Here is a 203,521-nt window from a genome sequence, read left to right as displayed (position 1 = left end):
GCCGCCGCGGTGGTCTGCGGCGACTACGCCGACCTGGACTGGGCGGCCCAGCGCATCGCCCTGTTCAGCAACTACCAGGCCGGGCAGAGCTGCATCGCGGTGCAGCGGGTGATCGTGCACCGCGACCGGGCCGAAGCCTTCGTGCCCAAGCTCGTCGAAGCGGTGCGGGGCCTCAAGTCCGGCGACCCGGCCGCGGCCGACACCCAGGTCGGTCCGATGATCAGCGAGGCGGCCGCGGAGCGCGTGCGGAGCTGGGTGGACGAGGCCGTCGCGGCGGGCGCGAAGGTGCTGGTCGGGGGCACCCGCGACGGCGCGAGCTACGCCCCGACCGTGCTGGCCGAGGTGCCCGCCGACGCCAAGGTGGCCTGCGACGAGGTGTTCGGGCCGGTGCTCGTCGTCTCCACGGTGGACTCCGACGCCGCCGCGTTCGCCGCGGTCAACGACTCGGCGTTCGGTCTGCAGGCGGGCGTGTTCACGAGCAACCTGCAGACCGCGTTCACCGCGCACGCGACGTTGCAGGTCGGTGGCGTGATCGTCGGCGACGTGCCGTCGTTCCGCGCCGACCAGATGCCGTACGGCGGCGTGAAGGGCTCCGGCACCGGCCGCGAGGGCCTGCGCAGCGCCATGGACGACTACACCGACCCGCGGGTCCTGGTCCTGACAGGTATTCAACTCTGACCGCATCCTGCGGCCCCGATGCCGCGCAGTGACCCACCCGCGTCGCCAGCCGGCGGGTGACCACACTCCGATGCGCGATCGGGCAGCCGCCAACGCGCCCCTGACCGAAGACGGCGTTCACTGCGCACGGTGGTCATCGACAACTCCACATGTCCAGGAGCCCGCGCAAGTCGTTCGTCAGTCCGCTAGAACGCCGAGGTCGCCGGCGGCCCGTATCACGTCGCCGAGCAGCCCGAGCCATTCATCCACGTCGGTGGCATCGAGGCCGATGCCGACCCCGAGTCCCTGACCACCCGCGAAATACACCTGGCTCGCACCGGCTTTGCGGGCGGCCACGAGATCTTCGGCGACCTCCTTCGGCGACCCGCCCAGGAACGGCCGGTTCGACCCCATGGGCGTGCGGGTGATCTGTACCGGGAACGGCTGCTGGTTGATCACGGTGAGGTCCTTCGGGTCGCGACCTGCCTCACGAGCAGCGGCATGGAAGGCGGATACGACGTCGCCCAATTCCTGCGCCGATGAGGCGATGGGGAGCAGCCCGTCGGCGATCCGGCCGGCGCGTTTGACGGCGGCCGGCGTCATCGCGGCCATGAGCACGGGAATGTTGGCCTGTACTGGTTTCGGGTTCACCTCCGACGGCGCGATCTGGTAGAACTCACCGTCGAACCGGACCGGGTCGGGGGCCCACGCCGCGCGCATCGCCGCGATGACCTCCTCGAGGCGGTCGCCCCGGCGGCTTCGCGACACGTTCGCCGTGTCGAACTCGTGGTGCTGCCAGCCCGCACCGACGCCCGCGAGCACCCGCCCGCCGCTGAGCCGGTCCAGGGTGGCGAATCGGCGAGCAAGCGTCACGGGCACGTGCAACGGCGCGATGATGATTCCGGTGCCCAGTTTGATTCGCTCGGTGACGGCCGCGACGTAGCTCAGGGTCTCCAGTGGCTCGTACACCGAGCGGTAGACCTCGGGCACCTGCTGTGGCTCACCACCCGACCACAGCGTGACGTCGTCGATCGGACGGAGCAGACGTTCATAGGTCCACAGGGCGGCATAGCCCAGCCGCTCGGCTTCCTTGGCGACCTTGACGATCGTCTCGGGCGAGGTCTGCGGGCCGGACGTGGGCAATGCGAGACCAAGTTCCATGTCGTTCTCCCCGAAGATGCGGCTGAAATCGGTGCGGCAGACAACACGGACGCCGATGTCCGCCCACCGACCGTTTTCGGTGCTTCTGCCCTGACTTGAAGGGAACAGTTGGTTCGACAGGCCCATTCCCACGATGTGGCACAAGCCGCACGGCAAGGCGAGGCCAATGGGATACCGAGACATGAGCTGGGCGGAAAGACCTCGCTGCGCAAGGCGACGAATTCATCCCGTCAATGCCGGGCATGGAGACCAGGCGGCCGTGATCGGCGACACCGGCTCGCCGCTGGGTCGTCACGGTATCCGGCCGTTATGCTCTCGGCGGCGCTGGTTCACCCACAGGTCCTGGTCCGGTGGGTGTCGTAAGAGGGAACCCGGTGAGAGTCCGGGACTGCCCCGCAGCGGTGAGCGGGAACGACCGCCGTCAACAAGCACTGGGCCGCAGGGCCTGGGAAGCGACGGCCAGTAGGTGATCGGACGGTGTCCGGTCCTGCCCGCGAGTCCGAAGACCTGCCCGTGCCGCGCACACGCCGTGTGCGCCGCCGCCGGCCTCGCGGGTGGGCCTGGGCAGGGAGAGGTGTGTCGTGCTGCCCTGCGCCGGGACGCTGCGCGTGGTGCGGCGGTGTGGTTCTCGAGGGAGGGACACACCGGTGACCGCCACCGCACTGCGCCCGGCACTGGCCGGGCGACCCCCGGCAGCTTCCGAGCTGACCTTGTCGCAGATCATGGATCAGCACCACACCAATCTGATGGGCACCGTGCACGGCGGGCGCATCCTCAACCTCATCGACTCCGTGGCCGGGGTCGTCGCGGCCCGCCATTCCGACGGGCCGGCCGTCACCGCCGCGATCGACGAGACCGCGTTCCTGCAGGCCGTCCGCGTCGGCGACGTCGTCCATGTACGAGCCCGCATCACCTGGGCCGGGCGCTCGTCCATGGAGGTCGCGGTCACCGTCACCGCCGACCGGTGGGACCGGTCCGTGCCCGCCACCACCGTGGCCACCGCGCACCTGGTCATGGTCGCCGTCGACGACCTCGGCCAACCGCGGCCGATCCCACCGCTGCTGCCGCAGACCGACGACGACCGCCGCCAGTACGAGCAGGCCGAGATCCGACGCCGGCACCGCCTCGCGCTACGCCGGGCACTCACCACACACGGCGGGACGGCATGATGAGCCTCCTGCCGGTCGAGGTGCTGGTCGGCTACCTGGCCGCGATCACCCTGCTCATGCTCACCCCGGGCCCGGACATGATGTTCGTGCTCGCCAACGGCGCCCGCTACGGCACACGCGCCGGGATGCTCGCCGCCGCAGGTGTCGCAGCTGGAGAAGCGGTGCACATCAGCGCCGTCGTGGCCGGCCTGGCCGGGTTGGTCGCCGGATCGCCGCCGGTGTTCGAGGCGATCCGGTACGCCGGTGCCGCTTACCTGGTCGTGCTGGGCGTGCAGGCACTGCGCCGCCCCGCGACCGCCCCCACCGGCGTCGCGGCGGAGGGGTTCAGCGGCCGGGCGGCATTCGGGCGCGGCATGGTCACCAATCTGCTCAACCCGAAGATGATCCTGTTCAGCCTGGCGTTCCTGCCCCAGTTCGCCGATCCGTCGCGTGGACACGTCACTGCCCAGCTCATCACCCTGGGCGTGCTGTTCATCGCCGTGCAACTGGCCGTCGACGTCAGCCTCGGCGCCGCAGCCGGGCGGCTGGCACACCGGCTGCACGCGTGGCAGCGGCAGATTCAGCGCGGATGCGCGGCGGCGTTCATCGGGCTGGGCATCAAACTGGCGTTCTTCTAGACCGTGCAGAAGGTGCTGCGGTCGGGATCGGCTCGCCGCAGCACCGGGTCACAAGCGTCACCACCTCGCACATCTGCGCCTGCGTCTCGCCGTCTACGCTGCCGGGAGGTGACCACCAACTGATCTTCATTCGCATCACCGACAGCGTGATCACATCGCCGCCGTGTTCACAGCTGGGGGCTGTGTTCGAGTCGGCGTTCGAGGCATGGCTGCGTGCCCGCGATCTGCGTGCCTTCTGTGCCGAGCTGAGCTCGCTACCTGCCGAACAGCGCGATCTGTCGGCGTGGGTGGAGTGAGGCCTGGCCACAGCCGATGACATCGAGCCGACGGTGAGCGCGGCCACTCTGGCGAAGACCTCCTTCGACGTGCGGCCCGAGCACTTTGCACCGAGGCCATGCCAAACGCAGGCGCGGGAAGGTTTCTACGCCGAATAAGGCGAGTGCGGCGACGGAAGCCAGGAGTCGCCTGCACCGGGAATGTGGGGGCCTATCTCGGTATCGGCCGGGCCGTGCCGATGCCTGGACCCGGCGTACTCACGCGCAGAATTCTCAACTGCGCGGCGGGTCGACGACCTCGGCGATGAGGTTGGCGACACCGTCGAGGTGTTCGGGTGTGGTCAGGTGGCCCATTTTCGGGAGGACTCGCAGGTCGAGGTTCATGCTGCGCCGCACTGCTGGTGCCAGCCGTCGTGGCGGAAGGAAGCGGTCGTGCTCGCCTACGCCGACAACGCAGGGCCGCTGCGCGCGGTCGGTCAGCAGTTGTGCGGGCAGGGGTGGCGGGGCCAGCGTAGTGCGGCAATTGGCAGCCACGAGCGTCATCCACTCCACCTCAGTCTCGGGCGGGTTCTGGCCGGATGCGACGAACAGCCTGAGCATGCTGCGGGTGCGGTCGACGGTGGGTCGGAGCAGCCACGCCGCCGACGCTGACGCCAGTTTCGGGTCGATCGTGAGCCGGATGTATCCCGCGGGCGAGATCAGAGCGCGGGCTGCGATGCGGGGAGAGGAGGCCGCGAGGGCGACTGCCGCGCCCAGCGAATTGCCGACCAGCACGACATCGTCCATTTGCGTGAGCGCCAGGATCTCCTCCAGGACGCGGCCGTACCAGGCCAGCCGGGCGCGCCGGGGCCGGTACTGGTCGCTCAGTCCTGGCTGGCCCGGCAGGTCCACGATGGTGGTCGGCCAGCGGGCCGACAGTGCACGCAGCCACGGCAGGGCTGCTGCCGCGTTGGATCCTGTCCCCGGGACCATCAGGATTCGCGGTCGTCCGGTGCCGGCCGAGGTGAGCTGTATCCAGCCGGCACCGGTGTCGAGTGCCATGGTGGAGATCGGGAAATCCGCGCCCGCCAGAGCTTGCGAGCACCACTGCTGCACTGCCCGTCGACCGCGCTCGCTCTTGTATACGGCCTGCATCGTGCCAGTGTGTGGGGTGGTTCGTGGTTCGTCCAGCGTGCCGATGGCGGCCGTCCGTCCATGGCTGGTCATTGCGTTGCGTCGTCGCGGCCGCCGCGGCTCAGGGCCGCTACCGCTACCGGTGCCACACCGCGACGTGTCGTGGCCCCTAGCGCGCGCCTACTGGGCTGGCCCGAAGGCGAGCCCGTGCCGTAGTGCCGCCGCCCGGCGCCAGTAGGCACGCTGGCTGACAGTGACGTTTGGCCCCGGCAGGGCACTTGATGGTGGCCCAGAGAGAGCATTTGCGGCGCGTTGTGACGGCCGGAGCCGACCAAACCAGTCGTTGACCGCGTGTCGGCTGGAAGGGGGAAGCACGTTGGCCATACCGACTCGGAGGGAGAGTGTCCGTTCTCGGAATTCCTGATCCGACCGTCGGCGAGGTCTCCGGTGGGCGTCCCCGGTCGGCCGGGAACATGCCGCCCATGTCGGGCAAGATAGGGCGATGATCGACTACTGGGACCCGCTGCCCACAGCCCGGCGGTTGGTGGAGAGCTTCAATGAGCCCGCCGAGGAGCTGTTCACCGGACGCTGGGAACAGCGGAACTGGCGCAACGTCCCAGGACCTTTCTACGCCGGTGAAACCGACAGCCTGGCCATCGGGCGGTTGGACGCAGCAAACCACATCTGCTACGACGACGATCTGGGTGGCGGGTTCGGATCCGAGTTCATCTACCGCCAGCCGGCAAACGAGCGCGAAACCGAGGCCGTGATCCACGGCTGCCGGTTAGAGCTCTACCGGGGCTACAACTGGGACGGCAACGACCACTGGACCACGGAGACCGTACGCGGGTGGTGGCGGGACCGAAGCCGGGTGCGGCAATGGGCTGTCGCCATCGCCGCCGACTGGGGAGCCGACACCCACCCGCATTGGGGCTACAACGCCGACCCCAGATATCTGGGCCACTATCACGACGCCGCCCAAGGCCACCGGGACTTCGTCGCCTACCTCGACGACGGCCTGGAGGCATACCTACGCGGCTACCTTTTCTGGCTCGAACAGCAGCGCCAGCCCCGGCCCGGCGAGGCTCTCCCCCACCTTTAGGGCCTCCATCCTGGCAACATCACCTCGGGTCGAAGGAGCGTCGCTCCTTCACACCTATTGAGCCAGCGGCCCAGAACGCACCCCGAAACGCGGCCCGCTAACGTCGTTGAGCAGGGAAAACAGCACCATAGATGAAGTCTGGAGTCTCCGGGGCTACATGAACCCCTGAGTACATGATCACGATGCTCGGTGAGCTGCCAATGTCACGATCACCACGGTCGGGTGGTGACGGCAATGGTGCGGTTGCGCCTCCCGGATGAGCTGGCCGCTCCGCCCAGGCACAGCATCGCGGTCAAGGCGGCCCCACTGAGCCGGCACCGGCTGGCGCGCCTGCGCCCAGTGCGGCAGCGGATCGAAGTCAGACGTTCTTTGGCATTGGCAGGTTATTGACAACAAGGTTTCCAGTCACCCACGATGTGAGAGCGCTCTCACATCCGTGGAGGGACTCGACCAGGCACTTCCGCCGATCGCACCACCTCCGCCCCTGCTCGAGAAGGGCACATTCGCTGTGGAGATTCAACAAGAACGCGCACCCCGCATGCCCCGTGGCCGCGCTGTGAACCGAGCACTGTCACGCGGCCGGCGCCTCCTGATCCTCCTCGCCGCGGCCGTCACCGCACTCGTCGGCAGCACGGTCGTCCAGCAGCAGCCCGCACACGCCGCGTGGAACCTCGTGTGGGCCGACGAGTTCAACGGGTCCGGCGCGCCCAGCAGCGCCAACTGGAACTACAACGTCGGCAACGGCCTCAACCCCGGCCTCAATGCTTTCGACGGCTGGGGCAACGGCGAGTGGGAGTGGTACCGCCCCGAGAACTGCACGCAGTCCGGCGGCAACCTCGTGATGCGCGCCAACTGGCTCACGACGCCCATCACGGTCAACGGCCGCAACTTCTACCAGACGTCGTGCCGCATGACGACGGACACGAAGAGGTCCTTCCAATACGGCCGCATCGAGGCGCGCATGGCGCTCCCCACCGCCACCGGCTCGTGGCCGGCTTTCTGGATGCTCGGTGACTCGTGCGACGAGACGTCCACGAGCGCCTACAACCCGGCGCAGACCTACTACGACCGCCTGCCCACCAACTGGGCCAGTTGCGGCGAGGTCGACATCATGGAACACGCGAACGCGAACGCGACCGTGACGAACAACATCTTCTGGGATGTGCGGACCGGCGTGTTCCCGTGGACAGCGGGTCAGAACGCCAACTACGTCGCGAACCCCGCCGTCAACAACGCCGCGGCCTTCCACGTCTATGCGATCGAGTGGACGCCCGCGCAGATCCGCTGGTACATCGACGGCACGCAGACGCACGTGATCGACACGACACCGGCGACCTTGGAGGAGTTCCGCAAGCCGTTCCACCTCATCTTCAACCTGGCGCTGGGCGGCACCTACCCCGGACAGAACCCCGTGCAGGGCCAGTTCCCGCTCACCGCATTGATCGACTACGTGCGCTACTACCAGGACGGCGGGGGCACGGGCGGATCCGCGACGCAGATCAACGGGCCGGGCGGCAAGTGCGTGGACGTGGCCGGAAACGACACGGGCGGCAATGGCGCGGCCGTGCAGCTGTGGACGTGCCAGGGGTCTGCTGTTTCGCAGGACCAGCAGTGGAGCCGGGACGGCCAGACCCTGCGGACGCTGGGCCGGTGCCTCGACGTCAACGGCGCGGGCACGGCCAACGGCACGAAGGTGCAGCTCTGGGACTGCAACGGCAGCGGCGCACAGAACTGGGTCCAGGAAGGTAACCGGTTGCGCAACCCGAACTCCAACAAGTGCCTGGACTCCCCGTCAGGCTCGACGGCGGACGGCGCGCGACTGCAGATCTGGGATTGCAACGGATCGGCCGCACAGTACTTCGTGAAGGCAGCGTGACGGCCGGCCCAGGGGCACGCTGACGGTCAGGGCGCGGGAGCGGACAGGCTCCCGCGCCCTTTCCGCGTTCAGGGATACGACCCGCGCCGGGGCCTGAGCCGGCAGTTCCGCCTCGCGTACGGGGAGTTGCCGTACGCGTAACTCATGACGCGCCGGATCGAGCGCGCTACGGCGTTGTCGCGCGGCACGGACCTGTCCGTGACCGACATCTGCTTCGCCCTAAGGCGCTCCTCGCTGGGCACCTCAGCACGCGGTTGACGGAGTTCGCGGGCGCCGTTGCCGACCTGTTCGCCGACCGTGGCGAGCTGCACGCGCGAGGGGAGCAGACAGCCGCCGAAGCAGCGCAGCAGCCGGTCGCAGACGTGGCCGCGCATACGGCCGGTCAGCCGCACGCACCGGTGGAGGACGAGTTATGCGCCCGCATCGGCGTACGACTGCGAACGTGGGCCGACGGCCCCATCGACGACCGGGCGTCCTCACCCTCGGCCGTCGATGTCGATCCGCACGTGCGCGGCCAGTTCGGCGGCGCGGGCGCGAGCCGCGACCGGCTCCGCCGCAGTGACAATCACGTAGCCGGGCCGATCCTGCGAGCGGCGTACCGGCCGCAGACGCTGCCCCTGCTCGGGTAGCCGTACCTCGACCACGTCGGCAACGGTGACCGGCGTGACCGCGCGGACGGTCCCGGACCGGGCGGAGAGGAAGCGGATCGCGGCGGCAAGGGCCGGGCCGGGTGCAGTCAGCACCGGTGCGATCGTGCGGGCTGCCCACTGGAACGTCAGCTCGACCAGGTCGATCCCGTGGGCCAGCGCGACGAGCTCGGGATCCGGTCACCGCCGATACGGTTGTGTGACTCCACCACCCACACGCCGTGCGCAGTCAGCTTCAGCTCGGTGTGTGCCGGTTCCGTCACGGAGGCCGAGCCGATCCAGGAGTCGGCAGACCGTCGAGTTCACGGCAGCGCTTGGCGCCGGGTCCCGCCGAGCGGGTCTGCCACGCCTGCTCGGGCAGCAGCGCGGCGACGCGGTCGACACGCTCACGCTGGACCGGCGTGGTGTTGACGAGGGTGTTGCAGGCCACGGCCAGGACGTAGGCCATGCCGCGTTCACGTAGCCCGGCGCGTAGTGCCGGGTCCAGGCCGTAGGCCTCATCGGCGGTCAACCAGCCGGCCGGAACCTCGGCCATGATCGCGGCGTCGACCATCGCCAAGGCCAGCTCGGGCTTGGTCGAAAACAGCACCTCGTCCGGGACCCCGGCCGCCGTGCAGCGGCGTTCGTCGTCGGACCAGCTGCGTGGCAGGTACAACCTGCGGTCGATCAGCGCCCGCCCGCGCGGTGACACGTACGCCAGGAAAACCCCGACCTGCGAGTTCTCCACCCGGCCGGCGGTCCCGGAGTACTGGCGCTGGACCCCGACCGAATGCGTGCCCTTCTTCAAGTAGCCGGTCTCGTCGGCCACGAGGATCCCGTCGCGGTGGCCCAGCTGCTCGACCACGAAGTCACGCAGGTCGCCGGCGACGGCGTCGGTATTCCACACCGCGGTGCGCAGCAGGCGCTGCATCCGGTCGGGGCCGGGGTGGCCGGCGTGCTCGGCCAGCCACCACCCGTTCTTCCGCTCGATCGGCGCGAGTAGCCCGAGCAGCAGCTCACGCGCCGTGCGGCGAAGCTCTGAGCGCGCGAACCGGCTACCTATCCGTTCGAACACACCCTCGAACACCTGCCACCACCCGGCGGCATCTACGCTATGGCCGACAGCCACCGCGACATGATTCGCACCGTCCACAACAGACGATGACCTCGCGGTTGCCGCTCTGCGTTCCGTGGCGGTCCCATACCCCGCACGCTCCCGCGCCCGGGCAGGTCAGCCCGCCTCAGCTACATGCCGCTGGAGTACTAACAAGCGCCGCAGACGCGATAAGCCTCAAGCGTTCATGGGCGTATATGTCGTTGCTCATCTTGTCGGCTAGGCTGAGCATCGCGTCTGCGCGCAAGGACGGGTCGCTGATATCGAATGCTGCCCGCTCCGCCTCGGTAGCGACCCGGAGGGCTTGGCCCGGATGACCTGAGGCCAGCAGCGCTGCGACTAAGTCGATAAGACGTCCACCTGCTCAGCCGCGTCGCCGATTTCGCGGGCGACGCGCTCGACCAACCGCCACCTGCCCAGCACGCGCCGGATCCACGGAACGTAGGACTCCTGCAAGTTCAACGATGACCTTCACGCGTTCCATCGACTCACCGATCTCGCGGGCAACAAGCTCAGCCTCAACCGCAATCAGCCCAGCACGTGCCTGGTCCGCTTGGGACACCGCCTCGACCAGATCCGTTAGACGCCATGCCCGAGCGGCCGGATCGGCGACGCCGCGGATGGTCTGGCGTCGGCGGCGTCGCTCTTGGCACCGGACACGCCCAGCCGCTCCCGATACCGGGCAGCCTGCAGCGGGTTGACCGCGAACATCGTGTACCCGGCCGCGATCAGCGCCTGCACCCAGAGGCCTCGGTCGGTCTCGATGCCGATCTTCACCCGCCCGGCCGTGTCGTCTTCGACGTCATCGGCGTCCTCGCCGAAGTGCTCGGCGATCATCGCTCGCAGCCGGGCGATGCCCGCCACCCCCTCGGACAGCCGCTCCTCGGCCAGCCTGCGTCCGTCGGTGTCCATCAACTCCACGTCGTGATGGCCCTCGCCCCAGTCATCTCCCACGAACGGCAACGCATCTCCTGTCCTCGACACCATCGCGGGCAGCCGGCAGGAGAGCCATCAGCGACCTAATGAAGCAGTGCTCACGCCCGAACGGGCGGGCACAACATTCCATCAGCGATCAACTCTCCCGACCGCCAGACAGGGGCACGATCTTTCAGCAGGACGCAAAGTCCAGGAAGGGCGAGTGCTCCCCTGTCGGCGGCTACCTATCGGATGAGTCTGCCCGAAGCCGACCCGCAACACCCATTAGGAGGGCGCGGGTCCGCCAGCGTGGTCGCGGGTCCGCGAGCGCCTGGCGGTATGGAACCGGCAACGCACCAAGCTCGTGATGACCGCCGCTGGCCCGGCCTCGAAGCAGTTGGCCCCTAGCGCCGTGATCCCGTCGTCCACAGGTCCTTGCGACGCATCAGTGCCAGCCGTTCATCGCGTCATACGGTCAACAATCTCCGTGTACTCGGCGCAGAAGGCCTCGATGGTGGCCACGTCGAAAAGGTCGATCGCGTATTCCACCGCACCCCGCAGCCCATCGCCATCCGGGCTCAGCACGACGGCCAGGTCCCGGCGCGCACAGGCCAGCGGCTGGTCGGCCAGCCGGACCTCCAGGCCCCACAGGTCGAGCCCCGGCAGCGGCGGGTTCCATGCGAACAGCATGTCGCCGACCGGCGAGGGCAGGCCCGACGACCAGCTCGGATCGAACTGCCGGTAGAGCTGGGGCAGGTAGAGCGGCTGATGCCGTAGGGCCTCGGCCAACGCGGTGTCGGCTTCGCGCACCAGTTCGTCGAACGGGCGTCCCGACGCCGGGCGCAGGCGGATCGGAATGGTCGAGGAGAACAGGCCCACGAGCGGCTCGACATCGGTGCTGTCCCGGTGCGCATAAGGCGTGGCCAGCACTATGTCGTCCGAGCCGATGCGTCTGCTCAGCAGTGTTGCGTAGCCGGCAGCGAGCACGGCGAACAGGCCGGTGCCCAGGCTTTTTGCGAGTTCGCGCAGCCGGGCGGTGAGTTCGGCCGAGACGGTGAAGTCGAACTCTGCGCCCTGCGTGGTGTGGGCGGGGCGGGGACGGTCGGTCGGCAGGAGCAGCCTCGGAGGTGCGCCCGCGAGCCTTTCCCGCCAGTAGCCGAGCAGCGCCGAGTCGACGCCTGCGGCCCGCTGGACGCGGGCATACTGCGGGTAGGTCGACGGCAGCGCGGGCGGCGCCGGCTCCTGTCCCTGCGCGAAGGACCGGTAACCGTTCTCCAACTCCTCGGTGAGTTTGAGCATGGACCAACCGTCGGCCGCGAGGTGGTGGACAGTGAGCAGGACCACCCACTCCTGTTCGGCGACGCGGGCCACCGCGGCCCGCAGTAGTGGTGGCTCGGAGAACCGTGCGCGGCCCTGCCGCACACACCACTCCGCCACGTCGCCCTCGGCGACCTCGACGACGGGCACCGCGAGCGTGCGGTGCGCGTGCACCTGCTGCAACAGGCTGCCGTCACGCTCCACCAGCCAGGTCCGCAATGGTGCGTGCCGGCTTACGACGAGGTCCAGCGCCTGGCGCAGGGCGGGCACGTCCAGCGGGCCGGTGACGTTCAGCCGCAGTGCGATGTGGACGGCTGCCGGGTCGGGTGCACGCAGCTGCCGCCGCCACATCTGCTCCTGCTGGTGGGTGGCGGGTGCCACCTCCTGCGGCTCCAGCCTGGCTGCCAGGTCGCGGACGCTGTCCGCACGCAGCACCGTGTGCACCGCCATGCCGAGTCGGTTCGCCACCCGCATGGCGGCCAGCGAGTCTCCGCCCGCCTGGTAGAAGTTGACATCTGTAGGGACCTGGTCGAGTCCCAACTCGGCACACCAGCTGTCGTGCACCCTGCGCTCGGCGTCGGTCCGGGGCGCCGGACCGGCCTCGGTCCGCGGTGGCGCGGGCAGGGCCGCCACGTCCACCTTGCCGGTTCCGTTGAGCGGCAGAGCGTCCAGGAACGTCCACGAGCGCGGGATCAGGTAGCCCGGAAGCAGGCCGGCGACGGCGGGCCGCGGGTCGGCGCCGACCACGTACGCGGCCAGATACGGATCGCTGTGGTCGTGGCGGGCGACGACCACAGCCTGCTCGACGCCCGGCACACCGGCGAGCATGGCGCTGACCTCGGCCGGTTCCACACGGTGCCCAGCGATCTTGACCTGGTCGTCGATGCGCCCGACGTATTCGAGCGTGCCGTCGGTGCGCCATCGGGCGAGATCGCCGGTGCGGTAGCGGCCGTCGCGGAAGGATGCATGATCCGGGTCGTCGAGGTAGCCCAGCGCCAGGTTGCGTCCCGACACCCACAGCTCCCCCACGGCACCGGGCACCACTGGTATGCCATCGCGGTCGCACAGGTGGACGATGACGTTGTCGACAGGCCGGCCGATGTCGATCGGCCCGGTCGCGTCTACGGCCACGGTGCCGGCGCTGGTCACGATGGCGTTCTCGGTCGGCCCGTACGCGTTGAGCACACGGGCACCGAACCCGGCAGGGGGCCGCCTGCGCAGCCGACTGCCTCCCACCACCAGGGTCCGCACCGCCACGGCCTGTCGACGGGTGAAAAGCAGCTCGGCCACCGGGGTCGTCAGGAACGCCGTAGTGATCCGGTGCTCGGCCCACCAGTCGGTCAACGTGGCCGGATCGGCACGCACCTCGTCAGGTACCAGGTGCACGGTCGCCCCGGCCGCGAGCGCCGGGTAGATCTCGGCGAGGTTGGCGTCGAATCCTAGCGCGAGACCGTGGGCCACCCGGTCGGCCGGAGACAGGCCGAGTTCGCGTACGTGCCAGCGCACCGTGTTCACGGCGGCGCGGTGGGGCACGACGACCGCCTTGGGCTGCCCGGTGGATCCGGAGGTGTACACGCACCAGGCTGCTCCGTCGGCGATCCGCCGGGGTGCGGCATCGGTGCGGATGACACCGGCGCCGGTCACCGTGACGCGGGCACCGCTGCGGGCGACGAGGTCGCGCAACCGGGCCGAGGGCTCGGCCGGGTCCAGGGGCAGGAACGCGCAGTCGCTGAGCAGCACTGCCAGCTGCGCGGCGATCAGCTCTGGGCTGCGTGGCAGTGCGACGGCCACGATCTCGCCTGCCTGGACGTCAAGTTCCTTGGCCAGTTCACGGGCGCGCGAACGCAACCGGTCGTAGGTCCACCGGGTCGCGCCGTCGACGACGGCGACCGCACCCGGGCTGCGCTCGGCCTGTCGCAGGAACAGGTCTCCGAGCTGCTCGTCGACCGGGTCGGTGACGGGACCGGCGAGCACGCTGCGCGCTGCGGGCAGTTCCCGCAGCGGCAGGCTCGCCGTGTCCACCGCCGCGGCGAGGATCTGCTCGAACAGCGCCAGCAGCCGCCGGACCGTCGGCTCGTCGAGTACGTCGATGCGGTACTCGACATGGCAGCGGACGGTGGCCCCGTGGGTCAGATAGAGAACCAGGTCGGCCGGGGCCTTGTCCAGGCCGGCGTCAAGCACGGTGGCCGTGACGCCGGGCAGGTCGAAGGCGAGCGCGCCACCGGTCTCGTACTCGACGACGATGTCGAAGAACGGGTGGCGGCCTGGTTCACGCCCCGGTGCCAGCGCGGCGACCAGCTGGTCGAACGGCAGGAGATGGGTGTAGGCGTCGGCGGCGTCACGCTGCACCTGGCCGAGCAGGGCCGCGAACGTCTGCCCGGCGTCGACGTCGACGCGCATCGGCACCGTGTCGACGAAGAAGCCGATAAGGTCGGCGGTCTGGTCGCTCCGGTTGGTCACCCCTGTGCCGATGACGAGGTCGTGCTGCCCGCTCATGCGGGACACCGCCACCGCGAACGCGCTCAGCAGGACAGTGAACGCGGTGACCTGATGGGTGCGGCCGGCCTGGCGCACCGCCGTGGTCAGTTCGGCTGGCAGTTCGTGGAAGACGCTGTGCCCGGCGGCCGACGGGCGGGGCGGGCGGCGGCGGTCGCCGGGCACATTGATGGGGGCCGGAGCCGCAGCCAGCCGTTGCCGCCAGTAGTCCAGGGCGGCCTCGCGTGCGGCAGGGTCTGCCGCCACCTCGCGGGCGTACCGCGGGTAGGTGGTGGGCAGGGGCGCCGGGGCTGCGGCCTGCCCGAGCCGGGCCCGGTAGCACGCCGACATGTCGCCCGCCAGCACCGCGTATGAGCGGCCGTCCATGGCGATGTGGTGGAAGGACATGACCAGCACGTGACGGGTAGGCCCGAAACGCAGCAGCGTGAACGCGAAAACCGGGCTTTCTGCCAGGTCGAACACCCGGCCGCTCTCCCGCGCCAGCGCGTCGCGCACCGCGACCGCCTCCTGCGCCGCACAATCCACGACGGGCAGGTCCACCGGCACCTGCGAGAGCACCTCCTGCACCGGCAGCTCGCCAGCCAGGCGGTAGCGGGTGCGCAGGGGTGCATGCCGGGCCACCACGTCGGCCAGGGCCGCCTGCAGTACGGCTGGATCGAGGGGACCGTCTAGCCGAATCGCCGCCGCCTCGTTGTACGCCGGCTGCCCCGGCTCCAGTTGCTCGGTGAGCCACAGCCGGTGCTGCCCGGCCGACAACGGGGCACGTTCGGCGACCACGGCCTCGCCCTGGGGCTCGCCGCGCGATGACGCCGCGGCCGGGCGGCGGGCGGTGCGCCGCAACCGGTCCAAGCTCGGCAGCCCGGCGGTGACGAGTTCGGCCGGCAGGCCGAAGTCGACGAACGCGGCCACCTCGTCCACGCCGGCGGCCAGCGCCGCCTCCAGCACCCTCCGGCTGCTGTCGACGGTGCCGATGAGCGCCCGCTCGTCGCAGTAGCGCTGGTAGGCACGCGACAGCACGAACCGCACGTCATCGTCGTCGGCGCCAGGATCGATGTTCATGCCCAGGCTGTTCGCCACCTGGCCGAGCAGGCTCAGCGACGACCGCAGGTAGGCGCAGAATGGCTCGAACGCCTGTTCGCGTACCGTGTCGAGGTCGTCGCCGAGATAGGTGTGCAGCAGGAGCACCACCCTGCCGCCCGCAGGGTCCAGGCCGTGTTCGGCACGGGTGTCGCGGTAGAGCGCGATGTTGTCGGCGAGCCGGGCAAGGTCCTGCGTCATCAGGTTCGTGACGATCCCGACACCGCGGCGAGCGGCCTGCCGGTAGCTGTCGGGATTTCCCACGACGGCGGTGAACAGCGGCGGCTCGGCCTGCACGGGCCGCGGGAACAGCCGCACGGCCACCTGGTCGCCGCTGCCCGATCGGGACGGCACCGCCTCGCCGCGCCAGAGCGCGAGGATCGTGTCGAGGTGGTCCCACATCACCTGCTTGTGGCGGCCGTAGTGCTCAGGGTGGAAGACGAAGTCGTCGGCGTGCCAACCCGAGGCGACGCCCAACCCGATCCGGCCGCCGGACAGGTTGTCGACCACCGACCACTCCTCGGCCACTCGGATCGGATGGTGCAGCGGCAGTACCACCGACCCGGCGTTGATCCGGATCCGCTCGGTCCTGGCGGCGATGGCGGCGGCCAGCACCGACGGGTTGGGAAACAGGCCGCCGAAGGAGTGGAAGTGACGTTCCGGAATCCATACCGCGTGCAGACCGTGCTGGTCGGCGAACCGCGCCGCGTCGAGGATCATGCGGTATGCCGCGGGTCCGGCGCTGCCGGTGTAGTCACCGAAGAAGTAGAGGCTGATATCCACGTCGGCGACGCTGTTCGTGGCTGCCGACGCGTACGGTTCGGGGCCCGCCGAGCCGGCGAGCACATCCGCGCCTGCGGTCACCGCCGCGATCGGCTTGGCCGCGACCGCCGACGGGGCCGGGTCGGCGCTTGCCGCGCCCAGCAGGTCCAGCTGCCTGCGCATAAGGTCGAGCTGCTGGCGGACCACCTCGGCCAGTACCTGGTCCGCAGCCGAGCCCTCGGCCGACGGCGGCTGCCCGGCCGCCGGTGTCGGCTCCGCGGGCGGGCTGCCGGCAACGTGTACCCGGTCCGGGGCCGCCCCGGCCAGGTCAGGTGCCAGGTCACGACTCGGGGGCACGCTGACGGCGGTCGTGGCCGCCCGGGCCGCGACGGCGGCGGCCAGGCGGGCCGGTGTGTCGAGCTGCCCGAACAGTTCCCGCACCGGGATTCGCACCCCGAAGGCGTCCTGCATCTGGCGGGCCAGCGACACCAGCAGCAGCGAGTCCGCGCCCAGGCCGAGAAACGAGTCGTCCGGTCCGACCTGCTCGGCGGGCATGCCCAGGCTGGCCGCCGTCATGGCCCTGACCCGGTCGGTCACCGCCGCGCCTGCAGGTTCGGCTACCGGCTCGCCGGTCCAGTGGGTGCGGCGCTGGAACGGGTAGCGCGGCAGCGGCACCCGCCGGCCACCGCTGTGCCGCGTCACCCTCGGCCAGTCCACGTCCGCACCCCGGCAGTACAGCTCCGCCAGGGCCTGCCACAGACCGGCCACCGGCTCGCCGTCGCCGGACTGCGCGGCGACCCAGGCCACAGGGCCACCCGCCGCGGTTGGCATGGCACCCGGCCCGGTCGCCACCGCCGTCGCACATCCTGCAGTGGCCAGAGCCGCAACGGCTTGATCGAACAACACCGGGCGGCGTGCCTGCTCGCACAAATAGTCCACGTCGGGGGTCCAACCCGGTTCACGTAGCTGACCGTCGAGGGTGCTGACGAAAGGCGTGCCGATCGGCCGCAGGTGCATCCGGCGCAGCACGTCACGCAGGTCGGCGAGCATGTGCTCGACGGCTGCGGTGTGGAACGCACGGTCGACGGGTAGACGCCGCAGTCGCAGCCCGCGGGCCGCGACCGATTCCACCGCCGCTTCAGGCCCCGCCACCACGAACTGGCCTGGCCCGTTCACCGCGGCGAGTTCCAGTCCTGGCGTTGCTGCCATCAGCGCTTGGACCTCCTCACGCGACGCGAACAGTGCGGCCATCGCGCCCGGGGGCATGAGCTCACGCATCAGGCGGCCGCGACGCCCGGCCAGCATTACGGCGCCGGCCGCAGTCAGCGCCCCGGCGGCCGCAAGCGCGGTCAACTCCCCCACGCTGTGACCGACCATGTACGCAGGCTCGACACCCCAGGACCGCAGCAGCTGCCACATGCCCAGTCCCGCAGCGACGAGCGCAGGTTGCACGACATCGGTGCCGCGATCACCGGCCCGCACCCGTGCCGTCAGGTCGGCGGGCAGCAGGGACCAGGGTCCGGCGAACGCCGTGAACCGGGCCGCGAGCGCGGCAGCGTTCGTCAACGTGCCGCCCTGGCCGGGAAACCCGAACGCCAGCGGCCCCGGCCCGGCAACCGGCACGTGCCCGCGTACGAGCAGACCCGGTCGGCGCAGCTGCGCCGCCAACTCCGACGTGGTCGCACCGAGCGCGACGGCGCGATGGCGGTGGTGCCGGCGCCCGGTGGCAGCGGTGTGTACGGCGTCGGCGTGGCGCACCCCCGCCAGACTGTCCGGGTATGCGCTGATCAGCTCGTTGAGCGCCGTGGGATCGGCGGCCGAGAGCGGCAGCAGACCCGGTGCCTCACCGCCGCGGAGCGGGGCTGTGGGTGGTGGCTGCTCGACGATGACGTGAGCGTTGGTGCCGCCGACGCCCACGGCGCTGACCCCGGCGCGCCGCGGCGTCGGTCCGGCGGGCCATGCCGTCGGCTCGGTGGCGATGCGGAACCCCCGGCCGGCCAGGTCGATCGCAGGATTGGCCCGGGTGAAGTTGAGCTGCGGTGGGATGATCCCGTCCCGCACCACCATGATGGCCTTGATCAGGCCTGCCATTCCCGCGCAACTGTCGAGGTGCCCGATGTTGGCCTTGACCGAACCCAGGTGGCGTGAGCCCGTCGGGTATGCCCGAGACAGCGCCTCGAACTCGATCGGATCGCCCAGCACGGTCCCGGTGCCGTGAGCTTCGATGTAGCCGACCGACGAGGCTGCGACGCCGGCGCGCCGCAGGGCCGTGCCGATGACTTCAGCCTGACCCGCGATGCTCGGTGCCGTGAATCCGATCTTGCCAGCGCCGTCGTTGTTGATCGCCGTCGCGAGCAGCATGGCGTGGATCGTGTCGCCGTCGGCCAGAGCCGCGGCCAGTGGTTTGAGCACCACAACCGCGACGCCGTTGCCACCGACAGTGCCCGCGGCGTCGCTGTCGAACGGGCGGCAGGTCCCCTCCGGCGACAGAATCGAATCGGGGCTGTAGTGGTATCCGGTGACCTGCGGCACGTGCACCGCCGCGGCACCGGCCAGGGCCACCTCGACCTCTCCGGTCAGCAGCGCCTGCACGGCCAGGTGGACGGCGACCAGCGACGTCGAGCACGCGGTCTGGACATTGACCGCCGGGCCCGTCATCCCGAGCCGGTACGCGACCCGGGTGGCGAGGAAGTCGGGCTGGTTGCCCAGTGCCGCACCCACCGACGCGGCAGGGTCGGCGGATCCGACCGCAGCGGCGAGCTGGTTGCGCAGATAGGTGTGGTGTGGGTAGAGATTCATGCCGCTGCCCGCGTAGAGGCCGGTACGCGCGGGAGCCGAACCGGCCATGCCCGCGTGCTCCAGCGCATGCAGGCACGTCTCCAAGAACAGCCGGTGCTGCGGGTCGAGCAGTTCGGCCTCCCGGGCGCTGATGCCGAAGACGTCGGCGTCGAACCCGGTGACGTCGTCGAGGGCCCCACTCGCGCCGACGAAGCGTGGGTCGCGGGCCGTGTCCTCGGCGACTCCGGCCGCGATGAGCTCCTCGGCGTCGAACCGCCGGACCGTGGCCACCCCGGCGCACAGGTTCGCCCAGTACCGGTCCACGTCCGGCGCGCCCGGGAACCGCCCGGCCATACCGACAACGGCGATGCGCCGGTCCGGGCCCGGCGTGTCCGCGACACCGGGCGCCGCTGCAGCACCGGCATCGGCATCGGCATCGGCCAGATGCTCTGCAAGCGCCTCGGCAGTCGGATGGTCGAAGAGGGAGGTCTGCCCGACGGGGCGGCCGAGCGCCTGCTCGAGCTGGGCCCGCACCTGCACGAGCTGCACCGACCCGAGCCCCAGCTCAGCGAACGGCCGCCGCGGGTCGACGGGACCGTCGACGAAACCGCTCAGCGCGCTTAGCACCGCTTCACGGACCGCCGGCGCGGTGGCTTGCCCTGCTCTGTCCAGGAACCTCTGTCGCAGCCGCGACCGCTGGATCTTTCCGGCGCTGGTACGCGGAAAGTCCGCTGCCGCCACGGCCACCACCCGAGCCACCGGCAGCCGTAACCGGGCCGCGACGGCCGTCGTGACGTCGGCGGCCACCCGGGCGTGGTCGGCACCCTCGACCGGGGCGTAGAAGACAACCAGGTGCTCGGTTCCGGTGCGCTCGTCGGGCACACCGCAGGCTGCGACCAGACGTTCGGCGATCCCGGCAACCTCGAGCGCCGCAGCCTCGATCTCATGGCAGGGATAGTTGTGGCCGTTGATGATGACCAGGTCCTTCGCCCTGCTGGTGACGGTCAGCCAGCCGCCCCGCAGGTAAGCCAGATCGCCGGTGTCCAGCCACCCAGGTTCCGGGAATGCGGCCTCGTCGGCCTCCGGATCAGCGAGATACCCGGGCGTCACCCTCGCCGAACTGACCTGCAGCCGCCCCACCTCCCCTTCCTGCAGGATCGTGCCGTCGTCACCGACCACCCGCAGCACCGCCCCGGGAGCCGGCGGCCCTACCGAGAGATACTGCCCCTGCGTGCAGAGCGGATCGCCGTAGGAGCAGAACGTGATCCCGGTGCAGGTCTCCGACATGCCCCATCCGGGCGTCATCACCTGCGCCGTGACGCCGAACTCGGCCGTGGCTGCCACGAACGCAGCGAACGTGTCCGGTGTGCATTGTTCCCCGCCGCTGACCAGCCTGCGAACGCGGCTCAGATCCCAATGGCGGCTGGGAACCCGGCCCAAGGCGTCGGTGACCATCCGGTACGCGAAATTGGGCGCCCAGCCGTGCGTGGCCTGGCACCGCTCCAGCAGGTCCAGCCACCGCAGCGGATCCGCCAGCACCAGCTCGGTGGCCGCCTGCACCGACGACGCGCCGAGGAACACCCCGCCCAGGTGGTAGAGCATGAGACCCGCCACGTGATCCAGCGGCAGCCAGTTCAGCAACACGTCACCTGGCGCGATGTCAAGCAGCACACGCGCGCCCACCGCGTATTCGCTCACGCCGCGGTGCGTGATCTGCACAAGCTTCGGAACCCCGGTGCTCCCGGACGACAGCTGCACCATTGCCACATCGTCGGGGCCGGCGGACAGGTCCGGCTCACCCGCCTCAGCCGCCAGGAGCCTAGCGGCATCCACCAGACAACCCGACGGAAGCAGGCCCCCCAGTCCAGGCAGGTCCGAGCGACCGCCGATGACCATGGGACGACCCAGCTTCTCCCAGGCGTGACGCAATGCGTCCAGGGCCGGGTTGGGCTGCTCATAGCTCGCCGGCGGCCCGGCAGTCACCGGAACCACACCGGCCAGCACGCAACCCCAGAACACAGGGAAGTATTCGTCGTCGTCGAGCCTCAACACCGCGTAGTCACCCGGGCGCGCGCCCGCGGTTCGCAGGCCTGTCAGCACCCTGCCGGCAGCCGCCAGCAGGTCGGGGTAGGCCAGGAAGCAGTCGGGCTCCACATACAGGCCCGCCTCCGGAAAGCACCGGGCCGACCGCAGCAATGCCTCCCCCAGCGTGGCCGGGTGGTCCGGGTCGTCGGGCAACGGTCCGCCATTGCTGATCGCGAGTGTCATCGGACGGCCTCCACAGTGCGAGCACGTCCCTTCCGGACGGCGAAAACCAGATATCCGAGCGCCGCCACCAGCGCCACGGCATGCGCAGCCGCCACCACCGGCAGCGGCTCGAACACCTCGAGCAAAGCGGCGCAGCCGACCATGCCCAGGCCGAACCCGGCATTCTGCGCCGAAGCTGCCAAACCGAACACCCCGGCGCGCTGCGCGTCGTCGATAGTCTGCAATCGCGTCGTGTAGCCGACCTCGGCATACGTATCAGCGGCCCCCGCCGCGAAGACCACCGGGATGAGCAGCCAGATCGGTAGCCCGGTGAAGGCCACCACGAAGAAGACCGACATAAGTGCGGTGGCCACGCCGAATCCCCGCTCGCCGCCGACATCTCGCATGCCGGCCAACCACCGGCCGGTCACCAGACTGCCCAGCGCCCAAGCCGTGGTGAACGTCGCCGCGAACGCCGCCGGGGCACCGGGGAAGATCAGGTTGGCGTACAGCGGAAGCGCGACGTTGTGCGACGCGGAGCCGAACGCGTCGGCCACCCGCAGCGCGATCATCGCGCCCAGCACGGGCGTCAGTGCTGCCAGACCGGTCTCCGCACGACGCGGTTCGTGTCCTTCGGCGCTCGTGGCGCCAAGGCGCGGAAACGGCACCCCCGCCAGCATTGCAGCGCAGGCCAGATAGGTCAGTGCGTCTATCACCAGCACTGTCTGGTAGCCGAGCCAGGTCACCAGCACCCCGGATGCGGCGAACCCCAGCAGCATGGCGCCCGACCTACCGGTGACCAGCAGGCTGTTCGCACGGGCGCGACGGCCCTGGCCGACGATCTCCGGGACGCTGCTGCGCAGAGCCACCCCCCACAGCGACTGGACCGCGCCGAGGATCACAGCCAGCCCGTACAGCAGCTCCATCGACGGGCTTGCCGCAAGGGTCAGCAGCGAGGCAGCCGCCAGCAAGTCTGCGCAGATCATCAAGTGCTTGCGGCGTGGGCGCGTGGCCAGCCGACCGGCCACCGGCCCGGCGACGAAACCCGAACCGACACGCAGAGCCATGAACAGGCCGGTCTGCAGCGGCGATTCGGTGAGGTGAAGCGCGTACAGACCCAGCGCCACCATGTCGAGGTAGCTGCCGAACGAAGACATCGCGTACGCGGACACCAGCAGCGGCAGCCGCGATGGCACCGATCCATGTTCAGATGTCACGATCTAGCCCCCGTCGCACGGTTGCGAATCATGACCGGAGGCATGCGCGGGATCAATACCTTGATCCCCACGATGTGAACCACCCGTGGCTTCGCAGGCACCACAACCCTTGATCCGGGTTCCCCCCGGCCGATGACCGGGGGTCGCGCTTCCGTCCGCGAACACGCTCACCGTGATACTGACCTTCCAGAACAGCCGACCCACCTGCCCGCGCCGTGACCGGAGCCGGGATCGATCACGACCGGCCGACGATGATCTCTCGGCGGGCGAAGAAGTGTGCGAATCCTCGATGCTTGCCGCTGCCGGCGGCCGACACATGTCCCCTGCTTTGGGGACACCGTCCCGCGAAGAGTGACCGTCACGATCTCCGTCAGAGTTTTTCCTGATCAGGCAAGAGAGAGTGCGCTGGCGAGGGCCAGCAGGCGCGGTGCGGATTTGTTCGTGCCCCGCGCAGCTGAATGGATCTACCTACACTCTGAACGCATTGATGTTTGATCGATTTGGCCAATTGACTACGGGGGTCGATGTGCTTCGAGTGGACATACTTGTTAATTCTCCCATATTTCACCTTGGTCTGGTTCAGACGCTGACGTCCGCCGGGATCAGGATCGTGGCGGCGCGGACGTCGCACGAGGAAGAGCCGTCGTGGTTCGCGGACGTGGTGCTGATCGATGTCGACTCCCTGCCGCGACCGGAGGACCTCACGCACGTCACCGAGGTGGCCAGGAACCTGCCGGTGCTGGTGCTCAGCAACCAGCGTTCCTCCTGCGACATCCGGTACCTGCATGCCGGCGCCTCCGGCGTCATCAGCAAGGCCGAGAGCGGCGAAGACGTCGTCCAGGCGCTGCGGGCCGTGGCCTCTCGAGGGCAAGTCAAGCCCCAGGTCGCCGAGGAGCCGACGGTGATGGAACGGTCCACGGCCAGTGGCCGCCTGTCGGAGCGCGAGATGCAGGTTCTCAGCCAGATCTCCCGAGGACTGACGCATGGACAGGTCGCCACCCGGCTCCATATCAGCCCGCACACCGTCGACACCTACGTGAAACGCATCCGCGCCAAGCTCGGCGCCGGCAACAAGGCCGAGCTCACGCGTGCAGCGCTGCTCGGCCGGCTGGTGGAGGAGCAGGCCGCCGGCAGGCCGCCGTTCGGGCCGATCCCGATCTAGTCGATTGCCTTACGGCAGCGCACCACGGAGCCGAACGGACACCGTAAGGCCTGACCGCGACAGCGGGACGGTGCTCGATCCGAGCACCGTCCCGCTCACAGGCTGACGTCGACGGCTGTGGTGTGACGTGCCAGACAGCGACCGGGACGAGGCACGAAGCGGCCGCAGGCCGGCATCGGTAGCAATACCCGGTTCCGGTGACACGACGCAGTCCGCGTGCGCACGTACGTTTCCCAGCATGACCGAACCTGGGCAGCCCGCAGCCGACGACGGCCCGCGGCTGCTGGCGGTGAGCGATCTGCACGTGGCTGCAGCGGAGAATCGCGTTGTCGTCGACGCGCTGCGACCCAGGCACGCCGATGACTGGCTGATCGTCGCGGGCGACGTCGCCGAGACCTGCTCGACGTTCGCGCAGACGATGGCATCGCTCGCCGAGCGCTTCGCCCGGGTCGTCTGGGCGCCAGGTAACCACGAGCTGTGGAGCCACCCGTCAGATCCGTTGAAGCTGCGCGGTGAGGCGCGGTACCGCCACTTGGTGGACGTCTGCCGAGACCTCGGCGTGGACACCCCGGAGGACCCGTATCCGGTGTGGCCGGGCCTCGGCGGTCCGGTCGCGGTGGCCCCGCTGTTCGTGCTCTACGACTACTCGTTCCACGCTCCCGGCGCGACGACGGTGGAGGAGAGCCTGGCGATCGCATACGAGTCCGGCATCGTCTGCAGCGACGAGTTCCTGCTTCATCCGGACCCCTTTCCGTCCCGGCAGGAATGGTGCTGGGCTCGGCTGGAATACACAGCCTCCCGGCTGGCCGCGGTCGACCCGAAGATGAAGACCGTTCTGGTGAACCACTTCCCGCTGGTCCGGCAGCCCACTGACATCCTGCGGCACCCGGAGTTCGCCCAGTGGTGCGGGACGGTGCGGACGGCCGACTGGCATACGCGCTTCCGTGCCGAAGCCGTCGTCTACGGCCACCTGCACATTCCGCGCACGTCGGACTATGACGGCGTGCGCTTCGAAGAGGTCTCCCTCGGCTACCCGCGTGAATGGCGCGACCGGTCCGTCGCTTTCGCCCCGCGCGTCATCCTGCCTGGCCGGTCGCGATGAAATCACTGCTTCCACCCCACGTCGCGGTGTCCGAGGCCTTCGAGGACCTGCCGGACGTGGCACTGTTGACCGGAGAGGCCGAAGCACTGGCCCGAGCGGTCAAGAAGCGGCGCCGCGAATACGCGACCGTCCGCCACTGCGCCCGCCGTGCCCTCGCCGAACTGGGTCTGCCGCCGGCTGCCATCCTCAGCGGCGCGAACCGGGAACCGATATGGCCTGAAGGCGTTCTCGGCAGCCTGACACACTGTGACGGCTACCGGGCAGCCGCGCTCGCGCACGTCGGCACCATCGCTTCGCTGGGCATCGACGCCGAGCCGCACGAACCACTCCCGCCGGGGGTCCTCGACACCATCGCCCGCCCCGAGGAATATCCGCTTCTCGACCGGTGCGCGAGCGAGCAGCCCGGCATCCACTGGGACCGGCTGCTGTTCAGCGCGAAGGAATCCGTATACAAGGCCTGGTTCCCGCTCGCTCGACGCTGGCTCGGTTTCGAGGACGCCACGGTGCACTTCGATTCCCGGGGTGGGACGTTCGCAGTCGAGATCCACGAATCCGGTCCCGTCTGCGGCGAGCGGCCGCTCTCCGAAATGAACGGCCGCTGGCTGGTCCGGGACGGGCTGATCCGCACCGCGATCACGGTCCCCGCAGCCTGATCCCGTTGCTGATTCCAAAGTCGGATACACACGCGCCCGGCGGCAGCGGCCGGCCCCTCCACGATCCACGTTCCGGCGGGCGCCCGGCGGACCGGGACGGGCATCTGACCGCCCTTCGCCCACCGCCACGCGGTCTGATAGCTCACACCCTGACTGCGAGCCCACTCCGGAAAGCTTCACACAGGACCATACATGAACATCCTTCATTGCGTTCGCCCATGATCCTGGTGACAATTCGCAACCCCATCGGCGGTGTCCACACCCAGCGGACGCCCAGGGTTCCGTCTCGCGTTCATGAGGCGACCGACCGCTCGGGCTGTCCCTCGTTCAGGTGTCATGTCCGCGAGCGATCGAGGGCCTACGCTCGGAACCGGAGCAAGCATGATAGGCGGTAATCGATGCATTCGGGTACGCCAGTTGGTCGGCTTGCCCTCAACGGCAGGTGGTCGATGTGGGACCTGTCCGGGCTGCGCAGCGCCGGGACGCCCGCTGAGCGACTGCTCGCGGACATGGGACCGGACGGGCTCGGGCCGGTGCGCGCCGCCATCGCGGACCCGTGGTTCGTGAGCGCGATCGCCTGGCAAAACCCCGATCTGGTGCGGGACTGGCTGGGCGTGCGCCATCTCGCCGCCTCCGCTGACACCCCCGACCGCCGGCTGAGGACGTCACACCAGCGGATCCTGGGGGCGTACCTACAGCGCTACGCAGCAAAGAACGACGTCATCGGCTTCTCCGGCCCGACCTGTTCCGCCCGCTGGAGCGACGCCGCCGGGCAACCGCTGCTGGTCCGCCCAGGGCGGGCCATCACCGGGCCCCCCAGGGTTCGCTTTGAACCTTGGGGGCTCGAACAGCTTGTCGACACCTGGGCCGACCAGCGGCGGCTGCGTTGGCACATGCCCGTGACCCGGGACCGGAGTTCGCTGGTTCACCAGGGCAGACTCTTCCGCAGCGCCCCACCCCTCGATGTCGGCCCGCTCCAGGCCGCGATCCATCACCGCGCCGACGGAACGCGCAGTGCGGCGGACCTCTTCGACGAACTGGCGAAACGCGGCCTGGCTCAGGACCCGGCGGCATTCGGCGACACCCTGGCAGCCCTGGCCGATCTCGCGGTCGTCGACTGGCGCTTCCGGGTCCCCCTGGACCACCAACCGGAACTCGCGCTACGGGAACAGATCGCACGGATCGCCGACCCGGACGTGCGCGCCGAACTCCTCGCGGTGCTCGACCGCCTCGACGCCGCCCGACTGAAGATCAGCCGAATCGCCGGCGCCGGCCTGCAACCGATTCGTCTGACCGAGGCGATGACGGAGTTGGACACCGAGTTCGGCTTGGCCACCGGAGAGTCGGCCCGGCGGCACGCCACCGGACGCCACACCGGCCACGGACGACGCCTGCTGTATCTGGACACCACGCGAGATGTCGAGGTCATACTCGGTCCCGAACTCCAGGCAGCGCTTGCCGAACCGCTCGGCCTCCTTCTGGACAGCGCCCGCTGGCTGACCGCACAGGTCGCCGAGCTCGCCCGCAACACCTTTGACGCCCTGTTGGACCGGCTGGGACGAAGCCAGATCCCGCTGCTCACCGCTTTCGAGGAACTTGAGGCGGCTATGAGCGGCGAACCCGGTGGGCAGCTGCGGGCGCTGCTCGATGAGCTGCGACGTCGCTGGACCGAGGTGCTGGGGGTTTCGCCGGCGCAGCGCCGGGTCGACCTCGACGTGTCCGACGTGGCTGGTCGTGTTCGGACCGCATTCGAAGCGGCCGACTACGGCTGGGCCGCCGCCCGCCAGCACGCACCCGACCTGATGCTCGCGGTGGACCGCTGGGACGGCGATCAGCCGGCCGAATTCCGCTGGATCCTGGGGGAGCTGCATCTGGCTGTCAACACCCTGGAGAACCGGGTATTCACCACCGGGCACCCGAACCCGGAGATCATCGAAGCGGCCGTGGCCGACGACTTCGCTGCCGGGCGGATCGTGTCGACTTTCGACCGTACGTCCCCGCGGTTCAACGCACGGGTGTATCCGCCGCTCAGCTTCGACGTTCCGGATCGCTACCGGCACTGGGCATGGCACGCGAAGGACACCCTGCCGCCGGAGCGCGACCGCATCCCCGGCGCCGCCCTGTGGCTGCACCGGACTACGCAGGGTCAGCTGCGGGTCCGCAGTGTCGATCGGGAGTTCGAGGCCGATGTCGTGGAGGTGATGGGCGAGTTCCTGAGCGGCTGTGTGGCGGAGCAGTTCGCGCTGCTGCCCTTGGACTGGACGCATCTGCCCCGGGTGACGCTCGGCAGGCTCGTCGTCGTGCGCGAGACCTGGCGTGTCGACGCGCGGGAGCTTGCTGACGGCCCGTGTGGACTGGCTGAGCACGGGGTCCCACGGCATTCGTTCGCGATCATCCCTGGCGAGGCGAAGCCGATCCTCGTCGACTTGGAGAGTCGGGTCTCCGCTCTCCAACTCACCCGTTCGGTGTGCCGAGCCCTGCAACGGGATCCGGACGCGGCGATCACCGTCTCCGAGATGCTCCCTGCCTTCGAGCACCTGTGGCTCCACGACGCGCAGGGCCGCCGCTACACCTCCGAACTGCGGGTCGTCGCAGTGGACACGTCCGAGCACGAACGGGTATTGCCATGCTGCTGACCTCCGGTGCCGTCGCCGACTTCGTCCCCGATCTCGACTCTCTCGGACCGGACGCCGCATGGTTCGACCACCCCGCACTCGGGCTCTACAGCAGTGCTCCCTGGCTGCGGGCTCATGAAGCGCTGGACGACGCCACGGCAGGCTACCTCCGGGTGTCGAACCCGAGCGGGTTGAGCGGGGCCGCGCGGTTGGCCCTTCCACAGCAGGAAGCGAACGTCGCTTACCGACCGCACGTCATGTTCCCCTTCCACCAGGAACACCCCTACGCGCTGCTCGGACCTCGCCGCGGCTACCGCAGCCAGCTGCCGCTGGCGGGCTCCGGTTCGGCCGCCGCGCTGCTCCAGGCCACGGCCGAGCGTGCCGCTCGCGACGGTCGGCGCTGGCTGTACGCGTTGCATCTGACCACGAAGACCGCCGACGCGATCAGCAATGATCGGGCTGCGCTGCCCCTGCTGGCCCCGCTCTTCGACACCGTCATCCCGGTTCAGGGGCAGTCCATGACCGAACATCTGGACAGCATCGGGCGCAACAGGCGCAAACGCCACCGGGATCGCCGCAAGGTCGCGCAGCTGGGCCTTCGTTTCGGGCGGGAGCGCCTCGCGGACTGCATCGAGGAGATCCTCCCGTTGCGCCAGCAGACCTTTCGGCGGCACGGTTCGCAGCGCAGCCCCGAAGACCTGCTCCGCGAGTTGGAGCTCATGAGCAGTCACTTCGCCGACTACGAGACGCTGTTCACCGTGCGAGATCCGGGAAACCGACGCCTGCTCGGCTACGCCCTGGTCTACCAGTGGGGCGGCTGGCTGTGGGCGCGCAGCCTCGGACTGGTCGAGGAGCTGCGCACCAACAGCACGCCGGTGATCTTCGAGCTGGAGTTCCATCTGCCTTTGGACCTCTGTTTCGAGCGCGGGCTGCGATTCTACCACCTGGGCCCCTCGAACTATGCGAGCAAGCTCGCACGCGGCGCGGTCGTCCGGCCGCTCTGGCAGGTGGCGCTCCTGGAGGGCGAGGACGTGTTCCCGATCGACGGCCTGGCACGGTGGACGCACCACGTGCTGACCCGGCTACAGGCCGACTGCCGACCCCACACACTACCGCCGGACCTTGTCGTCGGGATCCTGCAGCAGGCCATGGCCTATGGACGTGCCCACTTCGGCGACGACTGCGTCGACCGGGCAATCGCGCAGGGGCAGGGATGAGCGCGGCCACCACCGAGGAGATCGCGCAGGCCTTCACCCGGCTCTGCCGGGACTCACCCGTCCTGCGCTCCGTTGCCGCCGAACTCGCCGGCGGCAAGTACCGCTGGGAAGGCGTCAACGGCGGATACCTGGCCCGGCCGGTCTTCGCGTCGCTGGACGATCTGCACTCCTTCGTCGGCGATCTGCTCGTGACCCTGAAGGCGGCCATCGCGCTGCCACGCCGGTTGTTCGACGGAGACCTCGACCGGTACTGCTCGCTGCTCGGCATCGACGAGCGTCGCGCCGGCCTGATGCGCCGACCGGGCACGGTGCCGACCCTCTATGGCCGCGCCGACGCGCTGCACGACGGCACGGGTTTCAAACTGCTGGAGACCGGCCTCACGAGCGCGGTGGGCGCCGTGGAGCAGATCGATGTCGGCCCGCGTCGGTGGATGATGCTTCCGGAGGTCGCGTCCTTCGTCCGTGACCACCGGCTCGGATTCGTGTCGGCTGCGGAAACGCTGGTGCGCCTGATGAGGGAGGCCGCCGGGGCCGTCCGGTCGGGTCGCGATCCGGTCGTGGTCCTCGCCGAGGGGCCAGGCGGCCTGGTCAGATTCGGCCAAGGCTGGGCACCGCTGCAGAGGGTGCTCCGCAACTTCGGCATCGACTGCCGGCTGGCCGAACTCGGCGATCTCGAACTCCGCCGGAACCGTCTCCTGCTGCGGACCGACTCCGGCGACGTGCCGGTCGACGTGGTCTTCCGGTGCTTCAACAGTGACCAGGTACTGGGCCACCGCGACGGCCCAGCCATGTTGGACAACGTGATCCGAGCCCACTCAGACGGCCTCGCGGTGCTGTGGTCGCACCTGAGCACTGAGTTGTTCTCCAACAAGGGATGCCTCGCGCTGCTCTCCGACCCGCGCTGGCAGGGTGCCGACGAGCGGGAGCGGCAGGCCATCGATCGCATCCTGCCGTGGACCCGGCTGCTGACGGCAGACGATCGGCCCGGGCTTTCCGGACTGCTGGCGGAGTGCCGGGAACGGCGCACCGAACTGATCCTCAAGCCCTTTGTCGGTTACGGCGGTCAGGGCGTCATCGCGGGATGGGAGTGTGACCAGCGGCGCTGGGACGAAGCGCTCGACGAGGCGGCGACCGGGAACGCCATCGTGCAGGCCCGCGTCCGGCCCGCACCGGAACGGGTCTACGATCCGCGCGCCGACCGGGAAGAGCCCTGGGACGTCGTCCACGGGATCTTGTACTCGCCGCACGGCTACACCGGCTCGTTCGCTCGGGCGCTACCGACCGGAACCGGTGCCGTCATCAACATCACGACCAATCCAGACACCCGGTTGTCGGCCGTATTCCACCACGGTGAGGTGGGAGGCGACGGCGGCCGCGCCGCAGAACCTGGCGATCCGTCACGGTCGTGAGGCCGGCTGCATTCGTTCACGGCGCTCGACCTCCGTCCACCTGATCGCCCGGAGCGTTCAGGGATGCTTTGCGGCCAGGTGCACGATTCTGGCGATCCGCGGCGAGCGCCAGATCGTCCGCTCTGGAATCGCCCGGCCGACAAGGACATCGACCCGGTGCAGGTACCGCTGCTCGATGGCGCTCGCGCCATCATGGACGCCTCATGTCAGCGTGCGTCCCCCGTTCGTGGGGCGTGACCGGCGACCGTGCCGCCCCTAGCCTCGCCACGTGCCTACCTCTCACCCGCAATCAGTCGTCGCTGCGCCGCGCGCATTGTCCGTCAAAGAGCAGGCGCTGTGGATGCTGCAACGCCTGGCTCCCGAGGCGGGGGTGTCGAACGAGGCGCTGGCTTTCCGGGTGGGGGGTCGGCTCGACGCCGCGCTGCTCGCCGAGGCTCTGGACTGCGTCGTGAGCCGGCACGAGGCACTGCGTACGCTGTTCCCCGAAGCCCACGGCGAGCCGGCGGCCGTGGTGCTGAGGCCGCAGGAAGCGCGGGTCGTCCTTGACGTGCACGAGACGGACGAGTCGACCGTGCACGAGGCGATGCAGTTCTTCGCGGCCCGGCCGTTCCCATTGGAGTCGGGCCCGCCGCTGCGTGTCGGGCTGTGGCGTACAGAAGGCGGCGACTATTGCTGCCTAGCCTTCCATCACCTCGCCTACGACGCCTGGACCGCCGGAATCGTCTTCGGTGAATTACGCGACGCGTACGAGGCCCTGCGGACCGGTGGCCCGCGGCCACCCCGCGAGCCGGTCCCTGCCGTCCGTGAGCCGGTGTCCGATCCTGCGGCGCTCGCCTACTGGCGCTCCCACATCGCCGGTATCCAGGCGGCGGAGCAGCGGCTTGCCATGGGACGTCCCGACCCGCAGCGGCCGACCTTCGCGGGCGCGGTACGGCACCACCGGCTCTCCCCCGTCGCCGTGGCCGCCACTCGGGATGCGGCACGCCGCTGGAAAGTCACCGAGAGCATGGTTCACCTTGCGGCGTACTACCTGCTCCTAGCCCGCCACGGGGCAGGACCCGACCTGGTGGTGGGGGTTTCGGCCGACGTACGGGGCATCACCGATCGGCAGGCCGTGGGCTATCACGTCAACACCCTTCCCCTCAGGCTCGTAGTGGATCTTACGGCTCCCGTCGGCGAACTCGTCCGGCGCGTCGGCGAGGTCTTTCTGACAGGCCTGGGCCATCGGCACGTGCCGTACGAGGCGGTGCTGCCGGGTCTGGAGACGGTGGGCAGCAGTTGGCGCACCCCGTTGTTCCGTCACATGTTCAACTATCGACCCGTTCCGGTGCCGCTGGACGCGCAGATGGGCGGCCTTCCGGTCGAACTGCTGGGGGTGAAGACCGGGTACAGCCGGCACGACCTGGAGTTCATCGTCGAGAGCGGCGACAAAGGCGCGAACGTGCAGGCCGTGTACAGCACCGAGATCTTCGAGGACGCGGAGATCGAGGCGCTGCAACTGCGCTATGACGCCATCCTTGCCGGGCTCGTGGGCGACGACCGCCCAGCCGGCGAGGTGCGCTGGTGGAGCGAACGGGATGAGCGGATCGCGATGGCGGGGGATCGGACATCGCCGGCACCACCGGCGACTCCCGTCGCCACCGCGGTGGCCGCGGCCGCGCGCGCCGCGGGTGACTCCATCGCGCTGGTCGACGGCCCGACCGAATACACCTATGGCGAGCTGGCGGCGGCGGCCGCGACCGTGCACGCACGCTTGCTGCAGGCCGGGGTGGGCCCAGGCGGGCTCGTCGCGGTGTGCGCAGCCCGCGGGTTCGGGCTCGCGGCCGCCACCCTGGGGATCTGGGAAGCAGGGGCCGCCTATCTGCCGCTGCACCCCGAGACGCCCGAAGAGACGCTCGCCTTCCAACTGCGGGACTCGGCCGCCGATCTGCTTCTCGCCGACGAAGTGCTGCCTGCGGGCTTTGAAGTTCCGTGCCCGGTGCTGCCGCTCGCGCAGATCCTGGCGGCGCAGGACGTTCGATCAGAGCTGCAGGGTGTCGTGGATCCGGCTGCCCGCAGCTACGTGATCTATACCTCCGGATCCACCGGCCGCCCCAAGGGTGTCGAGCTCAGCCATGCGAACCTTGCCAACGTTGTGGCGCACTTCCGCGAGTCGCTCCTGGCGAGCCCGGCCGATGCCATGCTGTGGCTCACTGCATTCTCGTTCGACATATCCGCACTGGAGTTGTTCCTGCCACTCAGCTGCGGGGGCCGCGTCGTTGTCGCACCGGATTCGGCCCGGGCAGACATGGCGGAGCTGGTCGATCTGGCGACACGGCACGATGTGCGCCTGCTCCAGGCGACCCCGACCACTCTCGCGACGGCAGCTCGGATCGGGTGGGAGGCGCTGAGCGGACGGACGCTGCTGTGCGGCGGGGAGCCGATGACCGAGGCGCTCGCCGCCGACCTGTTGCGCACCGGCTGCAGGCTGATCAACGTATACGGCCCGACAGAGACCGCGATCTGGTCCACGAGCGCGGAACTTCGTCCCGGCGCGGAGGTGACCGTGGGGCGGCCCGTGCGCGAGACCGCCGTCCACGTCGCCGCGCCGGACGGCTCCGCCCTGCCGCCCGGACTCGCGGGAGAGGTGTGCATAGGCGGAGCGGGCGTGGCTATCGGCTACCTCAACAGGCCGGACCTCACCGCGGACAGGTTCAGGTCTGACCCGTCCGGACGGCGCTGTTACCGCACGGGTGACCGGGGACGCTGGCGCTTCGACGGCCGACTCGAACTGCTGGGGCGCACCGACCGCCAGGTGAAGATCCGCTCCCACCGTCTCGAACTCGGCGAAGTCGAGTCCGTTTTCGCCTCGCATCCCCGGGTGTCTGCCGCGGCAGTCGTGCTCCGGACCGATATGCCCGAGCAATCGCGCCTGGTCGCATTCGTGCAATGGGACAAGGACGGTGCGGACAGCACCGACGACACGCTGGCGCGCACGCTCTGGGACCACGCACGCGGGCGGCTGCCCAGCTACGCGCTGCCCGGCCGGATCGTATTGGGCAGCCTGCCGGTCAACAGGAGCGGCAAGGTCGACTATCCCGCGCTGGCGCGAGTGCCGCTGCCCGCCGAGCAGCGAGGCGCTGCACCGCACCGGCAGGACACGGTCGACAGCAACGAGCAGGAAGCGGTTCAGCTGATCGTCGCGCTGTGGCGTGAGGTGCTCGAAGATCCGAGCATCGAGGACACGGACAACTTCTTTCTCGCGGGTGGGCACTCCATGGTGGCTGTGCGCATGCTTTCGCGACTGGCGGCGGCCACCGGCGTACGGCTCACGCTGGGCGATCTACTTGAGGCGCCCACCCCGGCCGAACTTGCCGGGCGGGTGGGAACGGAAGTGAGGTGAGCTCGCTCCGCCCGGCCGGCCGGTAGCCGGCTCCGATCGGCGAGAGCATCAGCCGCGGCGTCGCCTGCACCGTCAGGTGGACGAGTGGCGGGTTCGGATCACAAAGTTTGCACCGCGGCGGCGAACTGGTCGCCTCGGTCGGCGTAGTCGCGGTAGCTGTCGAAGCTGGCACAGGCCGGCGAGAGCAGCACCACGTCTCCCGGCCGGGCCGAGGCCGCGGCCTGCTCGACCACGGTCGACATGGGGCCGGAGACGAACTCGTAATCCGTGAAGCCTCGGGCGTCCAGAGCCGATGCGATCGCGGGAGCGTCCTGGCCCACGAGGAGGACCTTGCGGACGTGGTTGGCCTCGACCGCCTCGGCCAGCGTCTGATACGACATCCCCTTGCTGGAGCCGCCCAGGATGACGATCTTCGGCTCCGGGTACGCGGCCATTGCCGCGCGACTGGTCTCCGGCGTGGTGGACAGAGAGTCGTTCACGTAGAGGACGCCGCCCACCTTCTTGACCGGCGCCAGGCGGTGCGGGAGTGGCTTCATCGAGCCGATACCGGCGTTGACGACCGCAGCGTCGCCGTCAACGATGTCGTACACCGCTGCCACGGCGGCGGCGAGGTTTTCGAGGACGTGCCGCCCGCGCAACTGAACGTCGGCCGCATCGACGATACGAGTGTTCCCGCGGTAAACGCCGTTGTCCCGGGCGTGAAAGCCGTCATGCCGACCGACCGGGATGTGGCGACCCGGGCTCGTCGCCGCGATCGCCGCGGCGACCGGGTTGTCCGCCGCGAAGACGACGCTGTCCTCCGGGTGCTGGAAAGCGGCGATGGCAGCCTTCGCCTCGAAGTACTCCGGCAAGCCCGTATGCCAGTTGAGGTGATCGGGTGTCACCGGCAGAACGACAGCAAGACCGGGGGAAGACGTGCAGTCCATGAGCTGGAAGTTGGAGACTTCGAGCACGACCCAGTCGGAGGGCCGGATATCACCGAGGAAGGCCAGGGGCGGGACCCCGATGTTTCCTCCGAGGAAGACCCGGTGGCCGGCGGCGCGCAGCACGGCGGCGATGGCGGTGCACGTGGTGCCCTTGCCCTGGGTGCCGGTGACACCGATCACGGGTGCCGGGCAGACCCGCAGGAACTCGCGGATGACGCTGGTGGTCGCAACGCCCGCGGGGATGAGGTCGGGTCGCACCCCAGGACTCCGCACAACCAGGTCGAAATCGGTCAATCCGGCCAGGTAGTCAGGGCCCACCTGGATTTCGACGCCCGCGGGTGGGGTCGCCTCCAGCTTGGGTGCACACACGGTGATATCGCCCTTGTCCAGCCAGTAGTCAACGGCTGCACGACCCTCGACGCCGTAACCCACGACCGCGATCTTCAAGGCCCGCTCCTCACTGACGATGCACCCGCCGGCATGCTCACTCTGAGTATCGGCAACACCCGCACCACTCTGCGTAGCAGAGTATTACATGAGCCTCGTTTGCCCTGAATGCCGGGCAATCGAGGCTCAGGAGGAATCATGACGGCGGCAGGGCCGCAGATCCCTTCCTCGCCACAGTCCGGTCCGATGGTGTTCAGAGATCGAGACCCGGATAGAGCGGGAACCTTTCGAGCAGGGCAAGGGCGCGTCGTGAGACCGATTGCCCCACCGCCGGGTCGAGGTAGAACCGGCTACTCGACCCTGGCACCGCGGCGGTGTCCCGAAGCACCAGGTAGATGAGTTCGCCGATCTCTGTCATCTCGTCGCCGCCCATCCCGAGCGTGGTCAGAGCAGCGGTGCCGAAACGTAGTCCGCTGGTGTACCAGCGACCGTGCGAGTCCGACGGAATGGTGTTGCGGTTACAGGTCAACCGAGCGCTGCGCAGCGCGCTCTCGGCCTGCCGTCCGGTGAGGCCGAACGGCCGCACGTCGACGAGTACCAGGTGATTGTCGGTTCCGCCGGTCAGCACTGGGACGCCCCTGGCGACGAGCGTCTCAGCGAGCCGGCGGGCGTTGGCGACGACGCCATGGGCGTAATCACGAAACTCCGGCGTCGACGCCTCGTCGAGAGCGACCGCTTTCGCCGCCATCATCTGCGGTATCGGCGCGCTGATGACGAGCGGGCAGCCGCGATCGACCGCGTCGGCGAATTCGGATCGGCATAGCACCATCCCACCGCGTGGGCCACGCAGCGTCTTATGCGTGGTGGTGGTCACGATATCCGCATACCTCACCGGGTCGTGGTCCCCGCTCAGCGCGCCGCCAGCTACCAGTCCCGCGAAATGAGCCATGTCCACCATGAGGGTGGCGCCCACTTCGTCCGCGATCTGGCGCAGGATCCGGAAGTCGAGCAGACGGGGATAGGCGCTGTAGCCGGCCAACAGGATCAGCGGCCTCACCTCGCGCGCCATCCGCGCGAGATCGGTGTAGTCCACCGTTCCGGAAGGTCCGACGCCGTAGGCATGGGTATCGAAGAGCTTGCCGGTGATGTTGCTCCGTACGCCGTGCGACAGATGTCCACCAGCCTCCAGCGACATCGACAGCAATCGCTGATTGCCAAGCTCGGTGCGCAGCTTCCGCCATTCGGCCGCGCTCAGCTCATCGACGTTGCGACCACCCGCACCCAGCACAGCCGGATTCTGGACGCGGTGCGCCAGAATTGCCCAGAAGGCGACCAGATTGGCGTCGAGACCGCTGTGCGGTTGTATATAGGCGTGGTCCGCGGCGAATAGCTTCTTCGCCCGGCTGACAGCATATTCTTCGATGTCGTCGACATTTTGGCAACCGGCATACAGCCGCTTCCCCGGCACGCCCTCCGCCGACTTGTCATTCAGCCAGTTGGCCGCAGCGAGCAGCACCGCCGGAGAGGCGAAATTCTCACCGGCGATGAGCTTCACATTCTGCCGTTGATCTGCCAATTCGGCGAGGATCGACTCGGCCACCGCCGGCGACGTCTGTGTCACCACGTCCAGTCCGGCCGCAAATGCGATCGTGGCAGGTGAGAAACGATCGACGAATTCAGCTGGGATGGTTCGTTCCAGGTATTGCTTGAGGAGGGAGCTTCGGATTCCTGTCACGCTCATCACTCTCGGGACGCCTTGTGGGTCGGGCCATCTCTCCGTCTGGCCGGGTGGCTATCGGCTTCGCCGACAGGCGACGGTTGGCCAGCCACGACGCGCAGGTCACCCTTGTGCGAATCGAGGCGGATTATGCGGGGCAACACTAACCGGGGACGCGGAGCGGGCGAATCGCCGCCAGCGTCGCCTGTTTCGGTGACAGGCATCCGGATGCCGGCCATTACTAGCCTTCTGGCAGGACTGGGAGGCACCTTTGAACGAGGCCGAGGCGGACATCCGGCACGCTGGCGCCACCAGCGGATTCGGGCGACTTGACACCTCCTTTCCAGTCGTCACGGCGGTCCTGGCCTCATACACCGAGCGAGCGGCCGCGCCGCTACGGGGCTGGCGGGTGCTCGCGGTGCAACATCTGCAGAGTTCGACGCTCCCGCTGATGGAAGCCCTCTGCCGGGCCGGTGTGGCGCCGGGCGACATCACGCTGATCGGCAAGGCGTACTCGACCCGCGCCGAGGCTGCCGAGGTGCTCCGGGCGCAGGGCGTGCGGCTGCCGGGGTCTGTCGAGATGGACGACCCGGCCGTGAGTTACGAGACCGAGATCGGCGCCGTCGTGGCCGCGGAGGTCGCCCGGATGGCACGAAACCGGTGGGCGGGTCGGCTGCTGGTCCTCGACGAGGGGGCGATCGCCGGCCGTGCCCTGCTCGGACATCCCGACCTTTGGCGGCGGACCCACGTCGTGGAACAGACGACGCGCGGAGCACGCTGGGCGGCCGCCGTGCCGCGGCCGTTCCCGGTGGTTGATGTCGCCAGGTCCGAGGTCAAACAGCATCTCGAGGGCCCGCTGATCGCCGAGTCAATGGCCGCCGGGGTACGGCGGGTCTTGCACGAGCTGGGCCAGGGCGCAGGCACCTTGAGCCTGGGCGTCGTCGGCTACGGCACGGTGGGCCGGCGCCTGGCCGCGTTGCTCGCGGCCGATGGGCACCGGGTCGTCATACACGACAGCGACGCAGTGGCCACGGCGGCCGCTCGGGGTGACGGCCTGTCGACCGACGACCTGCCGAAACTCCTGCACCGGGCTCAGGTGCTCATCGGATGCACCGGCGTTCCGCTGCTCGATCGGACGGCGCTCATCCGGCTGCCACGTCCACTGGTGCTGATCAACGGCGCCTCGTCGGACATCGAGTTCCCGGTGTGGACCGAGCGCGTCCCGTCGCGACGACTGCCGAGCGACCACGACAGCCCGCGGGCGCCCTGGCGTCACCACTACACCCTGGCCGGGCCGGTGCCCCATATGCTCGCGGCGGGCGGGTTCCCCGTCAACTTCTACTGCCAGGACGAGCCGATCCCCGCTCCGAGGTTTCAGGTGACGCGGGCTCTGATGCTCGCCGGGGCATTCCAGGCCGTCAGTCAGCGCACCCCCGGCCTGCATCGACTCGCGGACTCTGCCCAGATCATGATCGAGACAGCCTTTCGGGAGCTGACGTGATCTACCTTGACCATGCCGCCACGTCATACCCCAAACCGGCTCCAGTGCGAGAAGCGATCCTCGCCTGCCTCGCCGCCGGGGGCAATCCCGGCCGTTCGGGCCATCGGCTGGCCATCTGGGCGGAGGAACGGATCTGGGACGCCCGGGAGAGGATCGCCGACCTCTTCCACACCGCGGACGCCTCGCGTGTCGTTTTCACCGTCAACGCCACGATGGCGCTCAACGTCGCGATCAAGGGCCTGGCCCGCCCGCGGACCCGGGTGCTGACGTCGTCTTTCGAGCACAACTCGGTGACCCGTCCGCTGTGGGCGATGAAGGACGTCACCTGGACGGCGATCGCCCCCACCGATGACTCGCCGATCGACCTCGACCTACTCGAACAGGAGCTGCGCAAAGGAGGAGTGGCGATGGTCGTCGTATCGCACGCCTCCAACGTCACCGGCGCCGTCGTGCCGCTCGCTCAGATCCGATCCCTGACCGGCGGGTACGAGGTTCCCCTGGTCCTGGACGCCTCGCAGACCGCAGGTCATCTTCCCGTGCGGGCCGAGGCGGGTGAGGTGCTGGTCTTCCCTGGACACAAGGGGCTCTTCGGTCCGCAGGGGACCGGAGGAATGGTCGTGGGTGATGGGATCACTCTCCACCCGCTGGTGGAGGGTGGGACCGGGGGCCGGTCCGAATCGCCTCGGCAACCCCGGTGGCTCCCTCATGCGCTGGAGGCGGGGACGCCCAACAGCGTGGGCATCGCCGGGCTCGGTGCGGCAGTCCAATGGCTGACCGAGTGCGGAATCGAGGCGATCATGATGCGGGAGGCCAGCCTGCGCGCCCACTTCATCGCTCGACTTCGAGCCATTCCAAGGCTCACGGTCCACGACTGGGCCTCCGAGACCACCGTCCCGGTGGTGTCCATCGCCTTCGACGACATGCCGGCCGCTGAGGCTGCGGCGCGACTAGAGGAGCGGGCCGACGTCATCGTCCGGGCCGGACTGCACTGTGCCCCGCTCGCCCATCGGACCTTAGGGACCCTGCCCGCGGGGACGGTTCGGTTCGGCCTCTCCCACCTCACTGATCTGTCCGAACTCGAGAGCGCACTCGACGCTGTCGCCGACCTGGCCGGAAAACAATGACTCAACTGCTCGACGGGTGCATGTTCTGCCACCGAACGGAATCCGTGATCGCCGGCGGAACCGATTTCTTCGTCCAACTCGACGATGCGCCGATCGTCGAGGGGCACGCACTGGTGATGCCCAGAGCCCACTATCCGTCGATCGCCGATCTTCCTGCTCGGCTACGCGCCCAACTCGACGGCTGGTGTGCGGCGCTGAAGGCGGTGTACCTGGAGGTATACGGTGCCTTTGCCCTGTTCGAGCACGGACGGACCGGGCACTGCCTGATCCGCACTTCCCAGGAGCGGATCTGCCACCACGCGCACGTCCATGTGCTGCCCCTCCAGGGCGACATCGTCCAGCAGATCCAGCTGGGGCAACGGGTCCACGTGTCGGACTGGGAGTCGATCGCCGAACTCGCGGAAGACATCGACGGATACCTGGTGGCGGAGTCGATTTCGAGCGGTCGCGTCTTCTTCCCGGTCACGAGTCGACTACCCCCACACCATCTGCGTACCCTCGCCGCAGGTCTGGCGGGCGATGGCGATCTCGCCGACTGGGAGAGGATGCTCGGGACCCGGCGGAGCCGGGACCTGATCGCGTCGGCCGAGCGCCGGCTTGCCGACCACGCCCGTGATCTGCCGACTCTCCTGACTGAGTCCATGGCGCGAGGCGGCGCCTGATGGCGAAGGGGAACGGGTTCGCCGCTGTCAGCGGCCGGATCACCGCAGTGCCGAGCGAGGTGCTGCACGAGGAGGTGCTGGCACCGCAGTTCGAGGCCGAGGCACGCAATCTGCTGCCGTGGTACCTGGCGATCGAGAAGGCGCTCGTCCTCGAGTCCGTACGGCTCGGCGTCGTGGAACGCGAAGCGGCCCGGCGGATCGCGGTGTTGCTCGACGGCATCGGCTACGAGCACTTGACCGCCGACCCTGAGCAGAACACCTCGGACATCGCCTTCGCGATCGAACTACATGTCCGTGCCGGCCTCGGCAAGGACGCGCCGGCCTGGCATGTCGACCGAAGCCGCAACGACCTCCAGGCATGCGCCCAGCTGATGTACGGACGCGACCAGGTGGCGGCCGTCGCCGGCCAGTTGATCGACCTGATCGGGGTGGTACTCGACGCAGCGTCCCGTCACGTCGACACCCCCATGCCTGGCTATACACATCTCCAGGCCGCACAGGTGATGACGCCCGGTTTCTACCTCACGGCGCTCGTCGAGGAGGTACTGCATGTGCTGCGGCGCCTGACGGCATCCTATGAGGAACTCGACCGCAGCCCGCTGGGCGCCGGCGCGATGACCGGCCAGGAACTCGACTGGGATCGGCAGCAGCTGGCCGACAGTCTCGGATTCCGCGCTCCGGTGCGGCACGCACTCCCGGCCGTGGCGTCACGTGGCTGGGCGCTGGCAGTCGGCGGCGACCTCTCGCTGCTCGGCGTGACGCTGAGTCGTTTCGCCACCGACCTGATGTGCTGGGCGAGTGGGGCGTACGGGTTCATCGATCTGCCCGACGCGCTGTGCGGAATCTCCTCCGCGATGCCGCAGAAGCGCAACTTCCCCGTGCTGGAGCGGCTCAGGGGACGATCCGCCCATCTGACCGGTCTCTCGCTGGATCTGGCCATCGGCCAGCGCGCGACCCCTTACGCCAACATGGTAGAGGTCTCCAAGGAGGCCGCAAGTCATCTGAGCACGCTGTTCGGCGAGACCCGGTCACTGCTGCGCCTGGGTACGACCGTGCTGGCCGGCCTTCGTTTCCTGCCGGAGCCGATGGCGGCGGCCTGCGCGAGGGAGTACCTGGGCGGCTTCACCCTGGCGAACCTGCTCACGCTTCACTGCGGCATCGAATGGCGTACCGCCCAGATCATCGCCGGTCGGTACATCACTGCGGCGATCACTGCCGGTCTGCCGCCGACCGAGCCAGCCCCGGAGCTGCTTCGGGAAGCGGCAAACGCGTACGGGCAACAGATCGAGGGAGCTCGTGACCTGTTGGCCCAGGCGTTCTCGGTCGAACAGGCCCTCACGCGCAAACGCACGTCCGGCTCGACGCATCCGACGCAGGTTCGCGCACTCATGACCGAGCAGCGCCTCGAGGTCGCGGAGCAGGCGGCCCGCTGGCTGACTCGCTCCCTCCGCATCGAACAGGCGCTAGCCGGGCTGAACCACGCCCTCGGTCTGGCCTCCGACGCCGCCGCGGAGGCGGTGGCCGCGTGAGGGTCGGCACGGATGCCACAGCGGTGGCCAACGGCACCTTCGGCGAACTGCTGCAGGGGGTGCTGCCGGACGGCGACGTCGACTTCCTCGTCACCCTGCCGGTGGCGAGATGGGCCAGGGCTTCTTTCAGACTGCTGCCGAGCGGTCCGGTGCGGGTCTTTCCCGCCGGGCGTTGGAAGGCTGCCCGGCTCGCCGAGATGATGTTGAACGCGGCGGGCAGCCGGGCTGGCGGAGTCCTCCGGCTCGACAGTGACCTGCCGGTGGGCAAGGGCATGGCCAGCTCCTCCGCGGACCTGGTGGCCACGGCCCGTGCCGTGGGTGGTTCGCTCGGTCTGGACACGTCCCCCGCCGCGATCGCCGACTGGTTACGGCCGATCGAACCAACGGATGGGGTGATGTACCCGGGGGTCGTCGCGTTCGAGCATCGCAATGTGCGGCTGCGAGCCAGCCTCGGCCCCCTGCCCGCAACCACCATCGTAGGTCTCGACGAGGGCGGGCAGCTGGATTCGATCCAATTCAACCGGCTGCCCAAGCCGTACACCGACGCGGACAAGCACCGGTACGCGGACCTGCTCGCCGAGCTTGCCGATGCGATCCGCGGCGGCGACCTGGCCGCGGTCGGCAGGGTGGCGTCCAGCAGTTGCCGGCTGGGCGACAAGATGCGGGTCCGTCCCCTGCTACCCGCCATGTTCGGGATCGCCGAGCAGACCGGCGCGCTCGGCGTCGCCTGCGCCCACAGCGGCACCTTGCTCGGCCTGCTCTTCGACGGTGCGGACGCGAAGGCGGCCGAGCGCGTCGAGAAGGCAGTCCAGCTCTGCGGGCGCCTGCCGGGAAGGGTGGGCGTCCATCACAGCCTCGCCTCCGACGAGCGCCACGGAGCCAGCGAATTCATGGGAGCGCACCATGCGGTATGACGACATCCTCGACGCGATCGGGCACACTCCGCTGCTGCGGTTGGACGTCCCCGCCCCGTCGGGGGTCGAGGTCTACGCGAAGCTGGAGCTGCAGAACCTCTTCGCGATGAAGGACCGGGTCGCCAAACGGCTCCTGCTGGACGCCAGGCAGACCGGCGAACTCGTCGAGGGAGCGCCGATCATCGAGAGCTCCTCAGGCACCATGGCGCTGGGTTTGGCTCTGGTGGGCAGCAGGTTGGGCCACCCCGTGCACATCGTCACCGACCCGCGGATCGACCCGATCACCCTGGCCAAACTTCGGGCGCTCGGCTGCGCGGTACATATCGTCGAGCAGATGACCGGCGGCGGCTGGCAGAGCGCCCGCCTGGAGTTGCTGGCCCGGCTGCGATCCCGGCTCGACGGCGCGTTCTGGCCCCGACAGTACGGAAACCCGCAGAACCCCGCCGCCTACGCCGCACTCGCCGACGAGCTCAAAGCCGACCTCGGCGACTTCGATGTGCTTGTCGGAGCGGTCGGCAGCGGCGGATCTCTGTGCGGAACCGCACGGGCACTGCTGCCGTCCCTGCCCCGGCTCACCACGGTCGCCGTCGACACGGTCGGAAGCGTTCTCTTCGGTCAGCCGGACAGGCCGGAGCGTCTGCAGAGCGGCTTGGGCAACAGCATCTTCCCGGAGAACCTCGACTACGCGATGATCGATGAGGTGCATTGGCTCAGCGACGCCGAGGCGTTCGGCGCCACCCGGTCGCTGGCCCGCGAGCAGAAGATCTTCGCCGGCAACACCTCGGGCTCGGTCTACCGGGTGCTGCGCCACCTTGCCGAGCAGGCCGCACCGGGCACCCGGTTGGTCGGCATCTTCCCCGACAGGGGCGACCGGTACATCAACTCCGTTTACGGGGAGTCGTCGTCCGAAGATGTCGGACGACCTGTCCAGGTGCGCTACGGCACGCAGGTCAGCCGGTGGTCGTACGCCGTGCTCGGGCGCACCAACCGGCCACGTTTCGTGTTCGTCGAATCCAACACCACCGGTAGCGGAATGGAGGCGTTGCGAACCACGCAGCGGCTGGGGATGGACCCGGTGCTCGTCACCGGCAATCCCGAACGCTACCCAGGCTTGGCCGACGCACCGGCCAGGGTGGTGGTGTGCGACACCAACGACCCTGCTGAACTACGTCGCGTGCTGGACCACGAGTCCGCCGACGGACGACTCGTCGGTGTCGGAACAACCAGCGAGTTCTACCTGATACCCGTAGCGGAGCTCAGTACCGCCCTGGGCCTGGCGGGCAATCCGCCCGCAGCGATGTCCACATGCCGGAACAAGGCGTTGACCAGGGACGCTTTGAAGGCTGCGGGCGTGCGGCAGCCCAGGTACGAGGCTGTGCGAGAGGCCCACGAGGTCGCCGCGGCAGCGGCCCGGATCGGGCTGCCGTGCGTCATCAAGCCGGCCGACGACTCGGGCTCCAACAACGTCCTGCTGTGCACCGACATCGAACAGGCGGTCGCCCATGCGGCGAGCGTCCTCGCGGTGCGTACCAACGTGCGGGGCCAGCAGACCGCCGGCACCGTCCTGGTCGAGTCCTACCTTGCCGCACCCGAATACTCGGTGGAGCTGCTGGTGGGCGACGCGCGGATCGAATGCCTCGGGATCACCGCCAAATATCTGGCCGATCTGCCCTTCTTCGTCGAGCACATGCATGTCTTCCCGGCAGATCTACCGAAGGACGACGCCGAAGAGCTCGAGAAGGCCGCACGGGCGGCCGTGACCGCCTGTGGCATGCGTCAGGGCGTCGCACACGTCGAGCTGAAGCTCACCACCGAGGGACCTGCGGTGGTGGAGGTCAACGGCCGGCCCGCCGGCGGCATGATCCCTGAGCTGATCAGGTTGTCGTGTGGTGTCGACCTGCTCGAACAGCACCTGCGGACGACGGCCGGGATACCGCTGCCGACGCCCGATGCGCCACGCCGCTACGCCGGGATTCGATTTCTTTTGGCCGACAATGCCGGAATCTTGGAACGGGTCGACGGCGTGCCCGAGGCGCAGCAGGTCACCGGTATCGCCCGAGTGACCGTGTCGGCGGCGCCGGGCACGCGGGTGCGACCGCCACGCAATGCCTACGACCGCCTCGGCCATCTGATCGCCGTCGGCCCGTCAGCGGCAGAGGTGCAGGCGGCACTGGCGAAGGCAGTGGACCAGATCAGCCTGGTCGTATCCGAGGGCGGTCCGACCCACGAGGAAGGTCAGAAATGACGCGCATGATCGAACTGCGCAGCGACACGTTCACCGAGCCGACCTCCAGGATGCGGTCGGCCATGGCCGAAGCTGTAGTCGGCAATGACGACTACGGCGAGGATCCGACCGTGCGGGACCTGGAGCGGCAGTCGGCGCACCGGCTCGGCAAGGAGGCCGCGTGCCTCATGCCCAGTGGCACGATGGCCAATCTCTCCGCCATTCTGAGCCACGCCCCACGAGGCTCCAAGGTGATCGTCGGTGACGAGTCGGACATCTACCTGTACGAGGCTGCGGGGGCGGCGGTGTGCGGTGGGGTCTCGTATGAGCCGGTGCGCAACAGGTCGGACGGAACCCTGCCGCTGGACGCTCTCGCCGCGGCCTATCCCCCGGACGACGAGGATCCCCAGTTCGCTCCCGTGGGGCTGATCTGCCTGGAGAACACGCAGAACCGTTGCGGCGGCGCGGTGCTGACGCCGCACTACCAGTCCGAGGTCGCCCGACTGGCGGCTGCCCGGGCTACGCCGATGCACCTGGACGGCGCCCGGATCTTCAACGCGGCAGTGGCCTCGGCAACTCCCGTGGCGGAGCTGGCCGTCGCGGCCGACTCGGTGCAGTTCTGTCTGTCCAAAGGGCTTGGCGCGCCGATCGGCTCGGTGCTCGTCGGCGATGGGGCGTTCATCGCCAAGGCCCGCAGGATCCGCAAGATGTTGGGCGGCGGCATGCGGCAGGCCGGCACGGTCGCTGCGGCCGGGCTGGTAGCGCTGGACGAGATGGTCGACCGGCTGGCCGAGGACCACCACCATGCCAGGCTGCTCGCCGAAGGACTCGCCGCCCAGCCGGCATTCGACCTCGACCCGAAGACGGTGCAGACCAACATCGTGCTGTTCCGCCTGTCGTCGGAGGAGACGTCAGAGGAGGCGTTCCTGGCCGCTGCGCGCCGGCGCGGAGTCGCGCTGCTCGCCTTCGGGCACGGCCGGATCAGGGCGGTGACCCATCTAGGGGTAGGCCTCGGTGACATGGAGGCGGCGATCACGGCCATGGCGGCGGCCGCCGCCGAGACGGCAGGCTCGAAGGGGCGCGAATGAACTCGATCCGCTATCGCGTCGGAGGCGGGCACGCCCTGGCCGGCACCGCAATCGTTCAGGGCGCCAAGAACGCGGTGCTCCCCCTGATCGCCGCCGCCTTGCTCGCCGAGCGGGGGGTGACGGTCCTCCACAACGTCCCGGACATCGAGGACGTCCACTGCGCGAGGAAGCTCGCCGAGGCGGTCGGTGCGCGCGTGGAATTTCACCGCTCGCAGGGCATGATGGTGATCGACGCCAGCACGGTGTCCTCTTCGGTGTTGCCCCAGGAACTCAGCGGTGCCTTCCGCGGCACGGTGTTCTTCCTTCCAGTGTTACTGGCCAGGACTGGGCGAGTCGTCTGCGAGGGCGTGGGCGGCTGTTCGATCGGCAACCGCCCGCTGAACTACTCCTACCGCGCCTACGAGCGGATGGGGGCCCGGGTGCGCGAGTTCCCCGACCGGGTCGAGATCACCGCGGGCAAGCTGGCGGCGTGCGCGCTCTATCTCGACACGCCGTCACATACGGGCACCGAGAACCTCATGCTGGCGGCGGCCGCCGCCCGCGGGCGGACCACGATCGAGAACGCTGCGGTAGAACCCGAGGTCGGCCATCTCGCCGGATTCCTCACCGCCATGGGCGGCGGCGTTTCGGGAACAGGCACCCGAAAACTGACTGTCGAAGGCGCCACCGGCCTGACCGGAGTGGACTGGCGGATCATGCCCGACCGGATCGACGCCGGATTCCTCATCATGGCCGCAGCGATCACCGGCGGCGGGATGACCCTGGCGGGCGCCGAATTCGACGACCTGGGCGCGGCCCGGTTCAAGCTGGACGAACTGGGCGTCGGGCTAGAGCGGGACGGCGGCGTGCTGCGGGTCTCAGGTGACCGGCCGCTGAGCCCTGTGGACGTGGTCACCGACCCTCACCCGGGTTTCGCCACCGATCTCCAGTCCCCGCTGCTCGCCCTGGCGACCCGCGCTGACGGGGAGAGCCGCATCCACGAGCGTGTTCACAGCTCTCGGTTCGCCGTGGTGGAGCAACTGCGGAAGATGGGTGCGGACATCACCGTCGCCGGTTCGACCGCCGTGGTGCGTGGTCGGTCCACGCTCATCGCCGCCGAGGTGGACATCCCCGACCTGCGCGGTGGCACCGCACTGCTACTCGCCGCGCTCGCGGCGGAAGGCGAGACCGTGCTGTCCGGTGCCAGGATGCTCGACCGAGGGCATGCCCGGCTCGTCGAGCGGCTGTGTGGCTTGGGTGCGAAGGTCGTCAGAGAGGTCGTCGATGCGTGAGGTCAAGGCGGTCATCGGCACCGCCGGCTTCGGAAGCAGGTTCTTCCCATACACGGCGGCGGTGGGTAAGGCGATGCTGCCGATCGGCAACCGGCCTGTTGTGGACTATCTGGTGCAGGAGCTCGCCGCCGCCGGAGTGCGGGAGATCGCCTTTGTCGTCCAGCCCGGCGACGACCAGATCCGCCGGTACTTCGAGGAGAACGCTCGGACCAAGCGCTACTTCGAGGAGCGTGGCTGGACCGACAAGTACGCGCCCGTCGCGCGACTTCACGCAGATCTCGCGCAGGTGCGGTTCACCTGGATCGAGCAGCCCCAGGACGGACGCTACGGTTCGGCGATGCCGGGCCTGGCGGCTAGTGGGTTCATCGGTGACGCGGACTGGTTCCTGCTCTCCGGCGACGACGTCGTCCTTCGCGCCGACGGTGGATCGGATCTGAGGGACATGCGGCTGGCCAGGCACCGCGCCGGAGCTGCGGCGGCGATACAGGTGACCGAGGTCAGTAGAGCCAGGGCGCGCTCCTACGGCATGGTCCGGCTCCGTCGCGAAGCCGGCTGGGACGCGCTGGCCGGCATGGTGGAGAAGCCGCAGCCGGGCCAGGAACCCACCCTGCTGGCGAACATCAGTCGCTATCTGCTGGGGCCGGAGCTGCTGGATCGCTTCGCGCGGCTGCGCCCTGACCCGCACTCCGGCGAGTACCAGACACCCACCGCGATACTGGATATCGCGACCGATCATCCAGTCCTGGTTCACCGGATCGCCGGCGAATACCACGACTGCGGCACCCCGGACAGCTGGCTTGAGGCCAATCTCGCGATGCGCCGCATGACGGACCCACACTCGAAGGCCGACCAATGAGAGCACAGCCGAACACCTTCCACTGGCGTTCCCCGACACGGCGGCCATTCACGGTGCTGGGGCTGGGACGATCGGGAATCGCGGCAGCCAACGCGCTGGCCGGAGTCGGCGCGAGCGTTCGCGCCCACGACGAGTCTGACAGGCCCGAGGTTCACGACCGTGTCGGACGTGAGCTCCTGCCCTCGATCGAAGTCGCCCTCGGGGAGTTCCCACCTCCCCGGGAGGGCGAGGTGTACGTCGTATCGCCTGGTTACGTGGCAGACTCGCCGCGCTACCTGGAATTGGCGACTTCCGGATATCCCGTGGTGGACGAGACCGAGATCTTCTACCACCTGATGCGCGACCGGTTCCCGGAGCGGCCCTGCCGGATCGTCGGGATCACCGGGACCAACGGAAAGACGACCACGACCTCCCTGATCAGCCACCTGCTGAGGTCCGCCGGCACGGACGTGGTGACCGGCGGGAACATCGGCGTCCCGCTCTGCTCACAGCTGGACCGGCTCACCCCGGACACGGTCGTGGTGGTGGAACTGAGCGAGATCCACCTTCTCGGCGGCGTCGACTTCCACTGTGACGTGGCGGTGATCACCAACGTCGATTACGACCATGTCATCGGGCTGCCGATCTTCGGTGGGGTGGCGGCGGCGTACCACGAGTGCAAATGGACGATCACCGACAACCTCACCCCCGCCGACACCCTCGTATACAGCGAGGACTGCCCCATCACCGCCCGCATGGTGGCGTCACGTCCGCTGCCCTGTCGCAGCGAGCCGACATCCGTCCACGGCCGTGGGCGCACCGGCTGGTACCTCGACGGGCACGGATACCGCCGGACCGGGGACGTCGCCAACCGGTACGTCGCGCGTCGTTCCGACGTCTCGGCACTGGCAGTCGGCGAGGAGACGGTCCTGCTCGGCGAGCATAACCACAGCAACGTGCTGCTGGCGCTAGCGGCGGTCACCGCGCTTGGCACCCCCGCCGCAGGACTGCCCGAGGGGCTCAGAAGCTTTCGTTCGCCGGCACACCGCATCAACCTGATGACCGGTACGCCACACGGGATGGTCGTCATCGACGACTCGAAGGCGACCAATCCTCATTCGGTGCTCGCGGCGTTGCGTGTGGTCCGCGACGCCTATCCGAGCGATCGGATCGTCTGGGTCGGTGGCGGGCAGCGTGATCAGGCTCCGAAGGATGAGCTGGCCCAGGCGCTGCCGGGGTTGGCTGCAGTCGCCGTGCTGGTCGGCGAGTCCGCGGACGAGTTCGACGCCCTCCTGCGTGACCGGATGCCGACCGTGGTGACCGATTCGATGCGCCAGGCGGCTCGGTCGTGCCTGGACGAACTTCGCGACGAGCCCGGTGTGGTGTTGTTCAGCCCCGCCGCGAAGTCCTTCGACATGTTCACCGATTATGCCCACCGCGCCGCGGAGTTCCGGGCCGCCGTCGGTCAGGCCCTGGCGGAGCGCCAGGCTTCGGCTCCTGGCCCGGCCGACGGCTGACCGCCCGGCCGGATCACCGTTCCGCGGGCAGCGCGGCTCCCGTGACCGCCCTGGCCATCCGGTCGAGGAATGCCTCGCCACCGGCCACCACGGCGATGACGCGGAACCGCCTTGTCTCCTCTCGCAGCACCGCCTCCAGCCGCTCGGCCGGCACGCACCTGGCATGCGGGCCGAGCGCGGCGACCAGATCGGCCTCGGACCGGGCGTCCGAGGCGCTGCGCTCGGCCTCGAGCCGCCGGTGCCGCTCCGTCTGTCCGACGAAGGTCTCGGCCAGATCGGTGATGACCACGTGGTTCATCCTCCGGAGGGCGGCCACGTAGGGCGCCAGGAAACTGCTCAGCCGCCAGGACCGGTTGGGTTGGAAGACCATGAGCACGTCGTCCGGGGCGTGGCAGGCGAGGATCTGATCGACGACCGCGTCCAGGCTCTCCGGCACCGCCGCGTAGGCACCGACGAAGGTCACCCCGCTCTCTCCCACGAGTACCTCGAGCCGGCCGGCGATGCCCTCGTAGTCCACGAGGGCGGCCCGGACAGTCTCGGTGGCGATGCCCAGCCAGTGGGCGGCGGCTGCGGCCGCCAGCAGATTGTGGCCGTTGTACGGCATGCCGACTCGGGCCCGCAGGTCGACCGCCGGCTGTGCAGGGGCCTCCCAGCGTAGGGTGAGGTCGGTGAGCGTGGTCCGCAGCTCGGAGCCGCGATGCCGCGCGGCTGGGCCGAAGCCGTAGCCCACGACCGTGATCCCGGAGTCGATCAGCCGCCGCGCCAGCCGCCGGCTGCCGGGATCGTCCGCGTTCAGGACGGCTGCCCGAAGCCGCTCATTCCCGATCAGCCAGGCGGCGAACTCGTCGATCATGGTGTCGAGATCGCCGTAGTAGTCCAGGTGCTCCCGGTACAGGTTGGTGATGACGACGAGGTCCGGCGTGAAGTTACGCATGGAACCGTCGCTCTCGTCGATCTCCAACACCATCCAGTCGCGGCCGCTTTGCACGCTGGAGCCTTCGCTGCGCAGATGCCACCCGAGGTAGAACCCGGCGTCGAGGCCGGCGCCGCGCAGTATCGACGTCAGAGCTCCGGCTGTGGTGCCCTTGCCCGCACTGCCGAGCACGCCGATGCTCGGACGTCCCTCGACCAATCGTGCGAGGGCCTGGGAACGATGCAGAACCGGGATGCCGAGCCGGTGTGCGGCCACGACTTCAGGGTCGTCCGGCGGGATGATGGTAGTGATCACTACCGCGTCGAGGTCGGAGTTGATGTTCCGGGCGGTAGGACCGTGCCGGAAGTCGACCCCGAGTTCCTGGAGCCGGCGCGTGATGGGTGAGGGCTGCGGGTCGGAGCCGGAGACGGTCAGGCCCAGCTGAAATGCCAGGGCAGCCACGCTCTTCATCCCCACGCCTCCGACGCCGACGAAGTGCCAACGCCGGCCGGGCCACCCGGACGCCCTGGCGGTCACCACGCGCGCCCATGGTGCTTGGCTCTGCGGATGTCCGGCTCGAATTCGACCAGTGCCCTGCAGGTCGCCTCAGGATCGGGTGCGATGTTCCATACCGCGGTCAACGCCGCGGCTGGTATCGAGGCCATGTCGGAGGTGAAGCGCGTGGCCCTCAGATCGACCAGCGTTCGGTCGCCGATCCGGAGCCGGCCGTCCAGGAGGTGGGCGAACGGCGGGGCATGGTAAGGCTGGCGATGGCCGGGCGACTGCTCGGCGACCCGTCGGCTGTGCCGATGGTGCGGGGAGAACACGACGATGTCGTCCTGCTCCTGGAAGCGGACGATGTTCGCCTTCGCAGCAACGTATTGATCCATGTCGTCGTGGTACTTGAGGTCCGGGCCGTCGATGTCCAGCAGCACGGCCAGGGTGGGGCTCACGGTCACGTCCTGGAGCTGGAAGCTCGACAGCGCGAGCACCGCATAGTGATCGGGGGTGGCCTGCTCCACAAGATCGATCGGGGGCCCGGCGACGTTGCCGCCCTGCCACACCTGGTGGCCGGCAGCCGAGAGCATGGCTCCGATCAGGTGGGCGACCACATCGGAGGAGGTGCCGGTGACACCGATGACGGGGGCTCGGCAGTTGTCGAACACGTGGCGGGTCACAGACGTGGTCGCCAGGTCCGCGGGGAGCAGGCGGGGGTCGACACCCGGTGAGCGGACCACGAGGTCGAAATCGTCGAGATCGGCCAGATAGTCCTCGCCGAGCCTGGCAGAGATGCCGGGAGGAACACGGCGTTCGGGATCGCGGTCCCGGATCGAGACCGAGTCGTACCTGTCGGCGAAGTAGCGATAGGCTGCCTGCCCCTCGGTTCCGTAGCCGAGGATAGCCAGTCGGCTCATGAGCGGTCCCATCCGTTCTCTGTCGCGGTCCGATTTGACGTCACGGAGCGAAGGCGCGAGCCTCTTCCCTGGCGTGGACGCCGTGCGGTGTCACCAGGACGTCGAGCGCGGTTCGCTGCCAGGTGGCGTATGCCTGCTCCACGGTGTCCACGACCGGCTCCTGGCTGTTGAACGAGGTGTTGAGCAGCACACCGATCCCGGATCGGCGCTTCCACTCCTCCAACAGGAGGCGGGGCATCCCCTGGTCCTCCCGCGAGATCACCTGCGGACGGGTGCTGCCGTCCACGTGGGTGATCCCGGGCAGCCTGTCGGAGGTCACCTGCGTCACGTAGCTCATGTACCTGCTCGGCACGTCTGGCGCGAAGTACCTGGCGAAGTCCTCCTCCAACACCATGGGGGCGAGCGGTCGGTACCACTCGCGGTGCTTCACCGAGTTGTTGATCCGCGCCCGGATTTCCGGGATCCGGGGGTCGGCCAGGATGCTGCGGTGCCCGAGCGCACGCGGACCGTTCTCCGCCTGGCCCACGCAGACCCCGACCGTCCTGCCCTGGAGGAGGTGCTCGACGGCAGCTGACGCGATCGACGGGTCGTCCGCGCCGCCCACGTCGGCACCGAGATACGGGGACCAGGCCCGTGGCTGCCGGGTTTGGTCCATCACGTGGTGCCAGGTGAACAGGGCCTGTCCCAGCGCAAGCCCGCAGTCGCTCGGCTGGGCGGGGACCCAGGTGTCGCGGAAGAGCCCGCTGGTGTGCAACGCCGTGTTCGCGACGCAGTTCATGCCGCACCCACCCGTCGATACCAGGTAGTCGTCGCCGAAGACCCGGGCCAGCCGCTCCGCGGCGCGAAGGTAGGCGTCGGTGGTGAACGCCTGGACCGAGGCGGCCAAGTCCTGGGCCGTCGGATCGGTGGCGTCGAGCACCTTGTTGGCCATCAGTGCCTCGGGAAGCGGCGAACGGGGGGCGCTGTGTGCTGCCTCCCACATCGCCTGCACGAGCTCCGGTCTTGCTCTGCCGTATGGCGCCAACCCCATCAGCTTGCCCGCGCCCTCGAGGCGGCCGTAGCCGAGGTAGTACTGGCCGATGGAGCCCCAGAGGCTCCCGATGTTGAGCTCGCCAGCCGGGTGCGTGTTCCCCCAGCCGTACTCGATCTCGACGATCCGATGCCCCTCGCCCCGAGCGGCCGCCACGGTGCGGGCATCGCCTCCGCCGTCGGCGGACAGGACGGTGGCCGCCTCGAAGGGGCTGGTGTAGTAGCCAGTCGCGATGTGGCCGAGGTGGTGGTCCACCGACACGCAGGGGTAGGTGCGCCCGAGCAGCCTGATGTCGTGCCGGCTGAACCTGGCCTCGGGTGCGCAGCGCAGTCCCCGCTGAAGGTAGTCGGGCCGCGAACGGTACGAGGATCCGGTCAGGTCCCAGCCGTCGCAGGAGTCCGAGCCGCCCTCGCGTATCAGGGGGTTGATGGCCACGCAGTCGATGTCCTCGGCGCGCCAGCCGTACTGGTCGAGCAGGCTTTCGAGATCCATCCGGCCGCTGTCGTGGCGGATCCGGGTGGTCCGCTCCTTCTCGATGACGGCCACCGCTCTGCCGTCCTCGAGCAGGCAGGCTGAGCTGTCGTGTCCGAAGTACAGCGAAAGAATTCGCATGCCGGCCCCCCTCTCCGGGATGATCACTCATGTTTCTGGCTGTGCCACGGGTGCGGCAGTCCCCTGAATCCGGGACCTGCCGGCCGCGGAGCTACGGCTGTCGAATGGCGGCTCGCCGCCCGTCAGAGCATCGCGCGCACGTTCGCCATGACGGCACCGAGGAACTGACCCACGACCGACGCCTCGACCGACTCCGATTCGTAGCGCACGGTCAGCTGGGTCTCCCGGCCGCCGCAGCGCACGACGGCGCTCAACCCGTCGCGCAGCGTAGGCCCCACCCCGCCGAGCTGGATCCGGTCTCCGAGACCCGACTCCACCGCCTCGGGGTAGTCGATGTCCAGATAGACCTGCGGCCGCCAACCGGACACCGGTCGCCGACCGGGCACCAGGCTTCGGGCCAGCACCGTCACGGGCAGCGAGTGCTCCATCGCGGCTGCCGTCTCGGCCTGCCAGCGCCGTGCCAAGGTGCCCAGGTCCTCACCCGGCTCGATCTCGACCCGCAGGGGCGTCACCCGGGTGAACCAGCCGACGGTGTGCCGCCACCGCGGGGGGCGGATGCTGAGCGGGCTCACCAGCCCGGGTGCGCGCAGACCGCCGTCGGCGTGCATGGCTGCGGCGAGTGCGGCGGCGAAGACGGCATAGGGTGTGACCTCCAGGCGCGCACACGCGGTGAACAATGCACGGGACTCGTCGACGTCCAGCGCTCGATTCTCCTCCGCCGCCGTACGGCGGCCCGGTGGCGGCTCCGCCGCGCCGGCGAGCCGGAACTCGGGAAGGATCTGCAGCGGATCGACACGCGTGCGCCAGTGGCCGAGCCTGCGGGCCAATTCCTCACCGGTGAGTGTCGTCTGCTCCCATTCGGCATAGCTTCCTGCTGGTTCGGCGGCGCGGCGCCAGACGGTCGGGCCGGTCTCCCGTGCGGCGTAGGCCTGGCCAAGATCGTTGAGCAGGATACGCATCGAGGTCCCGTCCACGAAGAAGTGCTTCGCGGTTATCGCCAGACACCAGGTGTCGGTGGTCGTGCGCACCACCAGCGCCCGAAAGTTGGGTCCGGTGGTGACGTCGAACTCCCGGCCCCATTCGTCGCGGAACAGCGTGTCGAGTTCGGCACGGGGCATCGAGCGGCCGTCGACCTCACGCACCGGCGGTGGCAGCGGGCCGGCCAGACTGGCCGTCGCCGTCTTCGGGTCGAGGATGGTGCGCAGTGCCGGATGCCGCTCCAGGACGTCCTGCAGGGCCAGACCGAGACGCACCGCATCGAAGTCGCCGTTGATGGCCAGCAGCCGCATCACGCTGCCTCCGCCCAGCCGGCCGGTGGCCTGCCAGACGGCATTGTGGGCCAACCGGTATCGCTGGGTGAAGGAGAGCGGCACCTGCACCGCTTCCTCGGCGGCCGACGAGCCGCTGACCAGGGCTGGCATACTGTCACTCCTTTACCGGTATGGACTGCCGATCGGGCACCGCCGTCGCCGTGCGGCCACCATCGGCCCCTGCGGGATCGGGTCGGGGCGTCGTGCGTCCGGCGGACCGGGCAGTCTCGTGTGCGTTGAGGGCGCGCTCGACTCGCGCGCGGCCCTCCAGGACCACTCGTCGCAAGGCGGGTTCGGATCCGGGTTGTGCGAGCCACTCGTCCGCGGCGGCCAGGGTGGCCGAGGACAGGACGTAGGAGGGGAAGAGCCCAGCGGCGGCTCGTTGGGCGGCCTCGTCGGGGCTGTGCCAGAGTCCCCCGAGGCCCGCGAAGTACCGCCGGACGTAGGGCTCGAGCAACCGGCTCTGCTCCGGCTGGCAGAACCCGGCGATCAGGGCGCGGCGTTCGGCGTTGCCGGTCCCGGAGGAGCCGATGGCGGCCCAGGCATCGGCCTTGGCCTCCGCTTCCGGAAGCGCGGCCGTCGCCGCCGCAGCGTGCAGCAGTGCGGAGGCCGTAGGGGCCCGATGGACCTCGGCGGCTATCGCGGCGCGGTCAATGTGGCCCGTCGCGGCCAGTCGATGCAGTGCCGCCCAGCGGCGTTCGTGGTCGACGGCCATCCCTTCGATGACGGGCAGCCCGTCGAGCAGGTCGTGCAGCACCCGCACCTGCGGTTCCGAACGCGCCACCGCGGCGAAGGCGTGGAACCAGGCGAGCTGCCGATCGCTTCCGGGGGCCGTTCGGCGCAGCCGGTCCAGGCAGTGATCGGCCCAGCGCACCCGCTGAGCCGAGGCCGTGTCAGGGTCTGCATAGAGGTTCAGGGCCACCTTGGCGTTGTGCTGCAGGGATCCGAGGACCTCGAGCTCGCCCTCCCGGTCCGCACCGGCTATCAGCAGGTCGAGATAGGCGGTCGCGGCCAGCTCGCCGTTGCGGGTCATGTCCCAGACCATCGCCCAGCACAAGGCACGGGTTACCGGATCCGCCAACCCGCCGATGTGGCGGGTGAGGGCGGTGAGCGACACCGGGTCCATCCTGGTGCGCGCGTAGGACTGGTCGCCGTCGTTGAGCACCATCAGCGCCGGCCGGCGCCGCCCGCGAAGTCCGGGCACCTCGGTCCGGTCTCCGTGGACGGCTACCTGGATTCTTTCGGCCAGGACCAGCAGGCCCCGGGAGCTGATGTCATACAAGCCCACGGCGATCTGATGACTGCGGGGGGACGGCGTCTTGGCCACGGTGAACGATGTGATCGTTCCGTCACCGTCCACCGCCACCTCCGGCCGCAGCATGTCCACGCCCGCTGTCCGCAGCCAGGCTTCGGACCAGGTCGCGAGGTCGTGGCTCGAGGCGCCTTCGATCGCCCGTAGCAGGTCGTCGACGTCGGCGTTGCCCCAGGCGTGCTCCCGCAGATAGGCGTGGATGCCCTGGCGGAAGGCCGTCGCGCCCACGGCGGCCGAAAGCTGCCGAAGCACCGCGGCGCCCTTGACGTAGGTGATGCTGTCGAAGGTCCCCTCGACGTCGGCGATGTGCTCGACGTCGGCGGCGATCGCATGCGCGGACGGCAGCTCGTCCTGGAGGTACGCGCGGTTCTTGTCGAAGGCCGCGAACGCCGCTCGAACGGAGTCACCGTGCATGTCATCCGCACCGGACTGGCACACCAGCGCGAAGTAGGTGGCGAAGGACTCGTTCAACCAGAGGTCGCCCCACCACCTGATGGTGACGAGATCACCGAACCACATGTGGGCCAGTTCGTGCAGGATCACCATCTCGCGCTTGGCCAGCGCGGCGCCGGTCGCCCGTGAGCGGAACAGAAACTGGTCACGCATCGTCACCGCGGCCGCGTTCTCCATCGCGGACGAATTGAACTCGGGCACGAAGACGTGGTCATACTTCTCGAACGGATAGTCGTGGCCGATGAGGTCGCGCAGCTGCCCCAAACCTCGACGCAGCACCGGAAAGATCTCGCCGGCGTCCAGCCACGGGGTCAGCGACGCACGGCAGTACAGCGCGAGTGGGATCTCCCGATCTGCCTCGCGATGGGTGTCCCGGACCACGCTGTACGGACCGGCTGCCACTGCGACGACATAACTGGGGATACGCCGGGTTGGCGCAAACGCGTGGACCTCGCTGCCGTCGGACAGCCGCCGAGGGGCCGGGGCGGGGGCGTTGCCGACGACGACCCACCCGGGCGGGGTCGTGACGGTGAAGGTGAACGGTGCCTTGAGGTCTGGCTGGTCGAATACCGCGAACACGCGACTGGCCTCGGCGACCTCGAACTGTGTGTAGAGGTAGGTGAAGCCGTCGGCCGGGTCCACGAACCGGTGCATGCCGGCCCCGTCGCGGGAGTAGGCGCAGTACGCAACCACGCACAGGACGTTCTCCGCGGCGAGTTCGGGCAACGTGATGCGGCCGTCGCGGCAGACCTCCGACGGCGAGAGGTGCATGCCGTTCAGCACGACGCTGTGCACTGCCACCGCCCGCAGGTCGATGAAGCTCGTTGCGGGGCCCTCGCAGGCGAACCGCACCTCGGTGATCGAGGGAAACGTCTCCTGCGACAGTGCGGCTGAAAGGTCGAGTTCAACACGATAGGAGTGGATATCAAGGAGCCGGGCGCGCTCGCGTGCTTCCGCGCGGCTGAGCCGGTTGCGCACCGTCCCGGCACCGTCGGTCTGGGTGGGCCCGTCAAGGGCGGGTGGATAGGCGGTCACGCCAGGTCGAGCCGTCCTGACGCGCGGTCCGCGTCGATCCACCAGCGCAGCAGGACGCCGGCGGCGAGCATCCAGCCGGTGCCCACCAGCAGTTCCCACGCGACCTGACCACCGGGTGCCGCCTGCGGAACCTGGCCGAGCAGTGCCCGCAGTGCCCGCAGCCCGTGCGTCACCGGGAGGATCTCCGAAAACACCTGCAACGGTCGAGGCCAGTAGCTGATGGGCACGTTCACCCCCGCGAAGACCGCGACCGTTAGATAGGCCGCGTTGCTCGCGACCTGCCGCAGCCCTTCGAACCGGTAGACGAGGGCGGCCAGGAAACAGCCGAAGCAGTAGCAACTGATGGCGACCGCCAAGAGAACTGGCGGAACGAAGAGCACCCCCGGGAGCGGTAGCGGGAGCCCGAAGGCGATGACCAGCACGGTGAGCACGATGATCCCACTGGCCAGGCTGAGCACCAACCGGATGGCGTTGCGGGCCAGCAGCGTCACCACGTGGTCGGCAGGCGAGCCGACCAGGGGCAACAAGAACCCGCTCGTACGCTCGGCCGCGGCGCTCTGCGCATGCGCCACCCCCTGCATGGCTATGATCGCGAGCACGTTTCCGACGAGGAGATACTGCACCAGACCCGGGCCGCCCACGTACTTGCCCACCATGCTGAAGAAGATGACCTGGAACAGCAGCCTGACCACGTATCCACCGAGCCAGGCCCGCAAGCTGAACAGGCTCCGGAACTCCTGATAGCCGGCGACGGCCGCCGCTCGGGCAACTCTCCAGGGCGCCAAAGTCATCGCGATGAACCTGCGCACTCCTCCCGTCACCACGACACCCGCCCGGTTCGCCGCAGTCGTCGGGTGATGCCGGCCAGCAGCAGGCCGCCGACGACCGCGGTAGCGGTGCCCAGACCTAGCACCCAGGTCAGACTCGACGCTGGTGAGCTCAGCTCCTCCGGGCGTAGGCAGGCACGGGCGAGATCTGCGGCCCAGGACAGGTAGAAGGCGCGGGAGATCGGGTACACCCCATCCGGGAGCAGGGCCACCGGCGTGAAGATGCCACCCAGAACGTATAGGGGGTAGTTGAGGAAGTTGGCCGCCGCGCCACTGGAGCGGCCCAGCGCCAGTACCCCCGCGAGCAGCGCGGCGGTCGGCACCGTCGCCAGCGCAGTCGCGCAGAGGCAGGCAGCGAACCAGCCGGGGTGAGGGATGGCCGGACGGGCACCGAACGCGCCCACGCCGATTATCCACGCCTCGCCGAAGCCGATGAGGCCGATCGCGCAGGTGACCGTCACCCGGCCCCACAGGTAACGCAGAAAGGAGGCCGGTCCGGCAAGGACCAGGTCCAACATGCCCAGTCCCCGATCAGCCACCACGCACTGACCGCCCAGTTCCAGCGTCACCGACCAGAGACTCGCGAGTGCCGGTGCGAGGACCGCCGCTCCGGCGAGGTCCTCGCGGTGTGCGACCCGGACGATCGATAGCAGCACGGCGGTGGTGAACGGGATGCCGATCAGGATTCCCACACTGCTCGGCTTGGCACGGAAGAGCATCCACTGGTATGAGGCGCCCGCGCGGAAGCCGCCCACGGAGTCAGCCATCGACCGGCTCGCCTCCCAACAGCGCGAGGTAGACGTCGTCGAGTGTGGGCCGGATGACGCGGACACCCGTGCAGCCGCCGTCGACCAGAGTTTTCAGCGCGGCGCGCAGCCCGGCCTCGGACGCGGCCGATATCCGGGCGGTGCCGTCGGCAGCGGAGTCCACCGAGGTGATCTCGGGCAGGTCCTTGATCCGTGCGAGCAGCTCGACTGAGGCGTCATCCACATCGATCTCGGTGGGCACGCTGGACCAGCGTGCAAGAGCCGCCGGGGACGCGGTCGTGAGGATCGAACCTTTGTTGATCAGCGTCACGCGGTCGCAGACCGCCTCGGCTTCCGCAAGGTCATGGGTGGTGATGAATATCGTCGTGCCCTTGGCCCGCAGGTCGGCCAGCAAGACGCGGAAGTCCCGGCGGGCCACCGGGTCCACCCCGATCGTCGGTTCGTCGAGGAAGACGACCCGTGGATCGTGCAGCAGGGCGCGGGCCAGATGAAGTCGCTGGCGCATGCCTCGCGAGTAGGTGTTGATACGGCTGTCGGCCCGGTTCAGCAGGTCGAACTGCGCGAGCAGTTCGTCACAGCGCTCCAGCGACCTCGTCTTGGACATGCCGTACATGGCCGCCCAGAACCGCAGCGACTGGCGAGCCGTCAACCAGGGGTGCAGGCCGCCACCCCCCAGCGAGACGCCGATCAGCCGCCGGACGGCCGCCGCCTCCCGAACGACGTCGTGCCCGAGGATGCTCGCCGCTCCGGCAGTCGGCAGCAGGACGGTGCTGAGAATCTTCACGAGGGTGGTCTTGCCGGCTCCGTTCGGGCCGAGCAGCCCGTGGATCTCTCCGGGCTGGACGGTCAGCGAGACCGAATCCAGCGCGATGCGCGGCGTGCGGGTCTTCCGGTGGCGACCCGGCTCCTCGTAGAGGCGGCCGAGCCGGCGGATCTCGACAGCCGGCGGGCTGGAACCCAGGATGTCGCTCTGTGCCACGCGCGCCCTCCCTGGTGCTCCGTACTGCGCCGACACCGCCCGGGGCGGCAGAGGCCGACTTTAGACACCAGCCACCGCGCAGACACGACGCCGGTTCAGGGGACTCGACCGAGGGTGGTAACGAGGCGATCCTGCGTACGACATACCGCGTCCTGGTTGGCCGTGTGCCCAAGGCATCCCAGCCGTTCCGTAACGGCTGCCCCACATAGCGGGACTTGTGTGCGGAGGTTCGTCCCCGCCTGGGTGACCAGGTGCCTGGGTCGGCTGCGGCCAGGTCGGCTCCGCGCCTGGGAGTCGTTCCGGTGGCGCCGGGCCGGCGCGGGGCGCCGGCAGGACCACAACGTCGGAACGCGGGCTCCCCGGCCGAATCGGCAGATGATCGGCCGGGGAGGTTGAACGACAAGCTCAGGCGACGCGGCACCGGCCCGTTCGCGGTCAGCCTTCGATCGCCCCGGCCAGCAGGCGGATCGTGGGGAACTCGAACATGGCCCCGGCGCCGAGTCCCACCCCGAAGCGCCGGTTGATCAGATCGATCAGGGCGACCGCGGCCAGCGAGTTGCCGCCCACGTCGAAGAAGTCCTCGTCTGGGCCGATATCGGTAACGCCTAGCGCCGCCGTCCACAGACTTCCTAGAACCTCGACAACCGAGCCGCCGCCCGCCGACTCGTCGGTCTCCGGGACCGGGTTCCGGGTGGCAGGGACGGCCGAGGTCGGCCTCGGCGCCGCCACTGCGGCAGCGGACTCCATCGGTGCCGGGGATGCGGGTGGTGGAGCCTCGGCACCCGCCGGCGCCGGCGCGTAGGCGGGCTCGTCCAGCCAAGGCATGCCTTCGACCTGGAGTCGGGATCCCGCGGGGTCCACCGAGACGACCGGCGGCAGCCCTCCAGCCAGGAGGGTGAGCAGCACCTCGGAGCCGGTTCGCGGGTTGAGCAGACCGGGTGCACGCTCGTCGGGTTCCACAGCGATCGGGTTGGCCGGGCCGGCTGCGGGGGGCGTCGGGGTCGCCCCGGTCCCGAACATCCCGCCTTTGACCTCCCGCAAGGTGAAGCCGGACAGTCGGACCAGCAGCTCGCCTGTGTCGGTGTCGTAGAGATCGAAGTCGGTCGGGCGCGGCTTGGTCCCCTGATCCGTCGTCAGCCGGGCATGAACGGTCACACGCGGCGAGAGCGGCTTCAGGACCGTCACCCTCCGGTACAGGAAGGGAGCGTACGAGCGGCCGCGCTCAATGTCGGTCAGCACGCCGGAGGCGGCGTCGACGACGGCCGGATGGAGCGGGTGCTCCGCCAGCTCCGCGTGGAACTCCTCCCGCAGCGCGAACTCGGCGATCCGCTGGACGCCGTCGCCGTGCGATCGGCTCACCTCCGGCCAGCGGGTTCCGAAGTCGATCCAGCCCGCGAGTCCGTCGTACTCCAGCATCGGCAACTCGGCCCACAATGCGGCCACATCGGTGCCCGTGACTGCTTTCGCGGTCGTGATGGTGCCGGCGGCGTGCTCGGTCCACTCCCCCGAGGCGACCATGCCGCGGCCCTGGATATGGAATCGGAGCGAGCCGGCTATGTCCTCAGCCAGAACCCTGATCTCCGTCGCGCCGACGACCGGCGCGAGGAAGACCACGTCCCGCAGTTCGATCAGGTCGGACTCACCCAGCTTCTGCCGCCCGGCCAGCACGGCGAGTTCCAGCAGCGCCGTGCCGGGCAGTACCGGATTACCCTCGAAGACGTGCTCGTCAAGCTCCCAGGACGAGCCTGGAGCGTATCGCCGCGTCAGCACGGTGCGCGGATCCGTCGCCCCGTCCGGCTCATCGGTTCCGCCCGGGGCTGCCGTCGAGGGGGCGGTTTCGGCCGCCACGCGGGCACCGGTCAGCGCGGCCAACCCGACATTCGAACGGGTGGCCATGCCGACCTCGCTCCAGCCGGGCCACTGCACCGATACGGTGGCCCGCTCCGCCCCGACCTGGTTCCTGGCGTGAGCGTCGAGGAAGGCGTTCGCCGCGGCGTAATCGGCGCTGCCGTAGAGTCCGGCGAGCGCGGCCTGGCTGGAATAGAGGATCAGGAAGTCGAGCTCGGGTCGCTTCGCGAACACCTCTTCCAGCCGGAGCACGCCGAGGGTCTTCGGTGCGAGCACCGCGCGGATGTCGGACGGCGCACGCCGCTCGGCCAGCCCGCCGCCCGGCACCCCGGCCGAGTGGAAGACCCCGTTGACACGCCCGAACCGGGCCTCCAGCCGGTCGACCGCCTCGGTCAGCGAGGCCACCTCGGTCACATCCGCGATGAGCAGCTCGACCTCCGCGCCCGCGGCGGCGAACGCCTCCAACTCGTCGCGCAGACGCTGCCCGTCGGTCGTCGCCGGGTCGGGCAGGCTGCGGCCGAGTAGGCCGAGTCGAGGTCGGAGACCGGTGTCGACCAGAGCGCGGGCAGTCACCAGGCCGATGCCCCGCAGACCACCGGTGATCAGGTGGACGCCGTGCCGGCGCAGCTGTGGCCGGCTGCCAGACGCCACCGCCGGGAGCCGGCGGAGTCTCGGCAGCCAACGGGTGGCACCGCGCAACGCGACCAGGGGATCGCCGAGCACTCTGAGCTCACCGGCCAGCACGTCCTCGGGGGTGTTGTCGGAGACGTCCAGGCAGGCCGCGGTCACGCCCGGCAGCTCACGTGCGACGCTGCGCAGCAGTGCCTGGGCCCCGGCGGCGGCCGGGTTCAGCGGCTCGGATCCGGTGACGTCCACCTGGTGCCGGCCGAGGACCACCAGCGTCGGCGTGTGCCGGTGCCGCCGCTGCCACTCGGCGCAGGCCCGCACCCCGGCGTACAGGCTGTACACCGCACTGTCGAGGTCCTGCTCCAGGGCACTGCTGTCAGCGCCGGGCGCGGCGTCCAGCAGCAGCGCGTGTGCGACCACGTCGGGGCGGGTGCCCGCCTGGTCGAGCCGCTCCAGCAGGCGCCGCCAGGCCGTTGCGTCGTTGGGATCGAACTCGCCCGGGACCGCCACGACCGTGCGGTACCCGGCGCGACCGAACGCCGCTTGAAGCCGGGCCCGGTTGCGCTCCGACGCGACGACCAGTGCGACCCCGAGCGGCAGGCTGACATAGGTCCCCGAGCTGCTGCCGTCGCGATCGCGGATCCATTCGAGGGTGCTCAGCGACCAGGACTGTCCACTGGGCGGAGATAGCTCGGCCCGGGTCGGGGCGACCGCGAGGTCCTCATCGGCGACCGCTCGCGCCGCAGGGGTTGGGGTGGCAGGGGTTGGGGTGGCAGGGCTTCGCGGCTCGTGAGCCGAGGCGCGATCGAGCCAGTAGTGGCGGCGCTGGTACGGGTAGCCCGGCACCGCGGTACGTCGATACTGCCGCTCAGCCGGGTCACGCCAGCCCGCGATGTTCCCGCCCGCCACCCACACCTCGGCGAACAGCTCGTCCAGCAGATGGGTCGTGCCCGCTCCGGGACTCGTGGTCGGCAGGGAACGCGAGTTCGTCGCCCGCATGTCCGGCCGTCCCCGAAGCAGTGCGGCCAGCGTCCGCCCCGGCCCCACCTCGACGACCGTGGACGGTCCGGCAGCGAGCACCGTGCCGACGACGCGGTCGAGCAGGACCGGTTCCACCAGCTGGCGTGCCCAGAACCGCGGCGAGCGGGCTTCTTCGGCGGTGACCGGCTCACCCGTCAGCGCCGAGATCACCGGCACCTCGGGCGTATTCAGTGGAAGGGTGGACAGCAGCTGCTCGAACTCGACTGCGGCGTCGGCCATGGACGCCGAGTGGAATCCGTGGGAGGTCCGCAGCGCCCGGGTCGCGACCTTGCGCCTGCCCAACTCCGCCTCGACCGCGGCCACCGCCTCGACCGGCCCAGACAGCACGGTTTGGCGGGCGCCGTTGACCGCGGCGACGCCGACACCGTCCGTCTGCAGATCAGCCAGCTCCTCGACGGCAGCGGCAACGGCGATCATCCGCCCCCGCGGCATCCGCGCCATCGCCTTCGCCCGGCCCGCCACGGCACGCAGCCCGGACTCGAAGTCGAGCACCCCGGCGACCCCGGCCGCCACCAGTTCGCCGAGGCTGTGGCCGAACAACATCGAAGGCTCGACGCCCCATCGCATCAGACAGTGCGCCAGTGTGTACTCGATCGTGTAGAGCAGCGGTTGCGCCACCTCGGTCTCGGCAAGTTCGGCAGGATTGCCGTTCAGCCACAGTTGTCGCAGATCGGTGCCGAGTAGCGGCTCCAGAACGTCGAAAGAGGCGTCGCATCCCGCGCGGAAAGTCCGCTCGTCGCGGTAGAGGTCGGCCAGTGCACCCGGCTGTTGCGCGCCCTGCCCCGGGAATCCGAAAACAAGCTGCCGGTGTACGCCGTCGGACTGCACGATCCGGCCGGGGTCGCGCAGCGCCCCCGCTGCGTCAGCGGCGTCGACGGCCACCACTGCGCCTCGCACCCTGCGTGCCGTGCGGCCGATCCGCAGGGTGTTGGCCGCGTCGCCGAATCGCCGTGGGGCAGGTTCGGCCTGGTCGCCGTGCACGTCCCCGAAGCCGGCGAAGTGATCGGCGAGCCGCTCACGCAGCGCGTCGGCGGCGGTCTCGTCGGCGGCCGACCAGATCACCAGTTCCCGCACCGGCGGCTCGGCAGTGCAAGCCGGCTCGGTGGGTGCGGGCGCCTCCTCTAGTACGGCATGGGCGTTGGTGCCGCCGACGCCGAAGGAGCTGACCGACGCGCGTCGGGGCTGGCCGTCGGGCACCGTCCACGGCCTGGTCCGGGTGGCCACCGAGAACGGCGAGGTCGACCAGTCGACGGCCGGGTTGGGGGTGGTGAAGTTGATGCTGGCCGGGATCGTCCGGTGGTGCAGCGCCAGGGTTGCCTTGATCAGACCGGCGATTCCCGCGGCCTGTCCCAGGTGGCCGATGTTCGACTTCACCGAACCGATCGCGCACGAGCCCGGCGTCAGGTCGCCGCCGGCCACCGTCCGGAAGGCGTCGGTGAGACCGGTCAGTTCGATCGGGTCGCCCACCGGGGTCGCTGTGCCGTGTGCCTCGACCAGGGTGATCGTGCGCGGATCGACGTCGGCGGCGCGCAGCGCGGCCTGGATGCACTCGCTCTGCCCGGCCACGCTCGGGGCCGAGAAACCTGCTTTGCGATCGCCGTCGTTGTTCACCGCGGTGCCGCGGATCACGGAGTACACGGTGTCACCGTCGGCCAGCGCGGCGGCCAGCGGTTTGAGCACCACAGCACCAGCCCCGTTGCCGAAGTTGGTGCCGGTGGCGTGTTCGTCGAAAGGTCGGGGAGTCCCGTCGTCCGCGGTGATCCCGCCAGGCAGGAACTGGTAGCCGCGGTGGAACGGGAACTCGATGTCGACACCGCCCGCCACCGCGATGTCACTGTCCCCGTTGCTCAGCGCGGCACAGGCCAGATGCACCGCGACGAGCGACGACGAGCACGCGGTCAGCACCGTCATCGCCGGACCGCGCAGACCGAGCTTGTAGGAGATGAATGTGGACAGGTAGTCCGGAGCGTTGGCGATGTCCACCGCGAGCAGACCCACCGTCCGGATCAGGTCCGGGTGCTGCTCGACGTAGTCGTATCGGTACCGGTTCACGTTCGAACCGGCGTAGACGCCGATGCCGCCCTCGTAGCGGGTGGGGTCATAGCCTGCGTGGTCCAGCGCGGCGTGCACGACCTCGAGCATCAACCGGTACTGCGGATCCCGGATCTCGGCCTCGCGAGGTGTCATCCCGAAACAGCGCGCATCGAAGGCGCCGGCGTCTTCGAGCAGGGGGCGGCGGCGTACATAGAGGGGATTGTTCAGATTGCCGGGATCCTCGCCCCACTCCAGCAACTCGTCATCGCTGATGGTGGTCAGGCTCTGCTGTCGATCGGCGATGTTCTGCCAGAAGCGGTCGATGCCGTCGGCACCGGGAAACCTCCCGGCCATTCCGATGATCGCGACAGGTTGGCTATTGGCCACAAGCCCGCACCCCTTCGTTAGGAACGGGCCTTCCGGCACCCCTGCCCAGGCCCGGTTTCGTCAACCATGATGCGGCTGGGGAAGGTTGCGGACACGTCCCCCAAACCTGCGACAGGTCACTGATCGGCCGCGCTGACTATCGTCCCGACACGAGAACAACTGTGCATACGGGAGGGCGTTCATGCGCGTCGACGCCACCACGGAGTCGGCCCGGATCAAACTTGATCAGGGTTGGCAGCTGTGGACGGTGGCCGCGCTGCGGTCGGCCGGGTTGCCGTTCGGCCGGCTCGACGCCCTGGTCGCCCGGGCCGAGGATCTGGCGCCCGGCCCGGAGCGTGAGATGACACTGCGGGACGCGATCCGACGCGGTATCGAGGCCATCGTGTCCCAGGAGGACTTCCGCCTGGCATTGACCTGGCAGAACCCCGACGCTATGGCCAACTGGGTGGCCGGCTACGCCGCTTCGATCCTCGCCGGATCACCGGTCCAGCTTGATCGGATGGATCGGCGTGGCGCGCTGATCGCGCGCTACGCACAGCGGTACTGCGCGAAGAACGACACCATCGGCTTCTTCGGCCCGGTCGCCTGGGCCGAGCTCGGTGGTCCCGAAACCGTGATCCGCGGCAGCGGCGCGCTGACCCGCGCCAGCGTGGGACTGGAAGTCTGGGCGTTGCAGGCGGTGGCACGGGCGTGGAACAGCGACCCGGCCCTGACCCATGTTCTCCCGGTGCGCCCGGACCCGGCGGTCAGCCTGACCCGCGACGGCGTGAGACGTCCGTTACGGCACCTGATGACGCTGAGCGACCAGGCGCGCGAATTGCTCGACCGGTTGACCCGAGCGGGGGCCGACATCCCCGTTGGCCGGCTCTGCGGGGAGCAGGACAGAACGACCCTCGACGAGCTGCGGCGCACGGGCGTGCTGCAGGTCGGGTTCCGGGTCCCGATCGATGGGCACCCGCAGCGCCATCTCGGTGCCCAGCTCACGGAGATCGCCGATCCGGTGGTACGGGAGCGACTGACGGCACTGCTGGCAGACATCGAAAAGGCACAGGCGGGCGTTCAGGAAGCCGCCACCGCGGATGAGCTGAGGGCCGCGTTCGACGCCGTGGAACGCAGCCTCACGGCCGCCGCAGGGCATCCGGTGCGCCCGGTCCCGGGTCTGACACCCGGCGGGCGCACACCTCTTTACCTCGACTGCCGACGCGATCTCGACGCAGCGATCGGCGCACCGGAACTCGACGCGCTGGCCGTGCCGATGTCGGTGCTGCTCGACGCTGCGCGCTGGCTCTGCGCCGAGGTCGGCCAGGTCGCGCACGACGAACTCGCACGCGTATATCGAGCGCTGAGGCCCGTCCGCGATGAGGTCACGCTGGCCGAGTTGCAGTTCGCGGCTGCCCACGTGTTCAGCCCTTCCTGCGAACTCTACGCGCCCGTGACCGTTGACTTCCGCCTCCGCTGGGCGGAGGTCCTCCCCCAGGGGACCGAGGACGCGTCGATGCCGGCGGACCGTGCCCGGCAAATCGCGGACATCGTGTTCCAGGCGCAAGGGCGGCTGTGGGCGGCGGCCCGTACGCACAGTCCTGATGTCATGCTCCGCCGCACCGCCGACGGCGACCTCCGGTGGGTGCTGGGAGAACTGCACGTCGCGCTGAACACCCTGGAGAGCCGGGTCTTCGCGGCTCAGGCCGACGATATGGACGCGCTGGTCGCCGCGGTCGCCGCCGACAGTGCGGTCGGCCGGGTGGTCCCGGTCTACCCCGCTTCCGCGCCCGAGGTCAGCTCTCGTACCTATCCGCCGTTGGCGCTCGATCCACCAGGCGCGTATCGCTACTGGTCCTACGGATCCGACGATGGACACCCGTGCGGGGTGGTCAGCACGCCGGCCACCGACCTCGTGGTCACCGAGCACGCCGGGGAACTTCTGGCGACCACCCGGCGGGACGGCTGGCAGGCTCCGGTCCTCGAGTGCTTCGGAGAGTTCCTGACTGCGGTGGTGGTGAACATGTACCGGATCCGGGAACCGCGTCGGTGCGCACCCCGGATCGACATCGGAGACCTGACCGTCTGCCGCCGCCAATGGCGCTTCCGTGCCGAGGAGTTCGGGACGCTGCCGACCAGCTCCCGCGAGATCGGACAGGAGACACTCCGGCGGTGGGCTGAAGCACAGGGGCTGCCCCGCCACGTCTTCGTCAAGACCGCAGCCGGGGCCAAGCCGTTCTACGTCGACTTCGCGGCGCCTGTGCTGGTCGACAATCTGGCGCGGTCGATCCGCCGGCTGACTGCCGAGGCCCCCGTCGACATGGTCGAGATGCTGCCGGCCCCCGACGAGCTCTGGCTGAGCGATCCGTCAGGCACCCGTTACACCTCGGAGCTGAGGCTGGTCGCGGTCGACCCGCAGCCGCATCCGTCCGCGTCGTGGAAAGTCGGGGAGGCACCGGATGCCGGGCTCTGCTGACGACGGGCTGCTCATCGGCAGCCTGTTCGCCGATGCCGCCGCGCGCCATCCGGAGCGGGTCGCGGTGGTGGCCGGTGCCCGGTCACTGTCGTATGCGGAACTGGACGCCGCAGCCCGCCGGCTCGCCGCGGTACTACGGCGAGCAGGTGCCGGTCCCGACGTTCCGGTCGCGGTGCTCTTCGACCGGGAGCGCGTCGAGTCCGTGGTTGCCGCGGTCGCGGTGTGGCTGGCCGGCGCCTGCTACATGCCGCTCGACCCGGCGGTTCCGCTCGCCCGCAACCGGCGGATGGTGGCGTCTGCCGAACCGGTGGCGCTGATCGGCGTCGCCGAAGCGGTCGGCCCGTACGCCGACCTCGCCGCGACCGTCGCGGTGAGCGGGGGAAGACCACCGGACGCGGCTGACGGGGCCATCGCCGATGCGCTCGCCCCGCCAGCCCCGACATCGCAGTGCCCGGCACCAGACGATCTGACGCCGGATCACCTCGCCTACCTCGTCCATACCTCAGGCTCGACCGGCGAGCCCAAGGCTGTCGCCGTCAGCCACAGCGCACTCGCCACGATCTACCGGGCGTGGGCCGACTGCTACGACCTGGTCGCCGCTCCCCGCGTGTGCCTCCAGGCCGCCGGACCCGGCTTCGACGTCCATGTGGCGGACCTGGTCCGGGCGCTGCTGTCCGGCGGCAGGCTGGTGTTGTGTCCGACGCAGACCCTGCTCGATCCACCTGCGCTGGCGGCACTGATCACCGCCGAGCAGGTCGACATGATCGAGTTGACCCCGGCGGTTCTGCGCCTGTTCGTCGAAGGGCTCGACCGCTCGCTCCCCTCGCTGCGGCTGGTGATCTCCGGTGGGGAGCGCTGGTCCGTCGACGCCTACCGGGCGCTTCGTCGGGCGGTCGGCGAACAGGTCCGGGTGGTGAACTCCTACGGTGTCGCCGAGGCGGCGATCGACAGCACCTGGTGCGAGGTGACCGAACATGCGCTGGCCGCGTCGGGCGGCTCGGTGCCGATCGGCCGCCCCTTCCCCGGTGTCGAGGTGCTGGTGGTCGACGAGGCCGGCCGCGTGGTCGGCGAGGACGGAACCGGCGAGCTCTGGCTCGCAGGACCGACGCTGGCCCGCGGCTACCATCGGAAACCCGAGCTGACCGCTGAGCGGTTTCAGGAGGTGTTCGGACGTCGGTGGTACCGCACCGGTGACACGGTACGTCGGGTCGACGGGCTGCTGATCCACCTCGGCCGAGGCGACGACGAGGTCAAGGTCCGTGGTGTACGCGGCAGTCTGAGTGGGGTCGAGGCGGTGCTCACGTCCCACCCCGCGGTGTCCGGTGTGGCCGTGCTGCGTGAGGAACGTGAGGGCGATGCGGCTCTGGTCGCCCACGTCGTGGCCGATCCGGCAGCTCTGGACGGGCTGCGCCGGCACGCGGCGGACATCCTGCCGCCGGCGCTCGTCCCGACACTCATCGCGCACCGGCGCCTGCCGCTGACCGCGTCGGGCAAGGTGGACCGGGCGGCCCTGGAGACCGTCGTTCGCGCCGAACCGGTGATCATCGCCCGGGACGGGGCAGAGCAGTTGCTCGTCGACCTCTGGGCCCGCCACCTCGGTCGTGGCCCCCGAGACCGCCAGGAGAGCCTGTTCGAGGCCGGCGGCAGCTCACTCACCGCAGCGAAGTTGGCCGCCTCGCTCCGCGAGGCGACCGGCGCCGCGATCTCCACCGCCACCGTGCTCGCGGCTCCGACCGTCGCCGGCCTGGCCCGCGAGCTCGCGGAGGCCTCCGCCGCCGCCGCTCCGCCGCGAGCGGACACCGCCGACGTCGCTCCGCTGTCACCCGACCAGCGCCGGCTGTGGCTTCTACACCGGCTGCGCCCGGACGACCCCGCCTACCACGTGCCCACAGTGCTGCGCATCGAGGGACCGCTGCGACTCGACATCCTGCGTTCGGCCCTGGACCGATTGGTGGAGCGGCACGACGCCTTCCGGACCGCCTTCGCGGACACCCCGCAGGGACCGCTGGGCCGGGTGCTGCCGCCTGCGGGCTTGCCGTGCGAGCTGTTCGAGGAGCCTGACGAGGACACGCTCGCCGCATTCGTGTCGCGCCCGTTCGACCTGAGGCGTGGTGACGTCGTGCGGGCGGCCGTCCTTCGCCGGGGACCCGAACACGTGGAACTCGTCCTGGTCGCACATCACGCGGTGTACGACGGCTGGTCGGAGCGCGTGGTGCTGGAAGAGCTCGGCGTCATCCACGACGCACTGCTGGCCGGGCGCGAGCCCGAGCTGCCCGCGCTGCCGTTGCGCCGGCTCGACGTGAGTCGCTGGCAGGCCGGGAGGCTGGAGGGCCACCTCGCCCGGACCCTGCGAGATTACTGGCGGCAGAGCCTTGCGGGCGCGCCGGTCTCGCTCGCGTTGCCCACCCACCGGCCCGGGACCGGGACCGGCCGGGCAGGACAGGTGCGTGCTTCGCTCACCGAGCAGCAGACGCGTGCCATCGCCGCGACGGCTGCCGCCGCAGGCACCACCGTCAACGTGGTGATGCTGGCGGCGTTCGCCGTGCTGCTCGGACGCTGGTCCGGACAGTCGGATCTGGTGGTCGGGGTGCCTTACGGCGACCGGGACCTCCAGCTGACCCATGGAATGGTCGGCTTCGAGGTCGCCACCCTGCCCATCCGGCTGGCCTTCGACCCCGAGGAGGGGTTCGACGCCCTGCTGGACTGCGTCCGGCGGGCGTTGACGGACGCGATCTTTCACAGCGACCTCCCGTTCGACCAGATCGCCGACGAGGCACGCCGTTCGGTGGGCGGCGCGGCACCGTTGTTCCGGGTCTGGTTCAACTGGCTCGGCGAGCCACCGCAGGCGCCGAAGTTGGCGGACATGGAGGTCTCGGTGGTCGACCCGCCGGTGCCCGGCGCGCTGTTCGACCTGGGGGCGTATGTGACCCTGACGGGCCCCGAGACACGAGTCGACCTGGTCTACGACGCGGACCTGTTCGACCAGCCGACGATCGCGGCGTTCGGCGAGCAGTACGTCGCGCTGCTGACGGGGCTTTGCAAGGATCCGGCGCGACCGCCGGCCGAGCAGCACCTTGCGGAGGAGGTGGTGCCGCCCGCCGACCTGCGCGGCAGGGCACCGGACCTGTTGATGCGTCTCGCGCAGGTCGCCGCCGAATCCGCCGATCGGGAGGCGGTCCGTGGGGCGGGCCGGATCCTGGACTACCGCACGCTGTACGCGCGAGCTGCCGAGGTTTCCCGGACCGTCGACCCCGCAAGCGTGGTGGGTGTCCTCGCCGACCGCACCACCGACCTGGTCCCGACACTGCTCGGCATCATCGGCGCAGGCGCGGCGTTCACCGTGCTGGACGCCGGCCATCCGCCGGCTCGGCTGGCCGCCCAACTGGACGCTGCCGGCGCCCGGATGGCGCTGTCAGCCGGTCCCCCGGTGCCGCGCGAGCTGGCGACCGGCTCGGTGCGCTGGTTGGAACTACCGTGGAAGGTGGCATCCCCGGGGACCGGCGGAGCCGAACTCGCGCCGACGTGGCCGGACGCAGCGGTCCTGCCCGACGCGCTCGCCTACGTCGCGTTCACCTCCGGCACGACCTGCGCACCGCGCGCGGTGGCCGGCGGCCTGAGGCCCGTCGCCCAATTCCTCAGCTGGTACACCGCCCGCCATGACATCGGTCCGGGCGACCGGACGGCGATGCTCTCCGGCCTGGCTCACGACCCTCTGCTGCGTGAGGTGTTCGTGCCGCTGTGGAGCGGGGCAACGCTCTGCGTGCCGCCAGGTGAGCTGGTGCGGTCACCGCGCGAGCTGAAGGGCTGGCTCGCGGCCGAGGAGATCACCGTGCTGCACGCGACCCCGGCACTGTGCCGGCTCCTCGCCCTGGCACGCAACGCTCCGCCCCTGCTCCGCGTCCGCCTGGTCTGCTGCTCCGGCGACACGCTGACCGCCGGCGACGTCGATGCGGTACGGGCCTGGGCACCGAACGCGGTCGTCGTGCACGGCTACGGCACCACCGAGACACCACAATTGGTCAGTGCCCGGGTGCTCGACCCGGCATCGCCGGTCGGCGATCCGATCCCGATCGACTCCGCAGTGCCCGGAGCGGAGGTCCTGGTACTCGACCGGCGTGGCCGGCGGACCGGCGTGGGCGAACTCGGCGACGTCGTCGTCCGCGGCCCCTACCTCGCGCTCGGGGTGTTGGGTGAACCGTCGGCCTTCAGCGCCGACCCGGTGGTGGGACACCGCCGATTCGCCACTGGGGACCTCGGGCGCCAGACCCTGGACGGCCGGATCGCGCTCGCCGGCCGCCGGGACGAGCAAGCGAAGGTTCACGGCGTGCGGGTCGAGCCCGCCGAGATCGACCGCTGGTTGCGGCTGCTGCCCGATGCGGCCGACGCCGCCTGCGCGATCCGCGCGGACAGCGGCGGTGAGCCGCGGGTGCTTGCGTATCTGGTGCCGCTGCCGGGACACCCTGCCCCACCCCTGGAGGCGGTCCGGGCCCGGCTACGGGTCCAGCTGCCGGCACCCATGCTCCCCGTGCTGGTGGTTGCGGTGGAGAGCATCCCGCTCACTGCCAACGGCAAGGTGGACCGCGCCGCACTACCCGAACCTGCACCGCCCCGGCTGCGTCCGGCACGGCCGCAGGGCGACCTGGAGTGCCTGGTCGCGGACCTCTGGCGGGCCGAGCTCCGAGTCGAGGAGGTCAGCGTGGACCGCAACTTCTTCGATCTGGGCGCCAGCTCGCTGCAGATCGCCCGGGTGCATCAGCAACTCGAAGAGGCGCTGACGCGGCATATCCCGATCACGGCGCTGTTCGGACACGCCACCGTCCGCACGCTCGCCGCGCATCTGGACGGATCTCCCCCGCCTTCCGACACCGCCAGACGCGCTGCACCGTCCGTCAGCTCGACAGACCTCCGCCTCCGCCGCCTCGCCGCGCGCGGATCAGCGTCAGCCAAGGAGAAGAACAGATGAAGCCGAACCTTGATGAGCATGTCGCGGTCATCGGGCTGGCCAGCCGATTCCCCGGCGCCCGGGACACCGCCGAGTTCTGGAGCAACCTCTGCAAGGGCCGAGACGCGGTGACATTTCCTGGGGATGCGCAACTGCTCGCCGAGGGCGTTCCGGCTAATCTGCTTGCCGACCCCTCGTATGTCAAGGCGTACGCCGAGACGCCCGATCTGGAGCTGTTCGACGCCGGATTCTTCGGCTTCACTCCACGTGACGCGGCGGTGCTCGACCCGCAGATCCGGATGTTCCTGGAGACCGCTCACGACGCCGTGGAGAACGCCGGCTACGACATGCACCGGATCGCCGAGGGCGTCGGGGTGTTCGGCGCCACCGGAGTCAACACCTACCTGGACGTGCACGTCCGTTCCGGCTCCGGCTACCAGATGCTGACCAGCAGCAGCATGGGCGTCAGCACCCTGAGCTACCCCGACTTCCTGGCCACCCACGTGGCCTACCGGTTCGGGCTGCGCGGCCCGGCGCTCACCGTCTCCACGGCCTGCTCCAGCTCCGCCGTCGCCACCCACCTGGCCTGCCAAGCGCTGCGCACCGGGGAGTGCGACTACGCGATCGCGGGCGGTTCCGAAGCCGAGATCCCCGCACATCGGGGCTATCAGTGGGACCCGGGCGGCCCGCTGTCGGTCGACGGCCGGTGCCGCCCCTTCGACAAGGACGCCAGCGGCACGATCTTCAGCACCGGGGCCGGTGCCGTCCTCCTCAAACGCTTGGGTGACGCGCTGGCCGACGGCGACCACATCTACGCGGTGATCCGGTCCTCGGCGGTCAACAACGACGGCGCGACCAAGGCCGGATTCTCCGCACCCAGCGTCGTAGGCCAGGTGGCAGCAATGCGCCAGGCCCTGGAACTGGCCGGTGTGGAGGCCCCCGAGATCGACTTCATCGAGGCCCATGGGACCGGCACCACGCTCGGCGATCCGATCGAGGTCGCCGCACTGGCCGAGGCGTACGGCTCGGCCGCCGGCGACGCCATCGCTCTCTCGTCGGTCAAGGGCAACATCGGCCACCTCGGCCACGCCGCCGGGATCTCGGGGCTGATCAAGGTCGCGCTCTGCCTGGACAACCAGCAGCGGGTGCCCACCGCGAACTTCACCGAGCCCAACCCGCGCCTGCGGCTGGGCGAGACGCCATTCCGGATCGAGACCAACGCCGTCACGTGGCCCAGGAACCCGGACCGACCGCGGATCGCGGCCCTCAATTCCCTGGGCTTCGGCGGCACCAACGCGCACCTGATCCTGGAAGAGGCCCCCGTCCCGGCCACCCCGCCGGTGGATCATCCGAAACGCCCGCAAGTCCTGCTGTGGTCGGCCAAGGATCCGCAGGCCGTGCGCGATTTCGAGGTCAGGCTCGCGGAACACCTGCGCGGTCCCGGCGTCGGGCCGCTGGCCGACATGGCCGCAACGCTCCAGGACGGCCGGACCGAGCACCCGGTCCGCGGCGCAGTCGTGGGAACGGACGCCGACGGCTGCGCAGACGCCCTGGAGAGCGGCCGGGTCCGTCGGCCGTCGCCCAGGGCGAGCGACCGGGCCGGGCACGCGGCCGCCGCACCCGACGTCGTCTTCGCCTTTCCCGGGCAGGCCGCCCAACACCAGCGGATGGCCGCCGGACTCTACGGCGTCAGCGAGGTCTTCACCCAGGTCCTCGACGACATATTCGCGCGATTCGAGCAGGTCACCGGGTCTGCGTCGATCCGTGAGGCGTGGACCTCCGCGGATGACGAGCGGCTGGCCGACACCTCGATCGCCCAGCCCTTGCTGTTCGCCGTCGAGTACGCCCTCGCCGAGCTGTGGCGGTCGTGGGGCGTCAAGCCCGCAGCAGTCGTCGGGCACAGCCTCGGGGAAATCACGGCAGCGGCCGTCGCCGGCGTGTTCACGCTCGACGACGCGGTCCGCCTGGTCCTGTCCCGCGCAGACGCGATGGCGGCGATGCCGGCCGGCGCGATGGCCGCCGTCGCAGCCTCACCCGAACAGATCCAACCGCTGCTCGCCGAGGGTGTGGCCGTCTCGGCGGTGAACGGGCCACGGCAGACCACGATCGGCGGGCCGGCCGACCCGCTGCGCGAAACGCTCGACAGGCTGCGGGAAGCGGGCCTCACCGCCCGGGAGATCGCCACCTCGCACGCGTTCCACACCGAATCGATGCGTCCGGCCGTCGCGGCCTTCGCCGCCGCCTTCGAGGGTGTGGCGCTGCGCGAGCCGGTCATCCCGATGGTCTCCGCCGCGACCGGCGAGGAGGTGGGCGCGGAGGCGCTCGACCCGGACTTCTGGGCACGACAGATCGTCGAACCGGTCCGCTTCGACCGTGCGCTTCAGCGACTGCTCGAGGGACCCGACCGGCTCGTCCTGGAGGTAGGTCCGGCGCAGACCCTGACCGGGTTGGTACGCCAGCACGGCTCCGGCGCCGATGCCGTGTCCACGCTGCCCCGGCCCGGACAGAACGCAGAAGACCTGAGCGCGGCGCTGTCCGCGGCAGCGGCCCTGTGGACCGCAGGGCAGAGCATCGACTGGGCAGCCGTGCGGGATCACCGCCCGTTCCAGCGGCTCGCGCTGCCCGGGTACCAGTACCAGCGTTCACGGTGTTGGATCGACCCGGCACCGGCGCAGAGCCCGCTCGAGACCGCCGCGCCCTCGTCCGCGCCGGCCGCTGTGGAGCTCTCCGCGGCCGCACCCGTGCCGTTCTCCGTGCTGACCTGGAGCGAGCGGAACCCCCTCGGGCTGCCGGAGCAGGCCGAGGACCGCGGCGTCGCGCTGGCCCTGCTGCCGTCGAACGAGGAGGACGGCCTGCTGGCCGTCCTGGCGCTGCAGCAGGCCGGCTACCGGCCCGTCGTCGCCCGGCCCGCCACCGGCTACCAGGAGGTCGACGGCGAGTTTCGGCTACGCCCCGACAGCGAGGAGGACCTGGATCGCCTGCTGACAGAGCTTGCCCGGCGCGATACCGCGCCGCAGCTGCTCGTCCACGCGCTGGCCATATCGCCATGGCCGCGGCCCGACCTCGCCGAGGCCGATCGGCAGCTGGCCGAGACCTTCCACAGCATGGCCGCGATGGCTCGTTCCGGTGCGCGCCACGCCACGTCAGCCGGGCTGCTGGTCCTGGCCAGCCGCAGCGCCGATCTGACCGGTGCCGAGGCACTCGACCCGGTCAAGGCCACCCTGCACGGTGCGGTGCGCAGCCTCGCCCTGGAGGCACCAGAACTCGCCTACCGATTGATCGACATCGCACTGCCGCTCCACGAGCAGGACCTCGCTGCCGAGATCGCCGGCCAGTCGGCACAGCTCGCCAGTCCTGCCGACGCAGTAACCGACGTGGTGGTGGCCCTGCGGGGGGGCCGTCGTTGGGTCCGTGAGGAGCGGCCGTTGCAGCCCGGGTCCGGTGGCGGCGCTGTGGTGCGCCGGGGCGGCGTGTACGTGCTGGTGGGCGGCTTCGGTGGGCTGGGCCTGGCCGTTGCTCGCGCCATCGCCGGGACCGGGATGCGTCCACACCTCGTGCTGACCGGACGCACGCTGCCGTCGGACGAGGAACTGGCCGCCGAGACGGCTGCGTTGCGCCGTCTGGGGGCGACCTTGCAGGCCGAGGTCTGCGATGTCGGCGACCTGAGGGCGATGCGCCGCCTGTTCGACACCGTACGGGCCAGGCACGGTGCGGTCACCGGGGTCGTCCATCTCGCCGGGGTGGCCGGGAACGGCATGCTGATGGGCCGCCTGCGCGAGGACGCCGAAGCCGTACTGCGGCCGAAGGTGCAGGGCACGTTGGTGCTCGCCGAGGTCCTGCGGGTCCATCCACCGCTGGACTTTCTGGCCTACTTCTCCAGCCGGGCGGCGCTCGGAGGGCTGATCGGCAGCGCCGACTACGCGGCCGCGAACTGCTTCCTCGACGCCCATGCCCGGCTACTCAGCCGGGACGGTGTCGCAGCGGTCAGCCTCAACTGGCCCGGTTGGAGTGAGGTCGGCATGGCGGCACGGGGAGAGCGGCCGGCCGGCACCCGTCAGTGGCAGGTACTTCTGGACGCGGCCGCGGATCCGATGCTCGACGAGCACCGCTTCGGCGGCAAGCCGGTGATGCCAGGCACCGGGCACCTCGACGCCGTGGTGCGGGCCTTCCGCGAGACGGTCGGACCGGCAGGCGCACCGGTTCGCCTGACGGACGTCATCTTCCAGCAGGCCCTGGTGGTCGAACGCCCACGTCGGTTCGAGGTGCTCTTCGAGCCTGACGGAGCCGCGGCCTGGCGGTTCACCGTCTCGTCCGGCGAGCCTGACGGTGCCGACCCGAAGCGGCACGCCACCGGTGGCATCGAGTTGCTCGACGCCACCGAACGGCCGATGCCCGAGCCCGGGCTCGCCGCACTGCGCGAGCGGTTGACAACGCCGATGCACGTCGACCCACCGACCCAGACCAAGGACGCGCTCTTCGCCTTCGGTCCGCGCTGGGACACCATCTCGGGGGTGACGGTCGGCGCCCGCGGTCACCTGGAGAAGCTGATCGAGCTCGAGCTCCCGGAGGCGTTCCGGGGCGAACTGCCGCGCTACGCGCTGCACCCGACCCTGCTCGACAACGCCACCGCGGAGGCGCGGACCAGCGGCCACGACGACGCTCACCTCCCGTTCGGATACGGCGTCTTCGAGATCTACGAGGACATTCCAGCCGTGTGCACCAGCCACATGGTGCGGCGCGACGGGGCGCCCGGGCTGATCGTGGCCGACATCGACATCTACGGCGCCGACGGCCGGCTGGTCGGTCGGATCGGCAAGTACAGCATGCGGCGGATCGAGGACGACGGGTTCCTGGCCGGCGCGCCCACTGCTCCGAACCGGTCGGCCGCCGAGGGGATCGATCCGCGCACCGGCGCCCGGATGTTCCTCTCGATCCTGAGCGGCCGTCACCCGGACCACGTGGCGGTGCGCCCGTTCCTCGACGGCACCCCGGTGCCGTTGCCGCGGTACGCCGCAGTCCCCGGCCACGGCGGCCCAGCGGTGGATGTTTCGGTGCGGCCCGCGGCTCCAGCGGTGATCCCACGGTCGCCCGCAGCACCGGCCGGGACTTCGGCTGCCGAGCGGCCGACGGAGTCGGTCCTGGACCGGCTCATCGAGCTGTGGAGCCGGCTGCTGGGTCGCGAGGTGGCACCCGGCGACGACTTCTTCGAGCTGGGCGGCACCTCGCTGACCGCGGTCGAGCTGATGGCGGGGATCCGGGAGGAGTTCGGGGTCCGGATCGGGATCGTGACGATGTTCGACCACCCGACCGTGGAGGCTTTCGCCGAGGTGCTGATCAGTCAGGGAGCGAGCTGACGTGTCTGAATCACTCGACCAGTTCACCGAGGAGCCCGTCAGCGACCGGGAGCGGGCGCTGTGGATGCTGCACCGGCTGGCGAAGGGCCGAGGCCTCTGCAACGTCGGCTTCGGCCTGCGTGTCGACGGCCCGCTGCGATGGTGGCCGCTCCAGGAGGCGCTCGACCAACTGGTCCGCCGCCACCAGGGACTGCGCGTCACTTTCGTGGGGGACGGCGTTCGCCTGCACCGCAGGTGCGCCCCGGCCGACGGGGCGCACCTGCGGCTGGAGACGGCCACCTGCACGGAGGACGGACTCGACGAGCTGGTGACCGAGTTCGTCGGCACACCGCTTGACGTGGCCGCGGGTCCGCTGATCCGGGTCAAGCTGGTCGCCCTGCCCACAGGCAGCGTGATCTGCTTCGTCGCCCATCACTTGGTGGCCGACTGGACGACCGCGCTGAGCGTGCTGCGGGAGGTCTCCCGGTTGTACGACGCGTTCGCTGCCGGTCGCGAACTGCCCCCGGATCTACGCGGTGCGGCCCACGAAGCCCGGTCTGCGGCACCGGCCGAGGAGGACCTGCACTATTGGGCAGAACACCTCGCCGGGGTCGACGCCTCGCGGATGTCGCTGGCCGGAGCCCGGCCGTTGCCGAGTCCGCCAACGCTTGCCGGGGACCGGGTCGATCGCGACCTGGCCCCCGTGGCGGACGCTGTGGCCCGGCTGCGGGTCCGCACCCGCTCCAGTGACAACATCGTGCTGCTGGCCGCCTACTGTGCGCTGCTGGCCAGGCACGGTGCCGGCCCGGACCTGGTGGTCGGTGTCCCCGTGAGCGCCCGCCGCTCCGACACCGCGGACGCGTTCGGGTACCACGTCAGTACCCTTCCGCTGCGGGTGCGGGTCGAATTGGAGCGTGGATTCGACGACCTGGTCGCGCAGGTGCGGTCGGCGTTCCTCAACGGCCTCGAGCACAGTGCGGCATCCTTCGAGTCCGTCCAGCCTCACCTCGGTCTCGGCAGCGGGGACTGGCGAACGCCGCTCTTCCGGCATGCGTTCAACTTCCGCCCGCTGACGCCCTCGGACGAGCAACCGAGCATGGGGGGCTTGCCGGCACGGCAGATCGACGCCGGGCATGGCTTGAGCCGACTGGACTTCGACATGATCGTCTTCGCCGGGCCTCAGTCACTCCAACTCACTGCCGTGTTCAGTACCGAAGCGCATGACCGCTCGGAGGTCGAGGCCCTGGTCGACCGGTTTGCCCGGCTGTTGGCCGCGCTGGACGCCGATCCTGCAGCCTCGCTCGGCGCCGTCGATCTGGCGACCGACGCCGACCGGCGGGCGGTGGCGGCGCTGAACGGCGCCGTCGGCCCCCCGGTGGACGGCGCCGTGCCGACCGTCCCGGAACTGATCTTCGAGCAGGGACGGCGAAGCCCTGACGCGATCGCGGTGGGCGACTGGACTTACCGTCAGCTGCTGGAGCGTGCGGCCGCAATCGCCGCCACGCTCGGCAAGCACGGTGTCGGCCCCGGCAACGTGGTCGCAATCCACCTGGATCGCGGACCGGAACTGGCGGCCGCGGCATTGGGCGTCTGGACGATTGGCGCGGGATATCTTCCGCTTGACCCTGCGCACCCCGTGGCCAGGGGCACACACCAGCTGAACGACGGCGGTGTACGGGTGCTGATCTCGCAACAACCGCTTCCGGAGCAGTGGGCGGCCGGCCGGATCGTGTTGGCTCCCGAGGGCACCGCCCGGCCGGTCGCCCCGGTGACGGGACCGCTTGCATACCTGATCTACACCTCGGGCTCGACCGGCGCCCCAAAGGGGGTCGAGGTCGGGCACGCGGGGCTGGCCAATGTCGTGCGCCATTTCGCCGATCTGCTGGATGCCGGACCGGAGGACCGCTTCCTCTGGCTGACGACCGCATCCTTCGACATCTCCGCGCTGGAAATCTTCCTGCCGCTCAGCGTCGGGGCGAGAGCCGTTGCCGTCAGCGACCGGGTGCGGCTGTCGGCGCGCGAGCTCGCCGCGGTGTTCGAGGCCGAGCAGGTCACGATCGCCCAGGCGACCCCGACCACGTGGCGCTTTCTCGCTCCCGAGCTGGGCGACCGGCTGCGGGGCGTGCGGGTGCTGTGCGGGGGCGAGGCGCTGACCCTGGCGCTGGCTGAGCGGCTGCTGGATGCCGGTTGCAGGCTCTTCAACGTCTACGGCCCGACCGAGACGACCATCTGGTCGACATCCGCCGAGCTGCGCCAGCCCCTGCCCGACCAGATTCCGATCGGGCGGCCGATCGCGAACACGACTGTGTCGGTGCGGGACGCCGCGCACCGCCCCCTGCCGCCCGGGGTTCCGGGAGAGCTGTGCCTCGGAGGCACCGGGCTGGCCATCGGCTACCGGGGCGACGGCGCTCGGACCGCGGAGCGCTTCCGCACGGACGATTCGCAGGGGCGCTACTACCGCACGGGTGACGAGGTGGCGCTCACCGCCGACGGAGAGCTCCGCTACCTGGGCCGTCTGGATCGCCAGTTGAAGATCCGCGGTCAGCGGATCGAGCCGGCCGAGGTCGAGTCGGTCTTCGAGAGCCACCCCGAGGTGGCCGCAGCGGCCGCCTTCGCGCAGACCGACGCCGCCGGAGAGATGGCGCTGACCATCGCAGTCCGGCCTGCGGCGAGCCTCGCCGAGCACGATACCGAGCAGACACTGGCCGCGCGGTTGGCCGAGCACGCCCGCCGGTTCCTGTCTTCCGGGGCCGTGCCGAGCCGGGTACTAGTCGTCGAGTCGTTTCCACTAACCGGCAACGAGAAGATCGACTATGGGGCGCTCGCCGCGGCCTCGGCCTCGGCCGATCCCGGTTCGGCGCGGATGGCGTCCGCGTCGCCGGAGGACCCCGTCGTGCGTACGGTCGTCGAAATCTGGCGCGAGGTCCTCGGAGACCGGCGGGTGGGACCAGGCTCCCAGTTCTTCCTGAGCGGCGGGCACTCGCTGGCCGCGGTCCGGGTGGCCGAACGACTCTCGGCGGTCTTCGGGACCGAGATCGGCTTCGACACCGTCTTCGTGGCCCCGACCCCGGTTCTGCTGGCCGCGCACATCGCCGACATGAGGGACTCACGATGATCGACAACCGGGACTGGTATGTCCCGCTGGCAGCGGACGGCGGCCGCCGGATCTTCGGATTTCCGCACGCCGGCGCCGGCTGCGCGCAGCTGTCACCGCTGGCAGATCTGCTGGCTGGGCGTGGGATCACGCTCTGGTCGGCCAACCTGCCCGGACGGCAGGCACGGCTGGCCGAGCCGCCACGAGCGGAGCTGGACGCACTGGTGGAGGAACTCACCGACGCCCTGGTGGAGCGGATCGCGGATCAGCCCTACGACCTGTTCGGTTACTGCGGCGGCGCGGTGCTGGCCTTCGAGGTCGCCCGACGGCTGCGCACGCAGTCGGTGCGCCTGCCCGACCGGATGTTCGTGGTCTCCTTCGAGGCGCCTGACATCGCCTGGCGGCCGCGGCGGCTGCCTTACCTGCCGTCCGACGTGCTCTGGGAGTACCTGTCCGAGCGGGGAGGTGTCTCCGGCGAGCTGGCCGCCGACCGGACGGTGCGACAGCTGGTAGAACCTGCCGTCCGGGCCGACTTCACCTGGCTGGGCGAGTACCGGTGCGAACCCGGCACACCGCTGCCGGTGCGGATCGTGGTCTTCCACGGGCTGCGGGACGAGGACACCCTGCACGGCGCGCTGCTCGGCTGGCGCCGGCACAGCACCGAACGGGTCCTCCTGTTCGGCATTGACGGCGGCCACTGGCTGCTGGAGGACTCGTTGGCCGAACTCGCCGACCTGACGGCGAGGGAAATCTCAGGCCCGACAGCTGACCCACTTCCCGCCGTGGCACCGGACGCCACGGCACTGAACGCCGCCGGAGGCATCGATGACTGACTCGTCCCCAGCCGCCGGAACCGCCTTCACCACGGTCGACGCCGGATCGCAGGCGCTGTGGATGCTCCAGCAGCTGGTTCCCGACATCGGCGTGTCCAACGCGGCGGTGGCCATCGAGATGGCCGAGCAAGTCCGCTGGTGGCCACTCCAGGAGGCGCTCAACTGTCTGGTGCGGCGCCACCCTGCGCTGTCCGCCGAGTTCATGCTGCACGAGGGTGCGGTCGGTCGCCGCCGCTCGGCACGCCCGGTGCTCGAACTCGACATGGTCGGCAGCGATCCTGACCGGATCGAGGCGGATCTCACCGAATACGCCGCCCGGCCGTTCCGGCTGGACCGGGCGCCACTGGTCCGGGTGGGCCTTTTCACGGTCTCCGCGCAGCGGTCGGTGATCTGCCTGGCCGCCCATCACATCGTGGTGGACGCGGCCAGCCTAGGCATGCTGGTGGCCGAAATCGGGATGGCCTACCGGGCAATCGCCGAGACCGGAGCACCACCGGAGCTGCCCGATCCGGTGGAAGTGCCCGAGGCGAATCACACCGGTGCGTTGGAGTACTGGCGGGCGCGCACCGAGGGATTCGACCCCAGTTCAATGCGTTTGGACGGTGCGCGCGAGCCGGCGGACACCCCCACCTTCGACGGACGGATGGTCGAGCGGCAGCTGTCGCCGGAGGCCGTCGCGGCCCTGGCCGAGCTTCGGCGCCGCTGCAAGGCCACCGATGCGCTCGTCCTGCTTTCCTGCTACCACCTGCTGCTACGGCGGCTCGGCGCAGCCGAGGACCAGGTGGTGGGAGTGATGGCGGACACCCGGGGCGGCCGCGCGGCCGATGCGGTCGGCTACCACGTCGCCACAGTGCCGCTGCGTGTGCGCGTCGAAGACGGCATCGGTTTCGACCAGCTGGTCGCTCGGGTGACCAAGGCGATGGTCGCCGGGTTCGAACACGGCCGCGCTCCGTTCGAGGCGGTGGCTGCGGCTGGTCCGGCCGACTCGGGCGACCAGGCTTGGTGGAGGTCCCGGCTGGTCCGCCAGCTGTTCAACTTCCGCCCCGAGCACCCCACCACTCAACCGGCCGGTGACGGCTCGCTCTTCCGCGAGGTGGCGACCGGTCTGAGTCGATTCGACCTGGAACTGACGGCACAACCGGTCGGCTCGCAGGTCACGGTGAAGCTGGTGGTCAGCACCGAGGTCTACAGCATGGAGTTCGCGGAGGCCTTCCTGGAGCGCCTGGACACGGTGATCTGCACCGCGATCGCCGATCCGGGCCGGGCGGTGGGCGACTTCGACGTCCGTTCCCGGACGGACCGGCAGGTGGTCGCCCAGGTCAACGAGACGATGGCTGCCTGGCCGGGACCCGACACCATGCCAGGCCTCTTCGCCGCAGCGGCCGACCGGCGGCCGGACGCCGTCGCCGTGGTCGACGGCCGACGGGCCGGTTCCGGATCCCGTTCGGTCAGCTACGCGGAGCTGGCCCGACGGGCCGGCGCCTACCGTACGGCCGTCGTGGCCGCAGGTGGCGGACCGGGGTCGGTTGTCGCGCTGGCAGGACCGCGCGGTGGGGATACCGCCGCCGCGGTCCTGGGGGTCTGGGCTGCGGGCGCAGCCTATCTCCCCCTCGATCCCGGTTACCCTGTCGAGCGCCTGGCTCACCAGCTGGACGACGCCGATTGCCGGCTGGTCATCGGCGCAGAGCACCTGCCACCCGAGTGCCGTGCGGGCCGCACCCACGTAGTTGCCGCCGCCACCACCTCCGCCGAGGGCCTCGGCGACGCGGTCGCGGGCCCCGACGACTGCGCCTACCTCATCTACACCTCCGGCTCCACCGGCGTGCCCAAGGGCGTCCGCCTGTCCCACCGCAACCTCGCCAATGTCGTACGGCACTTCGCACGCGACCTCGAACTTGATCACAACGCCAGCACGCTGTGGCTCACCACGTTCGCCTTCGACATCTCGGCACTCGAACTGTGCCTGCCCCTCGCTGTCGGCGGCAGGGTGGTCGTGGCTCCCGACCAGGCGCGCGGCGAACCCGAGCAGCTGATCGAGCTGATCGAACGGGAACAGGTCTCAGTCGTCCAGGCGACCCCGACCACCTGGCGGCTGGTCGCCGAGGCATTGGCCGGCAAGCTGGTCGGCCGTGTCGCGTTGTGCGGTGGTGAGCCGCTGCCGGACGCGCTGGCCGAGCGGTTGTTGCGGACCGGCGCCGATGTGCACAACGTGTACGGCCCGACCGAGACGACCATCTGGTCGACAACCGCCCGCGTCCGGCCTGGGGAACCCGTGGTTGTGGGCCGACCGCTCGCGAACACCCAGGTTCACGTGCTCGACGGGGCCGGTCGGCCGCTCCCGGTCGGGTGCACCGGCGAACTGTGCATCAGCGGTGACGGCGTCGCATTGGGCTACCACGAACGCCCCGAGCTCACCGCAGAACGGTTCCGCGAAGACGCCGAGCTCGGCCGCTACTACCGCACCGGCGACCTGGCACGGATCCGGCCCGACGGGGTGATCGAGCTGGCCGGACGCGCCGATCGGCAGGTGAAATTGCGGGGTCACCGGATCGAGCTGCCCGGGATCGAGGCGGTGCTGGAGGCCCACCCCGAGGTGGCGGCTGCTGCTGTCATCCTCAAGGGCGATCCCAGCGGTGACGGGTATCTCGCCGCGTTCGTGGTCGCCGCCGAACGGGCCGGGCTGGTGACCGACATCTGGGAATACGCCCGACAGCACATGCCCGGCTACTGCGTACCTGCCCGCATCGCGGTACTTGACCGGCTGCCGACCACGGCCAACGGCAAGGTGAACGTCAACGCGTTGGCGGACATGGGGCTGGATGAGGTCGGCGGAGTCGAGAAACCGGATCCCGCCGTGGAGGCCGATGACGTCGAAGCGCTGCTGGTCCGGCTGTGGGCGCGGACCCTGGGCCGGACGGGCATCGGTGCGCACTCGAACTTCTTCCTCTCTGGTGGCCAGTCGCTGCTGGCGGTGCAGCTGGCCGAGTCCGCCGGCGCACAGTGCGGTGTCCCTGTCACGATGGCGATGATCTTCCGCGCACCGACGCCGGCAGCGCTGGGCGAGCTCATCCGGCAGGCGGGCGGTTCGGCGTCGCCGCGAGTGACCGACGACGCGGCCGAGCTGGTCGCCGCCGCGGTCAGGGCAATGCTGGGTTTCGACATCGCGGAGGGTGCCAGCTTCTTCGAGGCCGGGCTGACCTCGAAGATGGCCGTCGCGATGCACCTGCGCCTGAGTGCCGACCTGGGCCTGGAGTTCCCGGTGACCGACATGTTCAAGTACCCGACCTCAGGCGCGCTGGCAGCACGTATCGCGGCGCTCCGCTCGGGGGCCCCGGCCGCCGCGCAGTCGCCAGACCCGAGCGCCGCCACGCCGCCGGCACCGACGGCCGGCTGGAGCGCCGAGTCACGCAGAGATCTTCGTGCACGTATCCGAGAGCGAAAGGGGTGACGGCCATGGCCGACTCCGTAGAACCGATCGCGGTGATCGGTATGGCCTGCAAGCTGCCCGGCGCGCCGGATCTGGAAAGCTTCTGGCAGAACCTGGCCGCCGGGCGGGAGACCATCTCCTTCTTCGACACCGAGGAGCTGACCGCCGCCGGGGTCGCGCAGGCGGAGGCCGCCGATCCGGACTATGTCCCGGCCGCGCCCGAGATGCCCGATGTGGATCGCTTCGACGCGGACCTGTTCGGCATGACCGCCGCCGAGGCGCGGATCTGCGACCCGCAGATCCGTGCGTTCCTCGAGCTGTGCCATGCTGCGGTGGAGCACGCAGGCTACGACCCGTTCGCGCTGCCCGACAGCGTCGGCGTGTTCGGCACCACCGGCCCCAACTCGTATCTGCGACACATCCTCACCACTCGGCCCGACCTCGCTGAAGGATCGCCCGGGATGGCGCTGTTCACCCTGAACAACGCGGACTACCTGGCAACTCTGGCCTCCTACAAGCTCGACCTGCGCGGCCCGAGCATGACGGTCCTCAGCGCCTGCTCCAGTTCCCTGGTCACCGTCCACATGGCGGCTCAGGCGCTGCGGGCGGGAGAGTGCGATGCGGCGCTCGCTGGAGGCTCGACCGTCGAACTCCCGCTGGGGCACGGCCACCAGTGGACACCTGGCGGAGTCCTCACCCGGGACGGCCACTGCCGCCCGTTCGACTCTTCCGCCTCGGGAACGATCTTCGGCAGCGGTGCCGGGGTGGTGCTGCTCAAGCGCCTTGACGACGCCCTGACCGACGGGGACCGGGTGCTGGCGGTGATCCGCGGCAGCGCGATCAACAACGACGGCGCCGACAAGGTCTCCTTCAGCGCCCCCAGCGTGGGTGGCCAGGCCGCCGCGGTGGCCGAGGCCATGCTGCTCGCCGGTGTCGCGCCGGGCGACGTCGACTACGTCGAAGCGCACGCCACCGGCACCGATCTAGGCGATCCGATCGAGGTCGCCGCGCTCACAGAGGCGTACGAGACACTCTCCGACACTCCGCTGATACGTGGGCGCACCGCGATCGGCTCGGTGAAGTCCAACATCGGCCACATGAACTCGGTGGCTGGCGTGGCCGGTCTGATCAAGACCGTGCTCATGCTCCAGCACGAGACGATCGCACCGAGCATCAACATCAGCGAGGCCAACCCGCGGCTGGAACTCGACCGAACGCCCTTCGAGCTCGCTGGCAGGGCGCGGGCCTGGCCCCGCAGGGCCGGCCGGCCCCGGGTGGCGGCGGTGAGCTCGCTAGGCATCGGCGGCACCAACGCGCATCTCGTCCTGCAGGAAGGTCCCGTGGCACCGCCGTTCCCGCGTCGGGAGCAGCCGCGGCTGGTGGTCTGGTCGGCCCGTGACACCGAAGGCGTGGACCGGCTCCGCGGCGGGCTCGCCGCCTACTTCACGGCCAATGGCGAAGCGGACTTCGCCGAGGCGGTGGGAACGCTACAGCGGGGGCGCACCCCGCATCCGGTGCGGGCCGCCCTGGTGGCGTCATCGGCGGCCGCCGCCGCAGAGAACCTGTCGACGGCCGGCTCCCCGATCGCCGTCGGCCGTATCCGGCCGGGTGCCAGGCGGGCCTTCCTGTTCCCGGGCCAGGGGGCGCAGCGGATCCGGATGGCGGCGGGCCTGTACGGGACGGACCGTGCGTTCAGCGTCGCGATGGACGAGTGCCTCGAACTCTTCCAGTGCGGCGGGACACGGCTGGACGAGGCCTGGCTCGGCGAAGAGCACGCCGAGGCGACCGAGCTGGTCCAGCCGTTGCTGTTCTCAGTCGAGTACGCGCTCGCCGCGATGTGGCGGGCCTGGGGCGTCGAACCACAGGCTGTTCTGGGGCACAGCGTCGGCGAGTTGACCGCGGCGACAGTGGCCGGGGTCTTCGATCTCCCGGACGCGGTACACCTGGTCGCAGCCCGCGCGGCGGCGATGGCCGCCCACCCGGTCCAAGGTGCGATGCTGGCGGTGGCCGCCGGCGTCGAGCGGGTCGCCGGGCTGCTGCCGCCCGAGGCGGCAGTGGCAGCGGTGAACGGCGCGGCACAGACCGTGGTCTCGGGGCCGCACGAGGCCCTCGCCGAACTGGCCGCCCGTTTCGCGGAACAGCGCCTGGCCTGCCGACCGCTACCGGTCGCCGGTGCGTTCCACCATCCCGGGTGGAGCGATGCCGCCGACCGTTTCGCCAAGGCGTTCGACGCGGTGACCACCCGAGATCCTGCCATCCCCATGTACTCGGGTCGGACGGGGAGTCTGCTGACCGACGAGCAGGCTAAGGACCCGCGCTTCTGGGCGGAGCAGCTGACCGGTCCGGTGCTGTTCGGCCCTGCCCTGGAGGCGCTGACCGCCTCCGGCGAGTGGACCCTGCTGGAGACCGGTCCCGGCCGAACCCTGACCACGTTCGCCCGACGCCTGGCCGCCGCCCGGGATGGCCGGGTCACGGCGGTCGCCGCGATGGGATCCGGCGACGACCAGGAGACCGCGCTCCTAGCCGCAGGTCGGTTGTGGCTCGACGGCGTGGCGCTCGACTGGGAGGCCATGGGGCAACCGCGGGCCCTGACCCGCCGGCAGGTGCCGGGCTACCCGTATCGGCGGGACCGGCATTGGATCGATCCGCTGCCTGCGGAGAAGCCGACCATGCAGCTGGCGGGCGTCGCGACCGCTGAGCCCCCGTCGCACGGTGACGTGGACGGGATCGAGGTTACGGCCGGCGCGAAGCCTCCGGCGACGATCGGCAGTACGACGCCAGGCGCTGCGACTCCGCTGAGTGTCCTCGAGTGGGTATCGGCCCCGGCGCGGCGGACGGCTCGGGGCTCTGGCGGCGTCGCGCTGGTCCTGCTGCCGGAAGACCCGGACCGGTCGATGACAGTCCTGCTGGCGGTGCAACGGGCCGGTTGGCGCACCGTGCGGGTGCGACCCGCCGACGCGCCGGGCGAGACGGCCGGTGAGTTCCGTGTGCGGCTGAACGAGCCACAGGACTTCACCGACCTGGCGGCCGTGCTGGCCGAGCGCGGCCTTGCGATCGACCTGTATCTGCACGCGGCTGCATATTCCGGGACGGGCGCGGCCAACGATCCGCTCGATGAGCAGCTGGAAGCCGCGTTCTTCAGCCTCCTGTCGTTCGCCAAACTCGCGCTGACGCGCGCCCCGGGCGAGGCCCCGCCTCGCTTCGTCTTGCTGACCAGCGAGGCAGTCGATGTCAGCGGTGGTGAGCCGCTGGTTCCAGCCCGTGCCACCGCAGTGGCGTTCGCCCGCACCCTGGCGGCCGAGACCCCCGGCATGCCGGTCGCCGTGCTGGACGCCTGCGCGCGCACCGGACCAGCTGAGCTCGCGGCCGACCTGGTCCGACCGGAGTCAGGGAGTGTGACGGCCCTGCGGGGCTCCCGCCGCTGGACGCCGGTCGAGCGTCCGCTGGAACTACCGGCCCCGGTCGGCGAAACGCTGCGTGAGCGCGGCGTCTACCTGATCACCGGGGGCTTCGGTGGCCTGGGATTGGCGCTCGCCCGCCATCTCGCCGGTTCCGGGCTGCGTCCGCGGCTGGTCCTGCTGGGCCGCCGCGATCCGACCGACCTGCGGGCGGACGTCGAGGACCCGTTCGTGCTGCGTGCTCGGGCCACACTGGCCGAGCTCACCGCGCTCGGTGCCGATGTGCTAACGGTGAGTGGTGATGCAGCCGAGCCCGGATTGTTGAGCACCATGTTCGACCTGGCCCAGCAGCGGTTCGGCACGGTGAACGGCGTCTTCCACCTGGCCGGGGTGGCCGGTGGCCGGATGGCCGCGTTCCGCAAGCAGGCGGACGCCGCCGCGGTGCTGGCCCCGAAGACAGCGGCGACGGTGCTGCTGGCCGAAGCCACTACTGACCGCCCCATACTCGATTTCGTGGTGCTGTACAGCAGCCGGGCTGCCGTCGAAGGTCTGGTCGGCTCGGCCGATTACGCTGCGGCGAACGCCTTCCTGGACGCTGCTGCGGAGTCCCTGCCGTTCCACGCGGTGCGAGTGCTGAGCGTGGGCTGGCCGGTATGGCTCGGCGAGGGCATGGTGGACCACGAGGGCCCAGACCTCGGCGGGCTGTCCGCGCTGGTGGCGCAGCTGGCCGACGGCCGTTCGGTCGAGCCGTCCACACCGGACTTCCGCTGGGAGAGCGACTTCGGTGCGGCGACACACTGGGTGCTTGACGAGCATCGGGTCGGCAGTGTCCCACTGCTACCCGGCGCTGCCTATGTCGACCTGGTGGTGAGCCTCTTCACCGAGCACTTGGCCGGGGCCGGCGGAGCAGTCGAGCTCACGGATGTGGTCTTTCGTGCGCCGTTCTCGGATGAGCGGAACCGGCGGCTGCGGGTGGACTTCACCGCGACCGCGGACGGCTACGACTTCACAGTCGTCTCCCGTCCGGCCGAACAACCAGACGACACCTGGCTCGAACACGTGACCGGGCGAGCGGGCTGGGTGAGCGCCGAGCGCCGCCCGATCGACGTCGAGGACCTGGTCATGCGGTTGGAGACGGTCGGCACAAAACCAGCCGACAAGGTTCCAACCGATCTCGCCTTCACCATGGGCCCCCGATGGCGCAACATCAAGGATGTCTGGCAGAGCGGCGAGGAGCGGCTGTTGCGACTCGAACTGCCGCCGGGGCTGGTCGGCGACCTGCCCCAGCACCGGCTGCACCCGGCACTGCTCGACACGGCTACGGCCGGGGTCCGTTCGTCAGGCGAGGGAGCGTTCGTACCGTTCATCTACCGTCGCCTGGTCGTGCACGCGGACCTGCCGGAACGTCTGTACAGCCACGTTCGGCGCACCCCCACCGACCCGGACACCGCGATCGGGGACATCGAGCTGATCGCCCCGGACGGCACGGTGCTGGCGGAGGTCGAGGGCTTCACCATGCGACGGGTCTCCTTCGAACCGGGTTGGGACCGGCCGCAGGCACCCGGCCGGGGTGGACCTCTGCCCGCCGCGACGCGCGGCAGGGAAGGGCTGGACCCGGTACAGGGCCTGCGGCTGCTGCTGCAGCTCATCGCCGCGGACACGCCGCGGTCTGTGCTTGTCCGCCCGCATGTCGACGGGCGCCCGGTTCCGGCGGCCGCGGGGCCCTCGCCCGCGACCCCCGCGACCCCCACGGCCCCCGCGTCCCCCGTGCCGGACGCCACGCCGGGGACGGTGCCACCCGCGGCGTCGCCGTCCCACGGGAAGGGCCAACATACGGTTCATCAGGGCCGACGGCTCGCACCGTCCGAGCAGCCGGCCGCGACCCCGATCGCGGCAAGCAGATCCGTCACCGCCGCGACCGGTCTGGCCGATCTGTGGGAGCACGCGATCGGCGTCCCGCCGACCGGTGACGACGAGGACTTTTTCGAAGCCGGTGGCAACTCGTTGTCTGCGGTCGAGCTCATCGGGCGCATCCGGGCAGTCCATGGGCTCGAGCTCAGCATCGGGTTGCTGCTCGAGGTCCGAACCTTCGGAGGGCTGCGGGAGATCGTGGAGGCGGGTGTCGGCCGATGACCCAACCCGTCGGAGTGTTGCGCTGCCGCAATCTCCATCCGGACCCGGCCATACGGCTGTTCTGCCTGCCCTGGGCCGGGTCCGGGGCCCTCGGATACGCCTCCTGGCGGTTGCCGGCCGAGCTGGCCGCCGAGGTCTGGACCGTACAATTGCCCGGCCGCGAGGATCGGGCCGGGGAACCGCCGTTGCGCACCATCCCGGCGATGGTCGAAACCTTGCGGGCCGCTGCCGATCCGCTGCTCGACCGACCCTTTGCGTTCTTCGGGCACAGCATGGGCGCCCTGCTGGCCTTCGAGCTGGCTCGGACGCTGCGTGGTACGGGCGGGCCGGTCCCGGCGCACCTCTTCCTCTCCGGAATGCGCTCGCCCGACTTGCCCTCGTGGCGCCCGGCGGCGAGCACCCTGGACGACGAGTCGCTGCTCTGCCGACTGAACGAGATGGCCGGACCCTCGGGGTCGGCGCTACGCGACCGTGACCTGTTGTTGTGGCTGGCTCCCATGATGCGTGCCGACTTCGAAGCGTGCGAGACCTATCGCTACCAGCCGGAGCCGCCGTTGGACATTCCGACGAGCCTGCTGGCCGCCGCCGACGACACCGAGGTCCGCGTGGACGAGGTGTCCGAGTGGCGGCGGCACAGCAAGGCCGCCGGGCCGGTCCTGATCTTCGAGGGTGGGCACCTCTACCTGCTCGATCACCGGGAGCAGGTGCTCGACCAGGTGGCCGGGGAACTCTCGCTGATGTGGGCCGCTTGAGTGCTACGACGACGCGGCGGGTAGTGAGTGCCGTTCCTCTTGCCCGCCGCATGGCCGACGTTCGCGGTGGACTGTCGGACTCGGACACCGTGGCGTCGCCTACGGCCATGATGAGCTCGCTGCCGGGCGCCCGTCCCGTCAGCGATGAATCATCAGTCGCCCGACCGGGTCTCCCAGGGCAGCGCCTTGCGTTCTCCGCTGGAAGGGTGCGCAGGCAGCCCAAGGCGCCTCGCCACCTCGGCGGACAGGGACCGCCGCGTCGGGAACCGGAAGACGTCGAGCAGCGCGAGGGCCACGTCCTCGTCTGCCAGCGTAGCCAGCACCGCGGTCAGCCGCAGCGAGGTGTAGCCGGCTTCGAAGAAGTTGGTGTCCTCGGCCAGGTCGGTGCAGCCTGCGGGACGGTGCGCCGCGAAGGCGGTGCCGATCCGTCGGCTCAGTTCGTCGCGATCCTGCATGCGTCCTCCACGATCCGGGCGACAATGTTCGGGGCGCCGTCCAACAGCCAGTGATCGCTCTCGACGATATGGACCGAACAGGTGCCGCTGGTCTGGGCGCTCCAGCCGACGAGGTCGATCGGGTTCTGAAGGGCCGGATCGTGGCGCCCGATGATCACCGAGATGTCCAGCGGCATACGGGCCGACTCCTCGTACCGGAACCCGGCGAAGAGTTCGTAGTCGGCACGCAACGCTGGTTCGAAGATGTCCCGGAACTCTGGCTGCGCCGCCAGCTGCGGGGGGAAGCCACCGGAGTCGGTGATCTTCTGCCAGAACTCCCCGGATGGCAGGACGTGAACATCCTGGTCCATCGCGGTGAACTGCGGCCCAGGAAACGATATCGCCACCAGTGCTCGCGGCAGCGGGAGTCCTGCCGCGTGGACCTCCCGTGCCACGAGGTATGCCAGGGCCGCACCCGAGCAGTAGCCGACCAGCACATAAGGCCGATCGAGATAGCCTCGTAGATCGTTCGCCAAGTCGGTGGCGAGCAGACCGAGGTCCGTCCTGGCCGGCTCGCCGAACCTTGCCTGACGGCCGGGCAGGTTCAGCCCGTACAACGCCACGTCGGAGGAGAGCCGTGCCGCGCAATCGGCAAAGGTGGCGCAGCCCGCGCCCGCCTGGGGCATCCCGAAGACACGCACCGGTCGATCGGGATCGTCCACCAACGGGACGAACCAGGGCGCGACGGTGTGGTTGATGGTCATGCGTTGAGGTCCGATTCCTTCGATGCTCGACCAGCTCCGGTCAAGTGGGTGCATTCAGGAGGCGTTGGCCACGGGGCGGATAGGCCGTTGCGGTCATCGAGTTCGGGATCTTCTGACATGTCCCGCCACGGGTCGGCTACTGGCCGTTGTCTCACCCGCAGTTGTCGACACGCGCCAAGGTTAGGTAAGCGGTGTGGGCTGGTCATGCCCCCGGAACCAGGGACGTGCCGGGCCGGTGGCTCGACGAGAGGATCACGCAATCCGCGGACAGTGACGGTGGTCGGAACTCCGGCTCCGGCATCCGCCGGGCCCGCCGAGACCCTGGAGCCACGTGCGATGACCGTGCCGTTCCCGTTCAGCCCCTCGCTGCTGGCCGAGCGGGTCGCCGTCGTGACCGGTGGCGCGACGGGCATCGGGCTCGCGATCGCCTGCGCGCTCACCGAGGCCGGCGCCTCAGTGGTGATCACCTCCCGCTCGGCTGAGCGGCTGACCGCCGCCGAGATGGAGGTCGCCCGACGTACCGGGCGTCCGGTCTGGAGCCTGCCCTGCGACGTGCGGGAGGAGGACGACGTGGCCCGCCTGCGGGACTTCGTCTCAGCCCGTTGCGGCGCCGCCGCCATCGTGGTGAACAATGCGGCGGCCAACTTCAGGATGCCTGCGGAGAAGATGACCGGTCGGGCGATGCGAGCGGTGCTGGACACCGACCTCCTCGGCACCTACCAGGTCACCCGGGCCTTCTTCGACGATCTGCGGAGCACCGGTCACGGTTCCGTGCTCTCCATCGGTATCGCGGCGGTCGAGCGGGGCTTTCCGGGTTACTCGCACGCCGGTGCGGCCAAGGCCGCGATCGCTTCACTGACGGCCTCCTGGGCCTCCGAGTGGGGGCCACACGGCATCCGCGCCAACTGCATCGCGCCCGGTCCCGTCCCCACGAAGGGTGTATGGGAGAACATGCTGGGCCAACCGCCGTCGTCGGCGGCGGACGCGGGAGCACAGGCATTTGCGCAGTACGCGCAGGCGGTGCCGCTCCGCCGGCTGGGCACCCCGCAGGACGTGGCCGCCGCCGTGGTGTTTCTCTCCTCGGATCTGGCGGGTTGGATCACCGGTGTGACGTTGACCGTGGACGGTGGACTCAACCTCACGCTCGGCCCCTGACTGAGCCCATTGCTGTCGCCAAGAACCTGGCTCCGGTTCTCGTCCACGACCTCGTGGAGATCTACGCGGGCGACTGACTCAGCCGCCGGTGGCAGAGAAGTGCATGTAGTCCTTCAGGGATCGATAGTCGCCGCACCACTTCCATCCGATCACGGCAAAGGCCTGGACTCCAGGGTCTCCGGGGCTACATGAACCCTCACTACATGATCACGATGGTCAGTGAGCTGCGACTTCCATGATCGCTAAGCGCTACGTCAAACCCGAGTGCGCCACGACACGCGATGGTCAGGCAGGTCCGGACGACAGGCGGCCAAGAACGCCCGCACAGCGCCGACATCGGCTCCCGCCTGGAGGGTCGCGACGTCATGCACCTCGGGCGCCAGCACATTCCGCCATCACCGCGCTGACCACCGGACAGCTCCATTGGTCAGGCAAGGTTCTCCACCTTGACCATGTCTGCCCCGTTCAGCTGCTGCCAGGTATGCGCCGAACCGGCATCGACCCGCCGAAGCACCACTGTGCCGCCGTGCCACGCGCGCGGATACTGGTCACAGGCCAGGTAGTGCAGTAGCACCATCGGCAACCACCAGGTGAGGCTGGTCGCGACGAGCGCGGCGAACAGTGCCCACCCGGTGATTGATCCGCTGATACCGCCGATCATTGCGACAGCGAACGTCAGGGCAGGCGCGAGTGGCAACAGGACACGCCAGGTAAGCAGGGTGATTGCGTTGATCGTGCGGAACCGCCACGCGACATCGGATCCGACGAGCACCACCATTGCCTCGGTGGCCTTCGGCGGTCTGCCCAGAGGGTGGACCTTCATGGCCGTCAGCTCCTGGCTGGCCCCGGCGAGAGGGGCGCTGCCGCAGCGGAACTCGGCAATCGGTTGTGTGATGGATACGCGAGCGGAGGTCCCGCCGCACGGAGAGCCCGATCGAGAACCCTGTGTGGACATCGCGATCAGCCTCCGTACGGCGGGAATCAGAGGGTCAGAAGGTCACGGCTAGGCGCGGGTAACGCAGCCGTGGGAGAAGTTGGACAGTTTGGTCGGCCGACCGATGGTCGGGAGTTTGGCGGTGATCCGGAACTTGAACCAGTACCCGTTGGGCTTACACCTGTCCGCGTACACATCCTTGATCGTAGTGACCACGGCGATGATCGCCGCCGACTGCGCCGCGGAGACCAGCGTGACCGCGATGGCGGCGAGCGCCCCCACGCCGGTCAGGCAGGCCGTCAGGCAGATGATGCCGGCGGAGGCCGCCCCGGCGACGGCGATGAGGGCCGCTCCGGCGATCGCACCGTTCAGCAACAGCTTCACCGTGAAATTCGAGAAGGTGCATTTGATGTCGACCCACGCGTTGAACGACGGCGGGAAGATCGTCAACTTTCGGTAGGAGGCGGTCTTCGAGCACGAGACGGATGCCCCCGACCCTCCGCCGCCACCAGGCGTCATCGCGAAGCCGGTCGGATCGGAGTAGTTGACCCCGTCACCGCAGCTGTACTCGTAGGCGTTGCAGCTGCCGCCGTAGATCGGATCGGTCGACAGGAATCGACCGCTGCCCGGCGTGTACAACCGAGCGCCCATGAGCATGACGCCACCCGGGTTCTCGGTGTTACGCAGCTCGGCGCCCAGCCATCCGTAACGCCCCAGCATCCCGTCGGCGGCGCTGGGGTCCGCGGTCGGATCCAGTCGCACCTCACCGCTCTCGGTGTACTCACGTGTCGAGGCGAGCCCGAAGCCGGTCTCCGGCATGGCGGCGATGAAGTCGCCGTGCAGGTTCGCCAGGACCCACACCTCACCGGCGGTGGCGGTGTGGCCGCCGACAACGCCGGCCACGCCGCTGATGACGCGGGTGTGGTTGCCGCCTCCCTCGTCGGTCCAGGACGGAACGTCGTTGTCGCCGAGGTAGTGGTTGACCTTCGTCACCGCGGTGCCGGTGACGTCGTCGGTCCAGGAACGGAAGCGGTGCGGGACGACGTCAAGGACGTAGGACGCCGTCCGTGTCCCCTGCGCGACGGACTTGACCATGTCGTTGGCATGGTAGGAGACCGTCAGGTCGCCGCCGCCCGGCACGGCCGTGTCACCGCCCGGCACGGTCAGCGATCGACCGAGCGCGTCGTAGGTGTACCCCGTGGTGACCCGATCGGCTTCGTCGACCGACCAGCTACGGCTCGCCGACGCGGTGGTGGTCTGGCAGATGCCGTCCACCCCCGGGCCGTAGACCACTCGACCGGTCTGGTTGCTGGCCGCGTCGTAGCTGTACGAGCGGGTCTCGCACTGGCCACCGGACACATCGACGGCGGAGGCCAGCCGGCCTGCCTCGTCATAGGCGTACGTCCGAGCAGTCAGCGTCGAGGTCCTGCTGCGCCAGCGGTCGGCAGAGTCCATCGTCAAGGCGTCGGTGTAGAGCGTGCAGTCGGCCTCACCGCAGCCCGGCTGGGTGTAGGTCAGGCTGACGCCGTTGTTGAGCTCGTTGTACTTCGCGCTCAACTCCACGCCGTTGGGCCACACCTGCTTGGTGATCGCGCCTTCGACATCGAACTTCGCGGTGAACCTGCCCACCTCGGAGTCGGTCACCGACGTGGGCAGACCACGCCTTTCGGTGCCCTCGTCATAGGCGTATGTCCGCGTCGCCTTGCCGTCGTCGACGACAATCGGCCGGCTCAGCAGGTCGTATGTCGTCGTTGAGGTGTTCGCCGACGCGTCCGTGTAGGACGTCGGCCGGCCGAGGCTGTCGAATGAACGCAGGATCTCGGCGGTGACGGTGTTCGTCGCGTTGACGGTCTGGCTCGCGACGAGCTGCGCCGTGGCCGGGTCGTACACGTAGCGGATGCGATCGATCGGCTCGCCGAGCCCCGGCGCGGACACGCCGGTTTCGTAGGTGCGGCCCGCCTGGTCGTAGGTGATCGTCGTGGTCCGCAGTGTGCCGGCCGAGGTGATCTCGGACATGGTCCGTGCCTGGCCGAGGAACCCGTAGGTGAGGACCTTCCGCGGCAGCTCGGCACCGGCGGCCGGCTGACCCCCCGCGTGGGTGAGGCAGAGCAGGCCGTCCCATTCCGGGTGCCCGCCGCACTGCGGCCACGTGCTGTTCGCCGCAGCGGTGTAGTACACGCTGACGCGGGTTGACGGGGTGGTGTCGGAGGAGCCGCCACCAGGGGCGGTCTCGCTGATCACGCGGCCCTTGCTGTCATACGCCACCCTTGACTGCAGGTTCAGGCCGAGCGGGTCGACCGTGGTGCTGGTGGGCAGTTGCAGCGACCAGTCGTAGGCCGTCTTGACGGTCCTCTCATCGGAGAAGCGCTGAGCGCCGGTGTCCCACCAGGAGATAGAGCTCTTCTCCGTGGTGACGAGGTCGTACGGGCCGTTGCTGGCGCCTTCGTCATAGATGTAGTCGGTGTAGATCCGACCACGGACCGACCGGCCGTCGTTGAGCGTCACCCTGTGTTCGGGGCCGACCGAGAAGGCGGCACGCCTGCCGTCCACGGAGTACTTCGTCTGCGTCGACAGCGACTTGGCGCGGGTGGACTCGTTGGCCACGCCGTCGGTCGCCGACTCGTCGAGGGCGCGTTGGCGGTTCTTGGCGGTTATCTCCCGCTCGACGTTGCCGAACTGGTCGAACCAGGTCGCGGTCAGACCGCCGCCGGGAGCAGCGGAGTTGACGGTGCGGGCGTTGGCGTCGAGGTACGCGATCACCGCTCGCTCGTAGCTGCTGGGCAGGGTGCCCGTCGCCTGATCCCCGTTCGGCACCTGCGTGCCGGGGTAGATGGCGGTGGCGTCGGTCGGCGCCACGGTCTGCGCCCATCGCGCCGTCTGCCCGGGTGACAGGTCGTACGGGGCGCCCGCGCCGGACGTCGGAACGCGGTAGACGACCGTCGTGGTGTTGGTGCCGGCGGACAGGGCCGTGCGGCTGACGGACGCGAGCCGGCCCTTGCCGGAGTCGCCGGGCAGCACGGTGTACGAGAACGTCCACGGCTCCAGCGCCGGTGGCGCCACAGAGCTGAGCACGCCGTCGCCATCATAGGTGTAGACGGTCCGCAGGCTGTGGGTGGCCTCGTCCGTCCAGTCCAGGCGCGGATCCCACGCGGCGCGCAGACGGCCGTTGCTGTCGTAGGAGTAGCGTGCCGTGGCGACGGTCCGCATGGCTGCCAGGTCCGGGTCCCAAGCGGTGAAGGACACCTCGCTGACCCGGCCGGTGTAGTTGCCCCACTGGCCGTCCGCGGTGCCGGTCGCGGTGGTCGCCGTGGCGTACGCGAACGTCAGCGCCTGGCATCCGCGAACCAGCGTTGCGCAGCTCACGCCGGTGGGCACCGGTGCGAGCGCACGGGTGGGCCGCACCACGTCGACGCCGCCGACGGTGACCTTCTCCCAGGACAGGGTGGTGCTGTCGCCGGAGTTGGCGTTCGTGACCTTCACCGGGTGGTATTCGCCCGCGGGGTCGCCCGCGGCACGCTGGAAGACCACGGTGTTGTCCTCGACGTCGACGAGCGTGTACTTGTCCTGACTGGCGGAGTAGGTGATGTCGGTGTCGTTGACACCGGCCTGCGGCACGAAACCCGTGCCGTCCCCCACCGCGGTGAAGCCGCGGACCGTGCCGTCGGGCAGCGCCACCTGGAGCAGGCTGCCGAAGGCGGTGAGCTTCGTGTAGGGCGCATTGGCCTCACTGGCGAGCACCGACGACGTCCAGCCCGGCCCGAACAGCGGGTCGGTGCCACCGGACTGCCGTGTGCGCAGCGACCTGCCCAGGAACAGCGAGCCGACCGCGACGTCGCCGCCGCCGACGGTGTAGTCGCCGGTGAGCAGGTTCACCATGCCGGGGCCCACCTCCTGGGAGGTGCCCTGGGCGCGGTCACGGTCGAAGGTGAAGCGGATCTGCGGGCTGGGGCCGAAGCCGGTGCCGCTGAACACGGCCCGTACCTGCAGCGGTCCGTCCCGCGGGATCGACTGTGCGTCGACCGCGCTGAGGGTGGCGGTGATGTCCCAGTTCAGTGCCGGGTAGGCGCCGGAGCCGGTGGTGGCCACGGGCCAGGTGACCGCGCCGCCGCCGGCGGTGTAGGTGACGTGAGCGGTCGGAACAGCCGTCCAGGTGTCGGTGTCGGCGCGGCGCCACTCGTAGGTCACCCCGGTGGTGCTGGCGTGGCCGGTGGTGCGCAGGATCGTCTTGGCGGCGGAGATGTCGCCGTCGAGCGGCCCGGTCACGGTGCCCGCGCCGTCGCCGACGAAGAACGTGTACGTGGTCGCCGCTGACGTGTTGCCCGCGGCGTCCTTGGCCTGTACGACCAGGGTGTGCGGGCCGTCAGCAGTCGGGATGACGTTGAGCGATACCGGGTTGCCGGGTGTGGCGACCAGGAAGCTCTGCGGGCCGCCGTCGAACGTGTACACGAACGTGGTGACGTCGGTGGACGCGCCCGGGGCGATGTTGACGACACCGAGCTGGTTGGGCGTCTTGGCCCACTGGCCGGCCGGATAGTCGGTGGAGCTGACCGCCGGGGCGACCGGGGTCGCGGTGTCGATCCTGATCTCGTAGTGCGCGGTGGCGCCCCAGGTGCCGCCGGCGGACTGGGCCCGCACGTGCAGGTACCAGGTGCCGTCGGCCAGGGTGCCGGTGTAGGTGGCGGCGGTCTGGTCGACAGTGGTGTCCGGGGTGGTCGTGGCGGTCTGGTCGACCACCACGCTGTACCCGGTGGGCGAGCCGGTCGCGGTCCAGGATGCGCTGACCGACCCGGTCGGGTAGGCGGCGTTCTGGTCCGGGTGGCTGCTGGAGGTGATCACCGGCGTGGGCACAACGGTGTCGACGTTGACTTTGATGTGCGCGGCGACATCGGACCAGTTGCCGCTCGTGTCGCGGGCACGCACGTGCAGCCACCAGGTGCCGTCACCGGTCAGGGTGGTGCCGAAGGTCGGGGTCGTGACCGGGTTGTCCGTGGTCGCCGGCACGGTCGTGGCAGACTGGTCGACCTTGACGGCGTACTTGTTGACCGTGGACAGGTCCGACGGCGCCGACCAGCTGATGGTCACGTTGTGCGATGGGTAGGTCGCCGTGGCCAGGGGGTGGGTGGTGGAGATCAAGCCGACCGGCGTACCAGGCTTGGTGGCATCCACCTTGAACTGGAAGTGCTTGGCAGCCGACCAGTTGCCGGCCTGGTCGACTGCCGTTACGTGCGCGAAGTAGATGCCATCGGCCAGGCCGGTGCGCGACAGCGCGGTGCCGGTCTGGGTGACCGTGGTACCGGGGTTGGTCGAGGAGGTCTGGTCGTACACCACGGCGTAGCCGGCCACACCGTTGGTGTCGCTGCTGGCCACGGTCGCGAGGAACGTCGTCGCCGAGTACCAGGCCGAGGTGACCGGGTGGCTGGTGCTGGTCACGGTCGGCTGCGCCGGCTTGGTCGAGTCGACGGTGAACTCGCACCACGACGACCACGCCGAGTCGACGACGCCATCGTTGCCCTTGACCCGCCACTTGTAGGTGCTGCCGTCGACGAGGTCACCCGCCGGCACCGCGGTCTCGAGGTAGGCGCCGCTGTCGTCGGACACGGTGACCGTGCGGATCGCGGCGCTGCCCGCCAGGGCCCACCACTCGAACGTCGCCGACACCGTCGCCGACTCGTCGTCGGTGATCTGCGCGGAGAGGGTGGGGGTCGCCGAGGCGATCAACGGGCGGCCGCTCCCGACCACACAGGAGGTGTTCGGCGTGGTGGTCCGCGCCGCGACCACCGGTTTGGCGGTGTAGGTCACCGACAGCTTGTGCCCGGAGGTGTAGAACCGCTTCCATCGGTCCTGCACCGTCTCGTTGCTGCTGCCGTTGGAGTCGCAGGCGCACAGGCCCAGCGTGATCGTGTTCTTGGAGGTGTCCGCGCCGGACTGCAGCGTGTTGATCAGAGCCGTGCTGGTGAACTTCGGCTTCGCGTCGCCCTGGTCGGCCACGCCGCAGCCGCCGGTCTCGTTGGCGTGCGACGAGGCGGTGGCCAGGTAGACGTTGCTGGCCGTCATCGTCGACCAGGTCGCCTTCGGCGTGGCGTTGATCGCGGGGGTCGAGAACATGGTGGTGGGCGTGTTGCCGCACGACCAGGAGTGGTCCAGGCTGAACTCCACCGACGCCGCCGTGACCTTCTTGCCGATCAGCGTCGAGGTGGGGAACTCGAAGTAGGAGCGGTAGACCCCGCCCGTGGCGTCGTTGTAGCCGACGCGGGCGTTGTCGCTGTTGTTGGACTCGTTGTTGTTGGTGGCGTACGCCCACTTGGACGAGAAGACGCTCCACGGGGGGTCGATGAAGACCGGGTACTGTGCCGACGCGCCGCCGAGCAGGTTCAGCGCCGGCGCCAGCACCAGGTCACCACCGGCGACCTGGGTCTGCACCGCGGCGCTGCGCGCCCCGTCGCCCGGGCCCGCCGCCGTCGACCGCCGCGCGCCGGGCTTCACCACCGTTTCGCCGACTACGCGACCCGACGCGTTCAGCATGTCCGGCACCGCGCTCATGGCGATGCTGGAGTCCCACATGGTGACCGACTCGGTCCACGCAAGCGCCCTGCCACCGGCTGTGGCGCGCAACGTGCCGTCGGCGTGACGCGACACCGCCATCGAACCGCCCAGACCGAAGGTGATCTTCCGCAGTGCCGGGTTGGCCGCGGCTCGCGCCGACTTGACCACCAGCACGTGGGTGAAACCGGTGCGGGTCGCCCGCAGCACGAGGTCCACCCCGGGCAGGACCTCGGCGTACGTCGCGCCTTCACCCTGCAGGCTGGGCGCGGCCAGCGGCTTGGGCCAGGACAGCGTCATGGACTTGCCCTGGCGGACCAGCTCTACCAGCGGACCGGTTCCGCCGCCGGAGAAGCGCACGTCAGCAGCCGACAGCGCGGGACGGATCCAGCCGTCGGAACCGCGCGTCAGGGTGAGGTCGATGCCGGTCCAGCGGCCTTTCGCGTCGAGCGCACGCTCGGGCGCAGAGGCCTGCTCGACCGTGACGGATCCGTCCGGGTTGGCGAACACCTCCGTCGTCTCCGACGTCAGGCTGGTGACGCGGACCTTGCGGCCGGTCACTCGGGCCGTCGCGAGCGCCGCGCCGCGGTCGGGGCGGTCCAGCACCGACGCCTCGGCGGGCTCCTGCGCGGCCGCCGGGACGGCGGCTTGAGCTACGAAAGCGCTCGATGTGGCGACCAGGACGAGAGCCAGGGCCTGCGCCAGTGAACGCGTTGACGATCTGTGCCGATTTCGCGTACTGCGAAAAAAGGGCACGGCGAACCCAGAATGTCTCATTGAGACTCCCCCGTGATGTGAATTCGGTCGACGGAAGAGTAAGCGGCTCGATCGAAAATTGGAGATCCACTGAACAGTTGATCGCCACGCGTGAGACATGGTGATATAACGATACGTCAATTCGGCGCAAGAGCCGGTATTTGCATGCACAGCACCGCGCCGCAGACGCACAGACAGCTAACGCGCGGCGATAGTCAAACCATCCACATCGGATCGGCCTGACAAACGGGACATCGCCTGACGTCCGGAGGCCCACGTTGTCGCGATGACCTCGGGGACGTCGCCGTCGCGGTTTCGCACGGCCACTGTTGGGCGTCTCCTGGCAGGAGCGACCACGGTGACGAGATGCTGGCCGACATCCCGCGCATCGACGCCCACGACGAGCTCGCGACAGGCACCTGCCCAGCGGGTCGCCATCGCGTTCGCCAGACCCGCCACAGCAGTCCGACCACGCACCCGAAACCTGGGATCAAGGGGTGAGTTCGGCCGCCAGGACTGGATTGGCGATGTCGGATGCCATGGCGCGGGCACGGGCCAGGTGCTGCCCGCCTTCGACGCGGCTGCGGTGGATCAGCGCCCGGACGGTGAGCTCGCGCATGGTTCCCGCGCCGGCCACGCGTTCCAACTCGTCGAGCAGCTCGGCGCCTTCCCGGGAACCGAGGGTGAGCCGGGCGGTCAGGTCGATGAGGCGCGCTCGCGGCCACAGATACCAGGGGGCTGCGGCAAGGCCGGTACGGCACCAGGTCAGCGCATCGCGTCCTTCGTACAGCGCGAGGGTGGCCTGTGCGTGGGCGACGACGGCGACCCAGCACTGGTCGCCGGACTCGACGGTCTGGACCCACGCGTAGTCGAGCAGCTCGTGTGCCGTCGCGGCATCGCCCACGGCCACCGCCGCCTCGGCGCGCAGAGCCTGCGGAAACGGAGTGAACGCGGTCCAGCGTTCGGCCCGGATGTGGCCCAGCGCCTCATCGAGCACGTGGGCGGCCTGGGCGGCTTCGCCCCGTAGCAGCCGCACCCGTCCGATCATCGCCTGCGACCAGGCGAGCTGCCTTCGGTTTCCGCAGCGGCGAGCCGCGTCGGTGGATGCGCCGAGCACGGTGAGGGCATCGTCGTATGCGCCGGCGTCGCTGAGGCTCATGCCGCGCACGCCGAGAATCCGCGCGGCTTCGGCCTCGGTCGGGCACCACGCTTCGGCCAGGCCGAGCCAGTGCTCGACCTCGGACCGATGCCCCGCCTGGACGGCGAGGAAGGCGAGTTCCCGGCAGGCGGCGGCGCCCGTGGCGGGGTCGCCGCCGCGGCGAGCGTGCGCGAGTGCCTGGTGCAGCAGCGTGGTGACGTCGCCGCCCCGACCGCCGTCGGCGTGGATGAGCGCGGAGGCGAGGGCAAGGCGGGCCCGGCCGGACAGCTGCTGGTCGGTGTCGGCCACCCCCGCCACGGCACGGCGGAGCTGGCTGATCCCGGTCGCCACGGAACCCGCGGACAGGGACGAATCGGCGAGGTCGAGCAGTGACCTGACGGCGGCGGCGCTGACCGCAGGCTCCGCCGGCGCCCAGGTGGCCGCGGCGGCGACGGCCGCGGGCACCTCGGCGCCGAGTTCCCGGCGGTACAGGTCGGCGCATCGGGCGAGGTGGGCGCTCGCCGCCGCCCGGTCACCGGAGCGCGTCAGGCTGGAGACGAGGACCGCGTGCAGGTCGTCGTTGAGCCGATCGCTTTCCAGGGCCTGTACCGCGATCAGTGCCGCCGCTGCTGGCTGCCCGCCGGTCAGCAGTTCGACCGACCGGCGGTAGGCCAGGGCGCGGCAGTCCGCGGCGAGCCGTCGCCGTTCGACGCCGAGCCAGGTGTCGAAGGCGGGCGAGTCGTCGAAGCTGAGGCCTTCCAGCAGCTCGCCGTGCAGAACGTCGGCCGGGCCGGGGGCGGTCAGTCCCATGATGTCGATGGACACGTCGTGGTCGGTGGCGAGGGTCAGCGGGTCGCGGCCGACCGACACCCGCCCGCCGAGCGCGCGGCGCATCTCGGCCAGGTTCCATCGCAGCGCGCCGCGTGGGTCTTCGGCATGCTCGAACAGCATCGACACCAGGCGCTGCCTGCTCGGCGGGCGCTCGGCCAGGGCCAGGAACGCCAGCAGCCCCCAGGCCTTGTGGCCGCGGGGGCCGCCGACCGCCACACCGTCCTGGACGATCTGCGGCCGGCCGAGCAGGCGGACCAGGGTCGTCACGGGCTGTCCGGCCCCGCCACGGGCGCGGGTGCGCGGCCGAACGTCACGGCTTCGAGCACCGCCTCGGGTGTGCGGGTCCGCAGCTGCCAGTCGGGGACGGCGCCCAGCGCGTCGTTGACGGTGGAGAACGCGACCCGCAGCGCGACATAGGTGGTGATCGCGAGGATCTGCGCCTCGTCGTAGCCTGCCTGCCGCAGCGGCTGCACGTCCGGGGCGGCGGTGGCGTTCGGGTCGGCGGTGACCCGACGTGCCCACTCGGCCAGCGCCCGCTCCCGGGCGTCCAGGAGGCTGTCGTCGCCGGTGAGGACCCCCGCACTGACCTGAGCGGATGCCGCAGCCGCCAGTTTGGCTCCCCAGGCCAGCGAGCAGTAGGAGTCGCCGAGTGTCGACGTGGCCGCGGTGACCAGGATGCCCCGGTCGCGCACGCTCAGACCGGCGGTCCTGGTGACGTGGCCGAGGGCTTTGAACAGCAACTCCATCGCCTCCGTGTCGTGGGCCCAGAGCCGCGTGGCGTTCATGACGTACCCTAACTCGGCGTTGTCGTCGGCGTAGGCCGCGCTCGCGCCGTCGCTCAGTTGCACCGGCTCGGCGAGGAACGACGACGCAGCGCCGGACGGCGCCGGGGCCCGGGCGATGAAACCGACGAGGTTGATCTCTGCTCGCAGTGGCAGCCCGTCGCGGGCGTGTTCGGCTGCCAGCTGTGCCGCATCGTGCAGGAAGCGCTGCTCGCCTATGGTCTGGATCGCTTCGTATCCCGGACCTGTGCAGGCCAGGGCCCGCGCGTACGACTCGGGATCGGCGAACTCCCAGACGAACGGCACGTTCACCCGCTGGACGGCCTCGAATCCGTGGGCGATCAGCAGTCGCTCGCCGACGCCGGGTTTGCCCAGGCTGTTCATCGCGGCCTGATGGGTGACCTGGGCCGCGTCGGCCCACAGGAACGGCCGCAGCGCCCAGGCTCCGGGCGAGGCCTTGACGTGGCCCCAGACCGTCATCCCCAGCAGCCCGCCGGGCCGCAGCACCCGCCGCACCTCGTCAAGGACCTCCGGTGTGGTGCCCCAGATCCCGCGGAAGCTGGTCACCACGTCGAACACGCCGTCGTCCCAGGGAAGAGCCCGCATGTCGCCCACCCTGAGATCGGCCCCGCTGCTGCGATCACGGGCGACCGCGACCAGCCGCGCGGACGCGTCGATGCCGGCCGCCGTCGCTCCCCGCGCGGTGGCGAGTTCGACCGCCAGGCCCGCGCCGCAGGCGACGTCCAGCAGGCGCGTGCCGCCGCCGACCTTGAGGTGCTGGTGCATCGTGACGTACTCGCGGATGTTCTGCGGCTCGTGCAGGGTCGCGGCGTCGGCGGCCTTGCGGCCCCAGCCCGCGTCGGGGAGCTTCCACTGCGGCACGGTGCCACCGCCCGGCGCTCCGGTCGGCACCGCGTGCCGAGCCTTCGACCCTGGATCCGCTGGTAGGTCGGCTGCTCGCATCGTCATACTCCACCTCGTCCGGTCCCCGTCAGTGGGTTCCACGATCGTGTGGCGCCGTGTGACGCACCGTGTGACGCGAATGGACAGTCGTCCGGGCAGTCGCTGATGCCGCGAGCGTCGTGCGAGGGCCGGCGAGTGCAGTCGTCCGGGCGATCGGGCGTGCATCTCCGCCTTGCCGAGCAGGAGCCGTCGCGCCGGACCCGGCAGCCATCGACAACCAAACATGTTCTCGTCGCGGTGCCCGCGGTAAGGCGTCGCCGACGCAGGCTGCCTAGCTGGTGCTTCTGGGCTGTTCGGTCACCGATGAACACCGGCACCGGCACGCTGGCACTGCTGGTCAACGACAACGATCCGGCGACCTACCCCTGTAACGGCGTGCGCAACACCGTCGCGGTGTACACCGAGGCGAAGGGCCCGCAGACCGTCAAGCTCGAGGTGACCGGAAGCGGCAGCTGGCAGCTTGCCGTCACCAAGGCCGCGTAGCACGGCGACCGGTACCGAAGGCGACACGGTAGTCAGCGCCCCGGGCCTGGCCACAGTGTCACGCGGCCGTCAGCTCCTCCGCAACGATCGGCGAAGCGACGCCCTCGAACACCTGCCACCACATGAGCCAGATCAGGGCAGGTCAGTCCGCCACAGCTGGCGTGCTGCGAGGAGCGCCCGATGGCGTCACGACAATCTGATCCGCATCCTCGTACAGAACGACGCCGGGAACGGCGGAGCGCACCTCCCTCCAACTGACCTCGTACCGGTCCAGCAGTGCCAGGTATCCCGGTACGCGGTCGAGGAGGTGGACGGCGGTGTCCTTGAACCAGCAGGTTGCGTGAGGGTAGACGGACTTGTCGAACAGCGTCGGGTCTGCCTTGCCCGGATCGGGATAGGCGGCATCGAGCCAGTCGTTGTTCGAGCGCCACCAGGTCCAGTCCTCAGGGCTCAGCGCACCTGATCTAGCCAGCACGTTGGCGAGCCCGAAGATGCCCGTCCGCCTGCCGTGTTCGTCAGCTTCGGCAGCCTCAAAACGGATGTACAGCACAGAGCCATGCTGCCACAGGGCCGGCGGCTGCACCTGCCAAGTGCGTGGCCCGTGGAACTTCCACACACGGATCGGCGGATACGGGCAGCCCGTCCCGCCGCACGCGCGTCCACTTCGACCCGTCCGATGTTTGATCGACGTGCGCGCCGCTGCAGGTCTTCGGCTTGGTCGGCGTTCCAATTGCTATGGTTTGCCGGATTCGATCGGTCTACGGGGGCCGGTCAAGCAAGGAGCCTGCCGCAGATGAGCGAACCAACACGACGCGATCTACTCAAGAGGGCCGCGGTCCTCGGCACCGCCGCCGCCACCGGTGGAGCGCTGGCTGCGCCGGCCTGGGCCCGGCCCACGGTCCAGGCGGAGCCGGAGCAGACCACCACCAGGGCGGAGCAGTACGGCGTGCTCGACGTCGCGGTCATCGGCGCCGGGGTGTCCGGGGCGTACGCCGCCTGGCGGCTGCTCGGCCCGGAAGCCGAACGCAGCCCCCTGCTGCGCGAGCTCCAGCGGCGTCGCAGCGGCCGGCTCGCGGTAGGCCTGTTCGAGGGCAGCGAACGCGTCGGCGGCCGACTGTTCTCCAAGACGCCGCCCGGCATGCCGCACCTGCACGCCGAGCTCGGCGGGATGCGCTACGTGAGCACCCAGCCGGTCGTCCCCGACCTGGTGAACCATCTCCGGCTGCCGACCGCTCCCTTCCCGGTCGACGAGCCACAGAACCTCGTCTACCTGCGCCAGCGCCGCTTCACGCAAGCCCAGTGGGGCAACCCGAAGGTCGTGCCCTACCGGCTGCCGACCGAAATCCGGGGCCAGTCGCCCGACGATGCGCTCCTGTCGGTCATCGAACGCTTCGTCCCGGGCGCGGGCAGCATGGACCACCGGGCATGGGACAAGATCAAACCCACCGCGTCCGTCGAGGGCCGACGCCTGTACGACATCGGGTTCTGGAATCTGCTGCTCGATGCGGTCGGGCAGGAAGGGTGGTCGTTTCTGCGCGACGGGCTCGGCTACGGCTCAGTGGTCGACAACGTCAACAGCATCGAGGCGATGGAGGCGTCGGTCGCGGACTTCGTGGGCTCCCCTCCCCCGCAGTATCTGCTGCTCCGCGACGGCTACCAGACGATGCCCGAAGAACTCGTGCGGCGGTTCAAGGCCGAAGGCGGCAAGGTCCACCTGCACCACCAGGTGCGCCGGATCAGCCGCGAGACGGTCGACGGCGAGCAGGTGCTGACCCTGGCCCTGTCGGTCTGGCCCCAGGGCCGGCCGGTCAAGATCCGGGCACGCCACGTCATCCTGGCGATGCCGCAGCGCTCGATCGAACTGCTGGACCCGGACACCTTCCTGTTCGCCAGCGACCAGTTCCTCAAGGACCTCGGCTCGATCATCCCCCGACCGGCCTCCAAGCTCTTCCTTGGCTACGACCGGCCGTGGTGGGAGGAGATCGGCCTGCAGGCCGGCCGCTCGGTGACCGACCTGCCGCTGCGCCAGACCTACTACTGGGGCGTCGAGGGCCGGCAGCCCGGGGCAGACCCCGCCAACCGCAACGCGCTGCTGCTGGCCTCCTACAACGACCTCAGCGACGTGGAGTTCTGGAACGAGCTGCTCAACCGGCCGAACCGCCTGATCCCGGTGGCGGTCACCCGGCCACCGCGGCCGATGGACGCCGCAGCGCCGGGCAACCTGGTCGAGGAGGCGCAGCGGCAGTTACGCGAACTGCACGGCCCTGACGCCCGCATCCCGGACCCGACGGTGGCCTACTTCCAGGACTGGGTGCAGGACCCGTACGGAGCGGCATACCACTTCTGGCAGGTGGAGGCGAAGAGCTGGGAGGTCATGCCGCGGATGCGCCACCCGATCGCCGACGCCAACCTGTACGTGTGCGGATCGGCGTGGTCGACCGGGCAGGGCTGGGTCTACGGCGCGCTCACCCAGGCCGAACTCATGCTCGAGGAACACTTCGGCCTGCCCCGCCCGACGTGGCTCCCGTCAGGGGTCTACCTCGGCCCGTAGGCGACCGGGCACTCGCCACCGGTACCCGCCTTCCAGGCGGGTACCGGTGGATTCGCCGTCACCCGTGGTGATCGTCGCCGGGCCCGTCCTTGACGATCGTCCACGGGCGCATCAGGTCGTCGTCTTCATGCTCGAAGATGTGGCAGTGGTGGATGTAGGTCGCCGGGAGTTCGGCGCCGCTGTTCGGAATCTCGGCGATGTCATGCGTCGGCGGGTAGATGTCCGGAATGATGATCCTGGTCACCATCTCCGAATACGCTTTGACCACGTCCTTTTCGGACCCGGCTTCGTCCGGGTCCGGCGGGATCGGCGGGCCGGTGAAGTAGTCCGCCACGTCCGGGAAGTCCTTGCGCTTGCGCCCGCCGAAGACCCACTTGTCGTACTGGGCCTGGTAGCCGGCCGCGTCGATCGCCTGCCTGTTCAACACCTGGAAGTTGACGAGGTGGACGTGCATCGGGTGGGCGTCGTGGTGGGGGTTGATGTACTCCCAGATCTCGGTCGAGCCCGCCTTGACGAAGTCCTCGGAAGGCTCCATGAACGGAATCGCGTTGAGTGTCATGGTCCGGAACAGCTCGTGCTGGTAGATGACCCATTGCCGCCGGCGGGTGTGCCGGGTCGGCTCGACCGGCGCGTTCACCGGCAGCTTGAGCTTTTCGGGCGGCGCCGACCTGTCCCCGCCTCCGGACGGTCGTTTGGCGACCTTGAACTGCATGACCTCGGTGATCTCCGGACCTTCGCCGGGGACACCCGGGAAGTGCACCGGCGCGTTGAAGTTCCTCATCGTGACCGTCGTGCCGACGGGCAGGTGGGTGAAGTCGATGATCAGGTCATACCGTTCGGCCGGTCCGATCAGGAAGCTCAGCATCCGCAACGGAGCACGCAGGCCGCAGTCGGTGCCGATCAGCCAGAACGGCAGCTCGGGCTGAGGCATCACGTTCGTGGGGTTGACGTCGAACCTCAGCCGCCAGAAGCGCTCGTTCGAGGCGTTGAGGACACGCAACCGGTACCGTCGCTGCTCGACGGCCAGGTAGGGATACGCCTTGCCGTTGACGACCGGAGTGTCCTCGCCCTCCTGCTGCATCATCGTGTAGGCGAGCGAGCCGTCGGGGTGGAAGGTCCGGTCCTGCAGGATGAGGGGGACCTCGTAATCGCCGGTCGGCAGGTCGAGCTTCGCTTCGACGCGGTCGTGGATGAAGTAGAGGCCGGCGAGGCCCGCATAGCAGTTGACGCTGGTCATGCCCATGCCGTGATCGTGGTACCAGAGCATGGCCGCGCGTTCGTGGTTGGTGTACCCGTAGATCACTTCGTTGCGCTTGACCCGGTGCGGCTCAAGGGTGGTGTAGCCGTCGGCGTGGACGCCGTCCGGGCTGAACGACTGGTGTGGCATGCCGTCGGACTGCGGGGCGGTGAATCCGCCGTGGTGGTGTACGGCGTTCCATACGTTGACGTCGTCGGGAAAGGGCTTGTGGGCATGGTAGGGCGGCGGTGGGAGGGGAACGACCACGGGCTTCCCGCTGCGGATGGCGTCGATCACGTCCTGGAACAGGTGGGTGGTCGGCAGTTTGTTGCGGTACTTGACGACCGTCGGGTGGTCCTTGTTCGCGTTGATGGTCGGCCCGAGATAACCCATGCCGATCGGCTTATGAGGATCGTGGGGGTTCTTGGCCCAGTAACCCCACACGGTGGCCGGCCCCAGATCCCGGTGGAATTGCCACTTGCCCTGCCGCATCGTGTACTCGTAGTAGTCGGCGCCCGGATAGACCGAGTGATCGGGAACGGCCGTCATCGGAATGGGCAGCGGGTCGACGAATTTCTGCAGCGGAGGTGTGTGCGGTATCGGGGTGTCCGCAGACCCTGTCCCATGCCCCCCGTGCCCTCCGTTGCCTCCGCGGCCCGGCGCCGCATACGCCTGTGCTCCCAGACCACCCCCCGGGAGCATCGCCGCACTTCCGGCGGCACTGGCCATGAGCAATTGCCTACGCCCCAGCATCTGATCCAACTTTCGCTCGCATCGGCCACGTCCAGCGGTGTGGTGTGTCGCCCCACGAACGAACCACGGCTGGTGCTCATGTGACCCTATGGGCCCGTGACCTGCTGTTTCGGCTGCGCCACGCGAGCGAAGTCGGGTTGATACCTTTTGCGAGGTGTATTGACGGACCGGTGCCTATGATCTCGTCAATGTGGCAGAACACGCCTGACCACCACCGCGCAGCGAGATGACCGAGCGCCGCCCCACTTCCGCACGCGCCCCGCCGGACGCACGGCGTCGACCTGCACGTCGATGCTCAGCCGGCCGGCCTCCGATCCCGGCTCCACTGGTACGTCGGTTCGCATCGTCACACTCCAGCTCGTCGGGTCGGCGTCAGCGGGTGTCACGCCGGCCTGGCACCGTGTGACGCGTCGTATGACGGGACAGCCCGCCTGGGGCTCTGTCGCGCGGTTCGCCGGGTCGGCGGCTGTCGCGCGGGCGATGGTCAGGGCCGTGTACGACCAGGCACTCCATCCGGCCGCCGATGACTTTCTACTTGCGCCCTCATGGCGCACAGCCGCTAAGCTGCGCGCCATGTCGCACCCCTCCCGGCTCGCGCTGTCGATCGGCGCCACCACCGGCATCAAGATCTTTGCCACTGTGGTGGCCACCGTCATGATCGGCATCAGCGCGGTCGGCGCGCTGTTCGCCTTCGGCTTCTCGTTCTTCGCCCGTACGACCGTGAACTCGACTGTCAGCGACGGCGACTTCCACCTCGACGACAGCGGGAACCTGGTGCCGGGGCCTGCTCCCGACCCCGGCTTCGGCATCGGCGACGGCTTCAGCGTCATCGGCCTCGGCGGTGCCGCCTGCGCCACCCTGGTCGCGCTGTTCGCGGTCTACTTCGTGCTGCGGGTGTGGCGCACCGGCGCGTGGCTGGACGGCACCGTGCTGAGCGTGCGCGGCGCGCTGGGCACCAAGACCTGCGACCTGTCCACCGCGCTGGTCAGCGGCGGGACCCAGCTCCAGCGGGTGGGCGCGGGAGACTCGCGCACCCTGTACCGGGTGCAGGTCCTCCACGCGGCGGACCCGCGTTCTGGCGTACGCATCACACTGCCGCTGCGCGGTGCCGGCCTGGCCATGCTCCCTGCGGACCAGCTCACCGCGCTGGCCGAGGCGATCACCCGCGGCCGGACCCGTACCGAGGCAACCGAGAGCGCCTTCGTCGTCGCCGAACGCCTGCACGACTACGCCCGCGACCCCTTTGCGTGACCTCGGTGCGCAACAGCGTCCCTGCCATCGCGTGACGGTGAGGAAGGGACACTCCTGCTCCACAGCGGCGACACCAGGTCAGGGAGAATCCGACGGAACCGGCAGCGGCGGCCGGTTCAGGTCGAGCCGCCAGCGAGTCAGGCCGAGCTGATCCGACAGCGTCGCGGCCGTGCCGGCGTGCACGGCGAGCGCGTGCAGCGGCTCGGTCCGCACATGCCGGAGCAGGCGGCCGTCGGGGATCGCCCACGCCCGCAGGCCGTCCTCACCGGCGCTGAGCAGGGCGGTGCCGTCCTCGGTGAACGCGAGCCCGCCGATGGGACCGGCCAGCTCCGCCAGGACCGAGCCGATGATGTCGGTGCCGGTGGCGTCCGAGCTGAGGCGCCAGAGGCGGATCGTGCCGTGGTGGTCTCCGCTTGCGGCGTAGCCGGTCGTGATGGCGACGCTCCAGATCGGCGGGGTGCGGTCGGCCGGCAGCACCAGGCGGGCCTGCCCGTCCTGGCTGATGATCGCCACGCTGCCCGAGGACGCCCCGGAGACGATGACGCCGGCGTCGTTCACAGCAACCGCCTGGAGCTGCGTCGAGCAGGCCACGTGCCTGGCCGGGCCGCCGGCCAGCGGCCAGATCGTGACGCCCCGGGTGCCGCCGGCGGCGACGAGGACTTCGGCTGCCGTGTTCACCGCCAGCGCACGGGCGCCGGGATGCTCGGCGTACGCGACGCCGTCGGCGACGATCATGCCGTCGTCGCCGAGGGCGAGGAGCCTGTCGCCGTCGTGTGCCAGTGCACGCACACCGGTGCCGAGCCGGCGGATCTCACCGGCCTGATCGCGGAGGTGGCCGTCGAGGGCGCCGGAGTAGACGGCGCCGGCCGGGTCGACCGCGACGGCGGTGAGTGACTGCCGCTGGCCGCTGCTTTCGGGCGCGCCGTCGAGGTCCCAGATGTGGACGATGCCGTCGGCGGCGCTGGAGACGACGTGGGTGCCGTCGGGGCTGACGCTGACACTGCGGACCGGCTCGCCGTGCCGGCCGAGGATCCGCTCAGGTCCCGCCGATGCCGCCAGCGGCCACAGGCACACCCTGCCGTCGCCGCCGCCGGTGACCGCGAACGTGCCGTCGGGGCTGACCGCCGCCGCCCAGACCTGCCCTTCGTGCTGGCCCAGCCGCCGCCGCGGGCTTCCGTCGAGCGGCCAGGCCCGGACGGCGCCGTCGTAGGAGCCGGTGATGACGTCGGCGCCGTCCGGTGTGACGGCCATCGCCTCGATCCATTTCCCTGGTGTGGTGCTGCCGAGGATCTCACTGGTGCCTGCGCCGGGCCACCAGAGCCGGATGACGCTGTCGCGGCCGCTGCTGACGATCGTCGAGCCGTCGGGGCTGAATGCCAGCACCCGCACCTGGTCATCGTGTGTGCCGAGCACGGTCGGCAGCCCGTCGGCCAGGTTCCACACCCGGACGGCGGTGTCGCGGCCTCCGGTGGCGATCTGTCGCCCGTCGGGCGAGAACGCGACCGCCCACATGTGGCCCAGGCCGCGTGCCAGGGTGCGCGGTGTGCCGTCGGGCAGGTTCCACAGCCGTACCGTCTGATCGTTTCCGCAGGTCACGACCGACCCGGTGGCCTGGTCGACCGCGACTCGGTGTACGCCGGCGTCGTGGCGGCCCAGGTCGGTGTAGTGGCCGCCGTCGAGCTGCCACAGCCGCACCCGGCCGTCGTCGTCTCCGGTGACCACACTGGTCGCGGTGACGAAGGCCGCGGCCCACACCTGCCGGCTGCCGGAGTCGAAGCTGCGCCGCAGCGATCGGCTGGCCCGCCCGCTCGTCCACTGCGCGGCGAGGCCGGCCCGCCGCAGCGCCGCCTGCGCCCAGCGGGGGTCGTCCACGCCGGTGTACGCGGCGGCGAGGGCGAGCTGGCCCGCCGGCTCCGCCGGCCCGCAGGTGGTGGGCCTCGATGTCGAGCAGCCGCAGCGGCACGCCGGTGGCCGACGCCGCCCGGAGCACCCCCAGCACCGCGTCGACGCCGACGGCCGCGACGGCGGCGGCGATCCACTGCGGGTCGCCGGTGAGCGTGGCGAACCGGTCGTGCGCCGGCCGTGCCAGCAGCGCCCACGGGTAGTGCGCCAGCAGGTAGCGCGGCGTGCCGTCCGGCCAGCCGCGCGCCGACCAGCGCTCGGCCCACGCGTCCACGGTCTCGACGAGCGTGGCCAGCGCGGGCCCGAAGACGGTGTCGCGGCACGTGTCGAGCAGCGCCTGGTGGGCGAACCGCCAGCCGTCGTCGCCGCCGTCGATCACGCGGGCGGCCTTCTTCGTGACGATCGCGCCCACGTCGTAGGCGTCTGCGGCGCCGAGGTCGGCGAGCTCGGTGACGGTCAGCGGACCCGCGGCGGCTGCGAGCAGGCCGAGCACCTGGCGGGCCGGCGGGTCCGCGGCCAGTGCGTCCAGGTCGGTGAACGCCCGCTGTTCCACCCGGGCCGCTTCGACGGCCTGCGTCATCCGGACCGGCAGGGCGTCCCACAGCGGATGGTCCGCGTCGACGTCTTCGGGCAGCTGGTCCCTGCGCGCGGTGAGCAGGACGTGAGCATGCCGGCCGCGACGGGTCGGGATCAGCGAGGCGACGCTGCGTTCCCCGGCCGGCCGCAGGTCTTCGTCCAGTCCGTCGACGATGAGCAGCAGGTGTCGGCCGAGGTCGTCGGCCCGCTCCACGGCGCGGGCCCACAGGTCGGTGAGCGCGTGGGCGTCCGGCTCGGGCGCCTGCTCGCCGAGCAGGTCGGCGAGCTGGGAGGTGACGGCGGCCAGGAAGCGGGAGCCGCTGGCGTCCAGCGCCCGCCGCTGCAACAGGTAGGCGACGCAGTCGACGTCCGGCGGCGGGTTCACCGCCAGGTGCGCGGCGAGTGCGGTCTTGCCTGCCCACGGCGTTCCGACGAGGAAGCGGAACGGCTCGGCGCCGACCGCGAACGCCGCCAGGTCGGCCAGTTCGCCGGACCGGTCGCGCAGTTCGGGGGTCCGGTCGGCGATCTCCGCGACGGTGGCGAAGTACGTCGGCCGCCTGCGGCGCTGCGGCAACTGGACCGGGCGACGGCCCAGGATGTCCCACCATGCCGCCGCGTCGGGCAGGCGGTCGACGTGCGTGATCGGGGTCAGGGTCAGTGCCGAGTCTCCGGCGCGCCGCTGATGCTCGGTGACGACACCGACCATGACTTCGTCGGCGGTGACGACGACCGTGCCGGAGATGCCGGACCACTGGCTGTGCCCGAGCGCCTCCTGTTGCGGCGGCAACGCTCGCGGCGAGCTCGTGACCCGGAGGGTCAGCAGGTCCGACACGCGGCGGTCGCCGGTCGGCACGACTCCGTCGAGCTGGGCGGTGTCACGGACCGGGACCTGCTGGAACAGCGGGTAGCCGATGCCGCGGCAGCCGGCGATCGTCTCGGCGCCGTCGCGGTCGACCCGCGCCCACCGCAGCGGCGCGTAGCCGTCGAGCGGCTCGGCGAGCTCCAGCAGGGCCAAGTCGGCGACGTCGACGTCGCCGACCAGGGCGACGGTGGCCGCCAGCTCCACCTTGTCCACGCCACGCACGGTGATGGCGCCGTTCGGGGTGACCGCGTGCGCGGCGGTCAGCACGTGGCGCCCGGAGATCAGCAGCCCGGAGGAGCTGATCCAGCGCCGGGGCGCCGTCGGCCCGAGGTCGCAGAGGACTTCGACGACCCGGTCGGCGAATCCGGTCATGCCGGCTTCTCCGAGTTCAGGGCACTCACCTTGATCGGCATGCCGTGCGCGTCCACCGGCGGTTCCAGCACGATCGTCACCGTCTGGACGGACTCCTTGGCGACGCCGGCCGAGGCACCCAGCTCCAGCACCCAGAACTTGATGCCGCCTGTCGCCTCGGCACTGCGGGTGACGCCGACCTGGAACTCCAGTGTGATCTGGCCGACCGGGAACTGCACGGCCTGGTCGGTGGCCAGTTCGCTGGCGCGGGCGAGTTCGGCGCGCAGCGCCTGGACGACATCGACGAGACCGAGCTGGGACGACATGGCCGACATCTTGCCATGCACCGTCAGACCCCGGCGCCTGACCACTATCCACTTCGGAGGTCGCCCGCTCGCCCGCTGGTGCCTGCGGCGCGATGACGGGGGCCGGTCCGGCTGCGGCACGGTGCCGAGCGCTCAGCCCTTCACCGCGCCGAGGGTCTGGCCGCGGACCAGGTAGCGCTGGGCGAGCACGAACACGATGAGCACGGGCAGGGTCGTCACCAGGGTGGCCAGCGCCAGGTGCGGGGCGTACAGGCGTACGTCGAGGCCGGCCGCGTTCGTCGGGTCGAACAGCGGGCTGGAGGACACGAGCTGTTGCAGGCCCACCGAGACGGTCGTGCTGTTCGACAGGGGCAGCAGCACCAGCGGGAGGAAGTAGTTGGTCCAGTTCGCCACGAAGCTGAAGAACCCGACCAGCGCCACGGCCTGCTTGGAGATCGGCAGTGCGATCTTGAAGAAGGTCTGGATGTCGGTCAGCCCGTCCAGGCGGGCGGACTCGACGATCTGGTTGGGCAGCGTCGTCTTGAAGTGGATATAGGCGAGGTAGACCCCGAACGGGAAGAAGCCCATCAGCAGTCCGACGACCCACAGGTTGTTGACCGCGCCGACGGCGCTCACCTCGAGGTAGATCGGGATCACCAGCACGGTGTTCGGGATGACCATGGTGAGCAGGGTCAGGAAGCGCAGCAGGCGCCGGCCGCGGAAGCGCAGCCGGGCGAGGGCGTAGCCGGCGGGCAGGGCGGCGACCACCGCGATGAGGGAGCCGGTGGACGCCACGATGATCGAGTTGGTGAGCCAGCTCAGGAAGACGCCGTCGTTGAAGGCGAGCACCGACTGCCAGTTGTCGGCGGCGTGGTTCAGGGCCGGCCCGGTCGAGGCGAGGCCGTCGTCGTGCCGGAACGCGACGGCGAGGAACGCCAGCAGCGGGTACGCGAACGCGGCGGCGACGAGCAGCAGGGTGGTGATCCGGCCGAGGCGGCCGAGGCGGGGGCTCAACATGGCGTCAACGCTCGTCCTGGAAGAGGCGGCTGCGGTGCACGACCAGCAGGCCGAGCCCGAGGGTGACCAGCAGCAGGATCACCGACATGGCCGCGGCGGCCGGGGTGTCGAGGATCTGGTAGGCGTAGGTGAAGCTCAGCTGGTTCGGTGTCCACTGCGGCGAGATCAGTCCGTGGGTGACCTGGCCGAGCACCTGCGGTTCGAGGAACAGCTGGAAGCCGTAGGCGAGGTTGAGCAGCGTCATGTACCCGAGCCAGGGCCGGATCATCGGGATCTTCACGCTCCACACGACGCCCCAGGCCGTGGCACCGTCCATCTTCGCCGCTTCCAGCAGCTCGTCCGGGATCCCGTTGAGCCCGCCGCACAGCACGACGACCCAGGTCCCGGTGCCCTGGAAGAACAGCATCGCGGCGATGATGAACGGCAGATTCCCGGGTTGGGCGACCTCGTTGAGGCTGGTGTAGCCGAAGCCGTGCCAGAGGAAGTCGACGGGGCTCTGGCCGGGGTTGAGCAGGAAGAGCCAGAGCATGAAGTTGGCGATGCCGGCGAAGGCGCCGGGCAGGTAGTAGACGAAGCGCATCGAGGCGCCGAACCTGCGGGGGCTGGCGTCGACCAGCAGCGCCAGCACCACCGCGGCGGTGAGCAGCAGGGGCATCCATACGCACAGGACCAGCGCGACGTTGGCGAACGTCTCGACGAAGCGGAAGTCTCCGGCGACGCGCTGGTAGCTGCTCAGCCCGCCGAAGCCGGTCTCGGCCTCGTTCTGCAGGCTCTTCACGACCGCGTACCCGGTGGGAATGAGCCCGCCCACGAGCAGGAGCAGCACGTACGGTGCGACGAGCACGGCGGCGGCGTGCCCTTTGCGGGCACGGACGCGCCGCACCGCCGGTGCCGAGGACGCGCGTGTTCGGCTGCGATGCCGGACGAGGACCTGCTGGGTCATCACGACTCCACGGTGTAGCCGAAGGAACGCGCCTCGCGGGTCAGCCGGTCGCTGAACGTGCGCCATGCGGTGGTGAAGGACTTGCCCGAGGTCAGGGCCGGGGTGATGGTGTGGGTCCAGACCGTGCCGGTGTTGTATCGGGTGTAGTCGCGATCCGAGCGCACGATCGTGGTCGCGTACACGAACGCCTCCGCGGCGTGTTCGAAGTCGGCCAGGTAGCGGGCCTCGCGTTGTTTGGCCAGCCACGGCTTCTGCAGCGGCTTGTAGCCGGGCAGCCCGACCGACAGGTCGACCTGCCACCGCGGGTCCGAGGCGACGAACCGCGCGAACGTCAGGGTGTTCTCCAGCTGGACGCCCTTGATGTGGCGCGAGAAGCCCCACAGGCCGCCGCCCTCGGAGCTGGTCATGGGCGTCGGGTCCGAGGTCCAGCGCAGCGGCTTGGCGGCGGTGATCCGTCCCGCGGGGACCTTCCACGTGTCGCGGAACAGGAAGTTGCCCCACCACACCGCACCCGGGCTCATCACCAGGCGGCGGCCGAGTTCGGCGGCGTCCGGGGAGAAGATCCCGGTCGAGGACAGCACGCCGGCCGACAGCAGGCGGTCGAGCAGCTGCCGCACCCGCACGCACCGCTCGTCGGCGAGGTTGATGCGGACCTGCTTCTCGCTGGACGTGTCGTTGGTGGGGCAGCCCGAGGCCCACAGGTAGCGGTCGGGGGCGTAGGCATCGCCGACGAAACCGGTGATGTGCCCGGGATGCTCGGCGGCGATGCGCAGGCTGAGGCTCTCGTACTGCTCCCAGGTCGTGGGCGGCTCGTATCCCCACTCGGCGAGCAGGACCTGGTCGTACCAGAACACGTCGGGTGCGGCGTCGTTGCGCAGGCAGCGGAACTGTCCCTCGATCTTGCACTGTTCGATGACGCCTGCCGGGTAGCCGGCGAGGATGTCGCCCAGATCGGGGCTCAGATCGCGCGCGTAGTTGATTTTCGAGCTGGACGCCCAGGCGATGTCGTCGTTGGACGGGAAGAAGATCGCGTCCGGCCAGCCCTTCTCGGCCTGGTTGAACAGCACGAACTTCTGCTGCAGCTCGGTGCTGCCGACGTTGCCGTTGATGGTGTTCACCTCGACCGGGATGTCGGGAAACGCCTTCTGGAACGCGTTGACCGCGGGCACCCGCGGCGGGTCGACCCACACCGTGATGCGTCCGCCGGAGTCGGTCGCGTCCTGCGCGGTGCCTGTGCCCTCGGCCGTCTTGCAGCCGCCTGCGACCAGGCAGATGGTCACCAGCGCGACTGCCATCCTGAACCGCCTCATGCCGCCCTTCCCGTGGAGCGTGCCTCGACTCATAGGATGTATTGCTGCGCGGTTACCGCTCGTCGCCTTGTGGGCGGGCTCCAGGAACCGTGCGTGGAATTAGACATCCGATGACTGGCCCTGTCAATCCATCGTGGATTCGGGATCGCGTCCCCGAACCACATCCTCGCCGTGGTGGTGCACGAGGACGTCCCCACGCAGGGCGCGCTGGCGACCCGTCTGGTCATCGACCGCAGCGTGCTGACGTACGTGATCGACGACCTGGAGTCGGCGGGGCTGATCGAGCGGCAGCTGGACCCGCGCGACCGCCGCGCCCGCCGGATCGTGGCGACCGAGCGCGGGCGTCAGGTGCTGGCCGACGCCGAGAAGCGGGTCGCCCACGTCGAGGACCAGGTGCTGCGCGGCCTGCCCGAGCAGCAGCGGGCCACGTTCCGCGACGCCGCCGAGACCGCGGCCGAGGCCATCGCCGGCATGTCTCCGGAGACCGACCCCTGCCTGGCCGTCAGCAGTGTGCTGGAGCAGCCGCCGGCACGGGGACGGCCCCGCACCCGCTGAGTGGTGCGGCATGTCCTCGACGCCCGAAGGATCCGCAGTTGCTCAGGCACGCGGCGTGCCCAGGACGCCAGAACAGTGCCGCGCCCCCGCCGTCCGCGCTCACCGCGGCTGTCGCGGCATGAGCGCCGCGGCCGCGAGCGCCGCCGCCCCGGCGACGCCCAGGACGGCGAACCCCACGGTGTATGCGGCTTCGGCGGGTCGGCCGCCGGCCGGGGTGTGCGCGGCCACGATCCCGCTCATCACCGCCACGCCGAGCGACCCGCCGATGGTGCGGACGTTGGCCGTGACCCCGTTGGCCACGCCTGTCTGCTCCGGACGCACGGCCGCGACGATGACATTGGACATCGTCGAGAACGCCGTGCCCAGCGCGATGCCGAGCAGTGCCAAGGCGGTCAGCACCTGCCACCGGTGCTCGTGTCCGAAGGCGAGCGTCGTGATCGCGGCGGCGTACAGTGCCGAGGCCGCGACGAGCACCCGGCGCGCGCCGAGGCGTGCGGCCAGCCACGCCGAGGCCAGCCCGGCGAAGAACATGGTCACGGTCATCGGCAGCAGGATGAGGCCGGCTTCGGTGACGCTGGCCCCGAAGCCGTAGCCGGACTCCGGCGGGGTCTGCACGAACGCCGGCAGGTATGCCATCACGGCGAACAGCCCGACGCCGAACAGCAGCGACACCAGGTTGGTCGTCCATACCGCGGGGATCCGCATCAGGCGCAGGTCGATCAGCGGCCGGCCGGATCGCCGCTCGACCGTGACCCAGGCGGCGGCCAGCACCACAGCGCTCGCCAGCGGCGCGAGCACCGCGGCGGAGGTCCAGCCCCATCGCGAGGCCTGCGACAGCGGGATGAGCAGGGCCACCAGCCAGCCTGCCAGCAGCATGGTGGCCAGCCAGCTGACGGAACCGGTATCGCGCGACGGCGACGGCGGGACCACCCGGCGGGCTGCCGCGGCCGCGCCGAGGGTCAGCAGCAGCGGGATCCAGAACAGCGACCGGATCCCGAACAGGTCGGTCAGCGGCCCGGCGAGCACGATGCCCACGCCGCCGCCGACCGCGGCGAGGGCGGCGGCGACGCCGATGGCTCGGGGAACGCGCGCTCGCGGCAGTTCGTCGCGGATGATGGCGAAGGCCAGCGGCATGACCCCGCCGCCGACGCCCCGCAGGACCCGTCCGGCGAGCATGAGTTCGATGCCGGGCGCCAGCGCGGAGACCGCCGAGCCGGCGGCCAGGGCCAGCAGCGACGCGACGAGCACGCGGTCCTTGCCGAACCGGTCGCCGAGGCGTCCGACGACGGGGGTGCAGACCGAGGCCGATAGCACCTGGTGGTACGGCATCTTCCGCCGCCCTGCCGCCGACCGAACCCGGTGACGCACAGGCTGACCACGCGGCCACTCCACGCGGCGCGGAGCACCGGTCAGGCAGCGGCCTCCCAGACGTGCAGGTCGAGCGTGACCTCGCCGGAGCCCTTGTTCACGCCGGTGATCTTCACCCACGCCCAGCGGCCCTCACCCGTCTTCACGCAGAACGCGGTGCCGGCCCGGGTCTTCTCCTGCTCGATGCCGCGCTGCAGAGCCGTGGCGGCCACGCAGGTCTCGTGGGTCGGCTCCCCGCTGACGTACGTCAGGTCGCGGTACGAGGCGATGCCGTAGACGCCGACACCGACGGCCCCGCGGATGTCCCAGCCGTCGACCGCGTTGCGGACCACGCCCCAGTTCGGCGCGTCCGAGTCGAGGTCCATCGAGTAGTAGGTGGGCAGGGTGACGCCCTTGGCGGTGCGCTTGACGGTCGGCTGCCCGGCCGCACCGGTGACCTGGGGCGACGCCGGAGCCGAGGTGGACGGTGCCGGCGCGCTCGCCGACGGCAGGCCGGTCGGGCCCGGGTCGCCGGTCGGCGTGCCCGGCGTCGGTGACAGCCCGCCGCCGGGCTGACCGGTCGCCACGACGGTCTGCTCAGGGCGCAGCAGGCGGTCGCCGGCGGCGCCGACGGCGGCGGAGACGGCGATGATCGCCAGCACGAGGAAAGCCGCGGGCACGGCCTGCCGGTTGGTCCAGGACCGGACCAGCCCCCAGCCGGCGAACGCGAGCGCGGTGACACCCAGCAGCACGATGGCGAGTGCGCCGAGGTCCGTCAGGAACTCGAGCAGGGCGACGACCGTGCTGACGACCGTGGCGATCGCCGAGAGGGCACCGCCGCGCGACCCGGTCGCCGGGCGTTGTTGCTCCACCACTTGTCCACCTTCAGGCGAGCAGGCGCTCTCCACACCAGAGCGCCTGAGTACGAGGAAGTCGAAAGCCGATCCGGACTGTAATCGTGCCGGTACTCACCGGCATCAGGTTGTCCTCGATCCGACTGCGCATCCGACCGTCGGTCGTCACCGGAGGGGAGCACTCCGCCCGCCGACGCAAGTGATCGTGGTGAACAGGGTGGTCCCGTGGACCGGGTGCACTTCCTGCCGCTCGGTCTCGGTGAACCCGACCTTGGCCAGCACCCGGCGAGAAGCGGCGTTCCAATCCCAGACCGTGGCCCACAGCCGTTCGTAGCCTGACGATCTCGCCCAGTCCAGCACCGCTCCTGCGGCTTCGGTGGCGTAGCCCTGACCCCAGACCCGGCGCAGCAGCTCGAACGCCAGTTCCGGCTCCCCGTCCGGTCCTCGTCCGCTGTCGACCAGCCCGCAGTAGCCGATGACGTCACCGGCGCCCTTGCGCTCGACCGCCAGCAGCCCGGTCGACCACAGCGGGTTGGTGCGGATCGCATCCTCGAGCTCCGCGACCGTGGGGTGTCCATCCGCGTCGACCCGGCGGTGCGGCGGCACTCGTGGATCACGTTCGGTCCACAGCTCGCGCTGGACGACGGCCTCGGCCACCCGCCACGGTCTGAGCAGCAGGCGATCCGTCTCGAGGACGACCTCGCGGCCCGGAGTCACGGCAGCTGACATGACAGCCACCCTCTCACGTGCAGGAACACCGTCATGCTCCGGGCCGCGCGGTCTCAGTGGAGGGGTCCCACGCTCTCCGCGCCACTGTCCGCCCTGGCCGGCAGCAGCAGCGCAGTGATGATCACGGCGACGGACAGGACCACCCCGACGATGAACGCCAGCCGCATGCCGTCGAGGCTGGCGGCCACGGTGGCGACCCCCTCCGCCTTCAGCGAATCGGCTCGCGCGCTCATCACCGTGACCACGAGCGCGGTGCCGAAGGCGGCTGCCACCTGCTGCAACGTGCCCAGGATCGAGCTGCCGTGGGCGTACAGCGGCGGTGGAACCGCGCCGAGCCCCAGCGTGAACACCGGGGTGAACGTCGCGGCCAGACCCACCATCAGCAGCCCGTGCAGGGCGAGCAGCTGCCAGTACGGCATGGTCATCGAGACCTGGGTGAAGCCGGCGAGCGCAACCGTGATCGCCAGCGCGCCGGGGATGACCAGCACCCGGCCGCCGAACCTGTCGAACAGGCGGCCCACGGTCGGTCCGAGCAGGCCCATGGCGATGCTGCCGGGCATCACGAGCAGTCCGGCCTGCAGGGCGCTGAGACCGCGGATGTTCTGCAGGTAGAGCGGCAGCAGGATCATCGAGCCGAGCATCGCCATGAAGGCGACCGACATCAGGATCAGCGCGATGGTGTAGGTGCGGTGCTTGAGTGTCCGCAGGTCCATGAGCGGCGATCCGTGCTTCTGCAGCGACAGCTGGCGGAAGACGAAGACGGCGATGGCGGCCAGCCCGGCCGCGACGATCGCCGTGGCCAGGCCGATGCTGGCGCCCTGGAACTGGCTGAGCCCGTAGACGAGGCCGCCGAAGCCGAGGGCGGCCAGCGAGACGCTGAACCAGTCGATGGTGCTGACCTCGGGCTCGCCGACGTTCTGGAGCTGCTTCATGCCACCCCAGGTGATCAGGCCGGCGATGGGGAGCACCACGGCGAACAGCAGGCGCCAGGACCCGAAGTTGAGGATCACTCCGGACAGCGCCGGGCCCATGGCGGGCGCGACCGAGATGGCCAGGGAGACGTTGCCCATCACCCGGCCCCGGTCGTGTTCGGGCACCACGTGCATCAGGGTGGTCATCAGCAGCGGCATCATCACGGCAGTGCCTGATGCCTGGATGATGCGGGCGCCCAGGAGCACTTCGAAGCTCGGCGAGACGATGGCCAAGGTGGTGCCGAGCAGGAACAGACCCATGGCCGTGGTGTATGCGCCACGGGTCGACACCCGCTGCAGGAACCACCCCGTGATCGGGATCACCACCGCCATGGTCAGCATGAAGGCCGTCGAAAGCCATTGCGCGGTCTGCTCGGTGATCGCCAACGCGTCCATCAGGCTCGGGATCGCATTGATCATGATTGTTTCGTTGAGGATGACGATGAACGTGGCCAGCACCAGCAGCCGGATCACGGGCGGTGTGCGACCTGGGATCGTGGTCGCGGACGTGGCGGGCGATTCGAGCAGTTGGCTGGGCACGATACCTCGATCGGGATGTGTGGGGGCGGTCTTACCGGCAGTGGCCGTCACACCAACACTGACCGACGCCACCGACAAAACTCATCGGCAATGCCCCAGCTTGCGCCAAGTTCCACCAGACATCACCCGGTTTTCACCGGCGGCCCTCGCGACCGGACCCGGCCGAGGAGCAGCTGCGGCGCGGTCCTCGGCGCAGCGTTTCCGCAGCTCATCATCCCGGGTCCGGCCAACGCCGGACCGCCGGGCAGGACCACCGCTACCGTAAGGATCATGGCGCTGATCGCCCGGCCGAGTGACCCGATCGTGGCGCAGGTCGACGCGGGCACCGCGGTGCTGGTGCCCGATGCGGGCCGCCGGGACGGGTGGACCCTGTTCGTCGGCGACACCGCCCAGTCCTACGTCCGCCTGGGCGACCCGACCCACCTGGAGTTCGGGTACGTGCGCCGCATCGCGGCGATCATCGACGCGGCCGCACCGGCCGGGTCACCACTGCGGGTCCTGCACCTGGGCGGTGGTGCACTGACGCTGCCGCGCTACGTCGAGGCCACCCGACCCGGCTCGACCCAGCGGGTGATCGAGTACGACCGCAAGCTCTATGCCCTGGTCCGGCGGATCCTTCCGTTACCGCCGGGCGACCTGCGGGTGCGCATCGCCGACGCCTGCCACGCCGTGGCCGCGCTCAAGCCGGACACGTTCGACCTGATCATCACCGACATCTACCAGGGCGATCGGATGCCACCCGGCGCGACCACCGGCGCCTTCACCGTGCACGTGGCGCGTGCGTTGCGGCCCGGCGGCCTGTACGCGGCGAACCTGCTCGACACGCCCGCCTACACCTTCACCGACACGCAGACGCTGGCGGCGCGCGCCGAGTTCGCCGACGTCTGCCTGATCGCCGACGACGACTTCGACCGGCGCGCCGGTCAGCACAACGTCGTCCTCGCCGCCGTCACCGCACCCGGGCCGCTGCCCATGGCCGGTCTGGCACGCGGACTGAACGGGCCGCCCCGGGGGCGCCTCATGCACGGCGCCGAGCTGGCCGGCCCCATCGGCAAAGCCCGCCCGCGAACAGGTTCGAAAAGTTACTAGATGAACGGGAAGGTCGGACATGCCTCAATCGATGCACGCGCTCGTAGCCGGAAAGATCGGCGAGCCTTCCGACGTCCTCCGGCTGGAATCGCGACCTGTGCCCACACCGGACGCCGGTCAGGCGCTGATCCGCGTGAAGGCGACTCCGATTCATGCCAGTGACTTACATGTGCTGCGCGGCCGGTACGGCTTCACCCCCGAATTTCCCGCCGTCGGCGGCAACATGGAATGCGTGGGACGGGTCGAGGCCGTAGGCCCGGACTGCGAGGGACTGAAGATCGGCGAGCGCGTCGTGGTCGTAGCGGTCCCAGCAGTGCCCGGACCCGAGGTCGACGGCACCTGGCAGGAATACCTCGTCGCCGACTCCTGGCGGCTCGTGCCGATCCCCGACGGCCTGAGCGACTCCAGCGCCTGCCAACTCGCGGTCAACCCGCTGACCGCGCTGCTGCTCGTGACGCGAGAACTTGACGTACAGCCGGGTGAATGGCTGTTGCAGACGGCCGCGGGCTCCACCGTCGGCCGGCTGATCATCGCGCTGTCCAGGCATCTGGGCATTCGCACGATCAACGTGGTGCGGCGGCGCGACGCCGTTGACGAGATCAGGGCGCTGGGTGGTGACGAGGTCATCTGCACGCAGGACGAGGACCTCCTACAGCGCGTGGCCGAGATCGCCGGACCGGCCGGCGTGCGCAAGGCCGTCGACTGTGTCGCAGGCGTCGTCGGCGCCCAGGTATGCCAGGCGCTGGCTCCCGGCGGAGAGGTCGTGGTCTACGGCGCGCTGTCCACCCATCGGCAGACCGACCCGGCGGCGCTGACGATCCCGCTGCCGGCACGGTCGCTCATCTACGAGACCAAGGCGGTCCGCGGCTTCTGGCTGAACCGCTGGTTCGGCACCGCCTCACCTGAGCAGGTGCTCCGCGCGCTGTCCGAGGTCCGCAGCCTCGTCACCGGCGACGTCCTGGCCATCCCCGAAGGTCAGCCGTTCCCGCTCGAACGCTTCGCCGAAGCCGTCCCGCTCGCCGAGGCGCCGGCCCACGGCACCAAACCACTCTTCGTCTTCGAAGGCGTCCGGTAGGTTCGCCGCCGGTCTGCCGACGGGCCGCACGCCACCGAACTCGGGCCTCGACGGCGCCGAGCTGTCGGGCTGACAGCCGGCCGCCACCTGCGAGAACAGGCGAGGGCAGTCAGTAGGAGGAGGTCGTGTTGTTCCGGGCCCAGAGTTTCTCGGCCTCGGAGCCGCCGGGAGGCGGCACGAGACCGTTGATCATCCAGAGGTCCTCGCTGGTCTCGTCGACGTGGAACTCCCAGTGCAGCCCCGCGACGTGTTCGAGGTCGGGCTGGAGGATCGCCTTCACCCACTGGGCGGTCCGGCGTCGGCTGTCCCGGTCGGGGTGGTGACGCGCGATGTGGTCGATGACGATGCGGACCGCGACCGACGCGGGTTCGCCGCCGACGAAGAAGTCCTCGGGCCGGATCTCACGGAACAGCGTCATCACGTAGAACCGAGGCAGGCCGATCTCTTCGTAGTGGTCGGCGATGCGAGCGGCGAGCCGGTGCTTGCGCTCGTCGGTGAACACTCCGGGCGTGTGTTGCACGATCCACAGCGGCATGGCCGATCAAGGCTCCTCGAGCGCCGGGGTCCGACGTCAGCGGTCTGGCTGGGCTTGCCCGGGGAGTGTCGCCACCAGCGTCGACAGGTCGCCCCGCGTCATCAAACTACCGTTGACGGCGATCCGATGCGCGGACTTCTCCGGCCGACTGCCCGCGCCGGCCCTGCCCGGCTCCGAGGTCTGATGACCTCGGCTTCGGCGCAGGTGGCTGTGGTTGACGGTGTCTCGGGCGGCTACGGCTGGGCGTCAGGAGCTCGGGCGTCATCGGCGGCGGGGGTCGCGCTGAGCGCGATGTCCTCGCCCGCCACGGCGTGCCCTCGGCAGCAGCGGGCCTGGACCGTCACAGGCGCGCCGCACTCGCGGTGGTGCGCGTGCAGCGCGGGGCCGCGTTCGCCGGTGAGGTGCCGGTCGCCCCATTGCATCAGGGCCAGCAGGACCGGGGCGAGGTCGGCGCCGGCGGGGGTGAGCACGTATTCGTGCCGGGTGCGCGAGCCGGGTGCGCGGTAGGGGCGGCGTTCGAGCAGGCCGGCGTCGACCAGGTCGCGCAGCCTGCCCGCGGCGACCTTCTCGGTCACGCCGACCCGGCTGACGAAGTCGTCGTAGCGGGTGGTGCCGTAGTGGGCCTCCCGCATGATCAGCATGCCGGAGCGGGTCCCGACGACTCCGAGGGCCAGGTCGATCGAGCAGAGGTCCGCCGTCCAGGCGTCGCGATCGGCGAGGGTGCCCGTCAAGGTCATCGTCCCGGTCTTCACCCGTTGATCGTACCCGGCTGACTTTCCCACAGGGCAGTCAGCTGTCGCTTACGCCACTCTGACTATGGTTTAGGGAAGTCAGCTTCTATCGTTGCGACTGCACCTGAACCACGACCGGAAGGGCTCACCATGCGTGACGCGGTCATCGTCGAAGCCGTCCGCACCCCCATCGGCCGGGCCAAGCCCGGCGGTGCGCTCACCGGCATGCATCCGGTCGAGCTGCTCGGCCAGACGCTGCTCACCCTGCTCGACCGGACCGGCATCGACCCGGAACTGGTCGACGACGTCATCGGCGGCTGCGTCGACCAGGTCGGCGAGCAGGCCAAGAACACGACCCGCAACGCGTGGCTCGCGGCCGGGCTGCCCGAGTCGGTGCCGGCGACGACCGTGGACCGGCAGTGCGGCTCCTCGCAGCAGGCGGTGCACTTCGCCGCCCAGGGCGTCATCAGCGGGGCGTACGACATCGCGATCGCCTGCGGTGTCGAGTCGATGAGCCGGGTGCCCATGTGGTCCAACGTGCCGCCGGGCACCGACCCGTTCGGTCCCTCGCTGCCCGCCCGGTACGACGGCGGACTCGTGCCGCAGGGCATCAGCGCCGAGCTCATCGCCGCACAGTGGTCGATCGGCCGCGCCCGGATGGACGCCTATGCCGCCGAGTCCCACCAGCGCGCCGCCGCCGCACGGGCCGGCGGCCTGTTCGCCGCGGAACTCGCCCCGATCGCCACCCCGACCGGCCTGGCCACCGCCGACGAGTCCATCCGGCCCGCCACCACGCCAGAAGTGCTGGCCGGGCTTCGTCCGGCCTTCGTCGATCCGGCCTTCAGCAGCCGGTTCCCCCAGATCGACTGGTCGGTCACCGCAGGCAACAGCAGCCCCGTCAACGACGGAGCCTCGGCCGTGCTCATCACCTCCAGCGACACCGCCGCGCGGCTCGGACTGCGGCCCAGGGCCCGGCTGCACAGCTTCGCGGTCACCGGATCGGACCCGCTGTTGATGCTCACCGGGGTCATCCCCGCCACCCGCAAGGTGCTGCAACGGGCCGGACTCGACCTGGCCGACATCGACCTGTTCGAGGTCAACGAGGCGTTTGCCGCCGTCGTCCTGGCGTGGATCGCCGAGACCGGAGCCGACCCGGCCAAGGTCAACGTCAACGGCGGCGCCATCGCCCTGGGCCACCCGCTGGGCGCCAGCGGCACCCGCCTGATGGCGACCCTGGTCAACGCCATGGAACAGCGCGGTGCCCGCTACGGGCTGCAGACCATGTGCGAGGCCGGCGGACTCGCCAACGCCACCGTGCTCGAAGCCATCGGCTGAGTCCACAGCCGGTGCGCCGGCGACCGCACCGGGACGTCCAGCCACGTTCGCCCGAAACCCGCTCCTTCAGCCCCTGATCTTGTCCAGCTGCGCCAGCGCCTGTTGCCGCAGGACCTCTGGCAGCCGGGCGAAACTCACGTCATCGGCGAGCGCCTGGCCGTCGTTGAGCAGATAGGTGAGGAACCGCTTGGCGAGCTCTGCCTTGGCGACATCGCCGTAGCTCGTACGGACCAGCAGGTAGCTCAGCGCCGTGATCGGATACGCGCCGACGCCCGGGGCGTCGAGCACGTCGTAGGTCATGTCGCCATGGACCCGGGCCGCGGCCAGTGCCGTCGTCGCGGCCTCGATCGTCGGCTCGACGAACCGGCCGTCCCGGTTGCGCACCGCGGCCGTGGCGAGCCCCGCCTGCGTGGCGTCACGCAGGTCCAGGTAGCCGATGGACCCGGCACGGTGCTGGATCAGCCCGGCGACGCCGGTGTTGCGCTCACCCGCCTGCGTGCCGGCCGGCCAGTCGATGCTGTCGCCGCTGCCCAGCCTCCAGGACGGCGCCGCCGCGACGAGGTACCTGGTGAAGTTGTCGGTGGTGCCGGAGCCGTCGGCACGGCGTACGACCGTGATCTCCAGATCCGGTAGCGGCACCCCCGGGTTGTCGGCCACGATCCTCGGATCGCGCCAGTGTCTGATGTCGCGCTGGAAGATCCTGGCGATCGTGTCCGGCCTCAGCCGTAGTCCGTCCACCCCGGCAAGCGTGTAGGCGATCGTGACCGGCGCCGCGACCGTCGGCAGGCGCACGAACGTGCCCGGCGTGATGGCGTCGGTGTCGGTCACGGCGCTGTCCGTGCCGGCGAAGTCCGTCAGGCGCTGCGCGAACTCCTTCTTGCCGGCAGCCGAGCCGATGGCGTCGTAACTGACGGTGGCCTCCGGTGCGACCTCCTTGAAAGCCGCGATCACCGCCTGGTAGTAGGCATCGGGCAGGCTGGCGCCCGAGCCCTCGAACGGGCCGGACAGCGTGTACGCGTCGGCGACGGTGGGGCTGCCGCCCGCGCGACCGCAGCCGGACAGCAGGGCCTGCGCCAGCAGGATCGCGGACACCAGCAGCGACACGACCAGACGCGACATCCGACCCCCTCACCGCGGCGTCAGGACGGGCGCTCGTGTCTCGGCTAAGCCGACACTGATCCGTCGACGCGGACGCCGAGCGTACGAGTGGCAGTCTGGCTTGAGTCACCGGCGGCTGCTGCGGTCATCATGTGTCACGTCCGTCTCGGCAGACGCACCGGCCACGGGCCGGGCAGACGTACATCCTGCTCGCACCCTCAAACTACCGCAGCGGTGACGGCGACGACGGGCTCCCGGGACTCTATGGCCGGCCGACGCTCACCCGCCCCTGCCGGACGGCTCGCGGCGCGCGCGGAGGCCGCGCACGACGGCGACGAGCGCCACCACGGCGAGCACTCCCATCGCCGTGCCGCCGAACAGCTGCGTCGTCCAGGTGTCGTAGCCGTCGGCGACCGCCTGGTCGGCCGAACCGCCCGGCACCCGCGCGGGCACCGGACCCGTCGGCCGCGAATCGAGGTCCGGCAGCAGCGTGACCCGGTCCAGCCGGATGCTGCCGTCGTCGGCCGTGAACGGTCCGTGGCAGGTGAATCCCTTGGTGTCCGCGCCGAAGTGCTCGTCACAGGCCGCGACAGCGACCGTGCCGGGCACTCCTCGATATGTCGTGTACAGCTCGCGTACGCCCGGGATCAGCAGGAACAACGCTCCCCCGGCCAGCACCAGCCCGACCACGACCTGCCCGGCGGGCAGCGCCAGGAACCCCAGCCGCCCCGGTGCGGCGGTCGCCGGGACCTCGGGCACCCGTGTCCCATCGGACGGCACCACGGCCGGCGCCCGGAGCCGGTGCTGATCGCGGACCACGAACCAGGTCACCGCGAGCAGCACCGCGTAGAACAACAGCACCGAGCAGATCACGCCCGCCAGGGAGCCCTCGCCCACCTCGCCGGCCAGGCCCGGGCGCACCAGGCCCCGCGGGTCGACCACGACGTCGACCACCGAGCCGACGGTGAACCCGTCGTGCGCCTCCAACTGCCCGGGCACCTGCCCGCCGTCCGGCCGGGCCAGCGTGTACAGCAGGTTGTCGTTGTCGCCGCCGGTCTCGGCGACCGCGACGACCGTGGCCGACACGTGCTCGCCGCGCGCCCCCAGGACCGCGTCCTGCACCGCGAACGCGGGGGTCAGCATGATGAAGAACGAGACCAGCGCGAAGACGATCACCCAGCCCGTGACCTCCTGGTAGCCCAGTCCCAGGAAGAACACGCCGACGGCCACCGCCCACACGCCGACGAACACGAACACGGCGGCGTCCGGCGGCACGACCGTCAGTGCCCCCGCGACCTCGAGCGTCATCGCGAGGGCGAACACGACCGCGGCGAAACCGAGGTCACGCAGCCGGCTGGGCCCCGGTCCCGACGTTCTGTCCGGCCTCATGCGGCCGCACCTTGCCATCTTCGGGAAAGGACCGTCCCCAGCCACAGCATGCCTACGCCGAGCAGTGCCATCGCCACCGCGACGGGCACCCGGAACGGATCGTCCAGGTGCAGCGCGAGGAACCAGAGCCGGGTGTCGCTGCCGCGCCAGATCAGATACAGCGGCACCAGCCCCTGCGGGAACAGCGGAATCCAGCACACGACCACCAGGAACGTGACGACCGCCGCGCGGCGGGGCGGCAGCTTGACCCGCGCCGCCGTGGCGCGGCCCGGGCCGGGGGTGACCGTGCCGCCGCCGGACATGCGGGCGAGCAGCTCCGGGCCGCGCTCCCCCAGCCGCCGGTATGCCTCCCGGCCCAGCCACCACGTGCACGCCGCGCCGGTGGCCAGCCCCACGGCCACCGCCGCCCAGCTCAGCAGCGGGCTGCCGGTGCGGTTGCCGAGCAGTGCGACACCTGCCGCGGGCAGCGCGGTCGCGGGCACGACCACCAGCATCGCCAGCACCTGGCCGAAGATGTTGCCCGCGTCGAGCGGATTGCCGCCGCGGCGGGCCGGCTCCGGGCCGGGCACGAGGAAGACCACCGAGGCGTACGCGATCAGCCCCGCCCCGCCGCCGAGCAGCGCCGCGAGCAGCGCCAGCGCCCACGGCCACGTCCACGCGCCGCCGCCGAGCGCGGTCCCCGCCACGGTCAGCGCGACCGCGACCGGGGCGACCTGGATCAGCCACGCCACCTGCCGCCCGCGCACGTCGGCGCGGATCCGGCCGGGGTCGACCAGGGTCAGCCACAGTGCGGTGCCGTCGAGTCCGTAGAGGTTCGCCGACGTCGCCGCGGCCATCACCACGACGATGACCCCGGCCCACGGCAGCAGCCCGGCCCAGCCGATAGCCAGCGGCCACAGGGTGTAGACGAGCCCGAACCAGATCGCGAACCACCGCAGGTGCAGCCGCATCAGATCACGCGACCAGGTGCGCAGCTCCTTGGCGGCGACGACGCCGACCGGCCCGGCCCGGTCCAGCCGGTCCAGCAGCGGCGTGCGGCCGCGACCCGGGCCGCGGTGCGCCGGCCGGGTCGTGGTGCGCCGCACCAGCAGCCGTGACCAGATCAGCGTCGCGGCGACCGGCAGCGCGACCAGCCCGGCCCCGGTGGCGGCCGCCAGCGGCCAGTCCCCGCGCGCAAGCGCGTCGAGGCAGACGACCGCCCAGCCTGACGGCAGCACCCGCAGCAGGGTCGCGAACCCGGCCGGCAGTCCCCGGTCGACGAGCCCGAACTGCACCGCGGCCCAGATCAGCACCCACGACTGGTTCAGCGTCGCATTGACCCCGGCGTTGATCAGCGCGGACAGCACCGCGCTGGGGCGGGAGCGCACCGCCAGGCCCATGACCGCCAGCATCAGCCGCGACAGCGCCACGACCAGGACCAGCTGCAGCGGCACGAGCACCAGGGCGACGATGAACGCGGCCAGGCCGAGACCGGCCGCGTACACGACCAGGGCGCTGAAGGCGACCAGGCTGATCAGCGGGCCGACGCCGATGAAGGACACCGCCAGGAACCCGAACGCGACCCGCCGTGGCGGCAGCGGGATCAGCGCGAGCTGCTCGGGCCGGATCGACTCGTCGCCGCCGCCGGTGTAGACCGGGCCGAGCAGCCAGCCGAACATCCACACCGCGAGCGCCGCCGTGAACAGGTCGCCGCGCAGCGCCGGGCCCGGCAGGTCGGCGCCGGCGAGCATGATGGTGCCGGCGGCGAGCGCGAGGCCCGCTGCCGCGCCGAGGAACAGGCCGCCGGCGCGGGCGCCGCTGGTCGAGTGCGCCAGCACCCGCAGCTTCATCAGCGTCAGGACGCCAACCACGACGGGCTCCGGGTGAGGTCGAGACCGGCGCCGACCAGGTCGACGAACCGCTGCTCCAGCGTCGATCCGGCCCGGACCTGGTCGAGCGGGCCGGCGGCGGCGATCCGGCCGCGGTGCACGACGGCGACGTGGTCGCACAGCTGCTCGACGGTGGCCATGACGTGGCTGGACAGCACGACGGTGCCGCCGCCGGCGGTGAACCGGCGCAGCATCGCCTGGATGGTCAGTGCCGACACGGGGTCGACGGCTTCGAACGGCTCGTCGAGCACCAGCAGCGACGGCCCGTGCAGCAGCGCCGCAGCGAGGCCGACCTTCTTGCGCATGCCGGTCGAGTAGTCGATGACGAGGGTGCGGTCGGCGGCGGCCAGGTCGAGGATGTCGAGCAGTTCGTCGGCGCGGGCGGCGGCGACAGGCGGGGCGAGTCCGCGCAGCCGGCCGAGGAACACCAGCAGTTCGCGGCCGGTGAGTCGTTCGGGTAGGGCCAGGCCGTCCGGTAGGACGCCGAGGCGGGTCCGGGCCGGGATCGGGTCGGCCCACACGTCGAGGCCTTCGACGCGGACCGTGCCGCTGTCGGGGCGTAGCAGGCCGACGGCCATGGACAGGGTGGTGGTCTTGCCCGCGCCGTTGGGCCCGACGAGGCCGAAGAACGCACCGGCGGGTACGCGCAGACTGAGGTCGTCGACCGCCGCCTTGTCGCCGAAGCGCTTGCCCAAATTCGTGATCTCCAACGCGGGTGTCCGCACGATTTCCCTTCCGCCACCGGTCCACGCGGACGGTATCGCCAGGCACTGCCGCCATACCGTCTCGGTCATCTGGACCTACGCTCTGTCGGGCGTGGATGGTTGGTGCCCCGCGGACCGTTCATCATCCGTTCAGGCGGGCGAGGCGCCGGGGGGCGACGCGCCGCTGTTCGCCCAACAGCCCACGATGCCTGCTGTCAGCGTGGTAAGCCGAATCGGGACGACATACCTGACCAGTCGCCCGGCGGCGGATCGACGTCACGCGTTCGGCCGCGCAGGTCCTCCTGCGCCTGACGGCGGAGGTGTCCACCGAAGGGCTCAGATGGCAGAGGGCTGCACCTACGACTGGAATCCGCTGACGACGGCGCCGCTGAACTCGCAGCTGGCCGGCGTACTGGCGGGTCTGGTGTTCGCCGGGATGATCGTCCTGATCAGCGTGCAACCCGAGCCGTCGCACCTGCCGAGCGGCGTCGAGCCGGGCCGGCGCACCGAGGCGCTGGTCCTGCTGGTCGGGTCGTTCCTGGCACTCCTGATGGCCAGTTTCCTGTTCGGTGTCGCTGCCGGCGACACCGTCTGCATCCGCGGCCGGACCATGCTGCTGTCCGCCGGCGGCCTGCTGGGACTCGGCGTGCTGAGCATGTTCGGCGGATTGTGCTGGCTCATCGACCAGTACGATCACGAATCGCGGCGCGCCACCCGGGTGACGCTGTTCGCGACGTACTTCGTCGGGTTCATCGTGATCTTCTACCTGTCGACCACGGTCGGCGGTTACGTCGACGACGTCGGCGGTGAACTCTCCGGGCAGCTGCCAGGGTGGCTCCCGACCATCATCAACTACTACTATCTGCCGATCCTCGAAGGCATCACGGCGCTGCTGCTCCTGCGGTCGCTGATGTACCAGTACGTCAGGCGCCCGCGCGCCGAGACGTCGGAGATCACGGTGCTGGCGACCGCCTACGTCTACGTTCTCGGCGTTATGGTCGCCGGCGTGATCGCCATCCAGACGACGAAGTTCGGCGCCGACAAACCGATCACCCTCGGCTACTTCACGTTCGCGACGCTCACCTCGATCGGCGCTCCGGCTGTCGCCCTCATGATGCAGCTGTTCGCCCTACCGACCGGGCGCTCCGCGCCGATCGCACCGGCCCGGCCACACGACGGCGCAGGCGGGCCGCCCTCCCCACACAGCGAGTGACCCCGGAGCGGTCCTCACACCCAGATGGCCGCCTCGCCCCTCATCGGCGGCACTGATCAGCTCGGCGATCGTCGCGCCGAAGTACGCGTGCACGGTCGTGCCGTCCAGGGCCACCCCGATCCAACCGGCCTTGCACGCGTCCGCGCCGAGCACCCGCCCTGTCACCGGCTCAGGGTCTCACGCCCGTGGCCGCGTACACCGAAACTCGATGGCCGGGTCGACTCGGCCGGTGCGATGATCTCCGCCTGGGTCGCTAGCTCAACTGGTAGAGCATTCGAATGAGTAGCGCGTCCGTTATCCGCCTGTGCGGCCATGGGGGCGCTTCCTTCTCCTTGTTGGATCGAAGGGTTCGGGGTTCGAGTCCCCGGCGACCCACTTGTGCCTGCGGGCCGCGAATGCCGTGGTCGACTGAACGGAGGACCACGTGCTCGACAAGACGATCATTCTGAAAACCCTGCGCGTGCCGGCCGCCGCCGGCCCGGCCGGCGACGGCGGTGCGGTGGCCCGGCAGCTGGACGCGGTGCTGCTCGACGTCGGGTTCTCACTGTCGCGGGACCTGATGGAACACATCGGCGCCCTCGCTCCGGCGCCGGCGCTGGACCTCGCCGCCACGGTCGTGTCGGCGGTGCGCGAACTCGTCGGCGACCACGTGCGGCACAACGCCTACTTCATCGGCTTCCCGCACGACGTGCCCGACACCGTCGAGTTCTGGACGGACCGGCTGCGGGCGGCCGTACTCACCGGCGGTGGCACGGCGACCGACGCGCAACTGCGCGACGCCGTCGCGGCGGGCACCGTCAACCTGCTCGACCTGCCCGGCTACGGCACCTACCAGCACACCTACGCCGAGCTGCTGGCCGCGCACGACGAGCTGATCGCCGCGGCCGGTGACCGGTTGACCCTGCTGCGCCTCGGCGACACTGCCGAGGTCGAGGCGACACGGCTGTACCTGGCCATGGCCGGCAGCTCCACGCCACACGGCGAGGCGGACCTCGCCGTCCTCAGCGAGCTCGCGGTCGCCTGCCTGGACGGCGTGCAGCCGGCCGAGATCCCGGTCCGGGAGAACCGTGCCGTGCTCAACGGGATCCGGCTCGTCCTCGGTCGGCCGCTGGTCGGCGTGGACACGACGACCGACGTGCTGCGCGTCGCCTGCCAGGTGTCCGGCGGGGACACCTCGCTCGCGACACCCACCCGATTTCGTGCGTTCCGGCGCCCGGAGCGGCGGATGCTGCTGGCAGCGCTGGACCGGGTCGTCGGCGCGAACCAGGACAAGCTCGGTGACGTCGCGCGCTACGCGGAACGGTGGAAGCGGCTCGGCGAACGGCTGCACCCGCACGAATACCCCCAGTGGCCGCACGCGCAGCAGGTGTTCACCGTCGCGCGTGGCGAACGGCGGGTCAGCAACCTCGCCGGCCGTGCGGAGGCCGCGATCCGCGCCGGAGCCGTCGGCCCGGCCGCGTCGGTGCTGTCGGCTGCGCCGGGTCTGCTCCTGCGCTCCGCCGACCGGCTGCTGCGGCAGGCTTCGGCGGCGGAGCGGAACGACGTGGTCGAAGCCGTCACGGGGGCGCTCGGCTCGGCGTCGGGGCGCGTGCTCCTGTCGCTGCGCGAGCACGTCGGCAACCGGCTGACGCCCGCTACCGCCCGCATGTACGCGAACCGCTCGCGGCGCGCGTGGATCGGGCCCGACGCACGTCCGCCACTGCCCGCCGAGCTGGTGGCCGAATTGTCGTCGCTGCTCGACGCCGAGATCGGCGCCCGGCTGCCGGAGCCGCGTCGGCCGCTGCTGGTGGACCCGGAGGTGCTCGACGTCGCGCTGCCGCTGTCGGGCAAGGCGTCCGAGGGCGGATTCGCGGTGCTGCCCAGGGGCTCACGGGCGTCGGTGTCCGGTGAGCTGCTGCGCTTCTTCATGTACTGGCGCCAGACACGTCAGCGCACCGACTACGACCTGTCGGTGCTGCTGCTCGACGACGAGTTCCACACCGCGGGGCAGGTGTCCTGGACGAACTACCACCACGACGGTGTGGTGCACTCCGGCGACATCACCGATGCGAGCAACGGTGCGACCGAGTTCATCGACGTGCCGCTGACGGTCGCGGGCCACTACGTGGTTCCGCAGGTCTACGTGTACGCGGGCGAGTCGTTCGACGAGGTCGCCGAGTCGATGTTCGGGTACCAGACCCGGACGCGGGAGCAGCGGGGTGCGCCGTTCGACGCGCGGACCGTGCGAGCGCGTTCGCACCTGCGCGGGCAGGGCCGGATCGCGCTGCCGATGGTGTTCGCCAGGAGCGAGCGCGGCTGGCAGGCGGTGTGGCTGCACCTGTATCTCGGCGGCATGCCGTCGTTCAACCGGGTCGAGGACAACACGTTCTCCACGGCCGCACGGGTGCGGGCGCTGGTGGAGCGTCGTCACCTCACCGTGTCCTACCTGGTGGACCTGTGGCGCGCACGGGCCGAGGTGACGGCGTGGAACGGCCGGTTGCCGGACGAGCCGGTCACGTTCCTCGGTCTCACCGCGCCCGACGGCCTGCCGGCGGGTTCGGAGGCGTACACGCCGGATCGGCTCGACGAGCTGATCCCGGAGTAGGCGACAGCCGAGGCGCTCGCTGTTGTCGCTCCGTGGTGGGCCGACGCTGCGCCGCCGAGGCAGCCCGCCGCCGGGACCGCCTAAGATCAAGATCGTGAATAGTGACAGCTGGAAACTGGGCGGCGATCTCGACGTCGCCCGTGTCGGGTACGGCGCGATGAAGCTGACCGGCTGGCCGCGGGGCGAGCGGCCCGAGCGCGAGACGGCGCTGGCGATCCTGCGGCGGGCGGTGGAGCTCGGGGTGAACCACATCGACACCTCGAACTACTACGCCCGCGACGGCGTCGCCGCCAATGAGCTGATCAAGGCGGCGCTGTACCCGTACCCGGCCGACCTGGTCCTCGTGACCAAGGTGGGCGCCCTGGTGGAGGGCCCGGACATCGCCCTGCCGCCGTCGGAGCAGACCGGCCTGACCTCCGACGGGCTGCGCCGCGGCGTGGAGGCGAACCTGCGTTCGCTCGGCGTCGACCGGATGGACGTGGTGAACCTGCGCATGGGCGACCGCGGCCACGACCGCTCGGCCATCGCGGAGCCGCTGCAGACCCTGATGGCGCTGCGGGACGAGGGGCTGATCCGCCACATCGGCATCTCGAACATCGGCCTGGCCGAGTTCGAGCTGGCCCGCACGATCGCCCCGGTCGTATGCGTGCAGAACCAGTACAACATCGCCAACCGGGACGACGATCCGCTGGTGGACGCGTGCGCGGCGGCCGGGGTGGCGTACGTGCCGTTCTTCCCTGTCGGCGGTTTCCAGCCGCTGACGGCCGAGCACCTGGCCACCGTCGCGCAGCGGCGCGGCGCGTCCGTCGCGCAGGTCGCGCTGGCCTGGCTGCTGGCCCGCTCCCCCAACATCCTGCTGATCCCGGGCACCGGCTCCCCGGCCCACCTGGCGGAGAACGTCGCCGCGGCCGATCTCGCCCTCACCGAAGACGACCTGGCGCTGCTGGGCTGATGGTCCGGTGGGCGACCGTCGACGCCGGCCGAGCCGGGTCCGCGTACAAGGTCGCCGCGGCACCCGCACCGGATGCCGCGGCGACCTCGCAGGGATCGGGCGTCGCAGGTCAGGGGGCCTGGAAGCCCGCCTCGCCGAGCACGGCCTTGCCGCGGTCGGAGGTGACGAAGGTCAGGAATGCCTGCGCGGCGGTCTTGTTCGGGGCTTGCTTGAGCAGCACGATCGGGTAGTCGTTGATCGCCTGAGCGGACTCGGGGAACTCGATGCCGTCGACGCCGGCGGCAGCGGCCTTGGCGTCGGTGCGGTACACCAGCGCCGCGTCGACCTCACCGAGCTTCACCTTCTGCAGCGCCGCCTTGACGTCCTGCTCCAGCGTCACCGGGGTGACCTTCACCCCGGCCGCGTCCAGGGCCTTCTTCGCCGCCGCGCCGCACGGGACCTGCTCGGCGCACAGCGCGACCTTCAGGTCGGGCTTGGACAGGTTCTCCAGCGTATCGATGCCCTTCGGGTTGCCCTTGGGCACCGCGATGACCAGCTGGTTCTTCACGAACACGGTCGGGTTGCCCTCGGCGTCGCCGGCGTCGACGACGGTCTTCATGGTGGCGGGGCTGGCCGCGGCGAAGACGTCCGCGGGTGCGCCCTGGGTGATCTGGGTGGCCAGCGCGGAGCTGCCGGCGAAGTTGAAGATCACCTTCGTGCCGGGGTTGGCCGCCTCGAACTCCTTGCCGAGCTTGGTGAACGACTCGGTCAGCGACGCCGCGGCGAACACGGTCACGTCACCGCTGACACCGGTGCCCGAAACGCTGGCACCCGGCTGGGCGGTCCCGTCGCCACCGCACGCGGCCGTGGTCAGTGTCGCGGCCATCAGCAGGCCTGCCAGCGCCGATCGGATCAATCTGCTGTTCATGAATCGTTCCTCCCCCTGCCCGAAGGCGCATATCGGGTTTCTCGACGACCACTCGCTCCGCGGCCTCGCCGAGCCGTAGCACGTCATCTGCTCATCCTAGCCTCGCAGTTGCGATCCATATCAGTCCGTCGGATGGTTCGTTGCGGAACCGATGGCGTTCTCAACATCGCAACTGCATGATGGAAAGCATGACCGGTTCCGGCTCCCCTTCGCCGCGGCCCACCTCGGCGCAGCAGCGTCGCTGGGACGAACTGTTGACGCTCCTGGCCGACACCGTCGAGACCGCGGGCACCGTCGTGGTCGACGGGTACTGCCACAGCGACTGGTTCGCCGACCGGCTGCACGCGACGCTGCACTCCACGGGCCGGCACGCCATCCGCCTGAGCGGGCAGTCGCCGTTGCACGACGAGGACATGTGGTTCGCCCATCGCGGCCCCGCGACCCTGGCCCTGGCCGACGGGGCGGGCTGGCGGGCGCGGCCACCGGGCGGGCGCTGGGATGTGGTGATCTGGCTGCGCACCCCCGCCGCCCACGGCCACGGCAGCGCGTACCCCGACGATGCGCAGATCGTGGTGGACCTGCACGACCCGGACTGGCCGATCGTGCGGCACATCGACCCGGCCCTGGCCGCCCACGACCGCTGGTACCTGGCGGAGACCCGGGCCTTCTTCGCCGTACGTGCCGCGACCTGGGACATCAAGTTCGGCGACGACATGCCCGCCTACGCTGCCGCCGTCGCAGCGGCGGACATCCGAGCCGGCAAAGCGGTGGCCGACATCGGCTGCGGCACCGGCCGTGCCCTGCCCGCACTGCGGGCCGCCGTCGGACCCGAGGGCACCGTCATCGGCGTCGACGTCACCGCCGAGATGCTCACCACGGCGCGGAACCTGGGCCGCGACGTCGGCGCCCACCTCGTCCTGGCCGACGCGCGGCGCCTGCCGCTGGCCGACGGCGCGCTGCACGCGGTGTTCGCCGCCGGGCTGCTCCATCACCTGCCCGACACCCGGGCCGGGCTGGCCGAACTCGCCCGCGTCACCGGCGCGGGCGGGCGGCTGGTGCTGTTCCACCCGTCCGGACGCGCGGCGTTGGCCGCCCGGCACGGCCGCACCCTGGCACCCGACGAGCCCATGGCGGAAGGGCCGCTGCGGCAGTCGACGGCCGCGGCCGGCTGGCGGCTGGACAACTATGAGGACGGACCACAGCGGTTCTTCGTCCTGGCCACCCGCCTGCCCTGACCGGGGCTCCGGTCAGGGCCGCGGCAGCAACCCTCGCGTCTGCCGAAGCACAGCGCCGTCTTCGCCCCGATCCGGCGTGCCAGTCACGGCACCACGACGAGCCTGCCGCCGCGTAGATCGGTGCGTTGCCAGGCGGTCTCGATGTCGCTCAGGGGGACCTTCACCACGTCGAAGTAGCGCGGGATGCCGCCGATCTCGTGCGGCACCGCCGCCTTCATCACAGCTCCCGGCCGAGCAACGCCGCGATCCGGCGCTGCCAGGCCCGCATGAACCGGGCAGGGCGGTCGGGCGAGTGGTTCCAGCCGCGGTTCAGCGAAGGCTGTGCGGCGGCGCCGTGGCGACGCGGGCGGCCGTGGACCGCCGTGCCCTGGTGTCCGGCCGGCTGCTCGGCATGCGCGGGCACGCCGGGAAAGCGATGTGTCGCCGAGTGCAGCAGGTCGCGGAACGAGCGCTTGTCGGTCATCTCGAAGTCCCTCTCTATCAGTGATAGAGGGAGACTAGCACTGATAGAGTGCCGAGGGGAGGTGGCGAGTTGGCGTTGGACCGACAGCGGATCGTCGCCGAGGCCGTGGCCCTGCTGGACGCCGAGGGTCTCGACGGCGTGACGACGCGCAAGCTCGCCGCGCGGCTCGGCGTGCAGTCGCCGACCCTCTACTGGCACCTGCCCAACAAGGCGGCGCTGGTCACCGCGATCGCCGATGCGATCCTCGACCAGGAGTTCGGCGACATGTCACCGCCCGAGCCAGATCAGCACTGGCAGGACTGGTTGAGCGGCCTTGCCGGGCGGCTGCGCCGAGCACTGCTCGCCCATCCGGACGGCGCTCGGGTCATCTCCGCCTCCCAGCTCTCCGTCACCATGGCAGCGATCTCCGAGCTGGCCATGAGCACCCTGGTGGCGTGCGGCGTCCCACTGCGACAGGCCCGCGTGATCGTCCTGACCGTCGAGCGCTTCACGGTCGGCCACGTCCTCGAGGAACAGGCCCCCCGCCCGGACGCGGAGGGGCTGAAGGACTTCGACATGGCCGCCTTCGCCGAGCAGCATCCGACCGTCGTGGCCGCGGTCACCGAATACTTCCAACCCGGCCGCACCGTGGACGACCTGTTCCGCGACTGCCTGGGCGTGGTCATCGCCGGCGCCGCGAGCAAAGTCGGCGCCACCTCCTGACCACTTCGCAGCGATGGATCCGCCGCGAGTGCCGTCGAAGCGCCGGCCGCCCCTGATCGGGCGCTCGCGTCCGGCCGCGGGAGATATGGTCGCCTGGTGGCCCTGCTGAGGCCGTCCGCGAGGAGATGTTGATCATGGCTGCTCTGCCACCCGTCGTCGACGACACCACCTGGCGCAAACAGCTGGACGAGCTGCGCGCCCGCGAGAAGGCAGCCACCAGGGAGCTCGACGCGATCGCCGCCCGGCGACGCCGGCTGCCCATGGTGAGGATGCCCGAGTACACCCTGGTCGGGCCCGAGGGACCGGTCCGGCTCGTCGATGTCTTCGATGGTAGAACACAGTTGATCGTCTACAACCACATGTGGGACCCCGACCCGGACGCGCAGTGGCAGTGCGGCGGCTGCACCAGCCTCACGTCGTCGTACACCCGGCTGGACTTCCTCGACAACTACGACGCACGATTCGTGATCGTCACCCAGGGACCGATCGAGGCGGCCCTCGCCTACGCCGACCGCGTCGGCAACAAGATGACCTGGTACTCGACCGCCGACAGCCCGTTCGGGGCCGACGTCGACGCACCGCCCGGGGGTGGGTTCGCGTTCAACGTCTTCCTGCGTGACGGCGACACCGTGTACCGCACCTGGCACACCAGCGGTCGCGGCGTCGAACAGCTCACGTTCACCTTCGCCCTGATCGATGCGCTGCCCTACGGGCGGCAGGAGGAATGGCAGGACTCCCCGGCAGGCTGGCCACAGCAGCCGGCCTACAGCGGCTGGCTCGACTCGCCCGACATCGCGCGGTTGTACGGTCCCGCCGAGTGACGCCCGCTGCCGACGGCCCGGGTTTCCATCAGACGAGAAGATCATTCCAGGCGTCCTCGAAACCTCGCCTGCGGGTGGATGCACAGTAATGGTTGGCATCACGCCGCCTGACCGTACTATCGTGCCCGCCGTGCCCATCCACGACGACGAGGTCAGGGCAACTGTGGAGCAGGTGCGCCGCCTGGTGGCGGCCCAGTGCCCGCAGTGGTCCGACCTTCCCGTGACGCCCCTGTCCGACGAGTTGGAGGGCACCGACCATGTTCTCTTTCGGGTAGGCGACGACCTCGTCGCCCGACTGCCCAAGATCGCCTGGGCGGTCGACCAGGCGGATTCTGATGCACGCTGGCTGCCCTTGCTGGCGCCGCGTGTGCCAGTGCGAATTCCGGTTCCGCTTCACGTGGGCGAGCCGGGCCAGGGATACCCGTGGCGGTGGACCGTGGTGCCGTGGATCGCGGGGAGCACGCCCGCCAGGCTTGGTTGCGACGACGTACTCCTGGCCCGTGACCTGGCAGCCTTCGTTCGCGCCCTGCACGAGGCGGACCCGGCAGGAGGGCCGGTCAAGGCTCCGGGTTCGCGCGGGTCCGCTCTGCGGCACGCCGATGAGGGCGTGCGCCGCGTGCTGCCCCGGCTCGCCGCGCAGGACGACGGCTTCGACGTGGCAGCGGCCGAGGCGGCCTGGGACGCCTGCCTGGCGGCTCCCGAGTGGGGCCGTGACCCCGTGTGGATCCACGGTGACCTGCAGCCGGGAAACTTGATCACCGACCGTGGCCGGCTGGCCGCGGTCATCGACTTCGGCGCACTCGGCCTCGGCGATCCGGCCCCGGACGTGACGCCAGCGCTGTGGACCTTCACGGGCACCGCCCGGGAGGCCTACCGGCAGGCGGTCGGCTACGACGACGCCACCTGGATCCGCGCCTGCGGCTGGGCCCTCGCACCATCGCTGACCGGCGTCGACTACTACCGGCATACCTTCCCGCGAATGGCCGAGCACGGCCGCCGAATGGTCCGTGCAGTGATCGCCGAACTGACCTGAGCGCCACCGCCGGCCCGGTGACTACGGAAGGTGCGCGTTCCTACTGCTGAGCGGGATCCAGACCGGTCGGTCAGCTGCTCGACCTGACGCCCGGCATTGTGGGCCGCACCAGGGGCTGGCCGAAGCAGGCGCTAGACGAGGGGGAGTTCACCGCCGTCGACTGTCAGGCTTACTCCGGTGACCCACTGAGCCCGGTCCGATACGAGGAAGGCGACGGCCTCGGCGATGTCGCGCGGGTCTCCGGGACGACCCAGCGGGATGCCCGCTGTGGTGGCGGCAAGCGGGACGTTCATCGCGTCGGCGAAGTTCTGGCGGATCGCGTCGGCGCCCGGGGTGAGCACGTTGCCGGGGATGATCGTGGTGACGCGGATTCCGGCAGGCGCGAGCTCTGAAGCGAGCGCTTTGCTATAGGTGTTGAGGGCGGCCTTGGCGGCGCCGTAGTGAGCCAACGGCGGCGCCGGCGTGAGGGCCGCTCCCGATGAGATGTTGACGATCACGCCGCCTGGCCCTGCCTCGCGCAGCGCCGGCAGCAGCGCGTTGTTGACCCGCACGGCGGACAGGTAGTTGAGGTCGAGTGCGTCGATCCATTCCTCATCGGGGATGGATGAGATGCCCCCGATGTGGGCGCGTGCCGCCGCCGCGTTGTTGACCACGATGTCGACGCCGCCGAGTTCGTCGAGCGCTGCGGCGGTGAATGCCTGCACGCCCGCGAGCGTGCCGATGTCGCCTCGAATGAACGTGGCGGCCTTCGGCGTCTCGTCGGTGGCGTTGCGCGCCGTGGTGACGACGGTCGCGCCGCCGTCCAGCAGCCGCTGCACGATGGCCGCGCCGATCCCGCGGCTGCCTCCCGTGACGATCGCGCGCTTTCCTGCGAACTCGGTGGGGTCGGGTGAAGTGCTGGTTCTGAACATGCGACCAACCATAACAGGTTATGGACCGAACGTCCCAGAACTGTGAGCCATGGGGCAACCAGGGAATATTCAGCGAGCAAGGCGTCCTGGCCAGTGCGCGCCGGCAGGTCGATGAAACCGGCCACCAAGGACCGCGGACAGACCCCGGTCGCCGAAGCGCTGCGGCAGCCATGCCGCGCCGAAACCCGCCTCGTGAGACTCGCGCAGGTTCTCCCACGGCAGCTGCGCCGTCTCGCCGAGCTCGGCCGCCCGCTGCGCGAAGACTTCGGCCATGTCAGCGGCTTACTCACCCCAGGACACCTCATGGCGAAGCCCGGCACTACAGACCTACGGCCGATCTGCCGTGGACCGTAAGCATCGTTGTCAATTTGTTTGCTTGATATGTCAAATTTGAGGTACTTACCTGGGCCGCTGGGGCTCTATAGGCTGGCCACTCAGACGAGGACGGTCGATGCTCGGTTCGATCCGTCGGCCAAGAAGGCAACCAAGGCCGTCAAGGCAGATCTCGCGCTTCGTACCGGCTTCGCCAAGACCGCCAAGACGGGTGCCGCGACCAGGGATATCGGGACACTGTCCACGGCACTCATCTACAGCGACGGAGCAAAGTGGGTCGACGTCGGCAGGACCGCCGTCTTCAACGGCGCCTCTTCCGCAGCATTTACGTACATCAACGGCTCATCCAGCGAACTCGGGGCGGGGATCTCCGCCACCGGGGGTTCGGGGACCTGGAGCGTCGCGGGCACGACGGCCAAGTCGTCCACTTCCACCCAGTCGTACTCACCCATGACCTCCGGGCAGACGATCTTCCAGACACAGTTCGAGTACGGCGTCTACCTCACGGTCGGACCTGGCTACTCGTACTATGAGTACCGTCCGGTGAGCTACTGGGGCGGCTCTCGCAAGTTCGCGACGGTCCTCAGCGTGGGCAGCTACTGCGCCTTCATGGAGAACGGGGACTCCCTCGAGAAGGACTCCACTTCGGCAAGCACGTTCACGGCTGGCGTGGCCGTCTCCGGGACGCTCGGCTTCAACCTGTCGGCCAAGACCGGATACACCAACTCGACCAAGCTCAAGTTCACGATGCTCAAGAACGGGTACGTCTGCGGCAATGCGGGCGCGCCCGGCGGCACGCCAGGTCTGCTGACCTCAAGGACGTAAGGAGACACAGGTGCGGCGGCCGATTCTCATGCAGATCCTTGTTCTGCTCGCATTGACCGCCTGCGACAGCGAGGGGCCGGCCAGCAATGGTGGGCCCCTCGTCCTTGGCGAAGGCGCAGGCACGCTATGCCTCTCCGCGCAGCCCGGCACTCGCGTCACCATTGGGCTGGACATCGCGAAGAACCAGGGGGACAAGCTGGTGACGATCTCCGATGTCTCGCTGATAAACACTCAAGGGCTGAGTCTTATTGAAGCTGTCCTGGTCCCCGTTCCGACAACACCGGACGAGCAAGGCAACATCATGCTCACCGGAAACTGGAAGTCTTATCCGCCTCCGGCCGACAGAGTTCCAGCCGAGTGGAACAGTCGCAAAGCGGCGAAAAACGCGTCCATTGACCCGAGTGCGTCATGGGGATTCGCGTTCGGCTTGGAGGTCCCAGCCGAGGGGTCCATCGACGGAGTGCTGGTCGATTACGCCGACTCGTCCGGAGATCATTTCCAAGCAAGAACGACAACTCGCGTTCTCGTCAAGCAGAAATGTTCCTGACCCCCTGACCCCTGACCCCCTGAGCGACTGAGGACACGGCCGACCTGCAGCAACGCGGTTGGCCGTGCTCCACCAACCCGATGAACATGTGCGGTAACAGCTCTGTCGGAAGCCCGGCCGTCGACGAATCCACGTACCGGGCTAGGATCGGCACCAGCCTCGCCAACCGACATCAGGTGACGGAGCGTCCGCGGCGCGCACCGTCGCGGTCGACAGCTCCGCGGGCAGCCCGCACACGCAGGCGTGGCGATGGTGACGATGCGGGCCCGTGGCCTCGCACAGCCGCCTAAGCTGCTCTGAGACGGCTACCACTCGCGGGAAGGCCACGACGATGAGCACTCCAGGCCATGCCGGTGGTATCACCAAGGCCCTCTACACCGCGGAGGCCATCGTGCAGGGCGGCCGCAACGGGCACGGCGGCAGCTCCGACGGCCGGCTGGAGGTCGACCTGGCCGTCCCGGAGTCGATGGGCGGGGCGGGCGGCGACGGCACCAATCCCGAACAGCTGTTCGCCGTCGGCTACGCCGCCTGCTTCCAGTCCGCGATGCTCAACGTGGCCCACGGTCGCGGCCTCGATCTCGACCGGTCCCGCATCCATTCGACGGTCGCCATCGGCCCGACCGGCCACGGCGGAATGGGCCTGGCCGTCACTTTGGACCTGCAGGCGGACAACCTGAGCCGGGAGGACGCCGCCAGCCTGCTCGCCCGGGCGGACCAGCTCTGCCCGTATTCGAACGCCACCCGAGGCAACATCGACGTCACGCTGAAATTCGCGGGCGAACCGATCTGAGCAGAGCGGGGAGGGTCATGTCCGCGGCCTTCCCGCCTCCCGGCAGGCGGAGCGAGCGTATCCCGTACAAGTGGTCGGTCCTGTCCAACACCACGCTCGGCATGCTCCTGGCCACCGTGAACGCGTCCATTCTGATCATCTCGCTGCCTGCCGTCTTCAACGGCATCCACCTCGACCCGCTCGCCCCGGGCAACGTGAGCTACCTGCTCTGGCTGCTGATGGGATACCTGCTGGTCACGGCCGTGCTGGTGGTCAGCCTCGGGAGGCTGGGCGACATCTACGGGCGGGTGCGCATCTACCGCGCCGGCTTCGTCGTGTTCGCCGCCGCCTCGGTCGCACTCGCGCTGACCCCGGCGGGCGGCACCGCCGGGGCGCTCTGGCTGATCGGCTGGCGCCTGGTGCAGGGCGTGGGCGGCGCGATGCTGATGGCTAACTCGACCGCGATCATCACCGACGCGTTCCCCGCCCGGCAGCGCGGCACCGCCCTGGGCGTCAACCAGGTCGCCGGACTGGCCGGCGGCTTCATCGGCCTGGTCCTGGGCGGGGTGCTCTCCGCGTGGAACTGGCGGGCGATCTTCTGGGTCAGTGTGGTGGTCGGCCTGGTGGGCGCCTGGTGGGCCTACCGCAACCTGCGCGAGACGGCGCAGCCCCGGCCCGGCGTGCGCATCGACTGGTGGGGCAACCTGACGTTCGCCGCGGGCCTGACCGTCCTGCTCGCGGCGATCACATACGGCATCCAGCCGTACGGCGGGCACACCGAGGGCTGGACCAACCCGTGGGTCCTCGGCGGCATCCTCGGCGGCCTGGCCCTGCTGGTCGTCTTCTGCGTCGTCGAGACCCGGGTGCCCCAGCCGATGTTCGACCTCGGGCTGTTCCGGATCCAGGCGTTCTGGGCGGGCAACGCGGCCGCCCTGCTCAACGCCATCGGCCGTGGCGGGCTGCAGTTCATGCTGATCATCTGGCTGCAGGGCATCTGGCTGCCCCTGCACGGCTACGACTTCGCGCAGACCCCGCTCTGGGCGGGCATCTACCTGCTGCCGCTCACCGTGGGATTCATCGCCGCCGGCCCGGTCTCGGGCTACCTGTCCGACCGGTACGGCGCGAAGCTGTTCGCCACCGGCGGGCTGCTCCTCACCGCGCTGAGCTTCCTCGGCCTGCTGGTGATCGCGGTCGATTTCAGCTACCCGGCGTTCGCCGTGCTGCTGCTGCTCAACGGGATCGGCTCGGGCCTGTTCTCCGCGCCCAACACGACGGCGGTGATGAACGCCGTGCCGGCCGCCGAGCGGGGCGTCGCGTCCGGTATCCGGGCGACCTTCCAGAACACCGGCATGGTGTTGTCCATCGGCGTGTTCTTCTCGCTGCTCGTCGCCGGGCTGTCCCGGTCGCTGCCAGGCACGCTGCACAGCGGGCTGGCCGCCGACGGCGTGCCCGGACCCGCGATCGCCGCGATCACCGCGGTGCCGCCGGTCGGGCTCATGTTCGCCGCGTTCCTCGGCGCCAACCCGATCGCCTCGCTGCTGAGTGCCGCCGGTGTCCTGCACGAGTTGCCCGCGTCGACGGTGTCGACGCTGACCACCCGGACCTACCTGCCCCAGCTGCTGTCCGGCCCGTTCCACAGCGGCCTGGTCGTGGTGTTCGTCCTGGCCGCCGCGCTGAACGTGGTCGCGGCGGTGGTGTCGCTGTTCCGCGGCGGTGTCTACATCTACGACGAGCACGTCCACGACGAGGACCTTCGGGTGGAGTCCGACTGCGGGTAGCCGCACCGTGCTCCCGGCTGCGTCCCGCAGGGCCGGCGGACGCCGGCATGATGGCGTCTTCGGCCCGCCCGGTCGCCCGGGCCGGCGTAGCCTGTCCGGCATGGGTGTCACGGTGCTGCCGGCAGCTGACCGCGTCGCCGTCGCTTGGCGCAACGGCGGCGGGATCACCCGTGAGATCGCCGCCTTCCCCGCGGGTGCCGATGACTTCCAGTGGCGGCTGAGCATCGCCGACGTCGCCGCGGACGGCCCGTTCTCGGCCTTCGCCGGCTACCGGCGTGTGATCACCGTGCTCACCGGTGCGGGCATGCGGCTGACCGTCGGCGACGCCGTACACGACATCCGGCCGCTGCAGCCGTTCGAGTTCGACGGCGGGGCGCTGACGACATGCACCCTGCCGGGCGGGCCGATCACCGATCTCAACCTCATCGTGCGGGCAGGCGCCCGCGGTGCGGTGCGCGTCATCGAGACCAGCGGCCCCCTGGCCGTGACCGGTCCGGCCGCGATCGTCATGGTGCGCGGGGCCGCGACCCTGGCGGGCCGCGAGGTGGGCGTGCCGGACGCGGCTCTGGTGGACCGCGCCACGGTCACCACGCTGCGGCCCGTGGGCACGGCGACCGCAGCGCTGATCGACCTGCCTTGACCTGTCCACCAGAGGCGCCAACGCGGCGATGACCCCGGCCCTCGTACGGGTCCGAGGGCGTAGCAGGTTCAGCTGTCTTTCCGGTCGTTATACGGCAATCGTGCGGCGTCGGGCCGATGAGGACGGCCGGCACGGTTGCCACCGATCGCAAGGAACGTGCCATCATCACGGCGTGGCATTCCGATCCGTGACGGCATACGCCCCGGAAGGTGTGGCGACCTTCGGCCTGGGGCTGATCGGTGAGATCTTCAGCGGCCGCTTCGCCTTCGACGTCTGCGCCGAGCGGCCCGGTCCGGTGCGCACCGACCTGGGGCTCACGGTGCAGGTGGACGCCGGGCTCGACCGGCTCGCCGCGGCCGACCTGGTCATCGCGCTGCCGGGCAGCCGTTTCCGGGAGCCGCCCCCGGCTGTCGCGGACGCCTTCCGCGCGGCCGCGGCCCGCGGCGCCACCGTCGCCAGCCACTGCGTCGGCGCGTACGTGCTGGCCGAGGCGGGCCTGCTGGACGGGCGCCGGGCGACCACACACTGGCGCTTCGCGGCCGAGTTCGCCGAGCACTACCCGACGGTGCGGCTGGCCACCGACGTGCTCTACGTCGACGAGGGCCCGGTCGTGACCGGCGCGGGGGCCGCGGCCGGCGTGGACATGTGCCTGCACCTGATCCGCCGCGAGTTCGGTTCCGCGGCGGCCAACGACGTCGCCCGCGAGCTGGTCGTCCCGCCGCACCGCGACGGCGGTCAGGCGCAGTTCGTGACTGCGCCGGTGCCCGACGGCTTCGAGGATCAGCGGCTGGGCGCCGTGCTGGCGTGGGCTCGGGCCAACACGCACCGGCGGCTGACCGTCGACGAGCTGGCGGCTCGCGCGCTCACCAGCCGCCGCACGTTCCTGCGCCGGTTCGCCGACGCGACCGGCACCACCCCGCACGCCTGGTTGCTGGCTCAGCGGCTCAACCGCGCCGAGGAGCTGCTGGAGGCCAGCGACCTGCCGGTCGAGGAGGTCGCCCGGCAGGTGGGGTTCGGATCCGCCGCGGCGCTGCGTGAGCAGTTCGTGCGCCGGCGGGGTGTGCCGCCGCGGACCTACCGCAACACCTTCGGCAGGCGATCCACCGCCTGAGGGCCGGATTCGGCACTTGACAGCGCACTCAAGGTGATCGATAGTTGTAACGTTTCAGGCCCTGAAAGCGCTTTCCATGGCCCTCGCGTCCCCGATCACGCGAGCACCGGAGCGCCACCCCGACGAGGAGATCAACGCATGAGTCCTCGGCTCCGAACCCGCACCACCCCGTCCGCGGTCATCGCCGCCGCCTGCGCGGCGACACTGATCCTCACCGGGCCGGCGGCCGCGTCGGCCGACGATCGGGAACCGCACCACGGCATCCCCGCCGTCCAACTCGAACGCCTCGACCGCGGCCTGGTCGCCGCGGCCACCACCGACGGGACGTTCCTGAGCTGGCGGCTGCGCGGACACGAGGTCACCGGCCACACGGCCGGCAGCCTGTCCGGCCCGGCCTTCCACGTGTACCGGGACGGGCAGCGCATCGCGACGGTCGCCGACAGCACCAACTACCTCGACCGCGACGGCACCGCCGCATCGACCTACCGGGTCGCCGCCGTCGTCGGCGACGCCGAAGTCGATCTCAGCGCCGCGGTCTCGCCCTGGTCGGGCGGCTACTACGACCTGCCGCTGCGCAAGCCTCCCGACGGCGTCACCCCCCGGGGCGAGTCCTACACCTACACGGCCAACGACGTGAGCGTCGGTGATGTCGACGGCGACGGGCAGTACGAGTACATCGTCAAGTGGGACCCGTCGAACTCCAAGGACGTCTCACAGGTGGGCTACACCGGCCCCGTCTACGTCGACACCTACGAACTCGACGGCACCCTGCTCCACCGGATCGACCTCGGCGTCAACGTCCGCGCCGGAGCCCACTACGCGCAGGTCCTGGTCTACGACTTCGACGGCGACGGCCGGGCGGAGATGATGCTCAAGACCGCGCCCGGCACGAAGATCATCAGATACCGGCCGGACGGCAGCGTCGCCTCCGAGCGGTACATCACGATGCCACGGCAGGACCGGAAGGCCGGCTACGCGCACGGCGACGACTACCGCCTCAGCGCCGCCGACTACTACGACCACGTGGTCGAGATGTTCCTCGGCTGGCACCGGCACCCCGAGGTGCTGGCGGGCCGGTGGCCGGCGACGCTGGAGGATGCCTTCGGCATCCCGCGGGCCTACTCCTATCCGCTGTCCGCGGCCGATGCGCGGGCGCTGGCCGACTACTTCGTCGACGTGTACGCCCCCGCCCGGAGCACGCGCAACAACCTGCGCGCGTTCGAGGGTTTCATCGTGGACGGGCCGGAGTACCTGACCGTCTTCGAGGGCGCCACCGGCCGCGAGCTGGAGACGATCCGGTACAAGCCCGGCCGGGAGGACGACGGCCTGCGCTGGGGCGACTACGCCATGGCACGCATCGAGCCCGCCAACCGCGTCGACCGCTTCCTCGCCACGGTGGCGTATCTGGACGGCAGGCGGCCGTCCGCCGTGTTCGCCCGCGGCTACTACACCCGCACCACGTTGGTCGCCTACCGCTGGAACGGCGAGCACCTGACCGAGGACTGGTATGTCGACAGCGGCTGGGTGCCGATGAGCAACCCGTTCAACGACTCCCCGCACGGCCGGGACGGCACCGACCCCGAGTTCGCCACACTGACCACGCAGGGCGCGCATTCGCTCAGCGTCGCCGACGTGGACGCCGACGGCCGGCAGGAGATCGTCTACGGTGGGGCGACCATCGACGACGACGGCAGCCTGCTCTACAGCTCGTTCGCCCCGCTCCCGCCTGGCAGCGCCGACCCGGGCGCGGTGGTCCGCCTCGGCCACGGCGACGCGCTGCACGTGACCGACATCGACCCGGACCGGCCGGGACTCGAGATCTACATGGTGCACGAGGGCGGAACCTTCGCCCCGTACGGGCACACGCTGCGCGACGCCCGCACCGGCGAGGTGATCTTCGGGGACTACACCGGCCGCGACACGGGACGGGGCATGGTCGGCGACGTCGACCCCGCGGTGCCCGGCCTGGAGGTGTGGCCGGCGATGCCGCCCAACGCCGCCGAGCTGGGCATCGGCCTGTTCTCGGCGCACGGCGACCTGCTCGGCCCCACCACGCCGGGCACGAACATGAGCATCCGCTGGGCGGCCGACATGACCACTCAGCTCGTGAACGGCACGGCCACCACGGTGCTACAGACGCCGACGGTCGACGACCGGCGACGCGGTCGGCTGCTCAGCGCCGAGGGCACCCTGGCCAACAACGGGACGAAAGGCAACCCCTCGCTGGTCGCGGACGTCTTCGGCGACTGGCGGGAGGAGCTGCTGCTGCGTACGGCGGACAGCACCGCGCTGCGCTTCCACCTGAGCACCGAGGTCACGGACCGCAAGCTGTTCACCCTGATGCACGACCCGCAGTACCGGGCCGACGTGGCTCGGCAGCAGACGTCCTACAACCAGCCCGCGTACCCGAGCTTCTACCTGGGCTCGGACGTCGACTGGGCGCGCGTGCCGGCGCCCGACCTCTGGGCGCCGGGCAGCGTGGATGCCCTGCGTGACGCGCTGGACGGATACGTGGCGAGCGGGGACGTGGCCGCGCGCGAGGCCAACGGGCTGCGCGCGTTGCTGGCCCAGGCGGATCACCATGCGGCGGGCGGTCGCGCCGATGCGGCAGCCGGCGCACTACGGCGCTTCGTGCAGCACCTCGACGGGCGAGGAGTCTCGGCGGCGGCCCGAACGGCGCTGGCGTACCAGGCCGGTGCCGTCCTTCGCATGCTGTCCTGACCAGGGTGACGTCGTGCGGGCCGGCCTCGGGAACCGGGGCCGGCCCGCACGGCGCGGTGAACGTTCCATGTCGTCACGTCGGCCCCAAGGCCCCGACCACGAGGTAAACCATGCACCGGATCTGCTTCACGCTCCAGGTCAAGCCCGATCGCCTTGAGGAGTACCGGCGCCGCCACGCCCCGGTGTGGCGCGAGATGCTCGACGCGCTGCGGGACGCGGGCTGGCACGACTACTCGCTCTTCCTCCGCGACGACGGCCTGCTCGTGGGCATGCTCCTGACCGACGACTTCGCCGCGGCACAGGCCGCGATGGAGGCGACCGAGGTGAATACCCGCTGGCAGGCCGAGATGGCGGAGTTCTTCGAGTCCGGCCGCCCCGACCATGCCATGCAGGTCCTCACCGAGGTGTTCAACCTGGACCGGCAACTGAGCGAGACTCCGTGACGGGGTCGATGCCGCGGTCAGGGCAGCCGTCGGCGTGCGCGGTGCTGCACGGCGACGACCGCGAACGCGACCACGCCGAGCGACGGGACGAGCAGCAGTGGGAACTGCCACGTCAGCACCGCGGTGAGCGCCACCGCGACGAACACGTGCAGGGCCGCCGCCGGGTCGGCGTCCAGTTGGCCGCGCAGCCCCCGGACCGCGGACCGCCACCCGCCGTCCCTGGTCCACGCCCCGGCCGCCATCACGACGCCGGTCGCGACGATGCCGATGGCGAGCCGGCCGACGAGCCCCATCACGGCGCCCGCCGGTGTCGGGTCGGCATCCGCGAGTCCGATCGCGAGGGTCGCCGCGGTGGACCCGACCAGCGCGAGCAGCGCGACCATCACCCCGCCGGCGGCGGCCGCCCTGGCGTCGCGCCAGGTTGCGGCGTGGGGCGATCCCTCATCGGCGACGTACCGCCGCAGGTGGCCGATGCCGGCGGCGAGCGCGGCAGGCAGCGTCAGCACGGGCAGGGCCAGCAGCGCGACGACGACGCCGGTCAGCAGCACCTCGCCGAGGAGTGCGAAGCCCCCGCCGGCGGTGAGCCTGGCCCTCATCCCTTCAGGCCCTGGGTGGCGACGCCCCGGATCAGCATCCGCTGGAAGATCAGGAAGAACAGCAGGACCGGGATCAGCGACAGCAGCGAGGCGGCGACGGTGGCGCCGTAGTCGGAGGTGCTGGTCGTGTCGTTGTAGAGGCGCAGCGCGATCGGCAGGGTGTAGTTCTCCGGTGAGGTGAGGTAGATCAGCGGCCCGAGGAAGTCGTTCCAGGTCCAGATGAAGCTGAAGATCCCGCCGGTGACCAGCGCCGGTCGCAGCAGCGGCACGACGATCGACCAGAAGATGCGCGGGTGTCCGGCGCCGTCGATGCGGGCCGCCTCGTCCAGCTCCCGCGGGATGTTGCGGATGAACTGCACCATGAGGAAGACGAAGAACGCCTCCGTGCCGAGGAACTTGCCGATGAGCAGCGGGACGTAGGTGTCCAGCAGGTCCAGCTTGTTGAAGATGATGTACTGCGGAATGATGATCACGTGGAACGGCAGGAGCAGCGTTCCGATCATCGCGGCGAACAGGACCTGCGAGCCCTTGAACGCGACACGGGCGAACGCGTACCCGGCCAGGGCGCTGGAGCCCAGCGTGCCGACCACGGCCAGGGACGCCACGATCAGTGAGTTGAGACCGTAGCGCCACAGCGGGATGCCCGCGATGCCGTCCCACACCCGGGCGTAGTTGTCCAGTGTCGGTTCCCACGGCAGCAGACCGCTGTTGCGGCCGAACTCGCTCGACGGCTTGAGCGTGGCGAAGAACAGCCAGACAATCGGGTAGAGCACGACCGCCGCCAGCGCCAGCAGCATCAGATACCACACGATCGTGGTCACCAGGCCACGGCGACGCCGGCGCGGTCGGGCCGGACGGCCTTCACCGGCCGTGATCTCGGCGGTCTCGTGTCCGGGCTGGACGTGCTCGACGGTGGTCACCGATTGTCTCCCGCGTAGTAGACCCACGACCGGGCGGTCCGGAACATGATCGCTGCGATGATCGCGACGACGACCAGGACGACCCAGGCGATCGCCGCCGCGTAGCCCATCTGCATGTCGGCGAAGCCGCGCTTGTACATGTAGAGCGTGATGAAGTTGAGCCGGCCGCCCGGGGCGCCCGAGCCGTTGGAGATGATGAACGCGGACCCGAACACCTGGAAGGCGTGGATTGTCTCCAGCAGCAGGTTGAAGAAGATGACCGGCGACAGCATCGGCACGGTGACCTTCCAGAACCGGTGGACCGGGCCGGCGCCGTCCACCTGCGCCGCCTCGTACAGCTCGGCGGGGACCTGCTTGAGCCCGGCCAGGAAGATGACCATCGGGGCGCCGAACTGCCACACCACCAGGATGATCATCATTGGTATGGCCAGGTCGACGTCACCGACCCAGCCACCCAGCTCGACTCCCAGCACCTGCAGCGAACTGTCCACCGGGCCGTCGCCGGCGAACATCGCCCGCCACACGATCGCCACCGAGACGCTGGCCCCGATGAGGCTCGGCGTGTAGAACGCCGACCGGAAGAACCCCGAGCCGTGGGTGATCGAGTTGAGCAGCAACGCAACCGCCAGCGCCGCGGCGAGCTTGACCGGCGTACCGATGATCACGTACTCGAGGGTCACCCGCGCCGAACGCAGGAAGACCGGGTCGTCGGTGAACATCCGCACGAAGTTGCCGAACCCGACCCATTCCGGCGGGTTGAAGATGTCGTACCGGGTGAACGCCAGGTACAGCGAGACGGCCATCGGCCCGACGGTGAGGCCGAAGAACCCGACGAGCCACGGCGCCAGGAACCCGTACCCGGCGATCGTCTCTCGCCGTGCCGCCGCCGCGGCGCCCCCGGACGCGCGCCCCGGCCTGCCCGGCTCCCCCGCCGGGGACGCTGCGGCCGCACGACGCTGCGCCGTGCGGCCGGAGTCGCGTGCCGTCGGCGTCCCCGCAGGCGTAGGGACTGTCACCATGATTCTCCGCTCGTTCAGGTCCGACGGGTGTGCGCGATCAGCGCCACGTGCCTACTTCTTGAGGATCGTGTCCATCTCGCTGAAGAACTGGTCCACCGCCTGCTCGACGGTGACCGTCCCCAGCCCGAGCTCCTCGCCCAGCTGCCGGAACTTCTCCTCGATGGAGCCGTAGCCGACCACCGGAACCGGCGGCGCCGCACCGAGACGGTCCTTGATCGAGGTCTCGTAGTCGAGGATCTTCTGCGACAGCGGGTCGAGCTTCACCCCGGCCAGGTGCGTCGACGACGCCGGCAGCCCCCGGTTCGTGCCGAACACCGCGCCCGCCTCCTGGCTGTTGAGCAGGAAGTCGACCAGCAGCGCCGACGCCTCCGGGTGCGCGCTGTTGGCCGCGATGGCGTGCAGCATCGACGGCTTGAGGTACAGGTCCTTCGCGCCCGCCTTGGTCACGGGCGGGGCGGTCAGCGCCAGACCGCTCGCGTCGGCGCCGAGATCACCGGCGTAGCCTGCGCCGAAGTTGTCCCAGGTCAGTTCGCTGGTCGTCAGACCGGCGCCGAAACCGGACTTGGGCGCGACCTCGAGCAGGCGCTTGGTCGGGATCGTCGCGCCGGTGCCCCGCACCTGCGCGCCCCTGCCCCAGAACTCGGCCAGCTCCGCCTTGGTGAACTGCGGCGCGCCGGCGTCGTCGAACAGGTTCTTGCCGTTGGCCCGCAGGGAGATCTCGAAGTTCTGGATGCGTCCGGTCGGATCGGTGCCGCCCCACACCGAACCGCCGCCGGCCTTGACCACCGAGCCCATCCACGTCGCGTACTCGTCCCACGACGTGCCGCCCGCGTACGCACCGGCACCGGTCTTGGTGACCAGAGCGGTGTTGGTGAACATCGCCCACGCGTTGGTGCCGATCGGCAGCGCGGTCGTCACGCCGTTCACGACGCCGATGCCCAGGGTCGACTCGGCGAACCCGTCGGTCTTGATGTACTTGCCCAGGTAGGGCTTCAGGTCGAGCAGGAGCCGGTTCTGCGAGTACTGGCGCAGGTAGGCGTAGTCGAACTGCATCACGTCGGGCAGGTCATGGCCTGCCGCCTCGATCTGGCGCTTCTCCCAGAACTCCGGGAAGGGCAGGAAGGTGGAGTTGACGGTGATCTTCGGGTACTTCTCGTTGAACTTCGCGATCGCGTCCTGGTAGAAGCCGGCCCGGGTGTCGTTGCCCCAGAACGCCAGGTCCAGAGTGACCGGTGCGTTCGGATCGAAGTCGGCGCTCGGCCCCGCGGGCTCGCCGCCGCAGCCGGCGAGCAGCAGAGCCGCGCTCGCCACCGCCGCCATGGTGATCTTGAATCGTTTCATAAAAAGTGTCCCTTCTGGACGTGCGGTCACCGGAGGACAGCCCCCCGAGCCGAACCCCTGCCACGCCGCCCGGAAAGCGCTTGCTGGCCCACACTAATGAAGGCCTATGTGTTACACAAGAGCGTCCCGTAAGGACATAAACGCGCTGACTAGCGTCAAGAGGTGATGTATCCCGAACTTTTCGACGACGGCAGAGCGCCGCGCCCGGGGCCGAGCCGGGCGGGGCGCGGTCCTCATCGGTCAGCCGACTCGGCTGACAAGGCGGCGCAGCGCACGTCCCAGCATCCGGGCGTACGCCTGCTGGAAGGCGACCACCAGCGGCCCGGCGGCCTTGGTGTACCAGCGGGCGGGGCGACTGAACGCGGTCATCGTGAACCAGACCTCCCCGTCGAGCAGCTCGACCACGAACGACTCCTCACCCCGCGCGGGGTGTCCGGCCAGCGTTCCGTACCCGAAACCGGCCCGCCGCGGCTCGTGCTCCACCCACACCACCCGGCACGGCGCGGCGATGCGCAGCGGCCCGAAGCCGAGCCGCGACGTCACGGCGAGCCCCTCGACCGCACGCGGGCCGGCGGCGTCGACGAGCACCCCGGCGGCACGCTGCGGAGCGAAGGTCAGCACCGCGTCCGCCGCGGCGGCCATCGCCGAGGCGTTCCCGACACGGGTGCGGTAGTGCAGGTGGTGGTAGCCGCGCGGCAGCACGTCGTCGCGGGTGGCGCCGACCTCTGCGTAGCTGAACCCGGTCATGCCCGCACCCCCGTCCGCCGCCACGCCACCAGCGCGCACAGCACGAAGGCGAGCGCATTGGCCAGCCCGTGCGTGGCCGCCATCCAGGCCAACGACGGGTGTGGCAGCCCGGTGGCCTCGCCCAGCGCCCAGCTCAGCGCCAGCAGCATGGTGACCGCGAGGGTCGCGGCCGCGACGGCCAGCAGCGTCCGGGTCGCCCGGTCGGCGCTGCGGGCCCGAACGTCGCGCCAGGTGAGCCAGGCGATGAGCCACATGCCGGTGGTGAGCACGACGGCACCGGCGAGCTCGGCGGTGTCGTCGACGAAGTAGCCGGCGAGCACCAGCAGCGTTCCGACGGGCACGCACCAGGCGGCGGCTCGGGCGGCGCCGCTGTCCACGCTCCGGCAGACCAGGCCCGCGATGAGCGCGGCTCCGAAGCCGGCGAAATGAAGGTGCGGCACGGTCAACGCGAGGATGCCGAGGCCGAAGCCGAACAGCTCGTGCCCGGCGCGCTCGGCGACCAGCGCGCTCGCGGCCGCGGTCGGCGCGGCCAGTGCGGTCAGCACCGCCACCTCTGCGGAAGCCAGGCTGCGCCGCTGCGCCAGGCGGGTGACCGCCAGACCCGCGAGCAGCAGCAGGGTCATCAGGGCGTACGGCACGCACAGGCCGGCGGCGAGCGCTCCCCGCGGCAGCCACAGCGCGACCGCCGACGGCACGGCGACGACCGGCCACCACCTGGCCAGCCGGGCGATGCCGGGGCCGTCGACGAGCCGTAGTCCGAGCGGCATCAACACGAGCATGCCGAGCATGATGATCGAATTTACCAGCAGGGCCATGCGGCCGCTCCTCCCCGAAGACGGTACTTGAACACGTTCAAGTACCGCTCTCGGAGGCTAGCGCATGGACTTGAACACGTTCAAGTCCGCAGCAATGTGCATTGGTGACTCCCTGCGTGAACCGGGTCACCTGTCTTGCCCCTGACGCCGACGTCAGGTTCTAGCGTGGCTTCCGAACAGCGCGTCACCCCTTCGGCGGTGCCGCTGTCCGCCCAAGCAGCCCAGGGCAACGAGATGCCCCGGCTGACGGCCGCCACCTGTTGAGCCGGTGACGCATGGGGCGCAATCTCACCCACGTCAAGAAGCAAGGACATCCCATGGATCTGAAACTCGAAGTGATCGTGCTGCCCGTCTCCGACATCGACCGGGCCAAGGCCTTCTACGAGAAGGTCGGCTTCCGCCTGGACGTCGACTACGCGGCGAGCGAGCACGTCCGGGTCGTGCACTTCACGCCGCCCGGCTCCGCGTGCTCGATCATGTTCGGCGAGGGGGTGACCCCCATCGCTCCCGGCTCGTTCCAGGGCCTGTACCTCATCGTGTCCGACATCGAGGCGGCCCGCGCGGAGCTCGCCGGCCGCGGCATCGACGTCAGCGAGATCTTCCACGACGCCGACGGCCTGTTCCACGGCCACGAGGGCGGCGACGTCACCCACCGCGCCCCCGGCCAGCAGCGGCGGGCCGGGCTGCATCCCGAGCGCGCCTCCTACGGCTCCTATCTCACCTTCCACGACCCGGACGGCAACGGCTGGGTGCTCCAGGAGGTCTCGCAGCGCCTGCCCGGCCGCTGACGACCCGACAAGCCAGGTCCGAGCAAGCGATGAGGAACGAAACAGTGAGGAAAGCAGCAGTGATGACTGAGACGACCCGCACCTACGACGTGATCGTCATCGGCGGGGGGCCGGTCGGCGAGAACGTGGCCGAACGCGCCCGTGCCGCAGGGCTCAGCGCCGTGATCGTGGAGCGCGAACTCCTCGGCGGCGAATGCTCGTTCTGGGCCTGCGACCCGAGCAAGGCGCTGCTGCGCCCGGTCGTGGCACGTGCCGACGCGAGCCGCATCCCCGGACTCGACCCGGCGGTGGCCGGCCCGCTGGACGTCGCGGCGGTCCTCGCCCATCGCGACCGGATGTCCTCGTACTGGAAGGACGAGGACCAGGTCGACTGGCTGAACTCGGTCTCCGTCGACCTCGTCCGCGGCCACGGCCGCCTCACCGGCCCCAAGCAGGTCGCCGTGCATACCCCCGAGGGCGACACGATCGCCCTGACCGCCCGGCACGCCGTCGCGATCTCCACCGGCAGCCGCGCCGCCCTGCCGCCCATCTCCGGACTCGACACCGTCCGCCCCTGGACCAGCCGTGAGGCCACCAGCGCCGACCAGGTGCCGGGCCGCCTCGCCGTCGTCGGCGGCGGTGTGGTCGCCGTCGAGATGGCCACCGCCTGGCAGGCCCTCGGCTCCCAGGTCACCATGCTCGTTCGCGAGCACGGACTCCTCGACCGGATGGAGCCGTTCGCCGGCGAACTGGTCACCGACGGGCTGCGCGCGGCAGGCGTCGACATCCGCTTCGACACCACTGTCACCGCCCTGGCCCGCGAGGGTGGCGAGGTGCGGATGACGCTCTCCGACGGCGGACAGCTGGCCGCGGACGAGATCCTGCTGGCGACCGGCCGTGCCCCGCAGACCCGCGACGTCGGCCTGGAAACCGTGGGCCTCACCCCCGGCGACTGGCTGACCGTCGACGACACCTTCCGGGTCACCGGCGTCGACGGCAGCTGGCTCTACGCCGTCGGCGACGTCAACGGCCGCGCGCTGATGACACATCAGGGCAAGTACCAGGCCCGGATCGCCGGGGCCGTCATCGGCGCCCGCGCCAAGGGCGAGCCCGTCGACGACGCCCCGTGGGGCGCGCATGCCGCCACCGCCGACCACGCGGCTGTCCCCCAGGTCGTGTTCACCACTCCCGAGGTCGCCGCCGTGGGCCTGACCAGCCGCGAGGCCGAGCGGAGCGGACGCCGCATCGCCGTCGTCGACTACGACCTCGCCCAGGTCGCCGGCGCCCACCAGTACGGCGCGGACTACCGCGGCTGGGCTCGCATGCTCGTCGACACCGACCGCGACACCGTAGTCGGCGTCACCTTCGCCGGCCCCGGCGTCGGGGAACTCGTGCACTCGGCCACCATCGCGGTCGCCGGCGAGGTGCCCCTCGACCGGCTCTGGCACGCCGTCCCCGCCTTCCCCACCCTCGGCGAGGTCTGGCTGCGACTGCTGGAGACCCACCGCGGCTGAGCATCGACCCGGGCCGGGCGCGGTGTCCAGCCGCGACTCACGTCGAGCGGGGCGCGGTCTGTTCCGCCACGGCGATGAGGGTGTCGAGCTTGTCGCGCATCTTCACCAGGCCGGCCATCTGGGTGTGGATGCGTTCTCGTTCGGCCTTCAGCAGGGCGAGCGTGGCCGACGTGCTGATGCCCGTGTCCAGGCACGGCAGCAGCTCCACGATCTTCTTGCTGGGCAGTCCGGCGGCATACAACTGCTGTATCCATTGGACACGGTCGAGCGCCGCGTCCGGATACCGGCGCTGCCCGCTCGGACTGCGCTCCGGGGCGAGAAGGTGCTGCTCCTCGTAGTAGCGCAGGGCCCGCACGCTCACACCCGATCTGGTGGCCAGCTCACCGATGCGCATCGCGCCCCCTTCGTGAACAGGGTCACTCGACTTGCCTCTGACGTCAACGTCAGGTTCTAGCTTAACCCCAGCACAGCTGACAGACATCGATCCCACAGGAGACAACCATGGACATCAACGGTTCGGTAGCCCTCGTCACCGGGGCCAACCGCGGCATCGGGCGACACTTCGCCATGCAACTGCTGGAGCGGGGAGCGACCAAGGTCTACGCGACGGCGCGCAACGCCGCGCTCGTCGACCTGCCGGGCGTGCAGGTGCTGCGCCTGGACATCACCGACCCGACCTCCGTCGCAGCCGCGGCCGCGGCCGCCTCGGACGTCACCCTTCTGATCAACAACGCCGGCGTCCTCACCGGCCAGAACCTGATCACCGGAGAGCTCGACAAGATCCGGCTGGAGATGGACACGCACTTCTTCGGCACGCTCGCGATGGTCCGGGCGTTCGCTCCCGTGCTGGCCGCCAACCGCGGCGGGGCGATCCTCAACGTCCTGTCGGCGATGTCGTGGCTGGCCTACGACGGCGCCAACGCCTACGGCGCCGCGAAAGCGGCGCAGTGGAGCCTCACCAACGGTATCCGGATGGAACTCGCCAGCCAGGGCACGAAGGTGACCGGCCTGCACATGGGCTCCACCGACACCGACATGATGGCCGGCCTGGACGTCGCCAAGAACGACCCCGCCGACGTCGTGCGCGCGGCACTCGACGGCATCGAGGCCGGCCGGCCCGAGGTGCTCGTCGACGACGCCAGCGTCCAGGCCAAAGCCGCCCTCACCGCGGACTCCGCCGCTCGCTGAACCCGCGCCCGGGGCGGTAGGCGCCGCCGCTCCGTGGCCGGTTCCGTGGTGAACACGGATGCCCTGCGGGCCGTCCTGGCGAAGACTGGGAAGCACGAAAGCACCCCGCCCGGGACTTTCACCCGCAGCTGAGACAGGCAGGAGACCTGACATGGCCACCACGAACCGCGCCGCCAAGACCGCCAAGCCCGCCGAGAAGTACGACGGCTTCACCGACGACGAGCGCGGGGCCATGAAGGAGCGCGCCAAGGAGCTCAAGTCGGCGCGCCGCAGCACCAAGGGCGACGAGGAGCCCGCCGTGCTGGCGAAGATCGCCGAGATGGCGGAGCCGGACCGCACTCGCGCCGAGCGCATCCACGCCATCGTCCGGGCCAACGCGCCGCAGCTTTCGCCCAAGCTCTGGTACGGCATGCCCGCCTACGCCCGCGACGGCAAGGTGCTCTGCTTCTACCAGGCCGCGCAGAAGTTCAACACGCGCTACGCGACGTTCGGCTTCAACGACGTGGCCAGCCTCGACGACGGCACGATGTGGCCGACCGCGTTCGCGATGACCGAGCTGTCCCCCGCCGACGAGGCGATGATCGGCGAGCTGGTGCGCAAGGCGGTCGGCTGAGCGGGCCACGGCTCAGCGCACCGCCGGGCCGGGACGCTCGTCCCGGCCCGGCACCGTCACAGGAGCCACGTCGTCAGTCGATGTTGACGACGACCTTGCCCTTGGCGTGGCCCTCACCGAGGTAGCGCAGCGCCTGCGGCACCTCGTCCAGCCGGTACCGCCGGTCGATGATCGTGACGATCTTCCCCTGCCGGCACAGCTCCAGGATCGGCTGCAGGTGCGCGACGCCCAGCCGCACCGCCAGCACCCGGACCTTCTTGTCCGCCAGGCGACCGGTCACCGCCCCGCCCACCAGCACCCGCAGCAGCGTGCCCGCCGAACCACCGACACAGAAGTAGCGCCCGCCGGGTGCCAGCGAGCGGTGATACGCGCGCACCGAACGGTAGGCGGCCAGATCGAGGATCAGATCGTAGGTGCGGCCGTCGCGGGTGAAGTCCGCTCGGGTGTAGTCGATGGTGTGATCGGCGCCCAGCGCTCGCATCGACTCCTGCTTCTCGCCGTTGTCGACGCCGGTCACCTCGGCACCGTGCAGCTTGGCGAGCTGGATCGCGTACATGCCCGAGCCACCGCCGGCACCGTTGATCAGCACCCGCTGCCCGGCCCGGACCTTTCCCTTCACCACGATGCCCTGCAGCGCGATGGCCGCGGCCTGGGGTAGCGCGGCCGCCTGCTCGTAGGTCATCGCGTCGGGCATCCGCGCCAGCACGGCCTGCGGCACGCAGACGTACTCCGCGAAGCCGCCGAGGTAGGTGAGGATGTCGGCGTAGACGTCGTCGCCCGGCTGGAACTGCGTCGCGTCGGGGCCGGTCGCCACCACCTGCCCGGCGATGTCCGACCCGAGCACGTGACGTCGTGGTCTGCGCAGCCCGCCGAATCGTGAGTACAGCGGTTTGCCGCGCAGCCCCTCCCAATCGGACAGGTTCAGCGACACCGAGCGCACCTTGACCAGCACCTCGCTGCCCTGCGGCACCGGCGTCGGCACCTCGGTCAACCGCAGTTCGTCAGGGGTTCCGTATCGGGTGTAGACGACGGCCTTCATGGACACTCCCGCGCCGATGGTGAAGAACCTGCCCGGTCACAGTAACCACCGACGCGAAACCTGGCCCCGAAATCAACCGCCGGTGGCGGAGAAGTGCATGTAGTCCTTCAGGGACCGGTAGTCCCCGCCCCACTTCCACCCGATCGCGGCGAAGGCCTGGACGGCCTCCTCGCGGGGCTGCGCCATCCCGGGCCGCGTTTCGGCTCGGTCGAGGTAGGCGGTGGCGAGCTCAGGCAGGACGACCTTGCCTTTGTGGTACGGGTTCTGGAACGGGTTCAGATCCACGGCGAGCCCGTAGGCGTGCTGGGACCACCCCTTGTGGCCGCGTACCGGCCGGCAGGCGAACACCTCGGTGGTGTTGGCGTCGCCGGTCGACGGCGCGTTCAGTTCCGCGGCGCCGGAGATCCGCATCCGCTCGATCGGAAAGTCCGCGGCGAAGAGTCTCTTGAACACGGTGACCAGGTCGTCGGCCGCCCGAGCGTTGGCCAGCAGCTCGCCGGTGTGGGCACGGCCGTCGAAGCCGCGGAAGCTGACCGTGAGGTAGCGCAGGTCGGCCGCGGCGATCGGGCACTTCTTGGTCCAGCTGGATCGCGCCAGTACGCCGGCGGGCACTGCCTGGACGGTTGCGTGGAAGCGGCCGTCGGCCGGGGGCGGCAGCTCGTCGACGGTGATGATCGACCGGTTACGCAGCTCGGGCGGGGTCGGCTGGGCTGCGGCGTACCCCTGCGGCCCGACCGGGAGCGCTCGTGTTCCCAGCCAGGACGGTGCGGGGGTGGCGTTGCCGACGCGGGTGGGCGTGGGGCTCGGCGACTCGGTACGCGCTGGGCTTGGTGACTCGGTGCGCACTGTCAGCGATGCCGTCACGGTTTCTGCCTGCTTGTCGGCTTTCGGGTCTGCCGGGGTGCCCGTACAACCGGACATCGCGGAGCCCAGGAGCACAGCGACCGCCAGCAGGCCCGCCGCCCGAGCACCGACCCGCCGCCGAAGACCACCATCCGGGCGGGCCGTATGCCGGGCGGACGAGGAGTCTCCGGGGGCGCGCATTTCGGCAAGGATAGCCTTTGCCCTGCTCAGCGGCACCCTTACGCGATGACGAGTGGTATGCCTAACGGCTGCCGGCCGACTCCGGCTGCGACACGTCGGCCTCGCGCGGCGACGGCGCACTCGCCCCTTCGTCCTCGCCGCCGGAGGCGCGGGCGTCGGCCAGCACGTCCGCGGGGACGTGCCGTTCGAGGAATCGCCGGGCCAGCCGGACCGACGGGTGGATGGCGATGGTGGCGGCCACGATGATGCCGGCGATCACCAGCCAGCCGGCGGCGCCCCAGCTCAACGCGAGGAAGGTGTACACCGCCGGTGCCCAGACCTTGCCGAGGGTGCCGCTCAGCTCGGCCGCGCCCTGGTAGGAGCCACGCTGGCGCGGGTCCATCAGCTCGGCTTCGAAGGACCAGCTCGCCGCCGAGAGGTAGAGCTCAGCCCCCGTCACCGCGACGTGGCCCAGCCAGACCAGGAAGATCGTCAGCCAGCCGACGGTGTCGTGCGTCGCGAGCGTGATCAGGCAGGACAGCACGAAGAACATGGAGGAGAGCCGGATCGCCCTGAGTGCCGTCGGCACGTCCTTGACGCTGCGGGAGGTGACCATCGGCAGGAATATGCACATCACGGTGTTGGTGGCGAACAGGAAGGCCAGCACCACTCGCGGGGCGTCGGTCTGCTCGACCAGCCACAGTGGAATGACGACGTTCAGCAGCACCTGGTTGGTCCAGAACACCCCACTGAAGAAGGTCGTGAGCAGCCAACCGGGATTGCGCAGCGGGCCCGGGCCGGGGATGCGGACCTTGCGTTCCTCCGGGGTGCGCTCGTCGTGCGAAGCCCGCGGCAGCCGCGTGACGGCGACGCCGTTGACCAGGAAGGTAGCGGCGGTGAACCAGGGCAGGGCGTGCAGGACCTCGTTGGAGTGGAACGCGAGCGCGATACCACCCATCACGGAGCCGAGGGTGAAGCCGAGGTTGAGCGCCGAGTACATGTAGGCGCGTGACTGCACCCGCTCGTCCGGCGGCAGCACGTCGATCGTGTATGCCCCGTACGCGGCGGCGCCCAGCGCGGCGATCACGTCCATGCCCACGGCCATGGCTACGTAGCCGGTGAAGTCGGTGATGAACGGCCAGACCGAGAACATCGCCGCCTGCCCGGCACAGCTGACCGCCCACATCTTCTTCGGCCCGTAGCGGTCGACCAGCTTGCCCATCGGCACGGCGGCGAGGAAGGCGGCGATGCCGGCGAACGTCAGGCCGAGACCGACCTGGGCGGCCGACAACCCGACGATCTGCGTGAAGAACACCGCCGATCCGGTCATGAACGTGCCCTGCCCGAGCGCGAACAGCAGCGACTGCAGGGACAGACGCCCGGCCAGCGGCGACGGCGGGCGGACACGGTCAAGGATGGCGGAGAACGTCACCTCGGGATTCTCTAGGGACGGTATGCCGGTTGTCACGCCTTTTCTCCACCGCGACTCCTCGGCACGGCGCCCGCGACGGCAGCACGCGCCGAGTGGAGCACGGTGCGGCGGCGTTGTAGGGTGCCTGCATGAGCGGGGAGGTACGGGCCGATCCGGTCGAGCTGGCGCGGGTCGCGCAGTCCTGTCTGGACGGCTCGCAGGATCTCGCGACGGCGCTGCGCACCGTCCGGGCCGACACGGTGCTGTCCACGTCCGACTTCGGCAACGTGGCGAACGCGAGCAGCCAGAGCGACGCCTACCACGGCGTGGAGGGCAGCGCGGGCACGGCGACGGAGCGGCTGGTAACGGTGCTGGAGGTCGACAACGAGAGCCTGCTCCGGGTGGCCTTCGCCTACCAGCAGGCAGACGAGGAAGCCGAGCGCAAGCTGCGCCAGAAGCACCGCAACATTCCGATCTGACCACGGGAGGTCGCCGATGGGAATTCCACCGGAAGACCAGGAGCACTTCCCGCCGATCACGGCGGCCGCATCGACCTGGCAGCTGCACGCGAACCCGGGACGGATCACCAGCGCCGCCTCAGCCTGGCGACGGTTCGGCAAGTCGGCCACGTCGCTGGGCGACGACCTCGACGCCGACGCCAAGAAGCTCGTGGGCTCGCAGTGGTCGGGCCCGGCCCGTGACAGCTATGTGAACCACCGCACCAAGCTGATCTCCAGCGTCGACGCGCTGCAGGACAACGCGGGCAAGCTGGCCGGTCAGCTCGAGGGCATAGCCGATCTGCTCCAGCGCTACCAGGGACTGCTCGACGCCGAGTACGACAAGGTGAAGTTCCGCGACGTCGGCGGCACGTTCCATCCCCGCAGCGAGGAAGAGCAGAAGCTGATCACCGGCGCCGTCGCCGAGGCGCGAACGCTGCGCAAGGAGCTGGAGCAGGCCCTCGCCCAGAGCCTCAGCGGTTTCGACCGGTCGGGCTGGGACACGATCGCCGCCGACTGGGGCGCGGTCGCCACCGGCACCACCGACCCGTTCACGCTGCCCGCGGAGGCGACCGACGGCGTATCGGTGATCATGGTGGACGGCCGGGCGGTCGTGAACACCGGCACCGGAGACGACGACGTCAAGGTCCGGATCGACCCGAAGACCGGCGACGTCATCGTCAGCGTCAACGGCGCGGACTACTACTACCCGCCGGGCACCCCGGTGACCATCCGCGGCGGCGAGGGCAACGACACCATCGAGGTCCCGAAGGGCTCCAACATCCGCGTGACACTGCTCGGCGGAGCGGGCAACGACACCATCCGCGGCGGCGACGGCGCCGAGCAGATCTTCGGCGGGCGCGGCACGGACGACCTCTACGGCGGCCGCGCCGACGACTACATCTCCGGCGGCGCCGGCATCGACTACATCGACGGCCAGGACGGAAACGACGTGCTGTCCGGCGGCGCCGGCCAGGACACCCTGTACGGCCTGGGCGGCGACGACCAGCTGTCCGGCGGCGAGGACGACGACTACCTCGAAGGCGCGAAGGGCAACGACACTCTGCACGGCGGCACCGGCAACGACGTGCTGTCCGGCGGCCACGGCGACGACAAGCTGGCCGGGGGCACCGGCGACGACGTCTACTACGGCGGGCACGGCAAGGACCAGATCACCGCGGGCGGCGGCCGGGACACCGCCTACCGGCAGGACGAGGACACCGTCGACGGCGTGGCCTCCGACGTCAAGGTCGAGATCAGCGACAAGGCGCAGTTCATCAAGATCGAAGGCTCCGACGAGTTCAAGGAACGGGTGCTCGCCGATCTCGACATGTACCGCGCCTCGCCGACCGGCCAGCAGATGCTGGACAACCTCCAGGACAAGCGCGACCCGAACTTCCTGTTCGGCGAGAACACGCTGACGATCAAGGAGCTCGACGAGGAGAACGGCTACGCCAGCAAGGGCCACAAGCTCGCCAACTCCGACTCCGTCATCCAGTACAACCCGGCCTTCACCTTCGATGCCGAGCGCGGCCGGCCGTCGGTGGTGCTCTACCACGAGCTCGGGCACGTGTACGACTACTGGAACGACACCTTCCAGGACGACGAGATCGTCGGCGGGCCTGACAACGGCATCAGGAAGGGCGAACGGCAGGCGACGGGGCTGCCCTTCGACCACGACGACGACTCCTCGACGCCGGACCAGCTCGACCCCGACCACCCGATCCAGTACACCGAGAACGGGCTGCGCCGGGAGATGGGCATGCGCGAACGCGACACCTACACCACCCACGGCGGAGACGGCTGGTGACAAAACTGCGCCGCGTCGCCGGCCTGCTGCTCGTCACGGCAGCGCTGGCCGCCTGCTCGGGCGAGCCTGACCTGGATCTGGCGGTGCGGACCGCCGTCGCGGGCGGCGACGTCACGGTCGAGTACACCCTGACCAACCGGTCCGGCACACCGGTGGTCGTCTACGACGGAGGATGGACCGATCCGCAACAGCCCGGCTGGTCGCGGGGACCCGTGGAGGTCAGCGTCCGCGACGACGGCATGATCGAGTTCGCCAAACGCGTCATCCACCCCTGCCAGACCCCGGACACCAGCGACTGCGGCGGCGCACGCGTGCCGACCGTGCGGATCCGCGGCTCCGTGCTCGAACCGGGTGCCAGCAGGTCGGACACCTTCCGGGTGCCGCTGCAGACCGAACCCGATCATCCGGCATCGGCCAAGCGCACGCCGATCTCGCTGGCCGGGCAGGAGGTGGTCTTCTGCATCGGGTTCGCCGAGGTGACCGACGACAATCCGTCCGCGGCCGACGGGCTCTACCCGCCCGACAGCCCGCAGACCGTCCGCTGCGGCGAGCCGTTCCGGGTGCCGTGAGCCGGCGCTGCGCCATCACCGCCGCCCTCGGCTGACCAAGCCGCGGTAGGCCCTGTACCGGCCTACCGCGGCCCCCCGAAATGGCCGGCCGGCTAAGCCGCCACCTCGTCGCTCGTCTCGGCGACGGACGCGCGCACCCGTGGCGCCACCACGGCGATCGCCGCGGACAGCAGCAGGCTGATCCCGCCCGCGACAGCTATCGCGCGGTCATACGTGAGCACCAGGTAGGGGAAGCGGGAGTCCTGGTGCGACCAGCCGAGCGCCGTGGCGTAGTAGTACGCCAGGACCAGCGCCGCCACCCCCGCCGCCGCGGCTATGCACAACCCGGGCGCACCGGCGACCAGCATCGCGAGCCTGCCCGCGGTGGTGTGCCGCTGGAACGCGCGTAGCGCCCATGCGGCGAACACCCAGCCGACTGCGACGCCGAGGAGCAGCCCCGCCACGGCCGCGACCGTCACCATGGGGGGTGCCTGCTGGTGTACGCCGATGATGACGTTCGGCATCCCCGCGTACTTCTCGGTCGGGTCGCCCATGATACGGACGACCAGGTCGCCCTTGGCCGCCCAGAAGATCGTCTGCTCGGGGTACTCGGCGATGGCCTGATCGGACCGGCTGTATACGGTCTGCCCGAGCTGCCAGCCGTCGGCCGTGAACCGGTCTCTGGCCTGGTCGACCCATGCATTGACCTCGGCGCCGGGCACCTGATACGCCAGCCAGGTGTGGGTGAGCACGGGGTCGGCGCCCGCCGGGACGAGGGACTCGCAGGCCTCGTTGGTGTCTGCCTTGTCGCACCCGGAGTAGGACGCCGACGGGAACGGCCCCTGGACGGGCGCCAGGGCGGTGACGGACCTGCCGATGGCTTCCACCGTGGCGTCCGTCGGCATGGTCGGTGATGCCCGCCAGACCGCCTCACTCGCGACCGCCGATGCGGCGAGGCCGATGAACAGCGCGACCACGACGGCAGCAAGCCGGTATGCGAGCCCGTCGGGGAGCCTGAACCGCCACGCGAGTCCACTCAGGATCAGGTTGACGGCCTCCGTTCTGGTCGGCTTGGTCCGCCCCGGTTCGGCGGCGTCCATCAGCGTCGTGACGACCTCCAGGCCGCGTTCCCGGCGGAAGCTCCGGGGGTAGCACAGCAACAGCCTGCGGTATGCGACTTCCAGTTGTGTCATCGTCAGCCCCTACACTGCCGGAATCGCGCGCAGCCGGGCTGCGGCCAGGGAAGCGTTCTTGCGAAGCAACTCCACCTCGGCGGTGAGCAGCGCTCTGCCGCCGTCGGTGAGCCGGTAGTACCGGCGGAGGCGGCCCTCGACGGCCTCCTCGCGATCGAGGGATACGTGCCCTTCACCGGTCAGCCGGTCCAGGGCGGCGTATAGCGTGCCGGCCTGCAGCTTCACCCGGCCGTCGGAGAGTTCGTCGACGGTCCGGATGATGCCGTAGCCGTGCAGTGGCTCCTTCGCCAGCGCGGTCAGGATGAAGAACGTCGGTTCGCGGATCGACATGCGTTCAATATAAAGACAATCTGTATATGCAGTCAATCTTTAGTTGCCCCGCTACGCTTCGGCTGCTCACCGGCCAAGGCGAGCGCGGAAGCCCGGGTCCGCACCGCGGGCGAATGCCACCAGGCCGGCAGCGTCGCGCCGCTCCTCCTCCAGAGACACACCGGACGCGCCCGGCCACCGCGCCCACAGCCCGTCCGGGCCGAGGATCGCTTCGGCATAGCCGGTGCCCAGACTGTCATCGAGATACAGCAGCGCGCCCATCGCCGCGACCTGACAATGCCGCTCGTCCTCGTCCTCCTCCGGCGCGAGGCTCATGAGCAGGTAGTCGCTCAGAATCCGAGCATCCCGCTCCGTGCCCAGGCAGGCCAAAGCGACACAGTACGGGTGCAGGAATCCGCCCGACCCCGGGTCGCTCATGTCCCGGGCGATGCGAGGGCGTAGCTCGCTGCGGCTCCCGCACGCGATCAACCAGCCCGCGACCAGGCGCCCCCGCCAGCCGTAGTCGAGAAACTCCACCAGGTCCGCCACCGTGGCGCGCCGGGCACAGCGCCGCAGGCCCCACTGGAACAACCGCTGGCGCGCCCTTGGCATCAACAACGCGGGTTGCATCAACTGCAGGTACCGCCACGCGCCGCAGCGCCGCCGCACCCGCAGCTCATGCCGACCTGCCGCGTCGAGCAGGGGCAGCAGGAGGACACCGGCGGGGCGATACCACACGTGGACCACGATCCAGTCCCACATCGACACGACAACCCCGCCCTTCCCCGTGCGCCCGTTCGATCACCTGGGCTCCATTGCACAGAAACGCACCAGAGTAAATTGACGATACTAGATATGCTGCACTTTCGCCGGATCCACAAAGGAGAGACGCCGCGTGAGAAATCTACTGAACATCGCGTCTGTGGTCGCACTCTCAGCCGGCATCGCCATCGCCTCGACGACGTCTGCCCACGCTGCCACGAACAGGAGCGGGGCGGAACGGCTGAGCATCCCGGACAGTAGTGCCTGCAAGGCAGGTCGCACGGTCCTGCAAGGCATGGTGGCGGGACCGGGGGGCCAGCTCTACATCGTCTTCACCAAGGCAGCCGGCGCGGAACCGGTCCTGTCCCGATGGTTGCGTGACGGCTCGACCTGGGACGGCGCCAGCTGGATCTGCGCGGGGACGCCGACCTCCATACCCACCCTCGGCCATGGCAACGATCTCGCCTACAACGCGAACTATCTGGGCCAAGGTCCGGCCTTGATCGCCACCCAGGGAAGTCAATCCGCGTTTCTGAGCGACAAGGTGACGATCGTGCGCCTGAACGCCGACGGATCTGTGGGCACAGCCGCGGAGGTGCGTCTGCCGATAGGCAACATCAGCGGCCTCTGCTACAGCGCGACGGCGGCCGGCGGAGCCGGCAAGTATGCCGCCCGACGATTGGGCAGCCTGTGGACCCATCCCGGCGCCGGTGCGCTCACGAGTGGATGGACGCTGGCGAAGAGCAACCTGACGAGTCACGACAATCGTTCCGACCAGGGCGTCGACTGCTCTGAGAACTACATCTGGAACACCAGGTCGATCAACACCTCGACGCCCGCCACCGGGTGGAACTGGGTGTACCAGTACAACTGGTCCGGAGGCGATGTGGAGAGCGACATCGGAGTTCCGGGGAACAACCTGACCGAGGAGATCGAAGACATCACCCACGTGGGGAGCGAATTCTTCGTCGCCGTCAACCGCAACGGCGGAAGCGCCGACTCCGTCAAGGTCCTCATCGAGTAGGCCTGCCCTGGCGGCCGGGTGCAATCGTCGCACCCGGCCCTTCGGGTTGCCGTCAGCACGCCAGGTGACTCTCCCGCATACGGCGATTGGCCGTATAGCAGATAACCACCTTCCAGGCATTATTCATTCATGTCACTTCTCTACCAATGTCGGTAGCAGCGGGCCTACCTTGGAGTTACAGAAGGTGATCTGACCTGACCTGTCGCGCTGGAGGTCGCCATGCGACGCCTGCTCACCACCGCCACACTCACCGCGGGGCTCCTGCTCGTCGCCTCCCCCGCCTACGCGTTCGCCCACAACCGGGTCACCAATCCCTGGGCGCACACCATCCTCGACGTGCTCACGCTGGCCGTCGTGCTGTCGCCGATCGTGACCGCGTTCACCTGGGGTCCGCAGCACCGCGGCCGGATGATCGCCCTGATCGCGCTCGTACAGCTGCCCGTCGCGATCATCGCGTTCGTCCCGATCATCGACCCGGTCCTGCACGCGGTCCTGTTCGTCGCCGCGCTCGCGCTGACCGGCACATCGCTGTGGCTGGTCCGCCGCACCGCCGCCGCGCCGGCCGTCGAAGCCGTCGCCGACACCAGGTAACCGGGTCCGGTCACCACTACGCGCTGCGGTTCTTCCCCCGGACAGCGCCCGGCGGCCCGCTGGTCTTCACGACCTGCGGGCCGCTGCCGTATGACCCGTCCATGACCCGGCGGCGGTCTGCAGCCGCAGCCCGACGACCCGCTCCCCGTCGCGTACGACGTCCACGCGAGGACAGCCGTCGTCGACCGGGCCCCAGCCACCCTCGCCGCTCACGGTGTGGAACCGGCAGTGCTCCTCGTCGACGTAGCCCCAGGCCATCAGCAGGTCCCTGCCGTCGAGCGTGTAGTGGCCGACGCTGGCCAGGCGTCCGCCAGGCAGCTCCCGCCGGTAGAAGCAGGCCGCCAGCCCCGGCACCGCGACACCTTCCAGCGCGGCTTCGTCGGCGGTGCGGTGCAGCTGGTACTCGGCGAGGTCGGGAAGCCGCTGGGCGATGATGCTGGCTGTGATGGTCATGCCCTGATCAACGACGTTGCCGCCATGACGCAGCCCCCGTATTCGTGCAGGTAGGGGCGGCGGTCCTGCCGGCCCGCGGCGCCGGGGCGTGAGCGCGCGCAATGCGGTGAAACCGCGCTGTAGGCGTGGTGGAACCGGCACGGTGCAGGCTGCTCCCTGACCGGTTGACGCCGGTCATGAGGGAGCGAACATGAAGCACATTCCCGCGGTCCACGCGGAGGGACTGGTGAAGTCGTTCGGTGACTTCCGCGCCGTCGACGGGGTCGACCTGCACGTCGAACAAGGTGAGATCTACGGCGTGCTCGGCCCCAACGGCGCCGGCAAGACCACCATGCTCAAGATGCTGGCCACGCTGCTGCCCATCGACGGGGGCCGGGCGGAGATCTTCGGCGTGGACGTGCGCCGCGACCCGCACCGCACCCGGCAACTGCTCGGTGTCACCGGGCAGTACGCCTCCGTGGACGAGAACCTGACCGCGAACGAGAACCTGTGGCTGTTCGGCCGCCTACAGGGAGTGTCCAGCCGGACGGCCCGCGCCACGGCCGCCCAGCTACTGGAGCAGTTCGGCCTGCAGGAGGCGGCGAACAAGCCGATCTCCCAGTTCAGCGGCGGCATGCGGCGGCGGCTCGACCTGGCCGCCAGCTTGATCACCCGACCGCCGCTGATCTTCCTGGACGAGCCGACCACCGGACTGGACCCGCGCACCCGCGGGCAGATGTGGGACACCATCCGCGAGCTGGTCGCGGGCGGCTGCACCGTCCTGCTGACCACGCAGTACCTGGACGAGGCCGACCAGCTCGCCGACCGGATCGCGGTCATCGACCGGGGCCGCAAGGTCGCCGAGGGCACACCCGACGAGCTGAAGGCCTCCGTCGGCAACTCCACGCTGCGGCTGCGGCTGACCGACGCCGCCGACCAGCCGGTCGCGGCCGAGGTCGTACGGCGGCTGCTGGGTGAGGATCCGGTGCTCAGCCCGGAGTCAGGGCGGATGAACGTGGCCCTCGACGCCGCGGACCGGGCCGCCGACGTGCTCATCAGCCTGCGCGAGGCCGGCATCGGCATCACCTCGGTGAGCGTCGACGCGCCGACCCTCGACGAGGTGTTCCTGGCTCTCACCGGGCACGACACCGGCGAGGGCTCCGACCCGTCCGCGACCGCGGACTCCCTCCAGCTCGAGGTGGCCCGATGACCATGCAGATGACCCAGCCGGCGCCGGTGGCCACGACGCCGCGGCGGCTCACGCCGGGCGACGTCGCCGCGCGTACGACCTCGCACAACAGCCTGCGCGAGACCCTCAGCCAGACGATGTCGATGGCGTGGCGGGCGACGAAGAAGATGCGCCGCAATCCGGAGCAGTTCTTCGATGTCACCATCCAGCCGCTGCTGTTCACGGCGATGTTCGCGTACCTGCTCGGCGGCGGCCTGTCCGGCAGCGTCGAGGCGTACCTGCCGCTGGTGATCCCCGGCATCCTGGCGCAGACCGCGCTGACGGCGTGCATGGCCACCGGCGTGCAGCTGCGCGAGGACATGGAGAAGGGGGTGTTCGACCGGTTCAAGTCGCTGCCGATGGCCCGGATCGCGCCCCTGGCCGGGCCGATGATCGCCGACCTGCTGCGGTACGCCATCGCCTCGACGCTGACATTCGTGACCGGTATCGCGATGGGCTACCGCCCCGGCGGCGGGGTGGCCGGGGTGGCGATGGCGATCGTGCTCACGATGATCGCCGGATGGTCGTTGGCCTGGGTGTTCACCTGGGTCGGCACGCTGGCCCGCAGCGCGCAGAGCGTCCAGGGCATCTCCATGATGATCATGTTTCCGCTGACGTTCATGTCGAACGCGCTGGTCCCGGTCGAGACCCTGCCCGGCTGGCTCGCCGCGTTCGTGAAGGTCAACCCGGTGTCCTACGTGGTCACCGCCACCCGCGACCTGGCCAACGACGGCCAGCTCACCGGGCACGTCGGCTGGGCGCTGGTGGCCTGTGCGGCCGTCATCGCCGTCTTCGCGCCGCTGTCGGTGCGCAGCTACAAGCGGCACCTCTGACGGTCAGCCGGCCCCGATCCGCTCGACCAGGCTCCGTGCCTCGTCGAGCAGGTCGGGGCCGCGCCGGTCGCCGTACTCGGCGGCCGTCGCGGCCAGCAGCCCCGGTGCGCGCTGCTCGGCGTGGCCGGCGATCCGCTCCCAGGCCAGCGTGGGCATGCTCCGGTTGTACGCGAAACGGTCCGCCAGCGCGATCAGCCGCACCGCGTCCTCGACGGGCAGCGCACCGCGCAACAGCCCCCAGGCGCCGAGCGCGAACAGCACCAGCCCGCAGACCGGATAGTCCAGGTAGGGATGCTCGGGGTCGAGCACCTGCAGCGCCTGGTCACCGGCCCGCGCGAAAAGCGCCGCGCCGATCGGGTCGCCGGCCGGTGCGTAGTAGGCGTGTGCGGCCAGGCCGGTCGCCTCGGCCACCAGCACCCACGGCTCCAGACCCGTCGGCGCGATGGCCGGAATCTGCAGCTCGCGTACCCGTAGGGCCGCCGCGCGGTAGCCGGCCAGCCCAACCTCGACGTCTCCACGGGCCAGGGCCAGCTCGGCCCGGCCCAGATCGAGGGCGAGCCGGCCGGCCAGGACTTCGCCCTCGGGCTCCGTCGTGTCGCCCAGGTCGGAGAGCTGGTCGGCAGCGGCGTCGACGTCACCTTGGGAGATCATCACGAGGGCGAGCAGCGAACGCAGCTGGATGGCGTCGTCACGGGCACCGAGCCGGTCCAGCACCGGCAGCGCGGCATGCGCGTGGACTGCCGCTTCGCCCATCCGGCCGAGCTGCATCGCGAGCTGCGCGGCCATGGTGTGCATGATCGCCTGTGACCACGGGCCGACCGTGTCGTCGGCGAGCAGCAGCCCGCGCTCGGCGGCGTCCATGGCCGCATCGGGATCGCCCATGTTCTCCAGGGCCTGGCTCAGCCACGGCAACGCCAGCGCGGCGATCTCGCGGTCCGGGGAAGCGGCATGGGCGCGTAGCTGCTGGAGAAAGCCGTCGGCCGAGCGCGGGTCGATGTCGGTCAGCATGGTGACCATCGCGGAGATCCACGGATCGTGCTCGCCTGGCCCGAGCTTGCGCAGCGCGGCCCGCAACAGGTCGGAGTGTGGGGAGTTGGCGACCAGGGAGCCGTTGAGGGTCATCCCGATCGCCACCCGGGTGGCGTCGGCGAGGTCCGGCGGGGGTGTCCAGCCGTCCACCGCGTTCGCGGCCGCCTCGATGAGGACCAGCAGCCGGGGGTGTTCGCCCAGGATTATCCAGTATCCGGCGAGGGCGGCGAGGATCTGCATCGTCGCCGCCGGGTCCGGCGCGGCCAAGGTCCGGCGGAGCACGTCGGAGAGGTTGGTCTCTTCAGGGCGGATGGCGTCGACGGTGTCGAACTGCCTCGGGCTGAACAGGGCGCGGGCGTGCCGTACGGAGAAGGCGACCGCCCAGGCGCGCTGGGCCTGCTCGGCCGCCGCGTCCTCGCCCGCGTCGACCAGCTGCATCCGGCCGAACTCACGCACGGTCTCCAGCATCCGGTAGCGCACGCCGCCGGGGCCGGTCTCCACGACGGTCAGCAGCGACTGGTCCGCCAGATCCTGCACCGCGGCGAGCGCATCGTCGCCGAGCATGGCCTCCGCCGCGGCGAGGGTGAACCCGTCGTGGAACACCGACAGCCAGCGCAGCGCCCGGCGCTCCGGTTCGGCGAGCAGGTTCCAGGACCAGTCGATGACGGCCAGCAGCGTCTGATGCCGGTCGGGTGCGCTGCGGTCGCCGCCGCGCAGCAACGCGAACCGGTTCTCCAGGCGGCGGGCGATGTCCGCGACCGCCATCACGCGCACCTTCGCCGCGGCCAGCTCGATGGCGAGCGGGAGCCCGTCGAGGCGCTCGACGATCTCGGCCACCACCTCGTCCGTGCCGGCCAGGTGCACGTCCGGGCGGGCTGCCCTGGCCCGCTGCCGGAACAGCTCGGCCGCGTTCTCGGTGTCCAGCTCGGCCAGCAGGTAGACCTGTTCGGCGGCGATCGCCAGCGGCGCTCTCGTGGTGGTGAGCACCCGCAGCTCACGGGTGGTCGCGGTGAGATAGGCGACGAGGTCGGCGACAGCGGCGACGATGTGCTCGCAGTTGTCCAGGATCAGCAGGCTCGGCGCCTGGTCCAGGTAACGCGCGATCCGGGCACGCACGTCGGCCCGCTGCTCGGGGGTGAGGGTGCGCCGGCCGCTGACCGAGTCCCGCACGCCTAGCACCGACCCGATCTCGCCGACGAGGTCGTCGGGTGCGGTGACACCGACGAGCTCGACGAAGTGCACCAGCGGAGCCGGGTGTTCGCGGCCGAGCACATGGGCCAGCCGGGTCTTGCCCAGTCCGCCCGGCCCGACGATGGACACCACCCGGGAGGCGGCGAGCAGCGCGTGCAGGCGGCGGATGTCGGCGGCGCGGCCGAGCAGCGTGGTCGCCTCGTAGCGCACGCCCGCCCGGACCGGGCTGTCCTGGACGAGCAGCTCGCGGTGGACGCGCTGCAGGTCCGGGCCGGGGTCGGCGCCGATGCGATCACGCAGGTCCGCCCGGTAGGCCTCGTATCGGCTCAAGGCGGCGCCGGTGCCGCGGACCGCTGCCTCGCTGCGCAGCAGATCCGACATCAGCGCCTCGTCCGCGGGGTTCGCCGCCCATGCCTTGGCGAGGACGGGCAGCGCCTCGGCGTACGCGCCGAGCCTGGCCTTGGCCCTGGCCAGCAGCAGCCCCGCCTGCTCAAGATCGCGTTCGGCCTGGCGGCGCAGCGACCCGAGCGGACCGTGACCGCCGCCGGCGGCGACCGTGCCGAGCGCGACGGCCTCGGCGGCCAGCTCGGCTGCGCGAGCCGGGTCGGCCTCGAACACGGACCGAGCCGCGGCCAGCCGGTCCGCCAGCACCTGCGTGTCCACTCGCGCCCGGTCGACGCCCAGGCGGTAGCCGTCGCCGTCGCGAACCACCGAGTCCGGCCCGTGCGCCGCCCTGGTCCGGGAGACCAGCACCTGCAACGCCTTGAGCGGGTTGGCGGGGACGTCGTCGTCCCAGATGAGGTCGACCAGGCGTGCCGAACCGACCGTCCGTCCGGCGGCCGCGAGGGCCGCGAGGAGCGCCTGCGGCCGCTCGCCCAGCACCGGCTCGCCGTCCCAGCGCACCGTTTCCAGCAGCGACAGGGTTATCGGCACCCGCCCAGTCTAGGCGCTGGTCGGTTCGGCGCTCCGCACGTGCCGGGCCGCAGCGCAGCGCCGGTCCCGCCGAAGCACTGCGGCGCCTGACCGGAGTCCCGCTTGCCGGAGCCCGCCTGACCACGGCCGGGGCGCTGTCGGATCGACCTGTTTCGGTCCCGGTGCCGAGGCACTGAGCCGCGCACCGGTGACGTCCCTCGGGGCGGTCGCATGCCAAATGTCATACATATATTGAAATGTTTGATCGTGTGCGTGAAGGTGTGTGCATGAGATCTCACCTCGCGCGGATCGCGGCGGCCACCCTTGCCGCCATCGCGATGACCCTGTCCAGCCAGCTCGTCGGCAGCGCCGCCACCGCGGCCCCCGCACCCGCCGCCGTCAAGGTGCTCTACTACGACGCGAGCCAGGCCGCCGAATTCGTCAACGTCGTGCATCAGGGCGCGGCCAACTGGAACGCCCGCGTCACCGGCGTGCGCCTGGAACGGTGGACCTCCGGTCGCCCGCTCAACATCCGCGTCTACGCCGACAACGGCTGGCCGCGCGCCTACGTCAACTCCCTGGGCAACGGCACCGTGTACATGGGCCGCCAGGCGACCGCCGAGGGCCACAACCCCACCCGGATCGCGGCGCACGAACTCGGCCACATCCTCGGCCTGCCCGACCGGCGCACCGGCATCTGCTCCGAGCTGATGTCCGGCAGCAGCGCCGGCACCTCCTGCACCAGCGCCTTCCCCAACTCGCAGGAGATCACGAAGGTCAACAACCTGTTCGCGAGCGGCGCCCTGGTCACCGCCGGCTGGCGCCAGGACGGCGTCTGACAGCCCACCGCTTCCCGCAGGAGGACGCCTTGAGACGCCCATTCCACCTTGCCGTCGCCGTCGTCACGATCCTGCTGGCGACGGCCGCGGCCGCCACCCCGGCCGTGGCCGCGCCCGAGACCGGGCGCCTGCCGGCTGCCGCGCAGACCCCCGGCACCGCCTGGACCGTCGACCCGGCCACCGGGCGCGTCACCGTGACGGTCGACGAGACGGTGACCGGCCAGGAGGCCACGCGGCTGCGCGAGAGCCTGCGCGGGGCCGGTGTCGACCTGCGCCGCGAGCCGGGACGGCTGCGTACGCTGCTGGCCGGCGGCGACGCGATCTACGGCAGCACGGCACGCTGCTCGCTGGGTGCGAACGCGCGCAGCGGCAGCACCTACTACCTGATCACCGCGGGCCACTGCACGAACGGCTCCGCCAACTGGTGGACCAACAGCACCCACACCATCGCGATCGGGGTGCGGACCGCGAGCAGCTTTCCCGGCAACGACTACGGCCTGATCCGCTACACGAGCCGGCTCAGCCATCCCAGTGCCGTCAACACCTACCCCGGGCTGCTGCAGTTGCTCGGGACCGGCACCGCGTACGTCGGCCAGGCGGTCTGCCGCAGCGGGGCCACCACCGGCGTACGCTGCGGCGTCGTGACCGCGCTGAACGCCACCGTCAACTACCCCGACGGCACCGTCACCGGCCTGATCAGGACCAACATCTGCGCCGAGAACGGCGACAGCGGTGGGCCGCTCTACACCTCCGGCGGCATCGTCCTGGGCATCCTGTCCGGCGGCACCGGCAACTGCACCACCGGCGGCTCGACCTACTACCAGCCCATCGGCGAGATCCTCGCCGTGTACGGACTGACGATCCCCTGACCTGGGACGTGCCGCCGAGCACGCCCAGCGTCGACGCACAGAGAAAGGGAGCCGGCCCGATGAGCGATCCGGACCGGCTCCCTCTCTCACATGGTCAGACCACCGGCTCCACCCAGATGTTGCGGTAGAACAGGTTCGCTCCCGGGTCGCCGTGGTCCTGGAACCGCAGCGGGCCGGGTGCCGAGGTCTCGGCCGCGCCGTTGCCGGTGGGGCCGTTGATCTCGGCGTTGTTGATGACGGTGACGCCGTTCCAGACGACCGTGACGCGGGCGTTCTCGGTCTTGGTGGTCCCGTTGTAGCGGGCCGCGCGGAACGTCACGTCGTAGGTCTGCCAGGTCTGCGGCGCGGTGGCCGCGTTGACCGACGGGGCGATCTTCTCGTAGATCGCGCCGCACTCGTTGTTGGCGAGCGTGGTGTCGCCGAACGAGTCCAGCACCTGCAACTCGTACCGGTCCTGCAGGTAGATGCCGCTGTTGGCGCGGGCCTGCCCGGTGACGTCGCCCGGCAGCAGCGGCAGCCAGAACTCGGCGTGCAGCTTGAAGTCACCGAACGCCTGCTTGGACTTGATGTCGCCGCCGAGGACCTCGACGCCGCCGTTGCCCAGCGGCCAGGTGACCGGGGCCCCGTTGGCGTGCTGGAAGTTGTCCATGTTGGTGCCGTCGAACAGCACGATCCGGGTCGGCTGGGTCGTGCTGCCGTACGCCTCGAACTCGTAGATGCGCGCGGCGCCGTTGCCGTCGCTGGCCGGAGTCGTGACGTTCAGCCTGATATAGCGGGCCGACGTGGCGGTGATGTTGTGCGTGGTGACGCTGGCCGTGTTGGCGGTGACGGTCGCGGCCGTGGTCCAGCTCGTCCCGTTGGTGGACGTCTGGATGTTGAAATCGCGGGTGTTCCAGGCGGTGTTCTCACCGCCTGCCCCGGCGTGCCGGACGACGAACTGGGCCACGGTCTGCGCCGAGCCGAGGTCGACCTGCAGCCACTTGGTCGCGCCGAGCGAGCACCACTTGTCGGCGTTGCCGCCCGACACGCTGCCGTTGACCGCCTTGGCGGGGCCTTCGGTCGTGCCGCAGGAGCTGTCGGCGGTCGCCGTCTTGTTGAGCGCGAGGTTGCCGGTCGGCGGCGCGGTCGTGCCGTATGCCTCGAACTCGTAGATGCGGGCCGCGCCGTTGCCGGTGGTGCCGCCTGCGGTGACGTTCAGCCTGAGGTATCTGGCCTGTACCGCGGTGATGTTGTGGGTGGTGGTGTTTGCCGTGTTGGCGGTGACGGTCGCCGCCGTTGTCCAGCTCGTGCCGTTGGTGGACGTCTGGATGTTGAAGTCACGGGTGTTCCAGCCCGCGTCCTCCCCACCGGCGCCCGCGTGCTGGACGACGAACCGGTTGACGGTCTGCGTGGAGCCGAGGTCGACCTGCATCCACTTGGTCGCGCCGAGCGAGCACCACTTGTCGGCGTTGCCGCCGTTGACGGTGCCGTTGACGGCCTGCGCCGGGCCCTCGGAGGTGGCACAGGAGCTGTCGGCGGTGGCCGGCTTGTTCAGCGCCAGGTTGCTGGACGGGGCCTGGCCGGGGATGTTGTTGAGGGTGTACCAGACCTCGGTGTTCCACAGCGACTGGCCGTTGCTGGACCCGAACGGCTTGGGCGAGCGGATGTGCACCACCCGGCCGGCCTTGAGCCCGTTGATCACCAGGGTGACCTTCTTGCCGTCGGCGGACAGGGTCGCCGACGACACCGCCAGCGTCTCCTCGTCGATCTTCGGGCCGCCGTACGCGGCCGTCGGGACGTAGCGCCACTGCTTGACCCGGTACTTGGTGGCCAGGCTGGTGGCCGTCGCCGCCGACAGCGGCTGGGTGTACTCGATCTCGAACCCGTTGGACAGGGCCTTCATGTTCAGCATGTCGAAGGCGCTGCCGCCGTTGGGGGTGAGCTTCTGCAGGCCGAAGTTCAGCTTGCCGCTCTGGCCCCAGTTGCCGCCGCCGCCGATGCCGCCGACGTAGATCGCGCCGTCCGGGCCGACGTTGACCTCGGAGATGCCGGCCTCCAGGCCCTGCGTCATCCGGAACAGGGCGCCCTGGTACTCGCCGTTGACCTTCTCCACCGCGGCACGCTGCAGGCCGCCGTAGGTGACGTCACCGATGACGAACTGGCCGGCGTACTGGCCGCTGGTCATGTACTTCGGGGTGCTCGGCGAGTTGCCGATCTCGTTCTGCGGCAGCCAGATCACCGGCGGGGTGACCGGGGCGCTGTCGAACGGGCCGGCCGGGTTCAGGTAGTGGTTGAAGAAGCGGCCCTGCTTGATGTGCACCAGCTTGGAGGCCGGCTGCCAGCCGCCCTGGTTGTCGGTGACGAACAGGCCGTTCTCCGGGCCCCAGCCGATGCCGTGCGGGGTCCGCAGGCCGCCGGCGACGTACGTCCACGCGCCGGTGTCCTTGTTGATTTTGATGGTGGTGCCGCGGTTGCCGACCGGCTGCGGGTTGGTGGTCGCGCCGCCGTAGTCGATGCCCACCGACAGGTTGACGTAGAAGAACCCGGCGTCGTAGAGCAGGCCGAACGCGAATTCGTGGAACGTGCCGCCGTACGGCCAGGTCGCGACCTGCTGGTACTGGTCGGCGACCTCGTCGCCGTTGGTGTCGACCAGCCTGGTCAGCCGCATCTTCTCCGACACGTAGACCACGCCGTCGACGATCTTCAGGCCCATCGGCTCCTTGAGGGCGCTGCCGATGCGCTTGGTCGTGACAGCGCCCGGCGTGGTGTTGCCGCCGGTGTTGCCGAGGATCCAGACCTCACCGGCCTGCGAGGTGCCCGAGTCGTTGGTGCCGCCCCAGGTGCAGATGACCAGGCGGCCGTCGGGCAGCCAGTCCATGCCGGTGACCCGCGGCTCGAAGCCGTTCGGGCGCAGGTTGGTGAGATTGAAGTCCGGGTGCACGGCGGTCAGCGGCAGGCCGTCGCCCGGCGAGTCCCCGGTGCCCTCGCACTCCTTCTTGCCGGGCGCGGTGACCCGCACGACACCGGCGTCGGTGCTGAGCACCGAGTTCGGCACGGTCACGAACGACGTCGAGCCGGGCGTCTGCCACTGCAGGGTCAGCTGCTGGCCGCCGCCGGCCTCGAAGAAGTCGATGCGCAGCGCGTGGTAGCCGGTGGTCAGCGTGACCGCGCCGTCCTTGGCCGTCGCACCGTGCAGGCCGTCGTGGTTGATGACGACGTTGTCATCGATGAACAGCCGGGAGCCGTCATCGCTGATCAGCCGGAAGGTGTAGCTGCCGGCCGTCGGGATGTTCACGTAGCCCAGGGCCTGGGTGTAGAAGTTGTCCTCCTGCCCGAACTGGGCGGCCGTGGTCCAGTCGATCGTCGACATGAGCTTGTCGACGTTGGGGGTCTGCGCCGGCTTGAGGTTGCACAGGTTGCTCAGCGCGAGCTGCAGGTCGAAGGTCCGCAGCGTGATGCCGGGGGTCTGCGGGGGCGGGGCGGCGGCGGCTGCGGTGGCGGGCAACCACCCAGCTGCGGCGACGACCGCTGTGGTGAGGGCGCCCGCCAAAATCAGGCGCGCCCGTCGGGACGGAGCTAACACTTTTCCTCCAGTGTGAGCGGGACTGCTGCGCACCGTCCGTCGACGTGGCAACCACCGCTCACAACGGCGTGCCGCGACCTGGGACGGATGTGTTGTCTGTCCTGAAGCGACCTGGCACGCCGATGCCTGGCATAGAAACCTTAGAATTCTTTTTTCTGGATGTACAGATGTAACCGAGGTTCAGTCACAACTTTTGTCGATCGTGGCAAAAGTCGTGGACGCAGCCCGATGAGCCCGGTGCGGCGCGTCGCGTTCGCGCGCCGAACCGGGCAGAACACTCACCCTGGACACGGGCCATTGCGCCATCTGCGACTGATGTTTGTCAATGGCTGGCCCGCGTTTTGATCGGCAGAGTCACATCGCCTCTGCGGCGAGTCGCGCTCAGCCGAGGCGGCCCGTGGCGATCAGCCGCCGGTACCAGTGCGCGCTCTGCTTCCAGGTGCGGACCTGCGTGTCGTAGTCGACCCGGATGATGCCGAACCTGCGGTCGTAGCCGTAGCCCCACTCGAAGTTGTCCAGCAGCGACCAGAGGAAGTAGCCGCGCACGTCCGCGCCGCCCGCCCGCGCCTGCGCCACCGCGCCGATGTGCCGGTGCAGGTAGTCGATGCGCCGGTCGTCGGCGATCGTGCCGTCGGCCGAGACGACGTCGTCGAACGCGGCCCCGTTCTCGGTGATCATCAACGGCTGGCCCGGATACTCGCGGTGCAGACGCAGCAGCAGCTCGGTGAAGGCGTCCGGGTCGATGTTCCAGCCCATCGCCGTGTAGGGGCCGGGCTGCGGCAGGAACTCCACGCCGTCGGCGGCGACCCAGGCCGAGGCCGCGGACTTGCCGTGTCCGTCGGCGTCCGACCGGGGCGAGAGTCCGTCCCAGGCGCGGACCAGCGTGCTCGAGTAGTAGTTGACGCCGAGCACGTCCAGCGGCACCGCGATGGTCGACTCGTCGCCGTCGCGGACGAACGACCAGTCGGTGACCGCGGCGGTGTCGGCCAGCAGGTCGGCCGGGTAGGCCCCCTGCAGCATCGGGCCGAGGAACGCCCGGTTCGCCAGCGCGTCGATCCGCCGCACCGCGTCGAGGTCCGCCGCGGAGTCCGACGCCGGGCGGATGACATGCAGGTTCAGCGTCACCGACAGCTGCGCCGCCGGAGCCAGCTCCCGCACCACCCGCCCGGCCAGGCCGTGCGCCAGGTTCAGGTGGTGCACCGCGGCCAGCGCCGCCGCCGGCTCGGTGCGCCCCGGCGCGTGCACGCCGGAGGCATAGCCCAGGTACGCCGAGCACCACGGCTCGTTGAACGTGGTCCAGGTGTGCACCCGGTCGCCCAGCGCCTCGACGATGCCCGCCGCGTACTCCTGGAAGCGCAGCGCGGTGTCCCGCACCGCCCAGCCGCCGGCGTCCTCCAGCTCCTGCGGCAGATCCCAGTGGTACATGGTGGCCACCGGCCGCACGCCGCGCTCCAGCAACCCGTCCACGAGCCGGGAGTAGAAGTCGAGCCCGGCCCGGTTGAACTGCCCGGACCCGCCCGGCTGCACCCGCGGCCAGGAGATCGAGAACCGGTACGCGTCCAGGCCCAGGTCCGCGATGTGCCCGAGGTCCTCCTGCCAGCGGTGGTAGTGGTCGGCGGCCACGTCACCGGTGTCACCGTTGAGCGTGCGCCCCAGGGTGTGGCTGTAGGTGTCCCAGATGGACGGTCCGCGGCCGTCCTCCCTGGCCGCGCCCTCGATCTGGTACGCGGCCGTGGCCGACCCCCAGACGAAGTCGTCCGGAAAGACGTGCTCCGTCACTGCCCCACCTCACACCGGTAACCCGACGACGTTCCCGCGACCAGCTCCGCGGTGACCTGCCCGCCGTCGAAGCGCACCTCGAACTCGGCGCCGGGCCCGTCACCCGGCGACGGTACCCGCACGCGGGTCCGCTGTCCCTCCGCCGGCGCGTACAAGCGCAGTCGTACGCCGTCGGCCCACTCGTAGTCCGGCCGGTCGTCGCGCTCGCCGAACGCGATCACCGCACCGGGCCGCGCGAGCACCGGCACGCTGTCGAACTCGTGCTTCTCGGTCACCCACGCCGGGCCGGTCAGCTGCGCGCCGGTCACCAGGTGCGTCCAGGTGCCCGCCGGCACGTAGAACGTCACCTCGCCGTCGGCGCTCATCACCGGCGCCACCAGCACGTCCGGGCCGAGCATGTACTGCCGGTCCAGGTACGCCGCGGTCGGGTCGTCCGGGAACTCCAGCACCATCGGGCGCATCATCGGCAGGCCCTCACGGTGCGCCTGCTCGGCTACCGACGCCAGGTACGGCATCAGGCTCAGCTTGAGCTTGGTGAAGTGGCGCAGCACGTCGACGGCCTCGCTGTCGAACGCCCACGGGACCCGGTACGACCCGGAGCCGTGCAACCGGGAGTGCGACGACAGCAGCCCGAACGCGACCCACCGCTTGAACACCGCCGCGTCCGGGGTGCCCTCGAAGCCGCCGATGTCGTGGCTCCAGTAACCGAAGCCGGACGCCGCCAGCGACAGCCCGCCGCGCAGCGACTCGGCCATGGCCGTGAACGTCGACTCGCAGTCGCCGCCCCAGTGCACCGGCAGCTGCTGGCCGCCCGCGGTCGCGGAGCGGGCGAACACGACCGCCTCGCCCTCGCCGCGCTCGGCTTCGAGCAGCCCGAAGACCGCCTTGTTGTACAGGTGGGCGTAGTAGTTGTGCATCCGCTGCGGGTCCGAGCCGTCGTGCCAGACCACGTCGGTCGGGATGCGCTCGCCGAAGTCCGTCTTGAAGCTGTCCACACCCATGTCCAGCAGCGCCTTGAGCTTGCCGGTGTACCAGGCGACGGCGTCGGGGTTGGTGAAGTCGACCAGCGCCATCCCGGCCTGCCACTTGTCCCACTGCCAGACCGAGCCGTCCGGCCGGCGGACCAGGTAGCCGTGGCGGCGGCCCTCCTCGAACAGGTACGAGCGCTGCGCGATGTACGGGTTGATCCAGACGCACACCTTGAGGCCGCGCTCGTGCAGGCGGCGCAGCATGCCCTCCGGGTCGGGGAAGGTCGCCGGGTCCCAGATGAAGTCGACCCAGTGGAACTGCCGCATCCAGAAGCAGTCGAAGTGGAACACCGACAGGGGCAGGTCCCGCTCGGCCATGCCGTCGATGAACTCGTTGACGGTCTTCTCGTCGTACGACGTGGTGAACGACGTCGACAGCCACAGGCCGTACGACCAGGCGGGCACCTTGGCGGGCCGGCCGGTCAGCGCGGTGTACCGGCGCAGCACGTCCTTCGGGGTGGGCCCGTCGACCAGGTAGTAGGTGAGGGTCTGGCCCTCGACGCTGAACTGCGCCTGCGACACCACCTCGGAGCCGATCTCGAACGAGACGTGCTCCGGGTGGTCGACGAAGACGCCGTAACCGCCGCTGCTGAGGTAGAACGGGACGTTCTTGTACGCCTGCTCGCTGGCGGTGCCGCCGTCGGCGTTCCAGATGTCGACGGTCTGGCCGTTCTTGACGAACGCGCCGAACCGCTCCCCCAGCCCGTAGACGGTCTCGCCGACCCCCAGCGCCAGCCGGTCGTGCACGTACGCGCGGCCCTCGGTGTCGGTGACCAGGCCGATGCTGCGCTCGGTCGACGAGGTCAGCACCCGGTCGCCGTGCGAGAAGTCGACCCGCCAGCCGTCGACCAGCGCGACCCGGGCGGTCAGCTCACCCGTGGTGAGCGTGGCGGACAGCCCGCTGACGTCGACCGCGACCGGGTGGTCGTCGCCGTCGGCCAGGGCGAACCGGGGCGTCTTGTCCAGGCCGCCGAGGTGGTGCGCGACGGTGACGCCGATGACGCCCTCGGCGGGCGAGAAGAACCGCACCGTGACCATCGGCCGGTTGAGGGTGTCGCCGCGCTTGGTGATCTGGCCGGTGGGCGCGAAGACGGTGAAACCGCGCTCGTCGAGCTCGACCGACTCGACCGTGCCGGGGCGCAGCACGCTGACCCCTGGTCGCAGTTGCCAGTATCCGTCGGTGAACTTCACTTCTCGGCTCCTGCTGTGATGCCGCGCGAAAGGGTGCGCTGGAAGATGATGAAGAAGAGGACTGCCGGCACCAGGCTGATCAGCGCGCCCGCGTTGGTGGTCGGGGCGTCCATCAGCCGGTCGCCCTGCAACGAGGCCAGCGCGACCGGGATGGTCTGCGTGCTGTTGTCGATGAGCATGACCAGCGGGATCAGGAACTCGTTCCAGGTCCAGATGAAGAAGAAGATCAGCAGCACGGCGAGGGTCGGCCGCACGTTGGGGAAGACCACCCGCCGCAGCACGGTCCACTTGCCCGCGCCGTCCAGCGCCGCCGCTTCGAGCACGGAGCGGGGGAAGGTGCCGAGCACCGAGGCGAGCAGGTAGGTGCCGAACGCGCTCTGGATGACGGTGAAGATGATGATCACCGAGAGCTGGGTGTTGTAGAGGCCGATCTCCTTGGCCGCGTAGTACAGCGGGTAGATCAGCGCCTCCTGCGGCATCATGTTGGCCAGCAGGAACAGGCCGACGATCCAGAGCCGCCCCTTGACCCGGCCGATGCCCAGCGCGTACGCGTTGAACAGCGACACCGCCACCGCCAGCACCGCGACGGAGCCGGAGATGAGCAGGGAGTTCCAGAACTTCAGCGGGAAGTTGACCTCGGTCCAGTACGTCTTCAGGCCCTTGGTGTAGAACTCCGTCGGCCAGCTCAGCGGACCGGACGACGAGTAGTCACCGGGCGACTTGAACGCGTTGAGCAGCATGAACACGAAGGGCACCAGCATGATCACCGCGCCGAGGGTGACCAGCGCGAGCACGACCCAGCGGCTCGCGCCGCGGTGGTGCCGGTCGCGGACCTTGCGGCGGGGAACCCGGTCCGTTACGAGAGTGACGGCCATGTCAGACCTCCCGGTCCTGGCGCTCGCCGCGGTACTGCAGCCAGATGAACAGCCCGGCCACCACGATGATGATCAGGGTGAGCACGGTGGAGATGGCTGAGCCGTAGCCGACCTGGAGCTTCTTGAAGAACGTGTAGTAGGCGAAGTACGAGGGAACGTTGGTCGCGTTCTCCGGCCCGCCGCGGGTCAGCGCGAACACCGGTCCGAACACCTTCAGCGCGGCGATCGTGCAGGTCAGCGCGACCACGAAGGTCTCCGGGCGGATCTGCGGCAGGGTGATGGAGCGGAACCGGTGGAACCAGTTGGCGCCGTCGACCTCGGCGGCCTCGTACAGCTCGGGGTCGACCCGCTGCAGCGCGGCCATGAACACGACCACCGGGTAGCCGATCTGCACCCAGATCATCACCGCCATGACGGTGGGCAGGGCGGTGTCCGGATCGCCGAGCCAGTCGTGGCGCAGCGCGCCGAGTCCGATCACGTCGAGCAGGCTGTTGAACGCGCCGTCGGGACGCAGGATCCAGCCCCAGACGATGCCGGCGACCACCACGGGCAGCACCTGCGGCAGGTAGAAGGCGGCGCGCAGGGCGGCTGCGGTCCGGGGTTTGAACCGGCGGCCGATGACGTCGAACAGCACCGCGGCCAGCAGCAGCCCGAGCAGCGTCGGCACGACGACCATCGCGACGATCATGGCGATGGTGTTCTTGAACGACGTCCAGAACACCTCGTCCTGGAACAGGCGCGTGTAGTTGTCGAAGCCGATGAAGGTGGGATCGCCGACGCCGGACCACTTGGTCAGCGACAGGTAGAGGGTGCCGCCCAGCGGCACGCCGATGACGAGCACGAACAGGATCGCGCCGGGCAGCAGGTAGAGCCAGTATGCGGCGCTGCCGTCACGGCGCTTGCGCGGCGTCCGGACGGGCTCGGAGCGGGTGGCGGGCCGTTGCGGGCCGGCCGAGGTCTGGGTGAGTGCCATGGGAGATCCTTCCCGGGGGGTCGGGCGCGCGGAGGCGCGCCCGACCCACGCCGTCTCACTTACCGGTGATCTCCTTGACGCCCTCGCCGTACGGCTTGGCGATCGCGTCGAGCACCTGGTCGGGCGTCTTCGAGCCGTTGATCAGGCTCTGGAACCCGGAGACCAGCACGTCGTAGTAGCCCGGCACCGGCCAGTCGGGGTAGAAGGCCAGGCCGTCCTGCTGGCTGATCGTGTTGAAGTTCTCGATCAGCTTCTGGTTCTTCGGGTCGGTGATCTGCGACGCGTCAGCGGCCACCGGCACACCGCCGTTGTTGCCGATCAGCGCCTGGATCTCGGGACGCAGGGTGATGTCGATGAAGTCGTACGCCAGGCCCTTGGCCTTGCTGCCGGCGGGCACGACCCACAGGTTGCCCGACGAGCCGGCGTGGAACTTGTTGCCGGGGAACAGGAACGAGTCCCAGTTGAACTTGATCTCGTTCTTGAAGCGGCCGTACCACCAGCTGCCGGAGACGATCATCGGGGCCTTGCCGGAGATGAACGCGGTGCCCATGTCCTCGGCCTTGAGGCTGGCCGAGGTCTTGGCCACGTAGCCCTTGGCCACCCAGTCGGCGAACGTCTGCGCGCCGGACTTCAGCGGCTCGGCCTTGAAGTCGACCGGGTTCTTGTAGAGCTGGTAGTCGTCGACGAACTTGCGGTCCGCCTTGGCGAGCGCCAGCTGGTAGAACAGCTGCCCGGCCGGGTACTCGGCGCCGGCCTCGGCCAGCGGCGTGACGCCCTTGGCGACGAACGCGTCCATCGCCTTGGTGAACTCGTCGTACGTCGTCGGCACCGCGATGTTGTTCTGGGCGAACAGGTCCTTGTTGTAATAGACCATGACGTACTCGCCGTAGTTGGGCACGCCGTACCAGTTGCCCTCGCCCATCACGCCCTTGTCGCTGTACCGGGCGGTGGTCTGCAGGCTCGGGCTGAGCTTCTTGTCCCAGCCGCGCTTCTCGGTCTCCGCGGTCAGGTCGGTCAGCAGGCCCTGGGAGGACAGCAGGCCCGCCGTGGCGTTGCCCTTGTTGTACTCCATGATGTCCGGACCCTCGGACGAGTTGATGATCATGCCGGCGTTCTGCTGGATCTGCTCGAACGCCTTGCGCTCGAACTGGACCTCGACGCCCGGGTGCTCGTCCTTGAAGATCTGGATCGCCCTGTCCCAGGCGATCCCCATCGCGCTGTTCGCGCTCTCGTAGTGCCAGAGCTTCAGGGTCTTGGCGTCACCGCCGTCACCGCTGTCGCCGTCGCCACCGCACGCGGCCAGCGTGCCGGCGGCCAGCGCCGCCGTCACGACAGCCACGCCCAGCTTGCGGAATCGCGTCATTGCTATCCTCCTGGTGAGTATCTAGCCGGTACTTACCTAGGCCCGTCGTCGCGTTGCAGCGCGGCGGCGGGCCGTTTGCCTGTCCTCGCGTTGCAGCGCGAGGACGGACTGTTGCCTGTCACCTGTCCGGCGGACCCGAACCGGTCAGTTCTCCATCACCGACGGTGCGCGCAGCCGGGCCGGTCGACCCGCGGACCTCCAGCACGCACGGCAGTAGCTGCTGGTGGTACTCGGTGGCCACGCCCTCCAACTGGCGCAGCAGCGCCTCCATCGCGATCCGGCCCAGCGCCGCGCCCGGCGAGGTCATCGCGGTCAGCGCCGGATGAGCCAGCTCGGCCACCTGCGGCGAGGTCACCATCGAGACCACCGAGACGTCCTCGGGCACCGCACGACGCCGGTTGGCCAGCTCGCCGAGGATGCCGAAGATCGCGCTCTCGTTCATGGCGAGCACGGCGGTCAGGTCGGGCACCTGCGCGACGGCGGCACTCAACGCGGCCCTGCCGCCGGCGGCGCTGTCCTCGGACGCGATCATCACGGGCTCCAGCCCGTGCCCCGCCATCGCCGCGCAGAAGGCGGTCCGGGTGCGCACGGCCGGGCCGTAGCCGGCCGCGATGGCCTCGGCCGAGTGGTTCACGTAGACGATCCGGCGGTGGCCGAGCCCGACCAGGTGGTCGACGGCCTCGTGCACGGTCTGCTCGAAGTCGATGTCGACATATGACAGCCCCGCGGTGTCGCCGGTGCGGCCGATCAGCACCAGCGGCAGGCCGGCTTCCTGGAGCGCGGCGACGCGGCCGTCCTCGACCTGCACCTCCATCAGCACGACCCCGTCGAACATGCCCTGGGTCGCGAGCCGGCGCAGAACGTCGAGGTCCGTGGTGCCGACCGGCGAGAGCACCAGGTGGTAGCCCGCCGCGCTGGCGGCGGCCGCCGCCCCGGTCACGAACGCGGTCTCGGTCGCGCCCAGCCCGCGCTCGTCCATCGGCATCAGCAGGCCGACGATCCGGCTGCGCCGGGTGGCCAGGCCGCGGGCCATCGCGTTCGGCTGGTAGTCGAGCTCGGCCATGGCCGCGAGCACCCTGGTGCGGGTGGCCTCGGAGATCGGGCGAGTGCCGGTGAGCACGTATGACACGGTGCTGACCGAGACCCGCGCAAGGCGCGCGACGTCATGCATGGTGGCCATGCGCGCACCTCCTTGACCAGCGGTGAGACTACCTCGGCCCGTCGTCGAAACGCTTCGACTAACCGGTTCGACGAACGATAGGTCGCGTGTTACGACCCCGTCAACTGTTGATGTTGAAAAGAAGTCCGGACGGTGCCGACGGCGCACCGCCCCGTCGGCCGCCTTCAGCGACTGACGTCGATAGCCCTCAGCCGCCGAAACCCCGGTACGCAGGAAAAGCCCCATGCAGGTATGACCGCGGCCGGCGGCCGATTGTCCGGGTTGTGTCCCGGATCACGCCGATCCGGACGGGTCGGTTCGGGGAACCGGGCCAGAAACAGCACTTTTCGAGACGTTTAGCTTCATCCTGGCCCGATTTGCCATAGCGTGGAAGGAATCCGGTGATGACAGCTCCCGGGTCGGTGACCTTCGACAGCCCGAGGAAACACATGATGACCTTGGCTCAGTCCTCGTTCGGCAATGGCGACTTCCTGCTCTGGATGTTCGAGTTCTTCCTGTTCGTGATCTGGTTCTGGCTGCTGTTCATGGTCTTCTCGGATCTCTTCCGCGATCACGAGACCTCGGGTTGGGCGAAGACCCTGTGGATCATCTTGGTCATCGTCCTGCCCTACCTGGGCGTCTTCATCTACCTCATCGCGCGTGGCCGCGGGATGGCCGAGCGCGGCCTCAAGCAGCAGCAAGCCATGAAGCAGCAGATGGACGCACAGATCCGGTCCGCCGTCGGCACGGGCATGTCGCCCACCGACCAGATCGCGCAGGCCAAGTCCCTGCTCGACACCGGAACGATCACCCAGGCCGAATTCGACGTGCTCAAGGCCAAAGCGCTGGCATCCTGATCTGCGAGCAGGCAGTGCCGCAGGCCGCGAAGCCGCCCCACGGCATGTGCTGAGCGAAGACGGCGAGACCGCCGGATCCACCGCGGCCCGAGCGGGACGCAGTGGATCCGCCCGTCGATGGCCGCCGTCCGGGCATTGACATATTTAAGTAAAGAGGCTTGTCTGTCAGGTGCACGTTGACAACGTTGTCTCCGTCCCCTGAGGAGAACGGACATGCCTCGAACCTCGCCATCCCGCTGGCGCGCCCGGCTCGCGCTGCTCGCGACCGCCTCCCTCGTCAGCGTCACCGCAGCCGCCGCGCTCAGCGCCCCGGCGCACGCCGCCGACCTCAACCTCACCCCGCACGTCAACCCGTTCATCGGCACCGACGACAGCAACTCCCCCAACCCGGTGCCCGGCGGCGCCGGCGGCAGCACCGTGCCCGGCCCGGTGCTGCCGTTCGGCATGGTCCAGTTCAGCCCCGACACCCCCACGGCATCCCCGTCCGGCTACCGCTACGCCGACACCCAGATCCAGGAGTTCAGCCTCACCCACTTCAACGGGGCCGGCTGCGCCAACAACGAGGACATCGGCATCCTGCCGATCACCGGCGCCCTGGGCTCCTCCCCGGGCACCGCGTGGACCAACTACCAGGCGACCCAGGTCAAGGGCAGCGAGATCGCCCAGGCCGGCTACTACAAGGCGGTGCTCTCGACCTACGGCAACACCGCCGCGGAGCTGACCGCGACCACCCGCACCGCCATGATGAGACTGGCCTACCCCGCCACCACCAGCGCCCGGGTCCTGGTCAACACCAGCCGCAGCGCCACCGGCAACCGCACCGGCGCGATCTCCATCAGCGGCGCGAACGTCACCGGCCAGGTCACCGCCGGCGGCTTCTGCGGTTCGTCGAAGACGTACCAGATCTACTTCGCGATGGTGTTCGACCGCAGCCCGACCGGCGTCGGCACCTGGAACGGCGCGACGATCAGCGCCGGGTCCACCAGCGCCAGCGGCGTCAACACCGGCGGCTACCTCACCTTTGACACCAGCGCCAACAGCGTCGTGCAGGTCAAGACCGCGATCTCGTTCGTGAGCATCGCCAACGCCCAGGCCAACCTGAGCGCAGAGAACCCGGGCTGGGACTTCACCGGCGTGCGCAACGCCGCCGACACCGCCTGGAACACCATCCTGAACCGGGTGCAGGCCACCGGCGGCAGCGCCACCGACCTGCAGAAGTTCTACACCGCCCTCTACCACGTGCTGCAGAACCCCAACATCGCCAGCGACGTCAACGGCCAGTACCGCGGCTTCGACAACGCCGTGCACACCGCCGCCCACCCGGTCTACCAGAACTACTCCGGCTGGGACATCTACCGCTCCTGGGCCGCCCTGGTCGCGCTCATCGCGCCCGCCGAGGCGGGTGACATCGCCAAGTCAATGGTCCTCGACGGCCAGCAGGGCGGGCTGCTGCCCAAATGGTCGCAGCAGAACCAGGAGGACTTCATCATGAGCGGCGATCCCGGCCCGATCGTCGTCGCCAGCATGTACGCCTTCGGCGCCCGCTCGTTCGACACCGCGGCCGCGCTCGCCCTCATGCACGCCGGCTCCAACGGCGGCACCGCGCAGGGCAGCGCCATCCGCGGTCGCCAGGGCGAGTACGTCAGCCAGCATTTCATCGACGAGGACCCGTCCGACTCGCTGGAGTACTCCGCCTCCGACTTCGCCGTCGCCCAGTTCGCGCAGGCGCTCGGGGACACCGCGAAGTACAGCACCTACATCGGCCGCGCCCAGTGGTGGGCCAACGTGTACAGCCCCGAGTCGCAGTACATCCACCGGCGCAACGCCGACGGCAGCTGGACCTGGCCGCTGACGCCGGCGAGCAGCTCCGGCTACACCGAGGGCAACGCCTCGCAGTACACCTGGATGGTCACCTACAACTTCGCGAGCCTCATCGCGCTGATGGGCGGACCGCAGACCGCCGCGCAGCGCCTCGACCACCACTTCACTCAGCTCAACGGCGGCCTCACCCAGCCGTACTTCTACATCGGCAACGAGCCCGAGCACGGCGTGCCGTGGGCCTACCACTACGCGCGCAAGCCGGCCGGGGCCAGCGCCGCGGTGCGGCGGGTGATGAACGAGTCGTTCACCACCGGCGCGGGCGGCCTGCCCGGCAACGACGACCTCGGCGCGACGTCGGCCTGGTACGTCTGGGCGGCGCTGGGCATGTACCCGCCCACGCCGGGCGCGGACGTGCTGGCCCTGCACGGGCCGCTGTTCCCGTCGATCCTCATCCAGCGCGCCGCGGGCAACATCCAGATCAACGCCACCGGCGCGGGTCCGACCAGCCAGTACGTGCAGTCGTTCGCCCGCAACGGCACCGCGACCACCCGCAACTACCTGCGCTACCCGGACCTGGCCGCGGGCGCGACGCTGTCGTTCACGATGGGGTCCAGCCCGGGCACCTGGGGCACCGGCGCGGCGGACGTGCCGCCGTCGTTCAACGACGGCTGGTCCCCGCCCGCCGCAGCCCCCGAGCTGGGCGCGAACCTCACCGCGGGCAAGGCCGCGACCGGGTCCGCCGCGTGCGGGGCGGCCGAAGGCCCGGACAAGGCCGTCGACGGGTCGCTGATGAACAACAGCAAGTTCTGCACCAGCGCCGCGACCAAGTTCCTGCAGGTCGACCTGGGCTCGACGCAGAACGTCACCTCGTTCGTGGTCAAACACGCCGCGCTCGGCGGCGAGCAGAGCGGCTGGAACACCGGCGCGTACAACATCCAGACCAGCACCGACGGCACCACCTGGACCACCAGGGTGACCGTCTCCGGCAACCGGACCAGCCGCACCTACCATCCGATCGCCGCCGTGAGCGCACGCCACCTGCGGCTCAACATCACCACCCCGGCCAACGACGGCAACACCGCGGCCCGGATCTACGAGTTCGAGGCGTACGGCGGCAGCACCGGCCCGGTCAACGTCGCGCTCGGCAAGACCGCCACCGCCGACTCGTCCTGCAACGCCAACGAGGCCGCGGCCAAGGCCGTCAACGGCACCTGGACCGCCGGCACGACCGACAAGTGGTGCTCGCTCGGCGCCACCAAGTGGTGGCAGGTCGACCTGGGCGCGAGTTACCCGGTCAGCTCGATCACCGTCCGCCACGCCGGAGCCGGCGGGGAGAACACCGCGTGGAACACGCGCGACTTCACCCTGCAGGTGTCCGCGAACGGCACCACCTGGACCACCGTGGCGACCGTGACCGGCAACACCGCGAGCACGACCACCCATCCCCTCAGCGCGGCCACCGGCCGCTACGTGCGGCTGAACATCTCCGCGCCGACGTCGACCACCGACAGCGCCGCCCGGATCTATGAAGTCGAGGTGTACTCCTAACCGGACGTGATCGTGGGGCGGGGGTCGACGACCCCCGCCCCACCACGCTTGAGCGGGCCTGGTCGTCGTGGCCGGAGCAGGCGCGAAGCCCCGAAGGGGAGGTGCTTGTCTATCAGTTAGGAATGTTGCAAGATTATTGACTTCGAACAACCTCGATACGGCGAGGCCGAGGAAGCGGGCCTGGAGGTCGCGTGCTGCTCGTCTACTCCGGCCGCCACAAGGCGGCGTCCAGCTGGTCGCGTGCCATCCTGCGGGAGGCCGCCGCCCTGCTCGGCCTGAACATGGTCACCGTCATCGCGCCGGAGCAGTGGGCGTCCCACGGCTCGCTGGCCGAACTCGTCCGCCAGGAGCGGGTCGACCTGCTGTCGCTGACCAACATCGAGCAGCGGGACTACGAGACCCTGCCGCCGCGGCGCACCGTCAACGTCATCCGCGACCCGCGCGACATCGTGGTCTCGGGATACTTCAGCCACCGCAACACCCACGGCGTACACGCGCTGGGGGTGACCTGGCACGAGCTCATCGACCACCGCAGACGCCTGCGGGAACTGGACGTCCCGGACGGCCTGCTGGAGGAGATCGAGTTCAGCGGCTACTTCCTCGACCACATGAGCACCTGGGACTACCACCAGCCGGAGGTGCTGGAGCTGCGGATGGAGGACCAGATCAGCGACCAGGTCGCCGTGTGGACGCAGATCTTCGAGCACTACGGGCTGCTGATCCCGCGCCGGGCGGTCGGCGAGTGGGTCCGCACCGCCGCGGTGCGGTGGCGCCTGGCCGCGCTGCGGGCCGAGCCCGGTGCCAGGCTGCGCCGCGCGCTGCCCGCGTTCACCCTGGACCGCTTACCGCGGTCGTACCCGCAGCTCGCGGTGGACCACTACACGTTCACCCGGCTGTCCGACTCCGACCGCAGGCCCGGTGAGGTGGACGAGATGAACCACTACCGCAACGGCGTGCCCGGCGACTGGCGCAACCACTTCACCGAGCGGCACCGCAAGGCCTTCCGGGCGCGATACCGCGACCTGGCGGAGCGGCTGGGCTACCCCGCCGATTAGCTAGCGCTGAGCCGCCAGCCAGTCGTCGAACGTCGTCGGGGCGATCTCCGCGTCGGCCGCGGGGAGCAGCGCATCGCCCGACATGGACAGGTCGAAGATGCCGCCGCGCCAGGTCGGCACCAGGCGGATGTCGCGGCCCTGCACGGCGAGCGTGCGCCGGGCCATGTCGATCAGATCCTGCGGCTCGGGCCCGGCGATGTCGCGGTGGCGGCCCTGCGGGGGGCCGACGGCGACCCGGGCGAGGATGTCAGCGACGTCGGCAGGGGCTATCGGCTGCATCAGCAGCGGCGGCAGCTGCGCGACACCCTCCTTTTCGACCCACCCGGCGACCGTCACGGGGAAGTCGTGGAACTGTGTCGCGGGCACGATGGTGTACGGGATCGGCCCGGCCTCGACGGCGGCCTCCTGTGCGCGCTTGCCCGCGTGATGGGCGTTGCCGGGCACGTCGCGCACCCGGGCGATGGACAGCACGACATGGTGGCCGACCCCGGCCCGCTGTTCGGCGGCGAGCAGGTTGGCGGTGGCGGTGGTGAAGAAGCCGACGGCCTCGGCCTCGGTCGCGGCGTTGACGCTGGTGGTGTCGACGACCGCGGCCACTCCGGCCAGCACGTCGTCGAGGCCGGTGCCGGCGACGACGTCCACACCGTGCGTGCGGCTGACGGGCACGACGTCATGCCCGGCCCGCTGCAGGGCGGCGACGGTCAGGGAGCCGATCCGCCCGGTGGCACCGACTACGGCTATTCGCATACCGGCTACTCCTTGCGCGAGGCGGTCATTGATGATCCATTCTGGCAGCGGGCGCCCGGCCGAACTCACCGGCCCGCAACGCGGGATCAGTGATGGTGGTCGTGGCCGGTCGGGAGCCGGGTCAGGGCGTGGGCACGGATGGCGACCTCGTCGTGGGAGACGGTGCCCTGCTCGTCCAGCACGTCTTCGAGCGCGCCGAGCCAGTGGTCGTAGTAGCTCCAGGGCCCGTCCTGGTCGGCGGCGTTCTCCCAGGCGCCGATGCGGGCGATGAGTGCTGCCTGGAACCGGGGCCAGGTGAAGGCGCCTGTCTCGTACAGGGTGACGGCCATGCCGAAGGCGCGGCTCTGCCAGGGTTCGGCGAACAGCAGTTCCCCGTTGGCGCGGGGCGGGGCGACGACCCCGTCGAAGTCGAGCGGGGCCGTCATGGCGCGGCCACCTTCGCCACGCCGACCATGGCGTCGCGGGTGATGAGCGGGACGAGTTCCGCCTCGCTCAGGTGCTCGGTGCCGGCGGGCCGCTCGGGCAGGACGAGCCAGCGGACCTCGCTCGTGGAATCACGGACGGTGATCTGGACGTCGTCGCCGAGGTCGAGGCCCATCTCGGCGAGGACGGTGCGGGGTTCCCGGACCATGCGGGCGCGGTAGGCGGGGTCCTTGTACCAGCTCGGCGGCAGGCCCAGCACCGGCCACGGGTAGCACGAGCACAGGGTGCAGACCACGACGTTGTGGGCGGTGGGGGTGTTCTCGACGACGACGATGTGCTCGCCCTGGGCGCCGCCGAAGCCGAGTTCCTTGATGGCGGCGGTGCCCTCCGCCAGCAGCCGCCTGCGGTAGTCGGGGTCGGTCCAGGCCTTGGCGACGACCTTGGCGCCGTTGAGCGGGCCGACGTTGGTCTCGTAGTTGGCGATGAAGGCGTCCACCATCCTGGGGTCGACCAGGCCCCGTTCGACGAGGAGCTGTTCGAGTGCCGCGGTGCGCAGGGCTGCGGAAGGGACGCGGTCTGCACCGCCGCCGGTCGTCATGAGCAGGCCTCCAGGTAGTTCTCGAAAAGTTCCACGGTGACGGCGAAGGAGTCGGCGTGCTCGCCCCACAGCTCGTGCGACGCGAAACGTACGGAGTAGACGTACTGGGGGTTCTCACCTTGGAACAGGGCGTTGGTGTCGGGGAACACGGCGGCGGGCTGGACAGCCTCGACGATGCCGACATGTCCCCGGACGTAGCCGGGAAGGCGGGTGGGCCCGGCGGGTGAGCCGTTCCCGGCGCGGACCCGCTGGCCGACCGCGAAGGCGGGTGCGGCGTCGATGGTGCGCAGCGAGCCGGGTGCGGCCGGCCACGCGGGCGCCGACGGGTCGGGTCGGGCGGGTTCGCCGGGATTCTCGACGTGTCCGTCGCTCAGGGCGCGGGCCCGGGCGTCGAGCTCGCCGGGGGCGAGCACGGCGCCTTCGACGAGCATCATTTCGGCGGCGTTGAGCCAGCGGCCGAAGTAGCCCTGGTCGAGGTAGGCGGCTCGGTCCAGGCGATCCAGCGCGTACCGGAACGCGTCGATGTTCCGCCCGGACAGGCGGATGGCCAGGATGGTCAGCGCGGTGGCCCGGCCCTGCCAGGGCTCGGCGAAGACCGGTTCATCGGCCCTCGGCGGGTGAACCCGACCCCATCCCGAGGTGCCCCCCAGGTCAGCGATGCCACCCACGACGCGACTCCTCGAATGGCTGCATAGCGGTTCAGATGCTCGAAAGGTATTTTATCGGAATTTTCAGTGCCCCGGCCGCGCGGCGGGCGACGGCCTGCCGATCGATTCCCGGTCAGGAGGCGTAGCGGTACTGTTCAGGCAGATCACCTGATCCGTTTCACGCCCATGGCGTTTCTGGCACTCACTTGCAGACCGTGCTGGTCGAACCGCTCGTCGAGCTTGTGAAGGAGCCACCGTGCCCGACAATTCCGCCCCGATCGCCAAAGCAGGGGTCGCGACAGTCGACAAGGCGGGGATCCTGGCCGCGCTGCGGGAGAAGGGTCAGGACGGGCGGGCTGACTTCGTCGACCGGCAGCTACCCGAGATCATCGATGTCGCGTCCAACGCCGGCCTGCTGCGGACGCTCGGACTCGACGTCGCCGACCTCACCCCCTGAGCGGAGGCCGGCCGGAGCCGGCTGCCAGAACAATGCGGCCAGGCCGGGCAGCATCGCGCTCGGCACCGCCAGGAACACCACGTACTGCATCGGCCACGCCAGGAACATCGTCAGCGGCAGGCCGCCCGGGAGCACCGGACCGGGGAAATGGTCGTACGCCCAGTGCCAGTGCATGGCGTTGGGCAGCTCGAACGCCACCGACACGACGGCCGCCGCGAGCACGATGGCGGCGAAGGGCACCCAGTACAGGCGTGCCGCGGCCGTCACCAGCGCGTTGCTGAGCAGGGCCACCCCGGTGAAGGCCAGGACGGCGTAGCCGAACGGAGGGGCGGCCGGCGTCGGGCCCGTGACGTCGAACGTGAAGCCACGCTGGGCGTACCACCGGATGGACAGCACGGCGAAGACGACGAGGGCGGCCGCACCGACCGGCCAGAGCCGCACGGGCCCGCGCACGGTCCGGCGGCGCGCGACCGCGTCGAGCACGGCCTTGGCCGCCAGGTAGCTCTCCACGATGAACAGCCAGTACAGCGCGAAGCCCGGCACGAGCACCAGCGCGTAGAACCAGGTCGTCCACCACGGGTAGTACCAGAGCCGGCCCAGCCACTGCGCGGCGATCTCCAACACGAGCCCGGCGACGACGCCGCAGGCGAGCAGCCGCAGCAGCATCAGCGGGTCCCGCACGACGACATCCCACAGGGACGTGCTGCCGAAGGCCTGGCAGATCCCTTCGCCGGCGACGATGGCCCCGAACGCGAACAGCGCCGAGCTGAGACCGAGCACGACCACGGGTCCGGGCGGGAGTCCGAACAAGCGCTCCTGCGGCGGTGCGAACAGCCACGCCGGGGCCACCACCTGCAGGCCGGAGAGCGCCATCAGCACCGAGCCGATGCCGATCTTCCAGGCCGCCGCCGGTCGCACCGTTCCATTATCGCGGTGCCGCCGCGCGCCCGGGCGGCGTCACCGCAGGTCAGGGCCGAGTTCGGGGCGCGGCGTCAGGCTGCGGGCCCGCCTGGGCGCCCCA

Annotated in this window: 143 protein-coding genes, 1 tRNA gene, 6 pseudogenes and 1 riboswitch (1 of these 151 running past the window's edge); of the genes and pseudogenes, 73 read left to right on the top strand and 77 right to left on the bottom strand. The window is 70.2% G+C overall.

Annotated features, from left to right (window positions below):
• Nucleotides 1-678, top strand: a 678-nt coding sequence (locus HAV39_RS13570; protein ID WP_191839550.1) for an aldehyde dehydrogenase family protein, incomplete at its 5' end; no start/stop codon positions are given.
• Between the two features lie 177 nt (nucleotides 679-855).
• On the opposite strand, the gene HAV39_RS13565 is transcribed toward HAV39_RS13570, so the two are convergent.
• A complete protein-coding gene (locus HAV39_RS13565; RefSeq protein ID WP_191839549.1) occupies nucleotides 856-1,944 on the bottom strand; it encodes an LLM class F420-dependent oxidoreductase in 1,089 nt (362 codons plus the stop codon).
• A 182-nt stretch (nucleotides 1,945-2,126) separates the two neighbouring features.
• Nucleotides 2,127-2,347: riboswitch (cobalamin riboswitch) on the top strand.
• 118 nt (nucleotides 2,348-2,465) lie between these two features.
• On the opposite strand from HAV39_RS13565, the gene HAV39_RS13560 reads away from it, so the two are divergent.
• The 3 genes from HAV39_RS13560 to HAV39_RS13550 are packed head-to-tail and all read left to right on the top strand — an operon-like array spanning nucleotide 2,466 to nucleotide 3,900.
• On the top strand, nucleotides 2,466-2,987 hold the full coding sequence (locus tag HAV39_RS13560) for an acyl-CoA thioesterase (protein ID WP_373311635.1): 522 nt from the start codon (nucleotides 2,466-2,468) through the stop codon (nucleotides 2,985-2,987).
• The gene (locus tag HAV39_RS13555) at nucleotides 2,984-3,604 is read left to right on the top strand and encodes a LysE family translocator (RefSeq protein WP_244958804.1); all 621 of its coding nucleotides are present in this window, start codon (nucleotides 2,984-2,986) and stop codon (nucleotides 3,602-3,604) included. The genes HAV39_RS13560 and HAV39_RS13555 overlap by 4 nt, the downstream gene beginning before the upstream one ends.
• On the top strand, nucleotides 3,556-3,900 hold the full coding sequence (locus HAV39_RS13550; RefSeq protein ID WP_191839579.1) for a hypothetical protein: 345 nt from the start codon (nucleotides 3,556-3,558) through the stop codon (nucleotides 3,898-3,900). The genes HAV39_RS13555 and HAV39_RS13550 overlap by 49 nt, the downstream gene beginning before the upstream one ends.
• Nucleotides 3,901-4,152: 252 nt before the next feature.
• Here HAV39_RS13550 and HAV39_RS13545 read toward each other — a convergent pair whose 3' ends face one another.
• Nucleotides 4,153-5,013 carry an alpha/beta fold hydrolase gene (locus HAV39_RS13545; protein ID WP_191839548.1) on the bottom strand — a complete coding sequence of 287 codons (861 nt, stop codon included), beginning with the start codon at nucleotides 5,011-5,013 and terminating at the stop codon, nucleotides 4,153-4,155.
• A gap of 481 nt (nucleotides 5,014-5,494) precedes the next feature.
• On the opposite strand from HAV39_RS13545, the gene HAV39_RS13540 reads away from it, so the two are divergent.
• The 3 genes and pseudogenes from HAV39_RS13540 to HAV39_RS43765 form a co-directional block, all read left to right on the top strand.
• Complete coding sequence (locus HAV39_RS13540; protein WP_191839547.1) at nucleotides 5,495-6,094, top strand: ferredoxin; 600 nt, start codon at nucleotides 5,495-5,497, stop codon at nucleotides 6,092-6,094.
• Nucleotides 6,095-6,650: 556 nt separating this feature from the next.
• Nucleotides 6,651-7,970: a ricin-type beta-trefoil lectin domain protein gene (locus HAV39_RS42640; RefSeq protein WP_191839546.1), complete on the top strand. Its 1,320-nt coding sequence runs from the start codon at nucleotides 6,651-6,653 to the stop codon at nucleotides 7,968-7,970.
• A 93-nt stretch (nucleotides 7,971-8,063) separates the two neighbouring features.
• Nucleotides 8,064-8,242: pseudogene (locus HAV39_RS43765) on the top strand (helix-turn-helix transcriptional regulator); the annotation flags it as partial.
• Between the two features lie 204 nt (nucleotides 8,243-8,446).
• Here HAV39_RS43765 and HAV39_RS13530 read toward each other — a convergent pair.
• From HAV39_RS13530 to HAV39_RS13510, 5 genes and pseudogenes are all read right to left on the bottom strand, one after another.
• Complete coding sequence (locus HAV39_RS13530) at nucleotides 8,447-8,713, bottom strand: hypothetical protein (RefSeq protein WP_191839545.1); 267 nt, start codon at nucleotides 8,711-8,713, stop codon at nucleotides 8,447-8,449.
• 199 nt (nucleotides 8,714-8,912) lie between these two features.
• Nucleotides 8,913-9,683, bottom strand: a pseudogene (locus HAV39_RS13525) (IS701 family transposase); the annotation flags it as partial.
• A 651-nt stretch (nucleotides 9,684-10,334) separates the two neighbouring features.
• Nucleotides 10,335-10,673, bottom strand: a pseudogene (locus HAV39_RS13520) (IS110 family transposase); the annotation flags it as partial.
• Between the two features lie 411 nt (nucleotides 10,674-11,084).
• On the bottom strand, nucleotides 11,085-21,323 hold the full coding sequence (locus HAV39_RS13515) for a type I polyketide synthase (RefSeq protein ID WP_191839542.1): 10,239 nt from the start codon (nucleotides 21,321-21,323) through the stop codon (nucleotides 11,085-11,087).
• A complete protein-coding gene (locus tag HAV39_RS13510) occupies nucleotides 21,320-22,498 on the bottom strand; it encodes an MFS transporter (protein ID WP_191839541.1) in 1,179 nt (392 codons plus the stop codon). Before HAV39_RS13510 ends, HAV39_RS13515 begins: the two co-directional genes overlap by 4 nt.
• Nucleotides 22,499-23,129: 631 nt before the next feature.
• On the opposite strand from HAV39_RS13510, the gene HAV39_RS13505 reads away from it, so the two are divergent.
• From HAV39_RS13505 to HAV39_RS13475, 7 genes are all read left to right on the top strand, one after another.
• The gene (locus HAV39_RS13505) at nucleotides 23,130-23,681 is read left to right on the top strand and encodes a helix-turn-helix transcriptional regulator (RefSeq protein ID WP_203736108.1); all 552 of its coding nucleotides are present in this window, start codon (nucleotides 23,130-23,132) and stop codon (nucleotides 23,679-23,681) included.
• Between the two features lie 238 nt (nucleotides 23,682-23,919).
• Complete coding sequence (locus HAV39_RS13500) at nucleotides 23,920-24,783, top strand: metallophosphoesterase family protein (protein WP_191839539.1); 864 nt, start codon at nucleotides 23,920-23,922, stop codon at nucleotides 24,781-24,783.
• 26 nt (nucleotides 24,784-24,809) lie between these two features.
• Complete coding sequence (locus HAV39_RS13495; RefSeq protein ID WP_239120314.1) at nucleotides 24,810-25,436, top strand: 4'-phosphopantetheinyl transferase family protein; 627 nt, start codon at nucleotides 24,810-24,812, stop codon at nucleotides 25,434-25,436.
• Between the two features lie 449 nt (nucleotides 25,437-25,885).
• Nucleotides 25,886-28,072 carry a lantibiotic dehydratase gene (locus HAV39_RS13490; protein ID WP_191839537.1) on the top strand — a complete coding sequence of 729 codons (2,187 nt, stop codon included), beginning with the start codon at nucleotides 25,886-25,888 and terminating at the stop codon, nucleotides 28,070-28,072.
• Nucleotides 28,063-29,268, top strand: a complete 1,206-nt coding sequence (locus HAV39_RS13485) for a peptidogalycan biosysnthesis protein (protein ID WP_191839536.1) — start codon at nucleotides 28,063-28,065, stop codon at nucleotides 29,266-29,268. Before HAV39_RS13490 ends, HAV39_RS13485 begins: the two co-directional genes overlap by 10 nt.
• Entirely contained in the window at nucleotides 29,265-30,677 is a 1,413-nt protein-coding gene (locus HAV39_RS13480; protein WP_191839535.1) for a hypothetical protein, read from the top strand. The genes HAV39_RS13485 and HAV39_RS13480 overlap by 4 nt, the downstream gene beginning before the upstream one ends.
• Before the next feature lie 268 nt (nucleotides 30,678-30,945).
• Nucleotides 30,946-34,059, top strand: a complete 3,114-nt coding sequence (locus tag HAV39_RS13475; RefSeq protein ID WP_191839534.1) for a non-ribosomal peptide synthetase — start codon at nucleotides 30,946-30,948, stop codon at nucleotides 34,057-34,059.
• A gap of 98 nt (nucleotides 34,060-34,157) precedes the next feature.
• Here HAV39_RS13475 and murD (HAV39_RS13470) read toward each other — a convergent pair whose 3' ends face one another.
• Both murD (HAV39_RS13470) and HAV39_RS13465 read right to left on the bottom strand, forming a co-directional pair.
• Nucleotides 34,158-35,432 carry a UDP-N-acetylmuramoyl-L-alanine--D-glutamate ligase gene (gene murD / locus HAV39_RS13470; protein WP_191839533.1) on the bottom strand — a complete coding sequence of 425 codons (1,275 nt, stop codon included), beginning with the start codon at nucleotides 35,430-35,432 and terminating at the stop codon, nucleotides 34,158-34,160.
• A 193-nt stretch (nucleotides 35,433-35,625) separates the two neighbouring features.
• Nucleotides 35,626-37,113 carry an aminotransferase class I/II-fold pyridoxal phosphate-dependent enzyme gene (locus tag HAV39_RS13465; RefSeq protein WP_191839532.1) on the bottom strand — a complete coding sequence of 496 codons (1,488 nt, stop codon included), beginning with the start codon at nucleotides 37,111-37,113 and terminating at the stop codon, nucleotides 35,626-35,628.
• Nucleotides 37,114-37,360: 247 nt separating this feature from the next.
• On the opposite strand from HAV39_RS13465, the gene HAV39_RS13460 reads away from it, so the two are divergent.
• Genes HAV39_RS13460 through murD (HAV39_RS13415) form a run of 10 tightly spaced genes read left to right on the top strand, consistent with a single transcriptional unit; the run spans nucleotide 37,361 to nucleotide 49,754 of the window.
• Nucleotides 37,361-38,590: an NAD(P)-dependent oxidoreductase gene (locus HAV39_RS13460; protein ID WP_191839531.1), complete on the top strand. Its 1,230-nt coding sequence runs from the start codon at nucleotides 37,361-37,363 to the stop codon at nucleotides 38,588-38,590.
• Nucleotides 38,587-39,714 (top strand): aminotransferase class V-fold PLP-dependent enzyme, encoded by a 1,128-nt coding sequence (locus HAV39_RS13455; RefSeq protein WP_191839530.1) that lies wholly within the window; start codon nucleotides 38,587-38,589, stop codon nucleotides 39,712-39,714. The genes HAV39_RS13460 and HAV39_RS13455 overlap by 4 nt, the downstream gene beginning before the upstream one ends.
• On the top strand, nucleotides 39,711-40,376 hold the full coding sequence (locus HAV39_RS13450) for an HIT family protein (protein WP_191839529.1): 666 nt from the start codon (nucleotides 39,711-39,713) through the stop codon (nucleotides 40,374-40,376). Before HAV39_RS13455 ends, HAV39_RS13450 begins: the two co-directional genes overlap by 4 nt.
• The gene (locus HAV39_RS13445) at nucleotides 40,376-41,905 is read left to right on the top strand and encodes an argininosuccinate lyase (RefSeq protein ID WP_191839528.1); all 1,530 of its coding nucleotides are present in this window, start codon (nucleotides 40,376-40,378) and stop codon (nucleotides 41,903-41,905) included. The genes HAV39_RS13450 and HAV39_RS13445 overlap by 1 nt, the downstream gene beginning before the upstream one ends.
• A complete protein-coding gene (locus HAV39_RS13440) occupies nucleotides 41,902-42,819 on the top strand; it encodes a GHMP family kinase ATP-binding protein (RefSeq protein WP_191839527.1) in 918 nt (305 codons plus the stop codon). Before HAV39_RS13445 ends, HAV39_RS13440 begins: the two co-directional genes overlap by 4 nt.
• Entirely contained in the window at nucleotides 42,809-45,064 is a 2,256-nt protein-coding gene (locus HAV39_RS13435) for a pyridoxal-phosphate dependent enzyme (protein ID WP_191839526.1), read from the top strand. Before HAV39_RS13440 ends, HAV39_RS13435 begins: the two co-directional genes overlap by 11 nt.
• A 5-nt stretch (nucleotides 45,065-45,069) precedes the next feature.
• Complete coding sequence (locus HAV39_RS13430; RefSeq protein ID WP_191839525.1) at nucleotides 45,070-46,131, top strand: GntG family PLP-dependent aldolase; 1,062 nt, start codon at nucleotides 45,070-45,072, stop codon at nucleotides 46,129-46,131.
• Nucleotides 46,128-47,402: a UDP-N-acetylglucosamine 1-carboxyvinyltransferase gene (gene murA / locus HAV39_RS13425; RefSeq protein WP_191839524.1), complete on the top strand. Its 1,275-nt coding sequence runs from the start codon at nucleotides 46,128-46,130 to the stop codon at nucleotides 47,400-47,402. The genes HAV39_RS13430 and murA overlap by 4 nt, the downstream gene beginning before the upstream one ends.
• Nucleotides 47,395-48,258 (top strand): sugar phosphate nucleotidyltransferase, encoded by an 864-nt coding sequence (locus HAV39_RS13420; protein ID WP_191839523.1) that lies wholly within the window; start codon nucleotides 47,395-47,397, stop codon nucleotides 48,256-48,258. Before murA ends, HAV39_RS13420 begins: the two co-directional genes overlap by 8 nt.
• Nucleotides 48,255-49,754, top strand: coding sequence for a UDP-N-acetylmuramoyl-L-alanine--D-glutamate ligase (murD, locus tag HAV39_RS13415; protein WP_191839522.1), 1,500 nt, complete (start codon nucleotides 48,255-48,257; stop codon nucleotides 49,752-49,754). Before HAV39_RS13420 ends, murD (HAV39_RS13415) begins: the two co-directional genes overlap by 4 nt.
• Before the next feature lie 13 nt (nucleotides 49,755-49,767).
• On the opposite strand, the gene HAV39_RS13410 is transcribed toward murD (HAV39_RS13415), so the two are convergent.
• The 9 genes from HAV39_RS13410 to HAV39_RS13370 form a co-directional block, all read right to left on the bottom strand.
• A complete protein-coding gene (locus HAV39_RS13410) occupies nucleotides 49,768-51,207 on the bottom strand; it encodes a Mur ligase domain-containing protein (protein ID WP_191839521.1) in 1,440 nt (479 codons plus the stop codon).
• Nucleotides 51,201-52,082, bottom strand: coding sequence for a Mur ligase family protein (locus HAV39_RS13405; protein WP_191839520.1), 882 nt, complete (start codon nucleotides 52,080-52,082; stop codon nucleotides 51,201-51,203). Before HAV39_RS13405 ends, HAV39_RS13410 begins: the two co-directional genes overlap by 7 nt.
• Before the next feature lie 40 nt (nucleotides 52,083-52,122).
• Nucleotides 52,123-53,724, bottom strand: a complete 1,602-nt coding sequence (locus HAV39_RS13400) for a carbamoyltransferase C-terminal domain-containing protein (RefSeq protein ID WP_191839519.1) — start codon at nucleotides 53,722-53,724, stop codon at nucleotides 52,123-52,125.
• A 122-nt stretch (nucleotides 53,725-53,846) separates the two neighbouring features.
• A complete protein-coding gene (locus HAV39_RS13395) occupies nucleotides 53,847-55,145 on the bottom strand; it encodes a condensation domain-containing protein (RefSeq protein ID WP_191839518.1) in 1,299 nt (432 codons plus the stop codon).
• A 4-nt stretch (nucleotides 55,146-55,149) separates the two neighbouring features.
• Entirely contained in the window at nucleotides 55,150-57,834 is a 2,685-nt protein-coding gene (pepN, locus tag HAV39_RS13390) for an aminopeptidase N (protein WP_203736110.1), read from the bottom strand.
• Entirely contained in the window at nucleotides 57,831-58,625 is a 795-nt protein-coding gene (locus HAV39_RS13385) for an ABC transporter permease (RefSeq protein WP_191839517.1), read from the bottom strand. Before HAV39_RS13385 ends, pepN begins: the two co-directional genes overlap by 4 nt.
• Nucleotides 58,626-58,651: 26 nt before the next feature.
• The gene (locus HAV39_RS13380; RefSeq protein WP_191839516.1) at nucleotides 58,652-59,428 is read right to left on the bottom strand and encodes an ABC transporter permease; all 777 of its coding nucleotides are present in this window, start codon (nucleotides 59,426-59,428) and stop codon (nucleotides 58,652-58,654) included.
• Entirely contained in the window at nucleotides 59,421-60,407 is a 987-nt protein-coding gene (locus HAV39_RS13375) for an ABC transporter ATP-binding protein (protein ID WP_203736112.1), read from the bottom strand. The genes HAV39_RS13380 and HAV39_RS13375 overlap by 8 nt, the downstream gene beginning before the upstream one ends.
• Before the next feature lie 435 nt (nucleotides 60,408-60,842).
• Nucleotides 60,843-66,344: an SDR family NAD(P)-dependent oxidoreductase gene (locus HAV39_RS13370; RefSeq protein ID WP_275413907.1), complete on the bottom strand. Its 5,502-nt coding sequence runs from the start codon at nucleotides 66,342-66,344 to the stop codon at nucleotides 60,843-60,845.
• A 181-nt stretch (nucleotides 66,345-66,525) separates the two neighbouring features.
• Here HAV39_RS13370 and HAV39_RS13365 point away from each other — a divergent pair, with 181 nt between their 5' ends.
• From HAV39_RS13365 to HAV39_RS13330, 8 genes are read left to right on the top strand one after another with little or no spacing between them, the layout of a single operon-like run.
• A complete protein-coding gene (locus HAV39_RS13365; protein WP_191839514.1) occupies nucleotides 66,526-68,799 on the top strand; it encodes a lantibiotic dehydratase in 2,274 nt (757 codons plus the stop codon).
• Nucleotides 68,783-73,762: a non-ribosomal peptide synthetase gene (locus tag HAV39_RS13360; protein WP_191839513.1), complete on the top strand. Its 4,980-nt coding sequence runs from the start codon at nucleotides 68,783-68,785 to the stop codon at nucleotides 73,760-73,762. Before HAV39_RS13365 ends, HAV39_RS13360 begins: the two co-directional genes overlap by 17 nt.
• Nucleotides 73,759-79,095, top strand: a complete 5,337-nt coding sequence (locus HAV39_RS13355) for a type I polyketide synthase (protein ID WP_191839512.1) — start codon at nucleotides 73,759-73,761, stop codon at nucleotides 79,093-79,095. Before HAV39_RS13360 ends, HAV39_RS13355 begins: the two co-directional genes overlap by 4 nt.
• Nucleotide 79,096: 1 nt before the next feature.
• Nucleotides 79,097-82,189, top strand: a complete 3,093-nt coding sequence (locus HAV39_RS13350; protein WP_191839511.1) for a non-ribosomal peptide synthetase — start codon at nucleotides 79,097-79,099, stop codon at nucleotides 82,187-82,189.
• On the top strand, nucleotides 82,186-83,001 hold the full coding sequence (locus tag HAV39_RS13345) for a thioesterase II family protein (protein ID WP_191839510.1): 816 nt from the start codon (nucleotides 82,186-82,188) through the stop codon (nucleotides 82,999-83,001). Before HAV39_RS13350 ends, HAV39_RS13345 begins: the two co-directional genes overlap by 4 nt.
• Nucleotides 82,994-86,449, top strand: a complete 3,456-nt coding sequence (locus HAV39_RS13340; protein WP_191839509.1) for a non-ribosomal peptide synthetase — start codon at nucleotides 82,994-82,996, stop codon at nucleotides 86,447-86,449. The genes HAV39_RS13345 and HAV39_RS13340 overlap by 8 nt, the downstream gene beginning before the upstream one ends.
• A 5-nt stretch (nucleotides 86,450-86,454) precedes the next feature.
• Nucleotides 86,455-91,959, top strand: coding sequence for a type I polyketide synthase (locus HAV39_RS13335; protein ID WP_191839508.1), 5,505 nt, complete (start codon nucleotides 86,455-86,457; stop codon nucleotides 91,957-91,959).
• Nucleotides 91,956-92,711: a thioesterase II family protein gene (locus HAV39_RS13330; protein ID WP_191839507.1), complete on the top strand. Its 756-nt coding sequence runs from the start codon at nucleotides 91,956-91,958 to the stop codon at nucleotides 92,709-92,711. Before HAV39_RS13335 ends, HAV39_RS13330 begins: the two co-directional genes overlap by 4 nt.
• A gap of 152 nt (nucleotides 92,712-92,863) precedes the next feature.
• Here HAV39_RS13330 and HAV39_RS13325 read toward each other — a convergent pair whose 3' ends face one another.
• Nucleotides 92,864-93,166, bottom strand: a complete 303-nt coding sequence (locus HAV39_RS13325; protein ID WP_191839506.1) for an acyl carrier protein — start codon at nucleotides 93,164-93,166, stop codon at nucleotides 92,864-92,866.
• Nucleotides 93,145-93,909, bottom strand: coding sequence for a thioesterase II family protein (locus HAV39_RS13320; RefSeq protein ID WP_191839505.1), 765 nt, complete (start codon nucleotides 93,907-93,909; stop codon nucleotides 93,145-93,147). The genes HAV39_RS13325 and HAV39_RS13320 overlap by 22 nt, the downstream gene beginning before the upstream one ends.
• Before the next feature lie 390 nt (nucleotides 93,910-94,299).
• Between HAV39_RS13320 and HAV39_RS13315 the strand changes: the two genes are divergently transcribed.
• Nucleotides 94,300-95,064, top strand: a complete 765-nt coding sequence (locus HAV39_RS13315) for an SDR family oxidoreductase (protein WP_191839504.1) — start codon at nucleotides 94,300-94,302, stop codon at nucleotides 95,062-95,064.
• Between the two features lie 78 nt (nucleotides 95,065-95,142).
• On the opposite strand, the pseudogene HAV39_RS13310 reads toward HAV39_RS13315, so the two are convergent.
• From HAV39_RS13310 to HAV39_RS13290, 5 genes and pseudogenes are all read right to left on the bottom strand, one after another.
• Nucleotides 95,143-95,226: pseudogene (locus HAV39_RS13310) on the bottom strand (M15 family metallopeptidase); the annotation flags it as partial.
• 265 nt (nucleotides 95,227-95,491) lie between these two features.
• Nucleotides 95,492-95,887 carry a hypothetical protein gene (locus tag HAV39_RS13305; protein ID WP_191839503.1) on the bottom strand — a complete coding sequence of 132 codons (396 nt, stop codon included), beginning with the start codon at nucleotides 95,885-95,887 and terminating at the stop codon, nucleotides 95,492-95,494.
• Nucleotides 95,888-96,067: 180 nt separating this feature from the next.
• Entirely contained in the window at nucleotides 96,068-103,144 is a 7,077-nt protein-coding gene (locus tag HAV39_RS13300; RefSeq protein WP_191839502.1) for an RHS repeat-associated core domain-containing protein, read from the bottom strand.
• A gap of 640 nt (nucleotides 103,145-103,784) precedes the next feature.
• Complete coding sequence (locus tag HAV39_RS13295; RefSeq protein WP_191839501.1) at nucleotides 103,785-105,530, bottom strand: AfsR/SARP family transcriptional regulator; 1,746 nt, start codon at nucleotides 105,528-105,530, stop codon at nucleotides 103,785-103,787.
• The gene (locus HAV39_RS13290) at nucleotides 105,527-106,957 is read right to left on the bottom strand and encodes a methyltransferase domain-containing protein (RefSeq protein WP_191839500.1); all 1,431 of its coding nucleotides are present in this window, start codon (nucleotides 106,955-106,957) and stop codon (nucleotides 105,527-105,529) included. Before HAV39_RS13290 ends, HAV39_RS13295 begins: the two co-directional genes overlap by 4 nt.
• Before the next feature lie 354 nt (nucleotides 106,958-107,311).
• Between HAV39_RS13290 and HAV39_RS13285 the strand changes: the two genes are divergently transcribed.
• A complete protein-coding gene (locus HAV39_RS13285; RefSeq protein WP_191839499.1) occupies nucleotides 107,312-107,491 on the top strand; it encodes a hypothetical protein in 180 nt (59 codons plus the stop codon).
• A 142-nt stretch (nucleotides 107,492-107,633) separates the two neighbouring features.
• Here HAV39_RS13285 and HAV39_RS13280 read toward each other — a convergent pair whose 3' ends face one another.
• A complete protein-coding gene (locus tag HAV39_RS13280; RefSeq protein WP_191839498.1) occupies nucleotides 107,634-108,041 on the bottom strand; it encodes a hypothetical protein in 408 nt (135 codons plus the stop codon).
• A gap of 243 nt (nucleotides 108,042-108,284) precedes the next feature.
• Here HAV39_RS13280 and HAV39_RS13275 point away from each other — a divergent pair, with 243 nt between their 5' ends.
• A complete protein-coding gene (locus HAV39_RS13275; protein WP_191839572.1) occupies nucleotides 108,285-110,042 on the top strand; it encodes a flavin monoamine oxidase family protein in 1,758 nt (585 codons plus the stop codon).
• A 58-nt stretch (nucleotides 110,043-110,100) separates the two neighbouring features.
• Here HAV39_RS13275 and HAV39_RS13270 read toward each other — a convergent pair whose 3' ends face one another.
• Nucleotides 110,101-111,828, bottom strand: a complete 1,728-nt coding sequence (locus HAV39_RS13270) for a multicopper oxidase family protein (RefSeq protein ID WP_203736114.1) — start codon at nucleotides 111,826-111,828, stop codon at nucleotides 110,101-110,103.
• A 777-nt stretch (nucleotides 111,829-112,605) separates the two neighbouring features.
• Here HAV39_RS13270 and HAV39_RS13265 point away from each other — a divergent pair.
• A complete protein-coding gene (locus tag HAV39_RS13265; RefSeq protein ID WP_191839496.1) occupies nucleotides 112,606-113,283 on the top strand; it encodes a hypothetical protein in 678 nt (225 codons plus the stop codon).
• A 78-nt stretch (nucleotides 113,284-113,361) separates the two neighbouring features.
• On the opposite strand, the gene HAV39_RS13260 is transcribed toward HAV39_RS13265, so the two are convergent.
• From HAV39_RS13260 to HAV39_RS13235, 7 genes and pseudogenes are all read right to left on the bottom strand, one after another.
• Nucleotides 113,362-114,795 carry a WD40 repeat domain-containing protein gene (locus HAV39_RS13260; protein WP_191839495.1) on the bottom strand — a complete coding sequence of 478 codons (1,434 nt, stop codon included), beginning with the start codon at nucleotides 114,793-114,795 and terminating at the stop codon, nucleotides 113,362-113,364.
• Between the two features lie 90 nt (nucleotides 114,796-114,885).
• Nucleotides 114,886-114,978: pseudogene (locus HAV39_RS43615) on the bottom strand (hypothetical protein); the annotation flags it as partial.
• A 1,489-nt stretch (nucleotides 114,979-116,467) separates the two neighbouring features.
• Nucleotides 116,468-116,995: pseudogene (locus HAV39_RS43610) on the bottom strand (trypsin-like peptidase domain-containing protein); the annotation flags it as partial.
• Entirely contained in the window at nucleotides 116,992-117,300 is a 309-nt protein-coding gene (locus HAV39_RS13250) for a trypco2 family protein (RefSeq protein ID WP_191839493.1), read from the bottom strand. The gene HAV39_RS13250 and the pseudogene HAV39_RS43610, both read right to left, overlap by 4 nt.
• A gap of 132 nt (nucleotides 117,301-117,432) precedes the next feature.
• On the bottom strand, nucleotides 117,433-118,296 hold the full coding sequence (locus HAV39_RS13245; RefSeq protein ID WP_191839492.1) for a carbohydrate ABC transporter permease: 864 nt from the start codon (nucleotides 118,294-118,296) through the stop codon (nucleotides 117,433-117,435).
• Between the two features lie 4 nt (nucleotides 118,297-118,300).
• Complete coding sequence (locus HAV39_RS13240; protein ID WP_120314896.1) at nucleotides 118,301-119,239, bottom strand: carbohydrate ABC transporter permease; 939 nt, start codon at nucleotides 119,237-119,239, stop codon at nucleotides 118,301-118,303.
• A complete protein-coding gene (locus tag HAV39_RS13235) occupies nucleotides 119,239-120,534 on the bottom strand; it encodes an ABC transporter substrate-binding protein (protein ID WP_223124413.1) in 1,296 nt (431 codons plus the stop codon). The genes HAV39_RS13240 and HAV39_RS13235 overlap by 1 nt, the downstream gene beginning before the upstream one ends.
• 189 nt (nucleotides 120,535-120,723) lie before the next feature.
• On the opposite strand from HAV39_RS13235, the gene HAV39_RS13230 reads away from it, so the two are divergent.
• Complete coding sequence (locus HAV39_RS13230; RefSeq protein ID WP_191839490.1) at nucleotides 120,724-121,104, top strand: MarR family transcriptional regulator; 381 nt, start codon at nucleotides 120,724-120,726, stop codon at nucleotides 121,102-121,104.
• Between the two features lie 99 nt (nucleotides 121,105-121,203).
• On the opposite strand, the gene HAV39_RS13225 is transcribed toward HAV39_RS13230, so the two are convergent.
• From HAV39_RS13225 to HAV39_RS13210, 4 genes are all read right to left on the bottom strand, one after another.
• Nucleotides 121,204-122,433, bottom strand: a complete 1,230-nt coding sequence (locus HAV39_RS13225; protein ID WP_191839489.1) for an MFS transporter — start codon at nucleotides 122,431-122,433, stop codon at nucleotides 121,204-121,206.
• A gap of 80 nt (nucleotides 122,434-122,513) precedes the next feature.
• Nucleotides 122,514-123,326: a hypothetical protein gene (locus HAV39_RS13220; RefSeq protein ID WP_191839488.1), complete on the bottom strand. Its 813-nt coding sequence runs from the start codon at nucleotides 123,324-123,326 to the stop codon at nucleotides 122,514-122,516.
• A 144-nt stretch (nucleotides 123,327-123,470) separates the two neighbouring features.
• On the bottom strand, nucleotides 123,471-124,034 hold the full coding sequence (locus tag HAV39_RS13215) for a GNAT family N-acetyltransferase (protein ID WP_191839487.1): 564 nt from the start codon (nucleotides 124,032-124,034) through the stop codon (nucleotides 123,471-123,473).
• 53 nt (nucleotides 124,035-124,087) lie between these two features.
• A complete protein-coding gene (locus HAV39_RS13210; RefSeq protein ID WP_239120317.1) occupies nucleotides 124,088-125,545 on the bottom strand; it encodes an MDR family MFS transporter in 1,458 nt (485 codons plus the stop codon).
• A 270-nt stretch (nucleotides 125,546-125,815) separates the two neighbouring features.
• On the opposite strand from HAV39_RS13210, the gene HAV39_RS13205 reads away from it, so the two are divergent.
• Nucleotides 125,816-126,634 carry a spermidine synthase gene (locus tag HAV39_RS13205; protein ID WP_191839486.1) on the top strand — a complete coding sequence of 273 codons (819 nt, stop codon included), beginning with the start codon at nucleotides 125,816-125,818 and terminating at the stop codon, nucleotides 126,632-126,634.
• A 19-nt stretch (nucleotides 126,635-126,653) separates the two neighbouring features.
• A complete protein-coding gene (locus HAV39_RS13200) occupies nucleotides 126,654-127,709 on the top strand; it encodes a zinc-dependent alcohol dehydrogenase family protein (protein ID WP_342355578.1) in 1,056 nt (351 codons plus the stop codon).
• 109 nt (nucleotides 127,710-127,818) lie between these two features.
• On the opposite strand, the gene HAV39_RS13195 is transcribed toward HAV39_RS13200, so the two are convergent.
• On the bottom strand, nucleotides 127,819-128,244 hold the full coding sequence (locus HAV39_RS13195) for a tautomerase family protein (protein ID WP_191839484.1): 426 nt from the start codon (nucleotides 128,242-128,244) through the stop codon (nucleotides 127,819-127,821).
• A gap of 233 nt (nucleotides 128,245-128,477) precedes the next feature.
• Complete coding sequence (locus HAV39_RS13190; protein ID WP_239120320.1) at nucleotides 128,478-128,996, bottom strand: winged helix-turn-helix transcriptional regulator; 519 nt, start codon at nucleotides 128,994-128,996, stop codon at nucleotides 128,478-128,480.
• A gap of 129 nt (nucleotides 128,997-129,125) precedes the next feature.
• On the opposite strand from HAV39_RS13190, the gene HAV39_RS13185 reads away from it, so the two are divergent.
• Nucleotides 129,126-130,310 carry a thiolase family protein gene (locus HAV39_RS13185; protein ID WP_191839483.1) on the top strand — a complete coding sequence of 395 codons (1,185 nt, stop codon included), beginning with the start codon at nucleotides 129,126-129,128 and terminating at the stop codon, nucleotides 130,308-130,310.
• Between the two features lie 66 nt (nucleotides 130,311-130,376).
• Here HAV39_RS13185 and pstS read toward each other — a convergent pair whose 3' ends face one another.
• From pstS to HAV39_RS13165, 4 genes are all read right to left on the bottom strand, one after another.
• Nucleotides 130,377-131,429, bottom strand: a complete 1,053-nt coding sequence (gene pstS, locus HAV39_RS13180; protein ID WP_191839482.1) for a phosphate ABC transporter substrate-binding protein PstS — start codon at nucleotides 131,427-131,429, stop codon at nucleotides 130,377-130,379.
• A gap of 258 nt (nucleotides 131,430-131,687) precedes the next feature.
• A complete protein-coding gene (locus HAV39_RS13175) occupies nucleotides 131,688-132,797 on the bottom strand; it encodes a hypothetical protein (RefSeq protein ID WP_191839481.1) in 1,110 nt (369 codons plus the stop codon).
• Nucleotides 132,794-134,647: a hypothetical protein gene (locus tag HAV39_RS13170; protein ID WP_191839480.1), complete on the bottom strand. Its 1,854-nt coding sequence runs from the start codon at nucleotides 134,645-134,647 to the stop codon at nucleotides 132,794-132,796. The genes HAV39_RS13175 and HAV39_RS13170 overlap by 4 nt, the downstream gene beginning before the upstream one ends.
• The gene (locus tag HAV39_RS13165; RefSeq protein ID WP_373311638.1) at nucleotides 134,632-135,375 is read right to left on the bottom strand and encodes an ABC transporter ATP-binding protein; all 744 of its coding nucleotides are present in this window, start codon (nucleotides 135,373-135,375) and stop codon (nucleotides 134,632-134,634) included. The genes HAV39_RS13170 and HAV39_RS13165 overlap by 16 nt, the downstream gene beginning before the upstream one ends.
• Here HAV39_RS13165 and HAV39_RS13160 point away from each other — a divergent pair.
• The 4 genes from HAV39_RS13160 to HAV39_RS13145 all read left to right on the top strand — a co-directional run bounded on the left by HAV39_RS13160 (nucleotide 135,365) and on the right by HAV39_RS13145 (nucleotide 140,118).
• Complete coding sequence (locus HAV39_RS13160; RefSeq protein ID WP_191839578.1) at nucleotides 135,365-136,582, top strand: hypothetical protein; 1,218 nt, start codon at nucleotides 135,365-135,367, stop codon at nucleotides 136,580-136,582. The two genes, HAV39_RS13165 and HAV39_RS13160, sit on opposite strands and share 11 nt — an antisense overlap.
• Before the next feature lie 247 nt (nucleotides 136,583-136,829).
• Nucleotides 136,830-136,957, top strand: a tRNA-OTHER gene (locus HAV39_RS13155).
• 49 nt (nucleotides 136,958-137,006) lie between these two features.
• Nucleotides 137,007-139,166, top strand: coding sequence for a TerD family protein (locus tag HAV39_RS13150; RefSeq protein ID WP_191839478.1), 2,160 nt, complete (start codon nucleotides 137,007-137,009; stop codon nucleotides 139,164-139,166).
• 94 nt (nucleotides 139,167-139,260) lie between these two features.
• On the top strand, nucleotides 139,261-140,118 hold the full coding sequence (locus HAV39_RS13145) for an oxidoreductase (protein WP_191839477.1): 858 nt from the start codon (nucleotides 139,261-139,263) through the stop codon (nucleotides 140,116-140,118).
• A gap of 109 nt (nucleotides 140,119-140,227) precedes the next feature.
• Here HAV39_RS13145 and modA read toward each other — a convergent pair whose 3' ends face one another.
• A complete protein-coding gene (gene modA, locus HAV39_RS13140; protein ID WP_191839476.1) occupies nucleotides 140,228-141,025 on the bottom strand; it encodes a molybdate ABC transporter substrate-binding protein in 798 nt (265 codons plus the stop codon).
• A gap of 188 nt (nucleotides 141,026-141,213) precedes the next feature.
• On the opposite strand from modA, the gene HAV39_RS13135 reads away from it, so the two are divergent.
• Nucleotides 141,214-142,260, top strand: a complete 1,047-nt coding sequence (locus HAV39_RS13135) for a class I SAM-dependent methyltransferase (RefSeq protein ID WP_239120322.1) — start codon at nucleotides 141,214-141,216, stop codon at nucleotides 142,258-142,260.
• Between the two features lie 83 nt (nucleotides 142,261-142,343).
• Here HAV39_RS13135 and HAV39_RS43260 read toward each other — a convergent pair whose 3' ends face one another.
• Both HAV39_RS43260 and HAV39_RS13130 read right to left on the bottom strand, forming a co-directional pair.
• Nucleotides 142,344-142,478: a hypothetical protein gene (locus tag HAV39_RS43260; RefSeq protein ID WP_275413909.1), complete on the bottom strand. Its 135-nt coding sequence runs from the start codon at nucleotides 142,476-142,478 to the stop codon at nucleotides 142,344-142,346.
• Nucleotides 142,478-142,723, bottom strand: coding sequence for a hypothetical protein (locus tag HAV39_RS13130; protein WP_191839475.1), 246 nt, complete (start codon nucleotides 142,721-142,723; stop codon nucleotides 142,478-142,480). Before HAV39_RS13130 ends, HAV39_RS43260 begins: the two co-directional genes overlap by 1 nt.
• A gap of 69 nt (nucleotides 142,724-142,792) precedes the next feature.
• Between HAV39_RS13130 and HAV39_RS13125 the strand changes: the two genes are divergently transcribed.
• The 3 genes from HAV39_RS13125 (at nucleotide 142,793) to HAV39_RS13115 (ending at nucleotide 145,279) form a co-directional block, all read left to right on the top strand.
• On the top strand, nucleotides 142,793-143,425 hold the full coding sequence (locus HAV39_RS13125) for a TetR/AcrR family transcriptional regulator C-terminal domain-containing protein (protein ID WP_191839474.1): 633 nt from the start codon (nucleotides 142,793-142,795) through the stop codon (nucleotides 143,423-143,425).
• Nucleotides 143,426-143,559: 134 nt separating this feature from the next.
• Nucleotides 143,560-144,246, top strand: coding sequence for a DUF899 domain-containing protein (locus tag HAV39_RS13120; RefSeq protein ID WP_203736117.1), 687 nt, complete (start codon nucleotides 143,560-143,562; stop codon nucleotides 144,244-144,246).
• Between the two features lie 163 nt (nucleotides 144,247-144,409).
• Nucleotides 144,410-145,279 carry an aminoglycoside phosphotransferase family protein gene (locus HAV39_RS13115; RefSeq protein ID WP_203736118.1) on the top strand — a complete coding sequence of 290 codons (870 nt, stop codon included), beginning with the start codon at nucleotides 144,410-144,412 and terminating at the stop codon, nucleotides 145,277-145,279.
• 131 nt (nucleotides 145,280-145,410) lie between these two features.
• Here the strand turns inward: HAV39_RS13115 and HAV39_RS13110 are convergent, their stop codons facing one another.
• Both HAV39_RS13110 and HAV39_RS13105 read right to left on the bottom strand, forming a co-directional pair.
• Complete coding sequence (locus HAV39_RS13110; RefSeq protein WP_191839471.1) at nucleotides 145,411-146,190, bottom strand: SDR family oxidoreductase; 780 nt, start codon at nucleotides 146,188-146,190, stop codon at nucleotides 145,411-145,413.
• 69 nt (nucleotides 146,191-146,259) lie between these two features.
• Entirely contained in the window at nucleotides 146,260-146,463 is a 204-nt protein-coding gene (locus tag HAV39_RS13105) for a hypothetical protein (RefSeq protein WP_191839470.1), read from the bottom strand.
• A gap of 117 nt (nucleotides 146,464-146,580) precedes the next feature.
• Between HAV39_RS13105 and HAV39_RS13100 the strand changes: the two genes are divergently transcribed.
• From HAV39_RS13100 to HAV39_RS13065, 8 genes are all read left to right on the top strand, one after another.
• Nucleotides 146,581-147,348, top strand: a complete 768-nt coding sequence (locus HAV39_RS13100) for a hypothetical protein (RefSeq protein ID WP_191839469.1) — start codon at nucleotides 146,581-146,583, stop codon at nucleotides 147,346-147,348.
• A gap of 10 nt (nucleotides 147,349-147,358) precedes the next feature.
• Nucleotides 147,359-147,895, top strand: coding sequence for a hypothetical protein (locus HAV39_RS13095; protein ID WP_191839468.1), 537 nt, complete (start codon nucleotides 147,359-147,361; stop codon nucleotides 147,893-147,895).
• A gap of 331 nt (nucleotides 147,896-148,226) precedes the next feature.
• On the top strand, nucleotides 148,227-148,685 hold the full coding sequence (locus HAV39_RS13090; protein ID WP_191839467.1) for an organic hydroperoxide resistance protein: 459 nt from the start codon (nucleotides 148,227-148,229) through the stop codon (nucleotides 148,683-148,685).
• A 17-nt stretch (nucleotides 148,686-148,702) separates the two neighbouring features.
• Nucleotides 148,703-150,442 carry an MFS transporter gene (locus tag HAV39_RS13085; RefSeq protein WP_191839466.1) on the top strand — a complete coding sequence of 580 codons (1,740 nt, stop codon included), beginning with the start codon at nucleotides 148,703-148,705 and terminating at the stop codon, nucleotides 150,440-150,442.
• A 100-nt stretch (nucleotides 150,443-150,542) separates the two neighbouring features.
• Nucleotides 150,543-151,082, top strand: a complete 540-nt coding sequence (locus tag HAV39_RS13080; RefSeq protein ID WP_191839465.1) for a HutD/Ves family protein — start codon at nucleotides 150,543-150,545, stop codon at nucleotides 151,080-151,082.
• Nucleotides 151,083-151,254: 172 nt separating this feature from the next.
• A complete protein-coding gene (locus HAV39_RS13075; protein WP_239120324.1) occupies nucleotides 151,255-152,193 on the top strand; it encodes a helix-turn-helix domain-containing protein in 939 nt (312 codons plus the stop codon).
• Between the two features lie 138 nt (nucleotides 152,194-152,331).
• Nucleotides 152,332-154,914 carry a rhamnogalacturonan lyase gene (locus HAV39_RS43255; RefSeq protein WP_191839463.1) on the top strand — a complete coding sequence of 861 codons (2,583 nt, stop codon included), beginning with the start codon at nucleotides 152,332-152,334 and terminating at the stop codon, nucleotides 154,912-154,914.
• 110 nt (nucleotides 154,915-155,024) lie between these two features.
• Nucleotides 155,025-155,357, top strand: coding sequence for an L-rhamnose mutarotase (locus tag HAV39_RS13065; protein ID WP_191839462.1), 333 nt, complete (start codon nucleotides 155,025-155,027; stop codon nucleotides 155,355-155,357).
• A 17-nt stretch (nucleotides 155,358-155,374) separates the two neighbouring features.
• Here HAV39_RS13065 and HAV39_RS13060 read toward each other — a convergent pair whose 3' ends face one another.
• The 6 genes from HAV39_RS13060 to HAV39_RS13035 all read right to left on the bottom strand — a co-directional run bounded on the left by HAV39_RS13060 (nucleotide 155,375) and on the right by HAV39_RS13035 (nucleotide 160,795).
• A complete protein-coding gene (locus HAV39_RS13060; RefSeq protein WP_191839461.1) occupies nucleotides 155,375-155,953 on the bottom strand; it encodes a hypothetical protein in 579 nt (192 codons plus the stop codon).
• Nucleotides 155,950-156,873 (bottom strand): carbohydrate ABC transporter permease, encoded by a 924-nt coding sequence (locus HAV39_RS13055; protein ID WP_239120326.1) that lies wholly within the window; start codon nucleotides 156,871-156,873, stop codon nucleotides 155,950-155,952. Before HAV39_RS13055 ends, HAV39_RS13060 begins: the two co-directional genes overlap by 4 nt.
• A complete protein-coding gene (locus tag HAV39_RS13050) occupies nucleotides 156,870-157,892 on the bottom strand; it encodes a carbohydrate ABC transporter permease (RefSeq protein ID WP_191839460.1) in 1,023 nt (340 codons plus the stop codon). Before HAV39_RS13050 ends, HAV39_RS13055 begins: the two co-directional genes overlap by 4 nt.
• A 51-nt stretch (nucleotides 157,893-157,943) precedes the next feature.
• Entirely contained in the window at nucleotides 157,944-159,233 is a 1,290-nt protein-coding gene (locus HAV39_RS13045) for an ABC transporter substrate-binding protein (protein ID WP_191839459.1), read from the bottom strand.
• Nucleotides 159,234-159,473: 240 nt separating this feature from the next.
• Nucleotides 159,474-159,980, bottom strand: a complete 507-nt coding sequence (locus tag HAV39_RS13040) for a DUF1990 domain-containing protein (protein ID WP_191839458.1) — start codon at nucleotides 159,978-159,980, stop codon at nucleotides 159,474-159,476.
• Entirely contained in the window at nucleotides 159,977-160,795 is an 819-nt protein-coding gene (locus HAV39_RS13035; protein WP_191839457.1) for a YndJ family protein, read from the bottom strand. Before HAV39_RS13035 ends, HAV39_RS13040 begins: the two co-directional genes overlap by 4 nt.
• 317 nt (nucleotides 160,796-161,112) lie before the next feature.
• Here HAV39_RS13035 and HAV39_RS13030 point away from each other — a divergent pair, with 317 nt between their 5' ends.
• Nucleotides 161,113-161,583, top strand: coding sequence for a VOC family protein (locus tag HAV39_RS13030; RefSeq protein WP_191839456.1), 471 nt, complete (start codon nucleotides 161,113-161,115; stop codon nucleotides 161,581-161,583).
• A gap of 62 nt (nucleotides 161,584-161,645) precedes the next feature.
• Nucleotides 161,646-163,076: a dihydrolipoyl dehydrogenase family protein gene (locus HAV39_RS13025; protein ID WP_191839455.1), complete on the top strand. Its 1,431-nt coding sequence runs from the start codon at nucleotides 161,646-161,648 to the stop codon at nucleotides 163,074-163,076.
• 37 nt (nucleotides 163,077-163,113) lie between these two features.
• Here the strand turns inward: HAV39_RS13025 and HAV39_RS13020 are convergent, their stop codons facing one another.
• Nucleotides 163,114-163,470, bottom strand: a complete 357-nt coding sequence (locus tag HAV39_RS13020; protein ID WP_191839454.1) for a MerR family transcriptional regulator — start codon at nucleotides 163,468-163,470, stop codon at nucleotides 163,114-163,116.
• Nucleotides 163,471-163,577: 107 nt separating this feature from the next.
• Here HAV39_RS13020 and HAV39_RS13015 point away from each other — a divergent pair, with 107 nt between their 5' ends.
• Both HAV39_RS13015 and HAV39_RS13010 read left to right on the top strand, forming a co-directional pair.
• On the top strand, nucleotides 163,578-164,264 hold the full coding sequence (locus HAV39_RS13015) for an SDR family oxidoreductase (protein ID WP_191839453.1): 687 nt from the start codon (nucleotides 163,578-163,580) through the stop codon (nucleotides 164,262-164,264).
• Between the two features lie 151 nt (nucleotides 164,265-164,415).
• Nucleotides 164,416-164,877 carry an iron chaperone gene (locus HAV39_RS13010; RefSeq protein ID WP_191839452.1) on the top strand — a complete coding sequence of 154 codons (462 nt, stop codon included), beginning with the start codon at nucleotides 164,416-164,418 and terminating at the stop codon, nucleotides 164,875-164,877.
• A gap of 73 nt (nucleotides 164,878-164,950) precedes the next feature.
• Here the strand turns inward: HAV39_RS13010 and HAV39_RS13005 are convergent, their stop codons facing one another.
• The 3 genes from HAV39_RS13005 to HAV39_RS12995 all read right to left on the bottom strand — a co-directional run bounded on the left by HAV39_RS13005 (nucleotide 164,951) and on the right by HAV39_RS12995 (nucleotide 168,371).
• Complete coding sequence (locus tag HAV39_RS13005) at nucleotides 164,951-165,916, bottom strand: NAD(P)-dependent alcohol dehydrogenase (RefSeq protein ID WP_191839451.1); 966 nt, start codon at nucleotides 165,914-165,916, stop codon at nucleotides 164,951-164,953.
• 72 nt (nucleotides 165,917-165,988) lie between these two features.
• Nucleotides 165,989-166,960, bottom strand: a complete 972-nt coding sequence (locus HAV39_RS13000) for a M15 family metallopeptidase (RefSeq protein WP_244958801.1) — start codon at nucleotides 166,958-166,960, stop codon at nucleotides 165,989-165,991.
• A gap of 61 nt (nucleotides 166,961-167,021) precedes the next feature.
• Nucleotides 167,022-168,371 carry an MFS transporter gene (locus HAV39_RS12995; RefSeq protein ID WP_191839450.1) on the bottom strand — a complete coding sequence of 450 codons (1,350 nt, stop codon included), beginning with the start codon at nucleotides 168,369-168,371 and terminating at the stop codon, nucleotides 167,022-167,024.
• A 128-nt stretch (nucleotides 168,372-168,499) separates the two neighbouring features.
• Here HAV39_RS12995 and HAV39_RS12990 point away from each other — a divergent pair, with 128 nt between their 5' ends.
• Genes HAV39_RS12990 through HAV39_RS12980 form a run of 3 tightly spaced genes read left to right on the top strand, consistent with a single transcriptional unit; the run spans nucleotide 168,500 to nucleotide 171,226 of the window.
• Complete coding sequence (locus HAV39_RS12990) at nucleotides 168,500-168,829, top strand: hypothetical protein (protein ID WP_191839449.1); 330 nt, start codon at nucleotides 168,500-168,502, stop codon at nucleotides 168,827-168,829.
• A gap of 16 nt (nucleotides 168,830-168,845) precedes the next feature.
• Nucleotides 168,846-170,657, top strand: coding sequence for a M91 family zinc metallopeptidase (locus tag HAV39_RS12985; protein ID WP_191839448.1), 1,812 nt, complete (start codon nucleotides 168,846-168,848; stop codon nucleotides 170,655-170,657).
• Nucleotides 170,654-171,226 carry a hypothetical protein gene (locus HAV39_RS12980; protein ID WP_191839447.1) on the top strand — a complete coding sequence of 191 codons (573 nt, stop codon included), beginning with the start codon at nucleotides 170,654-170,656 and terminating at the stop codon, nucleotides 171,224-171,226. Before HAV39_RS12985 ends, HAV39_RS12980 begins: the two co-directional genes overlap by 4 nt.
• Before the next feature lie 92 nt (nucleotides 171,227-171,318).
• Here the strand turns inward: HAV39_RS12980 and HAV39_RS12975 are convergent, their stop codons facing one another.
• The 3 genes from HAV39_RS12975 to HAV39_RS12965 form a co-directional block, all read right to left on the bottom strand.
• Complete coding sequence (locus HAV39_RS12975) at nucleotides 171,319-172,398, bottom strand: hypothetical protein (protein ID WP_191839446.1); 1,080 nt, start codon at nucleotides 172,396-172,398, stop codon at nucleotides 171,319-171,321.
• A gap of 9 nt (nucleotides 172,399-172,407) precedes the next feature.
• Nucleotides 172,408-172,728: a PadR family transcriptional regulator gene (locus HAV39_RS12970; protein ID WP_191839445.1), complete on the bottom strand. Its 321-nt coding sequence runs from the start codon at nucleotides 172,726-172,728 to the stop codon at nucleotides 172,408-172,410.
• A 66-nt stretch (nucleotides 172,729-172,794) separates the two neighbouring features.
• Complete coding sequence (locus tag HAV39_RS12965) at nucleotides 172,795-173,469, bottom strand: DUF6000 family protein (RefSeq protein ID WP_203736119.1); 675 nt, start codon at nucleotides 173,467-173,469, stop codon at nucleotides 172,795-172,797.
• 133 nt (nucleotides 173,470-173,602) lie between these two features.
• Here HAV39_RS12965 and HAV39_RS12960 point away from each other — a divergent pair, with 133 nt between their 5' ends.
• Together HAV39_RS12960 and HAV39_RS12955 are read left to right on the top strand one after the other, a co-directional pair.
• Complete coding sequence (locus HAV39_RS12960; protein WP_191839443.1) at nucleotides 173,603-174,493, top strand: hypothetical protein; 891 nt, start codon at nucleotides 173,603-173,605, stop codon at nucleotides 174,491-174,493.
• A 219-nt stretch (nucleotides 174,494-174,712) separates the two neighbouring features.
• Nucleotides 174,713-175,084, top strand: a complete 372-nt coding sequence (locus HAV39_RS12955) for a hypothetical protein (protein WP_191839442.1) — start codon at nucleotides 174,713-174,715, stop codon at nucleotides 175,082-175,084.
• Between the two features lie 66 nt (nucleotides 175,085-175,150).
• Here the strand turns inward: HAV39_RS12955 and HAV39_RS12950 are convergent, their stop codons facing one another.
• Entirely contained in the window at nucleotides 175,151-175,537 is a 387-nt protein-coding gene (locus tag HAV39_RS12950) for a hypothetical protein (RefSeq protein WP_191839441.1), read from the bottom strand.
• 190 nt (nucleotides 175,538-175,727) lie between these two features.
• Here HAV39_RS12950 and HAV39_RS12945 point away from each other — a divergent pair, with 190 nt between their 5' ends.
• Together HAV39_RS12945 and HAV39_RS12940 are read left to right on the top strand one after the other, a co-directional pair.
• Nucleotides 175,728-176,726 (top strand): ATP-binding cassette domain-containing protein, encoded by a 999-nt coding sequence (locus tag HAV39_RS12945; RefSeq protein ID WP_191839440.1) that lies wholly within the window; start codon nucleotides 175,728-175,730, stop codon nucleotides 176,724-176,726.
• Nucleotides 176,723-177,577: an ABC transporter permease gene (locus HAV39_RS12940; protein WP_155387836.1), complete on the top strand. Its 855-nt coding sequence runs from the start codon at nucleotides 176,723-176,725 to the stop codon at nucleotides 177,575-177,577. Before HAV39_RS12945 ends, HAV39_RS12940 begins: the two co-directional genes overlap by 4 nt.
• 3 nt (nucleotides 177,578-177,580) lie before the next feature.
• Here the strand turns inward: HAV39_RS12940 and HAV39_RS12935 are convergent, their stop codons facing one another.
• The gene (locus HAV39_RS12935; protein WP_191839439.1) at nucleotides 177,581-180,730 is read right to left on the bottom strand and encodes an ATP-binding protein; all 3,150 of its coding nucleotides are present in this window, start codon (nucleotides 180,728-180,730) and stop codon (nucleotides 177,581-177,583) included.
• Between the two features lie 266 nt (nucleotides 180,731-180,996).
• Here HAV39_RS12935 and HAV39_RS12930 point away from each other — a divergent pair, with 266 nt between their 5' ends.
• Together HAV39_RS12930 and HAV39_RS12925 are read left to right on the top strand one after the other, a co-directional pair.
• Nucleotides 180,997-181,548 (top strand): snapalysin family zinc-dependent metalloprotease, encoded by a 552-nt coding sequence (locus tag HAV39_RS12930; protein WP_191839438.1) that lies wholly within the window; start codon nucleotides 180,997-180,999, stop codon nucleotides 181,546-181,548.
• 29 nt (nucleotides 181,549-181,577) lie between these two features.
• Complete coding sequence (locus tag HAV39_RS12925) at nucleotides 181,578-182,417, top strand: S1 family peptidase (protein ID WP_191839437.1); 840 nt, start codon at nucleotides 181,578-181,580, stop codon at nucleotides 182,415-182,417.
• Nucleotides 182,418-182,511: 94 nt separating this feature from the next.
• Here HAV39_RS12925 and HAV39_RS12920 read toward each other — a convergent pair whose 3' ends face one another.
• The 7 genes from HAV39_RS12920 to HAV39_RS12890 form a co-directional block, all read right to left on the bottom strand.
• A complete protein-coding gene (locus HAV39_RS12920; RefSeq protein ID WP_239120330.1) occupies nucleotides 182,512-185,901 on the bottom strand; it encodes a discoidin domain-containing protein in 3,390 nt (1,129 codons plus the stop codon).
• 459 nt (nucleotides 185,902-186,360) lie between these two features.
• Nucleotides 186,361-187,758: a GH1 family beta-glucosidase gene (locus HAV39_RS12915; RefSeq protein WP_191839436.1), complete on the bottom strand. Its 1,398-nt coding sequence runs from the start codon at nucleotides 187,756-187,758 to the stop codon at nucleotides 186,361-186,363.
• Nucleotides 187,755-189,977 carry an alpha-xylosidase gene (gene yicI, locus HAV39_RS12910; RefSeq protein WP_191839435.1) on the bottom strand — a complete coding sequence of 741 codons (2,223 nt, stop codon included), beginning with the start codon at nucleotides 189,975-189,977 and terminating at the stop codon, nucleotides 187,755-187,757. Before yicI ends, HAV39_RS12915 begins: the two co-directional genes overlap by 4 nt.
• Nucleotides 189,974-190,852: a carbohydrate ABC transporter permease gene (locus tag HAV39_RS12905; RefSeq protein ID WP_120314962.1), complete on the bottom strand. Its 879-nt coding sequence runs from the start codon at nucleotides 190,850-190,852 to the stop codon at nucleotides 189,974-189,976. Before HAV39_RS12905 ends, yicI begins: the two co-directional genes overlap by 4 nt.
• Before the next feature lies 1 nt (nucleotide 190,853).
• Complete coding sequence (locus tag HAV39_RS12900) at nucleotides 190,854-191,825, bottom strand: carbohydrate ABC transporter permease (protein ID WP_191839434.1); 972 nt, start codon at nucleotides 191,823-191,825, stop codon at nucleotides 190,854-190,856.
• Between the two features lie 55 nt (nucleotides 191,826-191,880).
• Entirely contained in the window at nucleotides 191,881-193,188 is a 1,308-nt protein-coding gene (locus HAV39_RS12895) for an ABC transporter substrate-binding protein (protein ID WP_191839433.1), read from the bottom strand.
• Nucleotides 193,189-193,306: 118 nt separating this feature from the next.
• On the bottom strand, nucleotides 193,307-194,368 hold the full coding sequence (locus HAV39_RS12890) for a LacI family DNA-binding transcriptional regulator (RefSeq protein WP_191839432.1): 1,062 nt from the start codon (nucleotides 194,366-194,368) through the stop codon (nucleotides 193,307-193,309).
• A gap of 401 nt (nucleotides 194,369-194,769) precedes the next feature.
• Between HAV39_RS12890 and HAV39_RS12885 the strand changes: the two genes are divergently transcribed.
• The 3 genes from HAV39_RS12885 (at nucleotide 194,770) to HAV39_RS12875 (ending at nucleotide 199,628) form a co-directional block, all read left to right on the top strand.
• The gene (locus HAV39_RS12885) at nucleotides 194,770-195,204 is read left to right on the top strand and encodes an SHOCT domain-containing protein (RefSeq protein ID WP_239120331.1); all 435 of its coding nucleotides are present in this window, start codon (nucleotides 194,770-194,772) and stop codon (nucleotides 195,202-195,204) included.
• Between the two features lie 213 nt (nucleotides 195,205-195,417).
• Nucleotides 195,418-198,573 carry a GH92 family glycosyl hydrolase gene (locus HAV39_RS12880; RefSeq protein WP_191839431.1) on the top strand — a complete coding sequence of 1,052 codons (3,156 nt, stop codon included), beginning with the start codon at nucleotides 195,418-195,420 and terminating at the stop codon, nucleotides 198,571-198,573.
• Between the two features lie 191 nt (nucleotides 198,574-198,764).
• A complete protein-coding gene (locus HAV39_RS12875) occupies nucleotides 198,765-199,628 on the top strand; it encodes a sulfotransferase domain-containing protein (RefSeq protein ID WP_191839430.1) in 864 nt (287 codons plus the stop codon).
• On the opposite strand, the gene HAV39_RS12870 is transcribed toward HAV39_RS12875, so the two are convergent.
• From HAV39_RS12870 to nthB, 4 genes are all read right to left on the bottom strand, one after another.
• Nucleotides 199,629-200,375: an SDR family oxidoreductase gene (locus tag HAV39_RS12870; protein WP_191839429.1), complete on the bottom strand. Its 747-nt coding sequence runs from the start codon at nucleotides 200,373-200,375 to the stop codon at nucleotides 199,629-199,631. It abuts the gene before it with no gap.
• A gap of 86 nt (nucleotides 200,376-200,461) precedes the next feature.
• Entirely contained in the window at nucleotides 200,462-200,800 is a 339-nt protein-coding gene (locus HAV39_RS12865) for a nitrile hydratase accessory protein (protein ID WP_191839428.1), read from the bottom strand.
• A complete protein-coding gene (gene nthA, locus HAV39_RS12860; RefSeq protein ID WP_191839427.1) occupies nucleotides 200,797-201,396 on the bottom strand; it encodes a nitrile hydratase subunit alpha in 600 nt (199 codons plus the stop codon). The genes HAV39_RS12865 and nthA overlap by 4 nt, the downstream gene beginning before the upstream one ends.
• Nucleotides 201,393-202,064: a nitrile hydratase subunit beta gene (gene nthB / locus HAV39_RS12855; protein WP_191839426.1), complete on the bottom strand. Its 672-nt coding sequence runs from the start codon at nucleotides 202,062-202,064 to the stop codon at nucleotides 201,393-201,395. The genes nthA and nthB overlap by 4 nt, the downstream gene beginning before the upstream one ends.
• A 235-nt stretch (nucleotides 202,065-202,299) precedes the next feature.
• Here nthB and HAV39_RS12850 point away from each other — a divergent pair, with 235 nt between their 5' ends.
• Nucleotides 202,300-202,500, top strand: a complete 201-nt coding sequence (locus HAV39_RS12850; protein WP_239120333.1) for a hypothetical protein — start codon at nucleotides 202,300-202,302, stop codon at nucleotides 202,498-202,500.
• Here HAV39_RS12850 and HAV39_RS12845 read toward each other — a convergent pair.
• Entirely contained in the window at nucleotides 202,420-203,418 is a 999-nt protein-coding gene (locus HAV39_RS12845) for a hypothetical protein (protein ID WP_191839425.1), read from the bottom strand. The two genes, HAV39_RS12850 and HAV39_RS12845, sit on opposite strands and share 81 nt — an antisense overlap.
• Nucleotides 203,419-203,467: 49 nt before the next feature.
• A protein-coding gene (locus HAV39_RS12840; protein WP_191839424.1) for a hypothetical protein crosses the window boundary here: on the bottom strand, nucleotides 203,468-203,521 show its 3' portion. The gene runs 216 nt beyond the window's last position; only the last 54 of its 270 coding nucleotides appear in the window; its start codon lies beyond the right edge, outside the window — the gene reads right to left on this strand; its stop codon occupies nucleotides 203,468-203,470.

The sequence above is a fragment of the Catellatospora chokoriensis genome, from assembly GCF_011297315.1.
GTDB lineage: Bacteria > Actinomycetota > Actinomycetes > Mycobacteriales > Micromonosporaceae > Catellatospora > Catellatospora citrea.
Note: the sequence above shows the minus strand (reverse complement) of the source record. Positions and strands in the feature narration are given on the sequence as shown.

Coding starts and splice junctions, on each gene's coding strand:
- HAV39_RS13565 (WP_191839549.1), bottom strand. CDS start 1,944: ATGGGCCTGTCGAACCAACTGTTCCCTTCAAGTCAGGGCAGAAGCACC.
- HAV39_RS13555 (WP_244958804.1), top strand. CDS start 2,984: ATGATGAGCCTCCTGCCGGTCGAGGTGCTGGTCGGCTACCTGGCCGCG.
- HAV39_RS13550 (WP_191839579.1), top strand. CDS start 3,556: ATGCGCGGCGGCGTTCATCGGGCTGGGCATCAAACTGGCGTTCTTCTA.
- HAV39_RS13545 (WP_191839548.1), bottom strand. CDS start 5,013: ATGCAGGCCGTATACAAGAGCGAGCGCGGTCGACGGGCAGTGCAGCAG.
- HAV39_RS13540 (WP_191839547.1), top strand. CDS start 5,495: ATGATCGACTACTGGGACCCGCTGCCCACAGCCCGGCGGTTGGTGGAG.
- HAV39_RS13515 (WP_191839542.1), bottom strand. CDS start 21,323: ATGACACTCGCGATCAGCAATGGCGGACCGTTGCCCGACGACCCGGAC.
- HAV39_RS13500 (WP_191839539.1), top strand. CDS start 23,920: ATGACCGAACCTGGGCAGCCCGCAGCCGACGACGGCCCGCGGCTGCTG.
- HAV39_RS13490 (WP_191839537.1), top strand. CDS start 25,886: ATGTGGGACCTGTCCGGGCTGCGCAGCGCCGGGACGCCCGCTGAGCGA.
- HAV39_RS13485 (WP_191839536.1), top strand. CDS start 28,063: ATGCTGCTGACCTCCGGTGCCGTCGCCGACTTCGTCCCCGATCTCGAC.
- HAV39_RS13480 (WP_191839535.1), top strand. CDS start 29,265: ATGAGCGCGGCCACCACCGAGGAGATCGCGCAGGCCTTCACCCGGCTC.
- HAV39_RS13465 (WP_191839532.1), bottom strand. CDS start 37,113: ATGAGCGTGACAGGAATCCGAAGCTCCCTCCTCAAGCAATACCTGGAA.
- HAV39_RS13450 (WP_191839529.1), top strand. CDS start 39,711: ATGACTCAACTGCTCGACGGGTGCATGTTCTGCCACCGAACGGAATCC.
- HAV39_RS13445 (WP_191839528.1), top strand. CDS start 40,376: ATGGCGAAGGGGAACGGGTTCGCCGCTGTCAGCGGCCGGATCACCGCA.
- HAV39_RS13435 (WP_191839526.1), top strand. CDS start 42,809: ATGCGGTATGACGACATCCTCGACGCGATCGGGCACACTCCGCTGCTG.
- HAV39_RS13430 (WP_191839525.1), top strand. CDS start 45,070: ATGATCGAACTGCGCAGCGACACGTTCACCGAGCCGACCTCCAGGATG.
- murA (WP_191839524.1), top strand. CDS start 46,128: ATGAACTCGATCCGCTATCGCGTCGGAGGCGGGCACGCCCTGGCCGGC.
- HAV39_RS13420 (WP_191839523.1), top strand. CDS start 47,395: ATGCGTGAGGTCAAGGCGGTCATCGGCACCGCCGGCTTCGGAAGCAGG.
- murD (WP_191839522.1), top strand. CDS start 48,255: ATGAGAGCACAGCCGAACACCTTCCACTGGCGTTCCCCGACACGGCGG.
- HAV39_RS13405 (WP_191839520.1), bottom strand. CDS start 52,082: ATGAGCCGACTGGCTATCCTCGGCTACGGAACCGAGGGGCAGGCAGCC.
- HAV39_RS13400 (WP_191839519.1), bottom strand. CDS start 53,724: ATGCGAATTCTTTCGCTGTACTTCGGACACGACAGCTCAGCCTGCCTG.
- HAV39_RS13395 (WP_191839518.1), bottom strand. CDS start 55,145: ATGCCAGCCCTGGTCAGCGGCTCGTCGGCCGCCGAGGAAGCGGTGCAG.
- HAV39_RS13385 (WP_191839517.1), bottom strand. CDS start 58,625: ATGACTTTGGCGCCCTGGAGAGTTGCCCGAGCGGCGGCCGTCGCCGGC.
- HAV39_RS13380 (WP_191839516.1), bottom strand. CDS start 59,428: ATGGCTGACTCCGTGGGCGGCTTCCGCGCGGGCGCCTCATACCAGTGG.
- HAV39_RS13365 (WP_191839514.1), top strand. CDS start 66,526: ATGCGCGTCGACGCCACCACGGAGTCGGCCCGGATCAAACTTGATCAG.
- HAV39_RS13360 (WP_191839513.1), top strand. CDS start 68,783: ATGCCGGGCTCTGCTGACGACGGGCTGCTCATCGGCAGCCTGTTCGCC.
- HAV39_RS13355 (WP_191839512.1), top strand. CDS start 73,759: ATGAAGCCGAACCTTGATGAGCATGTCGCGGTCATCGGGCTGGCCAGC.
- HAV39_RS13345 (WP_191839510.1), top strand. CDS start 82,186: ATGATCGACAACCGGGACTGGTATGTCCCGCTGGCAGCGGACGGCGGC.
- HAV39_RS13340 (WP_191839509.1), top strand. CDS start 82,994: ATGACTGACTCGTCCCCAGCCGCCGGAACCGCCTTCACCACGGTCGAC.
- HAV39_RS13335 (WP_191839508.1), top strand. CDS start 86,455: ATGGCCGACTCCGTAGAACCGATCGCGGTGATCGGTATGGCCTGCAAG.
- HAV39_RS13330 (WP_191839507.1), top strand. CDS start 91,956: ATGACCCAACCCGTCGGAGTGTTGCGCTGCCGCAATCTCCATCCGGAC.
- HAV39_RS13325 (WP_191839506.1), bottom strand. CDS start 93,166: ATGCAGGATCGCGACGAACTGAGCCGACGGATCGGCACCGCCTTCGCG.
- HAV39_RS13320 (WP_191839505.1), bottom strand. CDS start 93,909: ATGACCATCAACCACACCGTCGCGCCCTGGTTCGTCCCGTTGGTGGAC.
- HAV39_RS13305 (WP_191839503.1), bottom strand. CDS start 95,887: ATGAAGGTCCACCCTCTGGGCAGACCGCCGAAGGCCACCGAGGCAATG.
- HAV39_RS13285 (WP_191839499.1), top strand. CDS start 107,312: ATGAACACCGGCACCGGCACGCTGGCACTGCTGGTCAACGACAACGAT.
- HAV39_RS13275 (WP_191839572.1), top strand. CDS start 108,285: ATGAGCGAACCAACACGACGCGATCTACTCAAGAGGGCCGCGGTCCTC.
- HAV39_RS13270 (WP_203736114.1), bottom strand. CDS start 111,828: ATGACGGCCGTTCCCGATCACTCGGTCTATCCGGGCGCCGACTACTAC.
- HAV39_RS13265 (WP_191839496.1), top strand. CDS start 112,606: ATGTCGCACCCCTCCCGGCTCGCGCTGTCGATCGGCGCCACCACCGGC.
- HAV39_RS13260 (WP_191839495.1), bottom strand. CDS start 114,795: ATGTGGGCGGTCGCGTTCTCGCCCGACGGGCGACAGATCGCCACCGGA.
- HAV39_RS13250 (WP_191839493.1), bottom strand. CDS start 117,300: ATGTCGTCCCAGCTCGGTCTCGTCGATGTCGTCCAGGCGCTGCGCGCC.
- HAV39_RS13245 (WP_191839492.1), bottom strand. CDS start 118,296: ATGTTGAGCCCCCGCCTCGGCCGCCTCGGCCGGATCACCACCCTGCTG.
- HAV39_RS13240 (WP_120314896.1), bottom strand. CDS start 119,239: ATGACCCAGCAGGTCCTCGTCCGGCATCGCAGCCGAACACGCGCGTCC.
- HAV39_RS13235 (WP_223124413.1), bottom strand. CDS start 120,534: ATGGCAGTCGCGCTGGTGACCATCTGCCTGGTCGCAGGCGGCTGCAAG.
- HAV39_RS13225 (WP_191839489.1), bottom strand. CDS start 122,433: ATGCCGTACCACCAGGTGCTATCGGCCTCGGTCTGCACCCCCGTCGTC.
- HAV39_RS13215 (WP_191839487.1), bottom strand. CDS start 124,034: ATGTCAGCTGCCGTGACTCCGGGCCGCGAGGTCGTCCTCGAGACGGAT.
- HAV39_RS13205 (WP_191839486.1), top strand. CDS start 125,816: ATGGCGCTGATCGCCCGGCCGAGTGACCCGATCGTGGCGCAGGTCGAC.
- HAV39_RS13200 (WP_342355578.1), top strand. CDS start 126,654: ATGCCTCAATCGATGCACGCGCTCGTAGCCGGAAAGATCGGCGAGCCT.
- HAV39_RS13195 (WP_191839484.1), bottom strand. CDS start 128,244: ATGCCGCTGTGGATCGTGCAACACACGCCCGGAGTGTTCACCGACGAG.
- HAV39_RS13185 (WP_191839483.1), top strand. CDS start 129,126: ATGCGTGACGCGGTCATCGTCGAAGCCGTCCGCACCCCCATCGGCCGG.
- pstS (WP_191839482.1), bottom strand. CDS start 131,429: ATGTCGCGTCTGGTCGTGTCGCTGCTGGTGTCCGCGATCCTGCTGGCG.
- HAV39_RS13175 (WP_191839481.1), bottom strand. CDS start 132,797: ATGAGGCCGGACAGAACGTCGGGACCGGGGCCCAGCCGGCTGCGTGAC.
- modA (WP_191839476.1), bottom strand. CDS start 141,025: ATGAACAGCAGATTGATCCGATCGGCGCTGGCAGGCCTGCTGATGGCC.
- HAV39_RS13135 (WP_239120322.1), top strand. CDS start 141,214: ATGACCGGTTCCGGCTCCCCTTCGCCGCGGCCCACCTCGGCGCAGCAG.
- HAV39_RS43260 (WP_275413909.1), bottom strand. CDS start 142,478: ATGAAGGCGGCGGTGCCGCACGAGATCGGCGGCATCCCGCGCTACTTC.
- HAV39_RS13130 (WP_191839475.1), bottom strand. CDS start 142,723: ATGACCGACAAGCGCTCGTTCCGCGACCTGCTGCACTCGGCGACACAT.
- HAV39_RS13120 (WP_203736117.1), top strand. CDS start 143,560: ATGGCTGCTCTGCCACCCGTCGTCGACGACACCACCTGGCGCAAACAG.
- HAV39_RS13110 (WP_191839471.1), bottom strand. CDS start 146,190: ATGTTCAGAACCAGCACTTCACCCGACCCCACCGAGTTCGCAGGAAAG.
- HAV39_RS13105 (WP_191839470.1), bottom strand. CDS start 146,463: ATGGCCGAAGTCTTCGCGCAGCGGGCGGCCGAGCTCGGCGAGACGGCG.
- HAV39_RS13090 (WP_191839467.1), top strand. CDS start 148,227: ATGAGCACTCCAGGCCATGCCGGTGGTATCACCAAGGCCCTCTACACC.
- HAV39_RS13085 (WP_191839466.1), top strand. CDS start 148,703: ATGTCCGCGGCCTTCCCGCCTCCCGGCAGGCGGAGCGAGCGTATCCCG.
- HAV39_RS13080 (WP_191839465.1), top strand. CDS start 150,543: ATGGGTGTCACGGTGCTGCCGGCAGCTGACCGCGTCGCCGTCGCTTGG.
- HAV39_RS43255 (WP_191839463.1), top strand. CDS start 152,332: ATGAGTCCTCGGCTCCGAACCCGCACCACCCCGTCCGCGGTCATCGCC.
- HAV39_RS13065 (WP_191839462.1), top strand. CDS start 155,025: ATGCACCGGATCTGCTTCACGCTCCAGGTCAAGCCCGATCGCCTTGAG.
- HAV39_RS13060 (WP_191839461.1), bottom strand. CDS start 155,953: ATGAGGGCCAGGCTCACCGCCGGCGGGGGCTTCGCACTCCTCGGCGAG.
- HAV39_RS13050 (WP_191839460.1), bottom strand. CDS start 157,892: ATGGTGACAGTCCCTACGCCTGCGGGGACGCCGACGGCACGCGACTCC.
- HAV39_RS13045 (WP_191839459.1), bottom strand. CDS start 159,233: ATGAAACGATTCAAGATCACCATGGCGGCGGTGGCGAGCGCGGCTCTG.
- HAV39_RS13040 (WP_191839458.1), bottom strand. CDS start 159,980: ATGACCGGGTTCAGCTACGCAGAGGTCGGCGCCACCCGCGACGACGTG.
- HAV39_RS13035 (WP_191839457.1), bottom strand. CDS start 160,795: ATGGCCCTGCTGGTAAATTCGATCATCATGCTCGGCATGCTCGTGTTG.
- HAV39_RS13030 (WP_191839456.1), top strand. CDS start 161,113: ATGGATCTGAAACTCGAAGTGATCGTGCTGCCCGTCTCCGACATCGAC.
- HAV39_RS13025 (WP_191839455.1), top strand. CDS start 161,646: ATGACTGAGACGACCCGCACCTACGACGTGATCGTCATCGGCGGGGGG.
- HAV39_RS13020 (WP_191839454.1), bottom strand. CDS start 163,470: ATGCGCATCGGTGAGCTGGCCACCAGATCGGGTGTGAGCGTGCGGGCC.
- HAV39_RS13015 (WP_191839453.1), top strand. CDS start 163,578: ATGGACATCAACGGTTCGGTAGCCCTCGTCACCGGGGCCAACCGCGGC.
- HAV39_RS13010 (WP_191839452.1), top strand. CDS start 164,416: ATGGCCACCACGAACCGCGCCGCCAAGACCGCCAAGCCCGCCGAGAAG.
- HAV39_RS13005 (WP_191839451.1), bottom strand. CDS start 165,916: ATGAAGGCCGTCGTCTACACCCGATACGGAACCCCTGACGAACTGCGG.
- HAV39_RS13000 (WP_244958801.1), bottom strand. CDS start 166,960: ATGCGCGCCCCCGGAGACTCCTCGTCCGCCCGGCATACGGCCCGCCCG.
- HAV39_RS12990 (WP_191839449.1), top strand. CDS start 168,500: ATGAGCGGGGAGGTACGGGCCGATCCGGTCGAGCTGGCGCGGGTCGCG.
- HAV39_RS12985 (WP_191839448.1), top strand. CDS start 168,846: ATGGGAATTCCACCGGAAGACCAGGAGCACTTCCCGCCGATCACGGCG.
- HAV39_RS12975 (WP_191839446.1), bottom strand. CDS start 172,398: ATGACACAACTGGAAGTCGCATACCGCAGGCTGTTGCTGTGCTACCCC.
- HAV39_RS12970 (WP_191839445.1), bottom strand. CDS start 172,728: ATGTCGATCCGCGAACCGACGTTCTTCATCCTGACCGCGCTGGCGAAG.
- HAV39_RS12965 (WP_203736119.1), bottom strand. CDS start 173,469: ATGTGGGACTGGATCGTGGTCCACGTGTGGTATCGCCCCGCCGGTGTC.
- HAV39_RS12955 (WP_191839442.1), top strand. CDS start 174,713: ATGCGACGCCTGCTCACCACCGCCACACTCACCGCGGGGCTCCTGCTC.
- HAV39_RS12950 (WP_191839441.1), bottom strand. CDS start 175,537: ATGACCATCACAGCCAGCATCATCGCCCAGCGGCTTCCCGACCTCGCC.
- HAV39_RS12945 (WP_191839440.1), top strand. CDS start 175,728: ATGAAGCACATTCCCGCGGTCCACGCGGAGGGACTGGTGAAGTCGTTC.
- HAV39_RS12940 (WP_155387836.1), top strand. CDS start 176,723: ATGACCATGCAGATGACCCAGCCGGCGCCGGTGGCCACGACGCCGCGG.
- HAV39_RS12930 (WP_191839438.1), top strand. CDS start 180,997: ATGAGATCTCACCTCGCGCGGATCGCGGCGGCCACCCTTGCCGCCATC.
- HAV39_RS12905 (WP_120314962.1), bottom strand. CDS start 190,852: ATGGCCGTCACTCTCGTAACGGACCGGGTTCCCCGCCGCAAGGTCCGC.
- HAV39_RS12900 (WP_191839434.1), bottom strand. CDS start 191,825: ATGGCACTCACCCAGACCTCGGCCGGCCCGCAACGGCCCGCCACCCGC.
- HAV39_RS12895 (WP_191839433.1), bottom strand. CDS start 193,188: ATGACGCGATTCCGCAAGCTGGGCGTGGCTGTCGTGACGGCGGCGCTG.
- HAV39_RS12890 (WP_191839432.1), bottom strand. CDS start 194,368: ATGGCCACCATGCATGACGTCGCGCGCCTTGCGCGGGTCTCGGTCAGC.
- HAV39_RS12880 (WP_191839431.1), top strand. CDS start 195,418: ATGCCTCGAACCTCGCCATCCCGCTGGCGCGCCCGGCTCGCGCTGCTC.
- HAV39_RS12870 (WP_191839429.1), bottom strand. CDS start 200,375: ATGCGAATAGCCGTAGTCGGTGCCACCGGGCGGATCGGCTCCCTGACC.
- HAV39_RS12865 (WP_191839428.1), bottom strand. CDS start 200,800: ATGACGGCCCCGCTCGACTTCGACGGGGTCGTCGCCCCGCCCCGCGCC.
- nthA (WP_191839427.1), bottom strand. CDS start 201,396: ATGACGACCGGCGGCGGTGCAGACCGCGTCCCTTCCGCAGCCCTGCGC.